Source organism: Mycetocola zhadangensis (assembly GCF_003668565.1).
In the GTDB taxonomy this organism is placed as follows: domain Bacteria; phylum Actinomycetota; class Actinomycetes; order Actinomycetales; family Microbacteriaceae; genus Mycetocola_A; species Mycetocola_A zhadangensis.
Genome location: NZ_RCWJ01000003.1, coordinates 57,672 through 286,638, shown reverse-complemented (window position 1 = coordinate 286,638; position 228,967 = coordinate 57,672). Strand labels below are relative to the sequence as shown.

Genomic DNA, 228,967 nt, shown 5'->3' with positions numbered 1-228,967 from the left:
GGGAGTGGAGCAATGCCCTTAGACACCCAGACAATGAGCCGATCGGTGCCCTTTGCATACCGTGAAGCGAGCTCACCGATCCGGCGCGTCATTCGTGCACCACTGATTGTGTCGATGTCGAAGTCAAACTGACGGGCACCCTTCCACACCCGCCCCGCGCCGACCGCGCATATGTGAACGTCGCCGAGCTCGCGCGCGACTAAGGCGAGGGAAAGGGCGCGACCAAGCGCGTTAGACGATGAGTCATGTCCAAGAATGAGCGTGCGAGTACTACTGTCCAATCGACTGTGCCTCACGCCGCCGGGACCGTGATTTGGCCCCAGCGCTACTTGCTAGTTTCTCCAACGCTTCTTCATAACGGCCGTTGACGAGGTCCCATGTATAGAATTCCGCCGCCCTTGCTTTGGCGGCGTTGGCCAGACGGTTCTGAAGAGAGGAATCGATCATGACCCTTGAAATGGCTTCGATCATCTTGGAGACATTGAGCGAGACGAGGGAGCCGGTATCACCGATCACCTCACGGTTATACACGGTGTCACGCGCGACTATCGGGGTACCGCAGGCCATGGCCTGCACCAAGGCAGGGTTGGTGCCTCCAACACTGTGGCCGTGGAAATATACCCCCGCGTGTTGCCAGAGCGAGTGCAGCCGAGCGTCATCTGCGATGTGCCCAAGCCACCTCACTTTGGGCTTCCGCTCGGCTAAATCTCGAACTTGTTCTTCGAGCTCGCCTCCGTAGCCAGAAGATCCCACGACGACCACGGGCCACCTGTCGGCGAGATTGTCAGCCGCTTCAATGAACTCCGGCACGCTGTTCTCGGGTACGAAGCGAGCGACCATAAGAATGTAGCCGCGGTGTGATAGACCAATTTCGACGGGCAACTGCGGTACATCGCTTCCGCCATACGGGATGAAGACGCCGCCGACCCCGAAGTCAGATTCCCAGCGTTCGGCGATTGCTTTTGCGTCGTAGACCAGCCTGTCTCCAAAACGCGCCGTCAGCCAGGCTCCGGTTCGGAAAACAAATTTTGCAAGGCGGTTCCACTTCGCTCGGTCCCATTCGATCCCGTCGACGTTGATGAGAGTGGGAATCCCTCGAAGCCGCAACAGCGGTAACCAATAACCATTCGCGACATTCATGATGAGAGCCACGTCCGGCTTTTTCCTAGCGGCGTCCAATACGGCGGTCAGCCCGTGGGTTAGCGTGCTCAAAGACTTAGTTTCAAGTCCGCGCGTAATCACCGACTTCACTCTGGCGTCGCGGCTCGGATCGTCGAACTTCGAAGCACCTTTTCTGCCGTATACCGTCACGTCCCAACCCCGCGACGAGAGGTAAGGTGCGAGTTTGCGCACGGCGGTTTCGAATCCACCGTAATAACTCGGATATCCGCGAGTACCTATGATTGCTACGGATTGTTTCAAGATGCTCTCTTCGGTCGGTGAGGCGCTTCAGCTGGAGACACTTCGAGCCGATGCGCCCGTCCGGCGCAACAGAAAATCTGTGCGCAATCCGAATGGCGTCGTCGTTTGTTTGCTACCGCCGACACCCGAGCGAGCACGGCTCGCACTTCGGATATACGACGGCACCCCCATGCATCCAATTCAACTTTAGCTGACGGTGACCCATGTGCGACTGTCGACTGTTGTATGAGATCTAGTCGCAGCATCTTTCGTCTGCCGCGCAGACGCCTTCGTTGCGCGTTATGCCGGGGAAACGACTGGGCGGCGGCAACTGGCGATTGAGCGGCAGTCCGCCCAAAACGGCCTGCTTCAATGGCGTTAATGTGCAAGCTCAAGGCTGGCGCCACGGCTAGCGGTTGCCACGCCGCCACCTGATCCTTGAAAGTCCGCCAAAAAGAATCACGCCCTGAACAACAAGCCCGATGAACTCCGCTAGCAACTCGCCGAATAGAGCACCCTTTGCCCCTATGACGCCACTGAAGAAGAACACTGCAGGAACGCCCACGGCGGCTGCCGCGATGTTGGCGAGCGCAATCCAGTTGCCCTTCTTTTCGGCGACCATGGACAAGCCGAGTCCCCGCGATGCGCAAATTGTCAAAATCACGGCGCCAGCGATAGCTGTCAGTTCAAGTGGCACGTCTACGACGCCAGAGAAGACGAAATCGGCCACCCACGGCGCGAGGAACGCAAATCCAACGCCGGCGAAGACTCCAAGCCCACAGTTCAACAGGAGGGACTGGCGGCTACGCTTTACGTTATTTTCTCGGTCAGCACCCACCCAGCTTTGTAGTCGACTTGGGAAACCGCCCAGCAGGCTCAACGCCATGCGCATGAGTCGTTCGACAGCTGTGAACAAGGGCGCTGCCGACGGCGCAGCGACAGCGACGATCGCGATTGGCAACGTGGTGTACACGGCGCCAATCGTTCGCCCGATCGTAAGCGGAAAGTGTTCCCTCATCACAGAAGCGCCGCGCTTGAACTCCCCGCGTCCCGGCCAAAAGCCGTTGCCAGTGGCGAAAGCACTGAGAGTCCACGTTAAGATTGCCGCCGCTACGAGGGCGAGCCCATAGATGAATAGAGGAGCACCTTGCAGATAGGCGACGGCACAGACGGCAGCCGCTACGATCTTCGGCAAGCCCTCTACCCAGAGGATCGTCAAGGGGCGGTTGCACCCAATCAGGTACCAACTCGGGCTCAATGCAGCCGCTGAGAACCCAAGAGCTATAACGGCGGCCGCACCCTTATCGCCATCAACAATCAAGAAGCTCGCTAACGCCGCCACCGGAGCCAATAACGCCAACGCAGACAGCCGGGTTGCTGCCGCAGAGACATAAAGCGAAGACCGCTTCTCGTTCGTTGAGTGCGCAACCTTCTGCGGCCCTAAGACACCCCAACCGAGATCAGCCATGATCGCGGCTGTCCCTCCGAGGGACTGCGCAACTCCGAAAACGGTTAGACCTACGGCCCCGTATGCAGTCGTGAGAGCGGGAAGGACTAGAAGAGGGGTAACGGCGCTCAAGCCGGGGATGAGGAGGTACAGCCCGATGACGCCTATCCGCCGCAACCACCTCACTACTTTGAGTTCCCGCATCCGCGGGTCGAGGTATAGGACTCCTCGACCCCACGTAGTACATGCCGCACAGCAGCGGGCAAAGGCCCCCCGAGTCCGCTCAATACCTTTTCGGAAAAAGGCGCAGGCGGCGCTGACATTGTCGTATCAATGGCCCGCAGTATCTCGTTCGCGAGGGCTTGAGGCTCCGGTTGAGCGACAAACAAGCGCTCGTCGAGCCCCGCGCGCGTGCCTCCCAGCTCGTTTGTAACCGCTATGGCGCCAGAACAGACCGCATCGAGCGGGGGATGCGATGGGTGCGGGCTGTGTTGCAGCGAGAGAACGATGTCGCTCGTTGCAAGAATGTCAAAGTATTCTCCCCAAACCAGCTTGCCGAGTGAGTGCAATCTGTGAGTGCTTGAGAGCTCAACATCCGCATGTTGTTCCCCGGCGGAAACGAATGTCGCGTCGATGCCCCTACGTTCTAGTTCTTGGGCCACTAACGTGAGCGCCGAAACTCCTATATCGAAGAGATTGCGAGGCTTGGAAGGCCGCGCGTAGAAGAACAATCGCGGGACAGCAGAGGGCTTTCGTGTCTCCGAAGAACTGCGAAGGCGCGTCAGGTCCAAGCTCGGCCCGAACACGCTTTCCGGGTCGATGTCGACGGACTCCTCGTCACGAAGGTAGTGGGCGAGCAAAGTGGAGTTAACCAACGATGTGAACCCGGCGTGGTATGTGGAGCGAGCGAGTGCGAACTGGGTTGACCACGGGTAGAAACCGGGTTCGTAGTCCTGGATTAAATAGATCACCCGGGCATTCGAGATTAGTCCAAGTCGACAAGCCACATCGATCGAGTGCGCCGTGGTCCAGTGGGTCGCGAGCCACAAGTCGTCCGTCCCCACCTCGCTTTTGACGAGCTGAGTGCCGCCGATCATGGTGAAGTCCGAATCGAATCGGAACTCTTCGTTCAAGTACCGCGCCATCGCCGGGCGATCGCTTGGGCGCACAGCGTCGCCCAACGAGATGAGTCTTAAAGGCAACGATGCTTCTTGGGCAATTGTGCATGCGACCTCCAGCGCCGTTTTGACGCCGGCGAATACTGCATCCGGTCGCATTTCCGGGAGAACAACGTTCACCGCGGAGGGCCGATCGGCCCGCCAGCTTAGGCTCGACACTGCCATGCTCGACCGATCAAGTCGGGAAAATGCGTTTGAGCCGCTAATCGTTGAGGTTGCGCCTCGGTAGGCTGCCGCGAATCGACGAAATTTGTACGCGTTTGCTGCGCGCCTGAAGCTCTTACTAATTAGACTCATGTCCACCCCTCGACTGGTCGGGGTACTCATGTATGTTTTCCGCCCCCGCCTCACTCTATTCGACGAGGCTTCGGCGGCTTTTGCGCCGCGAGTGAGCCAGTCGCACGAGCACGCGATGCGCGCTGCGTGGCTGACAACTGTTCAACGGCCCCGAGGTGCAACAAAGCGCCGATGCTCGGAGCGTTACGAACAATCCTTGGCTCGCCCATCGTGCATGGCAGTTACCCCACGCCCAGTCGCGCGTCGGCAGGGTGCGAGCGCAGTTGTTTGAGCACTTGCCGTGGGACCCGTGCATTCGGTCTCGTTCTACATTTCGCCGGTCTACTGCGGGGCAGGAGCGGACGAGAATGCGGCACCCTCAAGCAAGGTGTCGCCGCGCCAACTCGATCAGTACAGCTGGGATGGACCTGGTTGGCATCAGCTGTGTCCGCGGACGGTCGCGGAGGCACTACTCAACTTGGGTTACCAGCAGTCGTCGGACCAGTATTCTTCGCACTCGGGCGAACACCAATATACGCGCGCGCCTCGAGGCAGAGGCCGGTGGCATTGCTTGCATCGACGGTTCGCGAGGAAGGGAAGGGCCGCGGAAAGGAGCGTCCGGATCGCATGCGGCTGTTGCTCTGAAAGCCAAAGCATGGCGGCTCCGTTCTGTGTCCTGTGATGCCAACAGCTTACCTATTAATGAGACATGCTCATGTCCCCATTTGGGTGACTTGTGCGATGTCGCTCGGTCCTCAGGTTTTGTTCGCACCGGTCTGGCTGCTTTGATGAACACATGAGCCGGGCTGATTCCAACAGAGGCGATCGACAAAACAAGGGGAAGAAGCATCGGTGGCCGCTTCTGCTTTTCATCGGATTTGTAATCCTTCTCCTGGGCGCATCGGCCTGGGTTGCGGTTCGCGGGGTGATGGCGAAAGCTGAGCTTGAATCTGCCGTTCCGCTCGCCGGTGAACTCAAGGAGCAGGTTCTCAACCAGCAGGTTTCCAAAGCCGAAGTTACCGCTGGGGCGCTTGAACACCACGCCGCTCGGGCGGCGTCCTTGACAGGTGATCCAATCTGGCGCATCGCGGAGTTTGCGCCGTGGCTTGGGCCTAATCTCACAGCTTTCCGCGAGATTGCCGAAGTGACAGAACGGGTTTCGGAGGACGCGGTGGGGCCTCTGATGCAGTTGGCGGCTTCGGTTCAGTTGAACGCATTGAAACCAACAGATGGCGCTGTCGACTTGCAATCTCTCGTGGCAGCAAGACCCGTCGCGGAGAGTGCCTCCACCGCAATCGCAGATGCACAGGTCAAGTTGGCGGACATTGATACGGACTCGACCGTGAGTCCGCTTCGCGCGGCGGCCGAGCGCCTCTCCGTACAGTTGGCGCAGGTCGCTGAGCCTGTGGAAGCCATTCGCGTCGCTACCGCGCTGGTTCCCGAATTTCTGGGGGATTCGGGTCCCCGAAGTCTGCTCTTGCTCTTCCAGAATCCTGCTGAGCTCCGAACCACCGGCGGTATTTCGGGCGCGCTTGCGCTGCTCGAGACAAACGCAGGCAGTATTGACTTGGTCCAGCAGGCCTCGAGTACAGATTTCCCCGGGTTCGACGAGCCGGTCGCTCAGCTCCCTGACTCGACTCGGGCCCTCTACGGAGATATCACGGCCAAGTACATCCAGAACGTGAACCTCACACCCGATTTCCCGCTCTCGGCCTCGCTGGCTCGCGACATGTGGGCGAAGCGGTATGGGACGTCAGTCGATGGTGTGATTTCGATAGACCCCATCGCGCTCAGCTACATCCTCGAAGCGACTGGGCCTATCACGCTTGCAACGGGGGACATTCTCTCGGCTGAGAATGCGGTGAGTTTGCTGCTACGGGACGCGTACGTTCGGTACAGCAAGCCAGCACATCAGGACATTTTCTTCGCAGCGGCGGCTTCGGCCGTATTCGAGAGAGTTGCCGGCGGGGACCTGGACGCTTCAAAGCTCATCGACGCCCTCGCGAAGTCGGGAAGTGAGCGACGTATCAATCTATGGAGCGCAGTGGAGGCGGAGCAGGAGGAATTGGCCGCGACGCCCCTAGCGGGGGCGCTTCCCAAGAAAACCGAAACAACTCAGCCCTTCGGCGTCTACCTCAACGATGCGACCGCGGCAAAGATGGATTTTTACCTGGACGTGCAGATTGCTGACGGGCAAGTAACGTGCCGAAAAGACGATCGCGCGACCTTCGGCATCTCGGTGACCTTGACAAACAACGCACCTCTGGATGCCCCCGTTACTTTCCCCGACTATGTCACTGGGGCGGGCGTTTTCGGGGTCACGCCGGGAAATATCAAGACGCTCGTGAACGTGTACGGCTCGCCTGAGCTTCAGAACCTTGGCGTCTTGAGGGACGGCGCCGTGGTTCCCCATCTACCAGCGACCGATGCGGGCTATCAGGTCAGCCAGATCGCAGTCGAACTGGCGCCGGGCGAAAGCACGACCTTGCTCTTCGGGTTCCTGGGCGATGGCCAATTCGACGGAGCAATCGAGACGGAACAGACACCAGTAATTAACCGTCACGAAACAACAAAGCTATCCCTGAGCTGCGAAAATCCTCTATGGTAAGAGGAGTGTCATCTAAGACACGCCGTTGTCGATCGACAATCTATAGTCCTGGGGGGTCTATAAATCATGTTCAAAAAATCACTGGCAGCGTTAGCGCTCGCAGTAATGGCCATCTTCGCTGTTCCGGCCGCAGCAACCGCGTATGGCCCAGCCTCTAACGGCACAGTAGTTGGAGATGTGACTGCGGGAGGTAACGTCACCATCAACTTCGCCGCTGGAGCATTCGTCGGCGGCGAGTCCGTCACCTTCGTAATCTCGGGTAACGGCGGCGTGACCATTGCTGCCTTCAAGGCAGCAACCGACGACGCTGTCAAGACCGCAAACGCCGACGGATCCGTCGGCGCAGTCGCCGCACTTCCGACGAACGCATCGGGAAGCTACAACGTGACGGCTACCGGAGCGTCAGGCCGAATCGGCACCGCAACGCTCACCGTTGCAGCAGCTGACGCAGGCAGCGGCCTGCCGAACACCGGTTCTGAGGTTCCCGTGCTCGCACTCTGGACCGCCGGTGGAGCGCTTGCACTCGGTGCAGCACTCATCGCTGTGATGACGATCGTTCGTCGCCAGCGTCTCTCGCAGGACTAGAAGAACCGCAACTCAAAACTTGCGGGACTCTGAAAACTGATTGACGGAGAAGGCCCCAAGCCTCAAGCTTGGGGCCTTCTTCGCGTCTGTAGGCTGGGAGCACAATGAAAATATCCGTTATCGGCTGTGGCTATCTGGGTGCCGTTCACGCAGCATCCATGGCCCAACTTGGCCACGACGTCATTGGCGTCGATGTCGACAAGGCAAAGATCGAAGCGCTTGCCCAGGGCAAGGCTCCATTCTTCGAGCCGGGTCTGCCCGAGCTTCTCATCGAGGGTGTCGAATCAGGGTCGTTGCGATTCAGCACGGACATTGCTGATGCTCGCGATGCCGTAATCCACTTCATCGCTGTGGGCACCCCGCAGCAGAAGAGCGGTACAGGCGCCGACCTGACCTACGTCAACGGCGCTGTCGATGCTCTGCTGCCACACCTCAAAGCCGGTGACCTCGTTGTGGGCAAATCCACCGTGCCCGTCGGTACAGCCGAGAGGCTCGCGGCGATCATCGAACCCACCGGAGCGCAGCTGGCGTGGAACCCCGAGTTCCTCCGCGAAGGATTTGCCGTCAAGGACACCATCGCTCCAGACCGTCTCGTCTACGGCGTGCGCCAGACGTCAGAATCGTCGGGCAATCCTGACGAGAGCAGCGCCGTCGCCCTTCTTAATGAGGTCTACGCGCAGGCGATCGCGAACGAAACCCCGCTCGTGGTCACTGACTTCGCAACGGCCGAGCTTGTGAAGGTGGCGGCGAATGCGTTCCTCGCGACCAAGATTTCATTCATCAATGCCATGGCTGAAATCGCCGAAGTGGCCGGCGCTGACGTCACTGAATTGGCGGATGCGATCGGTTACGACGCCCGTATCGGCCGAAAGTTCCTGAATGCTGGCGTCGGTTTCGGTGGTGGATGTCTTCCGAAAGACATTCGTGCGTTCACCGCTCGCGCTGAGGAGCTTGGACGAGGGGAGTCCGTCGCCTTCCTCAAGGAAGTGGACGCGATCAACCTGCGCCGCCGCGACCGGGTCGTCGAACTCGTTGTCGACGCGCTCGGGGGCAGTGCGTACCGCAAGAAGGTAGCCGTGCTCGGTCTGGCCTTCAAGCCAGACAGCGACGACATTCGCGACTCGCCAGCGCTCGACGTTGCTGTGCGCCTGCACGGCCTCGGTGCACACGTTGTTGCGACGGACCCTGAGGCCATCGCCAACTCTCGCATCAGGCATCCGCAGCTCACCTTCGGTTCGACCGCTGACGCGCTCGAAGGAGCTGACATCGTCGTTGTCCTGACCGAGTGGAAAGAATACCGCGCTCTCAAGCCGGTGGAGCAGGCATCCGTCGTACAGGGCCAGATCGTTGTCGACGGGCGCAACTGCCTCGATGTGGCTGCCTGGCGCAGCGCAGGATGGCGCTACATCGGGCTCGGACGCCGCTGACTAACGACGACCGATGACACTCGATGAGTCGTTCGATCCCAGGCGAAACTCGCTCAACGCGTTTCGCCTGGGACTGGCGGCTCTCGTCGTGGTCTCACACTCATGGCTTCTCAGCGGTTCGGGTGCCCAGCCCGAGCTCGGCGGGCTCGCCCTCGGGTCCTGGGCGGTCATCGGCTTCTTCGGGCTTTCCGGTTTCCTGATCACCCGCAGCCGACTCTCGAGCGCGTCGGCAACGGTGTACTACCGAAACCGAGTGCTCCGGATTCTGCCGGCATTCATCGTCTGCATCCTGGTGGTGGCGTTCGTTCTCGCACCGGCATCCGTGCTCCTGGGTACCGGCGCGTCGTACTCCGCGACGAGCGCGCTCACCTACGTGCTCACGAACCTCCCGCTGTCGCTTCAGTTCGTGGCGCAGAAGGGCATCGAGAACACACTGGTCGGGCTGCCCGTAACCGGGTACTGGAATGGCCCGTTGTGGACATTGTTCTGGGAAGCATGCTGCTACGTGATCGTCGGTGTCCTGGTCAGCGTGCTGCATCACCGCTGGCTCCCGGGGGTCGTCGGCGCTCTCTTCGGCATCTCGACGGTGGTCGTGGCCCTCACGACCGCCGGCGTTCTTCATCTGGATGCCGGATGGACACCGGTGGCACCTCTGTTTGTCGCGTTCTTCGCGGGGAGCCTGGCGTATCTTCTGCGACACAGGCTTGACGTATCGTGGCCGACAATCCTCGCCTGCCTGCTCGTTATGGCTGCTGCAACAGTGGTGGGGCATGCGGCCGCCTTCATCGCCTTGCCCGTTCTTCTGCTGATGATCCGGCTCAGCAACGCGCTCCCGTTGCAGCGGGTCGGCAGACGGTACGACCTGTCGTATGGCATCTACATCTACGGCTGGCCGGTCCAGCAACTCATCGCCCTCGTGACCTTCGGCACCGGGTTGCACGTCGGCTGGTTTGTGCTGCTCAGCCTTTCCTTCACCGTTCCGCTCGCGATGGCCAGTAGCGCGTTGGTGGAGCGGCCGGCCCTGCGGCTCAAAGCCAAAAGTCCCGCACCTCGAGTGGCAGCCCTCTAGCCGCGGACATCAAGAGAGGGATTCAGGCGATGCCTGAATCCCTCTCTTGCTCTTCGTAGGCAGTCCTGGGGGGATTCATGTCTACTCGGAGTTCGGATGACCCGATGGGGCCATCCTATCTCGTTTTTGAGGATTTCTCAGCTACTAGTTTGAATGTTCGTGATTTCGCGACTTTGCCTGCTGGCGAGCAAGTGTGCGCCGCTTCAGAAGTCCGATGACGATCAGCAGAACACCAACGCCAGTGAAGAGCGCAGCACCGATGACCGTGCTCGCCTGCCAGGCGGCGTCCGCCGTCGCATTCCCTTCGACCGGGGTGTTCGCACCCTCGAGCGCATAGCGTCCGACCAGGATCAGCCCGAGCACCAGAAGGATCGACCCGAAGATGAGCCAGCGCTTGCTCGTTGATGCGGTTTCAATGTTGTTGGTGGTTGCCATGCTTCAACGCTACGAGGACCCAGGGGCCCGAGGCACCGGGTTGACTTGTCGAGTCACTCGTTGCACACGACGGATGACGTGCCGGAGATGATCAGGTCGGCGCGCGACCGCGACGGCTCGATCAGCACGGCGTTGGAGCCGTCGACGGTTGTCGCCCACGCTTCGGCGGCATCGGGGGAGCGCCCGTGTCGCTTGTGCCGGTCGACAAGGCGCCGCAGTCGTTCATCCTCCGGCGTCTCGCAGAACCATGCCTCGACGAGCAGGTCACGGATGCCCGACCACGGCGCCTGATCGATAAGAAGGTAGCTGCCTTCGGTCACAACGATCCGAGCCGACGCGGGGATCGCGATCTCCCCGGCGATGCCCTCGTCGACGCGCCTGTCAAAGCTCGGGGCATACACGGTGTGGTCGGTCTCGCTCAACACGCGCCTCAGCAGCGCGACAAATCCCCACCCGTCGAACGTGTCGATCGCGCCCTTGCGGTCGTGGTTGCCGAGCCGGTCCAACGTCGAGTTGGCCAGGTGGTAGCCGTCCATCGGCAGGTAGACGGCGACGGGCTCGTTCGCACTGCCGCCGACGGCCGCGTGGATGGTGTCAACCAGGCGGCGTGCGATCGTCGTCTTTCCCGCACCGGGACTCCCGGTGATGCCCAGAATCACCCGGGCGTCCTCCCGCAACAGTGCAATCGCGCGTTGGGTCAGAGTGTTGCTGTCTGCGGTGGCCGCGACAGTGGCATCCGCTCTACTTGTCGACACGGTTGGCGTCGAGAAAGTTGCTCAGGTACCCGTGCGCGTGCCGAGCGAGGGCCGGACCGTCGTTCCACAGGTTGCGCCAGATGGCGAGATCGTTGGAAAGGGTCGGCGAGACAATGGCCGACGAGAACGACTCGAAGGTGATCGCGCCCGTGTAGTTGGTCTCGGTCAGCGCGTGGAAGAACGACGTGAAGTCGAGGTGACCGCTGCCCAGGTATCCGCGGTGGTTCTCGCCGACGTGGATGTAGCCGAGCCGATCGCCGGCGAGAAGGATCGGCCGCACAAAGTCGTCCTCCTCAATGTTCATGTGGTAGCTGTCGAGGTGAATGAGCACGTTGTCCTCACCGATGTCGTCGGCGAGCGTCAGTGCCTGGCTCGCCGTGTTGATGACGTTGGTCTCATAGCGATTGCAGATCTCGAGACCGAGCGTCATGCCTTTCGCCTGGGCCTCCTGCGCCAGTTCCCGCAGCACGCTCACCACGTTGTTGCGCCCGGTGGGAGTGAGCGCGTGACCGTACTTGCCGAGCGCGCTGTACAGGGCACCGGTGAGCAGCGTGCCACCGAGTTCGGAGGTCACCCGCAACGAGTGCTGCAGCAGCTCAGCCCCTCGGGAGACCACGGCTGCGTCGTCGCTGGAGATGTCAGCGTCGAAGGCGAGGCCCCGGGAACAGACGACGTCGAGCCCCGCATCCTCCAACGCGGTCTTCGCCGCTGCCGTGTCGAGGTTCGTGGCGTCATGAAGCGACAGCTCAAGAATGTCGTACCCGGCCTGCTTCGCCTCCGCGACCGCCAGGGCCACTTCGTCCGGACCGGTCCCTCCCGTGAACACGAGAGCGTGAACGCCGAGCTTGTTGATCGCCATGATCGTTTCCTAACCGAGTGGCCCCGCCACTCATCGGTGAGCTGCGTGCGGGAGAACGTGTTGGCGATGTTACTGCGAAGGCAGGCCCTCGCGGCAGGTTTGCTTGCGCGGTTTTAGATCAGCGGATGCCTAGAGCGTCGCGTTTCGCAGTTCGGGGATGAGCTTCTCCAAATAGGCTGCGGTGTCTTCCCAGTCGTCCACAGCGTGGGTGCGAACGCCGAGAGCCTTGACCGGGTAGTCGTTGCCGTTCTCGTCGAGCCGGTCACCAACGAAGAGCATGTCGTCGAGGGGGATTCCGGTGAGCTCGGCCAGTTTCTTCATGCCGTATGCCTTGTCGATGCCCTGACGGGTGATGTCGACAGAGGTCGAACCGCCCGAGCGCACCTCGAGGTCGGGCAGGTCGGCCTGCACGGCTTCGCGCAGCGTGTTCTTCTTCTCGCCAGACGGGTCCCATGCCTGCTTGGCGGCGACAGGTGCTGCCTGGCCGAGCGCTGAAAACGTGATTTGTGAGCCGCGGTCCTCGAGAATCGGACCCCAGGTTTCGTCCTCCCACAGGCCAAGTTCCTTGGCGCGCGCCTCGACAGCGGCCAGCGCCCGTGCCTTCTCGTCTTCGGTGAGGTTCTCCGCGTAGATCTGCTTCCACAGCGAGTCCTCGAAGCGGTAGTACTGGGTGCCGCAGGTGGGCATGAGGTGCAGCCGGTCCAGGTGGCTCGAGCTGGAATCCGGAAGGTTGTCGATGGCCTGCATCTTGAACTGGCTGAACTGGCCACCCGAGATGATGCACACCTCGACAATGTCGAGCAGCTCGCTCAGCAGGCGTGACATACGCGGATCCATGGGGGACTTCGACGGAGCGAGTGTGTCGTCGAGGTCGAATGCCACGAGAGTAGTTCTTGTCATCGGTCGGATCCCCTTACCCAGAAAAAATGCCTCGAAAAACGGGACGAGGCGCGGTCCCAGCCTACCGAACGTGCGCCTCAGCTTTCGGAGCGGCTGGATGTGGAAAGCTGGAGCTGCGTCGGAACGTTCATTCGGGCGGGTAGCGGGGGTAACTGTGAGCGACTTTTCCATCCTTACTGTGTGTTCGGGCAACATCTGCCGGTCGCCCATGGCCGAGCAGCTGCTTCGAACAGGGCTCGCTCAGCATGAGGGAATCCGCGTGTCGAGCGCCGGCACCGTTGGACTTATCGGGCACCCGATGGATGCCCAGGCCGCGGCGCTCGCCGCACAGCTCGGTGTGACGGACACCGGTTCGCACATTGCTCGTGAGCTTGACGCTCCCATCGTCGGCGACGCGCAACTTGTGTTCGCCATGGCGCGCGAACACCGGCGGGCCGTCGTCGAGCTCGAACCTCGTGCGGCGCGTCGAACCTTCACGATCCGCGAGTTCGCCCGCATCGTGACCGAGATCACGGATGACGACCTGGCCGAGGTCGCCGCACTCCCGGCAACAGACGCGCCGGCTCGCCTGTCAGCGGCGGTCGCCGTTGTCGCATCGATGAGGGGAATGGTTGACCGGCCGGCGTCCCCGGAAGACGACGACGTCATCGACCCGTACCGCCGGACAGCCGATGTCTACGAGCGGTCGGCGAGCGAGCTGCGACCGGCCGTGAACGCGGTTGTCGCCTTCACGCACAGGGTCCTCTCGCTGTAACTGATTGGCCCACGCGACAATCCCTCCTCTCGAGAGGGATCGAGCCGCTTGCCAACGCCACATGAAAACCCGGGAAGCTATCAAGCCCGTCGAGCGCTGGCAACCCCTGCACGTCGACGAGGAATGGACGTAGCGTTTCGGGGTAGAAGGGCGGCGGTCATGATCATCACAACCCTCGCGATCGGTGACCGACGTTTCCGACTGGCGCAGAACGTCGACGTTTCCCGACTGGAAGACCAGCTGCTCGACGCCATGCGCGCCGGCGGCGGCGTCGTTCCAATCCCCGCCGCCGGACTTAGTTCTGTTCGCGCCATCGTCACTCCCGGGCTGCCCGTGCTCGTCGAGACGGCCGAGGAGCCGGAGTCCAGCATGCCGAACCTCGAGGACGATGTCTCTTACGACAACTATCTCAGCGACTACCTGCAGGACTTGTGACGCCCTGCGCCGTTGCGGGCGCCGATGTTTTGGGCACAGATGTTGCGGGCACAGATGTTGCGGGCACAGACGTCTTGGGCTGCGGCGACGACTCAGCGGCCTCGGGCTCCGCGAGCAACACCAGACCACCGGGGCCGAATGCGCACTCAGAGAGCCGCTCGACCCACGCCCGGTTCAGCGCCGGCATCTGGTTCGTGGAGTACTCGTATTGCAGAGAAAGTGACGGGTGCAACCAGATGGTCGTCCGTCCGCCTTCGGCGTTAGGCCAGCTGAAGTAGAAGGATTCAGCGCGGCGCAACTTCGATCCGATCACGATTTGCAGGTGCGCCAACGTGCGGTCTTCAAACTCGATGGGGCGACCGCCGTCATAAGAAAGGGAACCCATAGCTATCTCCTGAGAGTAGATTGCATGTCCCGGGTCCGGGGGAGCTAGCTAACCTGAGTTTACGACGCCCGTGAAGGCGGCGCCATCTTTTCTTTTCGCCCATGGCCGCAGCGCGCTTTCCCCGCGGAATAGAAGTAGGTTGGGCATATGGTGACTTCGTCCACCCGAGAACGGCAACTGATCGAGACCTTCGTCCAGCTGGCGGACACCCTTGTCATCGACTACGACATCGTCGAAGTCCTTCAGGCTCTTGTCGAACGGTGTGCGCGGATCTTCGACGCCACAGACGCTGGCATCCTGCTTCCCGGTGACGACGGGTCACTGGCCGTCGTTGCCACAACCAGTGAGCGAAGTCACGTCATCAGTCTTCTGCAGCTGCGCGCCAGCGAGGGCCCGTGTGTCGACGCTTTCGTGACCGGCCAGCTCGTGACCGTCGAGAACATCGCATCGACGTACGCTCGCTGGCCCAACTTCGCGACGGGGGCAGCCAGCCTGGGGTACCTGTCGATGCACGCGATCCCGCTGCGGTTGCGCGGTGAAACGATCGGGTCGCTCAATCTGTTTCGGGATGTCGTCGGCCAGCTCAGCGCGGACGACGCGGCGGCGGCGCAGGCGCTTGCTGACGTCGCGACCATCGGGATCCTCCAGCATCGGGCGGTGCGGCAGGCCGACGACGCCAGGGACCAGTTGCAGCATGCGTTGCACAGCCGGGTGCTGATCGAACAGGCCAAAGGCGTGCTGAGCCAGTCGGACGGAATCGATATGGCCGAAGCTTTCGAGCGGATGCGTACCCGCGCGAGAACCACAGGAACCCGACTCTCCGTCATTGCGGAGCAGGTCATCGCTCAGGCTCAAGCCGAGTAGGTCGCCGCGCCCGCTCGTGGCATCCGCTCGCTGGGATTTCGAGAGGAGCATTCGAATGGGTGACATCGACTACGACAAATTGTCCGAGCAGCTGACGGATGCCGCTACGCCGTTGCCTGAACCGCACAATGTGAGAACGGGCGCCGCCGCCGGACGTGAGTTCCTCCTGGGTGAATACGGCGGCGAGACGGCCGTCAACCGCGCGATGCGACGCGGGTGCCCCAGGGTTGGGGCTTCTTCGTAAGGCCCATCACCCTCGGATAGCACGCCGCGTGGAAATTGAGTGCGACCTACGGAACTGGGGTGGAGGCATCCGTGGGATCCAACTCGGGGCGGACGCGCGCCGAGATGGTAGCGCCAGCCCTGCGTTGCTTCGTGTGGTCCACGAGCCGAACAACTCCGAGCAGGGTGAGGCCAAGTGCGGCACCGGCGAGAGTGCCCGCCGTGTTGGCGAACACATCGTTCATGGTGGCGAAGCGTGCGTCCAGGAAGTAGAGCTGGCCGAGTTCGATCGCGGCCGATAGAGCCGCACCGGCGAGGACGCTGAGCCACCAGCGCCCGGCGCCGAGGATCAGCACGAGCAGGAACCCGACCGGGATGAACAGGGCCACGTTGGCCATCGACTCGATGAACGGGTAGGTCACGACCTCGGCTCCGTGGGATTGTGACCAGTCAACGGCACGGTGGATCGGGCGCTCGATCGGCTGATCCACCGGCGTCGGCCAGAAAGCGATGAGAGCCAGGGCGATCGCGTATGCGACCGCAGCGAGAGCGGCGATTCGGCGAAGCCGGGGTGGTGTGCGCATGAGATCTCCAGGGAAGAGTGGGGGGAGATCAGCGATGACCGTGGTCGAGAGTGTATCCGGGCGAGTTGAGGAGGAACAGGGTGACCGGGGCCGACCCCAGCCTTATCGATGTGCCAAAACTGGCTCGCTGTCCCGCCGCTGGCGACCGTCGAAGAGCACTTTCTGGCAAATCGATCGGGCCGGGTCAAGCCCTGTTGCCAGAAACGCGGGCGATCGTAGGGTGGGCAGACCAGTCCACCCCGTGCGAAAGGAACTCGATGTCCAACACCGAGCCGATGAACTTCGATCCGCAGAACCCCGAGCCGACGACCATGGCCCCCGCCGACCTCGACTTCGTCGGCGAGGAGCCTGAGGTTACCGACCTGGAGGAGGACGGCAGCGACTCCGAGGTCGTCGAGTAGGGCACGGGAGAACCTGCCGGGCGCGCTGCCCTAGGCTTTGGTCAGCGCGTCCTCCTTGTGCATGGCGCGGGCGTCGGTCTTGTCGCTCTGCACCTCGTACTGAGGGTCGTCCGGGCTGCACCGACGGGTGCGCCCCATGAACTCGACGTCCTTCGTGTGCACCTTCTTGATCGTGCCCACGACATGGCCGCCTTCTGAATTCCAGCGGACCTTGTCGCCGGTCGAGAACTTTGTCATCGTTTCCGCTCCGTTCGTCGTTTGAAGTCACAACTTTCGCGGGTGCCGCCGCGTTTCGCACTGCATTGACATTCGCGCGTGCACTCTCGTAGCGACGGGTTGCGGGGTCGTGGTGCACCGTGTCTCCGCCGCGGTTGTGGAATGTCCACAGTGATCTGCTTGCCCAGTGCCTGAAGTGTCTAGTCTGGCTGGGTGAATCTTCTCTGGCGTACCATCTTGCACTTCTGGATCTCCAAGCGCGCACACCGACGTGCCTCCGATGGTCTGCACCCGTACGACGTGTTTTCGACCACATACCGGGTGCTGCCCACCGACATCGACATCCTCGGCCACATGAACAATGGGCGATACCTGTCGATCGCTGACCTCGGCCGCTTCGACATGCTCGTTCGCAGCGGGCTGTGGCAGGAGATGACCCGACTGGGCTGGTACCCGGTGGTGCAGAGCCTCACCATCAGCTACCGCAAGTCACTTCTGCCATGGAAGAAGTTCGACATTGAGACCCGGTTCATCGGCTTCGACGACCGCGCGGTGTACGTCGAGCAGCGCTTTGTGTACGCCGGGGAGATTTACGCACGCCTGCACATGAAGGGCCGTTTTCTCAAGCGCTCCGGCGGGCACGTGTCAGTCGAGGAGATCCAGCAGCTGGTCGGGGATGCCCCGCGCGACATCGAGCTCGACGAGTGGATCCACACGTGGGCGTCGAACGTGTCGCTCCCGTCAGCGAAGCGGCCAGCGCCAAGTGAGTGGGCCGACACTGAGCGTCCCGTGCACCGGCGGTAGAGAAGCGCCGCTGCACGGAACGAACCTAGGCGATCGAGTGAACGTCCGAGTAAAGCGACACTTCGCCCTCGGCCGGAACCTTCCATTCGGATGCAACCAGCCGGGCCGCGCGCCAGCGCAGGTCTTCGACCAGGGCGTCGTCGAGCAGCTCGCGGAGCAGTGTCGGCTCGGTCTCGAAGAGCATGCCTCCGGTCGGAACCATGAGCAGCTCAACCCGGCCAGGCGACCCGTCCGGGCGAATGATCGGCACCTCGACCACGTCTGACGTTGCCGTGTCGCTGAGGGCACGAGCGTATCCAATGAGTGCGCGGGCGATGACGTCTCCAGTGACGAAGCTCGTGCCAGCGTAGTGAATTCTTTTCATGTCAGTGTCCTTATATCCGTGAGCCGAAGCGACTCTGTCGGCCATCCCTAGGTCTGGGGGACAACTGTTGTGTGGTTATGGACGCCACCGAGTGGCATCCGTACATGGCACCGACCATGACGAGAACGGGCAGGTCACAGCCGGGCGCTTGGGCGATCAGCCGGACTCGCGGAGATCGTGGACGCCGAAATACCAGTCCACGGCGTCGAGAAGATCGGACTGTGTTGCGTCGGGAAACTGCGATGCGCGGGACTCGACGTCGTCGAGCGCGCGAGCGATGGCATCCCCTGCGGGGAACGAAATGCCTGCGTAGAGAATTCTCTCCATGATGACTCCAGATGAACGCGCCTCGTTGGCGGGCGATCGTCCCGGGGTCTGGGGGAATTCAGGCGGTTGTGCTTGAACGAATAAGACTACTCCCGTAACAGGCATCTGAACAGGGTATTGAGCAATCGCTCAGCGGCAGCCCAGGGTCAGATCGTCAGCGTGCGCTGAACGACGCCTTCGGCCACCTCCGACAGCAGCATCCGGTTGTTTCGCGCGTATGCGCGCAGCGTCGCGAAAGCCTCGTCGGTGGTCGAGCCGTTGAGGAACGCCAGGACACCCTTCGCCTGCTCGATGACGATGCGCGAGTTCAGCGCCGCTTGTAGTTGATTTCGAATGGCGTCGCTCTTGCTGAGAATTCTTTCGTGCAGGATGCCGATGGTTGCGACGTCTGCGAGGGCCTGCGCCGCGCGAATATCGCGTTCTGTGAGCGACCCTTCTCCTGCACGCAGCAGGTTGAGCGCCCCGATGCGGTTGTCGCGAAGGCGCATCGGCACAGCGAGGACGCTCCGAAACCCCTGCTCTTTGGCGCTGTCGATGAACGGGCGCCACTTCTCAGGCCCGTCTTCAATTCGGGACACCGCAACAACCTCGCCCGTCGTGAAGCACTCGATGCACGGGCCGGCATGGGCCGAGAGCTGCATTAGTTCGACGATGCTCGAGGCCTCGCTGGTTGAGGCGATGAGTTCGAGCTTCTCGGTGGAGTCGCCGATGAGCACTCCGGCGGCGGTCGCATCGAGGAAGGTCACACAGTTGTCGACGAGGGTCTGGAGGACACCGACCGCGTCGTAGTCGTTGACGAGGGTGTCTGCGAGTGTGGCGAAAGCTTCAACCAGTTGCGCTTCGCGAACCAGATCAGTCATGGGGTCCTCCGGTGCTGCTATCGGAGACCGAGAAGTCGAGCCTGCGAGCGAGAATGTCTTCGGCGACCGCCTGCACAGGGCGGCTCGTTGCGAAAGCGTGCGCCTGAATCACGAGTCGAGCGTCGTCCGGCGGGATGTTCAGCTGGGCAAGCACCATTCCGGTTGCCTGGTGGAGCGTGCGTCGGAAGAACGGGTCGTTCGGGTCGAGCGATTCGGGCTGGTCGAGCTGTGCGAGCGCTCGCCGAAGCACGAGCCTGCCCACCACGGCGCTGAGCGCTTCGGAGCGTTGGGTATCGGCGGCGCTGAGCCCCTGCGGTGTCGAGCAGTAAAGGTCGACCGCTCCGAGGTGCAGGGGACCGACGACCAGGGGAAAAGCGAAAATGGCTCCGATGTTTTCGGAACGGATCGCCTCTGAGAACGCCGGCCACACCCGGCCAGGGCTATTGCGGATGTCGGGCTCAAGCACCGGAGCCGCGGCAAGCATGGCGTCCCAGCATGGGCCCTCGCCGAGGTCGAACTGCAGCTCGTCGATTCGCGCGGCCTGCTGATCGGTGGCCGAGACCGTGCCGGTGCCGAGCAGGGTGCCCAGGGTTGAGACAGAGGCGCCGTGAACGGGAAGCGCATCGACGAAGGGCTGGGCCAGGTCGGCGCCGCGGCCGTCGTTGCGGGTCAAGCTCTCCATCGCACTGTCGAATCGCTCAGGCATCGTGGATATCCTTTCCTGCATCTGCGGCGCCCCCGCGGTGCTGCCCCGCTTGGCTTCCCTCGGAAACATAACGGTACCCGTGTTGCGCGTGCGCGAGTAGAGTCTGCGACCGAATCATCGGTCTAGCGATCAGGCCCGGCGTCAGCAACCCCTTTTCACCGTGCGGCCTTCAACGTAAGGTTGCCCGCACGACCGAGAGGAGAAACACATGTCAGACACCACCAACCAGCCCGGTCCCGACTCGACCATCCCCGACCACGAGACCGGCCTCGCTGCCGGTTACACCGGTGAGCCGTCGAGCTTCGAGCCCGAAGAAGACCCGGATCACTCCTCCGACGACGCAAACATCGAGCCAGGCGACAAACGGATCGAGAGCTGAGTCCATGACCTCCACCTTTCCGGATTGGCTCTTCGAGCAGTCCGACCGCGACGACGTCGTCGGCGAACTGGCGCGCAGCGTCCGCAATGACGAATTGTTCCCCGAGCACGGTGACAAGGCGATCTTCGACGGATACTTCTCCGCAGACAACACGGTCGCTGAAACTCGCGCCGCCTTTGAGCGGGCGTGGGACGAGTTCGACGGACTCCCCGGTTAACTGATGCGCGTCGTCGTTGTCGGAGCCACCGGAAATCTCGGCAGCGCCATGCTCACCCGCCTCTCTCGGGAACCCTCCGTCACCGAAATCGTCGGTGTAGCAAGGCGCATGCCCATCGCAACGGACCCGCGATACAGCGGTGTCTACTGGCACCAGCTCGACATCGGTGAGACGTCGGCCGCCGCAAGACTCGCGGGTATTTTTGCGGGGGCGGATGCTGTCGTGCACCTGGCGTGGGCACTCCAGCCCAATCACGATGAAGAGTCCCTCTGGCGAACGAATGTCGAAGGCACCAAAAACGTACTCGCGGCCGTCGCCGCTGCCCGCGTGCCGCAAATCGCATACCCGTCGTCGATCGCCGCGTACAGCCCTGGGCCGAAGACGCGACGAGTGGACGAGAGCTGGCCAACCGGGGGAGTGCCGACGTCGCACTACTCTCGGCACAAGGCCATCAACGAGCGAGCGTTTGACCGGTTCGAGGAAGATCACCCGTCCATCGTCGTGACGCGGTTCCGGCCGGGATTCATCTTCAGCAGGGACGCGGCCACCGAGATCGCGGGGCTGTTCGTCGGCAAGCTGATTCCACTCGGCTGGTTGCGCTTTTTCCACGCGCCGTTCGTGCCGCTTCCACCGCAGTTCGTTGCGCAGGTCGTGCACTCGAGTGACGTTGCGGACGCGTTCTGGCGGGCACTCGACCGGCGCGCGGCTGGAGCGTTCAACATTGCAGCCGAGCCGGTGATCGATGGCAAGGCAGTGGCATCCGTTCTCGACACCAGGTGGCTGCCAATTCGGCTGCGCGTTGCGCGATTCGCCGCGAAGGTGACGTGGAAGCTGCGGCTGCAGAACTCCGACCCGGGCTGGATCGACCTCGGAGCGCTCGTGCCCATCATGTCGACCGAGCGGGCACGGCGCGAGCTGGGTTGGGAACCGTCGGTGTCGTCGCTCGACGCGTTGGAGGAGATCCTGCACGGCGTCGCCGAGCATGCTCGGGTGACCGCGTCGCCGCAATTGCGTGGCATGTAGCGCCACACCTCCTCTCTTCCGCGTCCGCCGCCATCGACGCCCTTCCCACGCTCGCGCTCCTGACCCCGCGCAGAAAGTGACAGTTGCGGTGGGTGCGCGTCCGCTGCACCGGCAATAAGTGGCACCTGAACGTCATGTCCGAGGGAACTGAGCACCGAAAGTGACAGTTGTTGTGGGTGCACGACGAGCGCACCCACCAAAAGTGTCACCCGAAGCTCTCAATCCGCCGACGGGAAACCGTCACCCCCCGTTTGTGGGTCGTTCACCCGGTGTTTGTCGGCGCTCGGTTTGCTGAGAAGTGCCCGCCGCTCGACGGGCGAAACTCACTCAGGGGAACAACTCTCACATGCATGCACCGAACACCGTGCGCCAGCGTCGAATCGTGACGTCCGTGGCATCCGCTGTGCTGATCGCGGGAATCAGCATCGTCTCTCCACTTGCCGCATTCGCGGCGCCGGACGATCACGGGGGAGCGGCGCGCAATGACTCGGACCAGACCGAGGCGCTGCGCAGCTCGATTCTGAACAGCGACGCGAAGAACGTCATTCTGCTCATCGGAGACGGCATGGGCGACAGCGAAATCACCGTCGCCCGCAACTACGCGAAGGGTGCGGCTGGTGAGTTCGCCGGCATCGACGCGCTGCCGCTGACCGGGCAGTACACGACATACGCGCTGAACAAGGACGGCACTCCGAACTATGCGTCGGAGTCGGCCTCGACCGCTTCAGGCTGGTCAACCGGAACGAAGACCTACAACGGTGCGCTCTCGGTCGACATTTCCGGTGAGGCGCAGTCGACGCTGCTCGAGCTCGCGAAGGCGAACGGACTGAAGACGGGCAACGTTTCGACGGCGGAGATTCAGGATGCCACGCCTGGCGCCGAGATCGCGCACGTGTCGGCGCGGTCCTGCTACGGGCCGACCGCCACCACGAAGACCTGCCCGGAGGCCGCGCTGGAGAACGGTGGGCTCGGCTCGATCTCGGAGCAGCTGCTCAACGTGCGCCCAGACGTCACCCTCGGCGGCGGCTCGAAGAGTTTCACCGAGACCGCGGTTGCCGGACCGTGGCAGGGCAAGACCCTGTTCGAGCAGGCCGGGGACCGCGGGTACCAGCTGGTGAACGACGCCGCATCGCTCGCCGCCGTGACCGCCGCCGACGCCACCTCGCCGGTGCTCGGACTCTTCACCGAGGGCAACTTCCCGACCCGCTGGGTTGGCCCGGAAGCGACCATCGGCGGCGGAGACCTCGCCCCGGTCTCGTGCACCGAGAACCCTGAGCGCCTCAACACGGGCCTCTCGCTCGGATCGCTCACCTCGAAGGCGATCGACCTGCTGGCCTCTGACGACCAGGGCTTCTTCCTCCAGGTTGAGGGCGCGAGCATCGACAAGCGTGACCACGCCGCCGACGCCTGTGGCCAGATCGGCGAGACGATCGACCTCGACGAGGCCGTGCAGGAAGCGCTCGAGTTCGCGAAGGCTGACGGCGAGACCCTCGTCGTCGTCACCGCAGACCACGCGCACACCAGCCAGATCCTCGGCTCGACCCCTCCGGGCCTGAGCGCACACCTGCTCACCGAAGAGGGCCAGCCGATGATCGTCGGTTACGGCACCGCCGAGGCTGGCGGCTCGCAACAGCACACCGGTTCACAGGTGCGCATCGCCGGCTACGGCCCCGGTGCGGCAAACGTCGTCGGACTCACCGACCAGACCGACCTGTTCTTCACCTCGGCTAATTCGCTGTCGCTCAACCGCGATCTTGCTTCTTTGAGCGCGGATGCCACACTGTCGCTTTCCGCCTCAGCCGTGAAGCCCGGTGCCGAATTGACGGCCTCGGTCACGGGTCTCGACGCCGACTGGCAGGTCAGTGGTCGCGTCGAATCCGAACCGGTCGATCTCGGGCAAACCGACGTTCTGCGCGGCGACGCCTCGTTTACGGTGACAGCGCCCACCGAACTGGGTGAGCACACGGTCACGCTGACCGGCGCGCAAACGGGCACCGTGCTCACCGCATCCTTCGTCGTTGCCGAAGACCCGGCTGCCGTGCCTGCGCCCTCGCCGTCGGTCGATCCTGCTGCTGGAGCAGCAGTCGGTGGCACGGGCTCGAACGGCTCGGGCGTGCTCGGCGCGACGGGAGCCGCCGTCGGGCCACTCGCGGCGCTCGCCGCACTGCTGATGGCGGCGGGTACGGTGCTCGCGCTCCGTCACCGCCCCAGGCAGGGCCAGCTCGCGTAGCTCGAACTCGCACAGGCAAGGCCCGCGGTCATAAGCGTGACCGCGGGCCTTGTGTATTGGTGGCAGTCAGTTCGGCGGCGATCCGTCCCTGTGCACGTTCGCCACGGCGAACGTCGCTGCGCTCCTCACCCGCACGGTGAAAGTGACAGTTTTTGTGGGTGTGCCTCCGGCGCACCCACAAAAAGCGTCACTCGACCGTTCCGTTCCACTCACCACCTAGGCAAGAGCGACCTGAAGAATCTGCGCCGACAACATCTCGTACGGGGGTGAGGCACCGGTGGTTCGCTGATTGACGCGGGAACTGGTCCGGGTCTATCGTCCGGCGGGAGGGGAGGTCGGAACGCGAACGGACCGAGCTCCCCGGTTCCGCGGTTGCGCGCTTGGGCTGAACTAGAGCTCGCCCTGGATCTCCGAGCCGGCGGGCAACGGCTCGAGGCGGGTGACCTCAACCGGGCGCGCGAGCTTACCTTGAAGCGATGCGTTGAGAGCGGCAACGGCAGCGCCGGCTCCGTGGGCGTCGAGCAGCTCGGCCGATTCCCACTTCTCGATCATGAGAATCGTGTTCTCGGGCGTCCGGTGGATCGCGTAGAGGATGCAGCCCGGTTCCTCGTGCACGGCGGCGATGGCAGGCAGAAGCGCCTCATGGACGGCGTCGAACTGGCCGACGGCGGGAACGAAGTGTGCGGTGACAACGATGGGCTGGCTCATGCTGCCCGATGTTACCGGCTGAGCGAGCACGGTCGCGCCTCGCGCACGCCACACAGGTTTCTTCTTCATGTGTCTGTTGCGCCAGCGTGCTTCAGGAATACGATGCGGGGCAGCAGCCGCGCTTTCGCGGTTGTCCCGATGAGAAAGGGATACTGCTATGACCAAACCTACGATTGTTCTCGTCCACGGAGCCTGGGCCGACGCGTCAAGTTGGAACGCCGTCGCGACGGACCTGCATAACCGGGGCTTCACTGTCTTCGCTCCGCCGAACCTGCTGCGCGGCGTCGCATCCGACGCCGCATACATCGCGTCGTTCCTCAGCCAGCGCACGACCGGCCCTGTCGTACTCGTCGGCCACTCCTACGGCGGCTTCGTGATCACCAACGCCGGAGCTGGCGGCGGGGACGTGCGTGCGCTCGTCTACACCGACGCCTTTATCCCGGACGAGGGTGAGTTCGTCTTCCAGATCCTCGGCGGCTCGGAATCGGCACTCGCCGTTCCCGATCCCACCACCGTCCTTGACATTGTTGGCTACCCCGGCGCACCGGAGGGTGATGCTGAAGCATTCCTCAAGCCGGCCACCGTGCACAACTCCTTCGCCCAAGACCTACCCGAGTCGGAGCGGGAGCTCATCGTCGCAACTCAACGACCGATCAGCCTCAGCGCCAACACCGCCCCCTCGGCAGCACCCGCCTGGAAGACCATTCCGAGCTGGGCGGTCATTGGCACCGAAGACAAGGTGATTCCACCATCGGTCCAACGCAGCATGGCCGAGCGCGCTGGAGCGACCGTCACGGAGGTCGCAGCGTCGCACGTCTCGATGGTGTCGCAACCGTCATTCACGGTTGACGCGATCCTCGCGGCAGTCGCCGCTGTTGAAGAGAGCGACGGTTAGCGAGCGGCGGCGAGTTCGCCGACCAGGGCATAGCCGGCCTCGTCGATCGCAGATCCGACGACGGCTGAATCCAATTCGCCCGAGCTGAGCACGGTGACGCGCGAGACTCCGCCGCTGTTCAGATCGACGTCGACGGAATCGACGCCCTTCACGCGTTCAAGCGTGTTCATCACGGTGACAATGCAGCGCGCGCGGGTCATGCCAGTGACCTCGAGCACGGTTGAGACGCGTGCCCGTGAGCCGGAAACCTTGGGCGCTCCGATCACGGAGTCGGCTCGAATCGTTGGGGCAGGCGGTGTGCTGCACGCGCAACCGCCTCCGGAGCCACACCCACCGGTCGTGTTTTCGGTGCTGCTCTCGCTTCCGCACATTCCGCCGCAGCCACCGCCGCCACACCCGCCGCCAGCGTCGCCGCAACATCCGTCACTCGGCGCGGTACGGCCGGCACGCTTCTCGGTCAGGCCGAGGTCGTGGTTGGGTCCGGTTGCCATGGGTAACTCCTGGGGTGCGCGGTGGTGAACGGCGTTTGCAGCCTACGTTAGTCGGCGGAGAGAGGCGCGCTGACCAGCGCGTAGCCGGCCTCTTCGATGGCGGCCGCGACGTGAGCCTTGTCGAGAGGTGCATCACTCATCACGACGACGGAAGAGACACCCTCCGGGTTGAGCTTGATGTCGACACCGTTTACTCCGTAGATCTCAGCGAGCTCTTCGGTGACGCTCTTCACGCAGTGCTCACAGGTCATGCCCGAGACGGAGAGTTCGGTCACAACGGCGGTCGCCGATGCGGGAGCAACGGCGGAGCTCGCGCCCGCACCGTGTCCACCGCACATGCAACCGCCACCGCCGTGGCCACATCCACAGCCGCTCCCGGCGTTCACGTCGGTGAGTCCGAGGTCGTTGCGCGCGGTCAGGCCGAGGTCAATGTGGGTTGACATGAATCTCCTTGGGAAGGTGAACTGTGAAAGGAAGTCAGGAGCGAACGAGCCGCGCGATCGCAGCGGACGCCTCGCGGATTTTCTCGTCGGCGACAGGGCCGCCCTCGCGGGTCGCCTCGGCGACGCAGTGGCTGAGGTGATCGTCGAGCAGTTGCAGGGCGACGGTCTCGAGAGCCTTCGTTGCCGCGGACACCTGCGTGAGAATGTCGATGCAATACACATCGTCTTCCACCATGCGCTGGATGCCACGAACCTGGCCCTCGGCCCGGCGAAGTCGCTTCACCAGGTCGGCCTTGTTGTCGACATATCCGTGCATGGGTCCTCCGTTGCGCTGCCCTTCCACAATACCCTGCCGGGGTATCCCTGGCAATCGCCGCCGCCCAAGGAGATCAACGCGACGCAAGGAGGTCAGAGCCCACTTTCGTCCCTCTGTGGGCGCTATCTCTGTGCCGCCCTGTTGCTCGCGGTCGATGCCCCGCCGATTAGCACCGCGACATGCTGGGTTCGCGGGGTCGCGTAAAAGCGGACCCCGCAAACCCAGCATCTCGCGGGTAGAGCGAGGAGAGCTACGGCGCTTTGAACCCGATCGCCTTGTGGGTGCCATCGCAGAACGGCTTGATCGCCGACACTCCGCACCGGCACAGGGCCACGGTCTTGCGGGTGCGCTCGATCGGTTCACCGTCTGGGGTGGTCAGGTCCATGTCGCCGCGCACGAGCAGCGGCCCGTTGGGGCAGGCGACAATCTGTGGGGGATCTACCCGGCCAGCCATTCCGGTCACGCGCCGATTCCGGCCGTCGTTGCCCGTGGCATCCGCAGGGCTGATTCGCCAGCCATCCACGCCTCCACAATCACGTCACTTGCCCAACCGTCGACGGTGAGGCACGCCGCGGCGCCGAACACGATGTCGGCCAGCAGAGTGGGGTCGTCTTCGGCCAGCGCGCCGGCGAGGTCGCGCCCGGCGATTTGCTCGTGCACCGCATCGGCTTCGACGTGCTCGTCGAAGTAGTAGCAGACGTCGTCGTCGAAACCGTTGCGGCGGAACCCGCGGGCGTACAGCCCGTTCGGAATCGACGACGTCATCTCAAACGCGGCCAGGTGCCCGGCGATCGCGCCGCGGAGGCGACGGTTGAGCCCGAACATCGACATCTGATTGAGCGACGCGAGCGTCACGGCTGGCACGAAGTCGAGGTACGCGCCGTAGGTGTCGTCGAGCCCGGCGCCGCGCATCGTGCCAGCGAAGATCGCGGCGTGCATGCGGTCGGGGCGGCCTCCGCCGTACTCGTCGGCCTGGATCTCGACCAGCGCGGCCTTGGGCCGGCCGGTCAGTCGCGGGATCGCCCACGAGTGCGGGTCGGCCTCCTTGAGCGTGTAGATCGAGCGGTGGATGAGGAACTCCTCGAGCTGCTCACGCGTGGCCTTCGCAGCGACGAAGCGCGACAGGCTCGGCCCGTCGCTCTCGGCTGAGGTCAGGGTGAAGAGCGCCTCGGCGACCGCAGCGGCGGTCGGCTCCGGCAGTTCGGGCATCGGCACGTCGCGCCGCAACTGGGCCTCGAACGCGGCCTCGAGCACGCGTCGGGCGGCGATGAGATGCGGATGCCACTCCCATCCGTCGTGCGCGTCGGCCAGCGACCCATAGTGCAGGCCATAGAGAAGGAAGAGCGCGAGCTGGATGTCGTCGTCGCGCGCGATGTCGGTCGACGCCTCCACCGCGACGGTGGCTCGAGCGGCGAGGTCAGTGGTGCCGTCGAGGGCGTCGTCGCCGGTTGGCTCGCGCAGGATCACGTGAAGGATGCGGTCGCTGAGCGGTCCGCGGGCGGTCGAGGTGCTCGGCGCCCCGGCGCGCTCTGGCGCGGGGGAGTTCGTCTGTCGGGAATCGGAGGGGAGGGTCAGTGCCATTTCTCCACTGTGTCCAAAAATGAGAACCGTCGTCAAGGCTCGGGCCCGATGCTGAAACGCCGGCCGTTTTCTGCTACGCACCGTTCTGCGGGTGAGCGCGCTGGGGCGTTTGCGATCTCGGTTGCGTGCCCCGTGGCATCCGCTCGAAATATGACGGAGTGCGACGGGCGACCGCGTGCGCGCACAGCGCCAGCCCTAGGGTGAATGCATCCCCGGTTTCCCAGCGAAATGGACGTGTGACATGGCAATTCCAACGGTTCAACTCGGCGACGGCCTCACCACTTCTGCGCAGGGGCTCGGTGGCATGGCGCTGACGGATGTTTATGGTGCTGCCGATCCGGCAACCTCGGTCGCGACGATTCACCACGCGATCGACATCGGAGTGACGTTCCTCGACACGGCGAACGTGTACGGCGGTGGTGCAAACGAGGAGCTGTTTGCGCGTGTGCTGCGGACGCGGCGGGACGAGGTTGTGCTCGCCACGAAGTTCGGCATTCTGCGCACGCCGGACGACGGGGGCTTTCGCGCGCGCGGCGACGCAGCCTATGTGCGCGAGTCGATCGACGCGAGCCTTCAGCGGCTCGGCACAGACAGCGTCGACCTGTACTACTACCACCGGGTGGATGCGCGTGTGCCGATCGAGGAGACGGTGGGCGCGCTCGCCGAACTGGTCACCGCTGGCAAGGTTCGGCACATCGGGCTGTCGGAGGTGACGGCCCTCGAACTCGAACGAGCGCACGCCGTTCACCCGATCGCGGCCGTGCAGAGCGAGTGGTCGTTGTGGAGTCGCGACGTCGAGGAGTACGTGATTCCTACAGCGACGCGGCTCGGCATTGGTTTCGTCGCGTATTCCCCGCTCGGGCGTGGGTTCCTGACCGGTGCCGTCGCCGACACCGCGAGCCTCGGGGCAACCGATGCGCGGCGCAACTTTCCGCGGTTCGATGAGGAGAACCTCGCCGCGAACATTCGGCTGGTCGACGCGGTGCGGCAGGTCGCCGACGCCGAGGGCCTGACGCTCGCGCAGGTCGCGCTCGCCTGGGTGTACGCATCGGGTCGGCGGCTGGGTGTGCCAGTTGTTCCCATCCCGGGCACTCGCAAGGCGCACCGCATCGACGAGAACATCACGGCCGTTTCGCTCGGGCTGAGCGAGGAGAGTCTGACCCTGCTCGACGGCATCTACGCGGGAGTTGAGGGCGAACGGGCAAGCGACCCGCTGTACATCTCGCGCGGGCGCGAGCAGCGGGAACACGCGCACGATCTCTAAGCCCCGAACGGCACAGAAAGGACTCCCCATGGCGGAACCCAAGAAGCTCATCGTCAACCTGTTCGAAATGAACTGTGTCAGCCACATCTCGCACGGGCTGTGGGTGCTGCCTGGCAACAACCGGCACCGGTTCAACGACATCGACTACTGGATCGAGCTTGCGCAGCTGCTCGAGGCAGGCGGGTTCGACGGCATCTTCCTGGCCGACGTTGTCGGAGCGTACGACGTGTTCCGTGATGGGCCGGAGACGGCGCTGCGCGAGGGAGTGCAGATCCCCAACAACGACCCGTTGCTCGTGATCCCCGCGATGGCCGCCGTGACCAAACACCTCGGATTCGGTGTGACCTTCTCAACCACGTACGAGCCGCCGTTCGCGTTCGCCCGCCGGATGAGCACGCTCGACCACCTCACCAAGGGGCGCATCGGCTGGAACGTCGTCACCTCGTACCTGCCGAACGCCGCACGCAACTTCGGGCTCGACGGCGAGATGCCCAAACACACGCGGTACGAACGAGCCGATGAGTACCTCGACGTGCTCTACAAACTGTGGGAGGGCTCGTGGGATGACGACGCCGTTCTCAACGACCGCGAGAACCGGGTCTACACCGACCCCGACAAGGTGCGATACATTCACCACGAGGGCGAGCACTTCAAGGTGGCCGGCCCACACCTGAGCCAGCCGTCGCTGCAGCGCACCCCGGTGATCTACCAGGCCACCGGTTCCCCGGAGGGAATCGAGTTCGCCGGCCGTCACGCCGAAGTGGTGTTCACCGGCGGCCGCACCGTCGAAGACTTCCAGAAGAACGCGCAGGACATGCGCGACGCAGCGATCCGCCAGGGGCGGCGGGGCGACGACATCCGGTTCATCGTTCAGGCGGGAGTTGTCGTCGGCCGCACCGACGCCGAGGTCGCTCGAAAGCTGAAGACCTATCGCGAGAACAGAAGCGTCGACGGAGTCCTCGCCCACGGCAGCCTGCCGTTCGACCTCACCGCATACCCCACCGGCACAACGATCGCCGAGGTGATTGACGACGTCGGCCCGCACCCGATGCTCTCGAGCATGAGCCCCGATGCGACGGTCGACGAGGCCCTCACCCGGATCACCGCGGGCAGGGAGGGCCGCTTCTTCGTGGCAGGCACACCGCTCGAGGTGGCCGACCAGATCGAGCGCTGGCTCGACGACGATGGCATCGATGGCATCAACCTGCGCCAGTACCACTCGTTCCAGACCGCTCGGGACTTCATCGAACTCGTCGTTCCCGAGCTGCGCAAGCGCGGCCGTATGCGCGAGGCGTACCCCGAGGGTGAGACCCTTCGCGAGCGGCTGTTCGGCGAGGGGCAGTCCCGCTTGCCCGAGCGTCACGTTGCGGCCCGGTATCGCGGCGGTGCGAACCTCGACGCCCCGCTTGAGCCAATCCGCTACCGCTGACCCTCGTCTTCGACGGCTTCTCAGGAAAGAGCACGTTTATCAGGACGTGATCGCCGAAATCGTCCTGATAAGCGTGCGATTCCCTGTAACGAGTGCACTCCACACCCAACTGAGGCCGGTGCCGATGACCCTCAGAAGGACGCTCGCGATGAGGATGACGGTGGCGCCCCCGTCTTCTTTGATAACACCACAAGAATGACGGATGCCATCCCGCGCGACTCGCGGGATGGCATCCGTTTTCGTCGTTGCTGGCATCACCACCGCCTCCTTCGACCGCTTTTCAGGAAAGAGCACGGTTATCAGGACGTAGATGGCGGGATCGTCCTGATAAGCGTGCAATTTCCTGTAACCAGAGTGTGCGTACGCCCGGCTGGAGCCGCAGCCGCAGCCGCAGCCGCAGCCGCAGCCGCAGCCGCAGCGGCATGGGCGCCCCAACGAAGAAAGCGCCGGGGAAAGGACGAAATGGGCTTCCGACGTCCTTTTCCCGGCGCTATTACCTTCAGCCGCGGTCCGCCTACGAGGTGATCGAGGTGGTGGCGGCCTGCGCGGCCTCCCGCAGCTCCTTCCAGGCGGCGTTCGGGGAGCGGTCGTTGAGGTAGAACTCGCCGACCGTGCGCTTCTTGTAGATCACAGGGTTGTGCGAGGAGACCGTGCGGGCGTTGCGCCAGTGCCGGTCGAGCTTGCGGGCCGACGACGCGGCCGACGCCCCTCCGACCTCGAACAACCGGGTCGCCGCGCCCAGAACGACGTCGACGATCGCGACCTGCGCCGAGAACACGGCCACCTCGGCTGCGGTCACCGCGGCATCATCCAGGGTGCCGCCGTCGTTGCTGCGGTACGCGGCGTCAACGGCCTCGGCCGCGCTCGCCACAAGGGCGTCGGCCGTGAACGAGGCCGAGGCGATCTCGCCGACAACACTCTGCACGAGCGGGTCCTCGCGCGGCAGCGGGTTGCTGGCCGCGATGAACGTGCGGGTGCGCGGGCGCACGAACTCGACGGCGTCGCGCAGCACAGCCTTCCCTGTGCCGGCCAGGGTGGCAAGCAACACGAGCTGGAAGAACGCCGTCACGTGGTTGATGCGCCCGTCGGTGTACCGGGTGAGGTCATCAGCGTCGACCTCGGCGTGATCGAAGATGGTGGTGCCGCTCCCGGTCAGGCGCTGCCCGAAGCCGTCCCAGTCGTCGAGGCGCTCGACACCTGGGGCATCGGTGCGCACGACGTAGGAGAGGCGTCCGCCGTTAGCGTCGCGAGCGCTTCCGCTCACCCAGTCCGCGAAGATCGTGCCTGTGCTGTAATACTTCGTGCCGGTGACGAAATAGCGCCCATTTTCCTCGGCAACCACCGTACTGACGTCGGCGAGCGAGGCGCCGGTCAGCTCGCTCGACGCATTGCCGACCAGGTCACCCGCCGCGACCCGGCGCAACCACTTCTCACGCACAACAGCGTCCGGATGCACCAGGCGCGTTTCGACAAAGGCAAAGTGCCCGCGCAACAGTTGCGGCAGGTTCGAGTCCGCCGCACCGAGCTCGCTCAGCAGTCGGGCGAGCTGGCGAACGCTTGCGCCAAGCCCACCGAATTCGCGGGGTACCCGCACAGCGCCAAACCCCTCCTCCTTCAGCCAGCCGACAGCCTCGAACGGCAGTTCGCGATCGGTCTCCCGCTGAACAGCGCCCGCCCGAATGCGCTCAAAAACGGGCGCGAAAAGCGTGCTGAGCTCCTCATCGGTGAGGGTGGAGGCATCCGTGGGCTTCTCGAGAGTGGGCATGAAATGTTCCTTTTCTTAGGTGCGAAATTTATGTCAGAGGGCGGATGCCGTTACGCACGCGCCGAATCAAAATGGGGCAGCGCGTCAAGCAGGCCTCTGGTGTACCCGTGTGACGGACGGCTGAACACATCGTCCACAGCGCCAGCTTCGACGATGCGGCCGTCTTTCATCACGAGCACCTCGTCGCTGATGTGGAAGATTACGCCGAGGTCATGCGAAATGAAGACGTAGGTGAGGTCCAGTTCGTCCTGCAGGTCGGTGAGCAGGTCGAGGACCTGGGCCTGAACCGAGACGTCGAGAGCCGACACCGGTTCGTCGAGCACGAGCAGCGTGGGTTTCGCCGCGAGTGCCCGGGCGATCGCCACGCGCTGGCGCTGCCCGCCGGAGAGTTCGATCGGTCGGCGGTCGGAGTGCTCCGGCCCCAGCCGGACAAGGCCGAGCAGCTCTGACACCCGGGCGGCTCGTTCGCTGCGTGAACTGCGACCGCTGGCCGCTACCGCTTCGCCGATGATCCGCGACACGGTGAATCGGGGATCGAACGAACTCAGCGGGTCCTGGTAGACCACCTGAACCTGCCGGCGCAGCCTGCTTCGCTCCGCCGGGGTGGCGGAGCTCCAGCTCACGGCGTCGATGGACACCGAGCCGGAGTCCGGATTTTCAAGGTTCGCGAGGATGCGTGCCGTTGTGGTTTTTCCCGACCCGGATTCGCCGACGATCCCGAGGGTCGCGCCGCGGGCGACGCTGAACGACACGTCGTCCACGACCGTCCGGCGCACCCGGTCAGCTCCGACGAAACTCTTCGACACGTTCTCGACGACAACCAGGGCAGAACCGGAGTCCGGTCGCGGCAGCCGTGGTGCGGCCACGGCAGCGGTGGCGTCCACGGCAGACAGTCGACGTCGACGCGAGGTCGGGGACGGGACCGCGGCGATGAGGCTCTTGGTGTACGGGTGCTGGGGATCGAAGAGCACGGCTTCCGTCGTGCCCTCCTCCACGATCTCGCCGTGCTGCATCACGGCGATGCGGTCGGCGATCTGCGCGACGACCGAGAGGTCGTGGCTGACAACGAGCATGCCGGTAGACGAGCCCTTCAGGGTTTCGAGCAGCCGCAGGATCTGGGACGCGATCGACGCATCCAGCGCCGTTGTCGGTTCGTCCGCGATGAGGAACTCCGGCTCAGCGGCGATCGCCGACGCGATCAGCGCACGTTGGCGAAGCCCACCAGACAGCTGGTGCGGGAACTGTCCGAACCGCAGTTCCGGTTCGGGAACCCCGACTCGGCGAAGCAGTTCGAGTACCTTCGCGGTGCGCTCTCGCCTGGACAGGGTTGTGTGCAGTTTGAGCGGCTCGCCGATCTCCGCGCCCACCGTTCGCAGCACGTCGAGTGATGAGAGTGCGTCCTGCAGCACGAAACCGATCCGGTCGCCCCGGGTCGACCGCCATGAGGCGTCGCTCCAGTTCCGGGTGTCCGTGCCGTCAAACGCGAGCCGTTCCGCCCGAACCGTTGAGCCGATGCCGGTGAGGCCGACGAGGCTGCGTGCGGTGACCGACTTACCGGAACCGGACTCGCCGACCAGGGCGAGGCATTCGCCGCGGGAGATCTCGAAGGAGAGGTCGCGGACGACGGTTGTGGCGTGTGATTTGTGGCCGAAGTCGACCGAGAGGCCGCGCACATCGATCAGTGGTGCGGTCATCGGGAAACCCTGCCTTCCGAACGGCGACGCAGTTCGCGCCCGATCGCCGTGATGGCGAGCACCGTCGCCACGAGGAACGCGGATGGCACGAGGATGAGCCACGGCGCGTTGGAGATGAAGTTGCGGCCAACCGAGAGCATCGCGCCCCACTCCGGGGCAGGGGGCGGAGTGCCGAGGCCCAGGAAGCTCAACGATGCGCCCGCGCCGATCGCGCCGCCGATGCCGATGGTTGCGAGAACGAGAACCGGCTTGATGGCGTTGGGGAGAACGTGGGTGACGATGACCCGGAGGCGGGAGAAGCCGAGGGTGGACGCGGCCTCAACGTAGGCAGACTGCCGCACGATGTGGGTCTGTGCCCGAACGAGCCGCGCGTAGTAGGCGATACCGGCTGCGCCGATGGCGAGGATGGCGTTGAGGGTGCCGCCGCCGATGAGGGCGATGACGACCAGCGCCAGCAGCAGTTCAGGCACGGCGAGGGTGACGTCGAGGAACCGCATGACGGCGCTCTCCACGACCCTGTTGCTGAGCCCGGCAATCAGCCCGATGATCGTGCCGAACACCACACCGATCGCTGTCGCGGCGAGGCCGATGAGGAGCGATGTGCCTGTGCCGTGAACGATCCGGCTGTACACGTCGGACCCTGACTCGTCTGTGCCGAAGATGTGGCCGGGGCCGGGCGGCAGGAAGCTGTTCGCCGGTGACACCTCGAGCGGGTCGACCGAGGTCAGCAGTTGGGGAGCCAGGGAAGCGACGGTCACCCAGCCGAGGAACAGAATCGCGAGCACCAGGCCGGGGGACAACCGGCGGCGGCGGCGGTTCGGCCGTGCCGCCGGAGCAGGCGCAGGAAGCGGGCTGACGTCGGCGGGTAACGCCGGAGCGATGCCCTCACTCTGCACCGTCACGAGGTGGCTGCTGGTCATGATGTGACTACTCTCGGGTCGACAAGGGTGTACAGGATGTCGACGATCAGGTTGACGACGACGTAGACGGCAGCGGAAATCAGGACGATGCCGAGCACAACGGGGAGGTCCTTGTTGTAGACGGAGCTCAGCATGAGCCCGCCGACCCCCTGCCGGGAGAACAGCGTCTCGACGATGACCGAGCCGCCGAGGAGCGCGGCCAGGACAAAACCGGACATCGTGATGGTCGGCAGGATCGCGTGTCGCAGCGCGTGTTTCACCCGCACTGACAGGTCGCGCATTCCGCGAGCCCTGGCCGTGAGAACGAATGGTTGCTCGAGCACATCCTCCAGTTCGTTTCGTAGCACCTGCGACAGTGAACCGACCAGGGCGAGCGCAAGCGTGAACGCCGGGAGGATGAGCGGGACCAGCCCGTCACCGCCACCCACCGGCACCAGCCGAAGAGTGAATGAGAACACGATGAGCAGCGCGAATCCGATGATGAAGCTCGGAGTGGCGGCGAGCACCACCTCGATGCCCGATACCAGGGCGCGGAGCCAGGGTGTGCGCTGAGCGGTGAGAACCGCAATGGCGACGGTCAAAACCAGGGCGAGGGCTGCCGCTGTTCCTGCGAGGACAGCGGTTGGGCCGACCTGCTGACCGATGGCATCCGTCACTGGCATTCTCAGCCGGTATGACTCGCCGAGGTTTCCCTGCAGGAGCTGGGTGAAGTAGTGCAGGTACTGGACAATGAACGGTTCGTCGAGGAGGTAGTCCTGGCGAACCTGGGCGATGGCCTCGGCGGTCGGACGGGCGTCAGGACCGCCGAGGATGATCAGTGCCGTGTCGCCTGGGGTGACGTACAACGCCAGGAAGGTCAGCGTTGCAGCACCCCAGAGCACGAACACTCCGAGGAGCAGCCGCGTGGAGATTCGCCGGAGAATCGTCATCGGTCGAGCCACGCGCTGGTGAAGACGGGCACCGGGTGGGAGGTGTCTGTGACGATTCCCTGGACCGTGTTCTTGGCGTACGCCCACTGGCTGGGGTTCTCGTAGAGCGGCAGGCCCGGCACCAGTTCGAGAAGCCTGTGCTGGGCCTTCGAGTACGCCTCACGCGCCTCGTCACCGTCTGTCGCACCGCGGCTTGCCTGGAGCAGTTCGTCGAGCTCGGGGTCGGAGAGGTACGACGAGTTCTGTCCGATGCGCTCACCGGTGATCTCGCTGCTGTGGTGACGGATGAAGAGCACGTCAGGCGTGTTGGTGTGCCAGACGCCGGCCAGGCCGTCGTAGTCGCCCGCGTACCGGATCTCGGTCAGCTGCGCCTGCGGGTACTGGTCGACTTTGAGCTCGATGCCGACCTTCTTGACCTCGCCCTGGAGCTGCACAAGCAGGGCGCTCGGCGTCGCGCTCTCGACGGTTGGAACAACAACTGTGAGTCGTTTGCCGTCCTTCGTGCGGTAACCGTCACTGTCTTTTACGGTCCAGCCGGCCTCGTCAAGCAGGTCGTTCGCCTGATCGGGATCGTAGTCGAGCTTGCCCTCTGTGGTCTCGTCGTAGTACGGCGTCTTGGAGGAGAGGAAGTTGTCCTTGGGCGTGTATGTACCGAAACCGACGCTGTCTGTCACCGCGTCCCGGTCGACGGCCGCGACAAAGGCCTCACGCACCCGGATGTCGTCGAACGGTGCCCGTGACAGGTTGAAGCTCAGCGCGTACGGGCTGCCAGCTCGAATGAGGTTCTCGTAAACGAACGCGTCGTTCGCTTCAATGGCTGCGGCGTTCTGCGGCGGGAGATTCTCGGTGATGTCGTACTGGCCCGAGACGAGTGTCTCGTACCGGATGACGGCCTCAGGAACAACAGTGATCTCAATGCCGTCGAGGTGCGCTTCGCCGTCGTAGCCGAGCCAATCCGGCCCCCAGTTGTAACCCTCCCGCTTGACGTAGCTGATGCTCTGGCCGACCTTGTAGTCCTCGACGACGAACGGCCCGGATCCGACCGGCGCCTGGCACAGCGTCTCTGGTGATTCGGTGATCGCCTTGCCCGAGGTCATGGCGAGCCACGACTGGGCGAGGTTGTAGAGGAAGGGAGTGTATGCGTATGAGAGGTGCGCCTCAAAGGTGTACTCGTCGATCACTGTGCCGTCGACGTACGGCGCGATGTAGGCGGCGGCCAGCGGCGACTTCGTGGCCGGGTCCCTCATGTGCTCGAAGTTCTGCCCGAGCACCTCGGCGTTCCACGGCGACCCATCGCTGAACGTCACCCCCTCCTCAAGCGTGAACGTGTAGGTTTTGCCGTCCTCCGAGATGTCCCAGCTCTTCGCCAGGTATGGCGCAATGTTGCCGTCCTCGTCGAGCGTGACGAGGTTGTCGTAGATGATGCGGCCGAGCAACTGGTGCTGCGTGGCCGAGATCGAGTGCGAGTCGAGGCACCCCGGCTCGGTCGAGATGGAGAGGGCGAGCGTGCCGCCGTCGACGGGGTCGCCGGTGCTCGACTTTTCGGCCGCACTTCCGGACGCGCATCCGGAGAGAAGTGTTGCGCTCATCAGGAGCGCGAGACCGAGCGTGGATCGTCCGCGGGTAACAGGCATGAGTTCTTCTCCAGGATGGGTGGCGGCGGTCGAAATGAATTCCGATCGAGTAGCCCAAGACTGGCGAAGGTCGAGGCGACGTCAAACTCACGGTTACGTGATGTTGGCTTGCGTTACGTTCTGTTGTGGCCTGTTACGAATTCGGCTCTCGGCACCGAATTTGTTTCGTCATATTTGGCGAGACGCCGCTCGAGTGCGGCATACTCGCGCGACGCTCACGTGAGGTTTAGCCGCCGTAACCGGCGTAGTTGCGGATGTCGTCCACCGACGGCGTCGTTTTCAGGCCGGCAGCATCGGGACGGATGCCGGTCTCTTCGGCTCCCTCGGTGTGCACGTAATATGACACGGAGATGGAGCCCTTTGTGTCTCCTGACGCGTCAGCAAACGCGCGAAGCGAATCGTCAAGCACGGTGTACAGGTCGGCATCGGGTGACGCGATGATGCGCACATTGATGCGCGAGCTCATGCCTGCGCTGTTCCGGAACTCGGTTTTCGCGGACACCACACCCGGCACCTCATTCAGTGATGACTCCGTCTTGGATGCCACCGCGGATCCTCCGCCGCATGCCACAAGGACCGTCGCGACCAGGCCGGCAAGAACAACGGCACTCAGCTTGCGGATCTTCACAGGTTTGTCCTCATTCAGTCGTTCGGTCATTGCGGTTTCCCGGATTCGGGCGTCCCGAAAAGACGCTCGGGGCAGTGCTCGTTCGACACTAGCGCAGGGCGGATGATCGCCCGTTCGCCCCACAGTTGTCGCGGCCTGTCAAGCTCCAGATCGGCGGCTGTGCTTCTCGTTATGGTGTGGGCATGAACACTCCCGCGATCCGAGCGCTCGCCGCCGCCGGCCTGGTGCTGAGTCTCACCGGCTGCGCGTCGCAGTTTCCCGCCGACCCCGATGGCACCCTCGAGCGAGTCACGGGTGGAACACTGCGGGTTGGACTGTCGCCAAACGGAAACTGGGCCGATATGACCGACGGTGGCGAAGCATCCGGAATCGAAGTCACACTCGTGGAAGAGTTCGCCGACACCATCGACGCTGAAGTGGTGTGGACAGAGGGCGGTGAGGAGAAGCTCTTCACCGACCTCGCGGCCGGGCGGCTCGACATGGTCATCGGCGGCCTCACCGACACCACGCCCTGGTCGGAGAAGGCGGCGATCACCAAGCCGTTCGACCAGGTGACCACCGACGATGGCGCGACTCGAAAGCACGTGATGGCCGCGGCGATGGGGGAGAACGCGTTCCTCGTCGAGTTGGAGAGGTTCCTTGGAAGCCAGGAGAGCGCACCATGACGATCAGCTTCGGTCACACCGCGCTTCCCGCGAAGCAGGCGGAGATCCTCAAAAAAGCGATCCGGCTCGAGTGGATCACCATCGCCTTCCTGGCCGTCAGCGTCACGCTGGTGTTTCTCGTGCTCGGCAACTCGCAGGCCATGAAGGCTGCCTGGATCGAGGACCTGCTGTCGTTCATCCCGCCGATCGTGTTCCTGGTTGCGGTTCGTGTTGCCCGGCGCAAACCAACGGTGAAGCATCCGTACGGTTATCACCGCTCGGTCGGCGTCGGGCACCTCGTCGCTGCGGTCGCGCTCGTGACGATGGGCAGTTTCCTCATCGTCGACTCGGCGTCCGGGCTGCTCGCCGCCGAGCACCCGAGCATCGGTTCGGTCGAACTGTTCGGCCAGGTGTTCTGGCTCGGTTGGCTGATGATGGGTGTGATGGCACTCATCGCGCTGCCGCCGGTGTTCATCGGTCGCGCCAAGATGAAGCTCGCCCGCGAACTGCACGACAAGGTGCTCTATGCCGACGCCGACATGAACAAGGCCGACTGGATGACCGCCGTCGGCTCCATCGTCGGAGTCGGCGGGATCGGCCTCGGGCTGTGGTGGGCTGACTCCGCTGCGGCGCTGTTCATCGCCGGAAGCATCCTCTGGGACGGAGTGAAGAACATCCGGGCGGCGATCGAAGACCTCATGGACATGCGCGCCATGACCTTCGACGACGCGAAACCGCACCCGATCGTCGACCAGGTCGATGACTACCTGCGCTCACTGGATTGGATAGCGGATGCCGGTTCCCGCGTACGCGATCAGGGTCACGTTTTTCACATCGAGGCTTTTGTGGTGCCCCGTCATCCGCGGGAAATCACCGTCACCCAGCTCGATGAGGCTCGGGAGGCGTGCGTCGACCTGGACTGGAAGGTGCAGGATATCGTGATCGTCCCGGTGCCAGAGCTGCCCGACGTCGTTCGCGACCCAAGGGTGTCCTCCCACCGCTGAGCGTCTACCCCGATGGCTCATCGCATTCGCATTGCGCTCGTCGGGCGTCGTGTCCGTTGTGTTTGCAGGCTGGCAGCGCTTCGAGTGACAGTAGTTGTGGGTTGCAGGCACGCCAACCCACCACAAGTGTCACTCGAATCCGGCGGCCCAAACGGGCACTTCGGCTCAGGTGACAGTTGTTGTGGGTCGCCGGCGCTGGCACCCACCAAAAGTGTCACACGAACGCTGGGGCGCGATGCGGAACTCCGCCCGGCCGACGCGAACGACCCAGGCAGCGCGAGAAACGACCGAAGCTAGACTGCGGGATCGGGCGCTGGCCGCGCGGAACTGGCCGGCGGCTCAGGCACAATCTCGAGCCCGGACACGGAGTTCGACGATCGCACGAGGGCCTGCACCCAGGCCGAGTTGATGAGCGGGCTCTTGCCGCCGTAGTACTGGAAGGTCAACGAGATCGCCGAGTGAATCCAGATGGTGGTTCGACCGAGGCCGTTTGCCTTCTCACTCCAGGTGAACGCGAACGATTCGCCGCGCCGCAGCTTCGCCATCATCACGATCTGGAGGTGAGCAAGAATCCGATCGTCGATCGATGCTGTCACTTTTGAGTCGTAAGTGAGCGTTCCCACCGGGCAAACCTCCGTCATGCATTGAAAAGCCCCCTCGGCAGATGGCCGAACGGACTTCTTGATTCTATGGGAGCGCTCACCCGTTTTCCGCACCACAATACGGTTCGCCGGTGACTTGTCAGGCAAGGCCTAAACGACGACGACGGTGACCCGGTCCTTGCCGGCATTCTTCGACTGGTACATCGCAGCGTCGGCGAGCCCGAGGATGCCGTCTGTCGTGACAGCGGACCCGGCGTCCGGCACCAGCAACGCGACTCCGATCGACGCTGAGACCGGGTACTCGTCCGGCACGCCCTCAAGCGGTTCTCGGACCGACGCGAGGATCCGGTCGGTGACGTGACTGACGGCATCCGCGTCGGTGTCTTCACAAATGACAACGAACTCGTCACCGCCGTATCGCCCGATGGTGTCGGCCGCGCGCACCGATGTGCGCAGACGGTCGGCCACCTGGCTCAGCACCGAATCGCCGATGGCGTGCCCGCAGTTGTCGTTGACAACTTTGAAGCCGTCGAGGTCGAGAAACACAACGGCGAGTGGCCGCCCGCTGCGTTCGGCCGCGGCGATCGCCTGGTTCAGTCGCACCTGAAGCAACTGGCGGTTCGCCAGCCCGGTGAGCTGGTCGTGCAGTGCCATGCGAGCGAGCTGCCCCTGCAGCCGGATGCGCGCGAGCACGTGCGACGCCTGCTGGGTCAGGGTGCCGAGCAGTTCGAGAAGTTCCGGGTCAAAGTTGCGCTCCCGCCGAAAGAACGACGAGATTACTCCGACCGGTTTGCCCTTGTCGGTGAGCGGTGAGGCGATCGCGGTCTGCAGCTGGTTGGCGTGATAGACCGGGACCAGGTGCGGGTACATCTTCTGGGCTTCGTCGAGGTTGGGGACGATGACAACCTGGTTGAGGCGAACGGCGTCAGTGGACGGAGTGTCCCACCCGGCGTGAATATATTCGAGAAGCGGATGCGACCCGGTTGCGAGCTGAAGCACCCCGGCTTCGTCGAAGAGCAGGATTGCCGTGAAACTGGACGAGAATGCCTCGCGTACGTTTTCCGCGAGAGCCGCCGTGAGGGCACTCTCCGTGTCTGCGAGGGTGAATGCGGTCGACGCCTGCTGCAGGATCCGGACCTGCGCCTCTGACGTTTCGGCCGCGCGCCGAGCCTCAAGAAGCTCGCGTTCGTAGTCGCGACGTGCAGTGGAGTCGAAGACGGCGAGACGCACCTCACCTGACACGCCGTTCTGGATGGCGTTGATCATGGTGTGCAGGTTGGTTCCGTCTGCGCACTGCAAGGACAGCACGATCTCGTCGACTCGTCCTCGCAGCCGGAGCGTCGGCACGTACCGGGTTTCGTGGAACAGCTGGCTTCCAACGGTGAGCAACGCCTGGAAATTGCGCCCGAGCAGTTCGTGAGGCGGGTGGCCGATCATTCGGGTGAAGGTGGTGTTCACCGACGTGATCCTGCCGTCGGCCGACGTCACCAGATAGCCACACGGAGCATTCTCGTAAAGGTCCTCGAAGTCGCTGCCTGGTTGCGCAGGGGAGGGCTCTGCAGGACCGACACCGGCCGGGTCGGTCACCGGAGGAACGCCTGGATCTCGGCGGTGAGCTCGTCAGGCGCCGAGAGGTTCGGACAATGCCCTGTGGCGTCGAGCACAACCAGGACGCTGCCCGGGATCGACTCGTGCACGAACTGTCCAACTTCGAGGGGAGCGATGATGTCTTGCTGGGACTGCAACACGAGCGTCGGAGTCGTGACCAGGGGGAGGTCGTGACGGTTGTCCGAGAGGAAAGTAACGCGGGCGAAGTGCCGAGCAATGGTGGGGTCGATACTGCAGAAGCTCTCGGTCAACATCTCGCCGAGTTCGGGCTGGGAGCTGTTCCCCATGATGAGTGGTGCCATTGAGGCGGACCAGCCGAGGTAGTTCGCGTCGAGCGAGTCCAGGAGCGCGTCAATGTCGGCCCGTTCGAAGCCGCCAACGTACCCGTCGGCGTTGATGTAACGGGGCGATGGGCCAACGAGGATGAGCGCCCCGAACCTGGCCGGATTCTTCGTTGCCGCGAGCACCCCGATCATCGCGCTCACCGAGTGCCCGACGAAAACCGCATCGGTAAGGTCGAGGTCATCGAGGATCTCGAGCACATCGTCCGCGTAGCCGTGGAGAGAGTCGTATTTACCCTTGTCGTAGGCACTCAGGTCGCTTCGGCCAGCCCCGACGTGATCGAATCGCACAACACAATGCTCGTCCTCGAATCGAGGGGCGACAGCGTGCCACATCTCCGAACTGCACCCGAATCCGTGCGCGAAAACAATTGGCCGTCCAGAGGGGTTGCCTGACACCGTCACATTGTTCCTGGCGCGGACATGACTCAACTGATCTGTACTCACTGCGGCTCCTGCTGATAACCCTGACGAAAATCCGAGAAACCACTCGTCGGTGCCGCGCGATGTCGGCTCAGAAAATCGTAGTGGAGCGCGCGTTTCGGAGCAAAGCAAGAGGAGTAATCCGACGGAAATTCGCAGGCGCCGAACGGCGGGCGGAAATTATACGCACACTCACCCCCCGGGTGGGAGCGTAGATTTTTCGTGTATGCAGCATGCACGATGAATCATGCTTATTTCGCGTTCAACCTCGATTGCTGTCCGAACGATGTGGTCGGTCAGCTGCGGGAGCGCGAAATGAGTGTCGAGGAAGACCTGGTCGGCGCGGTCGAACGAAAAGAGATTGAGGCGTACTTCCAGCCTCAGATCGACGTGACGACCGGCAAGATCACAGCGGTGGAGGCTCTCGCTCGGTGGCGCCACCCGACGAAAGGCCTGATTCCACCCGCCGACTTCATCCCCGTCGCTGAACGAACGGGCCTGATTCATGAAATCGGTGCGTACATGCTTGAGGAGGGATGCCGTCACGCGGCTCGGTGGCGCCGCGACGGTCTTGCGATCCACGTTTCGGTGAACGTATCGGCCCTGCAGTTGGCGACGCCGGAGGTGTTCGACCGGCTCTACAACCTTCTCGGGGAATATAACCTCCCGGCCGGCACACTGACCATTGAGATCACCGAGTCTGAGGTTATCTCTGACGTTGCCGGGGTGGCCCAGCGCCTGGAGCGGCTTCGCGCCATCGGCCTCGGCGTCTCCCTCGACGACTTCGGCACCGGTCATTCGTCGCTGGCGCAACTCCGAGACCTGCCGATCACCGAGCTCAAAATCGACAAGTCGCTCATTCAGGAGACCAAGAGCAACGGCGCGTTAATCGCCGTGGCCGTCGCACTGCTGCAGGAGCGAGGCGTGCGTGTGGTCGCCGAAGGCGTAGAGACGGCCGAGCAACTCGATCTGGTGCAACGGATCCACTGCGATCGCGCGCAGGGCTACCTGTTTGGCAAGCCGCTGCCCGTAGACGAACTGGATGGGTTCCTGACGGAAATGTACTGAGTACGTTCCCGTCAGGAACGGGCGAGGTTCTTAGAGTCCGCTGAAGGAGTCGTCTTCCATGGCGACAGCGTGGTCTCCCGCGTCAGCAGCGCCAGCCTCGGTGCTGTCTCCACCAACGTCGATCTGGCTCCAGGAAACCGGCATACCCGGCGAGAAGAGAATGTCGAGACCCGGTCCGCCGCGCAGCGGTGGGATCGTTACATACCCTCCGCCGGCTTTGATCGCTTCGAGGATCTGTCCCCGCAGTTCGGTCACCGGGTCTGGGAGGAAGTAGTCGCGTCCGTCAACGGTCAGCCTGTGAACAATCACTTAGTAATCCCTGTCTGTGCGTGGCGAGGCGACAGCCTTCGCATCGTCTCCAACGTTAGCGGCTGCGGGTTCAAGTCCCCGACATCCGGGGAGGGCTTGCGGTTTTTCGATCTGGCGGTATCGGTTCGCTGTCGCTTAGCTGCGCACGAGTCCGGGCTGAGGTGGTGGCGGAGCGCCCGGAATGGGGCCAAGTGCCGCGAGCAGGAGGTCCGGCTCGTCGCGGATCTCGGCGTAGCAATACCAGGAAGGGCCCTCGGGCCCGACTAGCTCGAACCGAGCGCTCGAACCGATGGCGTACGGCGCGTCCCGCTCGACAACGAGCGAGCAACTTACGTCCGCGGTGTGGGTCGCGGTTGAGATGGTGACGAGGATGCCCGGAAGGACGAGGGCGATCACCCCGATGATGACCAGGAACCGCATCGGCTTGAGCAGGCGTTGCGAAGGAAGTGGGCGACCGTCGCTGGGCTCGTAGCCATCGAGCTCGGGGTAGTTGGACGTCACTCTGTCATTCTGTCATCGCCAGCACGGGGCGGCGATCTCGCCGGGCGAGTTGCCAGCCGAGATACGAGAATCGCTGGAAGGCGGTGAACGGGAAGTCATACGATGGCAGCCACAAACGTGGAGGTTCCAGATGCGAAACGTGACCTATTCCCTGACCATGTCACTCGATGGCTACGTGATCGGGCCGGACGGACAGTTCGATTGGGCTGCGCCGGACGAAGAGGTGTTCCAACTCGCCACCGACGAGGTGCGCGCGCTCGGAATCCACCTGCTCGGCCGGCGACTGTATGAATCGATGCTCTATTGGGACGGCGCCGAGGAGGATGCGTCCGTCACCGCGTTGGAGCGTGAGTTTGCGACGATTTGGAATCGGCTCCCCAAGGTCGTCTTCTCCACCACGCTGTCGGAGGTGCGCGGCAATGCGCGTCTCGCCTCTGGAGGGCTCGCCGAGGAAATCGAACGCCTGCGCGCGGAGCCGGGGGAAGGCAACATCGGAATCGGTGGTGCAACGCTCGCCGCCGAAGCCGCGGGGTTGGGCCTCATCGATGAGTACCTCATCCGGGTGCTGCCCGTCCTGGTCGGAGGTGGGGTGCCGTACTTTGCTCACGATGAGCGCCGGTCAAACCTCGAACTGGTGGAGACGCGTACCTTCGACTCCGGGGTGGTCTACCTCCACTACAAAGTGAAGCGGTAGCGGAGTACGGGCATCGACCCCTCAGGCGAGAGGTTCGCCTACTCCGACCCGCCGCCGAGCGCGAGCGCTCGCCGAGTGCACAGCGCCAGCGCTCGCCACCACAACGAGCGCGATGGCAACCCAGCCGAGCAGTGTCAGCTGCTGGTGCAGCACGATCGCACCGACGATCGCAGCCATGGCTGGCGCGAGGCTCATGAGGATCGAGAAGGCGGACGCAGGCAGCCGCCGGAGCGCGAACAGTTCGAGCGCGTACGGGATCGCCGATGACAGCACGGCAACGGCCGCGCCAAGCGCCAGAATACCGGGGGAGAACAGGGCTGCACCTGCATCGGCGATTCCGAACGGCAGAGTGATCGCCGCGCCGATCGTCATGGCGATCGCGAGGCCGTCGAGCTTCGGAAACCGCGCTCCCGTTCGTGCTGAGAGCAAAATGTACGCCACCCATCCCGCACCCGCGCCGGCCGCGAACAACACACCGACCGGGTCGAGCGTGTCCACTCCACCCCAGCCGAGCAGCACAACACCGACGAACGCGAGCAGCGCCCACAACCAGCTCGAGGCGCGCCGGCTCACCACCACCGAGAGGATGAGCGGCCCGAGCACCTCGATCGTCACCGTCGGCCCGAGCGGCAGGCGCGCGAGCGCCTCGTAGAACAGCGCGTTCATGCCGGCGAGTGCAATCGCGAAGCCACACAGGGTGAGCCAGTCACCCCGGGAGTATCCGCGCAGCCGCGGCCGGGCAATGGCCATCAGCAGAATCGCCGAGAACGCCAGCCGCAGCGCCACCATGCCGAGCGGCCCGACAGTGGGAAACAACAGCACAGCGAACGACGCCCCGAACTCCTGGCACAGCAGGCCGACCAGCACCAGGCCGACCGCGGTCACAGGCGCGCGCGATGCTGGGCTCGGCGCGATCGCTGTCATGAGATCGAGCGTAGGGCGCACGCGGGGTGTTTCGTGAATCGGTCGAGAGCGAGCGGATGCTGTCGGTCGCGCGGTAACGCGACGTGCTGTTTCGTGAAACGGACGAAGGCCAGCGGATGCTCCGGGCCGCGTGATCACGCGACCTGCGTGATTTCGCACTAGACGACATCCGTCTGTAAGGAATATCGTCGCACTCAGCGCCGCTGTTCAGGAACGGAGCACGCCATGGTCACCCGGAGTTTTCTCACCGACACCGAACTCTCGGACATCACGCGCGCCAACGAGTCAGGCCGTACCCCCGTGGTGTTCGTGCACGGGCTGTGGCTGCTGTCGTCGAGCTGGGAGCGCTGGCGGACCCTGTTCGAGGAGGCGGGCTACTCGACCCTCGCGCCGGTGTGGCCTGACGACCCCGACACCGTTGAAGCCGCCCGCCAGGACCCCGCCGTGTTCGCGCGCAAGATGGTGCACCAGGTCACCGACCACTTCCTGGACGTGCTCGGCCACCTGACCAAACGGCCAGCGGTCATCGGCCACTCCTTCGGCGGGCTGATCGCGCAGTCGCTCGCGGGGACCGGAGAGTCCGCCGTCACCGTTGCGGTCGCTCCAGCCCCGTTCCGCGGGGTGCTCCCGTTGCCACTGTCGTCGCTCAAGGCGGCTTTCCCCGTGCTCGGCAACCCGGCGAACCGCGGGCGAGCCGTGTCGCTCACCTACGAGCAGTACCGGTACGGCTGGGCCAACGCGCTCGACGAGGCCGAGGGCAGAGCCCTGTTCGACGAGTTCCACGTTGCCGCAGCGGGGGTACCGATCTTCGAGGCGGCCGCCGCCAACCTCAACCCGTTCAGCCAGGTCACCGTCGACACACGAAATCCCGACCGCGGGCCGCTGCTCATCATCTCCGGGCAGCGCGACCACGTCGTCCCTTGGGCAATCTCGCAGGCCGCGTTCAAGCAGCAGGAGCACAATCCAGGCCTCACAGAGATCGTCGAGGTGCCGAACCGCGGGCATTCGCTGACCATCGACCACGGTTGGCGTGGAGTGGCTGAGCTCGCGCTCGACTTTATTCGAACGCACGGGTGACGCCCGGTGTCTGGTGCTCCGGTTAGGCTCGAAGCACTACGAACTGGAGTCGCCACATGGGGCAACGCACGACGCCCCGAGCGTCCACTCTGGGCGGAGCGCTGCTCGCGCTCGTCGCCCTGGTCACACTGGCCGTCTCGATGCTGTGGCCCCAGGACGACGGCGGCACTCCGCCGGCCGCCTCGCCGGTACCGTCCGCAACACCGGCCAGCACGCCGCTTTCCGAGCCGAGCGCGGGTGAGGGCGGTGCACCCAGCCCCGTGGCATCCGCCCCGATAGTTGGAACAGCGACCGACGCGCTCGCCGCGCTGCCGACGAAGGGACGCGCGCCGAAGACCGGGTATGACCGCACCGGGCATTTCGGGCGGGCCTGGCTCGACGTTGACCACAACGGCTGCGACACCCGAAACGACATCCTCGCCCGTGACCTCACCGACGAGACCCTTGAGGGCAAGTGCAAGGTGATGACCGGGTGGCTCGACAACGTTTACGGCGGCGTCGACGTGGCGTTCACCCGCGGGCAGGACACCTCGACCCAGGTGCAGGTCGACCACGTCGTCGCCCTCATGAACGCGTGGGAGACCGGAGCGCAGCAGCTTTCCCAGGCGCAGCGGGAGTCGCTCGCGAACGATCCGCTCAATCTTCAGGCGACGGATGCCTCCTCCAACGCACGCAAGCAGGCGGGCGACGCCGCCACCTGGCTGCCGCAGGCGACCGGTTACCGCTGCGAGTATCTGGCGCGCCAGATTTCGGTCAAAGCGGCGTACGGGCTGTGGGTGACGGCGCCGGAGCGGTCGGCCATGGAGCGCGTTCTGGCGTCGTGCCCCGCGCAGCCAGCGTATGGGTCGACGCTGGCGCCGCGCTCAAGGACAACAGGCTGAGATAAGGACGCCCGAGGCGGGTTTGTCCTTATCTCGGCCGGTCTTCCTTATCTCGCGCCGAGAGCCGACACTGCGGGCGCTGTGCGGGCCCGCCGAGCGGCCCGTCTCCGCGAGATGGCCAGGAGCAGAGTGAGCAGCACTGTGCCGATCAGCCCTCCGAGGGTATTGCCGATCAGGTCGGTCACGTCGCCGAGCCGACTCGAGGCCAGCACGACCTGCCCGAACTCGATTCCCAGCGAGAGCAGGAAGCAGAGCAGGGGTGACAGCCACCGTCGCCTCGGTGGGAGCAACACGGCCAGCACGAAGCCCACCGGCACGAACAGGGCGATGTTCGCGGCGAACTCGACGACGCCATAGCGGAGAAGCTCCGGCCCGCCAGAGGTCTGCAATTCCGTCAGCCAGCCGCGCAGCGCATCCGCGAACCCGGCGTCGATGGGGGTGGGCCAGAAGGCGACCGCGAACACGGCAATGCCGCCGAGCACGAGGGCCCACGCCGCGATGCGACGGTGGCGTGATGTGACCATGGCGTCCTCCCAGTGACCCCCGTTTAGGCGCAGGCGCACTCCGAAACGGCGACCTAAGCTTTACATGAGCTTTCGTCATGTTAGCTCGGGAATCACCAAAATGGGGTGGTTTTGCCCAGCCGACGAGGAATCATGACCGATCGCACATCCCGCGCCCCCGTGCGCACCACCCTGCTCTGGATTGCCCTCGCCTTAGGGATCCTTGTGCTCGCCGCTGCACTCTGGGTCGGTTTGCGTGGCGCCGCAGCCGCCGGCGAGCTCCGGTCGGCGAAGACGGTGGCGTACACGCTCAGAGACCAGTTGATGACGGGAGAAACGGATGCCGCCACGGCGTCGAGCGCCACACTGACCGGTCACACGAACCGTGCCGTCGAGCTCACCTCTGACCCGGTCTGGCGCGCGGCCGAACTCGTGCCGTTCGTCGGGCCGAACCTCGTGGCCGTCGGGCACAGTGCTGCAGCGGTGGACATTCTGGCCGTCGATGTGGCCGCGCCGCTGATACCGATCGTGCAGAGCCTCGATCTCTCGGCGATGGCCGGGGCCTCGGTTGACCTGGCGCCCCTCGCCGCGGCTGCTCCCGTTCTCTCTAAGGCCCGCGATGCCGCGATTCCGGCGCGCGAGCGGGTGAGGGCTATCGACTCCGCAGCGACGCTGCCGTTCATTCGTGACGCTGTGACGGAGCTCACCGGACTCGTCGAGTCCACGGCTGACACTGTCGAGTCGCTCGACCGCGCCGCAACCCTCCTCCCGGCCATGCTCGGCGGGGGAGAGCCCCGAAACTACCTGCTGCTCGTGCAGAACAGTGCTGAACTGCGCGCCTCGGGAGGTCTGGTTGGTGCGACCGCCGTACTGACGGCATCCGCTGGGCACATCAGCGTCACAGATCAGAAGTCGACAACCGACTTTCCGGTGCTCGCCGAACCGGTGCTGCCGGTGACGCCGGCGGAGGCGAATCTCTACGGCGACAAGCTCGGGCGGTACCTCATGGACGTCAACCTCACGCCCGACTTTGCCCGCTCGGCCGAACTCGCGTTGGCGATGGCTGAGCCAGTCTACGGACGGACCTTCGACGGGGTATTCGCGATCGACCCGTACGTTCTCCAGCGGGTGCTCACTGCGACGGGACCGGTGTCTGTGACACCCGAGCGTGTGCTCGATGAGTCGAACGCCGTGCAGGTGCTCCTCAGCGATGTGTACCGCGACTTCCCTGATCCGGTGGCCCAGGACGCATTCTTTGCGGCGGCCACCGAGGCGGTGTTCGCGGCGGTGACCTCAGACAGCGTCGACCCGCGTGCCCTCGTCTCCGCGCTGGTGGATGGGGCATCGCAGGGCCGGATCCTGCTCTGGAGCGCCGACGATGCCGAGCAGGCGGTGCTCGCCGAGACCACGCTCGCCGGTTCTCTTCCCGACGACGAGAAGGACTTCGTCGGCGTCTACCTCAACGACGCCACCGGGGCCAAGATGGGCTACTACCTGTCGGCCGACGCGACGGTCGACTGCGCGCCAGCGTCAACAGGGGCGACGCACCGTGCGACGGTTACGCTGACGAGCGCTGCGCCGACGGATGCCGGGACAAGCCTCCCTGCGTACGTCACCGGATACGGAATCTTCGGTGTGGTCGCAGGCGACACTCGCACCCAGGTGGTTGTTGTGCTTCCCGTCGGCGCCTCGGTGCTCTCTGCGACGCGCGGAGATGACAAGCTCGCCACCATCGGCACCGACGACGCCGACCGCACCGTTGCGACGATCTTCACCCAGGTGTCGCCGGGGGAGTCGATCACTGTCACCGTCGACTTCGCGGCGGCCGCCGTCGACACGGTCGCTGCCACCCCTGGTGTGAGCATCACGCACCCCAAATGGGGTGATGTGCAATGTGGCCGTCGGGATTAACCTGAGGATCACTCACATACGGTGAGGCGGACTGTCCCGAGCTGCCCGCCTCACCCGTGTGAGGACACGATCAAAGGAGTGTGTGAGGTGTTCTCTCGAGCAATCGCCGTGGCCGGCCTGGCCGTCGCCGCAACACTGTCACTGCCGACAATGGCAGCCGCAGATCAGTACCCTCCAGGCGGATCGGCCGCCGTCGCGGTTGCCGGCTGCAACGCCCAGTTCGTCGCCGAACCGGGCTACTTCGAGCCGGGCGAGACCGTGACCTTCGAGATCACCGGAGCGAATGACGAGTCGATCACCGTGACGACCGCCGCGCTACGTGCCGCGACGTTCCCCGGTTTCACCGCTGCGGCCGATGGCAGCCTCGTTGTCGACATCAGTTCGACCGCACGCACGAGCGGCCAGTACCGGCTCACCACATCGGGAACGGAGAGCCCGACCCGCGGCCCGATCGTGTTCAGTCCCGCTCCGAGCTGCAACCCGGCCGACAGCACGGCACTCCCACGCACCGGTGCCGACCTGACCCCGATCTGGCTCGGCGGCGGCATGCTCGTCGTCGGCGGCCTCGCCCTCGGCGGTGCCTGGCTCGTCCGCAGGAAGCGTGTGTGAGCGTGCCGGCGGCCATCTCGACAACCGGGCAATTCCGGGCTCGCTCGCCGGAGCATCCGTTCGCGGTCTTGACACCCAGATTTATCGGCTATTCTTAGTGAGGCCCTTGGGCCATCGGGGTGTGGCGCAGCTTGGTAGCGCGCTTCGTTCGGGACGAAGAGGTCGTGGGTTCGAATCCCGCCACCCCGACAGATAAGCCGTTCGGTTCTTTGAACCGGGCGGCTTTTTTGTTCCACGCCTCGCAGGGATAACAGGTAATCGCACGATTATCAGGCTGCGATCAGCATCTTCCGCCTGATAAACGTGCGACGTCCTGATTTGCCTGCGGACTGACGTCCGTCCGCCGCGAGACTCTTTCGCGGGCCGTCCGGCAGACTACGCGCGTGCCACCAGGGTGAGCAGCGTGGCCTCGGGACGGCAGGCGAACCGAACGGGAGCGTAGATCGATGTGCCAAGCCCGGCGCTCACGTGCAGGAATGCGGAGCGGAGGGCGTGGCGCCACAGGCTCAGTCCCTTGACCTGCTTGCGCGGGATGTCACAGTTTGTGACGAGGGCGCCGAAACCGGGCACGCACACCTGCCCGCCGTGGGTGTGTCCGGCCAGGATGAGGTCGGCGCCGTGGTTCACGAACGAGTTCAACACACGCTGGTATGGCGCATGCGCCACACCGATGTGCACAACGTTTTTGAGCCCGGAGGCCGTCGATGCGAGGCTGTCGTCATCCTGCTGGGCATCGAGCAGGCCGGTCAGCAGGTCGAGCCGGTCGGCGCCGATGTGCGGGTCGTCGACGCCAAACACGTTGAACGTTGTGCCGTTCAGGGTCACGGTGCCGACGGCGTTGTTGAGCGACTGCCAGCCGAGGGCGTCTCGGAAGAACGACTCGAGCCGCGCCGTGTCAAGGTTGCGCATGCGCTTTTTCGGTGCAGACCCGTTCGAAGACGGACCGGTGAAGTAGCGCAGCCAGTTCTTGTGCATCGGGCCGTAGTAGTCGTTCGAGCCGTTCACGTAGAGGCCAGGAACTCCGCCGAACTCGGCGAAGGCGCGCTCAATGCCGGGGATGCCGTCTTCGTGCCCCAGGTTGTCGCCGGTGTCGACGATGAGGTCAGGTTTCAGCTGCGCCAGCTCCCGCACCCACGCCTGCTTGTCGCGCTGCCATGGAGCCATGTGCAGGTCGGACAGGTGAAGAATGGTGACGGATGCTGCGCCCTTGGGCAACACAGGAACGGTCTCTTCCCGCAGGGTGAACTGTTTACGTTCGACCAGCGAGCCCCACGCGAATGCGGCGGTTCCGGCGAGGGCCAGGGCGCCGAAGGCTACCCCGACCCTGCCGGTCGCGCGCGAAGCGGAGCCGCTCACCCGCAGCTTTGTCTCTTGAACGTGATGTTCACGGTTTGGCCAGCGGCCAGCGGAGTGTCAGCGGCAGGGGTCTGCGCGGAGACAACGCCCTTGCCCGGGCCGGCGGCCGGGTCGACTTCACAGGTGCCCGCGACGCCGTAACCGACTCCCTCAAGAGTCTTCTTCGCTGCTTCGGGATCCGCGCCAACCACGTTCGGCACCGCGAGCGGAGCGACTCCGGTCGACGGGTGCAGCGTGATCGTGGACCCGGTAGCGACATCAGCGCCGGCCGCTGGGTCGGTGGAGGCTACAAGCCCTGCGCCGATGCTCGAGTCGACGGGCGCGCCGACCTGAACGCTGAATCCTGATTTCTCCAGGATGCCTGTTGCCGCCTCAACGGACTGGCCAGCGACCTCGGGAACCGCGATGCGCTTCGCCTTGATCAGGGCGTCGCTCGGGTTGGGGAAAGCGTCTCCACCGTACTTGGCGATCGACGTCTTCAGGATGCCGGAGAACACGTTGAACTTCGCGCTGAAGCCGGTCAGGCCCTTGTTCACCCGCACGTCGTACATGCTCGACTTTCCTGAAACGTTTCCGATCCAGAGCGAGGTGATGGCCTTGCTCGTGCCACCGGTGATCCAGGAGTGCACGGCGTCATCGGCCGTTCCGGTCTTGCCCATCAGAGGAGCTCCGGGAACAGCGGCGCGTGCAGCCGTTCCGCCGCCCTTGAAGACGGTCTCCATGGCGAAGGTCGCTGCGTTGGCAACCTCGGGGGTTACCGCCTGGGTGCAGGTGCTCTTCGGCGCTGCAATCTCCGCCCCGTCAGGTCCGATGACCTTGTCGATGGCGATCGGGGTGCAGGTGAGGCCGGACGCCGCGATACCAGCGATGCCCGTGGCGAGCGACAGCGGCGACACTTCGTTCGCACCGAGAAGGGTTGCCGGGAAGCGCTCGAGCGGCTGGCCGTCTGCACGGTGAACACCCATGGCCTCAGCGCCCTGGAAGATCGAGCACATGTCGAGCTTCTGGGCCATGGCCACGAACGCGGTGTTCACCGAGCGGCGGGTTGCGTCGATCGGTGTGATCGATCCCGGGCTCGTGCCGTCGTAGTTCTTCGGAGTGTATGACTTGGTGTAGTTGCCGGCGCAGCTGTCCGTCCAACGGGTGAATGTGCGCTTTCCACCGTTCACCGACTCATTGAGGGAGTGGCCCTCTTTCAGCCAGTCGAGCAGGATGAACGCCTTGAACGTCGACCCGACCTGGAAGCCGGATGAGCCACCGTACGCCTTGTCGGTGTTGTAGTTCACCGAGGTGTATGCGTTGCTGGTTGCCGTGACGGCCGAGTCGTTGCTGAAGGTTTTGTTCTGCGCCATGGCGAGGACGCGACCGGTGCCTGGCTGCACGGTTGCTGCCGCTGCACCGATGTTGGTCCGCGCCATCGTGTGCGGAATCGAAGCGTCAATTGACGCCTGGCTCGCAGCCTGGAGGTCGAGGTCAAGCGTCGTGTAAATCTGGAGGCCACCGCGACGGAGCGCGCCAGCTCGTTCTTCCGGTGTCGCGCCGAACGCCGCGTCCTGCTTGACAATCCAAGTGACGTAGTCACAGAAGAATGCAGCGTTTCCTGCCGACTGGCATCCGGTACTTGGCTGGGTAATCGTCGGCGTAATCGGGGCCGCGATGGCGGCCGCGTGCTGCTCGGCGGTGATTTTGCCGTGCTCGAGCATGTCGTTGAGCACATAGTCACGGCGAATCTTGGTCTTCGAGTAGCCATCGGCTGCACCGTTGACCTCGTTCGCCGGCTTGTCGATGCGCAGGTTGTTCGGGTTGTTCACCATTGCGATCAGGGTCGCGGCCTGCTCGGGGTTGAGGTCGATGGCGTTGACGCTGAAGTAGTACTTGGCTGCTGCCTGAATGCCGTAGGTACGTGCGCCGAAGTTGGCGATGTTGAGGTAGCCGAGGAGGATGTCGTCCTTCGAGTAGTCCTTCTCGACGCCGATCGCGAGACGCATTTCCTTGAGCTTGCGTGCGGCGCCTTCGGCTCCGCTCGCCGTCGTGGCTTCTTCGGCGCAGGCGGCCAGGTCCTCGTTTGTCGCCGACTCCATCTCACACTGCTGGATGAGCACGTTCTTCACGTATTGCTGCGTGATCGACGATCCACCCTGGGTCTGGCCACCGACCACGTAGGTCTTGAAGATGGCTCGGGCGGTACCGATGATGTCGATGCCGCCGTGCTCGAAGAAGCGCGGGTCCTCAGCGGCGACCGCTGCGTCCTTCGCGAACTGCGACACCTGGTCGCTCGTCACTTCTTCGCGGTTCTGGTCGTAGAACGACGCGAGCAGCGGAGTGCTGCCGTCGGACGCCGTCGCGTAGATGTTGGTCTTCTCCATCGACTGACCCACCTTGAGGTAGTCAGGGAGCCCGTCGAACACACCAATGGTGTTGTTCGCGGTCATGCCGGTTACGGCGAGTGCGGGTGTGACGGCAGCGGTCACGAGGATCCCGGCTGCGACACTCAGGCTGACGAACCCGAGGAAGCCCCCGAGCACACCTCTAGCCGTGCGTTTTTGTTCAGGCATAGGATCACTTTAAGCGACAAATCTGTAAAAGCGCCTTAATGGGCGTAGCAGAAGGTCAGTTCCCGCGCCGTGTCGCCGGGCTGTGCAGCCCTCTGAGTCGCTCTCGTCACCGATACAAAAGGACCAAAATGCCTCGCTGGGAGTACCTCACGACCCCCCTCATGATCCACAACACCGCCGCAATCCTCAACAACTGGGGTGCGGACGGCTGGGAGCTCGTCCAGGTCGTCAATGGACCAGAGGGCGGACTCGTTGCTTACCTCAAGCGCCCGATCGCCGAGGCCAACTAGTGGCGCGGATCGCCGACCGGCTCGCCGAGCTGGGACTTGAGCTTCCCGGCGTCGCCGCGCCCGTTGCGGCATACGTGCCAGCAGTCGTGCAGGGAAACCTCGTCTACACCTCGGGCCAGCTGCCGTTCGTCGAGGGGTCTCTCCCGGCAACGGGCAAAGTCGGTGCCGACGTTACTGCAGAGGACGCCCAGAAGTACGCGAAAATCTGTGCGCTCAACGCGCTGGCCGCGGCCGAGAGTGTGATCGGCTCGCTTGATCGGGTCACCCAGGTTGTGAAGGTAACCGGCTTCGTGGCATCCGACCCCGCATTCATCGGTCAGCCCGCTGTCATCAACGGTGCGTCGACCGTGCTCGGAGAGATTTTCGGGGACGCCGGCATTCACGCCCGCTCAGCCGTGGGAGTCGCGGTGCTGCCGATGGACGCGCCGGTTGAAGTGGAGCTGGTTCTCGCGTTCGCCTAACCGGACCGACCCGCTCAAGGAAATAGCGCCGGGGATAGGAAACTCACGTAGCTGGGGAACCTTTTCTCGGCGCTTTCCGTTCAAGGCAGCAAGTGCACGCCGTCCTGCGACCACCCTCACAATCGAGCATCGGTAGGCAATTGCCCACAGAATTCGTCCGACGGCCGCGGGCGTGGCACCCGCTCGGCACCATAAACGGATGGATCTCGAAGTCTGGCTCAACACGCACAACGGCATCGCGCACCGCAGCGATGCTCTGGATGCAGGGTTCACAGCGCATGCCATTGAGAAAGCGATGGCGGCACAGCGGGTTCGGACTGCCCGACGGCAGTGGTTGTATACGCGCCGTTCGTCGCAGGCTCTCCGGGCGGCTGCGGCTCTTGGCGGCCGGTTGACCTGTGTGTCCGCGGCACAGGAACGGGGGCTGTGGACCATCACCGACGAACGTATCCACCTGGCCGTCTCGCGAAACGCGGTGGTCCGCCCTGCCGCACACCTCCGGTTGCACTGGGGTCAACCGCTGGTTCCAGTTGGTGCGTTCGAGCTCATCGACCCGGTTCAGAACCTGCTCGTGAGTATCGCTGACTGCCAACCGTTCGAGAAAGCCATAGTCGTCTTCGACTCGGCAGTGCGCAGCGGTGCGGTGTCGTTCGGCGAACTGAGCCGGTGGCAACGGCGTTCCAAAGCATTTCGCCGGCTGGCGGAGGCAACCAGTCAGTTCAGTGATTCCGGCATCGAGACGCTCCCTGTCGTTCGGTTGCGTCGGCTCGGGATTCACATGCAGCAACAGGTGAAAATTGATGGTCACCTGGTGGACGGGCTGATCGGCGACAGACTAATTGTCCAGATCGACGGCCACGGGCCCCACTCCGACCCTGCGACGCGACGCCGCGACCTCGCCCAGGATGCACGCCTCACCCTGCTCGGATACACGGTGCTGCGGTTCGACTATTACCAGGTCATGTACGACTGGAAGTTCGTCGAAGCGACCATCCTCACCGCGATGGCCGAGGGGCTCCACTTGCTCACGGCTACCATCGGCCGGTGAGGCCGGTTGCGCGTCCGGACAAGGAAAACGGCCCGAGATAAGGACGAAGTTCGAATTTTCATCCTTATCTGGGGCCGAGATCCTTGTGGCGGCGTGAAGTTACTTCGCGCTGACCTGCCCCGTGATGATCTGCATCACCGTGGTGTCCGCGAGCGTCGTGGTGTCTCCCACATCGCGGCCCTCGGCTACGTCGCGGAGCAACCGGCGCATGATCTTGCCCGAGCGTGTCTTTGGCAGCTCGTTGACCACGAAAACGTCGCGCGGCCGGGCGATCGGCCCGATCTGCTCGCCGACGTGCGACCGGAGCACCGCTGCGATGTCTTCGACCGCAGCCGATTCTTCGAGCATGCTCTCCTTGATGATGACGAAGGCGACAACGGCTTGCCCCGTCGTCTCATCGGCAGCTCCAACGACGGCCGCCTCCGCCGTGAACGGGTGTGCCACAAGCGCAGACTCGATCTCAGCGGTCGACAGGCGGTGCCCTGACACATTCATGACGTCGTCAACGCGGCCGAGCAGCCAGATGTCGCCGTCATCGTCAAGCCGGGCGCCGTCGCCGGCGAAATACTTGTCGCCGAACTTGTCCCAGTACGTTTCCTGGTAGCGCTCAGGGTCGCCCCAGATGCCACGCAGCATCGACGGCCACGGTTCGGTGACGACGAGCAAGCCGCCGTTGCCGGTTCCCACGTGCACACCGTCGTCATCGACCACGTCGATCGAGATACCGGGGATCGGAACCTGCGCGCTTCCCGGCTTCGTCTCAGTGACCCCGGGCAGCGCCGAAATCATCATGGCGCCGGTCTCGGTCTGCCACCAGGTGTCGACGATCGGGGCGGCCTTGGCGCCGATGACCTTGCGGTACCACATCCACGCCTCAGGGTTGATGGGCTCACCAACCGAACCGAGCAGCCGAATCGACGACAGATCGAACTTCTTCGGAATCTTCCGGCCAAGCTTCATGAACGAACGGATGGCTGTGGGCGCTGTGTAGAAAGTGGTCACCTTGTACTTCTCGATGATTTCCCACCACCGACCCGGGTGCGGCGTGTCCGGCGTGCCTTCGTACAGCACCTGGGTGGTGCCGTTGGCGAGCGGACCGTACACAACGTAGCTGTGTCCCGTGATCCAGCCGATGTCTGCCGTGCACCAGTAAACGTCTGACTCCGGCTTGAGGTCGAAGACGACCTTGTGCGTGAACGCCGACTGGGTGAGGTACCCGCCCGACGTGTGCAGAATGCCCTTGGGCTTACCCGTTGTGCCTGAGGTGTAGAGGATGAACAGCGGGTTCTCCGCCGGGAACGGCTGCGCCTCATGCTCGGCATCGGCTTTCGCCATTTCCTCGTGCCACCACAGGTCGCGGTCGGTCCAGTCGACCTGGTTCTCGCCGCGCTTCACGACGAGTACATTCGTCACGGTCTCCTGCGGGCCGAGATCTCCGCGCGCCTCGAGAGCGGCGTCGACCGCTGGCTTGAGTGCGCTGACCTTGCCCTTTCGCCAACCGCCGTCAGCGGTGATGACAAGCTTTGCGCTCGCGTCGTCGACACGTGAACGGATGCTGTCAGCGCTGAATCCACCAAAGATCACCGAGTGAACTGCGCCGAGGCGCGCGACGGCGAGCATGGCAACGACAGCTTCGGGAATCATGGGCAGGTAGATCGCAACCCGGTCGCCCTGCCCGATGCCCAGCCCGGAGAGCACGTTCGCGGCGCGCTTGACCTCAGCCGTCAGCTCGGCGTAGGTGACGGAGCGGCTGTCGCCCTGCTCGCCTTCCCAGTGGAACGCGACGCGGTCGCCGTTGCCCGCCTCGACGTGCCGGTCGAGGCAGTTGTACGCCACGTTGAGTGTGCCGTCGTCGAACCACTTCGCAAACGGCGGGTTCGACCAGTCGAGGGTCTGGGTGAATGGGGTGTCCCAGTGCAGTTCGCGAGCCTGGTTCGCCCAGAATTCGAGCCGGTCGGCCTTGGCCTCGTCGTAAAGTGCTGCGGTTGCCAATGCCTGCGATACGAATGCGTCGCTCGGAGGAAACTTACGGTTTTCGTGCAGGAGGTTGTCGATCTGAGGATTCATATTGTGGGTTCTCGCTCCTTCGCGCCGCTTTGTTCCGGTCACTTCTGTGTGACCCATACAGACTGTACCGGAAAGAGGTCGAGGGCCCGATTGGGGCGCCACACAGCGCCATCTGCGCTAGTCCGCTTTTTGGGGGACTAAGGACGCCATTTTCGCTTGCAAAAGCATGCAATCCGCGTACACTTGGCAGCGGCCGAATTCTTATATTCGAGCATGCGGCGTGATGATTCCCCCCAATCAATCGCCGCCTGTGGCGGCATCCATTTCCCCCAATGGATGTCGCCATTCCACGTCCGGGCACCCTTTTTACAAGCCGCTGATCGGGGAGCGTTGAACTCCTCCCCACGATCCGAACGCTGATCCTTTATCCACGGATGCCGTCGGCTGGCACGATCGGAATTGTCACCTCGATAGCGTTCCGGTTATGGGCCCTCGATTTGTTGCCGCCCCGACCAGGGCACCGACGGCACGAGCTCAGCCTGGTGCGCAGACACCGCTCCGCAACGCCCGCTCGCGGGGCGCGGGGCAGGAGGCTGCACCAAGCCTGACCCCAGCCGGGTCGGTCGACGCGTCCCCCGACGTCGGCGGCCCGGCTGGCCCACCTCCTTCGTCCGACGCCGCTCGGCTTCGGCTCGGGCTGGCCGCGGAGTTCGGCCCGCTCAGCGACTTTCTCGTCGCACCTGACGTCACCGACCTCTTCATCAACGGCGAGAAAGGAGGGTGCTGGGTCGACCGGGGCGACGGGCTCCGGAGAGATGACGCACTGCGGCTCACAGAGAAAGAGGTTCGCGAGCTCGCTGTGCGACTGATCGCGCTTGGCGGCCGGCACATCGACGAGGCGACACCGTGTGTCGACGTCAGGCTTACCGGAGGAGTCCGGGTGCACGCCGTGCTGCCGCCGGTGTCCGTGAGCGGCACTCTCCTCAGCATTCGTGTGCCGCAGGTTCGGCGCCGCAGCCTCGCCGAACTCGGGAAGGCGGGAATGTTCGATGCTTCTCGCGCCGAGGACCTGGCGCGAGCGGTCAGCGACCGAACCAACCTCCTGATCACAGGAGCGGCTGGCACAGGGAAGACCACACTGCTCGGCGCGCTCCTCGCCTCGGCGCCGGCCACCGAACGTATCGTTGCCATCGAGGACGTGGCGGAACTGGGTGTTGAGCATCCGCACTTCGTGTCACTTGAGTCCCGGCAAGCGAACCTCGAGGGTGCGGGCGCCATCGGGATGGACCGGCTGGTGCGGGAGGCGCTCCGCATGCGGCCCGACCGGCTGGTGGTCGGTGAGTGTCGAGGAGCCGAAGTGCGGGAGATGCTTGCCGCGCTCAACACAGGTCACGACGGCGGAGCTGGCACACTGCACGCTAACTCGCTCGTCGATGTTCCGGCCCGAGTGGAGGCGCTGGGTGCGCTCGCCGGAATGACACAGGACGCTGTCGCCAGACAGACGGTAAGCGCCATCGGGCTGGTCCTTCACCTCGAACGCCTCGACGGGGTTCGCCGGCTGGCACGAGTGGGTCAGTTCGGGCTCGATGCCCAGGGCCGGCTCGCGATTCGTGAGACCGCACCGTGAGAGGAACCGACGACACACCCGCCGTCGAACGGGTAGCGGCGATCACCCAGCGGCTCGCCGTGCTTCTGCGGGCTGGCGTCCCATCACCGGCGGCGTGGCAGTACCTCGCCGACGGGCTCGGGCGCAGCCGTCGCGATCCCACAGCCGAGGTTGTTGCTGCGGCCGCCCTGGCCGCGCGCGACGGTGTCGATGTACCAGCGGCGATTGTGTCAGCTGCGCCAGACGGCCCGGCTGGTCACGCCTGGCGTTCTGTCGCCGCCGCGTGGTCCGTCGCCATCGGCACCGGAGCCCGGCTTGGGCCATGCCTGTCGCAGCTCGCAAGGTCCCAGCGTGCGCTCGGCCAGACTCAACGCGACATCGCCGCCGCCCTTGCCGGGCCTCGGTCCACCTCCCGGTTGGTGATGGTGCTGCCAGCTGTCAGCCTGCTTTTCGGCTCGGTCCTGGGGTTTGACACGCTCGGAACTCTGTTCACTACGGGCCCGGGCCTCGTGTGTCTGGCGCTCGGGGTCGTCCTTTCCGTCGCGGCTTGGCGCTGGTCGAACCGAATGGTGAATCGTGCGGTACCGACTACGAGCGCCCCCGGACTTGAGATCGACCTTCTCGCCATCGCTCTCTCGTCCGGAGCATCGTATGTCCGGGCACGGGCGGCCGTCGACGACGCACTGGATCGCTGCGGGCTGGCCGATAACCCGGAACATCGACCCCGTCGCGGACGCGCGCCTCGGCGCACCAGGACGGCGGAGCATGACGACAGCGCTGCGGCGGTCGAAGGGGTCCTGGCGCTGTCTCGAGCTGCGGGCGTTCCCGCTGCCGAACTCTTGGCCAGCGAGGCCGAGAGCGTTCGGTGGGATGCGCGATCGCAGGCTCAACGAGCCGCAGCCGCGCTCGGCACTCGGCTCATGCTGCCGCTCGGGATCTGCATACTCCCGGCGTTCATGCTCGTGGGTGTCGCCCCGCTCATGCTCAGCATCTTGTCCTCCACAGTGGCCGGGTTCGGATGAACCATCCCACTTTTTGTTCTGCGGCGTGCGGGGTGCGTTGCCCGCAGGACACTGGAGTTCCTCGTGCAACGAAGTGTCATCGCGAAAGGTGAAGGGAGAACAGAATGAGCACGAGGGGCGCATCAGAGGAGGTGGGCGGGAGGCCGGCCGGTTGGGTACGGCGGCAGGGGAGAGCCGTCGCGGAGCGGCTTCGCGACGATGAGGGCGCGGCGACGGCGGAGTACGCGATCGCAACGATGGCCGCAGTTGGGTTCGCGGGGTTGCTCGTTGTCATCATGAGGAGCGACGAGGTTCGCACAATACTCACGGACCTCGTGCGTCGCGCACTCACGTTCACCGGGTAGAGAAGACGTCATGTTGGGCGCTCTGCGGGCGCGCGCGGTGTACGGGTACACCGCGGTTCAGCGTTTCGGCGCCGGCTCGAATCGGGCGAGCCGGCGTTGGAGCGACTCGGCGGGCAGCGTCACGGCGGAGTTTGCTGTGGCGTTGCCCGCTGTCGTCGTTGTGCTGGCGTGCTGCCTCGGTGCCGTCCAGGTCGCCTCGCAGCAGGTGCGACTATCGGACGCCGCCGCCGATGCGGCGCGAACTCTTGCCCGTGGCGATTCCCTTTCCGTCGCAGCATCCCGCGTGCAACGGGTTGCGGGAGAAGCGGATATCAGCACGTCGACATCAGGCGATTTCATCTGCGTCGAGCTGAGCGCATCCGCTGGGCTCGGCCCGGCGCTCGCGGCCGGAATTCGGATCCGCGCGTCAGGGTGCGCGCTCGCCGGTGGGCTGTGAAGGGCGCGACCATGGGAGGGGTGATTCGCGGCTGGTTGGGCACTCGAGGGGAGGAAGGGTCCGGGTCGGTGATCGCCGTCGCGCTCGCCGCATCGGTGCTGGTGCTGACGGGAATGGCGCTCCCGCTCAACCAGGCACTCATCTCGCGTCAACTGGTGGCGAACGCCGCGGATGCGGCCGCGCTCGCCGCAGCGGACACCGCGTCGGGTTTGGTCGCAGGGTACCCGTGTGCGAATGCAGCCGAGGCGGCACGTCTCAACGGTGCCGCGCTGGGGGAGTGCGTCATCGACGGGCTGGAGGCGCGGGTGACCGCGGTTCGGCTCGTGCTTGGTGTGGCGGTTACCGTTGTCGCCCGCGCCGGTCCGCCCTCATCGCCCTAGCGTCGTGTGCCCGTGTGCCCGTGTGCCCGTGTGCTCGTGTGCTCGTGTGCTCGTGTGCTCGTGTGCTCGTGTGCTCGTGTGCTCGTGTGCTCGTGTGCTCGTGTGCTCGTGTGCTCGTGTGCTCGTGTGCTCGTGTGCTCGTGTGCTCGTGTGCCCGTGTGCCCGTGTGCCCGTGTGCCCGTGTGCTCGCGTGCCGGGTTGCAGCTTGGTGCGACGGAACGACTGACGACGGAACGACCGACGGCGCAACGTTTCCGGCAGCTGGATCAGGCGCTGGAATCGCCCGATGCTTCGCGATCTCTCCGAGCCCATTTCACCGACACAGCTGGGCTGGCTGCTAGTGCAAGCGCGTCGAGTATCGACTCGGTGTCGGCCCCGCCAAACCTCGGTGTGACCCAGGTCGTGCCTTCACCACGGATGTCCAAGTCAAACCAGAGGTGGTTGGAGCTCCGTCCCGGGTATTCCCGTGCGAACGCTTCCGCGACGGTTTCATCAGCCGACGGGTGCACAGCCACCCAGCGGCTGCCCTTACACGCTTCCATGAGCGTGGCGATGGAAACACCGGCAAGGTGAAGGAGTTGAAGGACCTTCTTCACTGCCGCTTGCTTGCTCAGATCAGTGAACTCACCGCCAGCGATCTGAATGTCATAGCGAGTGAAGTCTCGGCCGCTCGTCTGAACCGCTGTCGATGCGGCGACCTTCTTTCGCTGCTGAATCTGGAATTGTTTGGCTTCTGGCAGAGGAATGATCTGTTGCAGATCCAGGAGGGTCTCGCTCTCCAACCGGTACGGCACGATGCGATAGCAGGAGATATCGGTGTTGTAGTTTTCGTTCAGCCACAAGACCGTGCTCGTAACCTCGGTGCTGAAGTCGCCAGAAACCAGAACGATTCGAACATGATTTGGCAACTCGTCCATGGGCTCATCCACCCAATCGAGAATCGTTTCGCGAGCCTGAAGCGGGGTCACGGCGTGAAAATCAGCGAAAGTCTGTACCAAATGATCGAGCGTCATGGTGGAAACCATGGCCGCGTATCGGAGCGCCTGAAGTTCCATGTGACCGCCGTCGTCAGTGCGTTTCAGCTCGATGACGACGAGGCTACCGCGGCGATCCAGCGCAAGAAGATCTACTCTGCGCCGTGAGTCTTCGAAGAGGCTATATTCCTCGGCCACGGCCAGGAAGTCCTCGTTGATGATGCCGATCCGTTTAAGAAGGAGTCGTTGAATATCTTCACGTTCACGAATCTGTTCGGCGACGAGCGTCGTTCGACGGATCGGTTCGAGATCCGTGTCGGAGTAACGGTATAAGGCCATGGCCTCATTCTGGTGGATCGCGGCGACACTGACTGGCAGCGACTGAGCGGCTGAATTTCGACGCGACAGGGGCTGGCGCCGGTCCGACGGCGGAGTGATACTCGGGGAATTACCCACACCCAACGAAAGGGGATCGACGATGACCGATCTCGTGACCCAGGTGGACCCGCCTGGCCTATCCTCCAGCCCGGCATTCGCTGAAGGGATGATCGCGCCCGCCGGTGCCATGCTCTACGTCGGCGGCCAGAACGGCACCGACAGGTCAGGCAACCTTCTCACCGGTCTCGGCGCGCAAACGGAACAAGCGCTCCGGAATGTTTTGGCGGTGCTCGCCGAAGCCGGGACCGCACCCGAGAACGTCGTCAAGCTGACGATCTACCTCGACCCGAGCGTTGATCCGCACGACGCGTATGCCGCGACGGGCACCGTCTGGGGCGATCGCCGCACAGCGGTCACCGTGCTTGCCGTCGCACCCGCCCGCAGCGGAGCGCTCGTTGAAATTGACGCAATCGCCGCTGTGCCGTGACCGGCAGGGGCGACCGCTCTATTCGTCGTCGAAGTTGGTGGTGAGATACCGATAGTTGACGGCACTCGGGCGGTCCGAGTCCTCCGACTCGAACTCCTGACCCGCAGTGCGTGCATATACATAGGTCTTGCCGCCCTGCGCCAGGATGTCGACCGTCGGACGCGGATCTCCCGATGCGAGGAAATCCGCTGACAGGGTCCTTCCCTCAAGCGGGCCGTCGGTCAGTTTGGCTGTGTAGCTCGTCGTCATTGATGCGCTCATAGCCCCATTCTGCTCTTTCCGGCCGCCTTTTCAAGAGCTCGGTCGCTTGGAACGCGACGCGCCGGGCGTGCGCGTCAGCAACCCCGGGATTAGGTGCTGCCCAGTAAAGGGTGTGTATGGTGTGCACGACGAAAGGAGTCGGGTGCCAGGCACAAAGAAGCTGGTCATTGTTGAGTCACCGACCAAAATGAAGTCCATCGCCGGGTACCTCGGCGAGGGCTACGAGGTTCTGAGCTCGGTGGGTCACATTCGTGACCTCGCGGAGCCGAAGAACCTCCCGGCTGAACTCAAAAAGGGCGCGTTCGGCAAGTTTGCCGTCGATGTCGACAATGACTTCGAGCCCTATTACGTGGTCTCCGACAACAAGAAGAAGACGGTGGCAGAGCTCAAGCGAGCGCTGAAGAACGCCGACGAACTCCTGCTCGCAACTGATGAGGACCGCGAAGGCGAAGCCATCGCGTGGCACCTGCTCCAGGTTCTGCAGCCCAAGGTTCCCGTGAAGCGCATGGTGTTCCACGAGATCACCAAAGACGCGATCCTCGCCGCGAAGGACAACACGCGCGACCTCGACGTCGCCCTTGTCGACGCGCAGGAAACCCGACGAATCCTCGACCGTATATATGGGTATGAAATTTCACCTGTTCTGTGGCGCAAGGTCGGCCCAAGCCTGTCCGCCGGCCGCGTGCAGTCCGCTGCTACCCGTCTGATCGTCGACCGCGAACGTGAGCGCCTCGCGTTCACCGCCGCCCAGTACTGGGACCTCACCGCGCAGGCAGCTCCCGACGCCGATGCCACCCACTTTGAGGCGCGACTCGTTCGTCTCGACGGGCAGCGCGTTGCGACGGGTCGCGACTTTGATGACAACGGAAAGCTGACAACCAAGGCCGTTCCGCTCGACGAGCGGGCCGCGCAGGCGATTGCCGCAGCGCTGGCCAGCCCGGCGGCATCCGCTGTCGTTTCCAAAGTGGAATCGAAGCCGTACTCGCGTCGCCCCGCCGCGCCGTTCACGACGTCGACGCTGCAGCAGGAAGCGGCCCGCAAGCTGCGCTTCTCCGCCCGCCAGACGATGAGCGTTGCCCAGTCTCTGTACGAGAACGGGTATATCACCTACATGCGAACCGACTCGCCCTCGCTCTCGAGCCAGGCGATCAAGGCGGCCCGTGACCAGGCCACCGCTCTATACGGCGCAGACACGATTCCTGACAAGCCGCGGGTGTACGCAGGCAAGAACAAGAGCGCGCAGGAGGCCCACGAGGCCATCCGGCCGTCCGGTGACACCTTCCGCACTCCGTCCTCTCTGTCGTCGAGCCTCCGCGGCCAGGACTTCAAGCTGTACGAGCTGATCTGGAAGCGCACCGTCGCAAGCCAGATGGCCGACGCCAAGGGCCAGACCGCAACGGTGACCATCGAGGCGCAGGCGGACGGTAAGACCGCTGAGCTGACAGCATCCGGAACCGTCATCACTTTCCGCGGATTCCTCCACGCGTACGAAGAGGGCCAGGACGAAGAACGCAACGCGAGCGACAACGCCGCACGTGAAGCGAAACTGCCGCCGCTGACCCAGGGCCAGTCGCTACAGCTGAGCGACGTCGAGGCCAAGGGCCACGAGACCTCGCCGCCCCCGCGCTACACGGAGGCGAGCCTCGTCAAGACGCTCGAAGAGTTGGGTATCGGTCGCCCGTCGACCTACGCCCAGACCATTGCGACGATCACCGACCGCGGGTACGTCACCGCGCGTGGGCAGGCGCTGATCCCGTCGTGGATCGCGTTCAGCGTCGTCCGGCTGCTCGAGGAGCACTTCAACGACCTCGTGCAGTACGACTTCACGGCCGAGATGGAAGAGGACCTCGACCGCATCGCCGGTGGCGAGCAGGACCGCACCGAGTGGCTCAAGTCCTTCTATTACGGCGGCGACGACCACCGCGGCCTGCGCACGGTCGTCGACAACCTCGGTGAGATCGACGCGCGTGAGATCAACTCGATGCGCCTCAGCGACACCGTCACCATTCGGATCGGTAAGTACGGCCCCTATCTTGAAGTGACGGATGCCACTGCACCGGCCCAAGAGGACGGCTCACCGGCCGTGCCGCGACGGATCAACATTCCTGAGGAGCTTGCCCCTGACGAGCTCACCCTCACCAAGGCGCAGGAACTCATCGACGCGCCGGTGCTCACCGACCGTGTGATCGGCGTGAACCCGGAGAACGGTAAGGAGATCCTCGCGAAGGACGGACGGTTCGGTCCGTACGTGACCGAGGCTGAACCCGAGCCCGAGGTCGCTGAGGAGAAGGTCGACCTCACCACGGGCGAAGTCACCGATGCACCGAAGAAGAAGGCGCCAGCGAAGAAGAAGGTCGCTGCCGTGAAGCCACGCACAGCGTCGCTCTTCAAGTCGATGTCGCTCGACTCGATCGACCTCGAGACGGCGCTGAAGCTGCTCGACCTGCCCCGTGTCGTCGGTGTTGACCCCGAATCGGATGCGGAGATCACGGCGCAGAACGGCCGGTTCGGTCCGTACCTGAAGAAGGGTACCGACTCGCGTTCGCTCGAGAATGAAGACCAGATCTTCGAGATCGAACTGCCAGCAGCCCTCGAGATCTTCGCGCAGCCGAAGTACGGCAACCGCCGTGCGTCGAGTGCGCTCAAGGAATTCGACGCTGACCCGGAGAGTGGCAAGCCGATCAAGGTGAAGGACGGCCGATTTGGGCCGTACGTCACCGATGGTGTAACCAACGCGACGATCCCGAAGGCCGAGTCCGTTGAGGACATCGACTTCGACCGTGCCGTTCAGCTGCTCGCCGACAAACGCGCCAAGGGTCCTGCGGCTCCGCGTAAGAAGGCCGCCGCGAAGAAGCCTGCCGCGAAGAAACCTGCCGCGAAGAAACCTGCTGCCAAGAAGGCGACGACCACAGTGAAGAAGCCGACGGCTGCCGCTGCAGCCAAGGCCGCTGCCGCAGCGAAGACCGGCGTTTCCACCAAGACGGCGACGGCGAAGAAACCCGCCGCGAAGACGACCGCCGCTCCGGCGACGGCTGAGTAATGGCGGCATCCGACGGGTATCCCGGGCTGTTCATCACCCTCGAGGGTGGTGACGGCTCGGGCAAGTCCACCCAGGCCGCCGAGCTCGAGAAGTGGTTGGTCGACTCGGGTCGTGTCGTTGTGCGCACCCGCGAACCGGGCGGCACCGACTTCGGTGTTGAGGTGCGCGAGATCGTTCTGCACCACCGCGGCGACATCACCCCACGCGCCGAGGCCCTGCTGTACGCGGCCGATCGCGCGCACCACATCATGACCAAGGTTCGCCCTGCGCTCGAGCGCGGGGAGGTGGTTCTTCAAGACCGCTACATCGACTCGTCGCTGGCCTACCAGGGTGCCGGTCGTGACCTCGGCATCGACGAGGTGCGGCAGCTGTCGACCTGGGCAACCGGGGGACTGCTGCCCGACCTCACCGTGCTGCTCGACCTCAACGAGGATGCAGCGCGGCTTCGGCTCGACGCGTCCCGTACCCGGTACGATCGCCTCGAGGCGGAGAAGTCGGCGTTCCACCGGCGAGTGCGCGAGGTGTACCTGGAACTTGCCGCAGCGGAACCCGAGCGATTTTTGGTGCTGGATGCCACGGCATCCGTTTCAGCCCTCGCGGACAGCATCCGCTCGAGAGTGTCCTCACTGCTCTAGCCGGAATCGGCGCCAGCGCGAGTCGTTGAGTTGCCACGCTTCGTCGTTAGCACGGTGAGTGGACGCACTGTGTCGTTCGGATCGCAGACGAGCGAGCTGAAGAGAAGGTCAGGGGCCACAGGTAGGGTTGGAATATGGCCACCTGGGATGACGTCATTGGACAGAGCGATGCTGTGTCGCTGCTGCGCGACGCCGCCTCCGACCGCGGAGACGATGCCCACGGCGCAATGACGCACGCGTGGCTGATCACCGGTCCGCCAGGGTCGGGTCGGTCGAACCTGGCATATGCGTTCGCGTCAGCCCTCTTAAGCAATGACTCCGACGGTGACCCGGTGACCAGTAAGCAGGTCGACGCCCGCACCCACCCCGACCTGACGGTGCTCTCCACCTCGAACGTAATCATCAAGATCGACGAGGTGCGCGAACTCGTGCGGAGTTCGCAGTTCTCGCCCGCCGTCGGCCGTTACCGCGTGATGGTCATCGAAGACGCCGACCGCATGGCCGAACGCACCTCGAACGTGTTGCTCAAGGCCCTCGAAGAACCACCAGAACGAACGGTCTGGGTGCTCTGCGCGCCAAGTGAAGCCGACCTCATCCCCACCATCCGGTCCCGAGTGCGAGCGATCCGGTTGCGGGTGCCGTCCGTTGACGAGGTCGCCGGACTCATCCAACGCCGAGACAAGGTCGACGCCGAAACCGCGGAACGTGCCGCCCGGCTGGCCCAGAGCCACGTCGGCATGGCGCACCGGCTGGCGACAGACGCTGGTGCCCGCGACAGGCGAGACGAAACGCTGAAGGCAGCCCTTGGCATCCGCAGTGTTTCTGATGCGGTGCGAGCGGCTGCCCGCATGATGGAGATCGCTGGCGATGACGCCAAGGCCTATACCGAGGCTCGCGACGCCGAGGAGCGGGAGCATGCTCTGAGGTCGCTGGGCGTTGAGCCGGGGGAGAACTTGCCGCCTGGGCTCCGATCGCAGATCCGGTCGCTCGAAGACGACCAAAAACGCCGCGCGACCCGAAGCCTGCGTGACGGTTTGGATCGGATCCTCGTCGACCTGCTCTCGCTCTACCGTGACATCATCATGCTTCAGCTCGGCCGAAGCGAGACCGTGATCAACAAGGAGCTCCTCGACCAGCTTGAGCAGGCGGGGGAGGCGGGCAGTCCGGCCGAAACGATGGCGACGATGGACGCGATCCAGCAGACCCGTCGACGCATCGAGGGCAACGTAGCGCCGGCGCTCGCGCTCGAAGCCCTGCTGGTGACGGCAATCCGATGACTATCGCAACAACTTTGACCCTTTTGGCAGCGACACCGAGCAAGCGGAGACGTCCCGAGTGACAGTTCGACAGCGACCGAGCAGCAGCACACACACCGGCAAGAAGGTCACCGGAATCCTGGCCCTCACGATTGCTCTCGTGATGACGATGAGCGGATGCGTGACGGCATTCTTTCCAGAGACGGAACCGGCAGTCGTCGCAACATCCACGCCGAACGACGAGGATGTCGCCGCGAACCTGAAGGACTTCTACAGTCAGAACCTCTCCTGGTCGAACTGCGAGGGTCAGTTCCAGTGCGCCACAGTTGTGGCGCCGATGAACTGGGACTCCCCGGAGAGTGGTGACGTCGAACTGTCGCTGATTCGCCAGCGCGCATCCGGCGACGCGATCGGATCGCTGCTCGTGAACCCGGGAGGTCCGGGCGCGTCCGGGTACGAGTTCGTGCGGGACTCCGTGGACTTCGCCACGGACAGCAGACTGCAGGAGAACTTCGACATCGTCGGGTTCGATCCGCGCGGCGTCGGGCGTTCAACTCCTGTCACTTGCCTCGACGAGAACGACATGGACGACTACCTCTACGGGCTGTCCACCGCAGAGCGGGGTAGCGAGGAATGGATGGCTGAGCTCGCCTCGAGCGCCAAGGAGTACGGGAACGCCTGCGCCGAGAACACCGGTGCGTCGCTCGAGTACATCAACACGGTCAGCGCCGCACGGGACCTCGACCTGATGCGGGCCGTCCTCGGTGACGCTGAGCTGTACTACCTGGGTTACTCGTACGGCACATTCCTCGGCGCCACCTATGCGGAGCTGTACCCGGAGAAAGCCGGCCGGCTCGTGCTCGATGGTGCGATCGACCCGTCAACGAGCAACTTCGAGGTGAACCTCACACAGGCGAAAGGCTTCGAGAGCGCGTTGCGCGCCTACCTCGACGACTGCATCGGAACACCGGAGTGTCCGTTCAAGGGATCCGTCGACAATGCGATGACGACGATCGGTGACCTGATGACGTCGGTTGACTCCTCTCCAATCAAGAACTCTGACGGCCGCCAGCTTGGGGCGAGCAGCCTGCTCACCGCGATCATCTACCCGTTGTACTCGCCCGAGTCCGGGTGGCCGTTGCTCAGCGAGATGTTCGTCGACGTGATGAGCGGGAGCGCCGCTTACGCATTCTCCTTTGCGGATGCCTATAACGGCCGCAACGAGGACGGCTCCTACAGCGACAACTCGACCGAGGCTTTCAGCGCGTACAACTGCCGCGACTACACCTACGACGATGACCCGGCCCGAATGGCAGCCGAAGCAGCCGAGCTCGCTGCCGCCGCACCGACGATCGGACCGTTCTTTGGTTACGGAGACATTGGCTGCGCAAACTGGCCACACCCGGACGGCGCCGAACGCGAGAAGATTGCGGCTGCCGGCGCACCGCCGATTCTCGTGGTCGGAACGACGAACGATCCGGCGACACCGTACGTATGGGCCGAAGCACTTGCCGAGCAGTTGGAGAGTGGCGTCCTGGTCACCTACGAGGGTGAGGGGCACACGGGGTATAACAAGGGCAGCGAGTGCGTGAACTCAGCCGTCGACGATTACCTCATCTCCGGCACGGTTCCCTCCGAGGATCCGCAGTGCTCCTGAGGTGGTCGTAACCACCCACCGAACCCTGTAAGATCGATAGCTGTGTGCGTCGTATCGGCCGATTTCGGTCGGAACGAAACACGCCGCCTTAGCTCAGTCGGCAGAGCGTTTCACTCGTAATGAAAAGGTCGTGGGTTCGATTCCCACAGGCGGCTCCATGCAAAGCAAGGGGATCCAACCTAACCGGCTTGCGTCACTTTGCCCACAGCGTGAGGCGGCAACGTCCGTCCGCTAAGGTCAACGTCGTGAATGCAGAAACGTGCTCGGCCCTGACCGCCGTCTTCCCAATCGTGATGCTGACCGTGGCCGTCGAACGCCGTTCAATTGCCATGAAAATCCGTCGGCTGGGCTGGTTCCGCGATCTGTCGGTTGCGTCGATCATCTGCTCCTTCGTGGGCTTGTGGCTGGTGCTCGCCGGTGTGCAAATGGGGGGTTTGGGCAATCCCATACTCGCCATATGGGCCTGGATCCTTACGGTCGTTTCAGTGACCGCGCTGGCGATGACATTGATCGGTGTGCTCGTCACCGCTGAGGTCGAGGAGGACACCGCGGAGGCTGCCCATATAGCTGACTGATCCCTACCGACTATGGCAAGAGACGTCCCTTACCACTTCCGAAGATGATGAGGGGCGTTGCTGCATCGGCGTCAGGCGAAGGGTACGTCCTAGTCGAAAATTCTTGCTAGGTGCCGCAACCGCGTCTGCGTGTACTGGCTCGCCGGACTGGTCAAATCGCAGAACACAAGCGACCTACTTGACCGCACCTCGGATCCATCTGCAACGAGCGAGATGCGGTTACCTCGGATGGCTGCTTACCAGCTATTGTGATCGCAGTGCACCGGGGGGATGACAATGGAATCAAGAGCGCCTGAAGTACCAGCGAACGGCCAACCTGACGAGGAAGTAGTTCGGTCGCAATCGGCGGCAACCGCAACTCAGCGTCAGCGGATGCATCATCTTGATTTTCTTCGCGCAACGCTAATGCTCGCGGGAATCCCCTATCACGCGGCTCTCGCTTTCTCAGGTCGAAGCTGGGGCGTTACCTCGCCGGAGAGTGTATCGGCGCTCGGTATTCTGGCTGACTTCATTCACGTCTGGCGGATGCCAACCTTCTTCATTATCGCGGGCGTCTTCGCGACACTCATTGCGCAGCGTGCTGGTGTGCGTCATTGGATAAGAGGCAGACTTACCCGACTCGGGATTCCATTGATTTTCGGCCTGCTCGTTATCAGCCCGGTCCAGCTGCTGCTGCTCTCACGCGTTAACGCCAACGGCTTCGGGAAAAGCAGTGAGAGCTTCGATGAGCTCGCTTCATCCCCTGGCATGTGGATAGGGCACTTGTGGTTCCTGGTGAACCTGATCATTTATTGCATTGCGCTTGCCGCGTTGATCACGAAAGTTGGGTCCCCTCGTCGCCTAAATTGGGTAACACGATTCACCGAATCCATTTGGAGCCGAAGTGCGATCACGTTTGTCGCCGTGGCTTCGGCTGCGAGCGTCACCGCAGTCATGGCCGGCGCTTGGCACACATTCGAAATGTCGAACAGAACACTCACGGTGCTGGCGGATAACTTCGTTCTGAGTATGCCGTTCTTCTTTATCGGTGCACTGGTTGGACTCCGAAGGGAGTTCATCGAGCGAATCGCCTCGCGACCTCGTGTCGTCACGTACATCGTTGGGATCGTCTTAGTCGTCGCGATCGTGGCGTTTTCGAAGTTGCTGGACGAGTGGGATTTACCGATCGCGAGTCTGGCGCATGTTGTACTTATTACCGGCGGAGGACTGTACGCCGCACGCATCCTCATAGGGGTGGCAGGATCATTAGTCACAAACCCGAACCGCATCGTTAACTGGCTGGTATCTGCATCCCTCACTATCTACATATTCCATCACCCGCTCATCATGTTGTTCTCGTCGCTTCTTTTCGAAACTGGTGTCGCGCCTGCCCTCGGCTTCCTAATCGCTTGTGTCGCGACGTTTATTTCCTGTGCAGCCGTCTACGAAGCACTGTCCCTATGGTCTTTCACACGTTTGATCAGTACCGGTTACTCCAAAAGGAGCACCACAATATTTCGGGCTGAAATTTCACGATAGCTCCCGGTCCGATCCGTCCCATATGAGATTGGCAGGGCAGCAACATCCGTCGTTCCGGGGGGTGATCATCAAGCCTGCGCATATCGCTTGACGGTGTTCCTTGCCGATGAGGGTGACGGAATGAGTTTGTTTGCAGTGCTGTCGCACGCTCGGACGTCGCGCTGCCTGATGGATCATGCCCAGGCGGACTTCCCTACGGCGAGCTCGAGCTGTTCGGCCTACGCTTCGTCCATTTCCACCAGCACCCGCGTTCGTCGGCGCTTCGATTTCCTAGGAGTGGCCGTCATTGATCATCCGAGCTCGCCTATCGCCGATGAGTGTGGCGGAGGTGCCAAAGCCCCCCCGAACTGTGGTCTATCCGGTCCGTTCGCGCCACTGATAACTTCAGATCACGCGCGCTCGTCCCTTCGGGCAGGCGCGACTCCCGGCTGTGCCCCCAGTCGGGAAAAAGTCCCCTCCGGTCGCCATTTCGGGTGGCGGGAGGGGACCTTTTTATGCCGACTGAACAATGCCCCTTGTTCAGATTGTCAGCCTAAGCGCGCCCGCGCGGTCTGCCCAGTCCTCTATGCAGGGGACCGACCGTGTCCCCAGGCTTCAGGACTCGACTTCGAGTTCGAACACCAGCTCGAGCCCGTCGATTTCATCCATCTGGTCGCCAACGTGAACAAACGGGAACTTCGACAGGGTCGCAAGGGACGCCGCATTGTCAGGGCTGACCGTCGCGCGAAGGATCCGAACGGCGGGGTGCTCGCGCGCGAAGGAGACGAGCTGGCGAAGGATCTGGCCGGCGTAGCCCCGGCGCCGGTACTGCGGGAGAACCGTGTAGCTGAGCTCGACCATGCCGACCTCGTTCGGCCGGGCATGAAACCCTGACCTGCCGATCACCGTGCGGTCGTCGGCGCGCGCCACAATCCAGGCGACCCATTCCTCATCGGCTGGCTCGTCCTCGAGCTGGAGGCTGCGCATCTCCCACAGCCAGGCGTGTTCGAGGTACTCCTCGGGAAGGTCGAAGCCGGTGATCCGACTCGCCTCAGCGAGGTTGCCCGCGGTGAGTGCGTGCAGACCGGCAGCTTTCAGGGGAACGAAGGTGAGAGCATCCGACATTCTGTGTTGTGCTCCTTGCCTCGCCGGTCGTCGCCAGTAGTCTAGACCGGTGACTACCACTGCGCTCCGCTGGGGCATTCTCGGGCCGGGCGGCATTGCTCAGGCGTTCGCTTCCGACCTCGTCCTGCACAATTTCACCGTGCAGGCTGTTGGCTCTCGTCGAACGGATGCCGCGGCATCTTTCGCGGAGAAGTTTGGCATTCCGAACGTGCACGGCAGCTACGAAGACCTGGTGGCAGACCCCGAGGTTGACGCCGTCTACATCGCAACACCGCACCCGTTCCACGCGGAACAGGCGCTGCTCGCCCTGAACGCCGGCAAGCACGTGCTCGTTGAGAAGCCGTTCACGCTGAACCAGCGTGAGGCGGAGGCTGTCGTTGCTCGCGCGAACGAGCTGGGGCTCGTCGTGCTCGAAGCGATGTGGACACGCTTCCTGCCGCACATGGCTCGCATTCGCGAGATTCTCGCGTCTGGCGTTCTCGGTGAGGTGCGTTCGCTGATCGCCGACCACACCCAGGACCTGCCAGACGACCCGTCGCACCGCATCAACGACCTTGCGCTTGGCGGCGGCGCGCTGCTCGACCTCGGTATCTACCCCGTGTCGTTCGCGAGTGCCGTGTTTGGGACGCCCGAAACGGTACAGGCATCCGCCACTTTCAAGGACACCGGCGCCGACGCCAGCGTTGCCACGCTCTTCAGTTACGGCGACGGGCGACTGGCCACCACACTATCCGCCAGTGACACCCGCGGACCGAACCGGGCCACCATCCTCGGCACCGCTGGCCGCATCGAAATCGACGCCGTCTGGTACACCCCGACCTCGTTCACCGTGTTCGACGCGGCCGGCGAGGTGAGCGAAACCTACGAGTCGGAGGTCACCGGGCGTGGCATGCAGTTCCAGACCGCTGAACTCGAACGACTGGTTGCCGAAGGGCAGGCTGAGAGCCCGGTGCTCCCGCACGCCGAGACGATCTCGATCATGGGAACCCTCGACGAGGTGCGCAGACAGATCGGGCTCGTTTATCCCGGCGAGTAGGCCGATTCTCGTTCAGCGAGACGGCAGGCTTGACCGCTAAAATGCCCGGGTGCGTGAAAATTCACCCGAGGATACCCCTGCCCCCGACGATGAGGGCCTGACTGAGTCGACGAGCGCGGCAGCAACGTCCGCGGGCTCCGACGATGGAAGCGACACCGGCTGGACCCTGAGCGAATCGGGCGACGACGCCGGGTGGACCCTCAGCGAGTCCGCGCCGGAGGACGTCGAAGCTCTCGACGCCGGGCCCCATCCCGATGGCTCGCTCATGGACGAGCCGCCGCTGACCGCGGAAACGGCCACGGTGGTCTCGATTCCGCCGGTTGCGGCGTCGGCGTCGGTTGGCTCCGGATTTCCGACACACGATGCAACGGCGCCAGCGATGGCCGCCGGTGTCGGGAGCGAAGAGCCGTTACACCCGACCGCGCACGGCTCGGGCGGTATCGGCGCGATGTTCGCGCGGCATCCCCGAGCCTGGCTGGTCGCCGCATCTGTCGCGGTGTTTGCCGTGTTCGGATCCGGAGCTGTCGCTCTCGGCGCCGCCGTCGCCGCTCCGGAACCGGGAGTTCCTGTCGCGGTCGCAGCCCTCGGCGAGACGGCAACTCCGACGGCAACCGCAACCACACCACCACCGCGACCGGTCCCGTCAGCCGAGCTGCCGGCATCCGCTCTTCGAACCTGCTCGGTCGCCGGTCTCCTCAACGACTCGAGGTTCGGCACTCTGCAGGCGCAGGTGCTCAATGCGAAAACGGGAGAGTTGTTGTTCGAGCGCGACCCGTCGACGGCGTCGCAAACGGCCAGCTCGATGAAGGTGCTCACTGCTGCTGCGGCGTTGAACGTGCTCGGGCCGGATTTCCGAGCGACGACGAAGGTTGTTGCGGGGACCGAACCCGGAACTATCGTTCTCGTCGGCGGGGGAGACCTCACCCTGACCCGGCTGCCGAGCGGGCAGGAGCCGGTGTACACGGGTGCTGCCCACCTCGACGATTTGGCGACGAAGGCCAAGGCCGCATACGAGGCGGCGAACCCAGGCACCCCGATCACCAGGATTGTGCTCGACTCGAGCTACTTCAGCGGCAAGACCTGGGGCGACACCTGGCCGGCCACCGAACGCGGAACCGGGTGGCTGTCACACATCACCGCGTTGCAGGTCGACGCCGACCGGGCGAACCCGCAGGTGTTCCTCTCCCCACGGGGCGAAGATCCCATCGGCCGGGCCGGAACCGCGTTTGCTTCGTACTTCGGCAACGTGCCAACCGAGCAAGGCACCGCGCCTCAGGGAGCCGCCGAACTGGCATCCGTCTTCTCACAACCGCTCTCGACTCTGATTCCGCAGGCACTGATCCCGTCGGACAACTCGCTCGCCGAGATGATCGGCAGGCACGTGGCGATCAAGCTCGGGCTGGGCAACTCCATCGACGCTCTCGCCGCCGCGATTCCGCAGGGGTTGCAGGCGTACGGAATCGATACGTCGGCGCTGCGCACGGCCGACGCGTCGGGGATGAGCCGCAACAATGCGGTTCCTCCGTCGTATTTCACCCGGTTGTTCCTCAAGATTCACGCGGGGGAGGGTAACCTCGGCATCATTCGCGACGGGCTTCCTGTTGCCGGCCAGTCGGGAACCCTGAACTATTCGAACCGGTTCTTCGGCGCCAACGCCGTCGCGCGCGGTCACATCCGCGCCAAGTCCGGTTCGATCTCGTCGGCATATACGCTCACCGGGATCATCGACGCGGCGGATGGCTCGTCGCTGATCTTCGCCATCTATGCGACGGGTAATGTCGGTTCAGGGGCGCGGACGGCGATCGATACCCTGGCGACAGGCTTCTACAAGTGCGGCGTCAACCTGTCGAACACCTAGCCCCAGGAACGGAGACACTATGACCAAGGCCTTGTTCATCATCGATGTCCAGAACGACTTCACCGAGGGAGGTGCCCTCGGCGTGGACGGAGGGGCCGCCGTCGCCGCTGACACCACGCGGTACCTCGCACACGCGCACGGCGACTACGCGCTCGTCATCGCGAGCCGCGACTGGCACGACCCCGAGGGTGACAACGGAGGGCATTTCGCCGCGCCGGGAACGGACCCCGACTACGTGGCGACCTGGCCGTCGCACTGCGTCGCAGGTACAGCCGGCGCCGAGTACCACCCCGGCCTCGACCTCTCACACGTCAGCATGCACGTGAAGAAGGGGCAGGGCGAGCCGGCGTACTCGATCTATGACGGTGAGGTTGAGGGCGGCGCGTCGGATGGTGCGACGATCTCCGCGGTGCTGGAGGAACACGGGGTCACCGAGGTGGATGTCGTCGGTATTGCTACCGACTACTGCGTTCGTGCCTCGGTGCTCGACGCGATCGAGCACGGCCGCCACGTTCGCGTGTTCACCGACCTGATCGCCGGAGTGGCACGAGAGTCGAGCGATGCGGCGCTGCTCGAGATGGGACACGCCGGGGCGGTGTTGGGAGCGAGCGACTCCGACTGACGGAACCGAGAGCATCCGCTCGCCCGATTTGCTTGCGTGCAGGGGCGCAATTGCCGCGCGATGGTGATCGGGCATCGAGTCGGCCCAAAGGGTCATTCCCGGCAACCGGAATCGCCCTTTGGGCCCGATCGATCCACGCGGCGCCCGATCGAAGGGCTGGCCGACACTGAGATGCCACGACGTGCCGCCTCACCGACAGGGAGAACGACACGTCGCGGCATTTCGACGCCTCGAGGCGTCAGGCGAGCGGATGCTGCGGCGCGGCTAGAGCGTGTCGCCGAGCTTGAATCCTTTGGTGGTGTCGCCCTCACGGGTGTAGGAGAAGCCGTCGGCACCAACGGTGACCGCCATCTCGCTCGGCTCCTGCCGTTCGATGACAGGCTGCGGGTTACCGTCGAGGTCAAGCACGAGCGAGGCCTCGGTGTACCAGCTCGGCACCACAGGATTGCCCCACCAGTCGCGTCGCTGGTTGTCGTGCACATCCCACGTGACCACCGGGTTGTCTGGGTCGCCCGTGTAGTAGTCCTGCGTGTAGATCTCGACACGGTGGCCGTCTGGGTCGAGCAGGTACAGGTAGAACGCGTTCGACACACCGTGACGGCCAGGGCCACGTTCGATCAGGTCGGACTTGCGCAGTGCACCGAGCTTGTCGCAGATGTAGAGAATGTTGTGCTTCTCGTGTGTCGAGAACGCGACGTGGTGCATCCGCGGTCCGTTTCCGCCGGTCATCGCCGTGTCGTGCACGGTGGACTTGCGGCGCATCCACGCGGCGTAGGTCACGCCGTCATCGTCCTGAATGTCTTCGGTGACGCGGAAGCCCAGGTCCTCCATGTAGCCGCGTGCGCGTGGCACATCGGGTGTGACCTGGTTGAAGTGGTCGAGCCGAACCAGCGCGCCCGGTCCGTACAGGTCGTAGCGCCAGGCGAGCCGCTCGACGTGCTCGACGTCGTGGAAGAACTCGTAGGGGAAACCGAGCGGGTCCTCCACCCGCACCGAGTCGCCGATGCCCTTGGTGAACCCATCAGCGCGTCGCTCCACCCGGCAGCCGAGCTCGGTGTAGAACTCGACGGCACGGTCGAGGTCTTCTGGGGCGCGTACCCGGTATGAGAACGCGGCCACAGCGGCGACCGGCCCCTTCCGCAGCACCAGGTTGTGGTGAATGAACTCCTCGAACGAGCGCAGGTAAATCTCGTTGTCGTTCTCCTCGGTCACAACGAGACCGAGGATGTCGACGTAGAACTCGCGCGACTTCGCGAGATCGGTGACGACGATGTCCATGTACGCGCAGCGCAGAATGTCCGGCGGTGTCGCAGCCGGCGTTGCGATCGGGTTCGGGTTGGGGTTCGGCTTGTGTCGCGGTTCCGGGATGGGGCTTGGGTTGTGGTCCATGTCAGCTTCCTTGCGTGAGATAAACAGAAAAGGGGTGCGGTTACGGGTTGGGTGTTACGACCGGCGCACCGTGGTCCGGTGCGTTCGCCCCGAATCGGGCGGTGTGCACCTCGCCGATGGTGATGTGAACAGCCTGCTGATCGGTGTAGAAGTCGATCGAGCGGTAGCCGCCCTCGTGGCCGAGCCCCGAGGCCTTCACCCCACCGAACGGTGTGCGCAGGTCACGCACGTTGTGCGAGTTCAGCCACACCATTCCTGCGTCAACCGACTGCGCGAAGTTGTGAGCGCGAGTCAAATCGGTTGTCCAGATGTATGCGGCAAGTCCATAACGGATGCCATTGGCCAGCTCGAGCGCTTCCTCATCTGTGTCGAATGGCGTGATCGCCACAACCGGGCCGAAGATCTCCTCCTGGAAGATGCGGGCGTCCGGTGCCACGTCAGCAAAGACCGTTGGGGAGACGTAGTTGCCGTCGGGCAGGTTGTCTGGACGTCCTCCGCCTGCGAGGAGGCGACCCTCGGTCTTGCCGATCTCGACGTAGCTCATCACCTTGTCGTAGTGCTCGGGGTGCACGAGTGCGCCCACCTCGGTCTTCGGGTCGTGCGGGTCCCCGACGACGATGTTCTTCGCCCGAGCGGCGTAACGCTCAAGGAACTCCTCGTAGATGGGTCGCTCAACCAGGATGCGGCTTCCGGCCGTGCAGCGCTCGCCGTTGAGTGAGAAGACGCCGAACAGTGTCGAGTCGATGGCGCCGTCGAGGTCTGCGTCGGCGAAAACGACGGCGGGGGACTTGCCGCCCAGCTCCATCGACATGCCCTTGAGGTTCACGGCACAGTTGGCGAAGATCGTCTGGCCGGTGCTGCTCTCGCCAGTGAAGGAGATGAGCGGAACGTCTGGGTGCTTCACGAGCGCGTCCCCGGCGGATTCACCCAGGCCGTTGACGAGGTTGAAGACACCCTTCGGAAGTCCGGCTTCCTCAAAGATGGTGGCCCAGAGACTCGCGGAGAGTGGCGTGAACTCGGCGGGCTTGAGCACAACGGTGCAGCCGGATGCCAGAGCGGGAGCGAGCTTCCAGCTCTCGAGCATGAATGGCGTGTTCCACGGGGTGATCAGTCCGGCGACACCCTTCGGCTTGCGGTTGACGTAATTGACCTGGCGCCCCGGGACCTTGTACAGGTCGTCCGACTGGGCGACGATCAGGTCAGCGAAGAACCGGAAGTTCTCGGCTGCGCGCTGTGCCTGGCCGAGCGCCTGGGTGATCGGCAGGCCCGTGTCGAAGGTTTCGAGTTCCGCGAGCCGCGCGTCCTGCGCTTCGACAGCATCCGCGATTCTGTGCAGGATGCGAGCCCGAGCTCGGGGAAGCATCGTCGGCCAGGGGCCGGAGTCGAATGCGCGTTTCGCTGCGGCGACGGCGAGGTCGATGTCTTCGCTCTGTCCCGATGCTGCGGTGGCGTAATTCTCGTTCGATACGGGGTCGAGGACGTCAAACGTCTCGCCAGAGACACTCTCGACGAACTCGCCGTCGATGTAGTGCAGGATGCGGGTCGGAAGGTTCTCCGGAATGTAATGGGCCATGGTGTGTGCTCCGATGCAGTTATGGCTGGACAGGGGACGGCCGTTTGTGGCTGGCCTGGTATTCGTGAAAAGCGTCGAGGGTGCGGGTGCGGTGCGCGCGAGCGGCGAGCTCAATCTCGAGACTCGGTGCCCCACTCTCGATCAGGGCGAGGATGCCGTCGTGTTCAACGACCGACTGGTGGGCGCGGCCTGGAACGAAACTGAAGGTGGAGTCGCGCAGCATGTTGAGCGAGTTCCACCCGCGGTGCACGAGATCGAGCAGGTTGTCATTGGGGCACTGCTCGAACAGAATCGAGTGAAACTCCCGGTTGAGTTCGGTGAAACGGTGCGGGTCGAAATGATCAAGGCAGTCCGCCATTTCGGCGTTCACCGCACGCGCAGCAGCAATGGCATTCGCGTCGATAAACGGAGCCGACAGCATGGTTGCTGCTCCCTCAAGGATGCTCAGCGTTTGCATGGTGGTGACGTAGCCGGTTTCGTTCAACATCGCGACTTGTGCGCCAACGTTGCGTTCGAAGGTGACGAGTCCCTCGGCCTCAAGTCGGCGAATTGCTTCGCGCACCGGGACCACGCTGACGTGAAGTTCCTTCGCGATGGCGCCGAGTACCAGGCGGTAGCCGGGGACAAAGATTCCCTCTTCGATCCGCGAGCGGATCCAGGAGTACGCGAGTTCGGACTTACTTCGCGTCGCCGTGCCGACGAGGTCGCTCATGCCAGTGATTCCTTCCACGTCGCGTAGCGGGACTTCCACTCAGCGTTCATCGGGTACAGGCCGTCGACTCCTTCGCCTTGAGCGACCTGCTCGGCGATGAAAATCTCTTCCTGTTCCTGAACGATCGCGTCATTCACGACTTCCTCGATCAGCGACGGCGGAATGACGAGAAGCCCATCTGCGTCGCCAACGATGATGTCTCCCGGCTGAACCGATGTGCCGCCGCAGGCAATAGTGATGTCAGCGTCCCACGGTACGTGGCGTCGGCCGAGGACGGCCGGGTGCGCGCCAGCCGAGTAGGTGGGCATGTCGAGCGCCGCCACGACGTCGTAGTCGCGGACGCCACCGTCAGTGACGATGCCGGCCGCGCCCCGAACCTGAGCGCGGAGTGCGAGGATGTCACCGACGGTGCCGGTGCCACGCTCACCCCGTGCTTCCATGACGAGGACATCGTCGGGGCCGAGCGCGTCGAACGCGCGTTTCTGTGCGTTGTATCCGCCACCGTGTGAAGCGAACAGATCCTCACGGTTGGGGATGTAGCGGAGCGTCCGCGCGCGCCCGACAAGCCGGGCAGTTGGCCGGGTAGAGCGGAGTCCGTCGATGGAGACATTGTTGAGTCCGCGTTTGCGCAACTGAGAACTGAGAGTCGCGGTCCCGACGGAGTTGATTCGTTCCTTGAGTTCGTCTGTCAGTTCGAAGACGGGCTCAATCGGGAGCCCGGCCAGGTCGCGGTTGCCCCACGCTTCCTCACGCTGGGTGTCATCGACACTGGGCTTATTACCGAAGTCGCCGAACGGCACAGTGCCCTCGGTGATGGTCGTCACCAGGCGGCCGGTTGTCGGGGAACCAGCCGCGGTCGGGCAGTCCACCTCGACTTCGACGGTGTCTCCTGGCTGGGCAACAGAGGAGCCGGCGGGTGTACCCGTGAGAATCACGTCCCCTTCCTCGAGCGTCATGAGCTGCGAGAGGTCGGCGACAAGCTGCCCAAAGGGGAACAACAGTCCGGCGGTCGTGTCGTCCTGCACCAGGGTGCCGTTCAGCCAGGTACGGACTCGCAGCGCTGCCGGGTCAACGGACTCCGCAGGAATAACCGCCGGGCCGAGCGGAGTGAACCCGTCGCCGCCCTTCGAACGAACGTTAGAGCCTTTGTCTGCCGTACGCAGGTCGTAGATACCGAAGTCGTTCGCTGCGGTCACCGCACCGACGGCGGCCCAGCCATCCTCGGGTGCGACCCGACGAACGGTGCGGCCGAGAATGAGCGCAATCTCACCCTCAAAGGCGAGGAGCTCAGCGCCCGATGGGCGCTCGAGGGAACCGCCCGAACGAGTAATCGATGATGAGGGCTTGAAGAAGTAGGACGGTGTCGCCGGGACTCGACCGCGCTGGTCAGCACGTGACCGATAGTTGAGGTGCACGGCAATGATCTTGCCTGGGCGGGAGGTGCCTGGATCAGTCATAGACATCCTTGTCTGAGGGAATCGAGCGACGTATAACAAATCATATACGATCTTTGGTTCTTCGCAACTGCGTGACCCGAGCGCGTGGGAATTGACGAGATGTCGCTCCGGCGCAGGGCTGTTCCTCGCCCTGCGCCGGGGCGTATGCAGCTAGTAGCTGGCTCGCGTTGTCTCTGCGGGGTCGCTGGACGGAATGTACTTGGCCGTCAGCGCTTCGGAGCCGCGGGCCAACAGGGCAACATCGGCGCCGACGAGGACGAAGTGCGCGCCAGCCTCCAGGTAACGATGCGCCACACTCGGGTCGAACGCGTTCACGCCGACCGGCTTGCCCAGTCCCGCGATGGTGCGGATGGTCTGTTCGACCGAGGCGACAACGTCCGGGTGTTCCTGCTGCCCGAGCAGGCCCATCGATGCAGCGAGATCTGAGGGTCCGACGAATGCGCCGTCCACGCCATCGACGCTCGCGATCTCGGCTGCGTTCGCGACAGCATCCGCTGTTTCGATTTGAACAAAAAGCGAGGTGAATTCGTCGGCTCGCGTGAGGTAGTTGTCGACACGGTTCCAGCGAGCGCCGCGCGCCAGGGCGCTGCCGACCCCGCGGACGCCGTGCGGCGGATAGCGAACGGCGGAGACGACGGCACGGGCCTCGTCGCCGGTGTTGACCATCGGCACAAGGAGGTTCTGCACGCCAAGGTCGAGGTACTGCTTGATGATGACGGTGTCACCGGAGGGGGCGCGGACCAGCGGCGTGATCGGATACCCCGCAATCGCCTGCAGTTGGGCCACGATCGACTCAAGCCCGAGCGGCCCGTGCTCGCCATCGATGAGCAGCCAGTCGAGGCCGGAGCCGGCGCAGATCTCGGCGACCAGCGGGCTGCCAGAGCACACCCACATGCCGATGAGCGGCCGGTCGGCCTCGGCGAGGTTGTCGCGGAAGGTTGAAGCTAGCTGAAGCGGCATGTGATGGATCCCAACTGTCCGTAGTCTGCGTGAACTGTGTCGCCCTTTTCGACCCACATGGGGCGGGTGAAGGAGCCGGCCAGGATGATTTCGCCGGCTTCGAGGCGGGTGCCGTGCTTGGCGAGTTTGTTGGCGAGCCAGTACACACCGGCCGCGGGGTGGTTGAGTACCGCCGCGGCCACACCGGACTCTTCGATGGTTTCGTTGCGGTAGAGCAGGGCGGAGATCCAGCGCAGGTCGACGTCGCCAATGCGAACGGGGGTGCCGCCCATGACCATTGCGCCCATGGCAGCGTTGTCCGAGATCGTGTCGACGATCGTGCGGCCCTGCATCTCGATGCGGGAGTCGAGAATTTCAAGGGCAGGGATCACGTACTCGGTGGCGTCAAGCACGTCGAAAAGAGTGCAGTTCGGGCCCTCGAGCTGCTTGCCGAGCACAAACGCGAGCTCAACCTCGATTCGCACGTTCGAGAACGTGTCGTGGGGAATGACCGAACCATTCTCGTAGACCATATCGTCGAAGATGATGCCGTAGTCGGGTTCGGTGATGCCTGTGGCGACCTGCATCACTTTGGAGGTGAGGCCGATCTTGCGGCCGACGAGCCGTCGTCCTGAGGCGAGGCCGCGTTCCTTCCACACGTTCTGAACGGCGTAGGAATCCTCAACCGTCATGTCGGGATAACGGGCAGTGAGGCGCGGAACTGTGGTTCGCGACTGCTCAGCCTCGTAGAGTTCGTTGGCGATACCGTCGATGACGGATTTTTCGAGCATGCGCCAGGCCTTTCGGGTGAGGATCCCGCCGGGGCTGAGACCCGTGAGATCGCCGGTGATCGTATACGAACCATATCCGACCTCCGGCTTTCCCTGCTAACCGGCGGTAGCGACCCGCTTTTTTACTCGTACCGGGTTCTGATAAATCTGCTCCATATGGGGAATGACGACCGTTGGGGATCCGGCGATTGTGCGGCTCCGGCGTCCTGCGCTGCGCCGGTGAACCCGGAGGCGTCTGCGCGAGGAGGCTCACCTGGTCGTGTGGTTCGAGCGCTTCATCGCTGATTTTGTAAGATTCGGAAAACATGTATTATCGTCGGAAAATGCATCTCTGGTTCGGAGGGGCATCCCCGCCCCGCGTCGCCGGCGGGCATGAAGTTCGTCTCAAAGAGGAGTACACACACATGACCCGCAGCAACCTACTTCGTTCGCCGCTGAGTCCACGATCCGTCCGGCGGCGCTTCGCGCTTGTGCCCGCGGTCGCAGCATTCGCTCTTTTGGCTTCCGGCTGCGCGTCCTCTGCGCCCGCCTCGACCGAGGCCAGCGGAGACGGCGCGGAAGAGATAACCGTGCTTTACGCCGCAATCGCGTACGAACCGCTCCTCATAGCAGAACAGCAAGGTTACTTCGCGGATGCCGGACTCAATGTCGAAATCAAGCGTGGTGGGCCGCCGCAGGACAACCTCGCCCAAGCGGTAGGAGGGTCAGCCGATATTATTACTGCGGCTTGGGACACTATGGTCGCTTCGACCGCCGAGGGGATGGCCGTCCGCGTAGTCGCCGGCAACAGTATCGTCAGCGACGAGATCGACACCTCGGGTGTCGTGGTGCGCGACGACAGCGGGCTCAAAGACCTCTCCGATCTGAAGGGCGCCACCGTCGCATTTGATTCCCTTGGTGCGGGCGGCTCCTCTGAGTTCTACGCCGCTCTCGACGCGGCCGGCGTGAGAGCGGATGAGGTGAACACGGTGGCCGTGCCATATGCGGGCATGGCGGCGTCGCTGGAGAATGGTCAGGTCGATGCGGTCATTCCGACCGAGCCTTTCTACTCGCAGTTGATCGGCGACGACGCGAACGAAGTGATCGCCAATCCCGTGCGAGAGACTCGCGCGGGTGCTCCCATCACCCTGTGGGCGGCGACCGACGCGTGGCTTGAGGAAAACGCCGACGCCGCAGAAGCATTCGTAGAGGCGCTGCAAAAGGGAATCGATTTCTACGACGACCCTGCGAACCTCGAGGAGGTCGCGAAGATCCGGGCCGAAGTGACTCAGGTGCCGGTCGACGAGGTTTCTCGCTCTCTCCCGCCCATGCGGCTCGCGGTCGACACGGACGCCGCCGTGAAGGCAACCGATCAGCTCGCCAAGTTCGGGACGGTCAGCGAGCCGTTGCCTGTCGACGAAATTCTCTGGTCCGCGGCGCCGGTTCTCTAGGGGGGATGATGAGCGTTCCAGTTGTGAACCTGGCCGGCCGCGTCATTGTCGTGACAGGGGCGGGCAGGGGCCAAGGGCTCACTGAAGCGCAGCTGTTTGCGCGCCTTGGTGCCAGTGTTGTGGCGATCGATTTACGCGCGCCCGATATCGACGGTGTCGAGGGGCGTGCGGGTGACGTTTCCAGCGAGGACGACTGGGTGGCATTGGCCAGCTGGCTCGCGGAACGTTACAACCGCGTTGACGGTCTCGTCAACAACGCCGGCGTCTCGGGCCGCAGCCGCGTACCCAGCGCCGATCCTGAAGAGATGCAGCGCATCTTCTCGATTAACGCGATCGGCCCGACCCTGGGAGCGAAGCACCTTGCACCGCTGATGCAGGCGGGCGGGTCCATTGTCAACATTGGGTCGGTCGCTGGCTTCACCGGGCACTGGGGCGTCGCTTACAACGCGAGCAAGTGGGCACTGCGGGGTCTCACGAAAGCCGCGGCACTCGAATACGGCTCGCGGGGCATCCGGGTGAATCTCGTTGCACCCGGGCACATCGAGACCGAGATGACGAGGGCTGCGCCTGCTGGGTTCGTCGAAGCCAATGTCGCTGGTTCCTTGTTGGGACGCGGCGGTACGGTGGATGAGGTCGCGCAGCTCGTTGCATTCCTTCTCAGCGACGCCTCTTCCTTTATTACCGGCGCGGAGATCCCGATCGACGGCGGATTGACCGCACACGGCGGATCAAAGTGGCTCGCCGACCGCATGTCCGCGCTCGGCTGATCGCTCTTCGCCGGACGGTCGTTAGCGTCAGGGCCGAGTACTTCTGGGCACGCACCGCGGCGGCGCGCTGTAAATCTCCTCTTGATATGACGCCACAACACTTAAGGAAACGCGGCAATCAAGGAGATAGACACCATTTTTCAAGGATTCGATCCATCGGGTGAGGATCCCGCCGGGTGAACCCCTGTTCGATCGCCAAGGATCGTATAGAACCGTATCGGACCGATCCGACGTCCCGATAACCGACGCCACACCCCGTGGCACGATCCGCCGCGGTTACGGTCTCCACCAGGGCCGCAGCGGCAGGTTGCCAGTGTCGTCATGATCGCCCGGCCTCACCGCCAGGATTTGATGGAGTTGGATGCCGCCGGTCTCGAATGCGAGACGCGAACCGGCCATGTACAGGCCCCACACTTTTGCGGTGGCGAGTCCCACCTCCTCGACAGCGTCGTCCCAGTTGTCGACGAGGTTGGCGCACCAGTCCCGAAGTGTTCTCGCGTAGTGCGGCCGCAGGTTCTCCTCGTGCAGCACCTCGAGACCCACATTCTGGGCCTCGCTGAGAATGCGTCCCGAACCGGTGAGCTCGCCGTCGGGGAAGACATAGCGGTCAATGAACCCACGGGCGAGCGGTTCGGACCGGTTGTCCGGCCGCGTGATCGAGTGGTTGAGCAACAACCCGCCGGGGCGCAGCCGGGACTGTAAGAATTCGAAGTAGACCGGATAGTTGCGCACCCCGATGTGTTCGAGCAGGCCGATCGACGACACCGCGTCGAAACCGGCCTCGGTGATATCGCGGTAGTCGCCGTAGCGAACTTCGGCGAGATCACCGAGACCTTCGGCGGCGATCGCCCGCTGCGCCCAGGAGCTTTGCTCCGTGGACAGGGTCACACCGGTCGTGTACACGCCGCGACGGGCGGCGTAGCGCACCATGCCGCCCCAGCCGCATCCGACGTCGAGCAAACGGTCGCCTGGCTTGAGCCGCAGCTTCTCGAACACAAGCCGGTATTTGTTCTCCTGCGCCTCGTCGAGCGATGCGCCTTCGTGCGGGTAGCACGCGCAGGTGTATGTCATCGACGGGCCGAGTACCCATTCGTAGAAACGGTTTGAGACGTCGTAGTGGTGGTGGATCGCTTCGGCGTCCCTGCTCTTGCTATGCCGGAGCCCATCGGTGATGCGGCGCCAGCGGGCGGGCATCTCTTCGGGCGGCGGAGCGACCGGCCGCAAGTGCTCGACGCCGATGGAACGGATCACCTTTGCGAGCACCGGCGGTGGCGGCATCTCAAACACCAGTGCATCGGAGAGGGTCTTGAGGAGTTCGTAGGGATCACCGGGGTGGACCCCGTGCGTGTCGAGGTCGCCGGCGACATATGCTCTGGCGAGGCCGAGGTCTCCTCGACTCGTGGCGAGATAGGTCAGCCCGCGCGGCGTCTTCAGCTCCAACCCAAACGCGGCGTCCGGCGGCCCGGCCGAACTGCCGTCGTACGCCGAGAACCGTAGTGGGAGCTGGCCACCCGCGAAGATCTCGAGGACTTCCGCAATCGTGAGCTTCGCCGTCTTGTCTCGAGTGCGCTCGGTTCGTTCCCTGAACGTCGTCATCGTCGTTGCACCGCCTTCGCATAGAGGTCGAGAAGTCGCGAGTTCGGGTCGTACCGTTCTTTCACAGAGCGATACGTCTCGCCGCCGTAGAGCGTGTCGAATTCGTCGGGGGAGTAGTACGAATCCGAGTACAGCGATTTGTGCCCGTCGAGCTCGCTGACCGTGCGTTCGATCCGGCGGTTCATCTCGCCCTCGCTCGAACCGACCGGCACTGTGGACCAGAAGCCGACGTTGACGTAGCTGCGCTGCGGCGGAATCGGATAGAGCGGCCAGCCTGCGTCGTCGCGCAGCCGCAGCGGGCAGAGCCAGATCGGGGTGATCGGCACGGTGGCGAGAAACCAGTCGATGAAGTCGGCGCACCGCTCGATCGGCACCTCAATGTCTTGCACCACACGCTCGCGCGGCGGGCGGCCCTTAAGCCGCTCCAGACGATCGCCGATGGAGAACCGCTGTTCGTACACCATGAGCTTCGAGTAGACGCTGCTTCGACGAAATCGCTGCGGCCAGATTCGACGGACGAACGGATGCTGTGCGCCGAACGCTTCGGAGCACCAAAACCAGTCGGTGTCCCACCGCCACAGGTAGTCCGACAGAGTCAGCCGGTCGTCGACGGCACCGTTCTCATGCCGGATCGACCGGTAGTAGATCTGCTGGCCGGTGTAGTCGCTGACCGGTCCGGGAGCAGCGGTCTGGAACCCAACGCACAGGTAGCTCTCGTCGCGACCGAACACCACCCCATCGAGGTAATCGACGTGGGTGCCGCCCAGTGTTCCGGTCTCGATGATGCCATCCAATGCGTCGACGAGGTTCGGGAGTGAGTGGAACCGCAGGTGCCGGAGCGCGACGAACGGTCGAACCGGCTCAAGCCCGATGCGCAGCCGCACCGCATAACCGAGCGTTCCGTAAGAGTTGGGGAACGCGCGATACAGGTCGGAATGCTGATCGGGCGTTGCCGTGAGCACCTCTCCTGCACCGGTGAGAATGTCCATCTCGAGCACCGATTCGTGCGGCAGCCCGTTGCGGAACGACGTCGACTCGATGCCCAGGCCGGTGACCGCACCGCCGAGCGTGATGGTCTTCAGCTGCGGCACGACCAGTGGGGCCAGTCCGAAGCGCAGGGTCGCGGCGACGAGGTCTTCGTACGTGCACATGCCGGACACGTCGGCCGTTCGTTCGTGCGGGTCGACCGCGATAACGTTCGTCAGCCCCGACGTGTCGAGCCCGGGCGCTGACGTGCGCGCCCGGGTGCGAAACAGGTTGGAACTGGGTTTGGCGAGCCGCACCGGAGAGCCGGCAGGAACGGCCCGATAGCTCGAGAGAAGGCGCCCGACGCCCGTGGCGTGAGCGGCCCGTGCGTCGGTCGCGGTAACGAACACGCACCCAAGCTACTCCGCGGTCGCGCGCGGGTCGACCCTCTCGGGCTAGACCGGAACCGCCACAGCGTGCTCGAAAATTTCGTCCTGGAACGGCGCAACGACGCTCGCCGAGATGCGGCAGTCGAGCAGGTAGACGCCGTCGGCGCCCGATTCTGCCCACTGTTCGAAGGCGGCGAAGTCGTCCAGTGAACGGATGATGTCACCCCGGCCGCCGAGGGATCGCGCGATCCCAGCGAAGTCGGCTTCGTCGATGAGCATCGGGCTCGTGCCGAGTCCCATCCGGCCATACACGTGGACCTCGGCTCCGTATGCCGCGTCGTTCCAGACCACGATGACTCCGCGTTTGGTGGTGCGGATGACCGAATCAAGGTCGGCGAGGGCCATCAGTCCGCCGCCGTCCCCGGTCGAGACGACAAGAGTGGCGTCGGGGAGGGCTGCCGCCGCGCCAACGGCACTGCCGAAGCCGAGACCGATCGACTGGAACGCCGTGCCGACCATGATGGAGCGATTCGGTGAGGATGCTGCCCAGTAGGTGTTGGACCAGCCGAGAAAGTGTCCGCCGTCTGTCACAGTGACGCGATTCTCGGGGAGCGAGCCGGCCAGCCGGATCGCTACGCTGCGCGGATCGAGCCTGCCGTCGTCACAGGTGCCGACGCCGGCGTCCCGAATGCGCAACCGGGTGGCATCCGCTGTCAACTGTTCACGCCAGCCCGCGGTGCGTCCCGGCTCCGGGTCGATGGCGGCGACGATGGCGCTCGCCGCGAGTGCCGCGTCGCCGTTGATGGTGAGGGTCACGGCGGGGTGGGCGGCCGGGTTGCTGTCGTCGATGCGAATCACCGTGGCTTCGGCGCCGAAGAGCGAGCCGAATCGGGTGCTGAACTGGTTGAGGCCTGCGCCGGCCACGAGCACAACGTCGGCGGTACCGATAAGTTGCATGGCGGCGTCCTGCCCGAACCCACCGATGATGCCGAGGTCGAATTCGGCGCGTTCGAACAGAGACCGGCCGAGCGCCGTGGTGGCCGTGAGGGCGCCGAGCGCGTCGGCGAGATCGCTGAGCGGTGTGGCGGCCCCGGCGAGCCACGCGCCACGGCCGGCAATGATCACCGGGCGGCGGGCTCCAGACAGCGCGCGAGCCGCGGCGGTGATGTCTGCCTGCCCTGGCACGAGGGGTGTCGGTCGCCGAACCACCGGCAGGGCGGCGAGTTCGTCGGACTCGGCGGTGGCGAGGTCGTACGGCAGCGCGAGCACGACGGGGGTGCGGTGGGTGAGTGCGTGGCTGACGGCCGCGATCGTGACCTGGCCTGCATCCGCTGTGCCGACGGTGAAGGTCGGAACGCCGACGGATGCCGCGAGGCCCCGCTGGTCGACGTCCCACGGACGCGGACCGGTGGTGGGCGCGTCGCCGACCAGCAGCACGAGGGGAGTGTGCGCCTGAACGGCTTCGGCGAGTGCGGTGAGCGTGTTGGTGAACCCCGCTCCGTAGGTCGTCGTGGCGACGGCCAGTCTGCCGCTCGTGCGATAGAACGCGTCGGCGGCCGCGACCGTGGCAACCTCGTGGCGCACGGCGGTGTAGGAGATTGCCGTCCGGCTGAGCGCCTCGATGAAGTGGGCGTTTCCGTTGCCCATAATGCCGAACGCGTGGGAAATGGATGGGGCGAGGGCATCAGAAATGCGGGCGACAACGGTGGTCATGGCGATCCTTCGAGTTCATATAGCGGTGTGCGAGTTCCGTATATGTCTCGCGACCCGGGGTTGCGGATCGTTCAACGCCCCTTTTCCGAGCGCCGCGGCGACGTGCCGTTGACACCGGGAAGTCTATCCCGAGTAGTGCTCGCGCGCTATGAACAGCGGAAACGCATTCAGGCGGCCCGCCGAAGGCGCTCCGAAATTCTGCCGGCGGCCCGGTGCAGGTCCTCGAGGGCCCGGGTGAGTTGTGTGTCTGGTACCGGTGTTTTCAGGGACACAATGCTGAGCGCAGCGGCCACGCTGTCGTCCGGTCCTCGAACCGGAACGGCGATGCCGAGCGCGGCCGTGTCGACCTCGGCAAACGAAATGGCATGTCCCTCGTCGCGAATGGTGGCGAGCCGTTCGAAGATCTCGGGAACGTCGGTGAGGGTGTTTGTCGTGAATTTCGTGAGTGGACGATCGAGCAACTTTTCCACGTCGGCCCGGGATTTCCATGCGAGGAGAACGAGCGCCGACGCTCCGGCGTTCACCGGAAGCTCGAGGCCAGGGGCATACGACAGGCGCACGAACTGCCCAGGCCACTCCTCACGCTCCAGGCAGACGACGGATCGTCCAATGAGTGAGGTCAGGATGACGGTTGCGCGGTGTTCGGCGGCGAGTGATCTCATCTCGGGAACGGCGAGTTCGGAGATGCCGTAGCCGACGCGCGCCAGCCGGGCCAGATCGAGCACGCGCATGCCGAGCCGGAGCGAACCGTCGGGCGCCGACTCGAGAAACTGGTGGCGGATGAGTGACTGCAGATAGCGGTACGCCGACGAACGGGACACACCCAGTTCGGCGACGAGGTCCGCGACAGAAATGCTGAGCCGGGTGTCGGAGAACAGCGAGAGGATCTCGAGCGTACGGTCCGTTGTGGTGTTGCGGGCGGAACGCGCTTTCGGCGCAGGTGTCATGCGCCGAGACTAGCAAGTGGACTGTCTCACAATGCGGGATTGCGCCTCTACGCACTTGCTCCGAGTGCCCATACGTTTGAGGTGTCAGCGCCGGATCTCGAGGGGGAATGCACATGCCGCACACGGAAGTCGACTTTGTTGTCGTGGGGGCCGGGCCCGTGGGAATGACGGCAGCTGCTCTGCTCAGCGAATCGGGTTTTTCGGTGCTTGTTCTCGAGAAGTCCGCGACCACGAGCAACGAGCCGAAGGCGATTTCTCTCGACGATGAGTCGCTTCGAACCTATGCGCAGGCTGGGTTGGCTGAGAAAATCCTTTCCCTCGTTGTTCCCGGTACAGGAACCGCCTATTACGGCGCAGACGGAAACCTGCTTTTCCGTGCCGGAGCGGAGATTCCCTATCGGCTGGGTTATCCCTTTAAGAACCCCTTTGCCCAGCCCGACCTGGAACGGCTGCTCGTGAATGAGCTCGGACGCCGCCCTGCTGTGACGGTGAGATTCAACGCGCGTCTCACCGAACTGGACTCATCAAAGGACGGTATCCGTGCCAGCTTCACCTCGGAACACGGAACCGAGACCGTAAGCGCTCGATTCCTGCTCGGCGCCGACGGTGGTCGGTCGACCGTGCGATCGCTCCTCGGCATCACGATGTCAGGACGCGCGCACGACGAAAACTGGCTTGTCGTCGACACTCTCGGTGACAGTCACGGTGAGCGGTTCGGCATGCACCACGGCAACCCCGCCAGGCCGCACGTCATCGTTCCCGGCCTGAACGGTCGGTGCCGGTACGAGTTTCGACTCTTCGAAGGTGAGGGCAACGCCGGCGACGAACCCTCGCTCGCTTTACTCCAGAGCGTGCTTGCCCCGTACCGTACTCTTACCGCTGCTGAGATCGACCGTGCGGTGATTTACCGGTTCAACGGACTGATCGCCGACAGCTGGCAGCGAGGCTCCTCATTCCTTCTCGGCGATGCCGCCCACATGATGCCGCCCTTCGCTGGCCAGGGACTCAACTCCGGAATCCGTGACGCTGCCAACCTGTGCTGGAAACTGCTCGCGGTCGCGGCCGGTCACGCGCCGGAGCACACGCTGGCCTCGTACCAGTCAGAACGCTTCGCGCACGCCCGCGCCACGATTCGCCTCTCGGAACGCCTGGGCCGGGTGGTGATGACCACCTCACCGCGGCTCGCGGCCTTCCGTGACGAGGCCATCGAGCGCGCGCTAACCACTGAGGAGGGGCGGGACTTCTTCGAGCACATGCGGTACCGGCCCGATCCGCGGTTCACCGAAGGCCTGCTTGCGGCAACCGCTGATGCGCCGACCGGGCGTCAGATCGGTCAGCCGCGGTGCTTTGACACGTCCAGCGCAGCTGTATCACTTCTCGACGACCTGACCGGTTCTGGCTGGGCACTCTTCCGTGTGGAGCAGTTCGACGAGGCGTGGCCAACCGAGCTCATGGATTTCGTAGCGGCCGTCGGCATCCGCACATTCGACGTTCCGCTCACTGAAATCTTCCCGCGCGCCAGCTCGGCAGACGGCGCGCTTGTCGATGTCGATGGTCGTCTCTTCGCCGAGTTCGAGCCCTATCGCGGGCGGTACGTGCTCGTTCGCCCCGACCACGTGGTTGCGGCCGCGTGGCTACCGATCGAACTCGACGTCGTTTTCGCGATCATTCGCGAGTGGTGGGTGACCTCGCCAACGCCGGCACCGCGCGAGCTGACCAACGCCTGACCGGCGCTCGGCGAGCCTTCGCAAGCAGCTCTCACCACCCAACGCACACGCAACCCACAAGATAAAGGACAGAACATGGACCTCCCCACACGCATGGTGCTCCAGGAGAATGACACGGCTGGAACTCTTCGCAAGACCGCCGTATCGCACATCGGATTCCGGGTGCCAGACGTCGCTCAAGCGGCCGCCTTCTACAACCGGGTTCTCGGGCTTCGGAAGCACGCGGATCTGCCCGACGGCGGAGTTCGCCTCGGCTGGGGCAGTGGCCACCACGTGATGGAGTTGCTGCCGGGCGCGAAGGGCCTGGCGCATTACGGCTTCGAGGTGCGAGACGACGCGGGGATCGCGGGGATTAGGGAACGGCTGGAAGCCGCTGGCCACGCTGTGGAAACGCTCGACGCCAGTTACCTGGACGCAGCCGTCGGCACACCGGAAGGGCTGCTCGTACACGACCCGGACGGCACGCCCGTGCACTTCCATTCCGCAGTCGAGAGGGACGGCGAGAACGCCGCCGATACCGGACGCCGTCCGGTCAAGTTCCAGCACACGACCCTCGGCACCACCGACGTGCAGCGATTGGTCGACTTCTTCTCCAACACCGTTGGCTTCCGCATCAGCGACCAGCTGAGCGATGGCCGGTTCTGCTGGCTGCGCAGCGACAAGGATCACCACACGCTGGCGATCGTGAACGTCGGATCCGCCGGAGACATCGACCACTACTCTTACGACCTGGCGGAGTGGGAGGATTTCAAGACCTGGTGCGATCGACTTACAGAACTCGACGTTGACGTCACGTGGGGGCCGGGGCGGCACGGTCCAGGAAACAACCTGTTTGTCTTTTTCGATGACCCGGCCGGAAACCACATCGAACTCTCCGCAGAGATGGAAAAGTTCTATGACGACACCGTGACCTATCAGGCTCGTCGATGGACCCCCACACCGAACAGCGTCAACCTGTGGGGTGGCCAGCTCGCGTCCTGGCGGAAGACAAGCGAAAGCAAATAGTATTCCGTCGAGATATTGCATTATCTGTACGTGAATGTAATATAAGTACAAAGGTGTCCTCGTGGCATCCATCACAGGCTTTTGTGGACAAAGGGAGAGTGCAATGGGCGCACGACGAGGGTACGAGTACCTGGCCGGTCTCAATGACGGACGTGAAGTTTGGTACGGAGCAGAACGTGTCAATGTCGCGGAGGACCCGACATTCGCCGGTTCCGTCGCCGGAATGGCCGCATACTTCGACTACCAGTGGGAGAACCAGGACGACTGCCTCTTCCCGAGTCCTGAAACGGGTGACCAGATCAGCGTTGCCCACATTCGACCGAGGAGCGCCGACGACATTGCTCGCCGTCACCGGGCCTTCGATCGTTTCGCTCGCTACTCGATGGGCATGCTCGGCCGCACGCCCGACTACGTGAACGTGGTGCTCGCCGGTCACGTGTCGCGTACTGACATCTGGGAGAAGGCATCCGATCCCATTTATTACGAACGAATCTCGAACTACCAGAAGTACGTCGCCGAGAATGACCTCGCGCTGACGCACACCATCGTGCACGCCAACATCGACAAGTCGATCGGCGAGCTCGACGGCGCGAATGCTGAGCTGACACTTCAGGTTGTCGATCGCACCGACGAAGGCGTGATTGTGCGTGGAGCAAAGATGCTCGCGACCCTCGGCCCGATCGCCGACGAATGCTACGTGTACCCGGCGACCCCCATTCGTCCCGGCTACGAGAAGTACGCGATCTCGTTTGCGGTGCCGATGAACACTCCCGGCGTCGTCGTCGTTTGTCGCGATCACTACGGTGTCGACCAGTCGGTCGAAGACCGTCCGTTCTCGTCTCGTTTCGATGAGCAGGACGGCGTCGTGATTTTCGAGGACGTGCTGATTCCACACGACCGCGTCTTCATCGACGGCGAACTGGACCTCTACAACTCAGTGAACCAGGGCACGGCGACGGGCTGCACGCAGCAGCAGACCGCGATTCGCGCCGCCGTGAAGCTTGAGTTCGCCTACGACCTCCTCGCCGAGATTGCGAAGACAACGGGCTCTGAGTCACGTCCAGACATTGCGACCATGCTCGGTGAGGTCCACGGATACCTCACCATGACGCGTGCCATCATCCATTCCGCTGAGACCCGCGCTCATGATTGGGGTGGGGGAGCGTTCTTCCTTCACGATGACATCGGTGTTCTGCGCACGATCATGTCCGAGTGGATGGTGCGGGTCAATGACGTTATTAAAACCATCGGGTCACACAACCTGTTGGCGACCCCGACGCAGGCTGCATTCGATGAGCCCCGTCTCGGCCCTCTGCTGGAGAAGTATTTGCCAGGCGCCAATAACGTCTCTGCGCGGGAGCGCGCTCAGGTCTTCCGCACAGCATGGGATTTCGCCGGTTCGGCCCTCGGTTCTCGAATCGAGCTCTACGAGCGCTTCTATCTGGGCAGCATCGGTCGCGCGAGAATCCTTGAGCACCAGAAGGCGCAGCGCAACGGTGATTCCGGGGCGGTTCGTGCCTTCCTCGAGCAGGCGCGCGTGAGCGCCGGCGAGTTTTCCGGGGTATCGAGTGAGTAACAACCTCTCCGGCGTTATTGCAGACCACCTGGCGGCAGCGACTTTCGAGTCGCTGCCGCCAGCGGCGGTTTCCCGAGCGAAGACCCGTCTTCTCGATGCGGTCGGACTGATCGCTGCCGGCGTGCGGGCGCAGGGAAGCCAGGAAATCCTGAGCCTCGTCGCCGGGTGGGGTGGGCGACCGGATGCGACGGTGCTCACAACCAACCAGCGTGTGCCGGCGATGAATGCCGCGTTCGCGAACGCGGTTCTCATGCGTTCCTACGACTTTGAGCCGGTGGGGGCAGACCGAGCCGACGGCGCGCAGATTCCCTCGCACATCACGGGAACAACGGCCTCTGTCGCGCTCGCAGTCGGTGAAGCGGTCGGAGCGAGCGGTCGTGAACTGCTCACGGCGATGGTGTATGGCGATGACCTCGCGGCGCGTCTCGGGCACGCCACCGGGTTCGACGTCTACGGCGGCGGCGACAACACTGGAACGATCAATGTGCTCGGTGGCACCGCGACGGCCGGGATCCTCATGGGCCTCGATGGCGAGGGACTGCGCCGTGCGCTCGGTATCGCCATCAACCAGCTCGGCGGAACGATCGACAACATCAACGACAAGACACTCGCGTTCAAGCTGCCGATTGCCCTGTCATCGCGCAACGCTGTCTTCTCCTCTGAACTTGCGGCAACGGGCTTCGGCGGTCCGGATGATCCGATCGGCGGTCGCTTCGGTTTTCTCGCGCAGTGGGGTTCTGATCGCTCGGACCGCTCGGCCATCACCGACGGACTCGGCTCTGATTTCTTTGCGGATGCCGTGATCAAGCCCTGGCCGACGTGTCGCGCGAGTCACGCCTCACTCGACGCGGCTGTCCAGCTGGTCGAGCAGTATGGCATTCGACCTGACGATGTCGAGCGTTGCGTCGTTCACGTGACCCCAAAGACTAAAGCGGGATTTGTGGGGCAGCCGTTCGCTGTCGGGTCGTCGCCGGAGGTGTCAGGTGCCTTCAGCATCGTGTTCGCTGTGGCGACCGCCCTGCTTCACGGCACGGTGCAGCTGCAACACATGGGTGAACCGCACATGAACGACCCGCGGCTGGCCAGCATGCTTGAGCGAGTCGAGCTCGAGGCGTCTCTCCCCGCCGACGAGGTTCGCACTGCTGAGGTGGAAGTCTGGTTGCGATCTGGAGCGCGCCACCGTGTGCGGGTCGAGCAGGTTCTCGGCGACATCCACTTCGCGCCGCTCACCGAGGAACGCATTCGGGCGAAGTTTCTCAGCAACATTGCGTGGAACGGCACCATCACTGAGGCGCAGGCTGCTGGGCTGCGTGAGCTTGTGCTGGGTATTGACAGCGTCGACGATCTCGGCGCGCTGCCCGCCGTTCTTGCGGGCAGGGCCGCGTAGACCAGCGACAAGCTATAAAGCACTGTGCGGGATGCCAACTTGGCGTCCCGCACAGTGCTTATAGGCGGCGGTGTTGTATCGCCTAAGCGTTCCGCAGGCCGGCGGCCGTGTAGCGCGCGTAGTCCCTGTGCGCCGTGGTGCGAAGAGTCTCGGTGACTTCTGCGGCGGCTGCCTGCAGCGCACCGACCCACTCGTGAGCCGTAGCTGCGGTCACCCCCGCCGGAAGGTTGCCCAGCCGCAGGACGAGCCCGGAGTTCGTGAGCTCCGAGGCGTCCGGGTCAAAGACCGGAACAACGACGCTCGCGAGGTCGATTGAACTTTCGTCGGCTTCGATCGATCCGCCAAAGCACCGACGGCTCGCAGCGATGGTTTTACGCACCTCCCGGTCGCGGGCGGGTGTCAGCTCTGCCAGTGCGTACTCGGAGAGTGCATCGCTCAGCGCCGCGTATGCCGGAGCATCGGTGTCGAGACGCGAGATAGCGTAACCCTGTTCGCGCACTCGGGCGGCGCCGTCGCGGTAACTTGTGATGATCTCCTCGTCGCGAGGGTAGATCCGGGTGACCCACTGGTCGATCTGATCTTCGCTCCACGCCACCGCCGCTTCGCCGAGCGGGGGGATCAGCGGGATGCGCACGCCGATGCGCTCATCAACCTCGGTGTTCGCTCCGTATGACGTCGCCCCGATCGTCTGGTCGATTCCGCTCACCTGCACGAGTGCTGCGGCCGACCCGCCGAACCGTGACGCGAGCCTGTCGAGCTGAGGGCGAGCGGCTTCAGCGATCCGCACTGCCGAGATGAGTGACTCGTCAACATGGGCGCTCATGCCTGTGGTTGAGAACCCGCCATAGCCGCCCTGGAAGAACAGGAGCGGAGTGATCGGTCTGGCGACAGCGAGGTCGTCAACAGACACCAGAGTGATGAAGTGGTCGCCAGCTTCGACCTCCTGAGTGATCCGGCCGTGAATGTACGCGACGGCTCCGTCGATCTGGGGCACGCCGGATGGCGACGGCGTCCAGCCGACCTTGTTGAACTTCTCCGGGTCCTTGGAGGCGAGAGTGCGGCAATCCTGAATTTGGTCGTGTGCGAAGACGCTGATGCAGACCGACTCTGAGTCGCGCAGTTTCGCGTAGGTTGCCGAGGTGGTCATCGGCATGAACGACACGAGCGGCGGCTCGAGCGACACTGAACTGAATGTGCCGACGACCATGCCGACGGGCTCAGCGTTGATCATGGCAGTGACCATGACAACTCCGGTGGGGTAGTGGCCCATTACGTCTCGGAAAGCGCGCGGGTCGATGGCTTGCAGCGCTGCTGCTGAGCTCTCGGTCATGATTCCTCCTGGATGGGGCATCGTTGCCTCTGGTAGGTGTCTCTGGTTTCCATAATAAGCCAACTATGCACTTATTGCCAAAGAATATATTATTGTTCCGTGAGGTGCTACGTCAGTTTTCTTGACGAGCCACCGCAGTTCTTTCGCCTAGCGTGAAGGAACTCGGTGTTACAGAATGGTGTGCACCCTCGCGCACGCGCCCTCTCGATGAGGACGACCGCCGCAACTGAAAGGCATCCGACATGGCAACGAAGCCCACGCGCCGCATGGCGCTCACCACCTTTGTTATCCCTGCAGGTCACCACAAGGACTCGTGGCGCAAGGAAGGCAGTCGAATCGAGGAGGTGCCTGGCCTTGAGTATGTCGCTGAACTGACGCTCATGGCCGAGGCTGCCAAAATTGATGCCGTCTTCTTCGGTGACATCGCCAACGCGAATCCGACCCTCCGGGGGGACATCAAGACGAACGGCTATTTTGAGCCGATCTCCACGCTTTCCGCGCTCGCCGCGCGTACGACATCCATTGGTCTGATCGGCACGATGTCGACCTCATTTGAGAGCCCGTACACCGTTGCGCGGCAGATCGCTGGACTGGACCACATGTCAGGAGGGCGTGCGGGGTGGAACCTCGTGACGTCGTTTGACGGCTTCCAGAATTACGGCTTTGAATCCATTCCCGAGCCGGCGGAGCGTTACCGCCGAGCTACGGAGTTCGCTGAGGTGGTGAGGCAACTCTGGGACTCATGGGGAGATGACGCGGTGATCGCCGACCGCGAGAATGGTAACTTCATCGATCCCTCGAAGGTTCGTAAGATCAATTTCCAGGGCGAGTACTTCTCGGTCGAAGGGCCGATGCCGGGCCCGCGTTCGCCGCAGGGGCAGCCGGTCATTGTTCAGGCCGGCTCGTCTGGTCCCGGTCTCGAGCTCGGGAGTTCCGTAGCGGATGCCATCTACACTGCCCAGCCTGATAAGGGGCGGGCCATCGAATTCTATGCAGAGCTCAAGCGGATGCTTGTGGGCAAGGGGCGCAATCCGGAGCACACGAAGGTGCTTCCGGGCATTCTGCCAATTATCGGCGAGACGCTGAAAGAGGCCGAGGAGCTGGCGGCGGAGCTGGGTTCATATGTGAACCTCGAGCACGGACGGCAACAGGTTTCCGCCGGACTAGCCGGCGTCGATCTTTCGTCGCTCGACTACGACGAGGTCATCCCGGTCGAATGGCTGAGTGAGGATCCCGCTCTGGGGAGTCGTTACCAGGTCTTCCGCCGCAGGGTCGTTGATCAGAAGATGACGCTGCGCGATCTCATCGTCGACATGGCGCGATCCGCCGGGCACCAATGGATCATCGGCACGCCGCAGACAATCGCCGACAGCATGATCGAATGGTTCGAGGCCGGCGCGTGTGACGGGTTTAACCTGAACTCGCCGTACAACCCCGGGGGGATGAAACAAATGTGCGAACTGCTCGTTCCCGAGCTCCAGAACAGGGGCTACGCGCGCACGGAGTACGAGGGGACCACACTGCGGGATCACTTGGGACTGCCGCGCCCCACGGCGTAGATAACGCGCGCATTCACCGCGCCGGAGTGGCACCTCGAAGAAAATCTTCGGGTGCCACTCCGGCGCGGTTTGTCTGTAGGCGCCCCAGAAGAGATCAATATCGCCGTGTGTTCCCGGTGGGGCTCAAACAGGCATAACGTGGTAGGTACGGCACCTTCGGGACGCACCGCACAACGATGTCTCCCGCCGGACGTCCGCTTCGGAATTCACACCCTCGGTCTTGGCATAGCGTGTGCTTTGCGCACGCCTGTCCGGCACGAGTTCGTTGGGTTTACGGGCCGGTCTGAGGCGCTCGGCGAGGAGCGTACAAGAAACGCCCAGCATAAATGTTGCTTAATTTGTCGATTACACGTTATTGTCCAAGTTATGCATTCTTTGTAGATGCAGTCTTGTCTGTTCTCAACGAGGAGAAAGAGCGACCATGAATCACACCAGAAGCACATTCGTCAGGAACGGCGTCGTCGCCATGGCGGCTGTCGCCGCTCTGAGCCTCGCAGCGTGCTCCAGCCCGGATGCCCCTGCGGCCGACGGCAAACCCATCGAGCTCACCGTGCTGCACGCGCCGATCAACTACGAGGCGGTCTACCTCGCTGAGGAACAGGGCTTTTTCAAGGACGCGAGCCTCGATGTCACGATCGTTCCCGGCGGCACCGCGCAGGACAACCTGGGCCAGCTTGCCGGCGGATCCGCCGATATCAGCATCGTCTCCTGGGATGCAGCGGTGACCGCAACTGCCGAGGACCTGCCTATCAAGCTCATCTCCGGCAACGGCATCATCAGCACCGAGGTCGACACGTCCGGAGTCTTCGTTCGTGGAGACAGCGGCATCACGTCGATCGCCGATCTGAAAGGCAAGACGATTGCCTTCAACTCCGTGGGCTCCGGCGGCAACGTGCCTGTGCTTCAGGCAATGGCCGAGGCCGGTCTTGACCCGAAAGAGGTCACTCAGGTGGCGCTCCCGTTCGCGAGCATGCAGACCGCCCTCGAGAACAGCCAGGTTGACGCGATCTTCCCGTCCGACAGCTTCTACTCCCAGGTGAAAGCGGTTGACACATTTGCCGAGATTTCCAACCCCTCGCGAGAGTTCCGGGGTGGCCTCGGGATCACCTTGTGGGCCGTGACGGAACCGTGGCTCGCGCAAAACGCCGAGACCGCGAAGAAGTTCAACGGCGCCATGGAAAAGGCTGTCGAGTTCTACAGCGACCCAGCCAACATTGACGCTGTCTACGAGGTTCGTTCGGAAGTTTCCGGACAGCCGATCGACGACGTGAAGGGCGCTCTTGTTGAGTACTCCCTCGCTATTGACCCCAAGGTTTCGCAAGACACCACAGACGCTCTAGCCGAATTCGGTTTTGTGACCGACCCGAAGAGCGTTGACGACATTCTCTGGACGGAGGCGCCGCGCAAGTAAGCGCGGTGGTACCCACATGACACTCGAAATGCAGGCACCGACGCCTACTGCCGTCAAGGCTGGTCGCGTCGGTTCCAAGGTCAATTGGGGGCTGACTCTCCAGCGAGTCCTTGCCCTCATCATCATCCTGGCGCTGTGGCAGGTTGCCGTGGTTGTCGGTCTTCTGCCGTCGATCACTCCGGGGGTCATTGAGGTCTTCGGTGCAATCGGGGCAGCCTTGACGATGCCGACATTCTGGGCAGCACTCGGCCAGACCCTGACCGCGGCGACCACCGGATGGCTGATCTCGTGCGTTGTCGGTGTCACGCTGGGTCTCCTCATTGGGACGATTCGACCGCTCGACCGTTCCACCTCTGTGGTCGTCGAGTTCGGTCGGGCATTCCCGACCATCGCGCTCATGCCGGTCGTCATGCTGATGCTCGGCGCCACGATGACGATGGAAGTCACCATGGTCGTGCTGGCATCGGTGTGGCCCGTTCTGGTCCAGGCCATCCTCGGTTCGCGCCGGCTCGACCCGGCGATCGTTGATACCGTTCAGATCTTCCGCATTCCGCGGGCGCTCTGGTTTCGGCGGGTGCTTCTCCCCTCGGCGATGCCGTTCATCGCGACGGGAATTCGTATCTCGGCGTCCATCTCGATTCTCGCTGCGGTTGGCGTGGAGGTCCTGACGCAGGTTCCCGGGCTCGGGCGCCTCATCACCCTGGCACAGGAAGCGCAGCGCTGGGATATGGCCTTCGCCTACCTCTTCTTCGCAGGGCTGTTCGGGTGGGGAATTGCCACCCTCCTGGCCTGGGGCGAGAAATCCCTTCTGGCCTGGAATAGGCAGAGCGATGACTGAGCCGCGGGATATTCACACAACCATGCCAACTGGAACGGAGGGTGAGTCACTATGAAAACCCTGACCAATATTCTCTGGTGGCTCTGGCTGCCTGTGGTACTCGTCATCCTGTGGTGGTTCGCGTCAGCACAGAGCACGAACCTATTTGTACCGCCGCTGCAAAAGATTGTGGAGAGCACGATTCGGGACTTCGGCAACGGACTCCTGCTGACCGCAATGGCTACAAGCCTCGTCAACCTCGTGCTTGGCCTTCTGATCGCGATTCTGTTCGGAGTCATCTTTGGCCTCATCATTGGCGAAACCCGTCGGCTTCGTCTGATCCTCGATCCGTTCATCCACTTCTTCCGGTCCGTTCCTCAGTCGGCGCTCGTGCCGTTGATTATCGGCGCCTTCGGAATTGGTGCGGAACCCAAGATCTACGCTGTGGCGTTCGCCTGTGTTTGGCCGATCATGCTCAACACCATCGACGGCACCCGGAGCGTTGAAGTCGGCGTTCGACAGGTGTCGCGAGTCTTTGGCATCCCGAAGATGTTGTACTTCCGCCGGGTCGTGCTGCCCGGCGCGATGCCGCAGATTGTCGCTGGAGTTCGTGTAGCGCTTCCGATCGGCATCGTGGTCATGGTGGTTTCGGAGCTCTTCGCCTCCAACATGGGCCTTGGCTTCTACATCCTCAATTCCTCGAGCACCTTCAGGATCCCGGAAACCTGGGGTGGAGCGATGCTCGTCGGAGTCATCGGCTATTTCCTCGTCATGGTCTTCTCGCTGTTCGAGAAGCGACTGCTGTCCTGGTACTTCAAGTCCGCCGCTCGGTAACCCGAACAGCCATCGACTAACACAACTGTAAGGAGTCAATTATGACGATCCCTCAATCCATTCACACAGGAACGCTGACGACTACCGGAAACGTGCTCCTGAAGGTCGACAATATTGCGCTCGGATACGGCGAAGGTGCCGCCGAGAAGCGGATCGTTGATGCCCTGAGCTTCGACGTCGGCCTTGGCGAGTTCATCTCGATCGTCGGTCCGTCCGGTGTCGGCAAAACAACCCTCCTGCGAGGCCTCTCCGGTCTCCTCAAGCCGAAGGTCGGCCAGGTCGTCGTTGGTGGGCATGTCGTGAGCGGTCCCCATCCCGATATCGCTGTGGTTTTTCAGGATTACTCACGCTCCTTGATGCCATGGATGAGCACGAGAGAAAACGTCGCGTTCCCCCTGCAGGGTCGCGGGGCTGGAAAGGCCGAACGTAACAAGGAGGCGGAGGCCGCCCTTGAGGCGGTCGGACTCGGGGGGCAGGGCGACAAGTACCCGTGGGAGATGTCCGGCGGAATGCAGCAGCGTGTTGCGATCGCACGGGCGCTTGCCTACAACGCGAAGGTCCTTCTCATGGACGAGCCGTTTGCCTCCGTTGATGCGCAAACGCGATTCGACCTCGAAGATCTCGTCATCGACCTGCGCGAGAAGCTGGGTGTGACCATCATCCTGGTTACCCACGATGTGGACGAAGCTATCTATCTCGCCGACAAGGTCATTGTGATCGCGGAAAAGCCGGCCACGGTCGTCGACGTGATCGAAACAGGATTCGGAACGCATCGTGACCAGGTTGCGACCAAAGCTGATCCTCGATTCCAGGACGCGCGAGCACGTATCCTGACGCGACTGCGTCACAACGACTGACCGCCAGGAGCGCAAAGAGAGACCATCCGACAGTGTCGGGTGGTCTCTCTTTTTTGTATCCTCAAGCACCGACTCGCGGGGACGGCCGCGGTGGCCACACAGAAACGGACCTGGGCTCGCGTCAACGAGTCCAGGTCCGCTATTTTGCCTATCCGTCTACTTCGCGGTCACGGCCTCGGTGGCCGGGAACAATCCATGCGAGCGGAACTCGGTGAAGTCGTAGATTGACCACTTCGTTGCCCATGCGAGGTTGTCGCGCGGCCAGACGATGGGAGGCCGCTCGTCGTCGTAGATGTGCTCGAGATCGGCGTACAGCTCGACGACGGCGCCGGTGGGCTCAACATAGTACGCGGCCATATTGTGCCCGGCGCCGTGTCGTACCGGCCCCATCAGGAGGCGCAGACCGCGCTCGTGAAGTCGGTCACCGACCTTGCCCAGTTCGGCGATTGACTGAACCTGCCACGCGTGGTGGTGGAGCCAGCCTTTGCCCTTGATCAGTGCGATGCCGTGGTGCTCAGCGTTGCATCGCAAGAAGTACGCGAAGTCATCGCCGATGACATCGCTCACGCGGAAGTCGAGGGTGGTGACGAAAAAGTCGAGCATGGCCTGCAAGTGCTTCGGGTGAAGATTGACGTGACCGAACCTGTCGGGAGCGTGTCCGCTCGCCAGAATGTCCGCACTTTCTGGGCCGATGTAGATCTCGAAGATGAAATCCTCGGGTCCGATGAATGCGAAGCCGTCCTCAACCCCCGCGTGAAGCGGCGACTCGGAGACGATCGGGTAGCCCGCATCCCGAATTCTCTGGCGCGCAAGGTTGAGGCCGGATCGTCCGGATGCGATGAGCCCAATTTGGCCGACGCCGTGTCTCGGGGCGTCGATGTAGACCATCTCGTGGTGCTTTTTTGCCGCCGATGACATATAAACGGCGTTGCCGCTTCGCCCGGTTTCTACGAGACCGAGAATGTCCTTCGCGTGGGCGGTTGAGGCCTCAATATCGCTCGTATGAAGAGAGATATAGCCGATCTCGCTGATGACCCCGAATGCCATGGTGCTCCTATCGCCGGTGGATGAGGCGAATACTAAAAGCCTCGATTGTGCAAAGTTTACCAATAATGCACTAAGTTGGCCACCCTGGTTCTCCCAGCACTCAAATTCAGGCGGCGGAGTCGCCAAGCGCTTCCGGCAGCAGGCCCGCCTTCATGATGAGCTCCATGGTCAGGCTGTAATGCTGTCGAAGCAGTTTTCCCGCACGCGCCGCATCCCGATTAGTGGCGGCATCCAGGATCTCGCGGTGCTCGTCCTCGATGTTGCGGCCGAGGAGCTCCTTAGTCGGCACGGCCCAGCGGCGATACATGGAGTTGCCGTCGGCCAGCGTGGCCGAGAGCTCGATGAGCACGGGCAGCCCGCAGGACGAGAGCAGCTTGGCGTGGAATGCCTCGTGGGCGGTCAGCCATTCCTCGGTTACGCGCCCGCTACCGTCTGATGCGTGACGCGGCGTGCGTTCGAGGGTGTGGTGCGCAGCGTGGGCTTCTGCCTCCCACTGAAGGCTGCCTCGCTCGATGGCCAGCTGTATGCCAAATTCCTCGGCGCGGCATCGGAGCTCGTTGAAGTCTCGCAGCTCGTCGATCGACAGTGTCGGCACGAAGAATCCTCGATTGGGCTTGAGCTCAACCAGTCGGGCGCCTGTAAGGCGGGTGAGCGCCTCCCGCACCACGGTGCTACTCGTCTCATAGTGCGCCGACAGGGCGGCCAGCTGGAGCTTTTCGCCCGGGTGCCAGAGCCCGCTGAGGATGTCTAGCCGTAAACGTTCGCGCACCTTGGTGCTGAGGGTATCGGAATCGCCGCGTCGTGCCATATATGCAATATAGGGCCATCTCCGGTAAGTCGGGGGATTAAATAATGCATTACTCGTCAGGAATGCACAATCGATGTATAGTAGTGACCGCGTCCGCGTTCCGGACCTATGATTTGCCAGCGATGTCAGAGGGGACATAAATGCGATACGTCAGCTACAAAACGACCAGTGGTCACGTCACATGGGGCGTCGAAGAAGGCGGGACTCTCTTCGACCTCGGCCCGAGCGGCCGCCAGGTGGCGGACACCCTGCGAGACGCCATCGTCGGTGACCTTCTGAGTGCCACGCCCGACTACGCCGACGCTCCGTCACAGGCCGAGGAAGGCACAGAATTCGTTCCAGTCGTCGGCGGATCTCCCAAGGTGATCTGTATCGGTGTCAACTACCGGAGTCACAAGGAAGAGACCGGCCGGGCCGACGTTGAGTTCCCCACCGTGTTCTCGCGCTTCTCAGACACCCTGTGGCCACACGGTGCCGACGTAACCATCCCTGCAGAGAGCGAAAAGTACGACTACGAGGGCGAGGTCGCGCTGGTGATCGGGAAGCCGGCCTTCAAGGTGTCCCGCGAGGACGCGTTTGACCACGTCGCTGGCTATGCGGTATTCAACGACTTCTCGGCCAGGGACTGGCAGCGTCACACGGGCCAGTGGATCCCGGGCAAGAACTTTCCCGAGTCCGGAACGTTCGGACCCTACTACGTGCCTGCATCCGATATCGGAGACATCGAAGCGCTGGAGATCACAACGCGTGTCAATGGTGAGGTGCGCCAGCAGGCGACACTCGCTGACCTCATCTTCGACATCCCAGCCCAAATCGAATACGTGACAACGTTCACGAAGTTGGAGCCCGGCGACATCATCGTTACGGGAACCCCCGGCGGTGTTGGCCTCTTCATGGATCCTCCGACATTCCTCCAGGACGGCGACCTCGTCGAAGTCGAGGTTACCGGTCTCGGCACGCTGAAAAACCGGATGGTCAAGGGCTGATCTAGCCGACCGCCGCTCTGGTCGGCTCAACCGCGTTCATGCAAGGAGGCATCGTGGAGAAACGAATACCCGAACCGTCCCGAGTCATTGTGATCGGAGGGGGCCCAGTCGGACTGGTGACGGCGCTTCTTCTCGCTGATGCAGGTGTGGCCACGACCGTCGTCGAGCGGGCTCTGGCGCCGGGTGACCTGCCTCGTGCCATCAGTCTGCAAGACGAATCCTTCCGGGTGTTCGAGCAGCTGGGTATCGCGGACGCGTTGAAGTCCGAGTCGTTGCTTGACACCGGCAGCCGGTACTTCGGGCTTAACGGTCGCCTCCTCGCGGAGGCGAAGCCAAGCCCGTCGCGGTTGGGGCACCCGGCCAAGACGCAATTTGACCAGCCCATCCTCGAGCAGCTGTTGTTCGACCGGGCGGTCGAGCACCCCGGCGTGACGTTACTTCTCGGTACGGAGGCAACCGCAATCACCCATGACGTGAACGGGGTTACCGTTCACGTCACCGAGCGCGGCGTCACCCGGCAGCTCTCAGCCGAGTGGTTGGTCGGAGCGGACGGCGGGCGAAGCTTCACGCGCTCAGCGCTCGGCATCCGCCTTGATGGCAGCACCCAGACGCAACGGTGGATCGTCGTTGACCTGCTGAACGAGCGCGCGCAGCACGAGCCGTTCGCAGAGTTTCACTGCGACGGGAAGCGTCCGTACGTACTCGTCCCGGGCGTGAACGGTCGCCTGCGAATTGAGTTCATGCTCTTCGACCACGAAGACCCTGACGAGATGACCACGCCGACCAACATCCGTAACCTCCTCGTTCCCGCATTCCGAAACAAGCTGCTCCCCGGAGATGTGCGCCGTGCCGCCGTGTACGTTGCCCACCAGCGGGTGGCGCACAACTACCGGTCCGGCCGGGCATTCCTCGTCGGCGACGCCGCGCACCTCATGCCGCCGTTCGCTGGCCAGGGACTCAACGCCGGTGTCCGCGACGCGGCCAACCTGGCCTGGAAGCTCATTGAGGCGATCAAGGGTGGCGCCAGCGAGCGGCTCCTCGACAGCTACGAGATCGAGCGGCGCGCCCACGGGGCGAAGATGGTGAAAATTTCCCGCCGGGTCGGTGCAGTGGTGATGGCGACCAACCCACTTGCTACCCAGACACGTGACGCCGTCGTACGGCTCGTCAATCTCGTTCCCAGCGCCCGGCGCTATCTGGCCAACATGAGGTTCATCACCCCGCCCGACTACTCGGCCGGCGTGGCCGTGCTGCCTGGTGACGGTCCGAAGTTTGCCGGAGTTCAGATCGGGCGCGCGCTCAGCCAACCGACCGTCACGGACGTCGACGGCAATCGTGCGGGTCTCGACACGTATCTCGGGCGAGGGTGGGCGCTGATTGGCGTCGGCATCAACCCCGAGAAAGCATCCGCCTACTGGAACGGTATTGACGCGACACGCATCCACCTGCTTCCGCCAGGGGTTGCGCCACAGAAGTCAGCGGCAGGCGCCGAGGTAATTGACCTTGCCGAGACCGCAGCCGCCCTCACCGGAGCAACCGGGGGAGAACCGGTCTTCATCGCGGTGCGACCGGATCGCTACGTGGCAGCCGTCTTCGCGGCATCCGACGAACAGCGCGTGGTTGAAGAGCTTCGTAACTTTATCGACGATCGAGCGCGTGAGGCTCGCTCGCCCCAGCTTGATTCATCTGAGCGGCGCGACGTCGCATGAGCACGACCTTGAGGAGCAAGAGATGACCATGAGCCTGACACCAGCGCCCAAGTCCACCGACGCGGAGGGCCGTTTCGGCGACCTCTACTGGGTCGACGAGTACCCGGCCATTACCGAGAGCGACGATGAGCTGCGCGCCTTCGTCGCGCGGGCGGAGCTCCCTGTTCTGCTCGCGTCACTCGCGGCTGCGCTTCGCGACACGAGCATTCTCGAACCGGGGCTCGTGCCGCCTCTCCCGCCCATGGGACCGTACCTCGAGATGCACGGTGGAATGACGCCGGCGCAGCAGGAACGCGCTCGCGAAGTGGGTCTTGCCGGCCTTCAGCGGCTGCGCGACGACGGCATCCGTTCTGTTGATGTTTTGCCGCAGGAGATGGCCGACGAGATCCTCGCCTGGTTCACCGGCGGACGCTCGCACGATGCGGGCTACGCAGGGCAGCTCAAACACGAACTGGACCTTGCCCCAGACAAAAACGGTCAGGCTGACTGGAACTTCGACGACATCGCCGAAGGCCGCGAGTTTGAGGTGCTGATCGTCGGAGCGGGAATCTCCGGTATCGCGGCGGCATGGCGGCTCCAGGAAGCGGGTCTCCCGTTCACCTGGATCGAAGGAGCGCACCGCACGGGTGGCACATGGTGGAAGAACAACTACCCGGGAGTACGCCTCGACACTCCTACATACGGGTACAGCTTCTCGTTCGCCCAGCGCACCGACTGGCCACACCAGTTCGCCCAGGGCCACGAAGTGCTCGAGTATCTCGAGGAGGTGTTCACACGTGCGGGCTGGAACGACGACACCGTTGAATTCGGAACGAAACTTCTCAAGGCCGAGTTTGACGAAGCGTCCGGCACCTGGCTCGCCACAACTTTGACCGACGGAAAAGAGACCACGCGTCGCTTCCAGGCGATCATGACGGGGGTCGGCCAGCTCGACCATCCGATGATTCCGGAATGGCCGGGCCAAGACACCTTCCGGGGGGCTCAGATGCACTCCCAGGAGTGGAACCACGATGTCGACCTTGCGGGCAAACGGGTGGCCGTCATCGGCACAGGGGCGAGTGCTTATCAAATCGTGCCGGCGATCGCCGACGAAGTCTCCGAGCTGTACGTTTTCCAGCGCAGCGCGCCGTGGATGCTTCCGGCCGCGACTTATCACGACCTGGTGGGCGAGTCGGCTGAATGGCTGCACGCCAAGGTGCCGCACTACGGCCACTGGTTCCGGCTCTGGGTGACCGCCGGCGGTATTGACGGTCGACTGCACATCGCCAAGGCCGAGGATGGCTGGACGGGCGCTCCCGCCAGCGTCTCTCGAGCTAACGAAGACTTCCGCCAGGCCATTACCGAGCGGTATGAGCAGCAGTACGAGGGTCGTCCCGATCTTCTTGACGTTGCCATTCCCAACTATCCGCCGTCCGCCAAGCGCATGCTGCGTGACAACGGCGTCTGGGCGGCTGCCCTGCGCAAGCCACACACTCGGGTCATCTCGAATGGTCTCGTCGAGTTCACCCCAGACGGGCTCATCACCGGTGACGGCGAGAAGTTGGACGTCGACGTCGTGATCTATGCGACCGGATTCCGGCCGTCTGACTATCTCGACCCGATCGAAATCGTCGGCAGGGGTGGGCTGGAGATTCACGACTACTGGGGCGGCGACGCGAAAGCATTCGCGGGCATCACTGTCCCGAACTTCCCCAACCTGTTCATGTTGCTCGGCCCGAACACCGGTGGTGTTGTCGCGGGTGGACTCCACTTCATGATCGAGCGGGCCGCGGAATACGCGGTAAAGGCGATCCGCGAGCTCATCGTTCGCGACGCCAAGGCGCTCGACCTCAAGCAGGACGCGCTCGATCGCCACATTGCCTGGGTCGATGAAGGCAACTACGCGATGACCTGGGGCCAGCCGTACGTGAAGACCTGGTACAAGAACCGGTTCAACCGGGTGTCACAGGTATGGCCATACCGAACGAGTGAGTACTGGCTCGTCACCGAGCAGGTCAACGAGAACGATTATGAGTTCCTCAAGTGACCGAGGCTCCTGCGAGATCGAATAGCGGATGCCTCGACTCGGTTTTTCGGTATGGCGAGCGTACGGATGCGTCCTCGCGCTTCTCCGACGTCACGCTGCGCGCGTTCGACACGGTGGCGGAGCAGCCCCTCGCCTTTCCGCAGCGACCGGGCGGGTTGAATCCGCTCGTTGGTGGAGCCAACACCGAAATCGCTCAAAGTGAGGACGCGTTCCAGCTGAGAGTGCAAGCTCCTCTAGGCGCGAAAAACGCTCCCGTGGTGGTTTTTGTGCCAGGTGGAGGGTTCATGACTGGCAGCGGAAATGCGCGCTGGTTCACATCGCCCGAGCTGGTCGAGCGGGCGGGAGTGGTGCTGGTCACTGTCAACTACCGGATCGGTGCGCTCGGACACCTCGGGTCGACCGGGCAACCCGCCGAGTCGCAGGGCGGTCTTCGCGACCTTATTGTCGCCCTGCGCTGGGTGAACGAGCACATCGCCGAATTCGGGGGGAACCCGAACCAGGTCACCCTCAGCGGGGATTCCGCCGGAGCCTGGTACGCATTCGCCCTGTCTGCCCTCGAGGAGACCCGGGGGCTGTTCACTCGTGCGGCGCTGATCAGTTTGCCGTGGGAGCCTCCGCTCGCGGCTGGCGCTTACGCGGAGCGGCGCGACCTTGTCGCGAGCGAGCTTGACGGTATCGGCGGCCTCGACGGCGCAGCCATCGAGCAGGTCCTGGCCGCTCAATCCGCACTGTCACAGGCATACGCCGGCCGGGGGATGGCTCTCATGCCCGCCGCCGCGGGCGAGGTCACTGGCGATCTGCACGATTACACTTCCGTGGCGTCGCGCCTGCACATCTCCGAACTCGCCCTGCTCAGCACCAGTGAGGAAGCGGCAGCGTTTCTCTTCCCGGCGCCGGACCAGGCGTTTTCACCGGAGAGTGTCGGCGGCTTCATCGGTGCCAAATTCGACGACCCAGCGAAGGTCTCAGAATGGATCGCGCAGAAGCGTCCGGACGCGACGCCGAAACAACGCATGATCGAAGCGATGACCCTGCACCAGTTCCGCCTGGCCAACCTGGAACTGGCGGAGGCAACCACGGCGGCTGGTATTCCGACCTATGTGGCGAGCCTCTCGCTGCAAAGCCCGTTACCTGGTGCCCTCAGCCCCCATTGCTTCCCGCTGCCGTTTCTCTTTGGCGACCGAGAGGTCTGGCACGATGCGCCGATGCTCGACGGACTCGACGACGCGGTGTTCGACCAAACGTCACGCGCACTCCAGGACTGGTTCCTGGGGTTCGTGACAAGCGGCATCCCCAGTGTCAAAGGAGAGGGCGGCGAACGATTTGATCCGCTCCACCCGGCCCGTGTGGAGTTCGATGGCGACGCGGTGCGCTCGGAGACGCCCAGCGAGTTGGGGCTCGTCGCTCGGCGCTAGCCTTCCCGGCGAGCGCGCTGCTGCTCGGCCACGAGCGGTAACGGTGTCCACGCCGGCGGGCCATCCGCCCGCCGGCGACACCTCAGTGGCGGCTGTCCTGCAGCATCAGCTCCGCGGCGCGCTCGGCGACGGCGATCACCGCGATGTTGATGTTCGCACTTACGATGCTGGGGAAGATCGACGCGTCGACCACCCGCAGTCCGGAGAGGCCTCGCACGCGGCAGAGCGGATCGACGACGGCCGCGGGATCGTTCTCGGCGCCCATGCGAGCGGTCGACGACAGGTGCATCACGTCCTTCACCTGCCCGAGCAACTCGGCACGCGAGCGGGGCATGACAAGGTCGCCCTCCCGCAGCGCAACGAACTCCGGACGCTGCAGGAGGTCTTCGGCTCGCGCAAGCCCGTCGAGCATCCGCACATAGTCGGTCGGGTCCGTGAGCAGCCGCTGTTCGATGACCGGCGCGGTTCGAGGGTCGGCATCGGGCAGCCACAGCGAACCGCGCGAGAGGGACTGGTTGAGCTGGACGGCGAGACCGGCCTGGTCGTTGCCAAACCAATAGTTGTGGTTCGTGGCAAGAATCGCCACGTCGTTGCGCCCGGTGCCCGGCAACTCACTCGAAAACCGAATGGCGACATGTGTTGGCCGCATTCCCGGTGGAACGACCCTGTTCTCTCGCGGGTGGAACTGTGCGAACACGATCGCATGGTCCTGTGCGCCCTCACCCACCGGGAGGTCGGCCAGCATCGGAATGCCCAGGCGAGAAAGCTGCGCCGCCGGAGCGATGCCGCTGCGCGTGAGTATGGCGGGCGAGTGGGCGGCACCGGCCGAGAGAATAATTTCACCCCCGGGTGCCAGGGGCACACTGCTGCCATCGAGCAGTCGGACAGCGCGCGCGGTTTCTCCGGTGAACTCAACCCGGTCGACCTGGGCGTGTCCTCGGATCTCGAGGTTGGCCCTGCCCCGTGCGGGATCGAGGTACCCGTGATTGGTCGAGACCCGTCGCAGATCCCTCGTATGGTTTGCAGGGTACCTGCTTCGACCCGTCGTGTTCGGTCCGTTGTAGTCGTCATCCCAGCCGTATCCGAGGGATTCACCCGCCTGGTCCAGGGCGTTGTCGACGTCACCCCATCCGGAGCGGGCCTCTCGGTGGATGGGGATCGGGCCGGTGCCGCCATGAAACGGTGCGTCCGGGTAATCGAGATCGGTCTCGAGGCGGTTCAGTGGGGGCAGCATCTGCTCGTACCCCCAGCCCTCGGCCCCGCTCTGTTCCCACCGGCGCCAGTCTCCGGGCTCCGGTCGCGCGGCAATCAGCCCATTGACGCTGGAACTGCCACCGAGGCCCTTGCCTCGCGCATAGAGCATGGCTTCGCGTTCGGGGCGCCGCCTGGCGCGCACGTCAGTCCAGTAGTAGTCAGGTTCCATCTCGTGCGACGGAGCCATGGCCAGTCCCGTGCGGAGGGTGCGGTGCCGCAGGAACTCAGGGATCTCGGCGCCCGGGTAGTCGAGCCCGGCCTCAAGCAGGAGAACGCGGCGGGACCCGTCCGCGCTGAGCCTGTTGGCGAGTACCGATCCGGCAGAGCCGCCGCCGACGATGATGACATCCCACTCTTGGTTCACGTGTCCTCCATGACAGTGTTGTTCGTAAATCTTGCTTACAGCTGTTAGTTACTGTAGCTTACAGGTGAAAGGAAGTGACGGCCATGACCGATGTTGATCCCCGGGTCACCCGAACCCGGACGGCGCTTATCGCAGCCGCGCTCGGCCTGCTTGAAGAGATGGACGTGGCTGACCTCACCGTCGCCGCTGTGAGCTCGCGGGCCGGAGTGAGCCGGGTTGCGTTCTACGACCGGTTCGGCACGATGGACGCACTTCTCATCGCGGCGATGGAGGGAGAGCTTGACCGCGTGCGTGAAGCCGCCGCTGCCCTCCAGCTCGGAGTGAAGCGCGGGAGTGATGATCCGCCTGACGACCTCGTCGAGGTGTTCCGTGTCATCGCGCAACGGGCAGCGCTCTATCGAGCGATGCTGCAGGACACAGGAAGTATGGCTTTCCTCCACCGCATGCGTGAGGTTCTGCGTAGCGCGGTCGCCGCCTCCATGCATCGCCTGCCCGGCTCCGGAGAATGGCCCGTCGATCGAGAGACCTACTACGACTTCGTCGCCGGCGCGACACTCTCCGTCGTGATCGGATGGCTGAGCCGCAGCCCCGCTCCTGACGGAACCGAGATGGCGAAGCAGCTCTGGTGGCTCATCGAGCATCGGGCCGAAGCCATCGCCGCTTCGCACTGACCACCTACTGAACACCAAGGAGACGATGATGTCCCACGAGACAACGACGCTGACCATCCCGAAACCTCAGATCTTCACCCAGCCACTGAAGTTGCTCATCGACGGCGACTGGGTCGACGGTTCGGGTGACGCGCTTGACATTCACGATCCGTCAACAGGCCAGGTGATCAGCACATTCACTGGGGCGTCGGCTGACGATGTGGACCGAGCGGTCCGTGCGGCGAGTCGGGCTCTCGAGGGCGAATGGTCCACCATGCCGCCCTCTGTGCGAGGTCGCTTGCTGTGGCGTCTGGCCGACGCGCTCGAAGAGCATCTGGAAGAGTTCGCTCAGCTGGAATCGCTCAACACAGGCAAGCCACTGAGGGTCACCCGTAGCTTTGAGATTCCGCAGGCGATAGACATCCTGCGGTACAACGCAGGATGGGCCACGAAGCTCAATGGCGAAACCCGTGACGTTTCCCTACCGGGAGAATGGCACACCTATACGATGCGTCGCCCGCTCGGTGTCGCGGGGCTCATCGTGCCGTGGAACAACCCGCTTGTCATGGCCGTGGCGAAACTCGCGCCGGCATTGGCGGCCGGATGCACTGTCGTCCTGAAGCCCGCTGAGTTGACTCCGGTGACGGCCGCGCGGCTCGGGGAACTCGTGTGTGACCTGGGTTTCCCGGCCGGAGTGATCAACATCGTTCCCGGCCTCGGCACGGTGGCAGGGGAGGCTATCGCCACCCACCCGCTCGTCGACAAAGTCTCGTTTACCGGGTCGACCGCGGTGGGCCAGCACCTCCAGCGCACCACTGCGGCGAGCCTGAAACGTCTCTCGCTGGAACTCGGCGGCAAATCGCCTGTTCTGATTTTCGCGGATGCCGATCTCGACCGGGCAATTGACAGTGCGGCTCTCAGCATCTTCAGCAATTCGGGCCAGATCTGTGCAGCAGGGTCGCGGCTGTACGTGCAGAGCTCGGTTGCCGATCGGGTCATCGACGGTATCTCGGAACGGGCGAAGGCGCTGTCTCTCGGGGGCGGGCTCGAGGAGGGCACGACGATGGGGCCGCTCATCTCCGCCCGCCAACGCGAACGGGTCCTGCGCTACATCGGCGAGGGACTGGAGCAGGGGGCAGAGCTTGCTGCTGGCGGCTTCGCTCCCGATCGGCCGGGCTTCTTTGTGCAGCCGACGGTGCTCACGAACGCAGCGCCAGGGATGTCGGTCGTTGCGGAAGAGATCTTCGGACCCGTGCTGGTCACCCAGACCTTTGACGACCCAGAGGAGCTTGACGCGATTGTGGGCCGTGCCAATAACTCGGTGTACGGGCTTTCGGCCTACGTGTGGACGAGGGACCTGGCCCGTGCGCACCGGATTGCCCGGCGGCTGGCCGCGGGCAATGTGCGAGTCAACACCCACTCGGGTATGGACCCAAACATGCCATTTGGCGGGGTCAAAGCGTCGGGCTACGGCAAGGAAAACGGGCGTGAAGGCGTCGAGGCGTACACCGAGCTGACGTCGGTTGCCATGAACATCGGCGCGTGACGCCTCACAATCATGCTGCCATTTCGGCAGCGATGCAGGTCCAAAGACGGACAGGCATGACAAGGAAGGACACTTCAATGACACGACGGACATTCAGGGCGGCAGGCGTTCTCGCCGTAGTGGGTGTGACTGCGCTCGCCACGGGATGCGCAGGGGCAGCCGCGGGCGAGTCCGAGTCCACGGATGGCGGCACGAGCGCTCTCACGATCATCCATGCCCCTATCAACTACGAACTGCCCTACATCGCCGAGCAGGAGGGCTACTTCGATGAGGTGGGTCTCGACGTCACGATCAAGGCGGGCGGAACGCCGCAGGACAACCTTGCGCAAATCATGGGCGGCTCGGCGAACCTCACAATCACCGCCTGGGACACCGTCGTCACCGCGACTGCCGAGGGCATGCCCGTTCTCGCTGTCGCCGGCCAGGGAGTCGTGAGCAGCGCCTATGACACGAGTGGAATCATCGTTCGCGGCGACAGTGGTATCGAGTCGGTCGCCGACCTCTCAGGAAAGACGATCGCGTACAACGACCTCGGTGGCGGACCCCACATCGTCACCCAGCAGGCATTCGAAGCGGCTGGGCTTGCTGCAGACGACTTCGAAGCCATCAAGCTTCCCTACGCGAGCATGCAGGCCGCGCTTGAAGGCGGACAGGTCGATGCGGTCTTCCCGTCCGACAGCTTCTACGAGCAAATCTCGACTGTCCAGGAAAACGTGGTCATCGCAAACCCGACTCGCGAGTTCCGGGCGGGACTGCCGATCACGCTGTGGGCAGGAACGCAACAGTGGCTGGACGCAAACCCGGACACCGTACACAAGTTCGTCGAGGCTATGACGAAGGCGCTGGCGTTCTACGAAGACGACTCGAACCATGACGCTGTTCTCAAGATCCGGCAGGAAGTCAGCGGCATCACAGTCGAACAGGCAGCTGCGATGAAGACCGAGTTCCGAATTGAGATTCCCAATGGCGTCACCCAGTCGGTCACCGACGCCCTTGTGCAATTCGGTGCTGTCGAGAACAAAGAGGACGTGAAGACATCCAAGGAAGTGATCTGGAGCGAGGCACTGACCACGGACTGACATGCCAACGGTCGTAACACGCGCAGAGAAGTGCCGGGCAGTGTGACCTGCCCGGCACTTCTGTGAGTGCCGTGGTCACGCGAGATCCTGAGGAATCCGGCCGCGTCGCGAGGCTGTGCGGTGGGGAGCACATGAGAAGTGCCGGGTGGTTGAAACCACCCGGCACTTCCCTCTGAGCGCTCCGATGAAGCGAGATCCATTAGGCGTGCGGGGCAGCGCTCCAAATGATCTCGTCCACCGTGAGCGGTTTCGTCACCATGTTGAATCGCCCGAGCTGCTCGATCGCTTTCGAGCCAGCCTCCGGATCCAGAGCGAGTCGCATGGCAGGCAGTGTGTCTGAGACCTCCTTGATGGAGGCCTCAGTGACCTCAGTGGCTCGCGCGCTAGGAGTTGCGCAGTCGGGCTGGCCACACACCCTGCTTGCCGGGGGAGAGGATGCCATTCGGGTCGAGTGCGTCCTTGAGCTTCTCCTGGAACCGGAGCACGGCGTTGTCGTTGAACGAGAACTCCGCAGCAATGTCATCCATGTTGTCGATGTGCCCCCGGTACGGCGTGTATCCGCGACGTGCGGCGGCTTGCCGCACGTCTTCGTAGAGCGCGCGGGCGCGGGCAAGCTGCTCCTCGTTGCCGTTCTCGAAGAAGATCATGGTGACGTGAACGAGGTGGCGGGCGTAAACGTGATAGCCGATATAGAGGTCGAAACCGTACTTGGTGTAGAGCGCCTTGACCTCGCCGTAGAAGTCGAGGACCTCTTCACCTCGGGCAGGCACCAGCGGAGCAATGTCGATGTGTCCGCCGTCTTCGGCGTACCAGCCAATCGTGTCGAGCGGTTTGAGCGTCGGTACTCCAGCCATCGTGGTCTGGTCGGCCGGGGCGATGTCGTCGTAGGTGACCTTTGCACCGTCCTTGCCCTCGTACACGCGGGTGTTGAGGGTGAAACCGGGCAGGTCAAATGTTTCTTCAATGATCTTGATCCGCTCGCGAATCATGCCGGGCTCGCCATAGAGCGCGAATCGCGCGTTCCAGTGGCCGATGCCCATCTTTTCCTTCATCTCCTCGACGACGTCGTCGGGGATGGAGCCGTCACCGGTGTACCAGCGTGAGCGCGGGCCGTTCATCGTTCCGGCGCGAACCACGTTGCCGACAAGGCAGTTGTTCTGGAACACTTCACGGCGCCGAAGGTCGGCAATGCGGTTGATGAGGAGAGGGAGATCTTCGATCCGGTCGACCTTGATGTCGCCTGACACGAAGACCTCGGGCCACGGCATGAGCCAGATCCCCGCGCGAACGACGATTCCGAGCCCGGACTGGGTGAAGAGCTGGTCGATGTTCGGCCCGAAACCGCCCTTGAACACGTTGGCCAGTGGGCTGTCTTCGAGGGCCCACATCCCGGTTCTGAGAAGCGACCCGTCCGGCAGGACGACCTCAAGACCACACAGCTGCTGCACGTGGTCGCCGTAGGGTGACATGCCGTAGCCGCGGTCGAGGGCGTTGCCGAGCACGGAACCCCACCCGAGGGCAGGAACCGAGACGAAGAGGGAGAGCTTGTTCTCCTGGATGTGGTCGAACAGGTTGAAGAAGGTGACGCCGGGTTCGATAACGGCGTAGGCGAGCTCGGGGTCGACCTTCTGGATGGCGTCCATGCGGCTCAGGTCGAGGACGATCTGATCGCCCGTTCGCGGTGCAGCGCCCCCGTAACCCAGGTTCTTGCCTCGAGACACCGTCCAGAGCGCGGTGCCCGTCTCATTGGCCAGGCGCACAATCGCCTGTACCTCTTCGACGCTCGCTGGCCGCACGCCGCCGGCGCTCGGACGGCCGGTGTGCAGCGGGTACGGGTCGGCGTAGCCTGCCTCGGTCTCCGGCGTGACGACATTGTCAGCACCGACGATGTCGGCGGCCTGGCGAAAGAAGGTGGTGATATCGGACATGGTTCTCCCGATCAATTTCGGCGTATCGCCGGTTGAGCTAGCAGGGCTGCGGTCAAGAAACGATCCGCGTCTGAGATCATGCTCCCTCATAGCGGTTCTCATGTAAATCGTCGAATACAGGCTAGATTCGTCAGAAGAATTGATGAATGGGGTGCGGCATGGATATACGCGGGAATCCGAACATCACCATGCGGCAGTTGTGGCACTTCGTCACCGCTGCAGAGGCTGGCACGATCAGCGAGGCCGCCCGCCGGCTCCGGATGGCACCATCGGCGATCTCGATGTCGCTGTCGGAACTCGAACGGCTCACCGGCTCTCAACTGTGCGTCAAGCGGAAAGCGCACGGTCTCACCCTGACCTCCGCCGGTCGGGTGGCCTTCGCGCAGGCGAAGCAAATCCTGGACCTCGTTGACGAGATCGTGCATTTCTCCGGGGATGAGCGATCCAACGTGCGCGGGCCGCTGACCGTCGGGTGTTACATGCCTCTTGCGCCCGCGGTGATCCCGCACATGCTGAGGGCCTTCGCCGAAGCGTGCCCCGGTGTTGATGTGAACTTCGTCGAGGGTTACCACGAAGACCTGCAGGAGCAGCTTCTCTCCGGCGCCATCGATGTGGCCTTTCTCTACGACGCCGGCCTCGACCCTGAAATCCAAACAGTCCCTCTGTTGTCTGTGCGCCCCTATCTGTTCCTGGCAGACGACCATCCGCTGGCGAAACAGGCTGAAGTGCGGCTGGCCGATGTTGCGGATGATCCGCTCATCCTGTTCGACGCGTCCCCGATCTCCGCCCGGGTTCTCGACCTCTTTCGTGACGCGAATCTCGCTCCAGCGGTTCGCCACCGATCACGAAGTTACGCGACCGTCCGATCGCTGGTGGGAGCCGGAATGGGCATCTCGGTCCTGTTCCAGCGGCCGAAGCTCGATCTGTCTTACGCGGGGCTTCGCGTGGTGTCGAAGCCGCTCGACGCGCGCGCCAACACCGCCCCGCCGTTCGTCGCGCTCGCCTGGTCTCGCGGGATGCAGCCCAACGCGCGGACGCGCGCGTGGCTCGAGGTCGCCGTTGAGAGCTTCAGCGAAGAGGACGAGGACTGGTAAGCCGACCGCTGAGCCGTTCCGTGGTCTGGGCTGGGTAAACTTCCCCGGTGCCCGTTCTCGAAATCACCGACCTTCGCGACCCTCGTCTCACCGACTACGCACACCCCACGGACGTCGCACTGAAGAAGGCACAGGGGACCGAGCACGGGCTGTACCTGGCGGAATCGCTGCTCGTGTTTCAGCGAGCACTTCGGGCCGGACATCGGCCCCGGTCGGTGCTCGCACTCGGCACATCCGCCGACGACGCGCTCGAAGCGCTCGGCGAGGATGCCGAGGACATTCCCGTGTTCGTTGGACCGGGGGAGCTGCTCGCCGAGCTCACGGGGTATGTACTGCACCGCGGGCTGATCGCCTCGATGCATCGGCCGGCACTGCCTGACCCTGCAGAATTGTTGAGCGGCGCTCGCCGGATAGTCATCCTCGAGAACGTCGCCGACCCGACCAATGTCGGTGCGATCTTCCGATCGGCAGGAGCGATTGGCGCGGATGCCATTCTCGTCACGCCACGCTGCTCGGACCCGTTCTATCGGCGTGCGATTCGGGTCTCGATGGGCACTGTGCTGCAGGTGCCATGGACTCGGGTGGGCGACTGGCCGTCGACCCGCAGCATGCTCACGGAGCATGGTTTCCACGTCGCGGCGCTGGCGCTGAGTGATGACGCCGTGAGCCTGCGCGACTTCGACGGGGCATCCCACCAACGACTCGCCCTCGTGCTCGGCGCCGAAGGGGACGGGTTGACGGCCGAGGCGATCGCCGCGTCAGACACCGTCGTGCAGATCCCGATGAAGCACGGTATCGACTCGCTCAACGTTGCCGCTGCCAGCGCGGTGGCCATGTGGGCGCTCGGCTGACCCTGGCCCTGCGCGAGATGCTGACTCAGCAGGGGTCTGTAGCCGAACCCCGCACCCTCAGCAACTCGCGAGATGCTGACTCTGCCGGGTTGCCGTTGGCCGCACCCCGCAACCACAGCAACTCGCGGCATCACTCGGCCGAGTGGCGCTCCAGGAAAGAGTACACCTCTGAGTCGTCGACCCCTGGGAATGTTCCGCTGGGCAACGGCGACAGGATGTGTGCGTGCAGGCGCGCGCTCGGCCAGGCCTGATCCCGCCACCGGTCGGCCAGTTGGTGCGGTGGGCGCCGGCAGCACGACGGGTCCGGGCAGGTCGAGACCGCTCGCGTCGTGGTCTCTCGCCCGCGGAACCACTTGGCCTGGTTGAATGGCACCCCCACCGAGATGGAGAACTCACCGGCACTCGTCGTTCCGGTTTGGGTCGCATTCCAGTAGGTACCGGCCGGGGTGTCCGTGTACTGGTAGAGCTCCGTCGTGCGGTTGGAGCCTTCGAACGCACTCCGCGCACTCCACTTGCGGCACACGATCTGGCCCTCGATCGCGCCGGTGACGTCGACCGGCAACGGCAGCCCGTCGTTCTCGTAGCCCTTCGCCAGCGCGCCGTCCTCTGACACCCGGAGAAAGTGCAGCGGCATGTCGAGGTGGTGCGTGGCGAGGTTCGTGAACCGGAGGGCGGCCGCCTCGTGGGTGACACCGAACGCATCACGGAAGTCCTCGACCGCGAGGTTCCTGTCGCGTTTGGCCTGGCCGAGGAAATCGACGGCCGCGGCCTGCGGCATCAGGCAGCACGCCGCGAAGTAGTTGATCTCGAGCCGCTGCTGCAGGAAGGCGGCGTAGCTCGTTGGCCGAGTGTGGTCGAGCAGCCGGTGCGCCATCGCCTGCAGCGCCATCGAGCGCAGGCCGTGCCCGCCGGGAATCGACGCCGGCGGGAGGTAGATTCGGCCATTGGCCAGGTCGGTCACGCTGCGTGCCGAGTGCGGAAGGTCGTTGACGTAGATCAGGCTGAGCCCGAGCTGTTCGGCCATGATGCTCACCGTACGGTGCGTGAGCGCGCCACGGACGTGCCCAGCCGCTCTGAGCCGCTCCTCGGCGAGGTCCTCGATCTCGGGCAGGTAGTTGTCCCGCTCGCGCATGGTTTCGCGCAGTTCCGTGTTGGCGCGACGCGCCTCCTCCGGAGTCGCGATCGCCTCTGTTGCCTTGCGTTGCAGCTCACGGTGCAGGCCGACGAGCGCGGCCAGGGCGTCGTCGGTCATGCCTTTGGTCGGCTTGACGGTCGGCAAGCCAAGCTCGGTGTACAGCGAGCTCTGCTGCATTCGGCGCAGCTCGATCTCAAGGGCCGCGCGGGGGTTCGGCGCTTCGCCCGAGAGCAGGTCGGTGAGTTCGACCCCAAGCGCTGTCGCGATGGCCTGAAGCGTTGAGAGTTTGGGCTCACGCTTGCCGTTCTCGATCAGAGAGAGCTGGCTGCCAGCGAGATCCACCTGCTCACCGAGATCATCGAGGGTCAGTCCCTGGGCAGTTCGAAAGTGACGGATGCGATGTCCCAGCGTTGAGAGATCGGAGCGCGTTCGGTTCATTCTCTTACGATAACCGAAAGAATAGCGATTCTTAACACGAGATTGACCGATATGGTTGCCGATTCCTTTGCGAGAGTGGATGTACGCCAACTCGTACCCCGTTGACACGCAGCAGAGGAGCTCACATGTCTATCGCCGAAATCGACCGCCCCACGGTCACCACTCCGGTCATTCGACGCGTCGAAACGGGAACCGTCCCGACCGCTGGCACCGCAGCATCCGCCCCTCTGGATGCTCTTCGCGCCTGGGTGGATTCGATCGCAGCCCTCACGCAGCCCGACGAGGTGGTCTGGTGCGATGGTTCCGTTCGGGAGAGCGACCTGCTGACGAAGCAGATGGTCGCCGAGGGCAAGCTCATCAAGCTCAACCCGGAGTGGCGCCCCAACAGCTACCTGGCGCGCAGTGCCCCGAGCGACGTTGCTCGTGTTGAATCGCGCACTTTTATCTGCTCCGAGAAGGAGGAGGACGCCGGGCCGACGAACAACTGGCAGGACCCGGAGTCGATGCGCGGTGAACTCGGCGTTGTCTTCGCTGGAAGCATGCGCGGCCGCACCATGTACGTCGTCCCGTTCTCCATGGGCGCTGTCGGCGGCCCGCTCTCACAGCTCGGCGTGCAGATCACCGACTCGGCATACGCCGTGCTGTCGATGGGCATCATGACGCGCACCAGTGACAAGGTGCTCGACCTCATCGCCAATGGCGTGCCGTGGGTCAAAACCGTGCACTCGGTCGGTGCGCCGCTGAACGTCGGCGACGAGGACGTGGCCTGGCCGTGCAACGATACCAAGTACATCGTGCAGTTCCCCGAGGCGCGTGAAGTGTGGTCGTACGGCTCCGGTTACGGCGGAAATGCGCTGCTGGCCAAGAAGTGCTTCGCGCTCCGCATCGCCAGCGTCATCGGTCGCGACGAGGGCTGGCTTGCCGAGCACATGCTGCTCGTGCGCATCATCTCGCCCGAAGGCAAGAAGTACCACGTCGCCGCGGCGTTCCCGTCGGCCTGCGGAAAGACCAACCTCGCCATGCTCCGTCCGACCATTCCCGGCTGGCGCGTCGAAACCCTCGGTGACGACATTGTCTGGCTGCGCCCTGGCGAAGACGGTCGGATGTGGGCGATCAACCCCGAAGCCGGGTTCTTCGGTGTCGCTCCCGGGACCGGCCAGTCGACAAACGTGACGGCTGTCGAGACGTTGTGGGGCAACACCATCTTCACCAACGTCGCTCTTCGAGACGACGGAGATGTGTGGTGGGAAGGTCTGACCGACACGGCTCCCGCTCACCTCATCGACTGGCAGGGCAATGACTGGACGCCCGACTCCGGGCGCCCAGCAGCACACCCGAACTCACGCTTCACTGTGGGTGCGGCGCAGTGCCCGTCGATCGCCGACGACTGGGAGGACGCTGTTCCCCTCGACGCCGTTCTGTTCGGCGGACGTCGGGCCACGAACGTACCGCTCGTCGTTGAAGCCACCGACTGGACCCATGGTGTGTTCATGGGGGCCACGATCTCCAGCGAGAAGACGGCGGCAGCCGAGGGCACTGTTGGCGAACTGCGGCGCGATCCGTTCGCCATGCTCCCGTTCTGCGGGTACAACATGGCCGACTACTGGGGTCACTGGTTGACGATCGGTCAGAAGCTCCGGTTCGACCGCGCGCCGCGTATCTTCCAGGTGAACTGGTTCCGCAAGGGCGATGACGGCAGCTTCCTCTGGCCAGGCTTCGGCGAGAACGCCAGAGTGCTCGAGTGGATCGTTCGCCGGATCGAGGGGACAGTTCCCGCGACCGAGACCGCTGCCGGCCGGATCCCGGTGCTCGCCGACCTTAACCTCGACGGCATCGACGTCTCTGACGAGGCTCTCGAGGCGCTGTTCGCGATCGACCCCGAGTCCTGGCTGGCGGAAGCCGACCTGACGGAAGAATTTTTCGACACGTTCGGCAGCAAGATGCCGCCGGCGCTGAGGTCGGAACTGGCCTCACTGCGCTACAGGCTGACTCACTAATCCCACCTTCCCGGAAGCCGCGAGGTGCCCGGAAGTGCTCTGAGATCCCTTGGCGGGACGGTCTCGGAACACTTCCAGGCACCTCGCGGCTGTTCCGTTTCTGCTTGAGTCGCTAATACGTTTTATCGTAGTATCGACGCATGACGACTCAAACGGACCTCCAGACGCTGAGGGACGAGGTGCGCGCGCTGGCCGAGCGGCTCTCTGCACTCGAGGCGCAGCCGACAACGAGCACGACAGCGGTGGACGGGGCGGCAGCCCCAGACGCATTCTGGGCGCTCACCGGCCTCCGCTCACGCCTGGGCGATGCGGAGTCGACTCGCGATGGTGCTGTCATGCTCGTCGGCGCCGTGACACTCCCGACCGGCGCGCCGGTTGAGTGGCAGCAGAGCGCGGGAACCCGCGGGATGTTCGAGGTGGAGTGGGAAGACCACGCCGCCGCGTTCGCCGCGCTCGGGCACCCCGTCAGGCTCGAACTGCTGCGCCAGATTCTGTCCGGCACCCACGCCACAGCCGAACTCGCCGGGATCGAATCCCTCGGAACCACTGGGCAACTGCACCACCACCTGCGCCAGCTCGTCACAACGGGCTGGGTCAAACAAACCGGTCGAGGCAGCTACGACGTTCCGGCCAGCCGGGTCGTCCCCCTCCTGGCCTGCCTGACAGCGGTGGCGCGATGATGGCTGTCTACCGGGCCCGCACCGCGCTAATCGCCGTGTCTGCCCTTCTCATCTTCGCCGGAACAGTGCTCGGGCTTCTGCTCCCGGACAGCCCTCTCGATGTCGCGGCGCGACTTCTTCCCGTGGTCGGAGTCGTCGGGATGCTCGTGGCTTTCGGCGCCGGCCTCCTGGGCACCAAGAGCCTTCCCGAGCACCGCACTCTGACCGTGACGTCGCCGGTTGTCGGCCGGTGGATGGGCATGAACAGCCCTACCAGCAAGGTGCCGAGCCACGGAATCCGGGCGTACGGGCAGGCCTATGCCATCGACCTCGTCGCTGAACCACCCGGTGTCGATCGACCCGCGTTCGGATCGGGTGCGGCGTTCCGACGGCCAGAGGAGTATCCCGCATTCGGGCAGCCGGTCCGCGCCATGATCGACGGAGTCGTGGTGAAGGCATCAACTTCTCAACCCGACCACCGAGCCCGATCGACCTGGCCCAGCGTGATCTATCTGATGCTCGAGGGCATGATTCGCGAACTCGGCGGCCCGCGGTTCATTCTCGGCAACCACGTCACGATCCGGGGGAACGACGGGGTCTACGCCCTGGTCGCACACCTCAAGCAGGCCTCGCTGCTCGTCTCCGTGGGCGACACGGTTCGTGCCGGACAGGTGATCGCTGACTGCGGCAACTCAGGAAACACCAGCGAGCCGCACGTGCACGCTCAGCTGATGGATCGCGCGTCGGTGTGGACCGCACAGGGGTTGCCCATGGCATTCGCCGACGTTGCCTTGGGCGACGAAGCGGAGCCGGAGAACGGCCTCCCGAGTAACGACCAGCACATGATCGTCGCCTGACGACCGGCCTGTGATTCGTCGGTCCGCTGACGGGCGAACCCGGTACCGAGCGCCGCGCAAGCCCCTGCACAGGTGCGCGAACGGTCTTTACACTCGACGAATGCTCCTCATCTTCGGAACCACCCTGCGCAACCGCGTGCTCGTCGTCGTCAACTTCATCTGCCAGTTCTGCGGCCAGCAGGCCAACCAGGACGTCGTCGAAAGCGCCACCAAGGTCTCCGTGTTCTTCATTCCGTTGTTCACGATCGGCCGACGCTACTTCGTCACCTGTTCCAACTGCGGCGGCACGACGCCCCTGACGAAAGACCAGGCAACCCACGGCATCGAATGGGCGGCGCGCAACCGTCAGATGACCTGACCCGAGGCCCCTCGGTTCAGACCAGCAGTTGGTGCTTGGCGAGCTGACGATAGAGGGGGACGGATGCCACGAGTTCGGAATGCGTGCCTGTTCCGACCACGCGACCCTGGTCGAGTACGACGATCGAATCGCTGTCCACAACAGTGGAGAGGCGGTGCGCGATCACGATGAGTGTGCGATCCTCGGCGACGGCGTCGATCGCGAGACGCATCTTCTGCTCGTTCACGCCGTCGAGGGACGAGGTGGACTCGTCGAGTAGCAGAATCGGGGGAGCGGAGAGCAGCGCACGGGCGATCGCCAGGCGCTGACGCTCACCGCCCGAGAGCATGATGCCCTCTTCGCCAACCGGAGCACCGAGCCCGAGCGGGTTGCGGTCGAGCACATCCGTGAGGTTGACCGCGTGCAGCACGCGAATGCAGTCGTCATCGGTTGCGTTCGGTGACGACAAAAGCAGGTTGTCACGGATTGAGCCGGCCAGAACCGGTGCGTCCTGCTCGACGTATCCGATCTGCGAGCGAAGTTCGGTGCGCGGCATCGTGCGGATGTCGACGCCGGCGAAACGGATGGCGCCGGCCTCGGGGTCATAGAACCGCTCGATCAGACCGAGGATGGTGGACTTTCCAGCGCCGGACGGGCCCACGAGCGCGGTGCGCTGGCCGCGGGCGGCCGTGAAGCTGACGCCGCGCAGAACGGGGTCGCCTGGCCGACGGCGGTCGGCTGGGGCGTCAAGGTCGCCCGCCTCGAGAGCGTCCAACTCGGCGTCGACGTTCGCGGCAGCATCCGTTGTCGAATCGGTGTCGAGCTCAACCGCGGCAGCAGGGTAGGCGAAGACCACCGAGTCGAACTCGATCGCCGGGGCTGACGTCGAGCGCACGCCGGGGGTGGCGATCGACGCGGCGATCGTGGCATCCGCGTCGCTCTCGCGGGGAAGTTTGATGATCTCCTGGATTCGACCGAGCGCACCGAGCGCCTGGTTGGTCGCGGAGATCGCGCCGAAGGCCTGTCCGAGCGGCATGATCATCATGAAGAGGAACAGGATGAACGCGACCAGGTTGGCAATGGTGAGCGCGCCGCTCGCCACCCGGAACCCGCCGACGCCGAGCACAACGAGGAACGACACCTGCATGGCGATGCCGGCGACAGGAACGACGAGCGCCGAGACCTTCGCGACCTGGATGCCCATGTTCCACGCGCCGGTGGCGTCCCTGTCGATGGTCGCGATCTCGCGGTCTGTCGCATTGGATGCACGCACGGTTCGAACCGAGCTGATGGCGCGTTCGACCGAAGCGGCCAGGTCACCCACCTTGGCCTGCGCGCGCTGGCTGGCGACGCGGATCTTGCCGGACAGGGCCACAACGGTGACCACTGAAACGGCGATGACGAGCACGGTGAGTCCGAGCAGCACCGGGTCGATGATGAGCATCGCGATGAGGGCACCGATAAACGTGATGGTGCCGCCGACGGCTTCGATGAGTCCCTGTGTGAGGACCGCACGGAGGAGCGTCGTGTCGCTGCCGACGCGCGAGACGAGGTCGCCGGTGCGGCGGGTATCGAACTCGGAGATCGGCAGGTGCAGCATGCGGGCGACCAGTTGGCGTCGGCTGGAAAGCACGACACCCTCACCGGTGCGCTGAAGCAGGTAGTGCTGGTAGCCCGAAATCACAGCGGAGATGACGACGAGGCCGATCAGCGCCCAGACCAGTCCGCCGAGTGCCTGGCCCCTCTCCACAATGCCGATCACCTGACTGACCAGGAGCGGCTGCGCGAGCGACGCGATCGAGCCCAGAATGCTCAGCCCGATGATGAACCAGAGGATGCGCTTGTGCTCGAACAGGTACGGAATCAGCTCGCCGAAGCGAGCGCGCGGGCCCTCATCGACTCTCGACCCTCTCGCGAACGGAGATCGACGGGCGGGCCGGGTGGTGCTGGGGGCTGACATGCGAGTGTCCTTGAATCCGGAGGGAGGGATGACGATGGGTCAGCTTCGACCATACTTCTTGTGAACTGCTTGTTTGCTCACACCGAGGGCGAGAGCGATCAACTGCCAGGATGCATTTGAGTTTCGAGCCCGCCGAACGGCGAGTGTTTCCATCCGGTCGACCTCCGTGCGGAGTTTGGCGATCGCCCGCAGTGCGGTGAACGGGTCGTCTGATCCGGCCTCACCGGCCAGCGTTGCCATGGGTCCTGTGCTCATGCCGTCAACCGTAGTTGACGAAACGCGACCCGTCAACCTAAGTTGACGCTGCAATCTCACGTTCTCTCGGACGCGCTCCGCAACCCGCAGTCGCGTTCCCGCTCCGCGGATATGCTGGATAACCTTTGCAGAAGGAGTACACATGGGTTCGGTCATCGGCGAGACTCTCACGGCCGCTGTCGGCATTGCCCTGAGCCCGCTCTCGCTGATCGCGGCCATTGCGCTGATGCTCAGCCCACGATCCGGCCCGGCGGGCATCGGTTTGCTCGGCGGCTGGCTCCTCGGCGTGATCGTTCCGGTCGTTGCGGTCACGGCAATCGTCGGCATCCTTCCTGAAAGCGAAGCGGATGCCTCACGGCCGATCGCGGGAATCGTACGTCTCCTGCTCGGTGCGTTGCTCGTCTACCTGGCTGTCGGCCAGTGGCGGCTGCGACCGCTTCCTGGCAGGCCGGGTGTCCTGCCGAAGTGGATGGCGGCAACCGAGACGATGACGGCGACGCAGGGCATCGCCCTGGGTTTCGGCCTCGGTGCCCTCGCTCCGAAAAACCTGGCGCTCGGCATCGCGGCCGGACTCACGATCGGCGGGGCCGAGCTGAGGCTGCGCGACACGATCGTCGTCACCCTCATTTTTGTTGTGATCGCGCTGTCCACTGTGCTGATCGCGGTCGTCGGTTATGGGATCGCAGACGAGGCCTGGCGAAAGCCCCTCACCGACCTCCGAACCTGGCTGGTTCGCAACGGTCCGACCGTGCTCGCTGTGGCGATGCTTCTGCTCGGGGTTGAGCTGCTCGGCGACGGCATCAGTTCGTTCTAGACCGTTCCCTCCGACGGAAGGAATGGCATCCGTTCGCCTGCTATTCGGTCTTTCGAGCCGTCACCAGCAGGTACTCCCATTCGAGGTTGCAGCTCCCAGAGTCGAACCTTGAGATGAGTTCGACCAGGGCGTTGTCGAGGGCGGCGACCCGCTCGGGATCGTTCCCGATATTGCGGTAGGTCACGATCGCCGGTCCGTAGCGCGCCTTGAAGTAGTCACGCAGCTCCTCGGCGGAGTCGAACCTTGTCACGGGCAACGTCTTGCGTATGGCAGAGAACTCGGTGACCCGGTCGCCGAGCAGTGACCGAACGTGCTCTTCGTTGCCCCAGCGCGGAGGAGGTGTCGCGCCGGGAGGAGGCGGGGGAGCGTACGGCTTCATGGTGGCGAGCATCTGACCGAGAAACCCCTCGGGTGTCCAGTTGATCAGTCCGATCCTGCCGCCGGGTCGAACGACGCGAACCAGCTCAGCGGCGCTTGCTTCATGGTGTGGGGCGAACATGATGCCGACCGTCGACATCACCGTGTCGAACTCGTCGTTCGCGAACGGCAGCGCTTCGGCGTCCGCCTGCTGCCAATCCAGCTCGAGCCCGAGGGCCGCGGCACGCCGTTCACCCGCGGCGAGGAGCTCGGGCGTGAGGTCGCTCGCAACCACCCCGGCGCCGGCCTGCGCAGCCGGGAGGGCAGCGTTTCCCGAGCCGGCCGCGATGTCGAGCACTCGCTGGCCTGGCCCGATGTCGAGAGCGCCAACGAGCGTCGTGCCGAGGGCGGAGATGAGGTCTTCGGCGAGTTCAGGATAGTTCCCGAGCGCCCACATTGCACGGTGTTTTGCCTTCAACGCCTTGTCGGCATCGCCGGTCAGAACGTCGGTCATTCGTTGTCCCTTCGGTGAGGCGGGCTGGGCGGGCCCACGAAATTTTTCAGTCCTCACGATGGAGCGGATCCGCTCGCCACGCATCCGGAATTCCCCCTCAGATTTTTAGGGGAACCAGAAGTGAGAACGTGACAAATAACGAAACGGATGCCGTTCCTCGCGAGGCGAGGAACGGCATCCGTTTTCGAAAAAAGGACTTAGCGGTTGATGTCGACGTCCTTGGTTTCCTTACCGAGGATCAGGGCGACTAGCGTGATGACACCCATGACGGCGAGGTAGACGCCGACGAGGAACGGGCTTCCGTCAGCCTCTGCCCACAGCCAGACGGCGATGAACGGGGCGACGGCTGCACCGAGGATCGACGACACGTTGTACGAGATGCCGGAACCGGTGTAGCGCACGTTGGTCGGGAACAGTTCGGGCAGAAGCGCACCCATCGGGCCGAAGGTCATACCCATGAGGCTGAATCCGATGATGAGGAACGCCATCACTCCGACGGTTCCGGCGCCGAGGAGCGGCACCCAGAGCAATCCGAAGACGATGATTCCTGAGGTGACGATGATCAGTGTCTTGCGGCGACCGAACTTGTCGGCCCACGGGCCGGAGAGCAGCGTGAAGATACCGAAGAACACCACGCCGGCGATCAGCATGAGCACGAACGTGTTGTAGTTGTAGCCGAGTCCAGGCTGCTGGCCCTCCGCCGGATCGATCGGCGCGCGACCGTAGCTCAGCGAGAACGTGGTCATCAGGTAGAACAGCACGTAGGTGGCCAGCATGAAGAAGGTGCCGAGGATGAGTTCGCGCCAGTTGCTCTTGAAGACGAGCTTGAGCGGGAGCTTGACGACCTTGCCCGACTTCACCGTGTTGGTGAACGCGTCGCTCTCGACGAGCTTGAGGCGAACCCAGAGGCCGACGATGACCATGACGGCGGAGAACAGGAACGGGATGCGCCAGCCCCAGTCGAGGAACGCGTCTGACGGGCGCGACGGGTCATCGGACGGCAGAGCGAACGCGATGATCAGGAACAGGCCGTTCGCGATGATGAAGCCGATCGGTGCGCCCAGCTGCGGGAAGGTGCCGTACCAGGCGCGCTTGCCCTCTGGGGCGTTCTCCGTAGCGACGAGGGCCGCACCGCTCCACTCGCCGCCGAGTGCGAAGCCCTGGGCGAGGCGCAGGATGACGAGCAGCAGCGGCGCGAACCAGCCGATCATCAGGTAGGTCGGGAGCAGGCCGATGAGGAACGTCGCGATTCCCATGGTGAGCAGGGCGGCGACGAGTGTGGTTTTACGGCCGACCTTGTCTCCGAGGTGACCGAAGAAGACCGCGCCGAGCGGACGGGCGACCATGGCCGCGCCGAAGATGGCGAATGACGAGAGGAGTGCGGTTGTCTCATCGCCCGGCGGGAAGAAGAGGTGCGGGAAGACGAGCACTGCTGCGGTGGCGTAGACGTAGAAGTCGTAGAACTCGATAGTCGTACCGATGAGCGACGCGAGAATGACGCGAGACTTCGAGTTGGCCGGAGCCTGTGGAACGGTGGTGGCTGGAGCTGACATGGTGCTTTCTCGTCGGTGAGTGGAAGCTTTGGAGGCGCGGGCTGGTCGCGTCTGCCACCCCAAAGGCTGAACAATAGTGAGTTGTGCGCTTGTGGCGCGACTTTCACACCTTACGCGCAGTTTTCTCGGTCGCAAAAACTGGGCGGCATCCGGTTGCCTCTGGGCAGTGGGCTGCGCGGTCCTACGAGCCGTCGAACTCGAGAAGCACCTTGCAGCTGGACTCTCCGGTGCTTGCGGTGGCAAAGGCCTCTGTTGCCTGGTCGAGCGGGAAAGTGTGGGTGATCAGCTCGTCGGCAGCGGGAGTTTCGGCCAGGACGGCCAGAGCGCGATCCATCTCGTCGTTGAATCGGTACGAGCCGCGCAGTTCCAGTTCACGGCTCACGAGGAGTCCGAGGGGCATCGAGATGGGGTCGAGCGGCAGGTTGCCGACCTGCACGATGATGCCGCCAACGGCGACCGTCCGAAGCAGATGGGCCAGCGACGCGCCTGCGCCAGACGCTTCCATGCCGATCGGGTACTCGCCTGGAAGGTCCTCGCCGACATCGAACACGCGGTCGGCGCCCACGCGAAGTGCTCGCTCTCGCGCCGACGGCGCCGGGTCGATCGCGGTGATCTCTGTGGCTCCTCCTGCACGCAACGCGATGATGGTCAGTGCGCCTACGGGGCCGCACCCGCTGACCAGCACGCTCTGGCCGGCGACGTCGCCAGCGCGGGACACGGCGTGAAGAGCGACGGCCAGTGGCTCTGCGAGGGCGGCCCTGCGTTTGCTCAGGCCGGCCGGAATCGCGCGCACCTGGCTCTCGTGAACGACAATCTCCTCGGCGAACGCGCCGTCACGGTGCGGCGACACCGCGGCTGACCCCAGGTACGACAACTGCGGGTGCAGGTTCGGCCGGTCGGCGAGGCGCGTCGGTAGCGGTCCCGTGGTTGATGCCGGGTGAACGGTCACTGCCGTTCCGAGGCGAACCGAGGTGACGGCGTCGCCGACCGCAATGACGGTGCCCGAGAGCTCGTGACCGAGCACGAACGGGTGCGTCTGCACAGCGCTGCCCGAGCGGCCAGACTTCCAATAGGACGTGTCTGAGCCGCAGATGCCCGCCCATGCCACGCGGATCAGCACTCCGTCCGCGGGCACCGCTGGGGAGTCCCGGTGAGAGAGTCGGAGATCTCCGGCTGCTTGAAGTTCGAGAACACGCATCATTGGGGCCTTCCGGCATCGGTGAACGTACCGACCAGGGCGTCGTCGGCGATGCCGCGAGTTTAGCAGAGCTGTATGGCTATATGACAGGCTGGGTTGTGCCGGCCTCGACGGCGCGCACAAGGGCGGCCGTCATTTCCATGTGCGAACGCATGGCGGCCGATGCTGCCTCGCCATCTCCCGCCGCGATCGCCTCGACGATCCGCGTGTGCTCGGAGTGCTCGCTGCCCACCTTGTCGATGGCTTCGCGGTGAGCGCGAAGCCGGGTCATTGCGTCGAACACATGGCCGCGGACCGCATCAGTAACGCCCAGCAGTGCTGGATTGCCACTTAACTCAGCGATCTGCCTGTGGAGTTCGAGGTCGAGTTCCACATAAAGCTTTGCGTCGCTCACTGCATCGTTCATTGCCCGTTCCAGTGCGCTCAGGGCCTCCCGCTGTGCCGCGGTCGACCGCATCGCTGCCAGCTGAGCCGCTTCGATTTCAAGCGGTGCCCTGAGCTCCATGAGAGTGGTCAGCGGATCGGCTGAGGTGCGAATGGCGCGCGAGAGGAACAGGGCGACGAGGTGCGAATCGAGTTGTCGAACTACCGCGTTGCGACCGTTCGACAACTCGATGAGGCCGAGGGCGGCCAGCGCGCTCAGTGCCTCTCTCACAACGGGCCGCGACACACTGAATCTTTCGCTGAGCGCCGCCGTTGAAGGCAGCGGGTCGCCTGGTGCCAGCCTTTCCTCGTCGATGTAGTCGATGATCGCCCGGTATACCTGGGTGGTCAGGGGCTCACGCATGAGGTCGGTCGGCACGGTTGCAAGCGTAGGCAATGGGATCACCTCTGAGCGAATCCGCCGCGGCCTAGAAGGTGTTGACCAGGCCGATGACGCCGACCGCCGTAATCGATAACGCCGAGACGATGAGCATCACTGTCGTCGCCTTGCCGTCCTTGACGCGCTTGTCTGTCTGAGTGCGCGACAGGTACACCGTTGCGATGGCCACGCCGATGAGGAAGATGGCATTCAGCACGCCTGCGAAGAGCACCAGCGGCAGTGGTGAGGAGACGATCGTGCCGAACAGGCCCCAGACGATGGGGAGGATGACCATGATCCACCGCATCCAGCGGTCCCTCTGATTCTGGTTGAACCAGTCAAAAGCACCGAAGAGAGACAGGGTGTTACCGATCTGGCGGCCGAGGCTCGGAACGTTCGCGATGATGGTCTTGAACAGAGCCAGTCCGGCACCGAGGAGGAAGATGGTTGCGCCCCACGCGCCGATGCCCGCTTCAAAGGTGCCGGACAGGGTCGTCATCACTTCGGTTCCCTCCGGAACGATGCCCTGCGGGTGCAGCACGGCTGCACCGAGCATGTAGAAGGCGGCCGTGCTGATGGTGTAGATCACCCAGGAAACCCAGGCGTCGACCTTCATAACCGAGATCCAGCCGCGGGCCCGGCGCTCCCAGCCCGCTGATGCGTCCTTCGGGCCGGTCCACGCTGCGTAGCCCTTCTCAACACACCAGTAGGTGTACGCGGTCATCTCGCCCGCACCAACGCCGGTGAGCCCGAACATCGCCAGGGCGATGCCAACGGCGCCGACCGCAACCTGGAACTGGAAACCCTCGGCGATGTCCGCGCCCGACCAGGCGAATTCCGTTCCCTGGATGAGGAACACCATGGTGACGGCGAACGCGGTGACCGCGAAGACGAGCACCGTCGATACCCGTTCGACGATCGTGTATTTGTTCGCGAGGTGGATGAGGATGGCGATGCTGGCGAGGATCGCGACCCACGAGCCGATCGAGAGAAGCGAGTACGGCTCGCCGCCAATCGGAAACAGCGTGCTGAACGCGAACGCGGCCGCGCTGATGACTCCGGCCTGGCTGGTCAGGAACTGCAGGAACATAAGCAGGACGAGCCATGCCATCCAGCCACGTTTGCCCAATCGCGGAGGAACGTCGTCGTAGCCGGAGATCGCGACGCGACCCGTTGAGATCGTCCACCGGGCCAGCTCGATCTGCACCCAGACCTTGACGAAGGTCGAGACGAAGACGAGCCAGAACAGCATGAATCCGGCTTGAGCGCCGAGGGCAGTTGCGGTGAGCAGCTCACCTGACCCGACAACGGCCGCCGACGTGATCATCCCGGGTCCCAGGAACCGGAACCGGCCGCCCAGTGACGTGGGCGGCTCCTGAATCTGCGTCCCGTCCACAACATACGGATCCGAACGGCGCAGTGTCGTCGATGCGTTCGCGTTGGGTGTTGTCACGATTGGCCTCCTTGCCACCGGGCGTCTCGGCGACGCGTCCGGAACAACCTATCAGCTAGTACGACAGGACACCAGTTTGGGGGTCACGCCCGGCCCACCGAAGCTGACGCGTGAGGATGCTCAGCCGCGAAGCTCCTTCAGTAGCACGGCGGTGGCCACAGCGGCCTCGGCGGCCTCGCGGCCCTTGTCTTCCTTCGAGTTGGGCAGGCCGGCGCGGTCGAGACCCTGCTGCTCATCATCCAGCGTGAGCACACCGAAGCCGACGGGTTTACCCGTCGAAAGTGCCACCTGCGTGAGGCCGGAGGTCGCGGCATCCGACACAAAATCGAAGTGCGGGGTGCCTCCGCGAATGATCACTCCAAGAGCGACGACCGCATCCGCGCCGGCATCGAGCGCCGCCTTCGCAACCACCGGCAGTTCGAAACTGCCCGGCACGCGGACGAGGGTGTAACTCGCCCCTGAGTCGTCCAGCGCCCGCGTTGCACCGGCGATGAGACCGTTGCTGATTTCCTCGTGCCAGGAGCCGGCGATCACAACAACGTTCAGCCCTTCGCCCGAGACGGCGAGGTCGGGGGATCCGTGTCCACTCATGAGTGCGTTCCTGCTTCCTGGCCGGTGGCCACGATCGATGATGCTGTGTACTCGTGACCCATTCGGTCACGTTTGGTTTCGAGATAGGACTCGTTGAATGCGCCAACACCGACGACGAGGGGCACTCGCTCGGTCACTGTTACACCGAACTCTTCGAGCTGGCGCGCCTTTTCGGGGTTGTTCGTGAGCAAGCGGATCTCGCTGAGCCCCAGATCCTTCAAAATTGCGGATGCCGCCAGGTAGCTTCGGGCGTCACCCGGAAGTCCGAGTGCAAGATTGGCGTCGAGCGTGTCGAGTCCCTCCTCTTGCAGTCGGTAGGCGCGCAGCTTGTTGATGAGGCCGATGCCGCGTCCTTCGTGACCTCGCAGGTAGACGACGACGCCGCCGTGACGCTGAATGGTGTCGAGGGCCGCGTCCAGTTGCGGGCCACACTCGCACTTGAGCGAGCCGAGCGCTTCTCCGGTGAGGCACTCGGAGTGCACGCGCACGAGTGCGCCGTTTTTCGGCTGCCCGGCGATGATGGCCACGTGGTCGGCCCCGGTGTTGCGGTCACGGTACGCGCGAACGCGGAACGTGCCGTGTGTGGTTGGCACGTTGGTCTCCACCTCGAACAAAACCGGGGTGGACTGTGCGATGGACACGGCCTCCCTCGGCTCGGCATCGCACGCGGCGGACGCGTCGGGGTGCTCGGTGATGTAGTCGATCAGAGCCGCGATGGTGATCACGGGGAGATCGTTCGCCGCCCCAAGCTCGATCAGTCCGGGCAGCCGCATCATGTCGCCGTTGTCGTCAACGACCTCGCAAATGGCGCCGACCGGGCTGAGCCCCGCGAGCTTCATCAGGTCGACGGCGGCTTCGGTGTGGCCGGCGCGTTCCCGCACGCCGCCGTCGACGGCGCGCAGCGGAACAATGTGGCCCGGGCGAATCACATCGGTGGTCACCACTCCGGGATTACCGAGCACACGCAGTGTTGTGGCCCGATCGGCCGCGCTGATGCCCGTTGTGACATGTTCGGCGGCGTCGACGGTGATTGTGTATGCCGTGCGCCGAATATCCTGGCTTGCCGGGACCATGATGGGCAGCTCAAGCCGGTCGGCCAGCTCGTTCGGCATCGGAGCGCAGATGTATCCGCTCGAGTTGCGCACGGTCCAGGCGATCCAGTCGCGGGTGGCGAGCTCGGCCGAGAGAATGATGTCGCCCTCGTTCTCCCGTCCCTCATCGTCTGCGACGAGCACAGGCTTGCCCGCTCGCAGCGCCTTCAGCGCTTCGGGGATTGTGGCGAGGCTCATGCGTCGCTCCTTCCGCTTGCGACGTTCGCCGCCGGCATCCGTTCAGACCGTGATTTCATGGCGAGCATACGCTCGACATGTCGCGCGACGATGTCTGTTTCGATATTCACGGTGTCCCCGACGCCGCGGGTGCCCAGAGTGGTCGCCGTGAGGGTTTCCGGAATGAGCGACACCTCGAACCACTGGTCCACCTCGTCCGGGTTCGACACGGCACTCACCGTGAGCGAGATGCCGTCGACCGCGATCGATCCCTTGCGAGCGACGAGCGGTGCGAGCTCCGGCGCGAGGCGAAATCGCACGACGCGCCAGGCGCTGCCATCGGTGAGCGCGAGGATCCTGGCCGTGCCGTCGATGTGCCCCTGCACGATATGACCGCCGAGCCGGTCGCCGACCTCGGCGGCCCGCTCGAGGTTGACGGTTCGGCCCGGTGCAACGTCTGCGAGTGTCGACATGCGCAGGGTCTCGGCCATCACGTCGACGGAGAACGTTGACTCAGTCCACTCGACGACGGTGAGGCAGACGCCAGACACGCTGATCGAGTCGCCGTGGTGCGCGCCGGTGACGGCGACGGGGCCGCGCACGGTGATGCGGGCGGCGTCGGCGGTGCGGTCGACAGCGATGACCTCACCGACTTCTTCAATAATTCCGGTGAACACGACTCAGGCGTTTCCTTTCGGGTGGGCGACGATCAGCAGGTCGTCGCCGAGGGTGTGCACGGACTCGATGTCGAGTCGGCGAATGTCGCCGATCGATGCAACACCGATGTCGCCGAGCGCCGTGCGGGGGCCGCCCAGAAGTGCGGGGGCGAGGTAGAGGAGGTATTCATCAACGAGGCCGGCGGCGATCAGGGCGCTGATCAGCGTCGGACCACCTTCAACAAACACCGAGCGGATGCCACGCTCCGCCAGCTTCTCGAGATCGGCGGCCAGGTCCGTGCCGGCACACTGAACAGGGGAGTGTGGGTGGGCGAGCACACGGGCACCTGGGGGCACTGCCCGGGTCCCGAAGACGATCGGGACCGGCTGCTCGGGAAGCAGCGCGCCGGCCTCATCGCGCGCGGTGAGTGCGGGGTCGTCGGCGAGGAGTGTGCCGGTGCCGACCGCAATGGCATCCGCCGCGGCGCGCCTGCGGTGCACGTCTGCCCTGGCCTGGGCTCCGGTGATCCACTTGCTCGAGCCGTCCGCGGCTGCCGCGCGGCCGTCGAGCGACTGCGCCCACTTCGCGATCACAAACGGGCGGCCGAGCCGGGCGGCGCGGAGCCAGTCGCCGAGGAGCGCCTCGCCTTCGGTCTCGAGCACGTGCGGAATCACATCGACTCCAGCTGCGGCGAGGCGCTGGGCGCCCCCACCAGAGTGCTGGCCCGGGTCGTCGACGGAATAGGCGACGCGTGCAATACCGGCGTCGAGCAGCGCCTGAGCGCAGGGGCCGGTGCGGCCCGTGTGGTTGCACGGTTCGAGAGTGACGATCGCCGTTGCTCCTGGCGGGACCGCACCGCTGCCGAGCTTGGAGAGCGCATCGACTTCTGCGTGGGCCGTTCCAGCGCCGCGGTGCCAGCCTTCCGCGATCACTGTGCCCGTGGCATCCGTCACCACGCAACCGACCTGCGGATTCACGCCGCGAGCGGGTCCGCGTCGGGCGAGGTCGAAGGCCAGGCGCATGGCGTCGTCGAGATCGGCGACGCGCGCGGGAGAAGCCGCTGCGGTGGTGTCGCTCGTACCCATTCGGATCTTCTCTCGGTGTCTGGAGAGCTCCGGGTAGCGCGGTCGGCGGGTAGCGCCGTTCGAGCCGCGTCACCTGGCAACGAGGTTGCCAAATGTCGCGCGTGCTGCCTCCCATCCGGACTGAGGGCTGCTTTCGCAACCCATAACCGTCGGTGCTGGAATTTCACCAGCTCAATCATTCGCATTGCTGCGAACGACTCGCGGACTATAACCGCCGGTTCGGACTTTCACCGACCCCGGAGCACGTTTCTGTGTCTATCGTAGGTCAACCTGCCCGTTGCGGTTCTATTCCCGGCGATCAATGTCGATTCGTGTCAGCTCGCTGTGAGGTGGCGGTGGTTCCCGTCGGCGGAGTGGGGTGTGTCGGCCGCCCCGCACACCGTCACACGGTCGCGCGCTGCCCGAACACCCGTTGCGTGGTCGCAGATGGTCGTTCGAGTTGGCTGAGCACCCGTTGCTCGGTCGCAAACGGTGGCGAAATCAGGGCGCGAGCCACCCCTTGTGACCGAGCGCCGAGCCAACAACCGTTTGTGGCCGAGCGCCGAGCGCCGAGCCAGCGACCGTTCGTGATGGGGTGTGGGTCGGTGCCAACGAGTCGTTGAGTGGTCGCAAACGGTTGTTCGGTCGCCCACAGCCCGTTGCTCGGTCGGAAACGGTGGCGAAATCAGCGCGCGAGCCACCCCTTGTGACCGAGCGCCGAGCGAACGACCGTTTGTGACCGAGCGCGAGCCGATGACCGTTCGTGACGGGGTGTGGGTCGGTGCCAACGAGTTGTTGCGTGGTCGCAAACGGTTGTTCGGTCGCCCACAGCCCGTTGCTCGGTCGGAAACGGTGGCGAAATCAGCGCGCGAGCCACCCCTTGGGACCGAGCGCCGAGCCAACGACCGTTTGTGACCGAGCGCCGAGCCAACGACCGTTTGTGACCGAGCGCCGAGCCAACGACCGTTCGGACGGGGTGTGGGTCGGTGCCAACGAGTCGTTGCGTGGTCGCAAACGGTTGTTCGGTCGCCCACAGCCCGTTGCTCGGTCGCAAACGGTGGCGAAATCAGCGCGCGAGCCACCCCTTGGGACCGAGCGCCGAGCCAACGACCGTTTGTGACCGAGCGCCGAGCCAGCGACCGTTCGTGACCGAGCGCCGAGCCAACGACCGTTCGTGACCGAGCGCAGGGTCAACGACCGTTCGTCACCCGGTGCGAGGTCAGTTGCCGACGAGCATCCGGGCGGTGCCCGAGTCGACGATGAGATCGGTGACGAGCCCGGCGGCCAGGGCGCCACGGAGGCTCTGCAGTTTCGTCTCGCCAGCCACGACGCACACGCGCCGGGCGATTCCGGTGAGAACCTCCATGCTCGGGCCACTCGACCGCTCGTTGAGCCCGATGCCGTCGGTTGAGCCGTCTTCGCGGTAGAACACTGTGGCGACGTCGCCCACCACTCCTGCGGCGCGCAGCGAGGCGAAGTCGTCGTCGTCCAGGTAGCCGCCGATGTACACGTGGCTCGGAACGCCAGCGAAGGGGGAGCCGAGTCCGAAGACTGCCACGTCGAGGCTGTTCTGCATTTCGACGACGCGGCTGATGCTGCGCTCGCGCCACAACGCTGCCTTGGTTGCCGGGTCGTCGAACACAGCGGGCACGGGGAACTGCTGAACCGTCGCGCTGTACGCCGCCCCGAACCGCTGCAGGATCTCACTCGCGTAGAGCAGGCCGGTCGTGCGAGGGTTGGCGGCACCGTTGAGCTGCACGATCGTCGAGTTGTGGGTGGGTTTCGCCAGCAGGTGGCGGGACAGGGCGCTCATGGTCGAGCCCCACGCCACTCCCATCGACATGTTCGAGTCGACAAAGCCGCCGAGAATTCGTGCAGCGGAGAGGGCCACCCGCTCGAGCCTGTCTACGTCGCTCGTCTGGTCGGGAACCGGGACGACGTGCGCAACCACTCCGAATTCTGAACGGATGTCGCCCTCAAGCTGGCGAGGCATGTCCAGTGGCGACTTCACCTGGATCTCAACGAGCCCGGTTTCACGGGCGTGTCCGAGAAGGCGGGAAACGCTCGACCGGGAGGTATGCAGTTCGTGAGCGATGGCATCCATCGTCAAATCCTGCAGATAGTACAGCTGCGCTGCGGTCAGGGCATCCCGGGTCTTGGGCGGCAGACCGGCGGTCGACGTGGAATTCATGACTCTCCTTGCACGTTTGTGCATCGGGTTTGCACAGAAGTGAATATAGCCCAGAATCGTTGCGAGGCGGAAAGCGCCGCGACACGCGGACGCATCACGCCGGCACCAGCGCAAGGAGAGCGAGCATGAACGATTCGGCAACGCGACCAGTATCCCGCCGAGCGACGGTAGAGGCGCTTCGGGCTCACCCGAGTTCGACGGTCCTCATCATCGGTGGAGGCATCAACGGCCTCGCAACCTTCCGCGACCTCGCCCTGCAGGGCGTCGACGTCACGCTTGTTGAGCGCAGCGACTACTGCTCGGGCGCGTCAGCAGCGTCGAGCCACATGATCCACGGCGGTATCCGCTACCTCGAGAACGGCGAGTTCCGGCTCGTCAAGGAATCGGTCACCGAACGCAACGGCCTCATCAAGATTGCGCCGCACTACGTGAAGCCGCTCGAGACGACCGTGCCGATCTTCTCCACGTTCTCCGGCATCATCAGCGCACCGCTGCGCTTCCTCACCCACAAGCAGGGCAAGCCGCAGGAACGCGGTGCGCTGCTCATCAAGGTCGGCCTCACCCTGTACGACGCATTCTCGCGCGACGGCGGAAGCGTTCCCCGTCACCGTTTCGTCGGCAAGAAGAAGGCGCTCGCCGCGCTGCCGAAGCTCAACTCGGGCATCAAGTACACGGCGACCTACTTCGACGCTTCGGTGCACGACCCCGAGCGCCTCGCTCTCGACGTGTTGCACGACGGCCTCGCCGCCGGCCCGCACGCTCGCGCGGCCAACTACGTCGAGGCCGTTGGCGCCGACGGGGGATCGGTGCGCATGCGTGACACCGTCTCAGGCGACGAATTCGTGATGACTGCCGACGTCGTGATCAACGCTTCGGGCCCATGGACCGACCTCACGAACGCCGCACTCGGCCAGGGCACGCAGCTCATGGGTGGGACTAAGGGGTCGCACATCGTCCTCGACAACCCCGCCCTGCTCGCCGCGACCGGCGGTCGCGAGATCTTCTTCGAGCACAAGGACGGCCGCATCGTGCTCATCTACCCGCTCAAGGGCAAGGTCATGGTCGGCACAACAGACCTCGAGGCAGACCCACGCGAGAAGGCTATCTGCACCGAAGAAGAGGTCGATTACTTCTTCGAGCTCATCGAGCACGTCTTCCCCGATGTTCCGGTCGACCGCAGCGAGATCGTCTACCGGTTCTCCGGCATCCGTCCGCTCCCAGGCCACGGCGATCTCGCCCCTGGCTTTGTCTCCCGTGATTACCGCATCGTGTCGTCCAAGCTCGGCACGTCGACCATGCTCAGCCTCGTCGGAGGCAAGTGGACGACATTCCGTGCCCTGGCCGAGCACATTACGAACGACACTCTCGCCCTCCTCGGTCGCGAACGGTCGGTTTCCACGCTCGGAATGCCTATCGGTGGCGGAGTCGGATTCCCGAGAACGGATGCCGCGATGCAGGTTTGGCTCGCAGACAATTCTCGTGAGGTCGGCAAGGTCCGAGCAGCCGAGCTGCTTGAGCGATACGGAATGCGCGCAACGGCGATCATCGAAGAGCTCGCCGAGTCCGGCGACACCCCGCTGACGCACGCACCGGGCTACAGCCGCCAGGAGATCGAGCGCATTGTGCGCACCGAATCGGTTGTGCACCTGAGCGACGTCCTGCAGCGCCGGACGAGCATCGCCTTCACTGGCGGAGCGTCGAGCGAGCTGCTGACCGAGCTGGCCGGCATCCTCTCAACGGTACTCAACTGGACAGAGAGTGAGAGGCTGGCCGAGGTCGCTGCCGCAGCCGCAATTTTGCGCTCGGAGCACGGCGTGCAGCTGAACTCTCTCGAAACGGGGGCGAACGCCTGATTTCGGAGCCGCGGCGGCAATAACTGCACGCATTCTCACGCGGCGCTCTTGTCCCGCACCGCCTTTCGTCGGTACGTTTCACAGGAGATCGAAATTCACCGCTTTCCGGGAGCGCTCGCATCCGGGACGCTAACCAAGGAAGGTCAACGTGGACGTTACTTTAGGCCAAATCTTTCTCTCGGAGGTCGTCGGAACGGCGCTCCTCATCCTGCTCGGTGGTGGCGTCGTCGCTAACGTCGTGTTGGCCAAGACGAAAGGGTTCAACGGCGGCTGGCTCCTCATCAACTTCGGTTGGGGACTTGCTGTCTACATCGGTGTGCTCGCCGCGTACCTCTCTGGCGCGCACCTGAATCCGGCGGTTACCGTCGGTCTCATCACGGCAGGTACCACCGAGTTCGTCGAAGGAGTCCCCGTCGACTTCGCCTCCACCTTTACCTACTTCGGTGGTGAGATGGTCGGTGCGTTCCTCGGTGCGGTCCTCGCGTTCGTCACATACAAACAGCACTTCGACGCGTCGGACGACCCGGCAGCGAAGCTCGCGGTGTTCTCGACCGGACCCGCGATTCGGAGCTACGCCTGGAACGTCATCACTGAGGCCATCGGCACCTTTGTGCTCGTCTTCGCTGTCATCTCGTTCGGGCGCCAGGGCGACACTCCCGGGCTCGCCGCCCTCGGCGCACTGCCCGTTGCTCTCGTTGTTATCGCGATTGGTATCTCGCTCGGTGGACCGACCGGATATGCAATCAACCCTGCACGTGACCTCGCTCCTCGAATCGCTCACGCCATCCTGCCCATCAAGGGCAAGGGGTCGAGTGACTGGGGCTACGCCTGGGTGCCTGTTGTTGGACCGCTTCTCGGTGGAGCGATTGCTGGCTGGGCTTCCCTCGCCCTGCTGCCAACCATTTAGCTACGGGTGGCGACGGTGTTCTGCCGTCGCCACCACGTGGCATCCGTAACGCTTGTGAATCTGAGAAAAACGCATACAAAGGAGTAAGACATGGCGGATTACGTCATCGCAATCGACCAGGGAACCACAAGTTCTCGGGCCATTATCTTCGACAAGTCCGGATCGATCATCTCGACCGGGCAGCTTGAGCACGAGCAGATCTTCCCCAAGGCAGGCTGGGTAGAACACGACCCAACTGAGATCTGGAACAACACCCGCGAGGTGATCGGCCAGGCGCTCTCAAAGGCGAGTCTCACTCGGCACGACATCGCGGCGATCGGTATCACCAACCAGCGCGAGACCGCTGTGGTCTGGGACAAAACCACCGGTAAGCCGGTTTACAACGCCATCGTCTGGCAGGACACCCGCACCCAGTCGATCGTTGACCGGTTCGCGGCCGACGGCGGCGTCGAACGGTTCAAGCCGAAGGTCGGCCTGCCGCTCGCGACGTACTTCTCCGGAACCAAGATCGTCTGGATCCTCGAGAACGTCGAAGGTGCCCGCGAGAAGGCGGATGCAGGTGACCTGCTGTTCGGAACCACCGACAGTTGGGTGCTCTGGAACCTCACAGGTGGAACCGACGGCGGCGTTCACGTCACCGACGTGACCAACGCGAGCCGGACGCTGTTCATGGACCTCGAGACCCTGCAGTGGGACGACGAGATCCTGTCGGTGTTCAACGTGCCGAAGTCGATGCTTCCCGAGATCAAGTCGTCGAGCGAGGTTTACGGTCACGCACACAGCTCGAGCCTGCTTCGTGAGACACCGATCGCAGGCATCCTGGGCGACCAGCAGGCCGCGACGTTTGGCCAGGCTGCGTTCGACACCGGCGAGTCGAAGAACACCTACGGCACGGGTAACTTCCTCATCTTCAACACGGGTGAAGAGATCGTGCACTCGAAAAACGGTCTGCTCACGACGCTGGGCTACAAGCTCGGCGACGCCAAACCGCACTACGCGCTCGAAGGATCGATCGCGGTGACCGGGTCGCTCATCCAGTGGCTGCGAGACAACCTCGGCATCATCAACTCGGCGCCCGAGGTCGAAACGCTCGCAACGACGGTCGACGACAACGGTGGTGTGTACATCGTTCCGGCGTTCTCCGGGCTGTTCGCCCCGTACTGGCGGCCAGAGGCCCGCGGCGTCATCGTCGGCCTCACCCGGTTCGTCAACAAGGGGCACATCGCCCGAGCAGCGCTCGAGGCGACCGCGTTCCAGACCCGCGAGGTGCTCGACGCCGTCAACGCTGACTCAGGTGTCGACCTGACCGAGCTCAAGGTCGACGGAGGTATGGTCGCGAACGATGCGCTCATGCAGTTCCAGGCTGACATCCTCAACGTGCCGGTCGTTCGACCGGTCGTTGCGGAGACCACAGCGCTCGGTGCGGCATACGCGGCCGGGCTCGCCGTCGGGTTCTGGGAGAACCTCGACGACCTCCGCGGCAACTGGCAGGAAGACAAGCGCTGGGAGCCGAAGATGGACGCCGAGGACCGCGACCGCACACTGCGGTTGTGGAAGAAGGCCGTAACGAAGTCGTTCGACTGGGTCGACGAAGACGTTCAGTAGTTTCCACCCTCGTAACGGGCCCGCTCTCCTCGGAGGGCGGGCCCGTTGGTCGTTGCGGTGCTGCTTGTCGGCCGGCCTGCCGTACGCGCCCCTCGGCCACGCCGACGCGGGTGAGAGGACGAACTTCGTCGTTCCTCGCGCTCTCAATGGACGATTCGTGTCGTGTCACCGCGCTGGCCGGCTGGGTGCCTGCCGCCGGGCTGCCTCTCGAGCAGGTGCGGCACGCGCTAGGGCGTTGGTCGCGCAGGGAACGCTAACCAGTACCCCGGTACTGGTGGTCACACAGATGCGAGACCGGCGTCCGATGTGCCCGTGGCCGAGCCTTCCTAGGCTCGACACATGCGAAAGGAAAGTACATGATCACAGCAGAGGCACTCGTGAAAAGCTACGGCAACAAGGTGGCCGTCGACGCAATCAACTTCACAGTCAGGCCCGGCCAGGTGACAGGTTTCCTCGGGCCAAACGGGGCGGGAAAGTCCACGACCATGAGGATGATCGTCGGTCTCGACCGGCCAACCTCTGGCAGCGTTCACGTGAACGGGCGCCGCTATCAGGACCACCGCGCTCCGCTGCGGGAAGTCGGAGTTCTACTCGATGCAAAAGCTGCTCACAAGGGCCGCTCGGCCTACAAACACCTGCTCGCCATCGGGGCGACGCATGGCATCGGCGCTTCCCGGGTACGTGAGGTCATCGGACTGGCCGGACTCGACTCGGTGGCCGGAAAACGTGTCGGCGGGTTTTCGCTCGGAATGGGGCAGCGGTTGGGAATCGCCACCGCACTGCTCGGTGACCCCGCAACGATCATCCTCGACGAACCGGTGAACGGTCTCGACCCGGAGGGCGTGCGGTGGGTGCGCACACTGATGAGGAACCTGGCCGCAGAGGGGCGAACCGTGCTGCTGTCGTCCCACCTCATGAGCGAAATGGCTCAGACGGCGGACCGGCTCATTGTGATCGGACGTGGCCGGATACTGGCTGACGATTCGATCAGCAACATCATCGCGGGAGCTACCCGTTCGGTGACGCGCGTCCGCACACCGGACACGGAACGCCTGATGGCAACGATTGCCGGGCCCGGTGTCGTCGTCTCGGTGCTGGCGGACGGTGCAATCGAGATTTCAGGACTCACCGCTGAGCACGTTGCCGTCGCAGCGTCCACTGCCGGTGTCGTTTTGCACGAAGTCGCGTCCGTATCGGGTTCGCTCGAAGAGGCGTACATTGCCCTCACCGCCGGAGAAGTCGAGTACCGCTCGTCACATATCGCTGAGACTGGAGCACACCGATGACCGCAACAGAAAAACACCGTGCGACCTTCGTCGCCGGCCCAGACGGCTTGACGTTCGTCGGCGTTCTGCGCTCTGAAATCATTAAGCTCACGAGCCTTCGATCCACCGTTGGCCTTCTGCTCTCCATCATCGTGTTCGGGCTCGCCGTGAGTGTCGCGCTAGGTTTGACTATGGAAGATGCCGGGCTGCCAGACGCCCCGTCCGCGGGGTTCATGCTCGATAACGTCACAATTGGGACGGTCCTGTTCGGCCAACTCATAGCCGGGATTTTGGGGGTGCTCGTCATCAGCGGGGAGTACGCAAGCGGAACAATCCAGTCGACGCTCATCGCCGCTCCCTCCCGCCTAACCGTGCTTGCCGCCAAGGCGGTCGTGCTTTTCGTCTCCGCAACAGCGGCGGCTGGCGTCGCGCTGTTCGGCTCGTGGGCGATCACGTACCGCATGTTCGCGGCCTTCGGGCTTGAGATCGGGCTGACTGCTCCCGGAGTGACGTTTGCTCTTCTCGGCGGATCGGTCTACGTCGGCTTCTCCGCTGTCCTCGGCCTGGGGATCGGAACCATGCTCCGCTCCGTCGCTGCCAGCGTCGCAACAGTTCTTTCGGTGATCCTGCTGCTGCCAGTCGTACTTTCGGTGCTCCCTGCGTCACCGTTCGTCAGGAACCTTCATCTTCTCTCGATGTCGAAGGCCGGGGACGCGATGACCAGCCTGGCTGACCCAGGCGGAGCATTCCTGCATCTCGCCGACGGCTATGTCAGCCCGGCCGCCGCGTGGATCATCGCGGCGGCGTGGGCCGGAGTGTTCCTCTTGCTCGGGGCCGTTCGGCTCCGTCGGGGGGACGCCTGATTCCCCCGCAGAGCATTTCGCGCGGCGCCTCAATCGAGGCGCCGCGCGATGGTGCTTCCTCCGCGCGCCCACGCCCCAGCCGTCTCGTGATCGTGAATGCGCTCACGATTGCAGCGTATGGAGTGCTCGCAGTCGGCATGGCTGTGCTCTCGATGGAGCCACCGCACACAACGCCCCTGTGGCCGATGGTCGGGCTCGGCCTCTCCGGGGTCGCGGTCCTGGCATACCGCCATCGCTATCCACGACTGGCCTTCGTTGGCGCCATGGTGTTCGCTATGCTCTCGCTGGCGTTCGGCTCGGGAGCCGAGTCTCTGCTCGCGATGATCGCGGTGTACACGGCCGGCGTGCGTCGCAGTGCATCGACGGCCTGGCTCTGCTTTGGCATTGCCATGGTCTGCGGCGGGCTTGGTGCGCTGGCGCTCTCGGTCCGCGGAAGTATCGGGCCCCCGATTCTGGGACTGCAGCCGCCGATAGACCCTCGGGACTCGGTGCTGGACTGGGCGAACATTTACCTGGTGATCGCCGTTGTGCTCCTCATCGCGACCCTGCTCGGAACGAACGTCGGGCACCGGCAGCGTCACATCGGAGAGCTGGTCGACCGTGCAGAGCGCCTGGCGCGCGAGCGCGATCAGCAAGCGGAGGCCGCGAGAGCACTGGAACGAGAGCGGATCGCGCGAGAGATGCATGACGTGATCGCGCATAGCCTTTCGGTCATGATCGCCATCTCGGACGGGGCGCATGCCGCGGCAGCGGAGCGGCCTGACGAGGCAAAGGAGGCCATCGCTCGTGTCGCCGAGACAGGACGCAGGACCCTCGGAGAGGTTCGTCGCCTGCTCGGTTCGGTGCGCGGGAGTACTGGCGCGGAGCATTCGCCACAACCTGACGCGTCGCAACTGACGGCACTCGTCGCCGAGTTTGTCGCTGCGGGCCTCCCGGTGCGCCTTGACGTCACTGGCTCGGCATCGACGGACCCGGCACTCGGCCTCACCGTCTATAGGATCGTGCAGGAGTCGCTCACCAACGTTCTGCGCCATGCTCGCCGCGTGAAATGGGTGACGGTTTCGGTGAGGTGGATGGCCGACGAAGTGACGATTGTCGTACAGGACGCGTCATCGGCAGTCGGTGCCTCTACGAACTCAGGGCGCGGCATCCTCGGAATCCAGGAGCGGGTCGCACTCTATAACGGGGAGGTCCAGGCTGGCCCGCACGAGGATGGCGGATGGCGCGTGTACGCACGACTGCAACGGGAGGACCGATAACAATGGAAGACAGTATTCGAGTACTTCTCGTCGACGACCAGGAGCTGGTTCGTTACGGATTTCGCCTGATGCTTGAGGCGACGCCTGGGATGATCGTTGTCGGCGAGGCTGGCGACGGTGCGGAAGCGATCGCGGCTGCCCAACGGCTGAGGCCCGATGTCGTGCTGATGGACATCCGCATGCCGGGTATCGGCGGGATCGAGGCAACTCGGCGCATCACCGACGCTCACCCTCACACCCGGGTTCTCGTTCTCACCACCTATGACCTCGACGAGTACGCTTTCGGTGCACTCGGCGCGGGGGCGGGCGGATTCCTTTTGAAAGACACACGGCCGGATGGCCTCATCGCGGCGATTCGGGCCGTGCACTCCGGCGATGCCGTTGTCTCACCGCGGATCACCGCGAAGCTGATCGAAGTGGCAGCACCCCACCTCGGAGTTCGGCACACCACCGCGAGCGCCGACGACGCGTTCTCCGAGTTGACGGCCCGCGAACGCGAGATCTTTATCCTCATCGGGCGCGGCGAAACGAACAGTGAGATCGCTGCGAGGCTGTTTTTGAGCGAGTCAACGGTCAAGGCACACGTCGGCCGTGTGCTCGCGAAGTTCGACCTCCGCAACCGCGTCGAGGCGGTCATCCGGGCATACGAGCTCGGTGTCGTCGGCCACTGATCCGCACGGACGAAGTCACTACAACTCGTCGAGCGATCCGATGATGCGCACTCCGGCGTCAGCGGCTTCAGCCTGCGCGACGGCGAGTGTGCTGCTGCCAACGGGAGTGCCGTGCCCAAGCGCGCCGACCGCGACGTTCTCGCCGAAGCGGTTGAGCCACACGCCCGTGAGTCCGGCGCGTGCCGCACCGATGGCATCCGTCTGTAAACGATCGCCGACGTAGGCCGCTTCCGAGGGCTCGACATTGAATCGGCGGCAGGCTTCGAGAAAGATCCGCGGGTCGGGCTTGGCGAAACCGACGCCGCCAGACGCGATCACGTGTTCAAAACGGTCCCCGAGCCCGGTGTGGTCGAGTTTGACCTGCTGGTAGTCGGGCTCGCCGTTAGTGATGACGCCAACGCGTGTGCCGGTGTCGGCGAGCCGCTTGAGGCAGGGGAGAGCGTCGCTGAACAGCTGCCAGCTCTCGCGGTAGCGCTCGAAGTAGGTGTCGAACCAGGTGTCGGCGTCGGTGTCGGCGAGGGTCACGCCGTGCGCCGCCGCGAAGTCGAGGGCGCGAGCACGTCGCTGGGCCGCAAACGTGAGTTCGCCTGAGAGATAGCGGTGGTAGTGCTGCTCCTCCAGGGCGTGCCAAAGCGTGACCGCGGCGGCGCGGTCGTCGACGGCCAGGTGCCCGGGGGACACGTCAACATGGCGAAGGATGCCGCGCGAGACCGCGCCTCGATGATCGAGCAGCGTGTCATCGAGGTCAAACAGAACGAGGGCGAACGAGCTCACCGTGCGAGCGCCTCCGCTGGCCAGCCCTCTGCAGGCCCCCTGCGATCGGTGGCGACCAACTCAGCCCGGTGGCTCGACGGGAATTCCCCGAACCGGGCGACCTCACCGCGCGCGGTGCCGGTGTATCGGAAGCCAACCTTGTGGGCCACGAGCGCGGACGCCGGGTTGCCGACCATGGCCTCCCACACGATCGTCGTCTTGGGCGGAGTCGCCTCGGTGAACCATGCGCTTTGGAAAGCCCAGTCGCTCACAGCGGCGACGGCTTCTGGGGTGTAACCGAGCCCCCGCCACGGTGCGCCCAGCCAGAAACCGACCATGGCCTGCGAATCGTTCCAGTCGCGCAGCGACACCACTCCGAGGATCGTGGGCTCTGTTTTGCGACGCAGCGCCCACGTCAATTCACGACCGGTAGCCCAGCCGGGTTGAACCACTCGAGAGAGGAAGTTTTCGGCATCGCGCAAACGGTACGGCTGCGGCACCGTCGTGAAGTCCGAAATGAGCTGGTCCTGGCAGTAGGCGTAGATGAACGGAATGTCCGCTTCCGTCGGCTCGTCGAGGATCAGCCGTTCGGTTTCGAGTCGCACTACGTCCATTTCCTCAGCCTACCGGCGAGGTCCGGCGCACCACCGATGCGTGCGCAAATTCAGCCGACGCCCGTTGTGAGCCAATGGGCTCAGGCGGTGAATCGCCTGACGAGACGTCTTCGTCGCGCCGCCGCCAGCAGGAAAATCCCAAGAATGCCCATGGCCGAGGTCACCATGCTCGCGATACCCCGCTTGGTGATTCTCACAACCAGCTCCTCGATGCGCTACCTATCCGACGGCGAATGGAACTTTCATCGTAGTTCCGCGTGGCAGGTCACGAACCGGCCGCCCGAGCACCGCCGCTACGAGCGCGGAAGAAGTCCGACCCGCTCGTACGCGAGAGCCAGCGTCTTCTCGGCGACCTCGTTGGCCTTCGCCGCGTTCTGCGCGAGCAGCCGGTCCAGCTCCGCCGGGTCATCGAGCAGCTCGAGCGTGCGCGTGCGCACCGGCTCGAAAACGGCGGTCACCGCGTCGACGACGCCCTTCTTGAGGTCGCCGTAGCCACGGCCCTGGTACTCGTCGACAATCGCATCAATCGTCCACCCCGACATCGCGGAGAAAATGGTAAGCAGGTTCGAGATGCCGGGCTTCGCCTCGCGGTCGAACCGGATCGACGCCTCATCATCGGTGACCGCACGCATGATCTTCTTCGCGTTCACCTTGGGGTCGTCGAGAACCTTGATCAGCCCGGCCTCGCTCTCGGCGGACTTCGACATCTTCGACCCGGGGTGCTGCAGGTCGTAAATCTTCGCGGTCTCCTTGAGAATCACCGGCTCCGGCACCGTGAAGGTGTCGCCGAACCTGCTGTTGAACCGCCCGGCCAGGTCGCGGGTCAGCTCGAGGTGCTGCCGCTGGTCTTCACCGACCGGCACCGCGCGGGTCTGGTACAGCAGGATGTCAGCGGCCATCAGCACCGGGTAGGTGAACAGCCCAACCGTGGTCGAGTCAGCACCGAACCGCGCCGACTTGTCCTTGAACTGCGTCATCCGCCCGGCCTCGCCGAACCCCGTGATGTTGTTGAGCACCCACGACAGCTGGGCGTGCGCAGGCACGTGCGACTGCACATAGAGCGTGCTCTGCGACGCATCGATTCCGGCAGCCATGTACTGCGCAGCGGTCGACCGGGTGCGCGCCCGCAACTCCTCCGGGTTCGGCGAACTGGTCAGCGCGTGCAGGTCGACAACGCAGTAGTACGCGTCATACTCGGCCTGCAACGCCACCCACTGCTGCAGCGCTCCGACGAAGTTGCCGAGGTGCAGAGAATCGTTCGACGGCTGCATTCCTGAGAACAGTACGGGCTTGGTCATGGGGGTCCTTTGATAGATCTGCCCGGTGCGGGCGAAAGTTTTATTACGAGAAGCGGATGCTCCGGCGCACGCGACCTGATTCGCTCACGATATCCGGTTGGTCACGTCGGTCGACGAGGTCAGATCGCGTAGTCCACGACGACGGGCGCGTGGTCGCTCCAGCGCTCGGCGTGGGTCGCGGCCCTATCGATGCGGTAGTCCTTCACCGTCGCGGCAAGCTCGGGTGTCGTCACGTGGTAGTCGAGGCGCCACCCGGTGTCGGTGTCGAAAGCGCGACCGCGCTGCGACCACCAGGTGTACGGTCCTTCCACCTCACCGGCCCAGGTGCGGCCGATGTCGACCCAGCCGAGGCCGACACCTGTGGTGCCGTCGACGCACTCGATCTCTTCGCCGCGCGGACCGAAGAACCTGTCGAAGTATGCCCGCTCCTGCGGCAGGAACCCGGCGTTCTTGCGGTTGCCCTTCCAGTTCTTGATGTCGAGCTCGCGGTGCCCGACGTTGAGGTCGCCGAGCACAACCGCGTAGGTGGAGTGAGCGGCGAGTTCGGGCAGCCGAGCGCTCATGGCGTCGAGGAACTTGTACTTCTCCACCTGCTTCGGGGTGTTGTCTTCACCCGAGTGCACATAGGTGGAGACCACGGTGATGATCGAGCCACCGACCTCGTAGTCAGCCTCGAGCCAGCGTCCAGCGCTGTCGAAGTCCTCCGCACCGAACTCAACCCGGTGGATGTGCGCTTGAGCGCGGCTGGCAATCGCGACACCGGCTCGGCCCTTCGCAGTTGCGGGGTCGTGCAGGATGTCCCATTCCGGCCCGAGCAGGTTCTCGAGATCGCTCGTCGCAGCACGAACCTCCTGCATCGCCAGAATGTCGATGTTCGAGGCGTCGAGCCAGTCGCCCATGCCCTTGCGGAACGCGGCACGCACTCCGTTGACGTTGACCGAGGCAATACGAACGGGAGAGGAAGAAGCCATTCGTCCAGTTTAGGTCAGGGCACAGACACCCGAGAGGCGCGAGGGAACGCCCGGACACCCAGCGCCCGAGCCGTTTGTGAAACCGAGGAATAGCCGAATTCACCGGCATAGGGGCAGAATGGAGCGACAGGCGTGCTCCGAGGGTTGTGGGGTGCACCCGGCTTGTGCGGATCGACAGTGTATTGAGGGACGAACGTGACGACGACTCAGCGAGTACGAACACCGGCACATTACCGCTACGCGATGACGAACCAGGGCACACCCTGGATCTACATCGTCGGCGATTCGATACTCGTTGCGATTCGAACACCATCAGAGCCCACCGTCGTCGAGAACCTGTGGGCGCTCGTCCACGGCGGTTCAGCGAGCTTCGACGAGATCCTCTCCGCTGTGCCGAACACCTCGGCGGGCCAGCCGTCCGCCTTTGTCGCTGTCGAACGCACCGACGAGAGCGCAGAAGACACGACAGTGAACGTCCTCGTTCACGGCGACGCCGTGCTCGACGTCTGCACGCCCGCCGGATGGCGCCGCGTCGTCCCCACGGATTCGCCCTGGCTGCGCGACAGCATCCCGAGCGTCTCGGCGCTCGCCGCAGGCGGTCTCACCGGCAACCCTGGAGCATCGTCCGGCGGCGTCTCCTTCCCGCTCGGCTCCGGTGTCATCGTCGCCAACCGGATCGACTGGCTCTCCGCAACGTCCCTATCGACGGATGCCACGGCATCCGTGTCGAATTCGACCTCCGTTCTCCCGGATAACGTTCTGCCCACCGCATCACCCGTGCCGCCAGCCGACGTCTCGATCGCTGCCGCCGTGGCCAGCGTTCCGGCACCTCCGGTCACACCGCCAGCCGGCCCCTCGCTTACCCACAGGCCGGCCGACGGCCCGCGCTTTGCTCCCGCAGAAACCGAGACCATCATCCGGCCGCCTGTGCAGCGGGTGAAAGCGCAGGACGACCCGATGATGCGGCACGACGGCGAGACCGTGCTTCGCCGCGACATCGCACCGCCGATCGAAGACGAAACAGTGCTGCGCGAGGCACCGATGGTGCCGAACGACCCGAAGACCCTGCTCTACGGGTTCCGGATCAACGGAGGCCAGGCCTACCCGCTCGACGCCGTGCACTACTTCGGACGCAACCCGCGCCAGCCGCGCATTCCGCTGCCGGACCCGTCGCGGCTCGTTCCGGTCGTTTCGGCGACGAAGTCGGTGTCGGCCACCCACCTGGAGATCAAGCAGATCGGTGACTCGATCGTCGCCACCGACCTCAAATCGACGAACGGCACCTCGGTAATCGCGCCGCAGAGCCACTGGCAGCGGCTCCGCGCCGGCGAAAGTGTCGTCGTCATTCCTGGCACATTCATCGACATCGGAGACGGCAACGTCATCGAGATTCTGCCCCCCTGGCCGGGGGTATAGAAGTTTTCAAATTTCCCTAGAATGGAAGAAAAGCCGGGGGGCATAGTTACGCAGTTCCTTCGCGCTCGCGATTCGTCCTCTCGACGCGCATTCCATTAGAAGGGAGGAACCCGTGGCACGACGCTTACCGTCCCAACCGCCCGCTCTTCCCGGGTTCTCCTTTGTGCGCATCCTCGGCTCAGGCGGGTTCGCCGACGTCTTCCTCTACGAGCAGGACAGCCCGCGCCGTCAGGTCGCCGTGAAGGTGATGCTGAGCGAATACGTCAACGTCGAAGTGCGGCGGATGTTCCAGGCCGAGGCCGACCTGATGGCGCAGCTCAGTGCGCACCCAGCCATCCTCACGGTGTACCAGTCCGGTGTCGCGGCGGACGGCCGGCCGTTCCTCGTGATGGAACTGTGCTCGGCGACGATCGGCGAAACCTACCGCGACGTGCCGCTGTCGGTGTCCGAAGCGCTCCGGGTCGGCATCAAGATCGCCAGCGCCGTTGAAACCGCACACGAGGCAGGTGTGCTGCACCGCGACATCAAGCCGGCGAACATCCTGATGACCGCCTACGGCAACCCCGTGCTCAGTGACTTCGGTATCGCGGGCACCCTCGGCGAATCGGTGCATGACGACACCGTCGGCATGTCCATACCGTGGTCGGCTCCCGAGGTGCTGCACAGCGAGACCAACGGCACACTGGCCAGCGAGGTGTTCTCACTCGGCGCGACGATTTACTCGCTCCTCGCCGGCCGTGCACCGTTCGAGAGCACGCACGCCGACAACTCATCGGCCGCCCTGATCTCCCGGGCCAGCCGCGGCAAGCCAACGCCGATCGGCCGGGCCGACGTGCCCGAGCGGCTCGAACGTGTGCTGATCCGCAGCATGTCGCGCCAGCCAGCGCAGCGGCAGCAGTCAGCCATGGAGCTCATCCGCGAACTGCAGGCCGTCGAGGCCGAACTCGGGTTCGCACAAACGCAGCCAGACGTGGCCGTCTCTGCCTGGGTGCAGGCACCGGTCACTGATTCAGGAGATCGAACCCGCGTCCAGGCCATCCGCACTGTCGACCCGGGCAAACGGCGCCGCCGCACAGCTGTCGACTCGTTCTCCGACCCAGGCGCCACCCGTACGGCAGCCCAGGATTCCGGTTCCCGCGGCGACCGCAGCTCCGGCCTGCGCCAGCCGATCGAACGCGGTCGCGCTTTCGTCGCGGCCATCGTGGTGTGCAGCGTCCTCGTTGTGCTGCTCGCCGTGACAACGGTGTTCGTCCTGGTCCGGATCTCCTCGTCAGACGGCATCCCCGCTGTCGCAAACGTGTCAGCCGAGCTTCGGAACTCCGAAGTGGTGTTCAGCTGGGCAGATCCGGGCATCGCCGCGACGGATTCGTACGCCATCCGCACAGCAGATGGCGCAGCATCCGTTCAAAAATCGACAGAGTTCACCATCGATGCCGACCCGGGTGACCGCGTCTGCGTCACCGTCCGGGTCACACGCGATGGCACCCTCGGCCCCGCGAGCAGCGAAAAATGTGTTGACGTTCCTGCCGGGACCGGCTGATGATTCGTTCGTGGTTGCGCGCGCATCGATCAGCCCTCGCGACTGTGACAAGCGGCACGGTGATCTGCGCCGTCATCGCAACCGTCGCGGTGGTCTCGAACGGGTACCGCGCCCAGCGGCTCGACCTCGGCGACGGTGCCGTCTGGGTGGTCAACGAGGCACGCCAGGCCATCGGCCGCGCCAACACCCAGGTTTTTGAACTGAATACAGCGGTCCGAAGCGCGTCGGCACAGATCGACGTTCTGCAGTCTGGTGAAACCGTGCTGCTCGTCGACAACGCCCGCAGCGCGCTCGACATCATCGACCCGTCGACGTCGACGGTGACAGACAGCGTTCCGCTCCCACCAGGAACAGGAACCGTTGCCCTCGGCGGCGGCCGCGTGGTGATCGAGACCGGCGGTGATGTCTGGTTTGTTCCGCTCGCCGACCTTCCCACCTTCGATGCCGAGGCTGACCCTGACCTGTCTTTGGGGGCGGATGCTGTCGCCTCCGTCAACACGGACGGTGACCTTTTCGTGTTCTCACCCGAGACGAGCAGCGTCTATCGCGTTCCGGCAACTTCGGAGACCGTGACAGACACCACCGAGGTGCCGGAGCCCACCGGTGGGGTCCAGCTCAGTTCGGTCGGATCGGACTTTGTCCTCCTCGACGAGGCCGAGTCCATCGTGCGCTTCGCTGGTCGGTCGGTGCCGCTGCCCGAGGCCGACGGCGCTCGGCTGCAGCTGCCGTCGCTGTCAGGTGATCGTGCCCTTGTCGGTGTCGACAACGGGCTCGTGGCCGTGCCGAACGGGGGAGGGGACGCGTCGTTTCTGACCGAGGACGCCACAGGAGCGGCCAGCAGGCCCGCCAGTGTGGGGGATTGCGCGTTCGGGGCGTGGTCGAACGGATCGGTGTTCACTGAGTGCGACGGTGAACCCACGCTGTCTGAGCTGGAAGGGCTCGCCGGCGCCGCTGACCTCGTCTTCCGGTCGAACGGCGACCACGTGGTGCTCAACGATGTCGCCGGTGGTGCAGCGTGGGCCGTGCAGTCTGGCAACCGCATGATCAACAACTGGGACGACCTCGTCGCCCTCGACGACGATGAGGAAGAGGTTGAGGACAACAACGAAGACACTCCTCCCGAGTACGACGAGGCCCAGCAGCCGCCGACGGCGATCTCTGACGAGTTCGGCGCGCGCCCTGGGCGCACAGCACCGCTCCCCGTGCTGCTGAACGACTTCGACCCCAACGGTGACGTGCTCATGATCAGCTCGTTCACGCCGCTGTCAGACAGCGCCGGCCGGGTCGAGGCCGTGAACAACAACCAGCAGTTGCAGGTCACCCTCGAGGCAATGGCGACTGGGGTGCACAGCTTCGACTACACGATCACCGACGGCCGGGGCGCAACGGCGTCCGCGACGGTGACCCTCACGGTGCGCCAGCCGAGCGACAACGGGCCTCCCGCCCAGGCGCGCACAACCAAGGGGTCCGTGGCCAGCGGCGCCAGGCTCTCGCAGGCCGTTCTCGGCGACTGGGTCGACCCTGACGGCGACCCGTTCTACCTCACCCAGGCCGCCGTCGCCGCGCCGGATCTTGTGCAGCACACCCCGGACGGCACAGTCATCTACACCGATGCCGGTGCGGGCGGCGAGCTCAAGGAGATCGGCCTCACCGTCTCAGACGGGTCGGCGGAGGGCACAGGCATTTTCGCGGTCACCGTGTCACCGCCGGGAGCCGTTCCGATCGTCACCGAAGCCTTCGGCCTCACCGTTGAGGCGGGACTCGAGGTTGAGGTCGCTCCGCTCGCCCACGTCCGCGGTGGAACAGGACCACTGCGGCTCGCCAATGTGCCTGCCAAGGCCGGCGCGACCATCACCCCCGACTACGACGGCGGCACCTTCCGGTTCTCGAGCACCGAGGTGCGTGACCACTACATCGACTTCTCGATCACCGACGGCACCCTGACCCAGACCGGCTTCGTGCGCATCCAGGTGATCGCCCCGGCGGACGCCGGCGCGAAACCGGTCACCGTTCCGCACACGGTCTTCATCCGCGAGCAGTCGAGCGACACCGTCGATGTGCTCGCCGGTGACTTCGACCCGGCCGGCGGAGTGCTCGTCGTCACGGGTGTCTCGAACATCCCACCGCTGTCAGGCATCCGTGCTGAAATTCTTGAGCAACGGATGCTGCGCATCACCCTGACGAATCCGCTTGACGGTCCGGTTTCGTTCAATTACCGCGTCTCAAACGGTGTCGCCGACGCCGAGGGAACCGTCACGGTTGTCCAAATCCCCAACCCGGCCAAACGCCAGCCTCCCGTCGCCTTCCCCGACTCCGTCTCGGTGCGGGTTGGGGATGCCATCGACGTTCCGGTGCTCGCCAATGACACCCACCCTGACGGGGATCCGCTGACGCTCGCGCCCGAGCTGGCAGGCAACCTGCCGGACGGCGGCGGCCTGCTCTTCACCGCTGGGAAGATGCTGCGCTACCTGGCGCCGGACAAGCCGGGCAACTTCACGGCGAGCTATCGGGCCTTGGCGCCAGACGGACAGTGGTCTGACGCGCAGGTGGTCTTCAACGTTCGAGAGGTCGACACCGCATCGAACGCCGCTCCGGTACCCAAAACCGTCACCTCCCGGGTGCTGAGCGGAGAACGGGTGCGCATCACGATTCCGCTGGGCGGCATCGACCCCGACGGCGACTCGGTGCAGCTGATCGGCCAGAGCTCGAACCCGAACAAGGGTGCGGTGACCGGTGCTGGCACCGACTGGTTTGACTACGAGGCTGGCGCGTACTCGACAGGGACGGACAGTTTCGAGTACACGGTTGTCGACGCGCTCGGTAAGCAGGCAACGGGGCTCGTGCGCATCGGCATCAGCGCCAAACTCGACGGCTCACGCGTTCCGGTCGCCACTCCTGACGAAGTGATCACTCGACCGTCGTCGACCGTCGCCGTGCGTGTGCTCGCGAACGACTCCGATCCCGATGGAGGAACGCTCGCCATCACCTCGGTCGAGCCGACCGGTGAGGGCGCAACCGCCGACATCGATGACGATGTCATCCGGGTCACAGTTCCAAGGGGTGAGGGCCGGTACGGTTTCATCTACGAAATCGAGAACAAATACGGAAACACGTCGAGTACCTTCCTGACCGTCGTTGTTCGTAACGATGCCCCACTTGCCCGCCCCGTGGCATCCGACATCGTTCTCACCATCGATGACATCGCCGATCGGTCAACGATCGACGTGAACGTTCTGCGGAGTGTGTTCTGGGCAGATGGGCCGGCCTCGGAACTTGACGTGTCGATTCCGGCCGGATTCGGCGACGGCGCCTCGGTGACCAAGTCGAAGCGCGTGCAGGTGCGGCTCGACGCCCGATCGCAGATCATCCCGTTCCAGGTGAGCAACCCCGACGACGCCACCGTGAACGCGCTCGCCTTCATCTGGGTGCCGGGGCTCGACGACGCGCTGCCGCAGCTGCGCTCAGGTGCTCAGCCGATCTCGGTTGTGAGCGGTGAAACGGTCACGATTCCGCTCAACGACTACGTGGTCGCGACGGGAAACAAGAGCGTGCGGTTGACCGATGCCGCGAAGGTGCGCGCGACGCACTCGAACGGAGCCGACCTCGTGGTTGATGCAACCACGCTGCGGTTCACGAGCGCTGACCTGTACTTCGGGCCAGCATCGATCTCGTTTGAGGTGACGGATGGTGAGAGTGCGACGGACCCCAACGGGCGCGTTGCGACGCTGGTGCTGCCGATCGAGGTGTCGTCCCGTGAGAACCAGCCGCCGGTGTTCGCTGGCGGATCGATTGACTTCGAGCCAGGCCAGGAGAAGACGATCGACCTGGTGAAGCTCACCACCTATCCGTACGCCGACGACCTGGACGAACTGTCGTACCGGGTGCTCGACCCACGCCCGGCTGGATTCACGGTCGCGGTCAACGGGCAGCAGCTGATGGTGACCGCGGGAGCGGACGTCGCGCGCGGGTCGACGCCCAGCATCCTGGTCGGGGTGCGTGACGCTGTGAACGACGGTGTTGCTGGGCGCATCCAGCTGGGTGTTGTTCCGTCAACGAGGCCTCTCGCCGTTCCGGCAACCGACACGGCCATTGCCCAGCGGGGAACGACAACGCCGATCGACGTGCTCGCTAACGACGGCGCGACGAACCCCTTTCCCGGAACACCGTTGAGGGTTGTCGCTGTGCGCGGACTCGACGGAGGGAACCTGCCCGCCGGTGTCACGGTTGTGCCGAGTGCTGACAAGTCCCGGCTCACCGTGAGCGTCGCTGCCGATGCGGCGGCGATCGACACGTCACTGCAGTACCAGGTGGCTGACGCCACGGACGACCCGGCGCGGTACACCTGGGGCACCGTGCGAATCTCGGTTCAGGATCGGCCGGACCCGGTGTCGAACCTGCGGGTCACCGGCTTCGCCGACCGCCGAATCTCCCTCACCTTCTCGCCCGGTGCGTCCAACAACTCGGCGATCACCGGCTTCGACGTCGAACTGTTCCGGGTGAGCAACGGCACATCGCTCGGAGTGACGAGCTGCGCGTCGACCACGTGTGACGTTGCAACGGGCGGTAACGGGTCGGACAACTCGGTTCGGGTGGCTGTGTCTGCCCGTAATGCGAGGGGAGCATCAGATCCGGTGCGCTTCGGTGAGCCGGTCTGGTCAGACGTGATTCCTGCGGCGCCGACCAACCTGGCGGCTGCGCCGCTTGATGGCGGACTGATGTTGAGCTGGGATGCGGTGCCGCGGCCGGGGCAGGGCAGCCCCGTCGATGAGTACGTCGTCACAGTTCCGGGAAACCTGCAGGGCACCCCAGCCTGCAGCGCTTCACGGTGCTCGGTCGGAGTGACAAACCTGGCCAACGGAAACACCGTCCAGTTCTCGGTGTCGGCGCGCAATGATGCGTACCCGGCGCTCACCACCTGGAACAGCGCGAGCGGACAGGGCAAGCCGTTCGGAGCGCCGAGCGCCGGTTCGGCCTCGGCCGTGAGCGATGCGGTCGGCGGGTCGGCGACGGTGTCGTGGTCGGGATTCGATGGGCGCGGTGACGACATTCGCGGCTACTTCGTCGGCCGGTTGAATTCGCCATCGGTGTCGCCGAACGCGTGCACGGTATCGAGTCCGGCACCTGGCACGGTTTCGGAGCCGTCCGGTGGGTCGATCGACCAGGTGGTGTCGCTGCCTCCGAGCGCCTCCAGCTACACCTTCCCCGACCTTGCGAATGAGAACTCGACCTACTACTTCGTCGTCTGGGGACACAACGGCGCGGGGTGCACGGCCACCAACGTTGCCTCAGCTGTCTTCCGTCCGCTGCCGCCGGCGCCGTCGGCGAATCCCGTGATGCAGTTCCGCGACACCGCAGACACGCTGCGCGATTTCTATGTCCCTTCGATCGCGCCGGCCGGGTTCACCTACCAGGTCAGCCTCGCAGGCGCCAACGACTGGCGTGCGTTCGGCAACAGCGGATACCCCAGGGATGCCCTTGGGCTGCCGTACGGCCAAACCGTGTCGTTCCAGCTGCGCGCCTGTAACGTCTGGGGGAGCGGGGCATGTGGCCAGCCCTCCGCGGTGTACACCGCACCTGAACCATCGATCACACTGAACCCGACCGCCCTGGAGTACGACGCGGCCTCCACCACGTGGAGTTGGGCAGCGGGCCCGGACAACGGTGCACTTCCCGCAACGTATGCCTGCGGTGCGGTCAACGACCCGGCGATCACCGGAACCGCGACGGGTAACACCTGTGTTCTGAGCGCCCAACCCGTGGATGGGCGGGTCTGGATCGACGTGACGGTCAATGGCTACACGAAACGGTTCCTCAGGCCATGATGGACTCGACACAATTTCTTGCGGACTCCCGCACCACGGAAGGCACGAACTTCATGACAATGACCCCGGAGCAGGCCACGTGGTTCGCGGGAGTGTGCGATCAGCTCGTTGAAAACGTCGAGCAGGTCCTCCTCGGCAAGAACCACGTCATCCGGTTGTCATTCGTGACCTTGCTGAGCAGGGGACACCTGCTGCTCGAGGATGTGCCGGGCACGGGGAAAACCTCGCTCGCCCGCGCAATGGCCGAGAGCATCGCCGGCGCGTCAAGCCGTGTGCAGTTCACCCCCGACCTGCTGCCAGGCGACATCACGGGCGTGAGCATCTACGACCAGCGCAGCGGTGACTTCGACTTTCACAAAGGCCCGATCTTCGCGAACATCGTTCTGGCAGACGAGATCAACCGTGCCAGCCCGAAGACCCAGTCAGCTCTGCTCGAGGTGATGGAGGAGGGGCACGTCACAGTTGACGGCATTACCCACCCGGTCGGGGCTCCGTTCATGGTGATCGCCACGCAGAACCCGATCGAGCAGGCCGGAACCTACCGGCTGCCGGAAGCCCAGCTCGACCGGTTCATGATGAAGACGTCGATCGGCTACCCGGACCACCAGTCGACCATTCGTATCCTTGAGGGCTCGGACACGCCGGACAACACAGTGCTCAGCCCGGTCGTCCCAGCGGCAACCATCGCCGAAATGACCACGATGGCCACAACGGTGCACGTCGACCCATCTATCAATGACTACGTTGCGCGGATCATCGACGGCACCCGACAGTCCGCCGAAGTTCGGCTCGGAGCGAGTGTGCGGGGTGCGCTGTCACTGATTCGTGCCTCAAAGACGCTCGCAGCGGCATCCGGTCGATCATTTGTTATTCCTGATGACGTGAAGTCGCTCGCCGATACGGTGCTCGCTCACCGCCTCATCCTGGACGCTGAGGCGGAGTTCGACGGGGTGAACCCGTCGAACGTCATCGCCCAGGTGCTCATCGACACTCCGCCCCCGCGCGACACCGCCGCAGCCTAGGAGCACGACATGGCACAACCGAGCGACGTTCGAGGGGTGACGGCTCAGCAGAAAACGAGCAACCTCACGCGCGCCGCCGCGAACACGGGGTCGACTGAGCTCAACAACGCCAGGACCCGGCTCGTCGGCACACGACAGGGTGCGCTCGCTGACGCCGTGATTACGACGGTGCGCGTGAGCCGCGCCGTGCGCGAGGTGAGCGAGCGCTGGTGGGCCGCGGCGACGAGCGTCGTGACCTGGCTCGGCTGGGCGGTCGCGCTCGCGGTGATTGCTGCGTTCGCTATCGGGTATGGGCTCGGCTGGCAGGAACTCGTGGCCGGGGCGTGGGCTGGCACGATCGTTGTGATTGCGGCAGCCCTGTTCCTGATCGGGCGGACCACCCATGAGGCGACTCTCAGTCTTCCCGTGAACCGCATCGTTGCTGGCGAGAGCGCCGTCGGGCAACTCGATGTGGCCAACCCGTCACGCCGACTGCTTCCGGGCGCGCGGCTCGAGGTACCTGTCGGCGGCGGACTGGCCGATTTCCAGGTTCCAGCACTGCCGGCGGGCGGAAGCTACGAGGACGTGTTCACGGTTCCAGCCCTGCACCGCGGCGTGATTCCGGTCGGGCCGGTGCGCGTCGTGCGAGCCGACCCGCTTGGGCTCGTGCGCCGCGAGCGTGAGTGGGACGAGCGGATCGACCTCTTTGTGCACCCGCGCACCATTTCGGTGCCGAGCCTGAGCACCGGTTTCGTTCGTGACCTCGAGGGCAACCCCACGCGGGACCTCACCGCGAACGACGTCTCCTTCCACGCGCTTCGTGAGTACATGCCTGGCGACGAACGCCGCTCCATCCACTGGAAGAGCACGGCGAAAACCGGGCAGTTCATGGTGCGCCAGTTCGAGGAAACCAGACGAAGCCACCTCATGGTGGCGCTGAGCCTCTCCGCCGCCGACTACGTCGGTGAGGAGGATTTCGAAATGGCCGTCAGCGTCGCCGGTTCACTCGGTGTTCGTGCGATTCGTGACGCCCGAACAGTTTCCGTTGTCGCCAGTGAGTCCACCCCCGAGTTCGCCAAACGCAAGGTCTTCGCCATGAGAACCCTCGCGGCGATCAGCCCGACCCGGTTGCTCGACGACCTCAGCAGCGTCGACCGGTCGGCAACAGCGCTCGGCCTCTCCGACCTCGCCCGGGTCGCCGCCGACTCGATCGCCGGCATCTCGCTCGCCTTCCTGGTCTGCGGCGCAGCCGTCACACCTGCCACCCTTCGCCAGGCCTCGCGGCACTTCCCTGCCGGTGTCGAGGTCATCGCTGTTGTCTGCGACCCCGAGATCGTGCCGAGCTTCCGCACGGCCGGCGAACTCTCCGTGCTGACCATCGGTTTTCTTGAGGACCTCCAGCAGGCCATGGCTCGGGCGGCAGCGTGAACGAGAGAACGGATGCCACGCGGTTCGTTATCTGGAACGCACTGTTTACGATCCTTGCGGTGGGCGTGGCATCCGCTCTCTGGTGGCCGATCTATCAGGTGTCGCAGTTTGTGATCCTCACGGTGGCTGCGATGGTGCTCGGCGTTCTGATCGCGATTCTCGGCTGGCGCCTGCGACTGCCAGGCTTCGCTCTCCTGGGAATCACCATTGGCGTGTATCTCGTTGTCGGTGTTCCCCTCGCCCTTCCCGATGCCGCGTTGTTCGGGGTGCTGCCGACGGGCCCGGGGCTGCTGGACCTGATCACGGGCACTGCGGAGAGCTGGAAGCAGCTCGTCACGATCCTGCTGCCGGTTGGTGCATACCAAAGCCTCCTCATTCCGCCGCTCGTCAGTATCCTGTGCATCACGGTGATCACGCTGTCGATCGCGTTGCGCACCCGACGGCCCGAGATGGCCGTCGTCTGGCCCATGCTGCTCGCGGTGCTCGGCATCGCCTTCGGGCCTGAGATCGGCTGGCAGTCGATCGCCCTCGGCCTCGCCGTTCCTGTCGTCGCCCTGGTCTGGCTGGTGTGGCTCGGCCGATCACGGCACCGCGCCCGCCAGCGCCGGCACGCGAACACCCTCGCGAGCGTGAGCCCTTCACGGCGCGAACGGCACCGGGCGGCCGTCGTGAGTGTCGTCAGCGCCACCCTCATCGTGGCCGTGGCGACCTGCGGTGGTGCCGTCATGGCGTCGGTTGTTCCGGCGTCCGCCGACCGCCAGGTGATTCGCTCGCACATCGAGCAACCGTTCAACCCGCGGGCCTATCCGAGCCCGCTATCGGGGTTCCGAAGTTTCCACCTGCCCGATGCTGCCGCCGAAGAAATGCTCACCGTGTCAGGGCTGCCTGCCGACGGGCGCCTGCGGCTCGCGACGCTCGATGTGTACGACGGTGTCGTTTACACGGTGGGTACAGAGGAGATCTCCGCCGAATCCGGAACCTTCGTGCGGGTGCCGTACCGGCTCGACCAGCAGGCAAGCGGCCAGCTCGTCTCCCTCGACGTGACGATCTCGGGCTACTCGGGCATCTGGCTGCCAGGCGCCGGGCACCTGCGGTCGATCGACTTCGACGGCCCGAACGCGAGCGAGCTGGCCGACAGTTTCTTCTACAACGACGTGACGGGCAGTTCAGCCGTCGTGAATGGACTGGCCGATGGCGACAGCTACCGAATGAACTCGGTCGTCGCTGAAACACCGTCGGTCGAGGAACTCGCCGACGTTCGCCCCGGCTCGGCAAGCGCTGCGCCCCCGGTCGACCTGCCAGGGGTGATGAGCGAGCGGCTCGACCTGTACACCGACGGTGTGACGGGTGCGGGGGAGCGGCTCGTTGCCATGCTCGACGGGCTGAAAAGTGACGGATACATCAGCCACGGTGTCGGCGAGAACGAGCCGACAAGCCTGTCGGGGCACGGCATGGACCGGATCACCGCCCTCTTCACCGAGCGGCCGATGGTCGGCGATGAAGAGCAGTACGCGGTCGCCGCGGCATTGATGGCGCGCGAACTCGGCTTCCCCTCCCGGGTCGTGATGGGTTTCCTGCCCACCCCAAACCCCTCGACCGGAACGGCAACCGTCCTCAGTAACGACATCAGCGCCTGGATCGAAGTGCAGGCGGATGATGGCACGTGGCTCACCGTCGACACGACTCCGCCTCTTCGGGAGATCCCCGAGAAGGAGCTCGACGAACCGACCAAGGTCTCCCGGCCGCAGTCCGTCGTCCAGCCGCCCGTCGAAGAGGAGGAACCAGACACCGAGCAGCTCCCCGCCGACGACACGGTCGACAACGACGACCAGCCGCTCGACCCGCTGCTCGCCCTCCTGCTCCTCGTTGCCCAGATCCTCGGCTGGTCGCTTCTCGCACTCGCTGTGCTCGCCTCGCCGTTCCTGGCCGTGATGGCCGCAAAGGCACGGCGGCGCGTTCTTCGACGGTCCCGTCGTACGCCCGCTGAGCGGATTCGAGCCGGCTGGCAGGAGTTTCAGGACTCTGCCGTCGACTACGGAATCGAACCGCCGCCATCGGCTACACGCCGTGAGGTGGCCTCAACCGTTGGCGGTAAGCGGGCGTTCGCACTGGCATCCGTCGCCGACCGAGCGACCTTCTCGACCGAGCGTCCAAGCAACGAGGATGCCGACCGGGTGTGGGTAGCCGTCGACGACCTGCGGAAGTCCCTCGGGTCGAAGCGCACCCGCCGGGAACGCCTGCGGGCTGCGACATCGCTGCGTTCGCTCGGCATTCGTCCGCGCCGCTCCAAGTGAACCGGGGTCCGCGGACCGCTGAGGGGAGCCGGTAGTGTCGGACGCACGGGAGGAACGACATGCTGCTCAACGGCACTGGAGTGGGTCGCGGTATTGCCGTCGGTCCCGTGATACGGATGCCCGACCCGCTGCCGATCCCCGATGAGGCGGAGCGCACCACCGACGCCGAGTCCGAATACCTGCGAGCCGTTGCGGCGCTTGGTGATGTCGCGCGCGACCTGACCGAACGTGCCCGGCGTGCAGGCGGTGAAGCCGAAGGGGTGATCCTGACCCAGTCGATGATGACGCAGGACCCAGCGCTTCTTGACGACGTCCGCTCAAGAATCGAGGCCGGCAGCACGGCTGAGCGTGCGGTGTTCGAGGCGTTCTCAAGCGTTCGGCACATGCTGCTCGCGCTCGGCGGGAGCCCGGCCGACCGGGCCGTCGACATCGGTGACGTCGGACAGCGAGTGGTCGCCCGCCTGCGTGGTGTGCAGCCGCCAGGCGTGCCGGAAACCGACCACCCGTTCGTGCTGATCGCCGGTGACCTCGCACCGGCAGACGCGGCCGCGCTCGACATCGGGCAGGTGCTCGGGCTGATCACCGTCGGCGGAGGACCGACATCGCACACCGCCATCCTCGCTCGGTCGAAGGGTATCGTCGCGATTGTGGGGGTGACGGATGCCACGGACATCGCGCAGGGGACGACTGTCCTTCTCGACGCGGGCGAAGGCACCGTCACCGTGGACCCCACTGCCGACGATGTGACCGCCGCTCGCCAACGCCTCGTCGCGCGTCGCGTGGCTGTGCCGGTTGGGCCAGGCACGCTGGCGGACGGTACCCGCATCCCGCTGCTCGCGAACATTGGTGGTCCCGGCGAGGCGGCTGCCGCCCTCGAGCTCGGAGCCGAGGGGATCGGCCTGTTCCGCACTGAGCTGCTGTTCCTCGGCGCACGAACGGCGCCGACCGTCGCGGAGCAGCAGGCGGAGTACGCCCGGCTGTTCACGATCTGCGCTGGAAAACGGGTCGTCGTACGCACCCTTGATGCCGGGTCGGACAAGCCACTCGAGTTTCTCCCAACAGGTCAAGAGGAGAACCCGGCGCTCGGGCTGCGGGGCATCCGCGCAACCCGCGTGCACGAGTCGGTGCTGCGCGACCAGCTGACCGCGATCGCGGCCGCCGATGCTGAGACCGATGCTGACGTCTGGGTGATGGCGCCGATGGTGGCTGATGCCGACGAGGCCGGCTACTTCGTTCGCCTGGCGCGCGAGCACGGCGTACGGGTGGCCGGGGTGATGGCCGAGGTGCCGTCGTGCGCGTTGATGGCCGGCCAAGTGCTCGGGATCGCCGACTTCGTCTCGATCGGCACGAACGACCTCACCCAGTACACCCTCGCCGCCGACCGCCGGCTTGGCTCGGTCGCCTCATACGCTGACCCGTGGCACCCCGCCGTGCTCAGGCTCGTGAAGATGCTCGGTGATGCCGGTGTTCAGTCGGGGAGACCGGTTGGGGTGTGCGGCGAGGCGGCGGCTGACCCGATGCTCGCCGTCGTTCTGGTGGGGCTCGGAGCCACGAGCCTGTCGATGGCGCCGAGCGCGTTCGATGCCGTGCGCACCGAACTGAGACAGCACACGCTCGAGCACGCGCGGGCCCTTGCCGTGCGGGCCCTGTCGGCGTCGACGCCGGCCGAGGCGCGGGCGTTCGTCCGGGAGTAGGGGAGCGCGGCTCCGCTCGTCGAGGGGATTGGCCGCGGCATGAGTCGTCACATATGGCTGCGCGGCATTCGAGTCGGCCCAAAGGGTCGTTCCTGCGAAATTGAATGACCATCTCGGACGACTCGAATCGTCGAATGACCCTTTGGGACGGATCGATCTCGAGGAGAAGCTTTCCTTGCAGCGGCAGACGCTCTGCACCACGAACCCCTCAACGACGAAACCCCCGCTTCGAAAGAAGCGAGGGTTTCGAGGTCGAACGGGTGCTGGCTTTACGGCTTGCCACGCATGAGGGCCTGCTTGACCTCTGCGATCGCCTGGGTGACCTGGATTCCGCGAGGGCAGGCATCCGTGCAGTTGAAGGTGGTGCGGCAACGCCACACACCTTCCTGATCGTTGAGGATGTCGAGGCGAACCTTGGCAGCATCGTCGCGCGAGTCGAAGATGAAGCGGTGTGCGTTGACGATCGCGGCCGGGCCGAAGTACTGGCCGTCGGTCCAGAAGATAGGGCAGGACGAGGTGCACGCGGCGCAGAGGATGCACTTGGTGGTGTCATCGAAGCGTGCGCGGTCGGCGACGGACTGGATCCGCTCCTTGCCAGGCTCTGCCTTCTTGGACGGGATGAGGAACGGCTGAACCTCGCGGAAGGACTCGAAGAACGGGTCCATGTCGACGATGAGGTCCTTCTCAAGTGGAAGGCCCTTGATCGCTTCGACGTAGATCGGCTTCGTGATGTCGAGGTCTTTGATCAGCGTCTTGCATGCGAGGCGGTTGCGGCCGTTGATGCGCATGGCGTCTGAGCCGCAGATGCCGTGTGCGCAGGAGCGACGGAAGCTCAGTGAGCCGTCCTGCTCCCACTTGATCTTGTGCAGCGCGTCGAGGATGCGGTCGGTCGAGAACATCTCGACGTCGTAGTCAACCCACTTGGGCTCATCGTCCAGTTCGGGGTTGAACCGGCGGACGATCAGGGTGACGATGAACGGCTTGAGAGCATCGTCAACGGGAGCCGGGGCGTCAATGGTGGCGGTCGACATGGGTTAGTACTTCCTCTCCATTGGCTGGTAACGGGTCATCACGACCGGCTTCCAGTCCAGGCGGATGTGGTCAGCGGCATCCGAAGAGTGCGGGTCGCCGGTCAGGTACGCCATTGTGTGCTTCATGTAGTTTTCGTCATCGCGGTCGGGGTAGTCATCTCGCATGTGTCCGCCGCGGCTTTCCTTGCGGTTGCGTGCGGAGAAGACGACGACCTCGGCGAGGTCAAGCAGGAAGCCGAGTTCGATGGCTTCGAGCAGGTCGGTGTTGTACCGGCGGCCCTTGTCCTGGACGCCGATGTTCATGTACCGGTCGCGCAGGTGGGTGATTGTCTTTGTCACGCTGTCGAGCGACTCGTCGGTGCGGAACACCTGGGCCTTCGTGTCCATCTCCTCCTGCAGTTCCTTGCGGAGGACGGAGATGCGCTCGGTGCCCGGGTTGTTGCGGACGCCCTCGATCATGTCGCGCACGAATACTGCCGGGTCCTCCGGCAGTGGCAGGAACTTAGCGTTCTGCACGTAGGCGACGGCGTTGTTCCCGGCGCGCTTTCCGAACACGTTGATGTCGAGCAGCGAGTTGGTGCCGAGTCGGTTTGAACCGTGCACCGAGACGCAGGCGCATTCGCCTGCGGCGTAGAGACCGGGAACAACCGTGGTGTTGTCGCGCAGCACCTCGGCGTTAACGTTGGTGGGGATGCCGCCCATCGCGTAGTGCGCTGTTGGCATCACCGGAACCGGTTCGGTCACCGGGTCGACACCGAGGTAGGTGCGTGCGAACTCGGTGATGTCGGGGAGCTTCGTCTCGAGGACTTCGGCACCGAGGTGGGTGCAGTCGAGGTAGACGTAGTCCTTGTTCGGACCAGCGCCGCGGCCTTCGGCTACTTCTTTGACCATGCAGCGCGCGACGATGTCGCGGGGAGCGAGATCCTTGATGGTGGGGGCGTAGCGCTCCATGAAGCGCTCACCGCTCGCGTTGCGGAGGATTGCTCCCTCGCCTCGAGCGCCCTCGGTCAGGAGGATGCCGAGTCCGGCGAGGCCGGTCGGGTGGAACTGGAAGAACTCCATGTCCTCGAGGGGGAGCTTCTTGCGCCAGATGATGCCGACGCCGTCACCGGTGAGGGTGTGTGCGTTCGACGTCGTCTTGAAGATCTTGCCGAACCCACCGGTGGCGAAGATGATCGCCTTTGAGTGGAAGACGTGCAGGTCGCCAGTCGACAGCTCGTATGCGACGACTCCGGCTGGCTGCTCCACTCCGTCGACCTCGCTCATGATGACGTCGAGAACGTAGAACTCATTGAAGAAGTTGATGCCGAGGCGCACGCAGTTCTGGAACAGCGTCTGGAGGATCATGTGGCCGGTGCGGTCGGCGGCGTAGCACGCACGGCGAACCGGAGCCTTGCCGTGGTCGCGGGTGTGGCCACCGAAACGACGCTGGTCGATCTTGCCCTCTGGCGTGCGGTTGAACGGAAGACCCATGTTCTCAAGGTCGATGACGGCGTCAATCGCTTCCTTGGCGAGGATCTCGGCTGCGTCCTGGTCAACCAGGTAGTCGCCACCCTTGACGGTGTCGAAGGTGTGCCACTCCCAGCTGTCTTCCTCGACGTTGGCGAGGGCAGCAGCCATGCCGCCCTGTGCCGCTCCCGTGTGGGACCGCGTCGGGTAGAGCTTGGAGATGACGGCAGTCTTCGCGCCGGGGCCGGCCTCGATGGCCGCCCGCATGCCGGCGCCGCCGGCGCCAACGATGACGATGTCGAACTGGTGGTAGTGAACTCCATCGATGATGGTGGAGTCGCTTGGGTCCTGAGTCACAGATGCATCCAAAATTTCAGTTGTTCGTTACGCAGCGCAGAACGAGGGGAGAAGGTCAGCAGGCTGTCCGGCGGGGCACGGGTCGAAGGTGAAGACGACGAGTGTGCCGAGGAGGATGAGGATCGCAACGGCCGCAAGGATCGCACCCTTGAGGATGGTGCGGGTCATCTTGCCGCGGGCGTAGTCGTTCACGATCGTGCGCATGCCGTTGCCGCCGTGGATGAGCGCGAGCCAGAGCATCGCGACGTCCCACCACTGCCAGAACGGTGACGCCCACTTGCCGCCGACGAAGGCGAAGTCGATTGCGCTGACGCCGTCACCGACGATGAGGTTCATGAAGAGGTGGCCGAAGATGAGAACGACCAGGATGACGCCGGAGGCGCGCATGTAGATCCAGCCCCACTTTTCCCAGTTGATTCCCTTTTTGCGGGCGGGACGTACCGGGGTACGGGGAGCGTCGATGGTTTGAGACATGAGGTTCTCCCCTTTCTAGTGGCTGAAGACGTTGATCAGGTGGCGAGGCGTGAAGCCGAGCATGGTGATAACCCAGAGGGCGATGACCACGTAGAACATGACCTTCTGGTACCTGGTGCCCTTCGACCAGAAGTCGATGAGCACAATGCGCAGGCCGTTGAAGGCGTGGAAGACGATGGCGCCGACGAGGGCGACCTCTCCGAGGCCCATGATGGGCGTCTGGTACGTGCCGATCACCGCGTTGTACGCCTCCGGCGACACACGCACGAGCGCCGTGTCGAGGATGTGCACAAGAAGGAAGAAGAAGATGGCGACACCGGTGATTCGGTGCAGAACCCAGGACCACATACCTTCGCGACCCCGGTACAGGGTTCCTGCGGGGACTCGGGAAGTGGTGGTATTCAACGGTGGTGTTCTTTTTTCAGTCTGCACTGACATCGAACGGCCCTCCCTGATTGAAGCCTCATAACCGCCTAGTCAGGCGGCCGTGCGTCACAACGGCGCGTTGCAACAGTCTACGTTCCGCGCCGTAATTTCGCCGGTTAGGCATGCCTAAGTGTCTTGACGTCGAGACAATCGCCCTCGAGAATACGTCGAACGCACGCTGCCGCTAGCCTGAGGAGCATGACAAGTCCTCTCGAACGCTTCTACAGTGTCATCCCAGCTGGCGGCATCGGCTCGCGACTCTGGCCGTTATCTCGAGCGGATGCTCCGAAGTTTCTTCACGACCTCACCGGCTCCGGCACCACATTGCTCCGTGCAACCTGGGACCGGTTGGCTCCCTTGTCGGGAGAGCAGCGCATCATGGTTGTCACCGGGCGTGCGCACCGTGCGGCCGTCGAATCCCAGCTCCCGGACCTCATCGATCCCAACGTTGTGCTCGAGAGCGATCCGCGGGACTCGACAGCGGCGATCGGACTGGCCGCAGCCATCCTGATGAAGCGGGAACCCGATGTCATCATCGGCTCGTTCGCTGCTGACCACGTGATTCGCGGGGACCGTCTGTTTCGCGCCGCCGTCACCCAGGCTGTTGCGACAGCTGACGCCGGGTACATCACGGCCATCGGCATTCAGCCGACGGAGCCGGCCATCGGGTTCGGCTACATCCACGTCGGAGCCCCGCTCGACGTGCCTGGTGCTGACTCTGCGCAGCTCGTGGATTCCTTTGTCGAGAAACCGAACCTCGCAACCGCCAAGAAGTACGTGTCTGGCGGAGCGCACCTTTGGAACGCCGGTATGTTCATCAGCCGCGCCGATGTTCTTCTCGAGGAACTGGCGAAGAACCGACCGGAGCTGCATGCAGGACTGATGGAACTGGCATCCGTTTGGGATGATCCTGCGCTGCGCGGTCCGGCCGTCGACCGCATTTGGCCCAATCTCGAGAGGATCGCGATCGACTACTCCGTCGCGGAACCCGCTGCCCTCGCCGGACGCCTTGCTGTTGTGCCCGGTCACTTCGACTGGGACGACGTTGGTGATTTCGCATCGCTCGCGAAGCTCAACTCGGGTGGGCGCAGAACCGACCTGGCGATCCTGGGTGAGAGTGCCCGTATTCTCTCTGACGCGTCGAGCGGCATTGTTGTCAGCCAGACGAACCGGGTGATCAGCCTGATCGGTGTTAAGGACATCGTCGTTGTTGACACCCCTGACGCCCTGCTCGTCACAACGAGCGCGAACGCGCAACGTGTCAAGAGCGTCGTCGACGCGCTCAAGCTGTCTGGCCGCGACGACGTTCTTTAGGCGCGCGCCTCGTCGGCTGCGGGAGTGTCGTTGCCGAGCGCGCGAAGTGCCCGGTCGGAGGCGCCGCCCAGCCCGAGGCTGACCGCCAACTGCCGAACGCTCTCCGCCGCATCCGCTGAGAGCGGGCGGATGCGGGCGTCCGGAACGTCGAGCTCGAGCGTGCGAACCACTTCAACGACCGTCGGGGCAACCCGGAGGTAGTCAGCCGCGCCGAGGATCTTCGCCCGCACCGACTCCGACATCCCCGCACCGCGCGTCGCCGAGGCCGCGACGATGGCGTCCAGGTCGCCGAACGTGCCGAGCAAGCCCGCTGCCGTCTTCTCGCCAACGCCGGCGACGCCGGGAAGCCCGTCAGACGTGTCACCACGAAGCGCCGCGAAGTCGGCGTACTGGTGTGCGCTCACACCGTACTTCTCTCGAACCACACTCTCGGTGAGGACCTCAAGCTTGCTCATTCCACGCGCCGTATAGATGACACGGATGCCACGGGCATCGTCGACAAGCTGAAAGAGGTCCCGATCTCCGGTGACGACGTCGACGGGTCCCTTCGCCTGCGAGGCGAGACTGCCGATGACATCGTCGGCCTCGTGCTCGGGTGCACCGACGAAGGGAATGCCGAACGCATCGAGCACCTGGCGGATGAGGGGGATCTGCACGTCGAGCAGTTCTGGTGTCTCTTCGACGTCCGGTCCGTCTACGACGACCTGCGCCACCCGATGCTGTTTGTAGCTCGGGATGAGATCGACGCGCCACTGCGGCCGCCAGTCGTCATCCCAGCAGGCGACAAGTTCGGCTGGCTGGTAGTCGGTGACCAGCTTGGCGATGAAGTCGAGGAGCCCGCGGACCGCGTTGACCGGAGTGCCGTCTGGGGAGCGCAGTGTGTCGGGCAGTCCGTGGAACGCGCGAAAGTAGAGAGATGCGGTGTCGAGGAGCATCAGTGGTCCGGCCATGTGTTGATTGTGGCACGCGACGAGGGCCGAGCAGAGGGTCGGATGCCGCTCGCGTTGCGCATTAGTGCGCATCCGCGCCTGCACCTGCTCATATGAGCGCCGCGAACCATGCGATGCGTTCCCGGTTTAGCCTTGCGGGGAACAGCTATGTAACGCTTCTGTTTCGAGAGAAGACCACGGCGTCGTGGCCTTCGTAACTTTCGGTAACGTAAGCCAATACCGCCCTCGCGAGCCCCGCAGGGCAGCACCCTGGAGGACACATTGACAATCAACACCCGTAAGGCCGTTTTCGCCGGCCTTGCCAGCGCCGGCGTTATCGCCCTGCTCGCTGGCTGTGGACAGGCCCCCACCAGCGATGGTGGCTCAAACGAAGCTGCATCCGACTTCCTCCCCTGCATCGTTTCGGACGCGGGTGGATTCGACGACAAGTCCTTCAACCAGTCCAGCTACGAGGGCATGGTCGAGGCTTCAGATGAGCTCGGCGTCGAGATGAAGGACGTCCAGAGCGACACAGAAGATGACTACGCTCCGAACATCACGAGCCTCGTCGACCAGGGCTGCAACCTGATCGCGACCATCGGCTTCGCGCTCGCTGACGCAACCAAGGCAGCTGCTGAAGAGAACACAGACGTGAACTTCATCATGCTCGACGACAACTCGATCGACCTCGAGAACGTCAAGCCGATCATTTACGACACGGCACAGGCCGCCTTCCTCGCTGGCTACGCCGCAGCTGACTACTCGAAGACCGGCGTCGTCGGCACCTTCGGTGGACAGCAGTTCCCGACAGTGACCATCTTCATGGATGGCTTCGCTGACGGCGTTGCGTACTACAACGAGCAAAAGGGCAAGGACGTCAAGGTCGTCGGTTGGGATGTCGCTGGCCAGACCGGTTCATTCACCGGTGGCTTCGAGGCAAACGACACGGCCAAGCAGCTCGCAACGACCCTCATCGGACAGGACGCTGACGTGCTCCTCCCCGTTGGTGGACCGATCTTCCTCAGCGCCATCGAGGCCATCACGGACTCCGGCAAGGACGTTGCGATGATCGGTGTCGACGCTGACCTCTACGAGACCGCTGACTCGGGCAACGAGCTCTTCCTCACCTCGATCCTCAAGCAGATGAAGTCGGGCGTCAACGACGTCGTCGTCGCCGCTGGCAATGACGAGTTCGATGCAACCCCGTACGTCGGAACGCTCGAGAACGATGGAGTCGGCATCGCCCCGTTCCACGACTTCGAGGGCAAGGTGAACGAGACGCTTCAGGCCGAGCTCGACGAGATCAAGGCTGGCATCATCGACGGATCCATCGAGGTTTCCTCGCCGTCTTCGCCCAAAGCTGAGTAGCTCTTCGCACTCAACCCACTCCCAGCGCGGGGGGATCAGCTTCGGCTGGTCTCCCCGCTCTGTATGAACGTAGGATTCACCCATGAAGCTCGAACTTCGCGGCATCACGAAGAGATTCGGTTCTCTCGTCGCCAACGACCACATTGATCTGGTCATCCAGCCCGGCGAAATCCACTGCCTCCTCGGCGAGAACGGGGCGGGGAAATCCACGCTCATGAACGTTCTCTACGGCCTCTACCAGGCCGAAGAGGGCGACGTCCTCCTCGACGACGTCGTCCAGCACTTCGCTGGTCCCGGTGACGCCATGCGCGCCGGCATCGGTATGGTGCACCAGCACTTCATGCTCATCCCCGTTTTCACTGTCGCTGAAAACGTCATGCTCGGTCACGAGCAGACGGGCGTGGCAGGCAAGCTCGACCTCGATGCGGCTCGCGCAAAGGTGCGCGAAATCTCCGCGAGGTTTGGATTCCATGTCGACCCGGACGCTCTCGTCGGTGATCTGCCCGTCGGTGTGCAGCAGCGCGTGGAGATCATCAAGGCGCTCTCGCGCGACGCTCAGGTCCTCGTGTTCGATGAGCCAACAGCAGTGCTCACGCCGCAGGAGACCGACGAGCTCATGACGATCATGCGTCAGCTCCGCAGCGAGGGAACCTCGATCGTCTTCATTACGCACAAACTGCGAGAGGTGAGGGAAGTCGCAGACCGGATCACAGTCATCCGTCTCGGAAAAGTTGTCGGCGAAGCGTCGCCGACCGCGTCCAATTCGGAACTCGCCGCGCTCATGGTCGGTCGCGCCGTCGAACTGACCGTGCACAAGGAGACAGCCCGTCCCGGAGCGGCGAGCCTCGTCGTTCGCAACCTCGACGTCATCGACCCCCTCGGCCTGAAGGTCGTCAACAACGTCAGCTTCGAGGTGCACGAGGGCGAGATTCTCGCGATCGCCGGTGTGCAGGGTAACGGCCAGACCGAGTTGACCGAGGCCATCCTGGGTCTTCAGCCGCGCGTCACCGGCGACATCACGCTCAACGGCGAGAAGCTCACCGGGCTCAGCGTTCGCAAGATCCTGAATGCGGGAGTCGGGTTCGTCCCCGAGGACCGCACCGAGGACGGGCTCGTCGGCGAGTTCACGATCGCCGAGAACCTCATGCTCGACCGCTCAGACGCGCCTCCGTTCGTTCGCCGCGGCAATCTGCAGCTGGGCTACCTGGCCGAATTCGCGCAGGAGAAGAAGGACGAGTTCGACATCCGGGCCCAGTCCATCACCACGATGGCCGGCCGGCTGTCCGGCGGAAACCAGCAGAAGGTTGTTCTCGCCCGTGAGCTGAGCCGCGACCTCAAGCTGTTTGTCGCGTCGCAGCCCACGCGCGGGATCGACGTTGGTTCCATTGAATTCGTTCACAAGAGGATGGTCGAGACGCGTGATGCGGGCATCCCGGTCATCGTCGTATCAACAGAGCTCGACGAGGTCGTTGCGCTCGCAGACAGGATTGCAGTGATGTACAGAGGTTCCATCGTCGGAATCGTCCCGGGCAACACGCCGCGTGACATTCTCGGCCTCATGATGGCCGGCGAAAACCCGACAGGAGTTGCCGCGTGAGCGACGTCACAGCACCAACGGCTCCAGCGGGAAACGAGCCGCAGAAAACGACTCAGCCTGAGGCGCCGCGCGGCAACCAGGTTCTTGCCGACATCCTCAACGGCAGTTTCGTCATCACGATCCTCGCCGTAGTGTTCGCCCTCCTGATCGGTGCAGTGCTGATCGCCGTCACCGATGAGGATGTCCAGGCCGCAGCGGGGTACTTCTTCGCTGCTCCCGGCGACACCTTCAGCGCGATCTGGCAGTCGGTCTCCGGCGCGTACGGCGCGCTCTTCCAGGGGTCGATCTACAACTTCCGTCGTGATTCCTTTGTCGACGGCATCAAGCCGCTCACCGAAACGCTGACGTTCGCGACGCCACTGATCGCTGCAGCGCTCGGTATCGGTATCGCCTTCCGGGTTGGCCTTTTCAACATCGGTGGCCGCGGCCAGATGCTCATCGCCGCCGCGTGCGCCGGCTGGGTCGGCTTCTCCTTCGAACTGCCATGGGGAGTTCACCTCGCCATTGCCGTGATCGCGGGCATCGTCGGCGGCGCCCTGTGGGGTGGAATCGTCGGACTCCTCAAGGCGCGAACAGGTGCGCACGAGGTCATCCTCACGATCATGCTCAACTACGTCGCCTTCTACCTGGTCTCGTGGATGCTGCGCACCCCTGGCCTGCTTCAGGCCCCAGACTCGGTCAACCCGAAGTCACCGGCCATGCTCGAGACCGCTGTGTTCCCCGAGATCCTCGGGCCCAAGTACAACCTCCACCTCGGCTTCATCTTCGTCATCGCGGCGACGATCTTCGCCTGGTGGCTGCTCAACCGGTCGAGCCTCGGCTTCCAGTTCCGCGCGGTCGGTGAGAACCCGAACGCCGCCCGTGTTGCCGGCATCAACGTGAAGAACACCTACGTTCAGGCGATGCTCATTTCCGGTGGTCTTGTCGGCCTGGCCGGAGTCATGCAGGTGCTCGGCACCGTCACCACCGGCTTCTCGGCCGGCATCGACGCCGGTATCGGTTTCGATGCGATCACCGTCGCCCTGCTCGGCCGCAGCCGCCCGTGGGGCATCTTCGCGGCCGGTGTGCTCTTTGGCGCTTTCAAGGCCGGAGGGTTCGCCATGCAGGCGGCTGAAGGCATCCCGATCGACATCGTCACCGTCGTGCAGTCGCTCATCGTGCTGTTCATCGCGGCACCCCCGCTGATCCGCGCGGTGTTCTTCCTGCCAAAACAGGGCAAACCCAAGCGACTCAAACTCAACGTTTCACAGGAGGTGGCGGCGAAGTGACCACGACAACCGCTGAAGAATCCGTCTCCGCCAGCCTCGAAACGGCGACCATCAAGAGCTGGAAGGCGCCGATCGCCTACGCGATCTTCACCCTCATCGCCATCGTGCTCTTCGTCGTCAACGGCCGGGACGGCTCCAGCCGCTTCCGCCTGTCGAGCGAAGCCGATCTGATCCAACTCCCGGTCATCGACGCACCCACCCGACTGACCTGCGTCGTCGTTGTCGTGCTGCTCCTGGCCATCACCGCGTACGCCACCTGGCTCTCCAGCCAGGCCAAACGCGTTCCGCTCTGGCTCACGATCATCTTCGCCGCAGCGTTCATGTGGGCCTTTCTCACCTGGGCAGCCGCCGGAGAGAGCATTCCGATCACCGGTCTCCTCCTCGGCACCGTCGCACTGAGCGCACCGCTCATCTTCGGCGCACTCGGCGGCGTGATCTCCGAGCGCGTCGGCGTCGTCAACGTCGCCATCGAAGGGCAGCTCCTCGCGGGTGCCTTCCTCTCGGCCTTCGTGGCATCAGTCACTGGCAACCCGTGGGTCGGTCTCATCGCTGCCATGGTCGCCGGAGTGCTCGTGAGCTTCCTGCTCGCGGCGTTCTCGATCAAATACCTCGTCGACCAGGTCATCGTCGGTGTTGTGCTCAACGTGCTCGTTGCAGGACTCACCAGCTTCCTGTACACGACGGTGCTTACGAGCAACACTCCGTTGTTCAACTCGCCGCCACGGTTCCCCCGCATCAGCATCCCGATCCTCAGCGAGATTCCGATTCTCGGCCCCGTGCTGTTCCGCCAGACCGTCATCATCTACTTCATGTACGTCGCGGTGATCGTCGTCTGGTGGGCGCTCTTCCACACCAAGTGGGGCCTCCGCCTCCGCGCGGTGGGCGAGCACCCGCAGGCCGCTGACACGGTCGGCATCAAGGTGAACGCCACACGGTTCTGGAACGTTGCGCTGGCCGGGGCGATCGCCGGCTTCGGTGGCGCGTACTTCACGCTCGGTTCGGTCGGTGGTTTCACCAAGGAGATGACCGCAGGCGCCGGCTTCATCGCTCTGGCCGCCGTGATCTTCGGCCGCTGGGATCCGATCCGAGCCACCCTGGCCGCTCTGCTGTTCGGGTTCGCCACGAACCTGCAGAACGTGCTCGGTGCCATCGGCTCAGGCGTTCCGAGCGAGTTCCTCCTCATGCTTCCGTACGTCGTCACCATCTTCGCGGTCGCGGGTCTGGTCGGATACGTACGCGGGCCAGCGGCGTCCGGCAAACCATACATAAAGGCGTAGAACGATGACAGATTCAATCGACTGGGGTGCGCTGCGCGAAGCGGCGACGGATGCCATGACCAAGGCATACGTGCCGTACTCGAAGTTTCCGGTCGGGGTGGCCGCGATCGTCACAGACGGTCGGATCATCACCGGGTGCAACGTCGAGAACGCCAGCTACGGCTTGACCCTGTGCGCCGAATGCGCGCTGGTGTCCATGTTGCACCTGACCGGCGGTGGACAGCTCGTCGCATTCACCTGCGTCGACGGCGACGGAAACACCCTGATGCCGTGCGGTCGTTGCCGCCAGCTGCTCTTCGAGCACGCCGTGCCGGGGATGATCCTCGAGACCGTCTCAGGCATTCGAACCATTGACGAGGTACTGCCCGACGCCTTTGGCCCGCGCACCCTGAACGAATACGCGGGAGACACAACCAATGACTGACCAGACACTCGAAGCATTCGACGCGGTCGACCTCATCCGCACCAAGCGTGACAAAGGCGAATTAACAACGGATGCCATCAACTGGTTGATCGACGCCTACACGCGTGAATACGTCGGTAACGAACAGATGGCCGCCCTGGCCATGGCGATCCTGCTCCATGGCATGAGCCGCCGCGAGATCCGTGACCTGACCCTCGCGATGATCGCGTCCGGCGAGACCATGGACTTCTCCGGCCTCGGCAAGACCACTGTCGACAAGCACTCCACCGGAGGAGTGGGCGACAAGATCACCCTGCCGCTCATGCCCCTCGTCGCGTCATACGGCGTCGCAGTGCCGCAGCTCTCCGGGCGCGGCCTCGGCCACACCGGCGGAACCCTCGACAAGCTCGAGTCGATTCCGGGCTGGCGTGCCGACATCTCGAACGAGGAGATGTTCGACATCCTCCGCGACGTCGGTGGCGTCATCTGCGCCGCGGGCAAGGGCCTCGCCCCCGCCGACAAGCGCCTGTACGCGCTGCGCGACATCACGGGAACTGTCGAAGCCATCCCGCTCATCGCCTCGAGCATCATGTCGAAGAAGATTGCCGAGGGAACGGCTGCGCTCGTCCTCGACGTGAAGTTCGGCTCGGGCGCGTTCATGCAGGACTACGCCAAGGCCGAGGAACTCGCTCGCACCATGGTGGCGCTCGGGCAGGACGCCGGTGTGAAGACCTCGGCGCTGCTCACCAACATGAGTGTGCCGCTCGGACTCGCCATCGGAAACGCCAACGAAGTGCGCGAGTCGGTCGAGGTGCTCGCCGGAGGCGGCCCAGCTGACATCGTCGAACTCACCGTTGCGCTTGCGCGCGAGATGCTCACTCTCGCCGGACAGCCGGACGCCGACGTGGAGGAAGCCCTCAAGGATGGCCGCGCCATGGACACCTGGCGTCGCTCGATAATTGCCCAGGGCGGCGACCCCGACGCCGCACTGCCCGTCGCCCGCGAAACCCACACGGTCACCGCTGACGCCGACGGCGTGCTCGTTCGCCAGGAGGCGCTGCCGTTCGGTATCGCCGCATGGCGCCTCGGTGCTGGCCGTGCTCGCGCGCAGGACCCGGTGCTGCACGCCTCGGGAATCGACCTGCACGTGAAACCGGGCGACGTTGTGCGCGCGGGTGACCCGCTGTTCACGCTGTCGGCCGACGACGCCGGGCGTTTCCCGCGGGCGCTTGACGCGCTCGAAGGGGCATACGAGCTCGCCGCACCGGGAACCGCGTTCACCCCGGAGCCGTTGGTGCGCACGCGTATCGCCTAGACATCCCGAGCGCTTGGTCCGTCGGGATGAAACCCAATCGCGACTGGCCCATCTCAGAGGACTGCTCGCGCCATCGCGCCATCCCAGAGAGCCGCGTGCGGTCGACCTCTCCGAGATGACCGCATTCGATCGGGCCCAAATGGCGATTCGCAATCGACTCGGCCCAAAGGGCGATTCGATTTAAATCGAACAACCTTTTGGGCCGACTCGTTGGGGTGAATCGCCTTTTGGGCCGACTCAAACGTCTGGCGGTTAGCGTCAGCCGGTCCACCCGCGTTTCCGGAGCCGTCGCTCCGTTCTGGCGATCACGTCCGGGAGGTTCTGAAGGTCATCTCCGGTGAAATAGACCATGCTCCAGTCATCGTCGACGGCGTCGTTGCCGCGTCGGATATCTTTGCGCCATTGCCGACGATCGTGACGGTGATGGTCGCCCTGATACTCAAGCCCGACCTTGAAGTCGGGGTACGCAAGGTCAATCTCAATGCGGCGTTCGCTGACTTTCAGGTGTACTTCGACATTCGGTTCGGGATCCGGGAGAGGGCTGGCCACCAACGCCAGCCGAACAATGCTCTCCGGCCGCGACCTAGAGCGATCGCTGAGCGAATGAAGGGCAGCTCGCATCCGAAGGCGCCCGCGTTGTGACGGGTATCGCGAAACGGCATCACGAAGTGCTTCTTTCGTGGTGGCAGGGTTCTTGTGCCAGAGAAGGCTGTCGCCAGCGGCCACAAGATTTTCGAAACTCAGGAGAGCCGCAAGGTCGCACCAGGTTCGCTCGACGGTCGTGACCCAGATACCGCCGAGGAGAACGACGTCATCTGGTGAGAACGCGGCGCTATGACCAACAACGCCGCGGGCTTTTGTAGCTCGAAAGCCCTGCCGGCACGTGACATGAAGGGGGCCGACCTCCGAGCGCTCCGGAAGCGGCATGCCGTGGAGCGTTGCGGCCGTGTAATGACTGAATACCTCAGCGCGTTGTACCCGCCGTGAGAATGCGACGCACCGATCTATCAGGGTCACGTCTATCCCGGGGGCCAAACGGGCGCCATGATAGGGCCGCTGGAAGGCATCATTGCGAAGCTGTGAACGCGAGATGCCATTGGCGTACGCCTCGCGAACGGAAAACGAACGAGGAAGCGTGTCAGGGAGTGGGCGACGAAAGTACATGAAGCGAGCGTCGTGGCTCAGCCACAGCCTGTGGCACTCGCTCCTCTACCCGTGGAATCCCCTCGGTGCACGCTGGCCTGTGACGGACGCACAAAACGCCCACGTCCAGGCGCCAGAACCCAGCCTGCATCGTGACACGTCGCTGTGGCAACGGCGCGGCGGGAACGGCGTGTGGTGAGCAACAGCGCGGCGGGAACGGCGTGTGAAGGAATCGCCTACGCGGGGTCGCCGATGCGCTCGAGCGCGTCCACGATGAGGTCCCAGAGCCGGTCGGCGTCGAGGTCCATCGCGGCCTGGGTGGTGCAGTCCGCTGGGGCGATGGCGCGCAGGTCGGCGACCGTCATGCCGAGAGTAAGTGCTCCACTGAGCTCGACGCTGATCGGCATCCGCCGCACCGTCATGATGCTCGGGTCGATGACGTACGCCACAGCGCATGGGTCGTGCACCGGGGGAGCGTCGAACCCCTGCGACTGCTGGTACGTGCGTGTGAAGAACTCGATGAGCTCGCCGACGAACCGGGCAGGCGCCGTGTCGACGGCGGCAATACGCTCGGCCACTTCGGGAGTGGCCAACGCATGGTGGGTGAGGTTCAGCCCCACCATCGTCACCGGCCAGCTCTCGGAAAACACGATGTGTGCGGCCTCCGGGTCGATCACAATGTTGAACTCGGCGGTCGCCGTCGTGTTGCCCACACCGACGCTCCCGCCCATCAGTACGACTTCCCTGACCCGCGGCACGATCCGCGGTTCCTTCCGCGCGGCCATCGCGATGTTCGTGAGCGCGCCGGTCGGCACCAGCGTGATCGTGCCGGGCTCAGCGGCCATCACCGTGTCGATGATGAGGTCAACGGCGTGCCGCTCGTCGAGCTCGAGAACCGGCTCGGGCAGCACCGGCCCGTCGAGACCGGATTCACCGTGAATGTCCGCTGCCGTCTGCACAGGCCGCACCAACGGCCGCACACAGCCGGCCGCAAACGGCACACCGGTGATGCCGGCCACCCGAGCAACAGACAGCGCATTCCGGGTGACCTTCTCGAGCGTCTGGTTCCCCACCACTGTGGTCACGGCGACAAGCTCGATCTCCGGATTGCCGTGCGCGAGCAGCATCGCAATCGCGTCATCGTGGCCAGGGTCGCAGTCGAGAATGATCTGAGTCGGCATCCCTCAACCCTATGCCGGCGATTCGCGAATCCGCGGTGTGGGCGACCGGCTAGCGCGGTAGTCTGGTCGGGTGAATTCAGCGAACGAGTACCAGCTTCCCCGCGGCGTCGACATCGCGAGCCTCCCCAAGGTTTCGCTCCACGACCACCTCGATGGGGGCGTCCGCCCGCAGACGATTATTGAACTTGCGGATGCCATCGGCTACGACGTTCCCGAATCGAACGCCGACAGGCTGGCTGAGTGGTTCCTCACCCAGTGTGACGCAGGCAATCTCGTCGACTACCTCAAGACCTTCGACCTCTCCACCGCTGTCATGCAGACGCCGGAGGGCCTCACCCGCATCGCCCGCGAGTTCGTCGAGGACCTCGTCGCTGACGGCGTGGTCTACGGCGAGATTCGCTGGGCGCCCGAGCAGCACCTGAGCCGCGGACTCACCCTCGATGCGACAGTCGAGGCCGTGCAGGAGGGCATCGAGCAGGCCATCGACGACGCCGAGCGCGCCGGAAACAGCATCCAGATCGGGCAGCTGATCACGGCAATGCGTCACGCCGACCGCGGCCTCGAGATCGCCGAGCTCGCCGTTCGGCACCGCGACCGCGGCGTCGTCGGATTCGACATCGCCGGAGCCGAAGCCGGTTTCCCGGCCAGCCGTCACCGCCTCGCATTCGACTTCCTGGCCAAGGAGCACTTCCCGGTCACCGTGCACGCCGGCGAAGCCGACGGCCTCGACTCCATCAACAGCGCCCTCTTCGACGGGCGCGCCCTGCGTCTCGGCCACGGTGTGCGCCTCGCCGAGGACATCACCGTCGAGCGCAGCGACGACGAGGGGATCTACGTCTCACTCGGCCCGATCGCCCAGTGGGTCAAGGACCGCGAGATCGCACTCGAGCTCAGCCCGTCGTCGAACCTGCAGACCGGCGCGATCGCGCAGTGGGGCACCGACCTGGTCGACCACCCATTCGACCTGCTCTACCAGCTCGGCTTCCGCAACACGGTCAACGTCGACAACCGCACCATGAGCGGAACCAGCCTCACCCGCGAACTCAGCCTGTTGACGGATGCCTTCGCTTACGACCTCGACGACCTCGAGGTCTTCCAGCAGAACGCCGCGGCTGCAGCCTTCCTTCCTCTTGAAGACCGCGAGGAACTCGGCGAGATCATCGCGGCCGGTTTCGAGGCGGCGCGGGTCTGACATTTCTCGCCCACGCGAGCCGCACATCGAACCCTTTCTTCAGCTTGTGCCGGTAGCCTGAGACTGGTTCCGCCCGAACGAATGTCCGCTGAACAAAAGAGCTCACGATGACACTGCCTCCACTGCCCGACTCCGCCATCGCCCTCTCACAGGACGCGTCGAACTGGCGTGAGGCGATCCGGCTTGCCGGTGCGGCACTGGTGGAAAGCGGGGTGGCCGAACCCGGGTACACCGATCGCATGATCGAGGTGGTCGAAGAGTTCGGTGCGTACATTGTCATCGCGCCCGGCCTCGCCCTTGCGCACGCGCGCCCGGGCGCCGATGTGCGCCGCGAGGGACTGGCTGTCGTCACGCTCGCGACCCCTGTTGCGTTCGGGCACCCGCACAACGATCCGGTGAGCGTCATCCTGGGGCTGGCCGTGACGACACCGGAGAGCCACGTGACAAGTGTCGCCGCGCTGGCCAATGTGTTCAACGATGCGTCAGCAATCCCGGCGGTCGCCGCTGCGACCACCCCAGACGCCGTGCGCGCCGTGCTCGGTGCGACAGGAGAGGCAGCAGCATGAAAATCGTCGCTATCTGTGGAGCCGGCGTCGGCACCTCGGGCATTCTCAAGGTCAACGCCGAGCGGGTTCTCAACCGGCTGGGTATTGATGCCGAGGTGACGGCATCCGATATTGCAAGCATCGCCACATCGGCAGCGCAGGCGCAGGTCATTCTCACCTCACCCGAGCTCGTCGACAAGATCGGCAAAACCTTTGCCGACATCGTTGTGATCGAGAACTACTTCGATCTCGAGGAGCTCGAACGGAAGCTCGACAAGGCACTCGGTTGAAGCGTCCCGCCGAGCCCCGCTCGGTCAGGCAGTGACGCGTGCCGCGATCTCGGCGAGTTCTGCCTTGATTGCCGCGAGAACGACGGATGCTTCATCCCGCTTCTCGTTCGGCCGCTGCACGTCGAGATAGAACTTGATCTTCGGCTCTGTGCCCGATGGCCGCGCCATCACACGTGAACCGTCGGCGAGCACAAACCGGAGTGCGTCGGTCGCCGGGAGGCTGCCGAAGCCGTCGATGAGGTCGTCGATCTCGTTCACTTTCACGCCGCCGAGCTGCTGCAGCGGTTCGGCGCGAAGGTGCGCCATGATCTTCGCGATGTCGCCGAGGTCGGTGACCCGCAGCGAGAGCTGGTCGCTTGCGAAGTAGCCGAACTTCTCGGCGAACGCCTCGAGCGCACGTTCGACGGTGACACCCTGCTCTCTGAGGAAGCAGACCATGGACAGGAAATCGGTCGCGGCCGAGATGCCGTCCTTGTCGCGCACCGTCGTCGGGTTGACCAGGTAGCCGAGGGCTTCTTCGTAACCGAAGAGCAGGTTCGGAACCCGGGAGACCCACTTGAAGCCGGTGAGCGTTTCGACGAAGTCGAGGTCGTACTCACGCGCAACGGCGGCGAGGGCGGGGGACGACACGATTGAGCAGGCCAGCGCTCCGCCCGGAGCCGACTGCTCGGCGTGAATCACGGCAGCGCGCCAGCCGAGGAGCCAGCCGACCTCGTTGCCCGAGAGCTGGCGGTAACCCTCGTCGTTCGAGGGATCGGGGATCGCAATGGAGAGCCGGTCGGCGTCGGGGTCGTTGGCGACGATGAGTTCTGCGCCGACCTCGCGGGCCTTCGCGTAGGCCAGGTCGAGGGCGCCCGGCTCCTCCGGGTTGGGGAACGACACGGTCGGGAACGCGGCGTCGGGGTGCTGCTGCTCCTCGACGGGGGTGATCGTGGCGAGCCCTGCCGCTTCGGCGACCCGGGAGAAGGTTTCCCAACCGACGCCGTGCATGGCCGTATAGACGACGTTCAGGTCGACGGGCTTCGCGGTCATCACCTTCGCGGTCTCGGCGACGTAGGCGTCGAGGAGGTCCTCGCCGGCCGTCTCGAAGGTGTCGCTGCGTGGCAGCTCGAGTACGTTCTGCTCAGCGGCAACCCGGGTGATGTGAGCGGCGATCTCAGCGTCGGACGGCGACACGATCTGCGAGCCCTCGTGTTCACCACCGAGGTACACCTTGTAGCCGTTGTCTGCCGGCGGGTTGTGGCTCGCCGTGACCATGACACCGGCCGACACATCGAGGTGCCGGACGGCGAACGCCAGCACCGGGGTGGGCAGCAGACGGGGGAGGAGTACGGCGCGAACGCCAGCGCCCGCCATGATCTCAGCGGTGTCGCGTGCGAAAACCGCGGAGTTCTTGCGGCCGTCGTACCCGATGACGACACTGGGCTTCTGCTCACGCTCGAGCAGGTACGCGGCGAGTCCCGCGGCGGCCTGCGAGACGAGCACACGGTTCATCCGGGCTGACCCGGCTTCGATCCGACCGCGGAGCCCGGCTGTGCCGAACGCGAGCCGGGTGTCGAACCGGTCGTGCAGTTCGGCGAGTGCCTCGTCTGATCCGCCCTCGGCTGAGACGATCAGTGCCTCAAGCTCGGCACGGGTCTCTGCATCGGGGTCCTGCGCGAGCCAGGCGCGTGCGACACGGAAGACGTCCTGGGTGTCGGTGCCCGTGGCATCCGTTGTTTCGATGTCAGCCATTAGATCGCCGCCACAATCCTGGCGAGCAGGCCGGAGATGCGGTGCTCGGCGTTGCGGCCGGCCTCGATGACTTCTTCGTGGCTGAGCGGCGTCTTCTGAATGCCTGCGGCGAGATTGGTGATGAGTGACATGCCGAGGATCTCCATGCCGGCCTGGCGTGCGGCGATCGCCTCGAGCGCCGTGGACATGCCGACGATGTGGCCGCCGATCGTCTTCGCCATCTGCACTTCGGCAGGGGTTTCGTAGTGCGGGCCGCGGAACTGGCAGTAGACGCCCTCGTCGAGGCTCGCGTCGACACTGCGTGCCAGCTCGCGGAGACCGGACGAGTACAGGTCGGTGAGGTCGACGAACGTCGCGCCCTCGAGTGGGGAGTCCGCGGTGAGGTTGATGTGGTCGCTGATCAGCACGGGGGTGCCGGGCGACCAGGTGTCCTTGATGCCGCCAGCGCCGTTGGTGAGGATCATGGTGGTCGCGCCAGTGGCTGCAGCGGTGCGGACGCTGTGCACAACCCGGCGAACGCCGTGTCCTTCGTAGTAGTGGGTGCGTGCGCCGATGACGAGCGCGCGCTTGCCGTTCTCCAGCAGGATCGAGCGCAGCGTGCCGACGTGACCGTCGAGCGCCGGCTTCGAGAAGCCCGTGATCTCGTCGGCGGGGATCGTTGCGACCGTCTCACCGAGCAGGTCGGCGGCTTTTCCCCAGCCTGAGCCCAGGGTCAGGGCGATGTCGTGCTGGGCGACGCCCGTCGCTACGGCGATTTCCGCTGCGGCCGTTGCGGCGACGTCGAAGGGGTTCGCGCTCGGGTCGTCGAGCGGGTTCACTGTGGTTTCTGACATTCCGCCATCTTATTCGCCGCTGCTTCAATCACGATGAAATCAGGCGGATGCCACGTGGCACGCGCGCAGGTGAGCATTCGTTGCAGTTGGGGCTGCGTTTTTGCGCGCCACCATGCGGATCGCGGGTTTTGGCTGAGCATCCATCACCTGAGAGAATGGGGCAATGACCTACGAGTTCGAGCGCAAACAACGGATCGCTGTACTCGGGGGCGGCCCGGGCGGATATGACGCCGCGATGGCCGGAGCCCAGCTCGGAGCAGAGGTCACCCTGATCGAACGCCAGGGCGTCGGTGGCGCCGCTGTTATCACCGACGTTGTTCCGTCGAAGAGCCTGATTGCAACGGCAGAGGCCACCAACGCGGTGCGCAGCGCGACCGAACTCGGTGTGCAGTTCTTCAACCGCAACGACGCAGGCAAGGCCGTGAAGCCCGAGGTCACCGTCAACCTGGCAGCCGTGAACAAGCGCCTGCTCAGCCTCGCCCGCCAGCAGTCTGAGGACATGCGCGCGAACCTTGAGCAGGCCGGCGTTCGCATCGTGTCCGGCGACGGTCGACTCGACGGGCGCGACGCCATCATCGTCTCCACCGACGGCGGCGGTCGTGGGACCGACTTCGACCGGATTGAGGCGGACACCATCGTTGTGTCGGTCGGCGGAAGCCCGCGCCAGCTGGAGTCGGCCATGCCCGACGGTGAGCGCATCCTCAGCTGGACGCAGCTCTACAACCTCAAGTCCAACCCCGAGCACCTCATCGTTGTCGGCTCGGGTGTCACCGGCGCCGAGTTCGCGTCGGCGTACCGGGCGCTCGGCTCAGAGGTCACCCTGATCTCGAGCCGCGACCAGGTTCTGCCTGGGGAAGACGCCGACGCGGCCGCCGTGATCGAGAAGGTCTTCAAGCGCAACGGCATGACCGTGCTGAACAAGTCGCGGGCGCAGAGCGTCGTGCGTACAGCCGACGGCGTTCTCGTCACCCTGTCCGACGGTCGCACGGTCGAGGGCAGCCACTGCCTGATGGCGGTCGGCGCCGTTCCGAACACGGCGGGCATCGGCCTCGAAGAAGCCGGGGTTCAGATGACCGAGTCCGGTCACATCCGGGTGAACCGGGTCGCGCGGACGTCGATCCCGAACATCTACGCGGCTGGCGACTGCACGAATTTCATGCCACTGGCATCCGTCGCTTCAATGCAGGGTCGATCGGCGATCTTCCACGCGATGGGCGACGCCGTGAACCCGACCGAGTTGCGCAACGTTGCGGCCAACATCTTCACCCAGCCCGAGATCGCTACCGTCGGCTGGACGCAGAAGCAGATCGAAGAGGGCCTCGCGCAGGGCGAGATCTACAAGCTGCCGCTGTCGCGGAACCCGCGCGCGAAGATGCAGGGCATCAAGGACGGCTTCGTGAAGCTGTTCGCCCGCACCGGAAGTGGCACCGTCATCGGTGGTGTGATCGTTGGGCCGAAGGCGAGCGAGCTGATCTTCCCGCTGGCCATTGCTGTTGAGCACAGGCTCAACGTCGACGAGATCGCGCGGGCGTTCGCCGTGTACCCGTCGCTGTCCGGAAGCATCACGGATGCGGCGAAGGCGATGCACATCGTCCACTAGCTCGTTGTCCTGACGGGAGCTCTGCGATGGCCAGTCGAAACAATCTTTTTCGGCGGGTGACCGCTCGGGTACCCGCTCGGTGGCGCGGCTGGCACCTCAGTGCCCTGCCGCGGTTGCTCGCGTCCGCGCCGCCGGCCGTGATTCTGGCCGCCGGTGTCGTTGTGGTCGTCCTCGGCGCGCTGATCGTGTTCCGTCCGCTCACGTCGTTGTTGCTGCTGGGTATTTATGTGGGTGTCAGCGCCGTCGTGGCCGGCGTCGCCACCCTCGTGTCAGACGGCTGGCCGCCCCGCTGGTGGCGGTGGCCGCTCGCGGTGCTGTGGGTGCTCGGCGGTGTGGTGGTGCTGATCTGGCTCGGCCGCAGCCTCGAACTGCTGCCGCGGGCGCTCGCACTGCTGCTCGTGGTCGGCGGTCTGGCATCCTTCGGCGACGTGGTGACCCGTGGTCGAATCAGCCAGCGTGTGCTCGCCGCCTGCTGGGGCGGTGCCCAGATGGTGTTCGGGTTCCTGTCGTTGACCTGGCCGGACGCCACGTTACTTGTTGTGGCCGTCGTCTTTGGTGTGCGAACCGTCGTATTCGGGGTCGGCCTTCTGGTTCGCGGCGGTCAGGAGTGGGCACGTGCGACCCGCCCGCTTGCCGAGCAGCAACCTCCGATGAAGTCACGTCGCCGACGCACCCTGCTTGCCGACTGCGGGCGCGGTCTCCTGGCGCTCACGCTCGTGATCACCGCCTCCGCGGGATGGTGGGTCAACGATTGGCTCGCCGGCGGTGCGATCGTGGTCGACGCGTTTTACTACCCGCCGGCCGATCTGCCCGATGGGCACGGGCAGTTGATCCGCTCGGACGACTACACCGGTGAAATTCCCGAGGGCGGCACTGTGCAACGCATCCTCTATACGACGCGGGACGCGAACGGTGCGGATGCCGTTGCGAGCGGCCTGGTCATTCGCCCAGTCGACCCGCCACCCGGGCCCCGGCCGGTCGTCATCTGGAACCACGGCACCACAGGGGTCGCGCAAGCTTGCGCGCCGAGTTTGCGGGGTAAAGCGGCGACAGAGTGGGACATTCCCGCCGTGGAGGAAGCACTGGAGCGCGGGTGGGTTGTCATCGCATCCGACTATTCCGGGCAGGGCGCCCCCGGGGATTTCCCCTACCTGATCGGCGCGGGGGAGGCTCGCTCATCTCTGGATGGTGTGCTGGCAGCTGCAGAGCTCGACGACGACCTGGTGCTGTCACCGGACACGCTCGTGTGGGGCCACTCGCAAGGCGGACACGCCGCCCTGTGGACGACGCAGATTGCCGAGGAGTACACTCCCGGCTTGAATATCCTCGGCACCGCAGCGCTTGCGCCCGCTGCTGATCCATACGCACTCGGTGCCGAGTTCACCCGAGGGGCTGCGTCGCCCCAGCTGACGTTGCTGATTTCCTGGGTGCTCGTGCCGTACACAGAGACGTACTGGGATGTGGACTTGCGCGACCATGTTGCAACCAGTGGTCGCCTGCTGGTGCGGGAAATGACACAGCGATGCCCGACCGAACCCGGGGTGCTGGTGTCAGTTCTCACCGCTCTCGGCGTTGGGGTTGATCGACCTTTGTTTGTCGGCGACCTTACCGACGGCGCGTTGGGGCGCCGGTTGCAGGAGAACGCCGCCACCGGCCCGTTCGGCACACCGCTGCTGGTGGCTTGGGGCGCAGAAGATGAAGTGCTGCCGACGTCGTTTCAGCGCGACTTCGTCGCCCAGCAATGCGCGAACGGTGAGCAAGTGCGCTCGGAGGAATACGCCGGTTACAACCACCTGCGCGTCCTGCAGCCGAAATCGAAGTTTCTCCCCGTTCTCATTGACTGGTCAGAGGCGTTGTTCGACCGCGATGTCGATGAGTCGCTGGACGAGTGCGCGCGCTGAGATGGTCCCCGTGCGGTGGGAGACGCTTTTTGCTGCGCAGGCTGTGCGCATCGTCCACGAGCGCACGGGTTTCGAGTGGCGGGTCCACGCTCGCCCACGAGCGCACGGGTTTCGCGCTGGCGGGCCGCCACGCTCGCCCACGCACGGTCGTCAAAGGCTGCTGACCCCGGTTGCTCGGTCGCGAACGGTTGTTGGCACCTTGCTCGGTCGGGATTGGCTGGATTCCGGAGCCAAGCTCGACCGTTTGTGACGGAGTAAAGCGTGGGTTCGACCGTTCGTGACGGAGCAACGGGTTGGTTCGACCGTTCGTGACGGAGCAAGGGGTTGGTTCGACCCGTTTCTAACGGAGCACAAGGTACGCGACTCCTCCTGAGGGTGCGCGCGACACCGGGCGTGGTCACGAACGGCTGCTGGTACGTTGCTTGACGTGGTGGTCAGCAGCTGTTTGTCTTGGCACCATGGAAAGTGACCGTAGCGGCTGGCCAGGAAATCTCACTCCGCTGCGCCAACGCGAGACGGCTTCGGCGGTCGAGAAAATGACTGCGCCTGACGACGACCCCGCTCGCGTGCGTCCTGGATCCCGATCAGCCGACTGGTGGTACTTCCCTGCGAACGCGGCGACGCTCGCGACGCTCGCGGTCGTTCCGGGCTTGGGTGACGCTACTCAGATGTTCTTCGTAGCAGCGCTCGGATGCGTGATGATTACGACCTTTGCTGAGCTCCGGCGCATGCAGATCGGCATGGTTGCCGGCGTGACCTGGGAACCACGCGCGGTCGCCGCTGCGGTGGTCTTCGGCGCTGTGGCTCTGGGCCATCTGGGTGCTTCGATGCTGATGGTCCGTCTCGGAGCTCAGGACTGGATTCCCGTGGTGTTTCTGAGTGCATTCGCAACGTCATGGCTCGGCATATTCGTTCTCGAACGGGCAGCCAGCTCGATTGGAGCTGAGGTCGGCGCTGACCCGCGTTGAACGAGCAGGGTGACCGACGGGTCGAAGGCCTGCCCTACGTGCACTAGGTCCGCGCTCGCCCCTTCGTGAGGGCGCGCGCGACACCGGGCGTGGTCGCGAACGGCTGCGGGTAAGTCGCTCGGTCACGATCGGCTGGATTCTGAGCCCGATCGCGACCGGTTGTGACGGAGCACCGGGTCGGTTCGACCGTTCGTGACGGGGCACGGTTGGTTCGACCGTTCGTGACGGAGCAAGGGCGCGGGCGTTTCTGCGACGCCGCGTTAACGACAGAAGCCGGTCCCGCGCGGAACCGGCTTCTGAACAAAAGTGCCTGACGGCTAGTCGGTGATGGTGAGCAGCTGGTGCCCGCTCGACACCGTGGCGCCAACCGTCGCGCTGATGTCACCGATCGTGCCGTCCTTGTGGGCGGTGATGGGCTGCTCCATCTTCATGGCCTCGAGCACAACGACGAGGTCACCCTTCACGACGCGCTGGCCGTCCTCGACGGCGAGCTTGATGATCGTGGCCTGCATGGGAGAAGCGACCGAGTTGCCCGTGGCGCTCGACACAGTTCCGGTGCCGCCGTGGCGACGCGGTGCTGCGGTGAGCTGGCGGCTGCCGGCAGCGGCGGGGAGGAGGCTCGTTGGGAGGCTGACCTCGATGCGCTTGCCTTCGACCTCGACAACAACGTTGTGGCGGCCTGCCGTCGGCTTTGGGGCGTCGGCTTCACCGTTCCACGGCTCGATGTCGTTGACGAACTCGGTTTCGATCCAGCGGGTGTACACGCCGAAGTGGCCGTTGTCGGCGGTGAATGCCGGGTCGCGCACGATCTTGCGGTGGAACGGGATGACCGTGGGAAGGCCAGAGACCTCGAACTCGTCGAGCGCACGCCTGGAGCGCTCGAGCGCCTCGGTGCGGTCCTTGCCCGTGACGATGATCTTGCCGAGCAGCGAGTCGAACGCGCCGGAGATCTCGTCACCGGCCGTGACACCCGAGTCGAGGCGGATGCCCGGGCCACCGAATGTCTTGAACACGTGGATGGGGCCCGGCTGTGGAAGGAAGTTCCGTCCGGGGTCTTCACCGTTGATGCGGAACTCGATCGAGTGCCCCTGCGGCTTCGGGTCGTCGTAGTCGAGGGTGCCGCCCTCAGCCAGACGGAACTGCTCGCGCACGAGGTCGATGCCTGTGATCTCCTCGGAGACCGGGTGCTCCACCTGCAGGCGCGTATTCACCTCGAGGAAGGAGACGGTGCCGTCCTTGCCGATGAGGAACTCGCAGGTGCCGGCACCGACGTAGCCGACCTCCTTGAGGATGGCCTTCGATGCGCTGTAGAGCAGGTCGTTCTGCTCATCGCTGAGGAACGGTGCCGGGGCTTCTTCGACGAGTTTCTGGTGCCTGCGCTGCAGCGAGCAGTCGCGGGTGGAGACGACAACCACGTTGCCGTGCATGTCGGCAAGGCACTGGGTCTCGACGTGGCGGGGCTGGTCGAGGTACTTCTCGACGAAGCACTCGCCGCGCCCGAATGCGGCGATGGCCTCGCGGGTCGCCGACTCGAATGCGTCGGAAACCTCGGAAAGTTCACGGGCGACCTTGAGGCCGCGACCGCCGCCGCCGAACGCCGCCTTGATGGCGACAGGCAGGCCGTGCTCCTCGACAAAGGCGAGCACCTCGTCGGCACCGGACACCGGGTTGAGCGTGCCTGGGGCGAGCGGGGCGCCGACCTTCTGCGCCACGTGGCGGGCCGACACCTTGTCACCGAGCTGTTCGATCGCCTCGGGTGACGGGCCAATCCAGGTGATGCCGGCACCGACTACCGCGCGGGCGAAGTCGGCGTTTTCGGCCAGGAAGCCGTAGCCAGGGTGGATGGCGTCCGCGCCAGACCGGCGAGCAATGGAGAGGATCTTCTCGATGACCAGGTAGGTGTCCGCACTCGTCGAGCCGTCGAGCGCGTATGCCTCGTCGGCAAGCCGCACGTGCAGGGAGTCACGGTCCTGGTCGGCGTAGACGGCGACAGAGCCGATCCCGCTGTCGCGCGCTGCACGAATCACTCGGACGGCGATTTCGCCCCTGTTTGCAATGAGAACCTTCGTTATACGCGACACAGTTCCTTAGCCTAGGACCCCAGCGCGCATTGGATTTGGTCGGTGCACACAAAAATGCACGTCAAAGCACTGGCGATGCCTACAACGTGTGGAATTCTACAAACGAGCGGATGCCATCGGCTGGCAGGTCCTACAGCGCACCGTTTCGGTTCCACAACGACGGCCAGTCGTGACCGAGTTCGCGCACCAGGCGTCGCAGGGTCGGCAGCGACAGGCCGACCACTGTTGAGGGATCGCCGCTGATTCGGTCGATGAACGCGGCGCCCAGGCTGTCGATGGTGAAGGCGCCAGCGACGAAGAGCGGTTCGCCCGTGGCGATGTACGCGTCGAGTTCGGAGTCGGTGATGTCGTCGGCGAATGTGACGTCCGCGTGCGCCAGCGCCCCGACAGCGCGCGGCTCAGCGCCTGGGCGCTGCTCGATCAGCCAGTGCCCCGAGTAGAGTCGGCCGGTTGATCCGCGCTGGGCCAGCCAGCGTTCGCGAGCGGCCTCAGGGGTGTGCGGCTTGCCGTAGATCACGCCGTCGACCACAAACACGGAGTCACCGCCGAGGATCAGCCCGTCGAACTCGGGGTGCTCCGCAGCGACCGACTCGGCCTTCGCCCGGGCCAGCAGCTGCACGGTGTGCTCGGGGGAGAGCGGACCGTTTACCGAGGCAGCGTTCACAGCGGCGTCTTCGTCCACATCGCTCGGAACGATCACCGGTTCGATGCCGCTCTGCCGCAGCAGCATCAGCCGGGCGGGGGAGGTGGACGCGAGGTACAGCTGCAAGGCAACTCCAGCGGTGTGAGGGCGCACGGCACGCGTGCGAGTGTGCGGGGCGTGTTCATCCGTGGGACGATTCATAGGTGAATGCACAGACGAATACCCCAGCAGATGTCGAGCTTGAGATAACAAACGTAGCCCACGGTGGTGTGTTCGTAGCCCGGCTTGAGGGCCGAGTGGTTTTTGTCGCAGACACCCTCCCAGGTGAGCGGGTTCGCGCCCGGATCACCGAGAGTTCCAAGAAAAGCTTCTGGCGTGCCGAGACCGTCGAGGTGCTCGACGCGTCGCCGCACCGCCAGTCCCACGTCTGGGCCTCGTCGTCGATCGACGTCGACCCCGCTGATCGCGCCGGGGGCGCCGAGTTCGGTCACATCGAGCTCGGCCACCAGCGTGAACTCAAGCGCCAAGTGCTCGCCGACTCGTTGCAGCGGTTCGCCGGCGTCGAGAGCGACGTTCAGGTCGAGTCAGCACCGGGCGACGATGAGCGTGAGGGCCTGGCCTGGCGCACCCGCGTCAGCCTGCACGTTGACGCCGACGGAAACGTCGGCCCGTACGCCGCCCGCTCGCACCGGGTGATTCCGGTTGGTGACCTTCCGCTCGCGACAGACGCCGTGGCATCCGCTGCGCCGCTTGACCAGCAGTTCAAAGGCGCTGAATCGGTGGACATCATCGCGCCGAGCAGCACGGACAGCGCACGCATCGTCGTGCGTGAGCCGGTCAAGAAGGGCACGAGCGTTGCCCACCGCCGCGAGCAGACCATCGTCGAACGGGTCGGTGACCGCGAGTTCTCCCTCGATGAGGGTGGATTCTGGCAGGTGCACCGTTCGGCAGCGCAACTGCTGACCGAGGTCGTTCAGTCCACCGTCGATGAGGCGCTCTTCGACCCGCGCGCCGCAAACCTTGACCTCTATGGAGGTGTCGGCCTGCTCGCCGCCGCGATCGGCGACAAGTTCGGCAGCACCACCCGCATCACGAGCGTCGAGTCGTCGGCCCGCGCCACCGACCACGCCAGCGAGAACCTCTCAGACTGGATCGGCGCGCAGAGCATCACCGCTCGGGTCGACGCCTACCTCCGTGGCCTCGTCGCCAACTCGAGTGCCGCCGACCGGTCGAGGCTCGAAGCCGCAACCGTTGTTCTCGACCCGCCACGCTCGGGTGCCGGCAAGGAAGTTGTGGCGAGCCTCGCCGAGCTGCGACCGGCCCAGCTCGTCTATGTGGCATGCGACCCGGTGGCGCTCGCACGCGACATCGGCCTGTTCGCTCCGCTCGGATACTCGCTTACCTCGCTGCGGGCATTCGACCTGTTCCCGCACACCCACCACATCGAGTCGGTTGCCCTGCTCACGCGGGACTAAACTCAATCCACCGGAATTCGGTTTCCTTCTACGATTGGCCCAGTGGTGCGCATAGCTGTTATTGACGATCACGAGTCCGTTCGAATGGGCCTGCGTGCCGTGTGCGAGTCCGCCGGTCACACGGTCGCACACAGCGCGTCAACGGTGGAGGAGTTCCTCGAGCAGGCCGACGGTGTGCCGTGCGACGTTGTCGTTCTTGACCTGAACCTGGGGGATGGCAGCAACATCACCGACAACGTTCGAGCGGTGCACGGGTCAGGGTCGGCCGTCCTGATCCATTCGATTGCCGACCGTGTGGCATCCGTTCGTGAAGCGCTCGCCGCGGGGGCGGCTGGCGTGATTCCGAAATCCGCTCCGACGGATGCTGTCGTTGCGGCTATCGAGACGGTCGCAAGTGGTGAGGCACTCAACAACCTGGAATGGGCGAGTGCGATCGACGCAGACGGTGACTTCTCGCGGGCACAGCTGGGCAGGCGCGAGCGAGACGTGCTGCACCTGTACGCATCTGGCCTGCCCATGAAGGACGTCGCTGTGCAGCTCGGCATTGCGCAGTCGACAGTGAAGGAATACCTCGATCGGATCCGCGGCAAGTACGTGGACCTCGGCCGGCCGGCCCCGACCAAGGTCGACCTGTTGCGCAGGGCTGTCGAAGACGGCATCCTGCCCGAGCTCAACACCGGCGATGACAGCTGACGTCACTCCTCGACCGGGGCCGTTGTTCTCTCCGGTTCCTCGGGGAGCGGTGCTCGACGGCCTCGACAGATCGACCCTCAGCCGCACCACAACCGATGCACGATTCAGCGTCGCCCGCATCGAACGGCTGATCGCCACATCGATCGGCATCATCGGCCTGGTCTTCGGCGCGCAGACGCTGAGCATCGCGATCGGATCAGGGATCAGGGTGCCAGGCGCGCTCGGTGCCCTGTACATCGCGGCGCTCCTTGGGATGCTCGGAATCGTGATCGCGCTTTGGTTCAACCCTCGGGCGCAGCGGATCGCAAACATTGTCTTCGCGATCGTCTACCTCGTCGGCATTCTGCTCTGGCCGCTCGCCACGGGAGGCGCAGACGCCGCAGGTGTTGACGAGCCCTGGACTTGGTACCTCTGCGCCATCGCTTGCGCATCGGCGGCGCAGGCGTTCAAACCAGCGCTCGCTGTTGCGTACATTCTCGTGACACCGACCGTGTACGGCATCACAGGGGTGATGGACGACGCCGGGCGACTGGTGCGCGGAGACATCGCGCTGCAGAACGCGCTTTACGGATCGATGATCGGGCTCGTCATTTTCGCCCTGCTGATGACCTTCCGCCACGCGGCAAGCCAGGTCGACGCGGCGAGGGCAGCGGCGTTCGAGCGGTATGACGACGCGATCCGCCAGCACGCGCGTGAGGTCGAGCGCATCGAGGTCGACGCCCTCGTGCACGACACGGTGCTTGCCTCGCTGCAAGCCGCCGACCGCGCCCGCCGCCCAGAGGCCGCAGCGCTCGCCGTCTCGATGGCCAGCGATGCGATCAAGCGCCTCGCAGCCCTGGACGAGCCGCGAGCAGACGGGGCGGAGACCGCCACCCTGCAGAGGCTGGTCTCCGGGCTCGACCTGTACGCCGCGGCGCTCGACACGACCTTCGAGATCGCGGTCGCCCCGGACTCGGACGTCGTCATTCCGTACCCGGTCGCACAGAACCTCTACCTGGCCGCGACGCAGGCGATGGCCAACAGTGCCCAGCATGCTGGTGGGGCGGATGCCACGGCGCAAATCAATCGGACGATCACCGTCACCGCCTGTGACTCAGACGGCGTGTCCATCGAAGTGAGCGACGACGGTGTGGGTTTCGACCGTCTGGCTGTGGAACCCAACCGGCTCGGATTGCGGGTGTCGATCATCGAACGCGTCGTTGCGGTCGGAGGAACCGTCGAGCTTGATTCAGAACCCGGGCAGGGAACGACGATCAGCATCCGCTGGACACCGGCGGAAGCGCGGGCGTCGGAAGGTGCCCGGTCGTGATCTCCCTCAACCGCTGGGTCATGCTCGCCCTCGCCGCAGCGTTCTCGATCTACCACGTCGTTCGTGGCATCATGACGCTCGGTCAGGCCGGTTCCCCGTGGCCGAGCCTTGTGGCCATGGCGTTGTACCTGGCGGCGACGGTGCTGAGCCTGTGGCCGACGAGCCCGACCGCGATGCCCGGTTGGCTGGCCGCGTTCAACCTCGGAACGGCCGTCAGCGTGCCCGTTCTCGTGACGAGCGAACTCGACCCGCTTGTGAACAACGGCTACGCCACCTGGCACGTCGCCGCGATCGGCACGCTCATGACCATTGCCGTCGTGCGCCGGCAGGAACTCGTCGGCTGGGTTGGTGTCATCTTCCTCACCGTGCAGTCGATCCTGTGGTGCGGCCTTGGGACGAGTGTGCAGATCGGCATCACAGGAAGCCTGATGTGGGTCATCATCGCCAGTGTGCTCACGCGCTCACTTGTGAAGGTGTCGCGTGACGCCGAGAATCTCGCGGTCGCCGAGCGCGAGGCAGCCAAGTGGCAGGCCGCGCAGGACGCGCACCAGGGCGAACGTCGCCGCCGGCTCGATCAGACAGCGGTGCGGGCGCTGCCGATGTTGCGCGAGATCATCCTGTCCGGAGGTGAGCTGAGCGAAGAGCAGCGTGTCGAGAGCCGGGTGCTCGAAGCCGGACTACGCGACGAGATCCGTGGGCGACGGCTGCTCAACGACCGGGTGCGCGAGAGCGTGCTCGCTGCCCGCCGCCGTGGCACGACCGTGTCTTTGCTCGACGAGGGCACGATCGACGACCTGCCCGAGGCCGAGCTCAGCCGAGCGCTCGACGCCGTTGCCGACGCCGTCGACCGCACTGAGGCGACCAAGATGATCATCCGAACGGCGCCGTCAGACACCGACGTGGCTGTCACCCTCGTTGCGCTCGGTCCGTCGACCGATCCGGCCGAGCCGGGCGACTCCGTGCGATTGTGGCTGGAGATTCCTCGCGGGGTGCCTGCGGAAGCCAGCTGACGGCATCCGTTCGCGAATTTCGGCTCGAAACTGCCGGAGTATCGATAGCGCGAAGCTCAGAGCTCGCTGATAAGTCCTGACACGGAATCGAGGGCGTCGGGCGTGAGGCTGTAGTAGGCCCAGGTGCCGCGCTTCTCGCGCGAAAGGTAGCCGGCGTCGACGAGCACCTTGAGGTGGTGGGAGACGGTGGGCTGGCTCAGCCCGAGCGGCTCGGTGAGGTCGCAGACGCAGGCTTCAGCGTCGTCATGGGAGGCGACGATCGACAGCAGGCGAAGGCGCGCTGGGTCGGCCAGAGCTTTGAGCGACCGGGCGAGCTTCTCTGCAGCGTCGGCGCCCATGGGCTCGCGCAGAATCGGGGTGCAGCAGGCATTGAGGTCGGTGATCGGCAGCGCTTCGGTTAGCGTCATCTGAAACGAACCCTCCTTAGATTGACATCCATCGATGTATTGACCACACTGTGTACATCGACAATCATCAATCTATCATTCTCGGAGTTGAATGTCCCTCCCTGGTCCCGTCACGAAACCCGCCGCCCTCGGCGCTGCCGACCGTTTCCTCCCCGTATGGATTCTCGCGGCCATGGCGCTTGGGCTCGCTTTGGCGGTCTTCGCTCCTGCGTTTGGCGACCTGCTGCACAGCTTCTCTATCGGCTCCGTGAGCGTTCCGATCGCGATCGGTCTGCTGGTGATGATGTATCCGGTTCTGGCGAAGGTGCGCTACTCCGATGCTCGCGCGGTTGCCGGTGACCGGAAGCTTCTGTACTCGTCGCTGGTGATGAACTGGCTCGTGGGGCCGGCGTTGATGTTTGCCCTCGCCTGGGCGTTTCTTCCCGACCTTCCCGAGTACCGCACCGGCCTCATCATCGTCGGCCTGGCGCGGTGCATTGCCATGGTTCTGATCTGGAATGACCTGGCCTGTGGTGACCGCGAGGCAGCCGCGTTCCTCGTGGCCGTCAACTCGGTGTTTCAGGTCGTCGCCTTCTCAGGCCTTGGTTGGTTCTACCTCCAGGTCCTCCCGTCGTGGCTTGGGCTGCCGACGACCAGTGCATCGTTCTCGCTGTGGGCGATCACACTGAGTGTTCTGGTGTTTCTGGGGATCCCACTGATCGCGGGCTATTTCTCGCGTCGGTTTGGCGAGGCCACCAGGGGCCGCGCCTGGTACGAGGGGACCTTCCTGCCGAGAGTCGGACCGTTCGCCCTGTACGGACTTCTTTTCACCATCGTGTTGTTGTTCGCTCTTCAGGGTCAGCAAGTGATTGACCGGCCGCTTGACGTCGTCCGCATCGCGCTGCCGTTGCTGGTGTACTTCGCAGTGACTTTCATCGTCGGGTTTGTCCTCGGCAAGTTCATCGGGCTCTCCTACGAACGCACCACGACGCTCGCCTTCACTGCAGCGGGCAACAACTTCGAGCTGGCTATAGCCGTCGCGATCGGCACATTCGGTGCCACAAGCGGACAGGCGCTCGCCGGCATCGTCGGACCGCTGATCGAAGTGCCCGTCCTGGTCGGACTTGTCTACGTCGCCCTGTGGATGCGCCCCCGCATGTTCCCCACCCGAAGCGCCGTCTCGGCCCACCACGAACTTCCGGTCGCAGACCGGGTCTAGCCCCACCCTCGAAGAAAGAGAGCCTGATGAACGAGAAACCATCCGTCCTATTCGTTTGCGTCCACAACGCGGGCCGGTCCCAAATGGCCGCCGGCTATATGAAAGCCCTCTCTCGCGGCCAGGTCGAGGTGCTCTCCGCCGGCTCGGAGCCCAAAGACCAAATTAACCCGATCGCCGTCCAGGCGATGGCGGAAGAGGGCATCGACATCGCCAACAACACCCCGAAGGTCCTGACCACCGAGGCCGTCAAAGACTCCGACGTTGTGATCACGATGGGTTGCGGAGACACCTGCCCCATATTCCCGGGGAAGCGCTACGAGGACTGGGAGCTCGACGACCCGGCAGGGCAGGGCATCGATGCTGTTCGCCCGATCCGCGATGACATCAAGGCTCGGATCCAGCAGCTGCTGGCCGAGATTCTCCCGGCGACGCCATAATCTCCGAGGGCATCGGCTGCGTGAAAGCGGCAACCGCTGTCGTCGAAGACCCCGTTGCCACAAAACGAAGAGAAGCAGAATATGACCATCACAGAGCTCCCCACTTTGACCGTTCCTCCATCCCGGAGCCTCAATAGCCTGCCTGTGGCCATCATCGGCGCGGGGCCAGTTGGGCTCGCCGCTGCGGCGCAGCTGCTTGAGCGCGGGGTCGATGTGGTGATTTTCGAATCCGGCGCCACAGTTGGAACCGCGGTTCAAGCGTGGGGCCACACCCGCCTGTTCTCGCCGTGGGAGTACCTTGTCGATGAAGCCGCCGGACGGCTTCTCGACAAGACTGACTGGCAGGCACCTGCCGCGAAGAAGCTGCCATACGGCCGCGACCTCGTTTCTGACTACCTGCTGCCGTTGGCAGCGACCCCCGAGTTGGCCCATCGCATCCGTTACAACAGCACCGTCACCGATGTCAGCCGACAGGGCATGGACCGCACTCGCTCCACCGGTCGCAGCACGACTCCGTTCCTCCTCCGCATTCGGACCGGTGACATCACCGTCGAGCAACTGGCCCGCGCGGTCATCGACGCCTCCGGTACCTACAGCACCCCGAACGGTCTCGCGTCTAACGGTCTGGCACCGACCAACATGCACAGGGCCCGAGCGAACATCAGCCATGCTCTGCCTGACGTCCTCGGGGCGGACCGCGCCCGCTTTGCCGGGATGCATACCCTCGTCGTCGGCGCAGGACACTCCGCCGCGAACACGCTACTGAAACTCGCCGCCCTCGCGAAGGAAGAAGGCGGCACGACGATCAGTTGGGCGATCCGCGGGGCCAGCCCGATCCGCGCCTACGGATCCGGGAACGACGAGCTCGAAGCGCGCGGGGAACTGGGCGCTTTGGTACACAACCTCGTTGGCCAGGGTCTCGTGACTCTGATCGACCAGTTCGAAATTGATGACCTCCTGCCCGTGAAGGATCATCGCGTGGCAGTCACCGGCCGCCGCCGGGGAGAGCAGATGAGTGTTGAGGCTGACCAGGTCGTTAATGCCACCGGATTCCGCCCCAACCTCGACATGCTGCGTGAAATCCGGTTGTCGCTGGACGAGATCGTGGAGGCGCCTCGTGCTCTGGCCCCTCTGATCGACCCGAACATGCACAGTTGCGGCACGGTGTACCCCCACGGCGTCACGGAACTCGCGCACCCGGAACCCAACTTCTACATCGCAGGCATGAAGAGCTACGGACGTGCTCCCACGTTCCTGATGTTGACCGGCTACGAGCAAGTACGGTCAATCGCCGACGAACTCGCCGGAAATCACGAAGCCGCCCGTCACGTCCAACTTGTCCTGCCCGAAACCGGCGTCTGCTCCACGTCGACGCCAACGGATAGTTGCGCAACAACGCCCGAGGCGCCCGGCTCATCCTGCTGCGGCTGATCCGGAAACGGGGCGGTGATGCGGCCCTGCCTGGCTGCTTTTCCATGCGGTAACAGAAGAAGGGCCGGCTCTTTCGAACCGGCCCTTCGAAGCCCCGGGTCAGGGCACTAACCCGAATAGTGACCTGACCCGCCCCCAAATGTTCGCCCCTTACCCTAGTCAGGCGAACTATCTGGTGGTGTAACTCTCAAGAATGGAGAGACACCTGCGTTATTCATTGTGCAGGTGTGAAGGAGCGCTGACTAGTCGGCTCTTTGGGGGACCGGACGGCGAGGCCACGTGTGCTAGGAACCTCGGCGTTCTGTTCCGTCTCGCTATCGCCAGCGACCCGGGCCCGGCGTGAGCAAGCCGCGCATGGTGCGCTGCGATCGCTGCCACGCCGACGGAGCCGTTGTCTTTTCGGGCGCCTTCGCGGCTTCCTCGACAACGGCCGCACTGAGCACGGCGGTCACCGCTGCGATCTCCTCCGGGGTCGGTGAACCGCGCAGGATGCGAACGTCGAGACCGTGTTCGGTGCCGTTGTCCGTTGAGAAGGCTCCCGACGGACGCGTTTCCCGCCGCGCTGCGCTTCGTCGCTCGCCCGTCACAGCGGGATGTTTCCGTGCTTCTTCGGCGGCAGGGTGGCCCGCTTGCCCTTGAGGGAGCGGAGCGCCTTGATCACAGCGACACGCGTTGCCGCGGGTTCGATGACACCGTCAAGCTCACCGCGCTCGGCAGCGAGGAACGGGCTGGCCACGTTGTAGGTGTACTCGTTCGCGAGCTTCGTCCGCACGGCAGCGACGTCTTCGCCGGCGGCCTCGGCGCGCTTGATCTCACCGCGGTAGAGGATGTTGACTGCGCCTTGGCCACCCATGACAGCGATCTCCGCGGTCGGCCACGCGAGGTTGATGTCTGCACCAAGCTGCTTCGAGCCCATCACAATGTACGCACCGCCGTAGGCCTTGCGGAGGATGACGGTGACGAGCGGAACGGTGGCCTCGGCGTATGCGTAGAGCAGTTTCGCTCCACGGCGGATGACACCCGTCCACTCCTGGTCCGTTCCCGGCAGGTAGCCGGGCACGTCGACAAGCGTGAGGATCGGGATGCTGAAGGCGTCGCAGAAGCGAACGAACCGTGACGCCTTTTCCCCGGCCTCGATGTTCAGGGTTCCGGCCATCGCGTTGGGCTGGTTGGCGATGATGCCGACGGTGCGACCCTCGACGCGCGCGAAACCGATCACGATGTTCGGTGCGAACAACGGCTGCACCTCGAGGAAGTCGGCGTTGTCGACGACGTGTTCGATGACGGTCTTCACGTCATACGGCTGGTTGGGGGAATCGGGGATGATCGTGTTGAGCTTGCGGTCGGCGTCAGTGGTCTCGAGCTCGACCTCGCTCTCGTACTCCGGGAGTTCGGCGAGGTTGTTGTCCGGCAGGAACCCGACCAGCGTGCGCGCGTAGTCGAGGGCGTCCGACTCGTCGCTCGCGAGGTAGTGGGCGACACCTGAGCGCGTGTTGTGCGTGAGCGCACCACCGAGCTCTTCCATACCAACGTCTTCACCGGTGACCGTCTTGATGACGTCTGGGCCGGTGACGAACATCTGGCTGGTCTTGTCGACCATGATGACGAAGTCGGTCAGGGCGGGGGAGTAGACGGCGCCACCTGCTGCCGGGCCCATGATGATCGAGATCTGCGGGATGACACCGGATGCCGCCGTGTTGCGACGGAAGATCTCACCGTACTTGCCGAGGGCAACGACGCCCTCCTGGATCCGGGCTCCACCGGAGTCGAGCATTCCGATGATCGGAACACCGGTCTTCAGGGCGTGGTCCATGATCTTGATGATCTTCTCGCCGGCGACCTCGCCGAGCGATCCACCGAAGATGGTGAAGTCCTGCGAGTACACGGCGACCTGGCGACCGTGGATGGTGCCCGTTCCGGTGACGACCGCGTCGCCGTATGGCCGGCTCTTCTCCATGCCGAAGGCGTGGGTGCGGTGGCGCACGAACTCGTCGAGTTCGACGAAGCTGCCCGGGTCGAGCAGTTCGGTGATCCGCTCGCGGGCGGTCATCTTGCCCTTGGCGTGCTGTTTCGCGATCGCGGCCTCACCCGATGCCGTCACGGCCTCGTGGTAGCGCCGTTTCAGGTCGGCCAGTTTGCCGGCCGTTGTGTACATGTCGGGGGCGTCGGAATCGTTCAAATTAGCTGCGTCTTCGGTCACTGTTTCACTCTACTGTGCACGGATAGGGCCATACCGTTGGTGAATGTCTACAGAGCCGCCGGTGTCGCCTTGTCGAGAAGCGCCGCGTACTGTGAGTCGCATGACTTCCTCCCCGGCCGATTTCCCGCTCGCCTCCGCCGTCGCGTCGACGCTCGATGTGCTCGATTCGAGCCCGTCAACCAACGACGAGCTTGTGGCGCGCGCGGGGCGTGGACCGGCCGAGGTTCCCCACTTCTCTGTCGTGGTCACAGACACCCAGACAGCGGGACGCGGCCGGCTTGGACGACAGTGGACGGCCCCTCCCGGTGCCTCGCTTGCCATCTCGGTTCTCGTGCGCCCCGGCCCCAGCTTCCCGATGGACTCCCTCGGCTGGCTGCCGCTCGCCGCCGGCCTGGCCATGTCGCGCGCCGTTCACAACGCGCTCGGCGGGCTCGCCACCGCGCGGGTCAAGTGGCCCAACGACGTGCTGGTCGACGGAAGCAAGATCTCCGGTGTGCTCTCCGAACTCGTCGACGCCGAAACGGGCGCCGTCGTGATCGGTGCAGGGGTCAACCTCACCATTTCCGACGAGGACCTCCCGGTTCCCACAGCGACCTCGCTCGCCGTCGAGGGCGTTTCGGAGCCTGACCGCGACCGCATCCTCGCCGACTACCTGACCGAACTGCGCTCTCTGACCGACGCCCTTTTTTCCTCCAGAGGGGATGCCGCGGCAAGCGGCCTGCAGAAAGCGGTCACCGATTCCTGTTCAACGGTTGGTGCCCGAGTCAAAGTTGAGCTCCCGGGAAACCTCGTGCTCACCGGCATCGCGCGCGGTATCGACAGCACGGGGCGCATCGTCGTGCAGGCGGACGGTTCGCCCGACCTCACTCCCGTCTCGGCCGGCGATGTCACCCACCTGCGCACCGAGCCGCGCGCCTGAGCAGTAAGGGCTGCAGGCGGCCCCGAGGGTCTAGGTCGAACCGTCGCATCAAAAAGCAGAGCACGTCGAGCCGGTCGATCCTGGCTTAACCGGCTGCCGTATGCTGCTCGAATGCCCACAGAAGAAACGGTCACGAGCGGTTATCTCAATGTCGATGACGGCAACGAGATTTACTGGGAGTGCTGGGGAAACCCCACCGGAAAGCCAGCGCTTTTCCTCCACGGTGGCCCTGGGTCCGGAATTGGCACCCATCACCGCAGCTACTTCGACCCAGCGGAGTACCTGGTGGTCTCACTCGACCAGCGCGGTTGCGGCCGCAGCCGACCCCTGGCCAGCGAGGACCCGGCAGGGCTCCCTACAAACACGACACAAGCGATCATTCGTGACATCGAAGCTCTGCGAGAGCACCTGTCCGTGGATGCATGGCTCATCGTCGGATTGTCCTGGGGCACAACACTTGCTTTGGCCTATGCACAGGCGCATTCGAGCAGGGTTACTGAAATTGTTCTTGGAGCAGTCACGACGACGAGTCGCGCCGAGGTCCGGTGGATCACGGAAGACCTTCGACGCGTCTTCCCGCGCGAGTGGGAACGATTCGCACACGCCTCTGGGGCCCGCGAGGGCGAGCGTGTCATCGACGCGTACTACGAGAGAATCACGAGCCCGAACGACGAGGTTCGAGCTGCTGCAGCTCAGGCGTGGTGCGACTGGGAAGACGTTCATGTTTCGTTGGACCCGTCGAGCAAACCCGATCCACGGTACGAGAACCCGCAGACGAGGCTACTCCTGGCGACGCTCGTGATTCACTACTGGAAGCACTCAGCCTTCCTCGATGGCCCAGGCATATTGGGAGCGATGGAGCGCATTGAGGACATTCCCGCCATGCTCGTGCACGGACGTTTGGATGTCAGTTCGACCCTCTCGGTGCCCTGGGACCTCCACAAAGCCTGGCCCGCAAGCAGACTAACGATTGTTGATGATGAGGGGCACTACGGTGCAGCGATTCACAAAGCAATGAAATCCGCGGTCGCGCAGTTTGCTTCGTTAGCCCAATAGAGAGTGAGCGCGGTGCTGTCGCCGATCTCAGCTGGCGACGTCACCCACCTGCGCGCCGAGCCGCGCGCGCGAGCCGAAGAGCTGCAGGCGCGACGCGGCGAACACGGCAGCGCCGATGAGGATGAACGTGACGGCGATGCCCACGACGTAGAGCAGCACAGAGCCGTAGCCGTTCGACGGGTCGAAGAACGGGTACGGCACCCAGCCGTCGGTCGCGCCGCGCAGCAGAATGACTCCGCACCACACGATCGGGTACAGCTCAACCACCCAGAGGAACCGGAACGGCAGCGCCTCCCGGTCTGGCACAAGCAGCCAATCGAGCAGGCAGTACAGCGGAAAGACGACGTGCATGACCGTGTTGGCCCAAGCCACATCGACGCCGCCGCTCAGCCCGGTGAGCAGCGTGTTGTACACGAGTGCCACCACGATCAGATAGGTGGTGATCGAAGCACGAGCCAGCTGCAGCACCAGCCCCTGCGGCCGCCCCAATGCTCCCCACGCAGCAGTGACACCCAGAACAGCGACGCCGAGCAGGTTCGACTGGATCGTGAAGTAGCCGAAGAAGTTGAACGGGTTCACCGGCCCGCGCGATGCCGTGTCAGCGAAGGTGACAATTACGGCGGCGAGCGTCGTGAGCACCAGAACCAGACGGATGCCGGCGATCGCCAGTTCTGCCCCTCGCGTTCGGGCGCTGCCTGGCACGCTGCGGGCGGGGCGTCCGTTGGGAATCTCGGCATCCATTCCAGAAGTATGTCGGCGCGACGGGAATCAGGCAACGGTGGATGACGCGCGGTTTCCCCCGTCGATCGGGCTGCAGGCGGCGGTGCTGTCTTTCGCGACTCGTGCTGAGTGATAAGAATGGAACATGGTCGACGAAACGAGCGCTTATCCTGGCACACCGCCGGAGATCGACTCCCGACCCAGCGTTCCGACCGAGCGGGTCGTCGCCCGGCTGCGGCCAAACGCTCGCGTGCTGTTCTGGCCGGTGCTCGTCTTCATCGCCCTGCCCGGAGCGAGCTTCTACTCATTCAGTGTCTTCACCGAGCGCTGGCAGCACACCCTCATCGGCATCCTGGCCACCCTGGCGTTCCTCCTGCTCGTGCTTCTGCCGTACATCCTGTGGCTCAACCGGCGCAGCACCATCACCACCCGTCGCATCATCGTTCGGCGCGGATTCTTTGTTCGCGAACGCCGTGAAATCTTCCACAGCCGCGGTTACCACGTCGCCCTCAAGCGCAGCTGGCTGCAGAGCGCGTTCCGTTCAGGCGACCTCGTGATCAGTTCAGGTGTTGAGAAACCGATGGTGCTCCGCGACGTACCCGGTGCGAACGCTGTGCTCGAAACGCTGCAGGACCTGGTCGAGAAGAACCAGATTGTGATTTCGACTCACGCCGGGTCGGTCGGAACCGCGACGACCGCGTTCTGAGTTGCCGGAGCATCCGTCGGTATCAATCGAGCGGATGCCTGTCGGCTCGGTGCGAAGACCCAGTAGCGATAGAGCGTAAAACGGAAGATCGCGCCGAGTGCGAGCCCGACGACGTTGGCCGAGATGTTGTCGGCGAGGACCGAGGTGAAGCCGAGCAGGTAGTGGGAAACCCAGAGGCAGGCAAGGCCGATGCCCATGCCGACGAGGCTGACGCCGAAGAACTCGATGCCCTCGCGCACCGTCGAGTCCTGGCGGTTCTGGCGGAAAGTCCAATAGCGGTTGCCCAGCCAGTTGGCGGTGATCGCCAGCACGGTTGAGATGATCTTGGCGAGCAGGGGGCCCGTGTGGATCACCTCGGGCGAGAGCACGGTGAGCCGGAGCGCGTTGAACACGGTGAGGTCGATGAGGAAGCCGGCGGCACCGACGAGCCCGAATTGGGCGAGCTGTACGACCAGGCCGGGGAGGCGGCTTTCGCGTGTTCGGCTCATGGGTTCCTCGAGTTGGGCGCTTCCACGCGCATGCGGGAAGATAGATTCGCGTAGGCAGTTTATGCGACAGCCCGCCCTTTTCATTCCTACCCGTTGGAGATGACCCCGTGGTTCGTGTTGGCGTAATTGGTGGCGGGCAGCTCGCTCGCATGATGATCCCCCCAGCCGTGAACCTCGGTATCGATATTCGGGTGCTCGCCGAAGCCGACGGCATGGCCGCGCAGCTTGCCGCAAGCCAGGTCGGCGACTACCGCGATGCCGAGACGGTGCTGGCATTCGCCGAAAACGTAGACGTGATCACGTTCGACCACGAGCACGTGCCGCAGGAGATTCTGCGCCAGCTCGTCGACCGCGGAGTGCGGGTGCACCCGGGCCCGGACGCGCTGCTGTACGCGCAGGACAAACTGCTGATGCGTCAGAAGCTGACCGACCTCGGGCTGCCCGTTCCGACCTGGGCGCGGGTGCGCACCGAAGACGAGCTGCAGACGTTCCTCGACGACAACGGTGGCCGCGCCGTGCTCAAGACGCCGCGTGGTGGCTACGACGGCAAGGGCGTGCGTGTGGTGTCCGCCGGTCATGAGGCCAGTGACTGGTTCGCCGCCGTCGCCGAGACCGGAGCAAACGACGGGCTTCTCGTTGAGGAGCTCGTCGAGTTCCGACGCGAACTCGCGCAGCTGGCCGCGCGCCGGCCGTCTGGCGAGCTGGTCTTCTGGCCGGTTGTGGAGTCGGTGCAGCGGGACGGTGTCTGTGCCGAAGTGATTGCCCCTGCTCCGGGTTCGGCCGGTCGCGTCGCGGACGTGGCCGCAGGAATTGCCGGCCAACTGGCATCCGGTCTCGGAATTACCGGAGTGTTCGCCGTCGAACTGTTCGAGACGACCGATGACCGACTGCTCGTCAACGAGCTGGCCATGCGGCCGCACAACTCCGGGCACTGGACCCAGGACGGTTCAACCACGAGCCAGTTCGAGCAGCACCTGCGTGCAGTGCTCGACCTGCCGCTCGGTGCGACCGGGACGCGCGAGCCGCACACGGTGATGGTGAACATCCTCGGTGGTCCGAGTGAGGGGGCGCTCGCCGACCGGTACGCCGACGCGATGGCGATGCACCCGACGGTGAAGATTCACAACTACGGCAAGGACCCGCGACCGGGTCGCAAGGTCGGGCACGTCAACGCCAGCGGAACCGAGCTGGATGACGTTGTGTACCAAGCGCGTGCCGCAGCGGCGTTTTTTCAGGACTGACAAATAACATGAACCCCATGCCTTTCTCCGCTTCAGAGCGCCCACGTGTTGGCCTGGTCATGGGCAGTGACTCCGACTGGTCGGTCATGGCCGATGCGTCAGCGGTGCTCACCGACTTCGGTGTCGACCACGAGGTTGAGGTCGTGAGTGCGCACCGCACGCCCGAGAAGATGATTTCTTATGGTCGGGATGCTCGCGCTCGCGGCCTGCAGGTCATCATCGCCGGAGCGGGCGGTGCGGCACACCTGCCGGGCATGCTCGCCGCGGTGACCCCGCTTCCGGTGATCGGCGTTCCCGTGCCGCTTGCGCGGCTGGATGGGATGGACTCGCTGCTCTCGATCGTGCAGATGCCTGCTGGTGTTCCTGTCGCCACCGTGTCGATTGGTGGAGCGAAGAACGCTGCGCTGCTCGCGGTCCAGATCCTCGGAGTTGGAGATGACGCGCTCGTCGATCGAATGACCGCGTATCAGGCTGACCTCGCCGTTCAGGTTGAGGCGAAGAATCGGGCACTGCAACTCAAACTATGACCGTCTACACCGCAAGCCCCCTTCGCCACCCGGACCTGGGCGCCCCAGCCCTGATGACTCGGCGCGCCTGGTGGCTCGTTGTACTCAACTTTCTGATCCCAGGCTCGACCCAGGTGCTCGCGGGCAACCGCAGGCTCGGCAGGCTCGGGCTGGCCGCCACGCTCACGCTCTGGCTGATCGCCGCGCTCGTCATCGTGGCGTACTCGCTGTGGCGCACGGCCACGTTGTCGATCATCACGAACTCGTTCGCGCTGACCGCCGCGCAGCTGCTGCTGGTGCTGTACGCCGTGCTGTGGCTCGTGCTCACGCTCGACACCCTGCGGCTGGTGCGCCTCATTCGGGCGCAGCCAGGGTCGCGGTTCTGGATTGCGGCGTTCACGGTGATTCTGCTCGTGCTTTCGGTCGGTACTGCGACGGCGGGCGCGTATTACGCAGGTGTTGCGCGCGGAACCCTGAACTCGATCTTCGGGGGAGGGGCCGCGTCGGTTCCTCCGGTTGACGGTCGCTACAACATCCTGCTGCTTGGTGGAGACGCCGGGCCCGACCGCGAAGGCCTCCGGCCCGACAGCCTCTCGGTCGTCTCCATCGACGCTGACACCGGGCGGGTGACGATGATCGGCCTGCCGCGTGACATGCGGAGGGTGCCGTTCTCGGCGGGGTCGCCGATGGGGGAGCTGTACCCCAATGGGTTCCGCAACTGTGACGTGAGTGCATGCAAGCTCAACGCCGTCTACACCGAGGCGGAGTTGCGGCACCAGGACCTGTATCCGAACGCGAAATCTACCGGTTCCACACCGGGCATCGAAGCGACCAAGGAAGCAGCCGAGGGCATCACCGGGTTGACGATCCAGTACTACGCGCTCATCGATATGCAGGGCTTCTCCGACCTCATCGACGCGCTCGGCGGAGTGGATATCAACGTCAAGGAGCGACTGCCGATCGGTGGAAATGAAAGGCTCGTCGGGGTTGATGAGTGGATTGAGCCGGGAGTGCAGACCCTCAACGGCTACTACGCACAGTGGTACGCGCGCTCACGGCACTCGACCAGCGACTTCGACCGCATGGAGCGCCAGCGAGAACTTCAGACCGCGATCCTCCAGCAGTTCACGCCGGCCAACGTGCTGACCAAGTTCCAGGCCATCGCGCAAGCGGGAACTCAGGTGGTCAAAACCGACGTCCCTCAGGACATGCTGGGCTACTTCACGAACCTCGCGATGAAGTCGAAGGAGCAGCCGATCACATCGGTAGAGCTGACGCCGGCGAACAGTATCGACCAGGACGATCCGGACTTTGAAGCAATCCGAGCCCTTATCCGTGCCGATTTGGATCCACCCATACCGACGGAAACCCCGACCGACTAGTCGAGCTTTGCGGCGAATTCCTTGATCCATGGCTTGAGCTCGAGTCCCAGGTCCTCACGGTCTGACGCGAGCTGGATGATGGCCTTGATGTAGTCGAGGCGGTCACCCGTGTCGTAGCGACGACCACGGAAGACAACTCCGTACACGCCGCCTGCGATCGTGTCGTCCGCTGCCAGCACCTGCATGGCATCCGTCAACTGAATTTCGCCGCCCTTGCCTGGCTCTGTCTTCTCCAGGACGTCAAAGATTTCCGGGCGGAGGACGTATCGACCGATGATGGCGAGGTTCGACGGAGCGTCTTCGGGGGCTGGCTTTTCGACCAGGTCGGTGACCTTGACGACGTCGGGGTTGTCTGTGGCCTCGACGGCCGCGCAGCCGTACATCGAGATGGTCGCAGGGTCGACCTCCATGAGGGCAATGATCGTGGCCTGGCGGCTTTCCTGCTCCTCGATCATGGTGGTCAGGAGCGGGTCCCGGGCGTCGATCAGGTCGTCACCGAGCAGAACGGCGAACGGTTCGTTGCCCACGTGGCGGCGCGCGCGAAGCACAGCGTGGCCGAGTCCCTTGGGGTCGCCCTGGCGCAGGAAGTGGATGTCAGCAAGTTCGCTCGACTCAACCACCCGGTGAAGCCGCTTCTTATCCCCTTTCTCTTCCAGGGCAAGTTCAAGCTCGGTCACCCGGTCAAAGTGGTTTTCCAGGGCGTTCTTGTTTCGCCCGATGATCATCACGACGTCGTTGAGTCCGGCGCTCACGGCCTCTTCGACGACGTACTGGATGGCCGGCTTGTCGACGACGGGAAGCATCTCTTTTGGAAGTGCCTTCGTCGCCGGGAGGAACCGGGTACCAAAACCTGCGGCGGGAATAACGACTTTGCGTACGGGCTGAGGCATGATTCCAGCTTAACCGTTGTCGGCGTATGGTTTGCCGACGTGTGGCATGCCGCGTCGACTTCCCCTTGGATGCGCAAGGAGCAGCCGTTCGTGACCTTCGAGCACCACGCGCGGAATCGATTGCTACTTCCAGGAATGAGTTTCTCGCCCGACCAGAGGGATTGCTCGACCAACTCTATATAGCTTCTCGGCCATATAAAGGACGAGGGTGTCGGTGAGAGATCGCGGCACGGTTCGTCACACCAGCGCTTGAGCAGCGCGGCGAACGATTTGTCCCTCCGCATCACCCGGCCGACCGCCTCGGGAATCCTCACGGCGGTGTTTGACATGCTGGTGGAGCTACCGCATTGGGCTCGGCGATTCCGATCAGTTTCTGGAGTAGATGAGCTCGAAACCTCCGGCTAAAGACGCGCTCCTGTCGGGTGAGCGCCGGTCAGCGCTTGTGTAACCGAAGGCTAGAGGTCCGCATGCAGCGCCCAAACACGTTCGGCGGAGTCGCGCCAGCTGAAGGCGCGGGCTCGGTCTTGACCCACGATACTCATACGCCCGGCGCGTTCTGAGTCGGAAAGGACGGATGACACGGCATCGGCTAGTCTCTCGCCGTACCCTTTCTTACCTCGCTCGACTGCGATCCCCGCACCGCCTGCAACCTCCATGAGTGCGGGGTCGTCGGAATGCACGACTGGCGTTCCAAATGAGAACGCCTCGATCAGGGGCAAGCCGAACCCTTCTTGCAAGCTCGGGTAGACGAACACAGAAGCGCGATCGAGAACCACAGCGAGGTCTTCATCCGACAAATAACCGAGCGCACGAACGTGGTCCTCTGCCAGCCCTGCCTCATCGGCGACAACGGCGAGCGACAGTTCTCCCCATGTGTCGGGCCCCAGAACAAGGACTGGGAGATCGGGGGCTCCGACTCCGCCGAGCCCATGGATGAGGGAAGTGATGCCACGTCGCGGATCGAGAGATCCGACGGTAAGAATGTACTCGCTCGGAAGGTTCAATCTGTTGGCGCGCCAATCAGCGTCGATCGGCACTGCTAGTCCGGAAGCGACAGCCCCGGGAATGACACGAACGCGGTCGCCAAAATCGGCTATTTCAGTCAATTGCTCGGCGACGGCGTGAGTCGGCACCACGATGGCATCCGCATGCTTCCTGGCCCGCTTCAGCATGGCCTTGTGCCACGCGACATTTGTCGGTGTAAACGATTTCGGGTGCGTCCATACCAATGTGTCGTGAATCGTCACCACGATCTGAGTAGCGTCGAATTCCCTTTCGTGGCGGTGCAACGGTGCTAACAGGCTTGGTGAGTGAATCATCCCGGATCCAAACGAAGGAACGATCCCGAGTTGCCAAGCCGCGGCGAGTTCGCGCCGAGCTAGAGTCGTTCGGTGCAACCGCTCAAGTCCGGGGAGTGACGCTTCTACTGCGGCAACTTTCTCCGGAGGAAGCGCAGAAACGACCCCTTCAACTGCGCATCCATTCGGAGCTGTTTGGATAAGCGCCCGTGTCATCTCTTCCGCGTAACGAGAGATTCCATTGGGGAGTGGGGTCACCATCTGGTCAACGATCACCCGAAGAGTTGTCGCCATGATAGGCCTTTCTACAAGTCAGTCGTCCCTGGACGCGCGATAGCACCAGTTGCGACCGCGTCCTTTAGCGCCTCGCGCCAGTGCCGCATCGGCGACAGGCCAGCGTTCCCCCAGGCATCGTGGGCGAGCACAGAGTAGGAAGGGCGCGGCGCCGGACGCACGAACGCGGCTGAGTTCGTCGGTTGAACTCGCTGCGGGTCCAGACCAATCTCCTCGAAAATAGCTTTGGTGAAGTCGAACCACGATGCTTCCCCAGCGTTGGTGCCGTGGTAAATGCCAGCTGGCGCATCCGAATCGACAAGGGCAACGATTTGTTCGGCCAAATCATTAGTCCACGTCGGCTGGCCCTTTTGATCCGTCACCACGCTGACCGTCGGATGGCTGTCAGCCAATCGCAGCATTGTGGCGGCAAAGTTGCTCCCATGTTCGCCGTAGAGCCAAGCCGTCCGCACGATGTAGGTGCCGTGGGGGTGCTCGGCGACGGCCGCCTTTTCGCCTGCAGCCTTGGTGCGTCCATATGCCGACAGCGGTTCGCGTGGAGCGCCCTCTGCGTATGGCGCGCTAGCGTCGCCTCGGAAGACATAGTCGGTGGACACCTGGGCCAGCTTTGCCTCTGCCTCGCTGGCAGCTATGGCGAGGTTTTTCGCTCCGGTGGCGTTGACCGCGAATGCTTCGCTTTCGTTCGATTCCGCGTCGTCGACTTTTGTATAAGCGGCGGCGTTGATGACGACGTCGTGTCCCGCGACTGCCGCGCGAACTGCGTCGAGATCAGTGACATCGAGGTCAGCATGCCTTAGAGCAGTGACAGAACGGCCTCTCAGTGCGACTCGAAGGTCAGACCCGAGCATCCCAGAAGCCCCTGTGATGAGGTAGCGCATTTTCCATCCTTTACTCTGCGCCGGGGCAGCGTCACGCTTGTTCCCGGTCGATCCATGCGAAGCTAGCTTCGCATTTGGGCAACGGCGAGAGCTGACTCCCCGTCGAAGGCGACGCGGCCCTCCTTGATAAGGATGCCCCGTTCGCAGAGGTCGGACACCATATCCAAGTCGTGACTCACGACGACAAGGGTTTTGCCCTCGGAATGCAATTCACGGATACGCTTCAAACACTTCTGCTGGAAAGGCTCGTCGCCGACCGAAAGTATCTCGTCAACGAGCAGGATATCTACTTCTGTGTGAATAGCCACCGAGAAGGCAAGTCTCAAGAACATACCGGACGAGTAGTGCTTCACCTCGGTATCAATAAACTGCTCGATCTCGGAGAAGGCAACGATTGCGTCGAACCGAGCGTCGATCTCTTCCCGGTTCATCCCTAAGATGGCCGCGTTCAGGTAAATATTCTCGCGCCCGGACAAATCCGGATGAAAGCCTGCTCCGACTTCAATGAGGCCTGCGATCCTGCCGCGCGTGAAAACGTCGCCACTATCCGGCTGCAGGACTCCGGAAATCAGTTTGAGGAGAGTCGATTTGCCCGACCCGTTGAACCCCAACAAAGCCACCGATTCGCCCGGACGGATCTCAAAACTTACGTCACTCAAGGCGTTGAACGAGGATGTTAGTGATTTTTTTCGTACTGCCGCTATGACGGATTCTTTGAGCGAGTGGGTGTGCCGAAGCAAGAACGTCTTGCGGACTTTTTCTACGATGATTCTCGGCCGAGAATCATCGCCGATGTTAGAGGTCTTGGGCAAAGCGACCCTCCAGGCGTCGAAATACGAGTTGGCCAATTGTGAGCACGGCGAGCGAAATCGCGAGACCGAGGAGTCCGAAGAGCCACAAGTTTGGCGCTAGAAGCCCTCTGCCCTCTGTAGTTGGGTACCAGAAGCCTGCGTGAAGTAGGTTCACCGCCGCCGTGAGTGGATTGACTTGGTATATGAAGAAGACCCAGTCCGGCACGATCTTGGCGACCTGAGTCCACTGGTAGAGAACGGGCGACGCCCACGTGGCGACCATGATTATGAGATCGACGAAATTCTGGGAGTCACGGAACGAAACGTTCGCGGCACCGAATAGCATTCCAAGCCCAATGGCCAATGTGGTTATGATGGCGATTCCCAGAAGGGTCCCGCCCAACTGCGGAATAGTCGGGTCCCAGCCGATAACCAAACAGACGACTATAAGAATCACCAGTTGTGGCAGGAAATTGACCAACGCGACGATGGTTGACGAGACCGGAAATAGCTCTCTCGGGAGATAGATTTTCTTGATCAAGGCGCCGTTGTCGACCAGCGAACGGGTGGAATTGCCGAACGCCTCGTTGAATAGGTTGATCACGATCAGGCCGGAGAACAGGTAGATCGGATAGTTCTCGATCGACCCGTTCAGTTGTAAGAAGACCCCAAGGGCAAGGAAGAAGACAAGGAACTGGGCTGCCGGCTTCACATAAGACCAGAGCCATCCGAGAATGGACCCTCGATACCTGATCTGTACCTCTTTGCGGATGAGCAGGCTCAGGAGATATCGCCGACGAAGGACATCCATCAAGCCGAGCCCCTGCCCAGGCCTAACGAAATCGCGGTCCGGACCGGAGACTGATTCAGTCAAACTCTATTCCTTTGAAGTCGTGACAGGTTCCGCGATGCAGCGGTACGGGGGAACGGCCATGAGGCCACATGAGATACGTAGGGCTGAATGCTCGGGCCGTGGCGGCCTGTTATACAGCGAAGAACGGTTCAAGTTTATTCTGGAACATGCTCAGCGCGGATCCAATCGCCATGTGCATGTCTAGATATTTGTAGGTACCTAGTCGGCCACCGAAGAAGACGTCCTTCTCGTCGTCCTGCAGAGCGCGGTATTCTATGAGGCGTTGCCTGTCAGAGGCAGTGTTCACCGGGTAGTAGGGTTCGTCGTTCTGCGATGCGAAGCGCGAGAACTCCCGCATGATAACGGTTTTGTCCGTCGGATAATTTCGTTCTGGGTGGAAGTGGCGGAACTCATGGATTCGGGTGAAAGGTACTGACTCATCTGCGTAATTCATTACGGAAGTGCCTTGGAAATCCCCAACTGGCAGGATTTCCTGTTCGAAATCGAGCGTTCGCCATGCGAGCTCACCTTGTGAATAGTCGAAGTAGCGATCGATTGCGCCTGTGTAAACGACCGGCACATTCCCAACGGTCTCATTCTTGTTGAACGGCTGGGTGGAATCAAAAAAGTCCGTGTCCAGCCTGATCTCGATATTCGGATGGTCTGCCATTCGCTCAAGCCAAGCTGTGTAGCCGTCGGTGGGTAGACCCTCATATGTGTCGTTGAAGTACCGATTGTCGTAGTTGTATCTGACTGGTAGTCGACTTATGACCTCGGCTGGCAGTTGGTCAGGCGGGGTTTGCCATTGCTTCGCGGTGTAGTCGCGGATGAATGCCTCGTAAAGCGGACGCCCAATAAGCGAAATGGCTTTTTCTTCAAGATTGGCAGCGGATGACGTCGAGAACTCCGACGCCTGTTCACTTATTTGAGTCCGCGCTTCATCAGGTGACAATGCGGAGCGGAAGAACTGGTTGATTGTGCCTAGGTTAATCGGCAGCGGAAAAACTTCTCCACGGTAATTGCTGAAGACGCGGTGTTCGTAGCTCGTGAAACTCGTAAATCGCCGAACGTAGTCCCAGACCACCTCATTTGAGGTGTGAAAAAGGTGGGCACCGTACTTATGGATCTCGATGCCAGTTTCGGGTTCCGCCTCGCTGTAGGCATTACCACCGATGTGCGACCGACGGTCTATTACGACGACCTTTCGCCCGAGTTCCTTCGCGACACGCTCCGCGATGGTCAGACCAAAGAATCCAGAGCCGACAACCAGCAGATCTACGTTCACAGAAAATGTTCCTTAAAGCCAGGTTGCAAAGGGTTCAGTATAGCTGACCGTTCACATTGGTTAGTTCTTCGGTGTTTCATTAGGGCTCAGTGAGGGGTCGCCGGAGGCCTCGTCGCCGAATCGTATTTTCTGCGTCGGATCTCCGCGTCTCGCCAGTATGAGCCTGCGATACGAGACTCGACGAATCAACTCTGGGGTGAGCCGGTACAGCCCTCGCACCAAAATATTCCTCACGAACTGCGGAGGCGTGGTGAAGCCCACCCTCAGGAAGGCGGTCTGGAGTTGGACTTCACTCCTCAGCAACCGAAGCCCGCCTCGTCGCGTATACGCGCCTGAACTAATCCGGTACCTGACAAGTGGCTCGCGAATGTTACAAACTCGTGCACCCGAGGCGATCATCCGGGCGAAGAGCCAATAATCTTCCATTAGACCGAGTTGCTGATAGCCCCCCGCCCGGGCGACGGCTTTGCGACTGTAAACCACGGTGGGGTGGTTGAAAGGGTCGTGGAAACGTGCATAGGTCGCTATCTCGTCGGGCGTCCCGGGTGGGATCCGCTGGATGCCATCGCGGATTTGACCGTCGTCGTCCGCTTCGAATTCGTACATACCACTGCCGACGAGTTCGTATCCATCCGCTATGCGAGCGAGCTGTTTCTCGAACCGGTTGGGCGCGGACAGGTCGTCAGCGTCCATGCGCGCCACGATGTCGAATCTGCACATCTCCAGCCCACGATCGAGCGCCGTGGATAAGCCGCTATTCACGGGAAGGTCCACATGAAGCATCGGCACCGGGCACTCGTCTATCAGCGCTTGAATAGTCTTGGCCATCGCCTCGCGGACCGGACCATCCTGTACCAGGATCACCTCGCTCGGGCGGACGGTCTGGTGCTGCACCGTGCTGTACATCGCGTGTCGCAAGAACTCGGGACTGTCGCCATAGTACACGGGGATCAGGAGAGAAAACGGTGGCAGGTCAGCCATGATTAGCGATCCGGTAGGACGGCGTCTTCGACGAGGGCGAGGTGAATAGTAGCCTCGCCAAAGTTCGCCAGCACATCGGCGTTCTTCCTGGGGCGGGTGCGCATTCCGTCCAACCAGCCTCTCCGCAGGGCGGAGAGCAGGGTTTTGCGATCGTCCGAGCGCAGGAGCAAAAACATCCACCGCAGTATGGCGAGCGAAGCATATGTCGCCGTTTCATTCTTTCTTAGTGCGGACGACCATCGGAACAGCCACAATTTGTTTCTTACTTCGTAGTAGAACCGGGATCCCGGGTCCGAGCGGGCCGAGGTCAACTTCGCGGTCTTGTGCACGACCACGCTTTCCGGCACATACAGGCCGAGCCCATCCTTTAGAAGGCGCGCCGTAAACTCGAAGTCGTCGTTCCAGATAAAGTATTCCGCCACCGGCAGTCCGAGTGTCCGAATCGCCGATCCTTTAACTAAGCAAGACACAAAGGAAGCCGATCGAACTGGCATTGCGTTGACCAATGCCGCCTGCGCAGCTTCGGAACGCGAGACGTTTGGTTTCCGGCGGGGCGTATTCATCGGATGATCAGTGCCGTCTGACCAAACGACCTTCGACGCTAGCACCGACGGCTCTGCCGGGTGCCGCCGGTATGCGGACACAAGGGCCGCTAGAGCTCCGGGGGTCGGAACAGTATCGTCGTCCATGAACCAGACGAGGTCCGCATCGTGGCGAATGAGTGCTCTGGCACCGCCAATTGCGAAGCCGCCAGCTCCGCCGGTATTCCGCGCGAGCGTCAGTAGGTCGACGTCGGGGAAAGCCGCCATGGCTGCGGCGGCCGACCCGTCTGTCGATCCGTTGTCGATAATGACCACGGCATCAGGGGCAAGCGTTTGGGCACGTAAGGCCTTGAGAACCTCAAGCAGAAGTTCTCGGCGGTTGTACGCGACCACAACGGCGACGGTTTTCAAAAGGCTTCTCTCAATCGGATGGGGTGAGGTGACGCTCGCGAGATGTCAAATTTCGCAGAGAGGGACTGCCACATGGGCGAGCCGGGCACGCCGCACAGTCATTGGCCGCGCTGAATGCTGCTAAGGATATTCTGCATGGTTGCGAAGATACCGGCGGCAAGCGGAGTCTTCTCCACGCGGTCCAATTCAGGCCAGACATTGGACTGGATGCGGAGATCGACGGCTTGCAGAGCGGCTGTCGATGAGGAGCCGAGCATCACATGGGGGTGCCCCTTTGACACATCGCGCATAAGACCAAGAAGTTCTCCTATGGTCACGCCCTGGCCGGAGACCAAATTCTTCGTGACGCTGACCGTGCCCGCCGTTCGCGTCTCATCGCGCACGCGCCCTACAAAGCGGCACACCAGATCGGCGCAATCGTCGACATAGAAATAGTCGCGCACAGTTTCAAGCGGGACGAAGATCGAGGCTGGCCTAGGGGAGTACTGTGCCAGGGCAAGATGCGAAATAATTCCTTGCATTTTGTCCATGCGCTGCCCCGGCCCATACAGGTTCGATATCCGACCGATTGCACTAGACACCTCGTAGCGATCGGAGAACTGTCGAACCGTTTTCTCCGCAACCACTTTGAATTGGCCATATGGGGAAATGGGCGCCGGGAGCGTGCGCTCGTCAAATGGCGGGTCAACTGAGCCCCCGTAGACGCCGCCCGCGGAGGACGCGTAAAAGAACGTCCCTTGGCTTTCCACATTTCTGATTCGGGCAGCGCGGCCGATGGCATCTAAAGCGATAGTCAGTTGATCGATCTCATGGTCGAGTAGTGCTTGGGGGGTCGAGGTTACCGCAGCTCCACCGGCCCACAAAACCGCCCATTCGTCGCCCTCATTCAACGCGTCAATGAATTCGCGTCCCGCCTCATCGACGGCATCGGCAAAACGGCTCGCATCAGACCAGGGGAGCGGGCGGCTTTCATGCGCTACCCAGTATGGCGCCCGACGGAGGACTGAGCGAACACACGCAGCTCCGAGCAATCCGCGAGCGCCGATTGTCCAGACGCGAAGAGTCACGAGTTTTGAGTCGGCTTTCGTCCAAGTGGCCCGTTGGCCGGATCCGTGACGACAACATATGGGGGCTTGCCCATCGCCATGTTGACGTTGACTCCGATGTACTCAGCGATCACTCCAAGGGAGAATAGCGTTGCGCCCGAACTCAGCAGAATAACGACAATCGTTGACGCCCAACCTTCTGCTGAAACTCCACCGATGATGCGTTGAACGAAAATGAAAACGGTCATCAAAACGCCAAGCACCGCGAAGATGACACCTAGAGCGCTCACGACTCTCAGGCCGCGCGTTCCAGTCGAGAGCACCATGCGAACAAAATGAGACAACAGCCGGCGGGTCGAGTAACCCGAGCGGCGATCCCCCTCCTGGCGGAGCAGCACTGGCGATGTAGCGGTCCTATTGGCAACCCATCCCATGGCTACGTCGAGATATACCCCCGAACCAGAATATGCCGCGACACTACGTCCGATGGAGCCAAGAACGAGGCGAAAGCTCTGATACTCGGAGGCGTTCTCTCCTCCGAAAACTTTTGCCAGAAGCCATTTCGCACCCTTTGACGAGGCATTTCGGAGAGTCCCATGAGGTGCCTCATTAGTCGGCCGGGCATATACCACCGAAGCACTTTGGTCCATCGCAGTGTCGAGCAGCCCGCCGATATCAGATGGGTCATGCTGGCCGTCCTCGTCGAGGGTGACAATCCAGTCGCCTCCCGACGAGGCCATTCCGGCCAGCGTTGCCGCATGCTGCCCGAAGTTGCGGCTAAGCCATACTCCCCTCACGAATGGGTACTCCGCTTCGAGTTCACGAATCACGTCCGCCGAGCGGTCAGGCCCGTGATCGAACACGAGAAGCACCTCTGTGACGGCATAACTGCTGCCCCCTGGCGTGATCGACGGGACATGAAACGGAGCTATCTCGCGCATGAGCGAGGGAAGTGTCTTCTCGCCTTGGTATACGGGCACCACCACAGAGATGCTGTGGTCGTATCCGCGGGCGTTCGTCGATGTCACGACCTGGAACCATCTTTCTGTTTCGAAGCCGAGCTTCGCTCGGGCCGCATCACGGCAATCCTGTCGTTCGTTCGTGACATCCGCCGCGATAGGTAGACGTATGCTAAGCGTCGCTGCGCCGAAGTAAGGCGGGCTCGCGCATTGCCCACTCGCAGGTCCAGGCTCGAAACGACGTCAGGTCGTGAAGTGGCAAGCCAACGGTGGAATCCCGTTGCCTGTTCTACTTGCTGCTTTGCGAGTCTGACGCTCCACTGGCTGTCCGACACTCTGAAACCTGCCGACGAACGCTTGATGCCCACAAAATCACCGGTGAGCAGAACCCGAATGTAGGTCGCCTCGTCGATCAAATAGGGGAACCGTGAGTCCCACCAGCCAACTGCTTCGAGCGATGCGCGGCGCATAAGGACGCAACCCGGCTCGCCGAAGATGTTAGTGCCCTCGCGAACCGTCTTTCGAGCTGCTGCGGCTCCACGGTGGAGGCCGGTCATGCCCGCGATGCCGCGATTGCGAACCAACGGCTTATTGTGTGCGTCGACGATGTCACGCGATGAGGCAACGAGGACCACGCTCGGGTTCGCGAGGAACTGAGATACTTGTTCCTCGATTATCCACGGGTACAGAAGATCGTCCCCACAAACCAGCTTGATGTACTCACCTGTGGCTGCTTGGCTGACGCGGTTCCAGTTGCGTAGCGCTCCGCCTCCAGCCTCGGTCGACAACAGCTTGACGTTGCTGAGACCGGCGTAGCGGTTCATGATCTCTAGAGTTCGGTCTGTCGAGGAGTGATCAGCAATGACTATCTCGAGATTTTCGTACGTCTGGGCGAGAACCGACTCGATCGTTTCTTCTAGATACTCGGCGTTGTTATATGCCGGAACGACGACTGACACTAGTGGACGACTTCGCTCTGGCAAGTTTGAGTGTTTTTGATGCATTTGAACCCCGGTGGCCTCACTATCGGTTGTGGATTCGGTGGATTTCGCAGCTGAACGACGAAATGAGAACGATCGATGTCCGAAAAAGCTCACCATCGTCGTTACAAAGACGATGAGCGCTTGGGAGGGAATTGGTGGGATCTTCCCGACCTCGACGAGCAACGGAAGGAGGGCGAAGTTAATCGCGAGCGAAATCAGGTAGACCACTTCAAAGCGCGCCAAGTCTCGCCAGACGTGCCCGCGCACGCGGAAAACGAAACGTCGATAAAGGAAGAATGCGCACAGGACGCTGAAGACATGCGCGAAAGCGAGCGTAGCGAGATAGCCCCAGAGCCGTCCTATGGTGAACTCAAACCCTACGAAGAAGGCGAAACCGATGACGGTGTTCGTCGCGCCGACGAACAGAAACGCAATCTTCTGATTACGAAAGAGACGCAGTAGCGGACCAGCTTCGCCCTGCATGCCAGCAGGCGGGTGCGGGAGTTCCCGGTCGGAGGGCGCGGAAACGGTCATCATTGCAGTCAAGCTTTCTCGTGGCAGGGCAAGTACCTGCGCAACATTACCCTGTGGTGCTTGGGGGGAGTCTGTATACCGTGCCGGAGTTGCGCCCCACAATCAAATAGGATCAGGGTCGAGGGCCCCGCGGCCGTCCGCAGATAGGCTGACTTTGAGTCGATCTCCGACCGTGCTAAACATCGAGGACGCAACAATGGTAGGTACCGCAGCTCAGACTCGCAGCAGGGGTTCGCACCCTAATGCGTGGTCCAAACTCATCATGGTTCTCGTTGTCGCCTGCGGACTGATTACGGCATTCCAGCCTCCAGAGCCGGCGTCCGCCGCCGTGGCAAGCGATTTCAATCCCGGCAACATCATAAGCGACGCGACGTTTTATGATTCGGGGACAATGTCCGTCGGGCAAATTCAGACGTTCTTGAACAGCAAGGTGCCGAACTGCAAGGCTGGGTACACCTGTCTCAAGGACTACAGCCAAGCTACGACCTCCCAGCCTTCTCAAGCTGCCGGGTGCAGCCCGCTTAGTGGTCAGAACAACTTGTCGGCGGCAGCGATCATCTATTGGGTGTCAATCGCGTGCGGGATCAACCCGCAGGTGCTTATTGTGCTTCTCGAAAAAGAGCAAAGCCTAGTGAGTGCGACCAGCCCTGGCGCCGGAAGCTACCGCTCTGCCACGGGTTTCGCTTGTCCGGACACGGCGCAATGTGATGCACGGTACTACGGCTACTTCAACCAGGTGTATAACGCTGCTTTACAGTTCAAGAGGTACCAGTACTATCCGACGTACTTCAATCACCGAGCAGGGCGAGTCAACAACGTCCAGTGGCATCCCACCGCTGCCTGCGGCAGCGCACCTCTATATATCGAGAACCAAGCGACGGCGGGTCTCTACAACTACACGCCCTACCGGCCGAACGACGCGGCCCTAAACAACCTCTACGGCACCGGCGACGGTTGCTCAGCGTACGGCAATCGTAATTTTTGGAGAATGTTCACCGACTGGTTCGGAAGTGCCCAAAATGGCGGCTACTTCCTCCGGACAGATTCCAATCCAGACCTCTACCTCGTGTCGGGGACGACAAAGTATCGAGTGCCCTCAATGGAGGTCTTCAACACTCTCTCGGCTCTCGGGCCTTATCGTGTCGTGAGTAGCGCATACCTCAACGGATACGCGACCGCATCGAAGCCGGCGAGTACAACTATTCGTAACCCCTTGAACGGCGACGTGTATGGTGTCGAAAACGGCCAAAAGCATCGCTTTTCGTCGTGCGAGCTCTTGGTAGCGTACGGCTCGTCCTGTGGGGCAGCTATCGACCTCACATCTGAGCAGCTCGGTCGCATTGGGACAGGAGCTGACGTGTCAGCGTACTTCCTGGTTGCCGGTTCGCCCACGGTCTACTGGCTCTCAGGTAATGTCAGGCATCCCATTCATAGTTGGGATGCGGTGTTGACTCTCAATGGTGGCGCGGTGCCGTACTTGACCAGCATTTCCGCGTCGGCTGCTAGCAAGCTAGCGCTTGGAAAGACGTTGCTCGAGCCGTTATCCCTTGTGAAATCGGCCGGCGACGCACGAGTGTTCATCGTCGACGGACTAGATCGCTTGATCCCGGTTCCCTCATTTGCCATCCCAGCTGAGATAGGTAAGTCCCGCTATGCGGTGGTACCAGACGCAATATTTGCGGGATACCAGCGCGGAACGCAAGACCTTTCGCTCGCGGTGAGATGTGACAATGCAGTATTCATGATGTCGCAAGGCACGCTGCGGGCCGCGCCGTCAGCCGCGACCGCCGGAATACCGGTCGCCGATGTCAGCTCCGACTTCTGTTCACGGGTGCCACAAGGCGCGAGAGCAGACGGCCCGGCAGTTTTCATCCAGCCAGCAGGATCCCCGAACGTGTACGTTCTTCGAGGTGGCAAGGCTTCGAAAATCGAATCGTGGACTGCGGCGATCGCTATCAATGGCGGCGCAACCCCGCAGGTGATCGCCATTTCCGCTGCGAATGTTGCTTCAATGCCAAGCGGGCCTTCGATTCTGTCTCCTGCGAGTCTGGTGCGTACGGCCGACAATCCCACAGTCTTCCTCATCGATGGGTTCGACAAGAGGGTCCCGGTGGGATCCTTCGTGACCACGGCCGAACTCGGCATAGAGAATTGGTCACAAACGGACGCTGCTTCCATGAGTGGATATGTTCAGGCCGGCGAAAGTCTGAGTAGGCAACTCATCTGCGGAGGGACCGCCTATTTCGCTGCAGGCGGTCGCCTGTATCCCCTCAGCGCACCGGGCGTCACTGGATTGAGATCGACGATGGTTGCCGACCTCACCTGCGCCCAGCTGACTCTCGCGGATAGTGGCCCTCTGTCCTCGGTCTTCGTGAAAGCGGCGGAGAGTGCGACCGTTTACCACGTAATCGGTGGAACGAAGCGAGCGGTCACTAGCTGGGAACAACTTCTATCGTTGAACGGCGGTTCGGCGCCAAGCATCCTCACCGCGGGTCCGCAGGGGTTGGCAGACATCGCGAATGGGCGGCCCTACTAGAGAGCGACGGGAGCGAGCGAGCGGGTGCGGTGAGGTCGTCCCTTCAGTGATGAGGGATAATGGTGACCTATGCGCTCCCGTTTCCTTTGGCCCCTGCTCGTCGTTTTGGCGATTCTGGCAGGCGCGGCAGGGACCCTGCTAGTCAACCGCTCCTACTTCTTCGTCGACGACACGCAGATAGGCGCGTATGGGCAGTGGTACGAAATCGGGACCCGTATCTTGGAGGGGAACTGGTCGCCCATCAACCCTCTAGTTTGGCAGTCCGGGAATTACCTCGCTGAAGGGGCGTGGGGTCTTTACAGTCCGCCGCTGTGGCTCATCGGCCTCGCGTCACACCTAGTGCCGAACGCCATGTGGTTCAGCACTGGCGTAAAAGTGGTCTGCTTAGTTTTGGGCGGGCTTGGCATGTACGTCCTGTCCCGAACCTTTGCTGCGACCCGACCATTCGCCGCAGCAGTCGCGGCCGCCCTCCCTTTCGTAGGCGTTACATATT

At 64.0% G+C, this 228,967-nt stretch carries 212 protein-coding genes, 2 tRNA genes and 1 riboswitch (2 of these 215 only partly in view); of the genes, 113 read left to right on the top strand and 101 right to left on the bottom strand.

The genetic code is table 11. From position 1 onward, the window contains the following. The 4 genes from D9V28_RS12030 to D9V28_RS12015 form a co-directional block, all read right to left on the bottom strand. Positions 1 to 92, bottom strand: partial view of a glycosyltransferase family protein gene (locus D9V28_RS12030; RefSeq protein ID WP_147440979.1) — the start only. The gene continues 838 nt to the left of window position 1, outside the view; only the first 92 of its 930 coding nucleotides appear in the window; its start codon is at positions 90 to 92; its stop codon lies beyond the left edge, outside the window. Positions 93 to 270: 178 nt separating this feature from the next. Next, positions 271 to 1,422 (bottom strand): glycosyltransferase, encoded by a 1,152-nt coding sequence (locus tag D9V28_RS12025; protein ID WP_121659972.1) that lies wholly within the window; start codon positions 1,420 to 1,422, stop codon positions 271 to 273. A gap of 388 nt (positions 1,423 to 1,810) precedes the next feature. Next, on the bottom strand, positions 1,811 to 2,869 hold the full coding sequence (locus D9V28_RS12020) for a hypothetical protein (RefSeq protein ID WP_147440978.1): 1,059 nt from the start codon (positions 2,867 to 2,869) through the stop codon (positions 1,811 to 1,813). 164 nt (positions 2,870 to 3,033) lie between these two features. Continuing rightward, the gene (locus tag D9V28_RS12015; protein WP_147440977.1) at positions 3,034 to 4,191 is read right to left on the bottom strand and encodes a rhamnosyltransferase WsaF family glycosyltransferase; all 1,158 of its coding nucleotides are present in this window, start codon (positions 4,189 to 4,191) and stop codon (positions 3,034 to 3,036) included. A 1,171-nt stretch (positions 4,192 to 5,362) separates the two neighbouring features. Here D9V28_RS12015 and D9V28_RS12010 point away from each other — a divergent pair. The 4 genes from D9V28_RS12010 (at position 5,363) to D9V28_RS11995 (ending at position 9,991) form a co-directional block, all read left to right on the top strand. Further along, on the top strand, positions 5,363 to 6,910 hold the full coding sequence (locus tag D9V28_RS12010) for a DUF4012 domain-containing protein (RefSeq protein ID WP_183086520.1): 1,548 nt from the start codon (positions 5,363 to 5,365) through the stop codon (positions 6,908 to 6,910). A 66-nt stretch (positions 6,911 to 6,976) separates the two neighbouring features. After that, positions 6,977 to 7,495, top strand: coding sequence for a hypothetical protein (locus D9V28_RS12005; protein ID WP_121659968.1), 519 nt, complete (start codon positions 6,977 to 6,979; stop codon positions 7,493 to 7,495). Positions 7,496 to 7,599: 104 nt separating this feature from the next. Then, positions 7,600 to 8,922 (top strand): UDP-glucose dehydrogenase family protein, encoded by a 1,323-nt coding sequence (locus D9V28_RS12000; protein WP_121659967.1) that lies wholly within the window; start codon positions 7,600 to 7,602, stop codon positions 8,920 to 8,922. A gap of 13 nt (positions 8,923 to 8,935) precedes the next feature. Further along, positions 8,936 to 9,991 (top strand): acyltransferase family protein, encoded by a 1,056-nt coding sequence (locus D9V28_RS11995; protein ID WP_121659966.1) that lies wholly within the window; start codon positions 8,936 to 8,938, stop codon positions 9,989 to 9,991. A 144-nt stretch (positions 9,992 to 10,135) separates the two neighbouring features. Here the strand turns inward: D9V28_RS11995 and D9V28_RS11990 are convergent, their stop codons facing one another. The 4 genes from D9V28_RS11990 to D9V28_RS11975 all read right to left on the bottom strand — a co-directional run bounded on the left by D9V28_RS11990 (position 10,136) and on the right by D9V28_RS11975 (position 12,940). Next, the gene (locus D9V28_RS11990; protein WP_121659965.1) at positions 10,136 to 10,426 is read right to left on the bottom strand and encodes a hypothetical protein; all 291 of its coding nucleotides are present in this window, start codon (positions 10,424 to 10,426) and stop codon (positions 10,136 to 10,138) included. 53 nt (positions 10,427 to 10,479) lie between these two features. Continuing rightward, positions 10,480 to 11,181 carry a nucleoside/nucleotide kinase family protein gene (locus D9V28_RS11985; RefSeq protein WP_121659964.1) on the bottom strand — a complete coding sequence of 234 codons (702 nt, stop codon included), beginning with the start codon at positions 11,179 to 11,181 and terminating at the stop codon, positions 10,480 to 10,482. Continuing rightward, positions 11,168 to 12,040, bottom strand: a complete 873-nt coding sequence (locus D9V28_RS11980; protein ID WP_121659963.1) for a sugar phosphate isomerase/epimerase family protein — start codon at positions 12,038 to 12,040, stop codon at positions 11,168 to 11,170. The genes D9V28_RS11985 and D9V28_RS11980 overlap by 14 nt, the downstream gene beginning before the upstream one ends. A 129-nt stretch (positions 12,041 to 12,169) precedes the next feature. Then, positions 12,170 to 12,940 carry an HAD-IIB family hydrolase gene (locus D9V28_RS11975; RefSeq protein WP_121659962.1) on the bottom strand — a complete coding sequence of 257 codons (771 nt, stop codon included), beginning with the start codon at positions 12,938 to 12,940 and terminating at the stop codon, positions 12,170 to 12,172. Positions 12,941 to 13,094: 154 nt separating this feature from the next. On the opposite strand from D9V28_RS11975, the gene D9V28_RS11970 reads away from it, so the two are divergent. Together D9V28_RS11970 and D9V28_RS11965 are read left to right on the top strand one after the other, a co-directional pair. Beyond that, on the top strand, positions 13,095 to 13,694 hold the full coding sequence (locus tag D9V28_RS11970; protein WP_244934445.1) for an arsenate reductase/protein-tyrosine-phosphatase family protein: 600 nt from the start codon (positions 13,095 to 13,097) through the stop codon (positions 13,692 to 13,694). A 159-nt stretch (positions 13,695 to 13,853) separates the two neighbouring features. After that, positions 13,854 to 14,129, top strand: a complete 276-nt coding sequence (locus tag D9V28_RS11965) for a hypothetical protein (protein WP_121659961.1) — start codon at positions 13,854 to 13,856, stop codon at positions 14,127 to 14,129. On the opposite strand, the gene D9V28_RS11960 is transcribed toward D9V28_RS11965, so the two are convergent. Next, on the bottom strand, positions 14,104 to 14,514 hold the full coding sequence (locus D9V28_RS11960; protein ID WP_308472555.1) for a DUF7882 family protein: 411 nt from the start codon (positions 14,512 to 14,514) through the stop codon (positions 14,104 to 14,106). The two genes, D9V28_RS11965 and D9V28_RS11960, sit on opposite strands and share 26 nt — an antisense overlap. Before the next feature lie 147 nt (positions 14,515 to 14,661). Between D9V28_RS11960 and D9V28_RS11955 the strand changes: the two genes are divergently transcribed. Both D9V28_RS11955 and D9V28_RS11950 read left to right on the top strand, forming a co-directional pair. Then, complete coding sequence (locus tag D9V28_RS11955) at positions 14,662 to 15,378, top strand: GAF and ANTAR domain-containing protein (protein ID WP_121659960.1); 717 nt, start codon at positions 14,662 to 14,664, stop codon at positions 15,376 to 15,378. Between the two features lie 55 nt (positions 15,379 to 15,433). Further along, entirely contained in the window at positions 15,434 to 15,622 is a 189-nt protein-coding gene (locus D9V28_RS11950; protein ID WP_121659959.1) for a hypothetical protein, read from the top strand. A gap of 46 nt (positions 15,623 to 15,668) precedes the next feature. Here the strand turns inward: D9V28_RS11950 and D9V28_RS11945 are convergent, their stop codons facing one another. Then, positions 15,669 to 16,184 carry a VanZ family protein gene (locus tag D9V28_RS11945; RefSeq protein ID WP_121659958.1) on the bottom strand — a complete coding sequence of 172 codons (516 nt, stop codon included), beginning with the start codon at positions 16,182 to 16,184 and terminating at the stop codon, positions 15,669 to 15,671. Between the two features lie 257 nt (positions 16,185 to 16,441). On the opposite strand from D9V28_RS11945, the gene D9V28_RS16135 reads away from it, so the two are divergent. Beyond that, on the top strand, positions 16,442 to 16,585 hold the full coding sequence (locus D9V28_RS16135) for a hypothetical protein (RefSeq protein WP_183086519.1): 144 nt from the start codon (positions 16,442 to 16,444) through the stop codon (positions 16,583 to 16,585). A 30-nt stretch (positions 16,586 to 16,615) separates the two neighbouring features. On the opposite strand, the gene D9V28_RS11940 is transcribed toward D9V28_RS16135, so the two are convergent. Next, complete coding sequence (locus tag D9V28_RS11940) at positions 16,616 to 16,822, bottom strand: hypervirulence associated TUDOR domain-containing protein (protein WP_121659957.1); 207 nt, start codon at positions 16,820 to 16,822, stop codon at positions 16,616 to 16,618. 192 nt (positions 16,823 to 17,014) lie between these two features. On the opposite strand from D9V28_RS11940, the gene D9V28_RS11935 reads away from it, so the two are divergent. Then, complete coding sequence (locus D9V28_RS11935) at positions 17,015 to 17,605, top strand: acyl-CoA thioesterase (protein ID WP_121659956.1); 591 nt, start codon at positions 17,015 to 17,017, stop codon at positions 17,603 to 17,605. Between the two features lie 25 nt (positions 17,606 to 17,630). Here the strand turns inward: D9V28_RS11935 and D9V28_RS11930 are convergent, their stop codons facing one another. The 4 genes from D9V28_RS11930 to D9V28_RS11920 form a co-directional block, all read right to left on the bottom strand. Continuing rightward, complete coding sequence (locus tag D9V28_RS11930; RefSeq protein ID WP_121659955.1) at positions 17,631 to 17,969, bottom strand: hypothetical protein; 339 nt, start codon at positions 17,967 to 17,969, stop codon at positions 17,631 to 17,633. A gap of 156 nt (positions 17,970 to 18,125) precedes the next feature. Further along, positions 18,126 to 18,296: a hypothetical protein gene (locus D9V28_RS16130; RefSeq protein WP_183086518.1), complete on the bottom strand. Its 171-nt coding sequence runs from the start codon at positions 18,294 to 18,296 to the stop codon at positions 18,126 to 18,128. Between the two features lie 146 nt (positions 18,297 to 18,442). Beyond that, positions 18,443 to 19,156, bottom strand: a complete 714-nt coding sequence (locus tag D9V28_RS11925; protein WP_121659954.1) for a GAF and ANTAR domain-containing protein — start codon at positions 19,154 to 19,156, stop codon at positions 18,443 to 18,445. Next, on the bottom strand, positions 19,149 to 19,862 hold the full coding sequence (locus D9V28_RS11920) for a GAF and ANTAR domain-containing protein (protein ID WP_183086517.1): 714 nt from the start codon (positions 19,860 to 19,862) through the stop codon (positions 19,149 to 19,151). Before D9V28_RS11920 ends, D9V28_RS11925 begins: the two co-directional genes overlap by 8 nt. A gap of 208 nt (positions 19,863 to 20,070) precedes the next feature. Here D9V28_RS11920 and D9V28_RS16125 point away from each other — a divergent pair, with 208 nt between their 5' ends. The 4 genes from D9V28_RS16125 to phoA all read left to right on the top strand — a co-directional run bounded on the left by D9V28_RS16125 (position 20,071) and on the right by phoA (position 23,711). Then, positions 20,071 to 20,241, top strand: a complete 171-nt coding sequence (locus D9V28_RS16125) for a hypothetical protein (RefSeq protein ID WP_183086516.1) — start codon at positions 20,071 to 20,073, stop codon at positions 20,239 to 20,241. Between the two features lie 4 nt (positions 20,242 to 20,245). Then, entirely contained in the window at positions 20,246 to 20,458 is a 213-nt protein-coding gene (locus tag D9V28_RS11915) for a YozE family protein (protein WP_121659953.1), read from the top strand. 3 nt (positions 20,459 to 20,461) lie between these two features. Then, complete coding sequence (locus tag D9V28_RS11910) at positions 20,462 to 21,481, top strand: NAD-dependent epimerase/dehydratase family protein (RefSeq protein ID WP_121659952.1); 1,020 nt, start codon at positions 20,462 to 20,464, stop codon at positions 21,479 to 21,481. Positions 21,482 to 21,827: 346 nt separating this feature from the next. Further along, entirely contained in the window at positions 21,828 to 23,711 is a 1,884-nt protein-coding gene (gene phoA, locus D9V28_RS11905; protein ID WP_121659951.1) for an alkaline phosphatase, read from the top strand. Between the two features lie 390 nt (positions 23,712 to 24,101). On the opposite strand, the gene D9V28_RS11900 is transcribed toward phoA, so the two are convergent. Continuing rightward, a complete protein-coding gene (locus D9V28_RS11900; protein WP_121660135.1) occupies positions 24,102 to 24,419 on the bottom strand; it encodes a putative quinol monooxygenase in 318 nt (105 codons plus the stop codon). A gap of 157 nt (positions 24,420 to 24,576) precedes the next feature. Here D9V28_RS11900 and D9V28_RS11895 point away from each other — a divergent pair, with 157 nt between their 5' ends. Beyond that, positions 24,577 to 25,314 carry an alpha/beta fold hydrolase gene (locus D9V28_RS11895; protein WP_121659950.1) on the top strand — a complete coding sequence of 246 codons (738 nt, stop codon included), beginning with the start codon at positions 24,577 to 24,579 and terminating at the stop codon, positions 25,312 to 25,314. Here the strand turns inward: D9V28_RS11895 and D9V28_RS16335 are convergent. The 5 genes from D9V28_RS16335 to D9V28_RS11870 all read right to left on the bottom strand — a co-directional run bounded on the left by D9V28_RS16335 (position 25,311) and on the right by D9V28_RS11870 (position 28,145). After that, on the bottom strand, positions 25,311 to 25,805 hold the full coding sequence (locus D9V28_RS16335) for a heavy-metal-associated domain-containing protein (RefSeq protein WP_229728028.1): 495 nt from the start codon (positions 25,803 to 25,805) through the stop codon (positions 25,311 to 25,313). The genes D9V28_RS11895 and D9V28_RS16335 overlap by 4 nt on opposite strands. A gap of 47 nt (positions 25,806 to 25,852) precedes the next feature. Beyond that, the gene (locus tag D9V28_RS11885; protein WP_229728030.1) at positions 25,853 to 26,248 is read right to left on the bottom strand and encodes a heavy-metal-associated domain-containing protein; all 396 of its coding nucleotides are present in this window, start codon (positions 26,246 to 26,248) and stop codon (positions 25,853 to 25,855) included. A gap of 34 nt (positions 26,249 to 26,282) precedes the next feature. Further along, the gene (locus D9V28_RS11880; protein ID WP_121659949.1) at positions 26,283 to 26,564 is read right to left on the bottom strand and encodes a metal-sensitive transcriptional regulator; all 282 of its coding nucleotides are present in this window, start codon (positions 26,562 to 26,564) and stop codon (positions 26,283 to 26,285) included. A 250-nt stretch (positions 26,565 to 26,814) separates the two neighbouring features. Further along, the gene (locus D9V28_RS11875) at positions 26,815 to 27,018 is read right to left on the bottom strand and encodes a CDGSH iron-sulfur domain-containing protein (protein WP_121660132.1); all 204 of its coding nucleotides are present in this window, start codon (positions 27,016 to 27,018) and stop codon (positions 26,815 to 26,817) included. Positions 27,019 to 27,023: 5 nt separating this feature from the next. Further along, the gene (locus D9V28_RS11870; RefSeq protein WP_121659948.1) at positions 27,024 to 28,145 is read right to left on the bottom strand and encodes an iron-containing redox enzyme family protein; all 1,122 of its coding nucleotides are present in this window, start codon (positions 28,143 to 28,145) and stop codon (positions 27,024 to 27,026) included. 241 nt (positions 28,146 to 28,386) lie between these two features. On the opposite strand from D9V28_RS11870, the gene D9V28_RS11865 reads away from it, so the two are divergent. Continuing rightward, positions 28,387 to 29,409 carry an aldo/keto reductase gene (locus tag D9V28_RS11865; RefSeq protein WP_121659947.1) on the top strand — a complete coding sequence of 341 codons (1,023 nt, stop codon included), beginning with the start codon at positions 28,387 to 28,389 and terminating at the stop codon, positions 29,407 to 29,409. 28 nt (positions 29,410 to 29,437) lie between these two features. Next, the gene (locus D9V28_RS11860) at positions 29,438 to 30,838 is read left to right on the top strand and encodes an LLM class flavin-dependent oxidoreductase (RefSeq protein WP_121659946.1); all 1,401 of its coding nucleotides are present in this window, start codon (positions 29,438 to 29,440) and stop codon (positions 30,836 to 30,838) included. 39 nt (positions 30,839 to 30,877) lie between these two features. On the opposite strand, the gene D9V28_RS11855 is transcribed toward D9V28_RS11860, so the two are convergent. The 7 genes from D9V28_RS11855 to D9V28_RS11825 form a co-directional block, all read right to left on the bottom strand. Then, positions 30,878 to 31,093, bottom strand: coding sequence for a hypothetical protein (locus D9V28_RS11855; RefSeq protein WP_147440975.1), 216 nt, complete (start codon positions 31,091 to 31,093; stop codon positions 30,878 to 30,880). Between the two features lie 259 nt (positions 31,094 to 31,352). Beyond that, complete coding sequence (locus tag D9V28_RS11850; RefSeq protein ID WP_121659944.1) at positions 31,353 to 32,603, bottom strand: acyl-CoA dehydrogenase family protein; 1,251 nt, start codon at positions 32,601 to 32,603, stop codon at positions 31,353 to 31,355. Between the two features lie 50 nt (positions 32,604 to 32,653). Then, positions 32,654 to 34,297 carry a dipeptide ABC transporter ATP-binding protein gene (locus tag D9V28_RS11845; protein WP_121659943.1) on the bottom strand — a complete coding sequence of 548 codons (1,644 nt, stop codon included), beginning with the start codon at positions 34,295 to 34,297 and terminating at the stop codon, positions 32,654 to 32,656. Continuing rightward, positions 34,294 to 35,217: an ABC transporter permease gene (locus tag D9V28_RS11840; protein ID WP_121659942.1), complete on the bottom strand. Its 924-nt coding sequence runs from the start codon at positions 35,215 to 35,217 to the stop codon at positions 34,294 to 34,296. Before D9V28_RS11840 ends, D9V28_RS11845 begins: the two co-directional genes overlap by 4 nt. After that, a complete protein-coding gene (locus D9V28_RS11835) occupies positions 35,214 to 36,146 on the bottom strand; it encodes an ABC transporter permease (protein WP_121659941.1) in 933 nt (310 codons plus the stop codon). The genes D9V28_RS11840 and D9V28_RS11835 overlap by 4 nt, the downstream gene beginning before the upstream one ends. Next, positions 36,143 to 37,780, bottom strand: a complete 1,638-nt coding sequence (locus D9V28_RS11830; protein ID WP_121659940.1) for an ABC transporter substrate-binding protein — start codon at positions 37,778 to 37,780, stop codon at positions 36,143 to 36,145. Before D9V28_RS11830 ends, D9V28_RS11835 begins: the two co-directional genes overlap by 4 nt. Before the next feature lie 226 nt (positions 37,781 to 38,006). Next, positions 38,007 to 38,438: a hypothetical protein gene (locus tag D9V28_RS11825; RefSeq protein ID WP_121659939.1), complete on the bottom strand. Its 432-nt coding sequence runs from the start codon at positions 38,436 to 38,438 to the stop codon at positions 38,007 to 38,009. Between the two features lie 152 nt (positions 38,439 to 38,590). On the opposite strand from D9V28_RS11825, the gene D9V28_RS11820 reads away from it, so the two are divergent. Further along, positions 38,591 to 39,073, top strand: a complete 483-nt coding sequence (locus D9V28_RS11820) for a transporter substrate-binding domain-containing protein (RefSeq protein WP_121659938.1) — start codon at positions 38,591 to 38,593, stop codon at positions 39,071 to 39,073. Then, positions 39,070 to 40,056 (top strand): cation efflux transmembrane domain-containing protein, encoded by a 987-nt coding sequence (locus tag D9V28_RS11815; protein ID WP_121659937.1) that lies wholly within the window; start codon positions 39,070 to 39,072, stop codon positions 40,054 to 40,056. The genes D9V28_RS11820 and D9V28_RS11815 overlap by 4 nt, the downstream gene beginning before the upstream one ends. A 293-nt stretch (positions 40,057 to 40,349) precedes the next feature. On the opposite strand, the gene D9V28_RS11810 is transcribed toward D9V28_RS11815, so the two are convergent. The 3 genes from D9V28_RS11810 to D9V28_RS11800 all read right to left on the bottom strand — a co-directional run bounded on the left by D9V28_RS11810 (position 40,350) and on the right by D9V28_RS11800 (position 43,054). Next, positions 40,350 to 40,679, bottom strand: a complete 330-nt coding sequence (locus tag D9V28_RS11810) for a DUF7882 family protein (protein ID WP_121659936.1) — start codon at positions 40,677 to 40,679, stop codon at positions 40,350 to 40,352. Between the two features lie 129 nt (positions 40,680 to 40,808). Further along, entirely contained in the window at positions 40,809 to 42,245 is a 1,437-nt protein-coding gene (locus D9V28_RS11805; RefSeq protein ID WP_121659935.1) for a diguanylate cyclase domain-containing protein, read from the bottom strand. Next, positions 42,242 to 43,054, bottom strand: a complete 813-nt coding sequence (locus D9V28_RS11800) for an alpha/beta fold hydrolase (RefSeq protein ID WP_371870007.1) — start codon at positions 43,052 to 43,054, stop codon at positions 42,242 to 42,244. Before D9V28_RS11800 ends, D9V28_RS11805 begins: the two co-directional genes overlap by 4 nt. A 216-nt stretch (positions 43,055 to 43,270) precedes the next feature. Between D9V28_RS11800 and D9V28_RS11795 the strand changes: the two genes are divergently transcribed. Next, the gene (locus D9V28_RS11795; RefSeq protein WP_121659933.1) at positions 43,271 to 44,098 is read left to right on the top strand and encodes a putative bifunctional diguanylate cyclase/phosphodiesterase; all 828 of its coding nucleotides are present in this window, start codon (positions 43,271 to 43,273) and stop codon (positions 44,096 to 44,098) included. A gap of 30 nt (positions 44,099 to 44,128) precedes the next feature. On the opposite strand, the gene D9V28_RS11790 is transcribed toward D9V28_RS11795, so the two are convergent. Further along, positions 44,129 to 44,407: a hypothetical protein gene (locus tag D9V28_RS11790; protein ID WP_229728032.1), complete on the bottom strand. Its 279-nt coding sequence runs from the start codon at positions 44,405 to 44,407 to the stop codon at positions 44,129 to 44,131. A 135-nt stretch (positions 44,408 to 44,542) separates the two neighbouring features. Continuing rightward, the gene (locus D9V28_RS11785; RefSeq protein ID WP_121659932.1) at positions 44,543 to 44,908 is read right to left on the bottom strand and encodes a hypothetical protein; all 366 of its coding nucleotides are present in this window, start codon (positions 44,906 to 44,908) and stop codon (positions 44,543 to 44,545) included. Positions 44,909 to 45,038: 130 nt separating this feature from the next. Here D9V28_RS11785 and D9V28_RS11780 point away from each other — a divergent pair, with 130 nt between their 5' ends. Next, a complete protein-coding gene (locus tag D9V28_RS11780; RefSeq protein WP_121659931.1) occupies positions 45,039 to 45,602 on the top strand; it encodes a dihydrofolate reductase family protein in 564 nt (187 codons plus the stop codon). A 21-nt stretch (positions 45,603 to 45,623) separates the two neighbouring features. On the opposite strand, the gene D9V28_RS11775 is transcribed toward D9V28_RS11780, so the two are convergent. After that, positions 45,624 to 46,526: an EamA family transporter gene (locus tag D9V28_RS11775; protein WP_121659930.1), complete on the bottom strand. Its 903-nt coding sequence runs from the start codon at positions 46,524 to 46,526 to the stop codon at positions 45,624 to 45,626. Between the two features lie 225 nt (positions 46,527 to 46,751). Here D9V28_RS11775 and D9V28_RS11770 point away from each other — a divergent pair, with 225 nt between their 5' ends. Both D9V28_RS11770 and D9V28_RS11765 read left to right on the top strand, forming a co-directional pair. Further along, positions 46,752 to 47,603 carry an alpha/beta hydrolase gene (locus D9V28_RS11770; RefSeq protein ID WP_121659929.1) on the top strand — a complete coding sequence of 284 codons (852 nt, stop codon included), beginning with the start codon at positions 46,752 to 46,754 and terminating at the stop codon, positions 47,601 to 47,603. A gap of 56 nt (positions 47,604 to 47,659) precedes the next feature. Then, positions 47,660 to 48,484, top strand: coding sequence for an HNH endonuclease family protein (locus D9V28_RS11765; protein WP_121659928.1), 825 nt, complete (start codon positions 47,660 to 47,662; stop codon positions 48,482 to 48,484). A 47-nt stretch (positions 48,485 to 48,531) separates the two neighbouring features. Here D9V28_RS11765 and D9V28_RS11760 read toward each other — a convergent pair whose 3' ends face one another. Beyond that, positions 48,532 to 49,008, bottom strand: coding sequence for a VanZ family protein (locus D9V28_RS11760; protein WP_121659927.1), 477 nt, complete (start codon positions 49,006 to 49,008; stop codon positions 48,532 to 48,534). A gap of 132 nt (positions 49,009 to 49,140) precedes the next feature. Here D9V28_RS11760 and D9V28_RS11755 point away from each other — a divergent pair, with 132 nt between their 5' ends. From D9V28_RS11755 to D9V28_RS11745, 3 genes are all read left to right on the top strand, one after another. Beyond that, positions 49,141 to 50,898 (top strand): DUF4012 domain-containing protein, encoded by a 1,758-nt coding sequence (locus D9V28_RS11755; RefSeq protein WP_121659926.1) that lies wholly within the window; start codon positions 49,141 to 49,143, stop codon positions 50,896 to 50,898. 87 nt (positions 50,899 to 50,985) lie between these two features. After that, complete coding sequence (locus D9V28_RS11750) at positions 50,986 to 51,507, top strand: LPXTG cell wall anchor domain-containing protein (RefSeq protein ID WP_121659925.1); 522 nt, start codon at positions 50,986 to 50,988, stop codon at positions 51,505 to 51,507. A 115-nt stretch (positions 51,508 to 51,622) separates the two neighbouring features. Then, positions 51,623 to 51,696 (top strand) — tRNA-Pro (locus tag D9V28_RS11745). Positions 51,697 to 51,882: 186 nt separating this feature from the next. Here D9V28_RS11745 and D9V28_RS11740 read toward each other — a convergent pair. Together D9V28_RS11740 and D9V28_RS11735 are read right to left on the bottom strand one after the other, a co-directional pair. Further along, positions 51,883 to 52,863, bottom strand: coding sequence for a metallophosphoesterase (locus tag D9V28_RS11740; protein WP_121659924.1), 981 nt, complete (start codon positions 52,861 to 52,863; stop codon positions 51,883 to 51,885). After that, complete coding sequence (locus tag D9V28_RS11735) at positions 52,860 to 55,418, bottom strand: transglycosylase domain-containing protein (protein ID WP_121659923.1); 2,559 nt, start codon at positions 55,416 to 55,418, stop codon at positions 52,860 to 52,862. The genes D9V28_RS11740 and D9V28_RS11735 overlap by 4 nt, the downstream gene beginning before the upstream one ends. Positions 55,419 to 55,546: 128 nt before the next feature. Here D9V28_RS11735 and sp36 point away from each other — a divergent pair, with 128 nt between their 5' ends. The 3 genes from sp36 (at position 55,547) to D9V28_RS11720 (ending at position 57,217) form a co-directional block, all read left to right on the top strand. Then, positions 55,547 to 55,708: a Sp36 family protein gene (sp36, locus tag D9V28_RS11730; protein ID WP_121659922.1), complete on the top strand. Its 162-nt coding sequence runs from the start codon at positions 55,547 to 55,549 to the stop codon at positions 55,706 to 55,708. Further along, on the top strand, positions 55,708 to 56,169 hold the full coding sequence (locus D9V28_RS11725; protein WP_121659921.1) for a RidA family protein: 462 nt from the start codon (positions 55,708 to 55,710) through the stop codon (positions 56,167 to 56,169). The genes sp36 and D9V28_RS11725 overlap by 1 nt, the downstream gene beginning before the upstream one ends. A 199-nt stretch (positions 56,170 to 56,368) precedes the next feature. Further along, entirely contained in the window at positions 56,369 to 57,217 is an 849-nt protein-coding gene (locus tag D9V28_RS11720) for an endonuclease domain-containing protein (protein WP_121659920.1), read from the top strand. A gap of 99 nt (positions 57,218 to 57,316) precedes the next feature. On the opposite strand, the gene acs is transcribed toward D9V28_RS11720, so the two are convergent. Continuing rightward, positions 57,317 to 59,284: an acetate--CoA ligase gene (acs, locus tag D9V28_RS11715; RefSeq protein WP_121659919.1), complete on the bottom strand. Its 1,968-nt coding sequence runs from the start codon at positions 59,282 to 59,284 to the stop codon at positions 57,317 to 57,319. A 424-nt stretch (positions 59,285 to 59,708) separates the two neighbouring features. On the opposite strand from acs, the gene D9V28_RS11710 reads away from it, so the two are divergent. From D9V28_RS11710 to D9V28_RS11690, 5 genes are all read left to right on the top strand, one after another. Further along, positions 59,709 to 60,851, top strand: coding sequence for a TadA family conjugal transfer-associated ATPase (locus D9V28_RS11710; protein WP_121659918.1), 1,143 nt, complete (start codon positions 59,709 to 59,711; stop codon positions 60,849 to 60,851). After that, positions 60,848 to 61,852, top strand: coding sequence for a type II secretion system F family protein (locus tag D9V28_RS11705; protein WP_121659917.1), 1,005 nt, complete (start codon positions 60,848 to 60,850; stop codon positions 61,850 to 61,852). Before D9V28_RS11710 ends, D9V28_RS11705 begins: the two co-directional genes overlap by 4 nt. 104 nt (positions 61,853 to 61,956) lie before the next feature. Next, positions 61,957 to 62,196 carry a DUF4244 domain-containing protein gene (locus D9V28_RS11700; protein ID WP_229728034.1) on the top strand — a complete coding sequence of 80 codons (240 nt, stop codon included), beginning with the start codon at positions 61,957 to 61,959 and terminating at the stop codon, positions 62,194 to 62,196. A 10-nt stretch (positions 62,197 to 62,206) separates the two neighbouring features. Then, complete coding sequence (locus D9V28_RS11695; RefSeq protein WP_121659916.1) at positions 62,207 to 62,632, top strand: TadE family type IV pilus minor pilin; 426 nt, start codon at positions 62,207 to 62,209, stop codon at positions 62,630 to 62,632. A gap of 11 nt (positions 62,633 to 62,643) precedes the next feature. Next, positions 62,644 to 63,012 carry an Rv3654c family TadE-like protein gene (locus D9V28_RS11690; protein WP_121660130.1) on the top strand — a complete coding sequence of 123 codons (369 nt, stop codon included), beginning with the start codon at positions 62,644 to 62,646 and terminating at the stop codon, positions 63,010 to 63,012. Between the two features lie 266 nt (positions 63,013 to 63,278). On the opposite strand, the gene D9V28_RS11685 is transcribed toward D9V28_RS11690, so the two are convergent. Next, on the bottom strand, positions 63,279 to 64,325 hold the full coding sequence (locus tag D9V28_RS11685; RefSeq protein ID WP_183086515.1) for an endonuclease NucS domain-containing protein: 1,047 nt from the start codon (positions 64,323 to 64,325) through the stop codon (positions 63,279 to 63,281). A 139-nt stretch (positions 64,326 to 64,464) separates the two neighbouring features. Here D9V28_RS11685 and D9V28_RS11680 point away from each other — a divergent pair, with 139 nt between their 5' ends. Next, a complete protein-coding gene (locus D9V28_RS11680) occupies positions 64,465 to 64,851 on the top strand; it encodes a RidA family protein (protein WP_121660129.1) in 387 nt (128 codons plus the stop codon). An 18-nt stretch (positions 64,852 to 64,869) separates the two neighbouring features. Here the strand turns inward: D9V28_RS11680 and D9V28_RS11675 are convergent, their stop codons facing one another. Then, on the bottom strand, positions 64,870 to 65,112 hold the full coding sequence (locus tag D9V28_RS11675) for a hypothetical protein (protein WP_229728036.1): 243 nt from the start codon (positions 65,110 to 65,112) through the stop codon (positions 64,870 to 64,872). Positions 65,113 to 65,254: 142 nt separating this feature from the next. Between D9V28_RS11675 and topA the strand changes: the two genes are divergently transcribed. The 7 genes from topA (at position 65,255) to D9V28_RS11640 (ending at position 73,793) form a co-directional block, all read left to right on the top strand. Next, complete coding sequence (topA, locus tag D9V28_RS11670) at positions 65,255 to 68,152, top strand: type I DNA topoisomerase (protein WP_121659914.1); 2,898 nt, start codon at positions 65,255 to 65,257, stop codon at positions 68,150 to 68,152. Next, positions 68,152 to 68,787 (top strand): dTMP kinase, encoded by a 636-nt coding sequence (gene tmk / locus D9V28_RS11665; RefSeq protein ID WP_121659913.1) that lies wholly within the window; start codon positions 68,152 to 68,154, stop codon positions 68,785 to 68,787. The genes topA and tmk overlap by 1 nt, the downstream gene beginning before the upstream one ends. Before the next feature lie 134 nt (positions 68,788 to 68,921). Next, positions 68,922 to 70,064 carry a DNA polymerase III subunit delta' gene (locus D9V28_RS11660; protein ID WP_121659912.1) on the top strand — a complete coding sequence of 381 codons (1,143 nt, stop codon included), beginning with the start codon at positions 68,922 to 68,924 and terminating at the stop codon, positions 70,062 to 70,064. 58 nt (positions 70,065 to 70,122) lie between these two features. After that, positions 70,123 to 71,700 (top strand): alpha/beta hydrolase, encoded by a 1,578-nt coding sequence (locus D9V28_RS11655; RefSeq protein ID WP_229728038.1) that lies wholly within the window; start codon positions 70,123 to 70,125, stop codon positions 71,698 to 71,700. A gap of 82 nt (positions 71,701 to 71,782) precedes the next feature. Next, positions 71,783 to 71,858, top strand: a tRNA-Thr gene (locus D9V28_RS11650). Positions 71,859 to 71,945: 87 nt separating this feature from the next. Continuing rightward, positions 71,946 to 72,275: a hypothetical protein gene (locus tag D9V28_RS11645; protein ID WP_121659911.1), complete on the top strand. Its 330-nt coding sequence runs from the start codon at positions 71,946 to 71,948 to the stop codon at positions 72,273 to 72,275. Positions 72,276 to 72,647: 372 nt separating this feature from the next. Continuing rightward, a complete protein-coding gene (locus D9V28_RS11640; protein ID WP_183086514.1) occupies positions 72,648 to 73,793 on the top strand; it encodes an acyltransferase family protein in 1,146 nt (381 codons plus the stop codon). A 594-nt stretch (positions 73,794 to 74,387) separates the two neighbouring features. Here the strand turns inward: D9V28_RS11640 and D9V28_RS11635 are convergent. Further along, the gene (locus D9V28_RS11635; protein ID WP_183086513.1) at positions 74,388 to 74,897 is read right to left on the bottom strand and encodes a GNAT family N-acetyltransferase; all 510 of its coding nucleotides are present in this window, start codon (positions 74,895 to 74,897) and stop codon (positions 74,388 to 74,390) included. Positions 74,898 to 74,946: 49 nt separating this feature from the next. Between D9V28_RS11635 and D9V28_RS11630 the strand changes: the two genes are divergently transcribed. Genes D9V28_RS11630 through D9V28_RS11620 form a run of 3 tightly spaced genes read left to right on the top strand, consistent with a single transcriptional unit; the run spans position 74,947 to position 78,413 of the window. Beyond that, entirely contained in the window at positions 74,947 to 75,933 is a 987-nt protein-coding gene (locus D9V28_RS11630) for a Gfo/Idh/MocA family protein (protein WP_121659909.1), read from the top strand. A 49-nt stretch (positions 75,934 to 75,982) separates the two neighbouring features. After that, a complete protein-coding gene (locus D9V28_RS11625; RefSeq protein WP_229728040.1) occupies positions 75,983 to 77,791 on the top strand; it encodes a D-alanyl-D-alanine carboxypeptidase/D-alanyl-D-alanine-endopeptidase in 1,809 nt (602 codons plus the stop codon). A 19-nt stretch (positions 77,792 to 77,810) separates the two neighbouring features. Further along, complete coding sequence (locus tag D9V28_RS11620; RefSeq protein WP_121659908.1) at positions 77,811 to 78,413, top strand: isochorismatase family protein; 603 nt, start codon at positions 77,811 to 77,813, stop codon at positions 78,411 to 78,413. Positions 78,414 to 78,677: 264 nt separating this feature from the next. Here the strand turns inward: D9V28_RS11620 and hpaD are convergent, their stop codons facing one another. From hpaD to hpaH, 6 genes are all read right to left on the bottom strand, one after another. Continuing rightward, entirely contained in the window at positions 78,678 to 79,802 is a 1,125-nt protein-coding gene (gene hpaD / locus D9V28_RS11615; protein ID WP_121659907.1) for a 3,4-dihydroxyphenylacetate 2,3-dioxygenase, read from the bottom strand. A 40-nt stretch (positions 79,803 to 79,842) separates the two neighbouring features. Beyond that, positions 79,843 to 81,375 (bottom strand): 5-carboxymethyl-2-hydroxymuconate semialdehyde dehydrogenase, encoded by a 1,533-nt coding sequence (gene hpaE, locus D9V28_RS11610; RefSeq protein ID WP_121659906.1) that lies wholly within the window; start codon positions 81,373 to 81,375, stop codon positions 79,843 to 79,845. A gap of 19 nt (positions 81,376 to 81,394) precedes the next feature. Next, the gene (locus D9V28_RS11605; RefSeq protein WP_121659905.1) at positions 81,395 to 82,087 is read right to left on the bottom strand and encodes a GntR family transcriptional regulator; all 693 of its coding nucleotides are present in this window, start codon (positions 82,085 to 82,087) and stop codon (positions 81,395 to 81,397) included. Then, positions 82,084 to 83,544, bottom strand: a complete 1,461-nt coding sequence (locus D9V28_RS11600; RefSeq protein WP_121659904.1) for a fumarylacetoacetate hydrolase family protein — start codon at positions 83,542 to 83,544, stop codon at positions 82,084 to 82,086. Before D9V28_RS11600 ends, D9V28_RS11605 begins: the two co-directional genes overlap by 4 nt. Before the next feature lie 150 nt (positions 83,545 to 83,694). Further along, a complete protein-coding gene (locus D9V28_RS11595) occupies positions 83,695 to 84,504 on the bottom strand; it encodes an HpcH/HpaI aldolase family protein (RefSeq protein WP_121659903.1) in 810 nt (269 codons plus the stop codon). Continuing rightward, positions 84,489 to 85,274 (bottom strand): 2-oxo-hept-4-ene-1,7-dioate hydratase, encoded by a 786-nt coding sequence (gene hpaH, locus D9V28_RS11590; RefSeq protein WP_121659902.1) that lies wholly within the window; start codon positions 85,272 to 85,274, stop codon positions 84,489 to 84,491. Before hpaH ends, D9V28_RS11595 begins: the two co-directional genes overlap by 16 nt. A gap of 404 nt (positions 85,275 to 85,678) precedes the next feature. On the opposite strand from hpaH, the gene D9V28_RS11585 reads away from it, so the two are divergent. Together D9V28_RS11585 and D9V28_RS11580 are read left to right on the top strand one after the other, a co-directional pair. Beyond that, a complete protein-coding gene (locus D9V28_RS11585; RefSeq protein WP_183086512.1) occupies positions 85,679 to 86,704 on the top strand; it encodes an ABC transporter substrate-binding protein in 1,026 nt (341 codons plus the stop codon). 5 nt (positions 86,705 to 86,709) lie between these two features. Beyond that, positions 86,710 to 87,471, top strand: a complete 762-nt coding sequence (locus D9V28_RS11580) for an SDR family NAD(P)-dependent oxidoreductase (RefSeq protein WP_220700496.1) — start codon at positions 86,710 to 86,712, stop codon at positions 87,469 to 87,471. Positions 87,472 to 87,747: 276 nt separating this feature from the next. Here the strand turns inward: D9V28_RS11580 and D9V28_RS11575 are convergent, their stop codons facing one another. The 4 genes from D9V28_RS11575 to D9V28_RS11560 form a co-directional block, all read right to left on the bottom strand. Continuing rightward, positions 87,748 to 89,067, bottom strand: coding sequence for a class I SAM-dependent methyltransferase (locus D9V28_RS11575; protein WP_121659900.1), 1,320 nt, complete (start codon positions 89,065 to 89,067; stop codon positions 87,748 to 87,750). Continuing rightward, positions 89,064 to 90,443, bottom strand: coding sequence for an FAD-binding oxidoreductase (locus tag D9V28_RS11570; protein WP_121659899.1), 1,380 nt, complete (start codon positions 90,441 to 90,443; stop codon positions 89,064 to 89,066). Before D9V28_RS11570 ends, D9V28_RS11575 begins: the two co-directional genes overlap by 4 nt. A gap of 45 nt (positions 90,444 to 90,488) precedes the next feature. Continuing rightward, the gene (locus D9V28_RS11565; protein WP_121659898.1) at positions 90,489 to 92,135 is read right to left on the bottom strand and encodes a thiamine pyrophosphate-binding protein; all 1,647 of its coding nucleotides are present in this window, start codon (positions 92,133 to 92,135) and stop codon (positions 90,489 to 90,491) included. A gap of 167 nt (positions 92,136 to 92,302) precedes the next feature. Further along, the gene (locus D9V28_RS11560) at positions 92,303 to 93,082 is read right to left on the bottom strand and encodes an IclR family transcriptional regulator (protein ID WP_121659897.1); all 780 of its coding nucleotides are present in this window, start codon (positions 93,080 to 93,082) and stop codon (positions 92,303 to 92,305) included. A 113-nt stretch (positions 93,083 to 93,195) separates the two neighbouring features. Between D9V28_RS11560 and D9V28_RS11555 the strand changes: the two genes are divergently transcribed. The 4 genes from D9V28_RS11555 (at position 93,196) to D9V28_RS11540 (ending at position 98,777) form a co-directional block, all read left to right on the top strand. Next, positions 93,196 to 94,809 (top strand): FAD-dependent monooxygenase, encoded by a 1,614-nt coding sequence (locus tag D9V28_RS11555; RefSeq protein ID WP_220700495.1) that lies wholly within the window; start codon positions 93,196 to 93,198, stop codon positions 94,807 to 94,809. A gap of 75 nt (positions 94,810 to 94,884) precedes the next feature. Next, positions 94,885 to 95,814, top strand: coding sequence for a VOC family protein (locus D9V28_RS11550; RefSeq protein WP_220700494.1), 930 nt, complete (start codon positions 94,885 to 94,887; stop codon positions 95,812 to 95,814). A gap of 103 nt (positions 95,815 to 95,917) precedes the next feature. Then, positions 95,918 to 97,390: a 4-hydroxyphenylacetate 3-hydroxylase N-terminal domain-containing protein gene (locus D9V28_RS11545; protein WP_121659895.1), complete on the top strand. Its 1,473-nt coding sequence runs from the start codon at positions 95,918 to 95,920 to the stop codon at positions 97,388 to 97,390. Beyond that, a complete protein-coding gene (locus tag D9V28_RS11540; protein WP_121659894.1) occupies positions 97,383 to 98,777 on the top strand; it encodes an MmgE/PrpD family protein in 1,395 nt (464 codons plus the stop codon). The genes D9V28_RS11545 and D9V28_RS11540 overlap by 8 nt, the downstream gene beginning before the upstream one ends. Positions 98,778 to 98,859: 82 nt before the next feature. On the opposite strand, the gene D9V28_RS11535 is transcribed toward D9V28_RS11540, so the two are convergent. Continuing rightward, a complete protein-coding gene (locus tag D9V28_RS11535; protein ID WP_183086511.1) occupies positions 98,860 to 100,107 on the bottom strand; it encodes a flavin reductase family protein in 1,248 nt (415 codons plus the stop codon). A 266-nt stretch (positions 100,108 to 100,373) separates the two neighbouring features. On the opposite strand from D9V28_RS11535, the gene D9V28_RS11530 reads away from it, so the two are divergent. The 5 genes from D9V28_RS11530 to D9V28_RS11510 all read left to right on the top strand — a co-directional run bounded on the left by D9V28_RS11530 (position 100,374) and on the right by D9V28_RS11510 (position 105,585). Beyond that, complete coding sequence (locus tag D9V28_RS11530; protein ID WP_183086510.1) at positions 100,374 to 101,666, top strand: LLM class flavin-dependent oxidoreductase; 1,293 nt, start codon at positions 100,374 to 100,376, stop codon at positions 101,664 to 101,666. 421 nt (positions 101,667 to 102,087) lie between these two features. Further along, positions 102,088 to 103,077 carry an ABC transporter substrate-binding protein gene (locus tag D9V28_RS11525; protein ID WP_121659891.1) on the top strand — a complete coding sequence of 330 codons (990 nt, stop codon included), beginning with the start codon at positions 102,088 to 102,090 and terminating at the stop codon, positions 103,075 to 103,077. Between the two features lie 16 nt (positions 103,078 to 103,093). Continuing rightward, positions 103,094 to 103,915 carry an ABC transporter permease gene (locus D9V28_RS11520; RefSeq protein ID WP_121659890.1) on the top strand — a complete coding sequence of 274 codons (822 nt, stop codon included), beginning with the start codon at positions 103,094 to 103,096 and terminating at the stop codon, positions 103,913 to 103,915. A 51-nt stretch (positions 103,916 to 103,966) separates the two neighbouring features. Next, complete coding sequence (locus D9V28_RS11515; protein ID WP_121659889.1) at positions 103,967 to 104,728, top strand: ABC transporter permease; 762 nt, start codon at positions 103,967 to 103,969, stop codon at positions 104,726 to 104,728. A 41-nt stretch (positions 104,729 to 104,769) separates the two neighbouring features. Next, complete coding sequence (locus D9V28_RS11510; RefSeq protein ID WP_121659888.1) at positions 104,770 to 105,585, top strand: ABC transporter ATP-binding protein; 816 nt, start codon at positions 104,770 to 104,772, stop codon at positions 105,583 to 105,585. Between the two features lie 156 nt (positions 105,586 to 105,741). Here the strand turns inward: D9V28_RS11510 and D9V28_RS11505 are convergent, their stop codons facing one another. Both D9V28_RS11505 and D9V28_RS11500 read right to left on the bottom strand, forming a co-directional pair. Then, complete coding sequence (locus tag D9V28_RS11505; protein ID WP_121659887.1) at positions 105,742 to 106,632, bottom strand: VOC family protein; 891 nt, start codon at positions 106,630 to 106,632, stop codon at positions 105,742 to 105,744. A 106-nt stretch (positions 106,633 to 106,738) separates the two neighbouring features. After that, positions 106,739 to 107,440 carry a GntR family transcriptional regulator gene (locus tag D9V28_RS11500; protein WP_183086509.1) on the bottom strand — a complete coding sequence of 234 codons (702 nt, stop codon included), beginning with the start codon at positions 107,438 to 107,440 and terminating at the stop codon, positions 106,739 to 106,741. 140 nt (positions 107,441 to 107,580) lie between these two features. On the opposite strand from D9V28_RS11500, the gene D9V28_RS11495 reads away from it, so the two are divergent. Genes D9V28_RS11495 through D9V28_RS11480 form a run of 4 tightly spaced genes read left to right on the top strand, consistent with a single transcriptional unit; the run spans position 107,581 to position 113,576 of the window. Then, entirely contained in the window at positions 107,581 to 108,426 is an 846-nt protein-coding gene (locus D9V28_RS11495) for a fumarylacetoacetate hydrolase family protein (protein WP_121659885.1), read from the top strand. A 53-nt stretch (positions 108,427 to 108,479) separates the two neighbouring features. After that, the gene (locus tag D9V28_RS11490; protein WP_183086508.1) at positions 108,480 to 110,135 is read left to right on the top strand and encodes a bifunctional 3-(3-hydroxy-phenyl)propionate/3-hydroxycinnamic acid hydroxylase; all 1,656 of its coding nucleotides are present in this window, start codon (positions 108,480 to 108,482) and stop codon (positions 110,133 to 110,135) included. 22 nt (positions 110,136 to 110,157) lie between these two features. Continuing rightward, entirely contained in the window at positions 110,158 to 112,161 is a 2,004-nt protein-coding gene (locus D9V28_RS11485; RefSeq protein WP_121659883.1) for a flavin-containing monooxygenase, read from the top strand. After that, positions 112,158 to 113,576: a carboxylesterase family protein gene (locus D9V28_RS11480; RefSeq protein WP_121659882.1), complete on the top strand. Its 1,419-nt coding sequence runs from the start codon at positions 112,158 to 112,160 to the stop codon at positions 113,574 to 113,576. Before D9V28_RS11485 ends, D9V28_RS11480 begins: the two co-directional genes overlap by 4 nt. 82 nt (positions 113,577 to 113,658) lie before the next feature. Here D9V28_RS11480 and D9V28_RS11475 read toward each other — a convergent pair whose 3' ends face one another. Beyond that, on the bottom strand, positions 113,659 to 115,194 hold the full coding sequence (locus tag D9V28_RS11475) for a GMC family oxidoreductase (protein WP_121659881.1): 1,536 nt from the start codon (positions 115,192 to 115,194) through the stop codon (positions 113,659 to 113,661). Between the two features lie 83 nt (positions 115,195 to 115,277). On the opposite strand from D9V28_RS11475, the gene D9V28_RS11470 reads away from it, so the two are divergent. The 3 genes from D9V28_RS11470 to D9V28_RS11460 all read left to right on the top strand — a co-directional run bounded on the left by D9V28_RS11470 (position 115,278) and on the right by D9V28_RS11460 (position 118,469). Beyond that, positions 115,278 to 115,865, top strand: a complete 588-nt coding sequence (locus D9V28_RS11470) for a TetR/AcrR family transcriptional regulator (protein ID WP_121659880.1) — start codon at positions 115,278 to 115,280, stop codon at positions 115,863 to 115,865. Positions 115,866 to 115,890: 25 nt separating this feature from the next. Further along, entirely contained in the window at positions 115,891 to 117,390 is a 1,500-nt protein-coding gene (locus D9V28_RS11465) for an aldehyde dehydrogenase family protein (protein WP_244934444.1), read from the top strand. Between the two features lie 77 nt (positions 117,391 to 117,467). After that, the gene (locus D9V28_RS11460) at positions 117,468 to 118,469 is read left to right on the top strand and encodes an ABC transporter substrate-binding protein (protein ID WP_183086507.1); all 1,002 of its coding nucleotides are present in this window, start codon (positions 117,468 to 117,470) and stop codon (positions 118,467 to 118,469) included. A 199-nt stretch (positions 118,470 to 118,668) separates the two neighbouring features. Here the strand turns inward: D9V28_RS11460 and D9V28_RS16435 are convergent, their stop codons facing one another. Both D9V28_RS16435 and D9V28_RS11455 read right to left on the bottom strand, forming a co-directional pair. Next, positions 118,669 to 118,791, bottom strand: coding sequence for a hypothetical protein (locus D9V28_RS16435; protein WP_268234426.1), 123 nt, complete (start codon positions 118,789 to 118,791; stop codon positions 118,669 to 118,671). A gap of 61 nt (positions 118,792 to 118,852) precedes the next feature. Then, the gene (locus D9V28_RS11455; protein ID WP_183086506.1) at positions 118,853 to 120,397 is read right to left on the bottom strand and encodes an FAD-binding oxidoreductase; all 1,545 of its coding nucleotides are present in this window, start codon (positions 120,395 to 120,397) and stop codon (positions 118,853 to 118,855) included. Between the two features lie 158 nt (positions 120,398 to 120,555). On the opposite strand from D9V28_RS11455, the gene D9V28_RS11450 reads away from it, so the two are divergent. Both D9V28_RS11450 and D9V28_RS11445 read left to right on the top strand, forming a co-directional pair. Beyond that, a complete protein-coding gene (locus D9V28_RS11450; protein ID WP_183086505.1) occupies positions 120,556 to 121,491 on the top strand; it encodes a LysR family transcriptional regulator in 936 nt (311 codons plus the stop codon). Between the two features lie 47 nt (positions 121,492 to 121,538). Then, positions 121,539 to 122,342, top strand: a complete 804-nt coding sequence (locus D9V28_RS11445) for a TrmH family RNA methyltransferase (RefSeq protein WP_121659876.1) — start codon at positions 121,539 to 121,541, stop codon at positions 122,340 to 122,342. A gap of 130 nt (positions 122,343 to 122,472) precedes the next feature. On the opposite strand, the gene D9V28_RS11440 is transcribed toward D9V28_RS11445, so the two are convergent. Beyond that, the gene (locus D9V28_RS11440; protein WP_121659875.1) at positions 122,473 to 123,915 is read right to left on the bottom strand and encodes a helix-turn-helix transcriptional regulator; all 1,443 of its coding nucleotides are present in this window, start codon (positions 123,913 to 123,915) and stop codon (positions 122,473 to 122,475) included. 125 nt (positions 123,916 to 124,040) lie between these two features. Here D9V28_RS11440 and D9V28_RS11435 point away from each other — a divergent pair, with 125 nt between their 5' ends. From D9V28_RS11435 to D9V28_RS11420, 4 genes are all read left to right on the top strand, one after another. Beyond that, positions 124,041 to 125,912 carry a phosphoenolpyruvate carboxykinase (GTP) gene (locus D9V28_RS11435; RefSeq protein WP_121659874.1) on the top strand — a complete coding sequence of 624 codons (1,872 nt, stop codon included), beginning with the start codon at positions 124,041 to 124,043 and terminating at the stop codon, positions 125,910 to 125,912. Between the two features lie 140 nt (positions 125,913 to 126,052). Next, a complete protein-coding gene (locus tag D9V28_RS11430) occupies positions 126,053 to 126,592 on the top strand; it encodes an ArsR/SmtB family transcription factor (RefSeq protein ID WP_121659873.1) in 540 nt (179 codons plus the stop codon). Continuing rightward, the gene (locus D9V28_RS11425; RefSeq protein WP_121659872.1) at positions 126,589 to 127,428 is read left to right on the top strand and encodes a M23 family metallopeptidase; all 840 of its coding nucleotides are present in this window, start codon (positions 126,589 to 126,591) and stop codon (positions 127,426 to 127,428) included. The genes D9V28_RS11430 and D9V28_RS11425 overlap by 4 nt, the downstream gene beginning before the upstream one ends. A gap of 100 nt (positions 127,429 to 127,528) precedes the next feature. Further along, positions 127,529 to 127,786 (top strand): zinc-ribbon domain-containing protein, encoded by a 258-nt coding sequence (locus D9V28_RS11420; protein WP_121659871.1) that lies wholly within the window; start codon positions 127,529 to 127,531, stop codon positions 127,784 to 127,786. Between the two features lie 16 nt (positions 127,787 to 127,802). Here the strand turns inward: D9V28_RS11420 and D9V28_RS11415 are convergent, their stop codons facing one another. Both D9V28_RS11415 and D9V28_RS11410 read right to left on the bottom strand, forming a co-directional pair. Next, positions 127,803 to 129,725, bottom strand: coding sequence for an ABC transporter ATP-binding protein (locus D9V28_RS11415; protein WP_121659870.1), 1,923 nt, complete (start codon positions 129,723 to 129,725; stop codon positions 127,803 to 127,805). A 39-nt stretch (positions 129,726 to 129,764) separates the two neighbouring features. Beyond that, entirely contained in the window at positions 129,765 to 129,980 is a 216-nt protein-coding gene (locus tag D9V28_RS11410) for a hypothetical protein (RefSeq protein ID WP_121660121.1), read from the bottom strand. A gap of 142 nt (positions 129,981 to 130,122) precedes the next feature. Between D9V28_RS11410 and D9V28_RS11405 the strand changes: the two genes are divergently transcribed. Beyond that, positions 130,123 to 130,794: a GAP family protein gene (locus D9V28_RS11405; RefSeq protein ID WP_121659869.1), complete on the top strand. Its 672-nt coding sequence runs from the start codon at positions 130,123 to 130,125 to the stop codon at positions 130,792 to 130,794. 40 nt (positions 130,795 to 130,834) lie between these two features. Here the strand turns inward: D9V28_RS11405 and D9V28_RS11400 are convergent, their stop codons facing one another. The 10 genes from D9V28_RS11400 to D9V28_RS11350 all read right to left on the bottom strand — a co-directional run bounded on the left by D9V28_RS11400 (position 130,835) and on the right by D9V28_RS11350 (position 142,442). Further along, positions 130,835 to 131,665, bottom strand: a complete 831-nt coding sequence (locus tag D9V28_RS11400; protein WP_121659868.1) for a class I SAM-dependent methyltransferase — start codon at positions 131,663 to 131,665, stop codon at positions 130,835 to 130,837. Positions 131,666 to 131,862: 197 nt separating this feature from the next. Continuing rightward, positions 131,863 to 133,218, bottom strand: coding sequence for an MFS transporter (locus D9V28_RS11395; RefSeq protein ID WP_121659867.1), 1,356 nt, complete (start codon positions 133,216 to 133,218; stop codon positions 131,863 to 131,865). Positions 133,219 to 133,399: 181 nt separating this feature from the next. After that, positions 133,400 to 134,353 carry an alcohol dehydrogenase catalytic domain-containing protein gene (locus D9V28_RS11390; protein ID WP_229728047.1) on the bottom strand — a complete coding sequence of 318 codons (954 nt, stop codon included), beginning with the start codon at positions 134,351 to 134,353 and terminating at the stop codon, positions 133,400 to 133,402. Positions 134,354 to 134,495: 142 nt separating this feature from the next. Next, positions 134,496 to 135,236: a FadR/GntR family transcriptional regulator gene (locus tag D9V28_RS11385; RefSeq protein WP_147440973.1), complete on the bottom strand. Its 741-nt coding sequence runs from the start codon at positions 135,234 to 135,236 to the stop codon at positions 134,496 to 134,498. Between the two features lie 31 nt (positions 135,237 to 135,267). Then, entirely contained in the window at positions 135,268 to 136,671 is a 1,404-nt protein-coding gene (locus D9V28_RS11380; RefSeq protein WP_229728049.1) for an Nramp family divalent metal transporter, read from the bottom strand. A 120-nt stretch (positions 136,672 to 136,791) separates the two neighbouring features. After that, entirely contained in the window at positions 136,792 to 137,262 is a 471-nt protein-coding gene (gene ribH, locus D9V28_RS11375) for a 6,7-dimethyl-8-ribityllumazine synthase (RefSeq protein ID WP_121659865.1), read from the bottom strand. Next, positions 137,259 to 138,551 carry a GTP cyclohydrolase II gene (ribA, locus tag D9V28_RS11370; protein WP_121659864.1) on the bottom strand — a complete coding sequence of 431 codons (1,293 nt, stop codon included), beginning with the start codon at positions 138,549 to 138,551 and terminating at the stop codon, positions 137,259 to 137,261. Before ribA ends, ribH begins: the two co-directional genes overlap by 4 nt. Further along, complete coding sequence (locus D9V28_RS11365) at positions 138,548 to 139,207, bottom strand: riboflavin synthase (RefSeq protein ID WP_121659863.1); 660 nt, start codon at positions 139,205 to 139,207, stop codon at positions 138,548 to 138,550. Before D9V28_RS11365 ends, ribA begins: the two co-directional genes overlap by 4 nt. A 3-nt stretch (positions 139,208 to 139,210) precedes the next feature. Beyond that, entirely contained in the window at positions 139,211 to 140,272 is a 1,062-nt protein-coding gene (gene ribD, locus D9V28_RS11360; protein ID WP_229728050.1) for a bifunctional diaminohydroxyphosphoribosylaminopyrimidine deaminase/5-amino-6-(5-phosphoribosylamino)uracil reductase RibD, read from the bottom strand. A gap of 98 nt (positions 140,273 to 140,370) precedes the next feature. After that, positions 140,371 to 140,520, bottom strand: a riboswitch (FMN riboswitch). A gap of 950 nt (positions 140,521 to 141,470) precedes the next feature. Further along, positions 141,471 to 142,442, bottom strand: a complete 972-nt coding sequence (locus D9V28_RS11350) for a sugar-binding transcriptional regulator (RefSeq protein WP_121659861.1) — start codon at positions 142,440 to 142,442, stop codon at positions 141,471 to 141,473. Positions 142,443 to 142,567: 125 nt separating this feature from the next. On the opposite strand from D9V28_RS11350, the gene D9V28_RS11345 reads away from it, so the two are divergent. From D9V28_RS11345 to D9V28_RS11315, 7 genes are all read left to right on the top strand, one after another. Further along, positions 142,568 to 144,295, top strand: a complete 1,728-nt coding sequence (locus D9V28_RS11345) for a glycerol-3-phosphate dehydrogenase/oxidase (RefSeq protein ID WP_121659860.1) — start codon at positions 142,568 to 142,570, stop codon at positions 144,293 to 144,295. A 148-nt stretch (positions 144,296 to 144,443) separates the two neighbouring features. Further along, positions 144,444 to 145,202, top strand: a complete 759-nt coding sequence (locus D9V28_RS11340) for an MIP/aquaporin family protein (RefSeq protein ID WP_121659859.1) — start codon at positions 144,444 to 144,446, stop codon at positions 145,200 to 145,202. Positions 145,203 to 145,292: 90 nt separating this feature from the next. Continuing rightward, complete coding sequence (glpK, locus tag D9V28_RS11335; protein WP_121659858.1) at positions 145,293 to 146,807, top strand: glycerol kinase GlpK; 1,515 nt, start codon at positions 145,293 to 145,295, stop codon at positions 146,805 to 146,807. A 356-nt stretch (positions 146,808 to 147,163) separates the two neighbouring features. Next, the gene (locus tag D9V28_RS11330; protein WP_121659857.1) at positions 147,164 to 148,093 is read left to right on the top strand and encodes an ABC transporter ATP-binding protein; all 930 of its coding nucleotides are present in this window, start codon (positions 147,164 to 147,166) and stop codon (positions 148,091 to 148,093) included. Beyond that, positions 148,090 to 148,935, top strand: coding sequence for an ABC transporter permease subunit (locus tag D9V28_RS11325; protein ID WP_121659856.1), 846 nt, complete (start codon positions 148,090 to 148,092; stop codon positions 148,933 to 148,935). Before D9V28_RS11330 ends, D9V28_RS11325 begins: the two co-directional genes overlap by 4 nt. 92 nt (positions 148,936 to 149,027) lie before the next feature. Then, positions 149,028 to 150,194, top strand: a complete 1,167-nt coding sequence (locus tag D9V28_RS11320) for a sensor histidine kinase (RefSeq protein WP_220700493.1) — start codon at positions 149,028 to 149,030, stop codon at positions 150,192 to 150,194. Positions 150,195 to 150,196: 2 nt separating this feature from the next. Next, positions 150,197 to 150,865 carry a response regulator gene (locus D9V28_RS11315; protein WP_121659855.1) on the top strand — a complete coding sequence of 223 codons (669 nt, stop codon included), beginning with the start codon at positions 150,197 to 150,199 and terminating at the stop codon, positions 150,863 to 150,865. Between the two features lie 18 nt (positions 150,866 to 150,883). On the opposite strand, the gene D9V28_RS11310 is transcribed toward D9V28_RS11315, so the two are convergent. From D9V28_RS11310 to D9V28_RS11295, 4 genes are all read right to left on the bottom strand, one after another. Then, positions 150,884 to 151,639 (bottom strand): HAD family hydrolase, encoded by a 756-nt coding sequence (locus D9V28_RS11310; protein ID WP_121659854.1) that lies wholly within the window; start codon positions 151,637 to 151,639, stop codon positions 150,884 to 150,886. After that, a complete protein-coding gene (locus D9V28_RS11305; protein ID WP_121659853.1) occupies positions 151,636 to 152,232 on the bottom strand; it encodes a GNAT family N-acetyltransferase in 597 nt (198 codons plus the stop codon). The genes D9V28_RS11310 and D9V28_RS11305 overlap by 4 nt, the downstream gene beginning before the upstream one ends. Positions 152,233 to 152,525: 293 nt before the next feature. Then, positions 152,526 to 153,530: a tryptophan--tRNA ligase gene (gene trpS / locus D9V28_RS11300; RefSeq protein ID WP_121659852.1), complete on the bottom strand. Its 1,005-nt coding sequence runs from the start codon at positions 153,528 to 153,530 to the stop codon at positions 152,526 to 152,528. A gap of 119 nt (positions 153,531 to 153,649) precedes the next feature. After that, positions 153,650 to 154,501, bottom strand: a complete 852-nt coding sequence (locus tag D9V28_RS11295; RefSeq protein WP_121659851.1) for an exodeoxyribonuclease III — start codon at positions 154,499 to 154,501, stop codon at positions 153,650 to 153,652. 195 nt (positions 154,502 to 154,696) lie between these two features. Here D9V28_RS11295 and D9V28_RS11290 point away from each other — a divergent pair, with 195 nt between their 5' ends. From D9V28_RS11290 to ptsP, 7 genes are all read left to right on the top strand, one after another. Then, on the top strand, positions 154,697 to 155,917 hold the full coding sequence (locus D9V28_RS11290; RefSeq protein ID WP_147440971.1) for an FHA domain-containing protein: 1,221 nt from the start codon (positions 154,697 to 154,699) through the stop codon (positions 155,915 to 155,917). Between the two features lie 112 nt (positions 155,918 to 156,029). Continuing rightward, a complete protein-coding gene (locus tag D9V28_RS11285; protein WP_121659849.1) occupies positions 156,030 to 157,457 on the top strand; it encodes a serine/threonine-protein kinase in 1,428 nt (475 codons plus the stop codon). After that, positions 157,457 to 163,279, top strand: a complete 5,823-nt coding sequence (locus D9V28_RS11280) for an Ig-like domain-containing protein (protein WP_121659848.1) — start codon at positions 157,457 to 157,459, stop codon at positions 163,277 to 163,279. Before D9V28_RS11285 ends, D9V28_RS11280 begins: the two co-directional genes overlap by 1 nt. A gap of 53 nt (positions 163,280 to 163,332) precedes the next feature. Next, complete coding sequence (locus D9V28_RS11275; protein WP_121660116.1) at positions 163,333 to 164,301, top strand: AAA family ATPase; 969 nt, start codon at positions 163,333 to 163,335, stop codon at positions 164,299 to 164,301. 9 nt (positions 164,302 to 164,310) lie between these two features. After that, complete coding sequence (locus tag D9V28_RS11270) at positions 164,311 to 165,708, top strand: DUF58 domain-containing protein (protein ID WP_121659847.1); 1,398 nt, start codon at positions 164,311 to 164,313, stop codon at positions 165,706 to 165,708. Continuing rightward, positions 165,705 to 168,002, top strand: a complete 2,298-nt coding sequence (locus D9V28_RS11265) for a transglutaminase TgpA family protein (RefSeq protein ID WP_121659846.1) — start codon at positions 165,705 to 165,707, stop codon at positions 168,000 to 168,002. Before D9V28_RS11270 ends, D9V28_RS11265 begins: the two co-directional genes overlap by 4 nt. Before the next feature lie 59 nt (positions 168,003 to 168,061). Next, a complete protein-coding gene (gene ptsP / locus D9V28_RS11260) occupies positions 168,062 to 169,696 on the top strand; it encodes a phosphoenolpyruvate--protein phosphotransferase (protein WP_121659845.1) in 1,635 nt (544 codons plus the stop codon). A gap of 269 nt (positions 169,697 to 169,965) precedes the next feature. Here ptsP and D9V28_RS11255 read toward each other — a convergent pair whose 3' ends face one another. Genes D9V28_RS11255 through sdhC form a run of 4 tightly spaced genes read right to left on the bottom strand, consistent with a single transcriptional unit; the run spans position 169,966 to position 173,445 of the window. Then, positions 169,966 to 170,727, bottom strand: a complete 762-nt coding sequence (locus D9V28_RS11255) for a succinate dehydrogenase iron-sulfur subunit (RefSeq protein WP_121659844.1) — start codon at positions 170,725 to 170,727, stop codon at positions 169,966 to 169,968. Positions 170,728 to 170,730: 3 nt separating this feature from the next. Further along, positions 170,731 to 172,533, bottom strand: coding sequence for a succinate dehydrogenase flavoprotein subunit (sdhA, locus tag D9V28_RS11250; protein ID WP_121659843.1), 1,803 nt, complete (start codon positions 172,531 to 172,533; stop codon positions 170,731 to 170,733). 27 nt (positions 172,534 to 172,560) lie between these two features. Continuing rightward, positions 172,561 to 173,007: a succinate dehydrogenase hydrophobic membrane anchor subunit gene (locus tag D9V28_RS11245; RefSeq protein ID WP_121659842.1), complete on the bottom strand. Its 447-nt coding sequence runs from the start codon at positions 173,005 to 173,007 to the stop codon at positions 172,561 to 172,563. A 15-nt stretch (positions 173,008 to 173,022) separates the two neighbouring features. Further along, positions 173,023 to 173,445, bottom strand: a complete 423-nt coding sequence (sdhC, locus tag D9V28_RS11240; protein WP_121659841.1) for a succinate dehydrogenase, cytochrome b556 subunit — start codon at positions 173,443 to 173,445, stop codon at positions 173,023 to 173,025. A gap of 186 nt (positions 173,446 to 173,631) precedes the next feature. Between sdhC and D9V28_RS11235 the strand changes: the two genes are divergently transcribed. Then, the gene (locus D9V28_RS11235; RefSeq protein ID WP_121659840.1) at positions 173,632 to 174,747 is read left to right on the top strand and encodes a mannose-1-phosphate guanylyltransferase; all 1,116 of its coding nucleotides are present in this window, start codon (positions 173,632 to 173,634) and stop codon (positions 174,745 to 174,747) included. On the opposite strand, the gene D9V28_RS11230 is transcribed toward D9V28_RS11235, so the two are convergent. Beyond that, positions 174,744 to 175,697 (bottom strand): 5'-3' exonuclease, encoded by a 954-nt coding sequence (locus D9V28_RS11230; protein WP_121659839.1) that lies wholly within the window; start codon positions 175,695 to 175,697, stop codon positions 174,744 to 174,746. The genes D9V28_RS11235 and D9V28_RS11230 overlap by 4 nt on opposite strands. Before the next feature lie 261 nt (positions 175,698 to 175,958). On the opposite strand from D9V28_RS11230, the gene D9V28_RS11225 reads away from it, so the two are divergent. The 6 genes from D9V28_RS11225 (at position 175,959) to D9V28_RS11200 (ending at position 182,904) form a co-directional block, all read left to right on the top strand. After that, a complete protein-coding gene (locus D9V28_RS11225) occupies positions 175,959 to 177,044 on the top strand; it encodes a BMP family lipoprotein (RefSeq protein WP_121659838.1) in 1,086 nt (361 codons plus the stop codon). Positions 177,045 to 177,126: 82 nt separating this feature from the next. After that, the gene (locus tag D9V28_RS11220) at positions 177,127 to 178,641 is read left to right on the top strand and encodes an ABC transporter ATP-binding protein (protein WP_121659837.1); all 1,515 of its coding nucleotides are present in this window, start codon (positions 177,127 to 177,129) and stop codon (positions 178,639 to 178,641) included. Then, complete coding sequence (locus D9V28_RS11215; protein ID WP_121659836.1) at positions 178,638 to 179,909, top strand: ABC transporter permease; 1,272 nt, start codon at positions 178,638 to 178,640, stop codon at positions 179,907 to 179,909. Before D9V28_RS11220 ends, D9V28_RS11215 begins: the two co-directional genes overlap by 4 nt. After that, positions 179,906 to 181,186 (top strand): ABC transporter permease, encoded by a 1,281-nt coding sequence (locus D9V28_RS11210; protein ID WP_121659835.1) that lies wholly within the window; start codon positions 179,906 to 179,908, stop codon positions 181,184 to 181,186. Before D9V28_RS11215 ends, D9V28_RS11210 begins: the two co-directional genes overlap by 4 nt. 4 nt (positions 181,187 to 181,190) lie before the next feature. Then, positions 181,191 to 181,610 (top strand): cytidine deaminase, encoded by a 420-nt coding sequence (locus tag D9V28_RS11205; RefSeq protein WP_121659834.1) that lies wholly within the window; start codon positions 181,191 to 181,193, stop codon positions 181,608 to 181,610. After that, positions 181,603 to 182,904 carry a thymidine phosphorylase gene (locus D9V28_RS11200; RefSeq protein WP_121659833.1) on the top strand — a complete coding sequence of 434 codons (1,302 nt, stop codon included), beginning with the start codon at positions 181,603 to 181,605 and terminating at the stop codon, positions 182,902 to 182,904. The genes D9V28_RS11205 and D9V28_RS11200 overlap by 8 nt, the downstream gene beginning before the upstream one ends. Positions 182,905 to 183,162: 258 nt before the next feature. On the opposite strand, the gene D9V28_RS15970 is transcribed toward D9V28_RS11200, so the two are convergent. Beyond that, on the bottom strand, positions 183,163 to 183,453 hold the full coding sequence (locus D9V28_RS15970; RefSeq protein WP_147440970.1) for a hypothetical protein: 291 nt from the start codon (positions 183,451 to 183,453) through the stop codon (positions 183,163 to 183,165). Positions 183,454 to 183,600: 147 nt separating this feature from the next. On the opposite strand from D9V28_RS15970, the gene D9V28_RS16430 reads away from it, so the two are divergent. Continuing rightward, positions 183,601 to 183,726, top strand: a complete 126-nt coding sequence (locus D9V28_RS16430) for a hypothetical protein (RefSeq protein WP_268234430.1) — start codon at positions 183,601 to 183,603, stop codon at positions 183,724 to 183,726. A 557-nt stretch (positions 183,727 to 184,283) separates the two neighbouring features. Here the strand turns inward: D9V28_RS16430 and uriH are convergent. Beyond that, complete coding sequence (gene uriH / locus D9V28_RS11185) at positions 184,284 to 185,228, bottom strand: uridine-preferring nucleoside hydrolase UriH (protein ID WP_121659830.1); 945 nt, start codon at positions 185,226 to 185,228, stop codon at positions 184,284 to 184,286. 70 nt (positions 185,229 to 185,298) lie between these two features. Between uriH and D9V28_RS11180 the strand changes: the two genes are divergently transcribed. From D9V28_RS11180 to D9V28_RS11170, 3 genes are all read left to right on the top strand, one after another. After that, complete coding sequence (locus D9V28_RS11180; protein ID WP_121659829.1) at positions 185,299 to 186,420, top strand: adenosine deaminase; 1,122 nt, start codon at positions 185,299 to 185,301, stop codon at positions 186,418 to 186,420. Positions 186,421 to 186,527: 107 nt separating this feature from the next. Continuing rightward, positions 186,528 to 186,986 (top strand): PTS sugar transporter subunit IIA, encoded by a 459-nt coding sequence (locus D9V28_RS11175; protein WP_121659828.1) that lies wholly within the window; start codon positions 186,528 to 186,530, stop codon positions 186,984 to 186,986. Continuing rightward, on the top strand, positions 186,983 to 187,255 hold the full coding sequence (locus D9V28_RS11170; protein WP_121659827.1) for a PTS sugar transporter subunit IIB: 273 nt from the start codon (positions 186,983 to 186,985) through the stop codon (positions 187,253 to 187,255). The genes D9V28_RS11175 and D9V28_RS11170 overlap by 4 nt, the downstream gene beginning before the upstream one ends. Before the next feature lie 24 nt (positions 187,256 to 187,279). On the opposite strand, the gene D9V28_RS11165 is transcribed toward D9V28_RS11170, so the two are convergent. After that, positions 187,280 to 188,989, bottom strand: a complete 1,710-nt coding sequence (locus D9V28_RS11165) for a phospho-sugar mutase (RefSeq protein WP_121659826.1) — start codon at positions 188,987 to 188,989, stop codon at positions 187,280 to 187,282. Further along, positions 188,989 to 189,822, bottom strand: a complete 834-nt coding sequence (locus D9V28_RS11160) for a purine-nucleoside phosphorylase (RefSeq protein ID WP_121659825.1) — start codon at positions 189,820 to 189,822, stop codon at positions 188,989 to 188,991. Before D9V28_RS11160 ends, D9V28_RS11165 begins: the two co-directional genes overlap by 1 nt. A gap of 163 nt (positions 189,823 to 189,985) precedes the next feature. On the opposite strand from D9V28_RS11160, the gene D9V28_RS11155 reads away from it, so the two are divergent. The 3 genes from D9V28_RS11155 (at position 189,986) to D9V28_RS11140 (ending at position 194,291) form a co-directional block, all read left to right on the top strand. Next, complete coding sequence (locus D9V28_RS11155; RefSeq protein WP_121659824.1) at positions 189,986 to 191,422, top strand: NAD(P)H-quinone dehydrogenase; 1,437 nt, start codon at positions 189,986 to 189,988, stop codon at positions 191,420 to 191,422. Positions 191,423 to 191,448: 26 nt separating this feature from the next. Beyond that, positions 191,449 to 193,323: a lipase family protein gene (locus D9V28_RS11150; protein WP_121659823.1), complete on the top strand. Its 1,875-nt coding sequence runs from the start codon at positions 191,449 to 191,451 to the stop codon at positions 193,321 to 193,323. A 536-nt stretch (positions 193,324 to 193,859) separates the two neighbouring features. Then, a complete protein-coding gene (locus tag D9V28_RS11140) occupies positions 193,860 to 194,291 on the top strand; it encodes a hypothetical protein (RefSeq protein ID WP_121659821.1) in 432 nt (143 codons plus the stop codon). Between the two features lie 317 nt (positions 194,292 to 194,608). Here D9V28_RS11140 and D9V28_RS11135 read toward each other — a convergent pair whose 3' ends face one another. Together D9V28_RS11135 and D9V28_RS11130 are read right to left on the bottom strand one after the other, a co-directional pair. Further along, the gene (locus tag D9V28_RS11135; RefSeq protein WP_121659820.1) at positions 194,609 to 196,372 is read right to left on the bottom strand and encodes an acetyl/propionyl/methylcrotonyl-CoA carboxylase subunit alpha; all 1,764 of its coding nucleotides are present in this window, start codon (positions 196,370 to 196,372) and stop codon (positions 194,609 to 194,611) included. 130 nt (positions 196,373 to 196,502) lie between these two features. Continuing rightward, positions 196,503 to 197,141, bottom strand: a complete 639-nt coding sequence (locus D9V28_RS11130; RefSeq protein ID WP_268234437.1) for a Maf family protein — start codon at positions 197,139 to 197,141, stop codon at positions 196,503 to 196,505. Between the two features lie 77 nt (positions 197,142 to 197,218). Here D9V28_RS11130 and D9V28_RS11125 point away from each other — a divergent pair, with 77 nt between their 5' ends. Genes D9V28_RS11125 through D9V28_RS11110 form a run of 4 tightly spaced genes read left to right on the top strand, consistent with a single transcriptional unit; the run spans position 197,219 to position 201,502 of the window. Further along, positions 197,219 to 198,490, top strand: coding sequence for a class I SAM-dependent RNA methyltransferase (locus D9V28_RS11125; RefSeq protein ID WP_121659818.1), 1,272 nt, complete (start codon positions 197,219 to 197,221; stop codon positions 198,488 to 198,490). Between the two features lie 42 nt (positions 198,491 to 198,532). Further along, positions 198,533 to 199,183, top strand: coding sequence for a response regulator transcription factor (locus D9V28_RS11120; RefSeq protein WP_121659817.1), 651 nt, complete (start codon positions 198,533 to 198,535; stop codon positions 199,181 to 199,183). After that, on the top strand, positions 199,173 to 200,492 hold the full coding sequence (locus D9V28_RS11115) for a sensor histidine kinase (protein WP_121659816.1): 1,320 nt from the start codon (positions 199,173 to 199,175) through the stop codon (positions 200,490 to 200,492). Before D9V28_RS11120 ends, D9V28_RS11115 begins: the two co-directional genes overlap by 11 nt. Then, entirely contained in the window at positions 200,489 to 201,502 is a 1,014-nt protein-coding gene (locus D9V28_RS11110; protein ID WP_121659815.1) for a hypothetical protein, read from the top strand. The genes D9V28_RS11115 and D9V28_RS11110 overlap by 4 nt, the downstream gene beginning before the upstream one ends. A gap of 56 nt (positions 201,503 to 201,558) precedes the next feature. Here D9V28_RS11110 and D9V28_RS11105 read toward each other — a convergent pair whose 3' ends face one another. Further along, positions 201,559 to 201,909: an ArsR/SmtB family transcription factor gene (locus D9V28_RS11105; protein WP_121659814.1), complete on the bottom strand. Its 351-nt coding sequence runs from the start codon at positions 201,907 to 201,909 to the stop codon at positions 201,559 to 201,561. 91 nt (positions 201,910 to 202,000) lie between these two features. On the opposite strand from D9V28_RS11105, the gene arsB reads away from it, so the two are divergent. From arsB to D9V28_RS11090, 3 genes are all read left to right on the top strand, one after another. Then, positions 202,001 to 203,107 (top strand): ACR3 family arsenite efflux transporter, encoded by a 1,107-nt coding sequence (gene arsB / locus D9V28_RS11100; protein ID WP_121659813.1) that lies wholly within the window; start codon positions 202,001 to 202,003, stop codon positions 203,105 to 203,107. A gap of 26 nt (positions 203,108 to 203,133) precedes the next feature. Continuing rightward, positions 203,134 to 203,544, top strand: a complete 411-nt coding sequence (locus D9V28_RS11095) for an arsenate reductase ArsC (RefSeq protein WP_121659812.1) — start codon at positions 203,134 to 203,136, stop codon at positions 203,542 to 203,544. Positions 203,545 to 203,625: 81 nt separating this feature from the next. After that, positions 203,626 to 204,975: an FAD-dependent oxidoreductase gene (locus D9V28_RS11090; RefSeq protein WP_121659811.1), complete on the top strand. Its 1,350-nt coding sequence runs from the start codon at positions 203,626 to 203,628 to the stop codon at positions 204,973 to 204,975. Positions 204,976 to 205,289: 314 nt separating this feature from the next. Here the strand turns inward: D9V28_RS11090 and D9V28_RS11085 are convergent, their stop codons facing one another. Then, positions 205,290 to 205,562, bottom strand: a complete 273-nt coding sequence (locus tag D9V28_RS11085; protein WP_121659810.1) for an acyl-CoA carboxylase subunit epsilon — start codon at positions 205,560 to 205,562, stop codon at positions 205,290 to 205,292. Continuing rightward, positions 205,559 to 207,130, bottom strand: coding sequence for an acyl-CoA carboxylase subunit beta (locus D9V28_RS11080; protein ID WP_121660115.1), 1,572 nt, complete (start codon positions 207,128 to 207,130; stop codon positions 205,559 to 205,561). Before D9V28_RS11080 ends, D9V28_RS11085 begins: the two co-directional genes overlap by 4 nt. A gap of 145 nt (positions 207,131 to 207,275) precedes the next feature. Between D9V28_RS11080 and D9V28_RS11075 the strand changes: the two genes are divergently transcribed. Together D9V28_RS11075 and pip are read left to right on the top strand one after the other, a co-directional pair. Next, positions 207,276 to 208,094, top strand: coding sequence for a biotin--[acetyl-CoA-carboxylase] ligase (locus D9V28_RS11075; protein WP_121659809.1), 819 nt, complete (start codon positions 207,276 to 207,278; stop codon positions 208,092 to 208,094). A gap of 111 nt (positions 208,095 to 208,205) precedes the next feature. Beyond that, the gene (gene pip, locus D9V28_RS11070; RefSeq protein ID WP_121659808.1) at positions 208,206 to 209,150 is read left to right on the top strand and encodes a prolyl aminopeptidase; all 945 of its coding nucleotides are present in this window, start codon (positions 208,206 to 208,208) and stop codon (positions 209,148 to 209,150) included. Between the two features lie 27 nt (positions 209,151 to 209,177). On the opposite strand, the gene D9V28_RS11065 is transcribed toward pip, so the two are convergent. After that, the gene (locus D9V28_RS11065) at positions 209,178 to 209,891 is read right to left on the bottom strand and encodes a Pr6Pr family membrane protein (RefSeq protein WP_121659807.1); all 714 of its coding nucleotides are present in this window, start codon (positions 209,889 to 209,891) and stop codon (positions 209,178 to 209,180) included. A 124-nt stretch (positions 209,892 to 210,015) separates the two neighbouring features. Between D9V28_RS11065 and D9V28_RS11060 the strand changes: the two genes are divergently transcribed. Then, entirely contained in the window at positions 210,016 to 210,576 is a 561-nt protein-coding gene (locus D9V28_RS11060; RefSeq protein ID WP_121659806.1) for a PH domain-containing protein, read from the top strand. Here the strand turns inward: D9V28_RS11060 and D9V28_RS11055 are convergent. Next, positions 210,537 to 211,064 carry a GtrA family protein gene (locus tag D9V28_RS11055; RefSeq protein WP_121659805.1) on the bottom strand — a complete coding sequence of 176 codons (528 nt, stop codon included), beginning with the start codon at positions 211,062 to 211,064 and terminating at the stop codon, positions 210,537 to 210,539. The genes D9V28_RS11060 and D9V28_RS11055 overlap by 40 nt on opposite strands. 107 nt (positions 211,065 to 211,171) lie before the next feature. On the opposite strand from D9V28_RS11055, the gene D9V28_RS11050 reads away from it, so the two are divergent. Genes D9V28_RS11050 through D9V28_RS11040 form a run of 3 tightly spaced genes read left to right on the top strand, consistent with a single transcriptional unit; the run spans position 211,172 to position 214,193 of the window. Further along, on the top strand, positions 211,172 to 212,305 hold the full coding sequence (locus D9V28_RS11050) for a 5-(carboxyamino)imidazole ribonucleotide synthase (RefSeq protein ID WP_268234431.1): 1,134 nt from the start codon (positions 211,172 to 211,174) through the stop codon (positions 212,303 to 212,305). An 8-nt stretch (positions 212,306 to 212,313) separates the two neighbouring features. Next, entirely contained in the window at positions 212,314 to 212,832 is a 519-nt protein-coding gene (gene purE, locus D9V28_RS11045; protein WP_371870008.1) for a 5-(carboxyamino)imidazole ribonucleotide mutase, read from the top strand. Next, the gene (locus D9V28_RS11040; RefSeq protein ID WP_121659803.1) at positions 212,829 to 214,193 is read left to right on the top strand and encodes an LCP family protein; all 1,365 of its coding nucleotides are present in this window, start codon (positions 212,829 to 212,831) and stop codon (positions 214,191 to 214,193) included. Before purE ends, D9V28_RS11040 begins: the two co-directional genes overlap by 4 nt. Here D9V28_RS11040 and galU read toward each other — a convergent pair. The 11 genes from galU to D9V28_RS16330 form a co-directional block, all read right to left on the bottom strand. Beyond that, on the bottom strand, positions 214,190 to 215,083 hold the full coding sequence (gene galU, locus D9V28_RS11035) for a UTP--glucose-1-phosphate uridylyltransferase GalU (RefSeq protein ID WP_121659802.1): 894 nt from the start codon (positions 215,081 to 215,083) through the stop codon (positions 214,190 to 214,192). The two genes, D9V28_RS11040 and galU, sit on opposite strands and share 4 nt — an antisense overlap. Before the next feature lie 455 nt (positions 215,084 to 215,538). Further along, positions 215,539 to 216,642: a glycosyltransferase family 4 protein gene (locus D9V28_RS11030; RefSeq protein ID WP_268234438.1), complete on the bottom strand. Its 1,104-nt coding sequence runs from the start codon at positions 216,640 to 216,642 to the stop codon at positions 215,539 to 215,541. Between the two features lie 44 nt (positions 216,643 to 216,686). After that, the gene (gene rfbD / locus D9V28_RS11025) at positions 216,687 to 217,553 is read right to left on the bottom strand and encodes a dTDP-4-dehydrorhamnose reductase (RefSeq protein ID WP_121659800.1); all 867 of its coding nucleotides are present in this window, start codon (positions 217,551 to 217,553) and stop codon (positions 216,687 to 216,689) included. 62 nt (positions 217,554 to 217,615) lie between these two features. Beyond that, positions 217,616 to 218,365, bottom strand: coding sequence for an ABC transporter ATP-binding protein (locus D9V28_RS11020; RefSeq protein ID WP_121659799.1), 750 nt, complete (start codon positions 218,363 to 218,365; stop codon positions 217,616 to 217,618). Beyond that, positions 218,349 to 219,155, bottom strand: a complete 807-nt coding sequence (locus D9V28_RS11015) for an ABC transporter permease (RefSeq protein ID WP_121660113.1) — start codon at positions 219,153 to 219,155, stop codon at positions 218,349 to 218,351. Before D9V28_RS11015 ends, D9V28_RS11020 begins: the two co-directional genes overlap by 17 nt. Before the next feature lie 172 nt (positions 219,156 to 219,327). Further along, complete coding sequence (gene glf, locus D9V28_RS11010; RefSeq protein WP_121659798.1) at positions 219,328 to 220,482, bottom strand: UDP-galactopyranose mutase; 1,155 nt, start codon at positions 220,480 to 220,482, stop codon at positions 219,328 to 219,330. A 60-nt stretch (positions 220,483 to 220,542) separates the two neighbouring features. Next, entirely contained in the window at positions 220,543 to 221,463 is a 921-nt protein-coding gene (locus tag D9V28_RS11005) for a glycosyltransferase (protein WP_121659797.1), read from the bottom strand. Between the two features lie 2 nt (positions 221,464 to 221,465). Then, the gene (locus D9V28_RS11000; RefSeq protein ID WP_244934443.1) at positions 221,466 to 222,398 is read right to left on the bottom strand and encodes a glycosyltransferase; all 933 of its coding nucleotides are present in this window, start codon (positions 222,396 to 222,398) and stop codon (positions 221,466 to 221,468) included. A gap of 116 nt (positions 222,399 to 222,514) precedes the next feature. Beyond that, complete coding sequence (locus D9V28_RS10995; RefSeq protein WP_121659795.1) at positions 222,515 to 223,483, bottom strand: NAD-dependent epimerase/dehydratase family protein; 969 nt, start codon at positions 223,481 to 223,483, stop codon at positions 222,515 to 222,517. Next, on the bottom strand, positions 223,480 to 224,490 hold the full coding sequence (locus tag D9V28_RS10990) for a glycosyltransferase (protein ID WP_220700492.1): 1,011 nt from the start codon (positions 224,488 to 224,490) through the stop codon (positions 223,480 to 223,482). Before D9V28_RS10990 ends, D9V28_RS10995 begins: the two co-directional genes overlap by 4 nt. Then, positions 224,487 to 225,941 carry a glycosyltransferase gene (locus tag D9V28_RS16330; protein WP_229728061.1) on the bottom strand — a complete coding sequence of 485 codons (1,455 nt, stop codon included), beginning with the start codon at positions 225,939 to 225,941 and terminating at the stop codon, positions 224,487 to 224,489. The genes D9V28_RS10990 and D9V28_RS16330 overlap by 4 nt, the downstream gene beginning before the upstream one ends. 259 nt (positions 225,942 to 226,200) lie before the next feature. On the opposite strand from D9V28_RS16330, the gene D9V28_RS10975 reads away from it, so the two are divergent. Next, entirely contained in the window at positions 226,201 to 228,474 is a 2,274-nt protein-coding gene (locus tag D9V28_RS10975) for a hypothetical protein (protein ID WP_188422842.1), read from the top strand. 69 nt (positions 228,475 to 228,543) lie between these two features. Further along, a protein-coding gene (locus D9V28_RS10970) for a cyclin family protein (protein ID WP_121659793.1) crosses the window boundary here: on the top strand, positions 228,544 to 228,967 show its start. 1,925 nt of this gene lie beyond the right edge of the window; only the first 424 of its 2,349 coding nucleotides appear in the window; it begins with the start codon at positions 228,544 to 228,546; the stop codon falls past the right edge of the window.

Bases quoted from the DNA above. Each gene is read 5' to 3' on its own strand.
- D9V28_RS11500 (WP_183086509.1), bottom strand. From the start codon at position 107,440: ATGGCACGACGCGGCGATTCCGATACCCTCAGCACCAAGGTGCGCGAA.
- D9V28_RS11965 (WP_121659961.1), top strand. From the start codon at position 13,854: ATGATCATCACAACCCTCGCGATCGGTGACCGACGTTTCCGACTGGCG.
- D9V28_RS11955 (WP_121659960.1), top strand. From the start codon at position 14,662: ATGGTGACTTCGTCCACCCGAGAACGGCAACTGATCGAGACCTTCGTC.
- D9V28_RS11230 (WP_121659839.1), bottom strand. From the start codon at position 175,697: ATGGCCGGACCACTGATGCTCCTCGACACCGCATCTCTCTACTTTCGC.
- D9V28_RS11005 (WP_121659797.1), bottom strand. From the start codon at position 221,463: ATGGCTGACCTGCCACCGTTTTCTCTCCTGATCCCCGTGTACTATGGC.
- D9V28_RS11535 (WP_183086511.1), bottom strand. From the start codon at position 100,107: ATGACCGAGAGCTCAGCAGCAGCGCTGCAAGCCATCGACCCGCGCGCT.
- D9V28_RS11305 (WP_121659853.1), bottom strand. From the start codon at position 152,232: ATGGACGTAGTGCGACTCGAAACCGAACGGCTGATCCTCGACGAGCCG.
- ribD (WP_229728050.1), bottom strand. From the start codon at position 140,272: ATGGGTACGAGCGACACCACCGCAGCGGCTTCTCCCGCGCGCGTCGCC.
- D9V28_RS11575 (WP_121659900.1), bottom strand. From the start codon at position 89,067: ATGACGACGTTCAGGGAACGAACCGAGCGCACTCGAGACAAGACGGCG.
- ribA (WP_121659864.1), bottom strand. From the start codon at position 138,551: ATGAGCCTCGCCACAATCCCCGAAGCGCTGAAGGCGCTGCGAGCGGGC.
- D9V28_RS11870 (WP_121659948.1), bottom strand. From the start codon at position 28,145: ATGGCACTGACCCTCCCCTCCGATTCCCGACAGACGAACTCCCCCGCG.
- D9V28_RS16435 (WP_268234426.1), bottom strand. From the start codon at position 118,791: ATGCGACTCGCTCTGGATCCGGAGGCTGGCTCGAAAGCGATCGAGCAG.
- D9V28_RS11825 (WP_121659939.1), bottom strand. From the start codon at position 38,438: ATGACCGAACGACTGAATGAGGACAAACCTGTGAAGATCCGCAAGCTG.
- D9V28_RS11695 (WP_121659916.1), top strand. From the start codon at position 62,207: ATGTTGGGCGCTCTGCGGGCGCGCGCGGTGTACGGGTACACCGCGGTT.
- D9V28_RS11275 (WP_121660116.1), top strand. From the start codon at position 163,333: ATGACAATGACCCCGGAGCAGGCCACGTGGTTCGCGGGAGTGTGCGAT.
- D9V28_RS11495 (WP_121659885.1), top strand. From the start codon at position 107,581: ATGCGATACGTCAGCTACAAAACGACCAGTGGTCACGTCACATGGGGC.
- D9V28_RS11090 (WP_121659811.1), top strand. From the start codon at position 203,626: ATGACCATCACAGAGCTCCCCACTTTGACCGTTCCTCCATCCCGGAGC.
- sdhC (WP_121659841.1), bottom strand. From the start codon at position 173,445: ATGTCAGTGCAGACTGAAAAAAGAACACCACCGTTGAATACCACCACT.
- D9V28_RS11855 (WP_147440975.1), bottom strand. From the start codon at position 31,093: ATGCCAGCAACGACGAAAACGGATGCCATCCCGCGAGTCGCGCGGGAT.
- D9V28_RS11760 (WP_121659927.1), bottom strand. From the start codon at position 49,008: ATGGTCACATCACGCCACCGTCGCATCGCGGCGTGGGCCCTCGTGCTC.
- D9V28_RS11530 (WP_183086510.1), top strand. From the start codon at position 100,374: ATGGCGCTCACCACCTTTGTTATCCCTGCAGGTCACCACAAGGACTCG.
- D9V28_RS11160 (WP_121659825.1), bottom strand. From the start codon at position 189,822: ATGTCAGAAACCACAGTGAACCCGCTCGACGACCCGAGCGCGAACCCC.
- D9V28_RS11485 (WP_121659883.1), top strand. From the start codon at position 110,158: ATGACCATGAGCCTGACACCAGCGCCCAAGTCCACCGACGCGGAGGGC.
- D9V28_RS11675 (WP_229728036.1), bottom strand. From the start codon at position 65,112: ATGAGCGCATCAATGACGACGAGCTACACAGCCAAACTGACCGACGGC.
- D9V28_RS12020 (WP_147440978.1), bottom strand. From the start codon at position 2,869: ATGGCTGATCTCGGTTGGGGTGTCTTAGGGCCGCAGAAGGTTGCGCAC.
- D9V28_RS11595 (WP_121659903.1), bottom strand. From the start codon at position 84,504: ATGCCGCTTCAGCTAGCTTCAACCTTCCGCGACAACCTCGCCGAGGCC.
- acs (WP_121659919.1), bottom strand. From the start codon at position 59,284: ATGAATCCTCAGATCGACAACCTCCTGCACGAAAACCGTAAGTTTCCT.
- D9V28_RS11415 (WP_121659870.1), bottom strand. From the start codon at position 129,725: ATGTCAGCCCCCAGCACCACCCGGCCCGCCCGTCGATCTCCGTTCGCG.
- D9V28_RS11525 (WP_121659891.1), top strand. From the start codon at position 102,088: ATGAATCACACCAGAAGCACATTCGTCAGGAACGGCGTCGTCGCCATG.
- arsB (WP_121659813.1), top strand. From the start codon at position 202,001: ATGTCCCTCCCTGGTCCCGTCACGAAACCCGCCGCCCTCGGCGCTGCC.
- D9V28_RS11325 (WP_121659856.1), top strand. From the start codon at position 148,090: ATGACCGCAACAGAAAAACACCGTGCGACCTTCGTCGCCGGCCCAGAC.
- D9V28_RS11155 (WP_121659824.1), top strand. From the start codon at position 189,986: ATGACCTACGAGTTCGAGCGCAAACAACGGATCGCTGTACTCGGGGGC.
- D9V28_RS11075 (WP_121659809.1), top strand. From the start codon at position 207,276: ATGACTTCCTCCCCGGCCGATTTCCCGCTCGCCTCCGCCGTCGCGTCG.
- D9V28_RS11900 (WP_121660135.1), bottom strand. From the start codon at position 24,419: ATGAGCCAGCCCATCGTTGTCACCGCACACTTCGTTCCCGCCGTCGGC.
- D9V28_RS11205 (WP_121659834.1), top strand. From the start codon at position 181,191: ATGACAGATTCAATCGACTGGGGTGCGCTGCGCGAAGCGGCGACGGAT.
- D9V28_RS11960 (WP_308472555.1), bottom strand. From the start codon at position 14,514: ATGGGTTCCCTTTCTTATGACGGCGGTCGCCCCATCGAGTTTGAAGAC.
- D9V28_RS11930 (WP_121659955.1), bottom strand. From the start codon at position 17,969: ATGAAAAGAATTCACTACGCTGGCACGAGCTTCGTCACTGGAGACGTC.
- D9V28_RS11775 (WP_121659930.1), bottom strand. From the start codon at position 46,526: ATGACAGCGATCGCGCCGAGCCCAGCATCGCGCGCGCCTGTGACCGCG.
- D9V28_RS11700 (WP_229728034.1), top strand. From the start codon at position 61,957: ATGAGCACGAGGGGCGCATCAGAGGAGGTGGGCGGGAGGCCGGCCGGT.
- D9V28_RS11880 (WP_121659949.1), bottom strand. From the start codon at position 26,564: ATGCACGGATATGTCGACAACAAGGCCGACCTGGTGAAGCGACTTCGC.
- D9V28_RS11060 (WP_121659806.1), top strand. From the start codon at position 210,016: ATGGTCGACGAAACGAGCGCTTATCCTGGCACACCGCCGGAGATCGAC.
- D9V28_RS11605 (WP_121659905.1), bottom strand. From the start codon at position 82,087: ATGAGCGACCTCGTCGGCACGGCGACGCGAAGTAAGTCCGAACTCGCG.
- D9V28_RS11400 (WP_121659868.1), bottom strand. From the start codon at position 131,665: ATGACCGACGTTCTGACCGGCGATGCCGACAAGGCGTTGAAGGCAAAA.
- D9V28_RS11105 (WP_121659814.1), bottom strand. From the start codon at position 201,909: ATGACGCTAACCGAAGCGCTGCCGATCACCGACCTCAATGCCTGCTGC.
- D9V28_RS11550 (WP_220700494.1), top strand. From the start codon at position 94,885: ATGGACCTCCCCACACGCATGGTGCTCCAGGAGAATGACACGGCTGGA.
- D9V28_RS11470 (WP_121659880.1), top strand. From the start codon at position 115,278: ATGACCGATGTTGATCCCCGGGTCACCCGAACCCGGACGGCGCTTATC.
- D9V28_RS11455 (WP_183086506.1), bottom strand. From the start codon at position 120,397: ATGTCCGATATCACCACCTTCTTTCGCCAGGCCGCCGACATCGTCGGT.
- D9V28_RS11095 (WP_121659812.1), top strand. From the start codon at position 203,134: ATGAACGAGAAACCATCCGTCCTATTCGTTTGCGTCCACAACGCGGGC.
- D9V28_RS10975 (WP_188422842.1), top strand. From the start codon at position 226,201: ATGGTTCTCGTTGTCGCCTGCGGACTGATTACGGCATTCCAGCCTCCA.
- D9V28_RS11925 (WP_121659954.1), bottom strand. From the start codon at position 19,156: ATGACTGATCTGGTTCGCGAAGCGCAACTGGTTGAAGCTTTCGCCACA.
- D9V28_RS11140 (WP_121659821.1), top strand. From the start codon at position 193,860: ATGACTGCGCCTGACGACGACCCCGCTCGCGTGCGTCCTGGATCCCGA.
- D9V28_RS11780 (WP_121659931.1), top strand. From the start codon at position 45,039: ATGCGAAACGTGACCTATTCCCTGACCATGTCACTCGATGGCTACGTG.
- hpaE (WP_121659906.1), bottom strand. From the start codon at position 81,375: ATGGCCCATTACATTCCGGAGAACCTTCCGACCCGCATCCTGCACTAC.
- D9V28_RS11720 (WP_121659920.1), top strand. From the start codon at position 56,369: ATGGATCTCGAAGTCTGGCTCAACACGCACAACGGCATCGCGCACCGC.
- D9V28_RS11220 (WP_121659837.1), top strand. From the start codon at position 177,127: ATGAAGCTCGAACTTCGCGGCATCACGAAGAGATTCGGTTCTCTCGTC.
- D9V28_RS11280 (WP_121659848.1), top strand. From the start codon at position 157,457: ATGATTCGTTCGTGGTTGCGCGCGCATCGATCAGCCCTCGCGACTGTG.
- D9V28_RS11175 (WP_121659828.1), top strand. From the start codon at position 186,528: ATGACACTGCCTCCACTGCCCGACTCCGCCATCGCCCTCTCACAGGAC.
- D9V28_RS11860 (WP_121659946.1), top strand. From the start codon at position 29,438: ATGGCGGAACCCAAGAAGCTCATCGTCAACCTGTTCGAAATGAACTGT.
- D9V28_RS11585 (WP_183086512.1), top strand. From the start codon at position 85,679: ATGACCCGCAGCAACCTACTTCGTTCGCCGCTGAGTCCACGATCCGTC.
- D9V28_RS11465 (WP_244934444.1), top strand. From the start codon at position 115,891: ATGATGTCCCACGAGACAACGACGCTGACCATCCCGAAACCTCAGATC.
- D9V28_RS11255 (WP_121659844.1), bottom strand. From the start codon at position 170,727: ATGTCGACCGCCACCATTGACGCCCCGGCTCCCGTTGACGATGCTCTC.
- D9V28_RS11200 (WP_121659833.1), top strand. From the start codon at position 181,603: ATGACTGACCAGACACTCGAAGCATTCGACGCGGTCGACCTCATCCGC.
- galU (WP_121659802.1), bottom strand. From the start codon at position 215,083: ATGCCTCAGCCCGTACGCAAAGTCGTTATTCCCGCCGCAGGTTTTGGT.
- D9V28_RS11950 (WP_121659959.1), top strand. From the start codon at position 15,434: ATGGGTGACATCGACTACGACAAATTGTCCGAGCAGCTGACGGATGCC.
- D9V28_RS11435 (WP_121659874.1), top strand. From the start codon at position 124,041: ATGTCTATCGCCGAAATCGACCGCCCCACGGTCACCACTCCGGTCATT.
- D9V28_RS11065 (WP_121659807.1), bottom strand. From the start codon at position 209,891: ATGGATGCCGAGATTCCCAACGGACGCCCCGCCCGCAGCGTGCCAGGC.
- D9V28_RS12015 (WP_147440977.1), bottom strand. From the start codon at position 4,191: ATGGCAGTGTCGAGCCTAAGCTGGCGGGCCGATCGGCCCTCCGCGGTG.
- D9V28_RS11030 (WP_268234438.1), bottom strand. From the start codon at position 216,642: ATGGTGACCCCACTCCCCAATGGAATCTCTCGTTACGCGGAAGAGATG.
- pip (WP_121659808.1), top strand. From the start codon at position 208,206: ATGCCCACAGAAGAAACGGTCACGAGCGGTTATCTCAATGTCGATGAC.
- D9V28_RS11330 (WP_121659857.1), top strand. From the start codon at position 147,164: ATGATCACAGCAGAGGCACTCGTGAAAAGCTACGGCAACAAGGTGGCC.
- D9V28_RS11515 (WP_121659889.1), top strand. From the start codon at position 103,967: ATGAAAACCCTGACCAATATTCTCTGGTGGCTCTGGCTGCCTGTGGTA.
- D9V28_RS11940 (WP_121659957.1), bottom strand. From the start codon at position 16,822: ATGACAAAGTTCTCGACCGGCGACAAGGTCCGCTGGAATTCAGAAGGC.
- D9V28_RS11835 (WP_121659941.1), bottom strand. From the start codon at position 36,146: ATGACGATTCTCCGGCGAATCTCCACGCGGCTGCTCCTCGGAGTGTTC.
- D9V28_RS11830 (WP_121659940.1), bottom strand. From the start codon at position 37,780: ATGCCTGTTACCCGCGGACGATCCACGCTCGGTCTCGCGCTCCTGATG.
- D9V28_RS11685 (WP_183086515.1), bottom strand. From the start codon at position 64,325: ATGGCCTTATACCGTTACTCCGACACGGATCTCGAACCGATCCGTCGA.
- D9V28_RS11520 (WP_121659890.1), top strand. From the start codon at position 103,094: ATGACACTCGAAATGCAGGCACCGACGCCTACTGCCGTCAAGGCTGGT.
- D9V28_RS11845 (WP_121659943.1), bottom strand. From the start codon at position 34,297: ATGACCGCACCACTGATCGATGTGCGCGGCCTCTCGGTCGACTTCGGC.
- D9V28_RS11995 (WP_121659966.1), top strand. From the start codon at position 8,936: ATGACACTCGATGAGTCGTTCGATCCCAGGCGAAACTCGCTCAACGCG.
- D9V28_RS11885 (WP_229728030.1), bottom strand. From the start codon at position 26,248: ATGTCAACCCACATTGACCTCGGCCTGACCGCGCGCAACGACCTCGGA.
- D9V28_RS11565 (WP_121659898.1), bottom strand. From the start codon at position 92,135: ATGACCACCGTTGTCGCCCGCATTTCTGATGCCCTCGCCCCATCCATT.
- D9V28_RS11820 (WP_121659938.1), top strand. From the start codon at position 38,591: ATGAACACTCCCGCGATCCGAGCGCTCGCCGCCGCCGGCCTGGTGCTG.
- D9V28_RS11170 (WP_121659827.1), top strand. From the start codon at position 186,983: ATGAAAATCGTCGCTATCTGTGGAGCCGGCGTCGGCACCTCGGGCATT.
- D9V28_RS12005 (WP_121659968.1), top strand. From the start codon at position 6,977: ATGTTCAAAAAATCACTGGCAGCGTTAGCGCTCGCAGTAATGGCCATC.
- D9V28_RS11560 (WP_121659897.1), bottom strand. From the start codon at position 93,082: ATGACACCTGCGCCGAAAGCGCGTTCCGCCCGCAACACCACAACGGAC.
- D9V28_RS11460 (WP_183086507.1), top strand. From the start codon at position 117,468: ATGACACGACGGACATTCAGGGCGGCAGGCGTTCTCGCCGTAGTGGGT.
- glpK (WP_121659858.1), top strand. From the start codon at position 145,293: ATGGCGGATTACGTCATCGCAATCGACCAGGGAACCACAAGTTCTCGG.
- D9V28_RS12000 (WP_121659967.1), top strand. From the start codon at position 7,600: ATGAAAATATCCGTTATCGGCTGTGGCTATCTGGGTGCCGTTCACGCA.
- D9V28_RS11635 (WP_183086513.1), bottom strand. From the start codon at position 74,897: ATGTCGGATGCTCTCACCTTCGTTCCCCTGAAAGCTGCCGGTCTGCAC.
- hpaD (WP_121659907.1), bottom strand. From the start codon at position 79,802: ATGGACCACAACCCAAGCCCCATCCCGGAACCGCGACACAAGCCGAAC.
- D9V28_RS11945 (WP_121659958.1), bottom strand. From the start codon at position 16,184: ATGCGCACACCACCCCGGCTTCGCCGAATCGCCGCTCTCGCTGCGGTC.
- phoA (WP_121659951.1), top strand. From the start codon at position 21,828: ATGCATGCACCGAACACCGTGCGCCAGCGTCGAATCGTGACGTCCGTG.
- D9V28_RS11080 (WP_121660115.1), bottom strand. From the start codon at position 207,130: ATGTACACAACGGCCGGCAAACTGGCCGACCTGAAACGGCGCTACCAC.
- D9V28_RS11920 (WP_183086517.1), bottom strand. From the start codon at position 19,862: ATGCCTGAGCGATTCGACAGTGCGATGGAGAGCTTGACCCGCAACGAC.
- trpS (WP_121659852.1), bottom strand. From the start codon at position 153,530: ATGACCAAGCCCGTACTGTTCTCAGGAATGCAGCCGTCGAACGATTCT.
- D9V28_RS11505 (WP_121659887.1), bottom strand. From the start codon at position 106,632: ATGGCATTCGGGGTCATCAGCGAGATCGGCTATATCTCTCTTCATACG.
- D9V28_RS16335 (WP_229728028.1), bottom strand. From the start codon at position 25,805: ATGGCAACCGGACCCAACCACGACCTCGGCCTGACCGAGAAGCGTGCC.
- D9V28_RS11150 (WP_121659823.1), top strand. From the start codon at position 191,449: ATGGCCAGTCGAAACAATCTTTTTCGGCGGGTGACCGCTCGGGTACCC.
- tmk (WP_121659913.1), top strand. From the start codon at position 68,152: ATGGCGGCATCCGACGGGTATCCCGGGCTGTTCATCACCCTCGAGGGT.
- D9V28_RS11620 (WP_121659908.1), top strand. From the start codon at position 77,811: ATGACCAAGGCCTTGTTCATCATCGATGTCCAGAACGACTTCACCGAG.
- rfbD (WP_121659800.1), bottom strand. From the start codon at position 217,553: ATGCGCTACCTCATCACAGGGGCTTCTGGGATGCTCGGGTCTGACCTT.
- D9V28_RS11450 (WP_183086505.1), top strand. From the start codon at position 120,556: ATGGATATACGCGGGAATCCGAACATCACCATGCGGCAGTTGTGGCAC.
- D9V28_RS11850 (WP_121659944.1), bottom strand. From the start codon at position 32,603: ATGCCCACTCTCGAGAAGCCCACGGATGCCTCCACCCTCACCGATGAG.
- D9V28_RS11915 (WP_121659953.1), top strand. From the start codon at position 20,246: ATGACCTCCACCTTTCCGGATTGGCTCTTCGAGCAGTCCGACCGCGAC.
- D9V28_RS11910 (WP_121659952.1), top strand. From the start codon at position 20,462: ATGCGCGTCGTCGTTGTCGGAGCCACCGGAAATCTCGGCAGCGCCATG.
- D9V28_RS11770 (WP_121659929.1), top strand. From the start codon at position 46,752: ATGGTCACCCGGAGTTTTCTCACCGACACCGAACTCTCGGACATCACG.
- D9V28_RS11840 (WP_121659942.1), bottom strand. From the start codon at position 35,217: ATGACCAGCAGCCACCTCGTGACGGTGCAGAGTGAGGGCATCGCTCCG.
- D9V28_RS11640 (WP_183086514.1), top strand. From the start codon at position 72,648: ATGCATCATCTTGATTTTCTTCGCGCAACGCTAATGCTCGCGGGAATC.
- D9V28_RS11510 (WP_121659888.1), top strand. From the start codon at position 104,770: ATGACGATCCCTCAATCCATTCACACAGGAACGCTGACGACTACCGGA.
- ptsP (WP_121659845.1), top strand. From the start codon at position 168,062: ATGCTGCTCAACGGCACTGGAGTGGGTCGCGGTATTGCCGTCGGTCCC.
- D9V28_RS11865 (WP_121659947.1), top strand. From the start codon at position 28,387: ATGGCAATTCCAACGGTTCAACTCGGCGACGGCCTCACCACTTCTGCG.
- purE (WP_371870008.1), top strand. From the start codon at position 212,314: ATGAACCCCATGCCTTTCTCCGCTTCAGAGCGCCCACGTGTTGGCCTG.
- D9V28_RS11410 (WP_121660121.1), bottom strand. From the start codon at position 129,980: ATGAGCACAGGACCCATGGCAACGCTGGCCGGTGAGGCCGGATCAGAC.
- D9V28_RS11350 (WP_121659861.1), bottom strand. From the start codon at position 142,442: ATGAATTCCACGTCGACCGCCGGTCTGCCGCCCAAGACCCGGGATGCC.
- D9V28_RS11815 (WP_121659937.1), top strand. From the start codon at position 39,070: ATGACGATCAGCTTCGGTCACACCGCGCTTCCCGCGAAGCAGGCGGAG.
- D9V28_RS11990 (WP_121659965.1), bottom strand. From the start codon at position 10,426: ATGGCAACCACCAACAACATTGAAACCGCATCAACGAGCAAGCGCTGG.
- D9V28_RS16130 (WP_183086518.1), bottom strand. From the start codon at position 18,296: ATGGAGAGAATTCTCTACGCAGGCATTTCGTTCCCCGCAGGGGATGCC.
- sp36 (WP_121659922.1), top strand. From the start codon at position 55,547: ATGCCTCGCTGGGAGTACCTCACGACCCCCCTCATGATCCACAACACC.
- D9V28_RS11755 (WP_121659926.1), top strand. From the start codon at position 49,141: ATGACCGATCGCACATCCCGCGCCCCCGTGCGCACCACCCTGCTCTGG.
- D9V28_RS11580 (WP_220700496.1), top strand. From the start codon at position 86,710: ATGATGAGCGTTCCAGTTGTGAACCTGGCCGGCCGCGTCATTGTCGTG.
- D9V28_RS11735 (WP_121659923.1), bottom strand. From the start codon at position 55,418: ATGCCTGAACAAAAACGCACGGCTAGAGGTGTGCTCGGGGGCTTCCTC.
- D9V28_RS11555 (WP_220700495.1), top strand. From the start codon at position 93,196: ATGCCGCACACGGAAGTCGACTTTGTTGTCGTGGGGGCCGGGCCCGTG.
- D9V28_RS16125 (WP_183086516.1), top strand. From the start codon at position 20,071: ATGTCAGACACCACCAACCAGCCCGGTCCCGACTCGACCATCCCCGAC.
- D9V28_RS11765 (WP_121659928.1), top strand. From the start codon at position 47,660: ATGGGGCAACGCACGACGCCCCGAGCGTCCACTCTGGGCGGAGCGCTG.
- D9V28_RS11895 (WP_121659950.1), top strand. From the start codon at position 24,577: ATGACCAAACCTACGATTGTTCTCGTCCACGGAGCCTGGGCCGACGCG.
- D9V28_RS11680 (WP_121660129.1), top strand. From the start codon at position 64,465: ATGACCGATCTCGTGACCCAGGTGGACCCGCCTGGCCTATCCTCCAGC.
- D9V28_RS16330 (WP_229728061.1), bottom strand. From the start codon at position 225,941: ATGATGACCGTTTCCGCGCCCTCCGACCGGGAACTCCCGCACCCGCCT.
- ribH (WP_121659865.1), bottom strand. From the start codon at position 137,262: ATGAGTGGACACGGATCCCCCGACCTCGCCGTCTCGGGCGAAGGGCTG.
- D9V28_RS11295 (WP_121659851.1), bottom strand. From the start codon at position 154,501: ATGGCTTCTTCCTCTCCCGTTCGTATTGCCTCGGTCAACGTCAACGGA.
- D9V28_RS11395 (WP_121659867.1), bottom strand. From the start codon at position 133,218: ATGTCAGCTCCAGCCACCACCGTTCCACAGGCTCCGGCCAACTCGAAG.
- D9V28_RS11345 (WP_121659860.1), top strand. From the start codon at position 142,568: ATGAACGATTCGGCAACGCGACCAGTATCCCGCCGAGCGACGGTAGAG.
- D9V28_RS11015 (WP_121660113.1), bottom strand. From the start codon at position 219,155: ATGGATGTCCTTCGTCGGCGATATCTCCTGAGCCTGCTCATCCGCAAA.
- D9V28_RS11040 (WP_121659803.1), top strand. From the start codon at position 212,829: ATGACCGTCTACACCGCAAGCCCCCTTCGCCACCCGGACCTGGGCGCC.
- D9V28_RS11690 (WP_121660130.1), top strand. From the start codon at position 62,644: ATGGGAGGGGTGATTCGCGGCTGGTTGGGCACTCGAGGGGAGGAAGGG.
- D9V28_RS11440 (WP_121659875.1), bottom strand. From the start codon at position 123,915: ATGAACCGAACGCGCTCCGATCTCTCAACGCTGGGACATCGCATCCGT.
- D9V28_RS11795 (WP_121659933.1), top strand. From the start codon at position 43,271: ATGAATCATGCTTATTTCGCGTTCAACCTCGATTGCTGTCCGAACGAT.
- D9V28_RS11545 (WP_121659895.1), top strand. From the start codon at position 95,918: ATGGGCGCACGACGAGGGTACGAGTACCTGGCCGGTCTCAATGACGGA.
- D9V28_RS11660 (WP_121659912.1), top strand. From the start codon at position 68,922: ATGGCCACCTGGGATGACGTCATTGGACAGAGCGATGCTGTGTCGCTG.
- D9V28_RS11405 (WP_121659869.1), top strand. From the start codon at position 130,123: ATGGGTTCGGTCATCGGCGAGACTCTCACGGCCGCTGTCGGCATTGCC.
- hpaH (WP_121659902.1), bottom strand. From the start codon at position 85,274: ATGCTCGAAAAATCCGTCATCGACGGTATCGCCAACGAACTCTACGAG.
- D9V28_RS11980 (WP_121659963.1), bottom strand. From the start codon at position 12,040: ATGGCGATCAACAAGCTCGGCGTTCACGCTCTCGTGTTCACGGGAGGG.
- D9V28_RS11420 (WP_121659871.1), top strand. From the start codon at position 127,529: ATGCTCCTCATCTTCGGAACCACCCTGCGCAACCGCGTGCTCGTCGTC.
- D9V28_RS11975 (WP_121659962.1), bottom strand. From the start codon at position 12,940: ATGACAAGAACTACTCTCGTGGCATTCGACCTCGACGACACACTCGCT.
- D9V28_RS11245 (WP_121659842.1), bottom strand. From the start codon at position 173,007: ATGTCTCAAACCATCGACGCTCCCCGTACCCCGGTACGTCCCGCCCGC.
- D9V28_RS11600 (WP_121659904.1), bottom strand. From the start codon at position 83,544: ATGACTGATCCAGGCACCTCCCGCCCAGGCAAGATCATTGCCGTGCAC.
- D9V28_RS11115 (WP_121659816.1), top strand. From the start codon at position 199,173: ATGACAGCTGACGTCACTCCTCGACCGGGGCCGTTGTTCTCTCCGGTT.
- D9V28_RS11710 (WP_121659918.1), top strand. From the start codon at position 59,709: ATGGGCCCTCGATTTGTTGCCGCCCCGACCAGGGCACCGACGGCACGA.
- D9V28_RS16135 (WP_183086519.1), top strand. From the start codon at position 16,442: ATGTCCAACACCGAGCCGATGAACTTCGATCCGCAGAACCCCGAGCCG.
- D9V28_RS11315 (WP_121659855.1), top strand. From the start codon at position 150,197: ATGGAAGACAGTATTCGAGTACTTCTCGTCGACGACCAGGAGCTGGTT.
- D9V28_RS11875 (WP_121660132.1), bottom strand. From the start codon at position 27,018: ATGGCTGGCCGGGTAGATCCCCCACAGATTGTCGCCTGCCCCAACGGG.
- D9V28_RS11235 (WP_121659840.1), top strand. From the start codon at position 173,632: ATGACAAGTCCTCTCGAACGCTTCTACAGTGTCATCCCAGCTGGCGGC.
- D9V28_RS11425 (WP_121659872.1), top strand. From the start codon at position 126,589: ATGATGGCTGTCTACCGGGCCCGCACCGCGCTAATCGCCGTGTCTGCC.
- uriH (WP_121659830.1), bottom strand. From the start codon at position 185,228: ATGCCGACTCAGATCATTCTCGACTGCGACCCTGGCCACGATGACGCG.
- D9V28_RS11270 (WP_121659847.1), top strand. From the start codon at position 164,311: ATGGCACAACCGAGCGACGTTCGAGGGGTGACGGCTCAGCAGAAAACG.
- D9V28_RS11055 (WP_121659805.1), bottom strand. From the start codon at position 211,064: ATGAGCCGAACACGCGAAAGCCGCCTCCCCGGCCTGGTCGTACAGCTC.
- D9V28_RS11430 (WP_121659873.1), top strand. From the start codon at position 126,053: ATGACGACTCAAACGGACCTCCAGACGCTGAGGGACGAGGTGCGCGCG.
- D9V28_RS11165 (WP_121659826.1), bottom strand. From the start codon at position 188,989: ATGGCTGACATCGAAACAACGGATGCCACGGGCACCGACACCCAGGAC.